General features: G+C 65.3%; 207 protein-coding genes, 2 tRNA genes, 1 rRNA gene and 1 other RNA gene (1 of these 211 running past the window's edge). 137 read left to right on the top strand and 74 right to left on the bottom strand.

The annotated features are described in order from the left end of the window. Both rrf and KW845_RS00010 read left to right on the top strand, forming a co-directional pair. Positions 1-103: ribosomal RNA gene (gene rrf, locus KW845_RS00005) — 5S ribosomal RNA — on the top strand; the annotation flags it as partial. A gap of 209 nt (positions 104-312) precedes the next feature. After that, a complete protein-coding gene (locus KW845_RS00010) occupies positions 313-678 on the top strand; it encodes a hypothetical protein (protein WP_218367155.1) in 366 nt (121 codons plus the stop codon). Between the two features lie 213 nt (positions 679-891). On the opposite strand, the gene KW845_RS00015 is transcribed toward KW845_RS00010, so the two are convergent. Continuing rightward, complete coding sequence (locus KW845_RS00015) at positions 892-1,170, bottom strand: SWIB/MDM2 domain-containing protein (RefSeq protein WP_006217453.1); 279 nt, start codon at positions 1,168-1,170, stop codon at positions 892-894. Positions 1,171-1,316: 146 nt separating this feature from the next. Between KW845_RS00015 and KW845_RS00020 the strand changes: the two genes are divergently transcribed. Both KW845_RS00020 and pyrC read left to right on the top strand, forming a co-directional pair. Beyond that, positions 1,317-2,510: a M20 aminoacylase family protein gene (locus KW845_RS00020; protein WP_218367156.1), complete on the top strand. Its 1,194-nt coding sequence runs from the start codon at positions 1,317-1,319 to the stop codon at positions 2,508-2,510. Positions 2,511-2,529: 19 nt separating this feature from the next. Beyond that, complete coding sequence (gene pyrC / locus KW845_RS00025; protein WP_218367157.1) at positions 2,530-3,591, top strand: dihydroorotase; 1,062 nt, start codon at positions 2,530-2,532, stop codon at positions 3,589-3,591. 70 nt (positions 3,592-3,661) lie between these two features. On the opposite strand, the gene KW845_RS00030 is transcribed toward pyrC, so the two are convergent. Next, positions 3,662-5,476, bottom strand: coding sequence for an ATP-binding cassette domain-containing protein (locus KW845_RS00030; RefSeq protein WP_218367158.1), 1,815 nt, complete (start codon positions 5,474-5,476; stop codon positions 3,662-3,664). Positions 5,477-5,556: 80 nt separating this feature from the next. On the opposite strand from KW845_RS00030, the gene rnpB reads away from it, so the two are divergent. The 16 genes from rnpB to lpxC all read left to right on the top strand — a co-directional run bounded on the left by rnpB (position 5,557) and on the right by lpxC (position 24,536). Next, positions 5,557-5,972: RNase P RNA component class A (rnpB, locus tag KW845_RS00035), an RNA gene on the top strand. A gap of 271 nt (positions 5,973-6,243) precedes the next feature. Beyond that, positions 6,244-6,672 (top strand): division/cell wall cluster transcriptional repressor MraZ, encoded by a 429-nt coding sequence (gene mraZ, locus KW845_RS00040; RefSeq protein ID WP_218368551.1) that lies wholly within the window; start codon positions 6,244-6,246, stop codon positions 6,670-6,672. A gap of 8 nt (positions 6,673-6,680) precedes the next feature. Continuing rightward, the gene (gene rsmH, locus KW845_RS00045; protein ID WP_218367159.1) at positions 6,681-7,772 is read left to right on the top strand and encodes a 16S rRNA (cytosine(1402)-N(4))-methyltransferase RsmH; all 1,092 of its coding nucleotides are present in this window, start codon (positions 6,681-6,683) and stop codon (positions 7,770-7,772) included. Continuing rightward, the gene (gene ftsL, locus KW845_RS00050; protein ID WP_218367160.1) at positions 7,772-8,062 is read left to right on the top strand and encodes a cell division protein FtsL; all 291 of its coding nucleotides are present in this window, start codon (positions 7,772-7,774) and stop codon (positions 8,060-8,062) included. Before rsmH ends, ftsL begins: the two co-directional genes overlap by 1 nt. After that, a complete protein-coding gene (locus KW845_RS00055) occupies positions 8,059-9,789 on the top strand; it encodes a penicillin-binding protein 2 (RefSeq protein ID WP_218367161.1) in 1,731 nt (576 codons plus the stop codon). The genes ftsL and KW845_RS00055 overlap by 4 nt, the downstream gene beginning before the upstream one ends. Further along, positions 9,786-12,617, top strand: a complete 2,832-nt coding sequence (gene murF / locus KW845_RS00060; protein ID WP_218367162.1) for a bifunctional UDP-N-acetylmuramoyl-L-alanyl-D-glutamate--2,6-diaminopimelate ligase MurE/UDP-N-acetylmuramoyl-tripeptide--D-alanyl-D-alanine ligase MurF — start codon at positions 9,786-9,788, stop codon at positions 12,615-12,617. Before KW845_RS00055 ends, murF begins: the two co-directional genes overlap by 4 nt. Then, entirely contained in the window at positions 12,607-13,776 is a 1,170-nt protein-coding gene (gene mraY / locus KW845_RS00065; protein ID WP_218367163.1) for a phospho-N-acetylmuramoyl-pentapeptide-transferase, read from the top strand. Before murF ends, mraY begins: the two co-directional genes overlap by 11 nt. Further along, a complete protein-coding gene (murD, locus tag KW845_RS00070) occupies positions 13,773-15,302 on the top strand; it encodes a UDP-N-acetylmuramoyl-L-alanine--D-glutamate ligase (protein ID WP_218367164.1) in 1,530 nt (509 codons plus the stop codon). Before mraY ends, murD begins: the two co-directional genes overlap by 4 nt. Further along, positions 15,302-16,495: a putative lipid II flippase FtsW gene (ftsW, locus tag KW845_RS00075; RefSeq protein ID WP_218367165.1), complete on the top strand. Its 1,194-nt coding sequence runs from the start codon at positions 15,302-15,304 to the stop codon at positions 16,493-16,495. Before murD ends, ftsW begins: the two co-directional genes overlap by 1 nt. Further along, positions 16,492-17,565 carry an undecaprenyldiphospho-muramoylpentapeptide beta-N-acetylglucosaminyltransferase gene (gene murG, locus KW845_RS00080; RefSeq protein WP_218367166.1) on the top strand — a complete coding sequence of 358 codons (1,074 nt, stop codon included), beginning with the start codon at positions 16,492-16,494 and terminating at the stop codon, positions 17,563-17,565. Before ftsW ends, murG begins: the two co-directional genes overlap by 4 nt. Further along, complete coding sequence (murC, locus tag KW845_RS00085) at positions 17,562-18,968, top strand: UDP-N-acetylmuramate--L-alanine ligase (RefSeq protein ID WP_218367167.1); 1,407 nt, start codon at positions 17,562-17,564, stop codon at positions 18,966-18,968. Before murG ends, murC begins: the two co-directional genes overlap by 4 nt. Beyond that, on the top strand, positions 18,965-19,945 hold the full coding sequence (locus tag KW845_RS00090; RefSeq protein WP_218367168.1) for a D-alanine--D-alanine ligase: 981 nt from the start codon (positions 18,965-18,967) through the stop codon (positions 19,943-19,945). Before murC ends, KW845_RS00090 begins: the two co-directional genes overlap by 4 nt. Positions 19,946-19,957: 12 nt before the next feature. Continuing rightward, entirely contained in the window at positions 19,958-20,782 is an 825-nt protein-coding gene (locus KW845_RS00095) for a cell division protein FtsQ/DivIB (protein ID WP_218367169.1), read from the top strand. A gap of 4 nt (positions 20,783-20,786) precedes the next feature. Continuing rightward, complete coding sequence (gene ftsA / locus KW845_RS00100) at positions 20,787-22,013, top strand: cell division protein FtsA (RefSeq protein ID WP_218367170.1); 1,227 nt, start codon at positions 20,787-20,789, stop codon at positions 22,011-22,013. 186 nt (positions 22,014-22,199) lie between these two features. Next, complete coding sequence (gene ftsZ, locus KW845_RS00105) at positions 22,200-23,381, top strand: cell division protein FtsZ (RefSeq protein WP_218367171.1); 1,182 nt, start codon at positions 22,200-22,202, stop codon at positions 23,379-23,381. Positions 23,382-23,612: 231 nt separating this feature from the next. After that, the gene (lpxC, locus tag KW845_RS00110) at positions 23,613-24,536 is read left to right on the top strand and encodes a UDP-3-O-acyl-N-acetylglucosamine deacetylase (protein WP_218367172.1); all 924 of its coding nucleotides are present in this window, start codon (positions 23,613-23,615) and stop codon (positions 24,534-24,536) included. 11 nt (positions 24,537-24,547) lie between these two features. Here the strand turns inward: lpxC and KW845_RS00115 are convergent, their stop codons facing one another. Beyond that, the gene (locus tag KW845_RS00115) at positions 24,548-25,036 is read right to left on the bottom strand and encodes a flagellar hook-length control protein FliK (protein WP_218367173.1); all 489 of its coding nucleotides are present in this window, start codon (positions 25,034-25,036) and stop codon (positions 24,548-24,550) included. Positions 25,037-25,078: 42 nt separating this feature from the next. Here KW845_RS00115 and KW845_RS00120 point away from each other — a divergent pair, with 42 nt between their 5' ends. The 4 genes from KW845_RS00120 (at position 25,079) to KW845_RS00135 (ending at position 31,070) form a co-directional block, all read left to right on the top strand. Next, positions 25,079-26,068, top strand: coding sequence for a M23 family metallopeptidase (locus KW845_RS00120; RefSeq protein ID WP_218368552.1), 990 nt, complete (start codon positions 25,079-25,081; stop codon positions 26,066-26,068). Between the two features lie 165 nt (positions 26,069-26,233). Continuing rightward, positions 26,234-28,981, top strand: coding sequence for a preprotein translocase subunit SecA (secA, locus tag KW845_RS00125; protein WP_218367174.1), 2,748 nt, complete (start codon positions 26,234-26,236; stop codon positions 28,979-28,981). Between the two features lie 5 nt (positions 28,982-28,986). Beyond that, positions 28,987-29,706, top strand: coding sequence for a VOC family protein (locus tag KW845_RS00130; RefSeq protein WP_218367175.1), 720 nt, complete (start codon positions 28,987-28,989; stop codon positions 29,704-29,706). Between the two features lie 101 nt (positions 29,707-29,807). Further along, positions 29,808-31,070 (top strand): D-amino acid dehydrogenase, encoded by a 1,263-nt coding sequence (locus tag KW845_RS00135; protein ID WP_218367176.1) that lies wholly within the window; start codon positions 29,808-29,810, stop codon positions 31,068-31,070. 43 nt (positions 31,071-31,113) lie between these two features. Here the strand turns inward: KW845_RS00135 and mgtE are convergent, their stop codons facing one another. The 3 genes from mgtE to KW845_RS00150 all read right to left on the bottom strand — a co-directional run bounded on the left by mgtE (position 31,114) and on the right by KW845_RS00150 (position 34,133). Next, positions 31,114-32,589: a magnesium transporter gene (gene mgtE, locus KW845_RS00140; protein ID WP_218367177.1), complete on the bottom strand. Its 1,476-nt coding sequence runs from the start codon at positions 32,587-32,589 to the stop codon at positions 31,114-31,116. A 12-nt stretch (positions 32,590-32,601) separates the two neighbouring features. Next, a complete protein-coding gene (locus KW845_RS00145) occupies positions 32,602-33,009 on the bottom strand; it encodes an acyl-CoA thioesterase (protein WP_218367178.1) in 408 nt (135 codons plus the stop codon). A gap of 80 nt (positions 33,010-33,089) precedes the next feature. Then, positions 33,090-34,133 (bottom strand): YeiH family protein, encoded by a 1,044-nt coding sequence (locus KW845_RS00150; protein WP_218367179.1) that lies wholly within the window; start codon positions 34,131-34,133, stop codon positions 33,090-33,092. A gap of 111 nt (positions 34,134-34,244) precedes the next feature. On the opposite strand from KW845_RS00150, the gene KW845_RS00155 reads away from it, so the two are divergent. Continuing rightward, positions 34,245-35,135 (top strand): LysR family transcriptional regulator, encoded by an 891-nt coding sequence (locus KW845_RS00155; RefSeq protein ID WP_218367180.1) that lies wholly within the window; start codon positions 34,245-34,247, stop codon positions 35,133-35,135. Positions 35,136-35,181: 46 nt separating this feature from the next. Here the strand turns inward: KW845_RS00155 and KW845_RS00160 are convergent, their stop codons facing one another. Beyond that, positions 35,182-36,195, bottom strand: coding sequence for a LacI family DNA-binding transcriptional regulator (locus tag KW845_RS00160; RefSeq protein WP_218367181.1), 1,014 nt, complete (start codon positions 36,193-36,195; stop codon positions 35,182-35,184). A 158-nt stretch (positions 36,196-36,353) separates the two neighbouring features. Between KW845_RS00160 and KW845_RS00165 the strand changes: the two genes are divergently transcribed. The 3 genes from KW845_RS00165 to KW845_RS00175 are packed head-to-tail and all read left to right on the top strand — an operon-like array spanning position 36,354 to position 39,789. Continuing rightward, complete coding sequence (locus tag KW845_RS00165; RefSeq protein ID WP_218367182.1) at positions 36,354-37,910, top strand: class I adenylate-forming enzyme family protein; 1,557 nt, start codon at positions 36,354-36,356, stop codon at positions 37,908-37,910. Positions 37,911-37,968: 58 nt separating this feature from the next. Next, on the top strand, positions 37,969-38,769 hold the full coding sequence (locus tag KW845_RS00170) for an SDR family NAD(P)-dependent oxidoreductase (protein WP_218367183.1): 801 nt from the start codon (positions 37,969-37,971) through the stop codon (positions 38,767-38,769). 21 nt (positions 38,770-38,790) lie between these two features. Beyond that, positions 38,791-39,789: a tripartite tricarboxylate transporter substrate binding protein gene (locus KW845_RS00175; protein WP_218367184.1), complete on the top strand. Its 999-nt coding sequence runs from the start codon at positions 38,791-38,793 to the stop codon at positions 39,787-39,789. Positions 39,790-39,855: 66 nt separating this feature from the next. On the opposite strand, the gene KW845_RS00180 is transcribed toward KW845_RS00175, so the two are convergent. Next, positions 39,856-41,064 carry a M20 aminoacylase family protein gene (locus KW845_RS00180; RefSeq protein ID WP_218367185.1) on the bottom strand — a complete coding sequence of 403 codons (1,209 nt, stop codon included), beginning with the start codon at positions 41,062-41,064 and terminating at the stop codon, positions 39,856-39,858. Positions 41,065-41,143: 79 nt separating this feature from the next. Here KW845_RS00180 and KW845_RS00185 point away from each other — a divergent pair, with 79 nt between their 5' ends. Continuing rightward, positions 41,144-42,817, top strand: a complete 1,674-nt coding sequence (locus tag KW845_RS00185; protein ID WP_218367186.1) for an AMP-binding protein — start codon at positions 41,144-41,146, stop codon at positions 42,815-42,817. 27 nt (positions 42,818-42,844) lie between these two features. Here the strand turns inward: KW845_RS00185 and KW845_RS00190 are convergent, their stop codons facing one another. Then, positions 42,845-43,717, bottom strand: a complete 873-nt coding sequence (locus KW845_RS00190; RefSeq protein ID WP_218367187.1) for an inositol monophosphatase family protein — start codon at positions 43,715-43,717, stop codon at positions 42,845-42,847. A gap of 149 nt (positions 43,718-43,866) precedes the next feature. On the opposite strand from KW845_RS00190, the gene mnmC reads away from it, so the two are divergent. From mnmC to KW845_RS00220, 6 genes are all read left to right on the top strand, one after another. Next, positions 43,867-45,753: an FAD-dependent 5-carboxymethylaminomethyl-2-thiouridine(34) oxidoreductase MnmC gene (mnmC, locus tag KW845_RS00195; protein WP_218367188.1), complete on the top strand. Its 1,887-nt coding sequence runs from the start codon at positions 43,867-43,869 to the stop codon at positions 45,751-45,753. 245 nt (positions 45,754-45,998) lie between these two features. Next, the gene (locus tag KW845_RS00200) at positions 45,999-48,224 is read left to right on the top strand and encodes a glycoside hydrolase family 31 protein (RefSeq protein ID WP_218367189.1); all 2,226 of its coding nucleotides are present in this window, start codon (positions 45,999-46,001) and stop codon (positions 48,222-48,224) included. A gap of 233 nt (positions 48,225-48,457) precedes the next feature. Beyond that, the gene (locus KW845_RS00205) at positions 48,458-49,546 is read left to right on the top strand and encodes a methionine ABC transporter ATP-binding protein (protein ID WP_218367190.1); all 1,089 of its coding nucleotides are present in this window, start codon (positions 48,458-48,460) and stop codon (positions 49,544-49,546) included. After that, positions 49,503-50,156, top strand: coding sequence for a methionine ABC transporter permease (locus KW845_RS00210; protein WP_218367191.1), 654 nt, complete (start codon positions 49,503-49,505; stop codon positions 50,154-50,156). The genes KW845_RS00205 and KW845_RS00210 overlap by 44 nt, the downstream gene beginning before the upstream one ends. A 37-nt stretch (positions 50,157-50,193) precedes the next feature. After that, positions 50,194-50,991 carry a MetQ/NlpA family ABC transporter substrate-binding protein gene (locus tag KW845_RS00215; RefSeq protein WP_218367192.1) on the top strand — a complete coding sequence of 266 codons (798 nt, stop codon included), beginning with the start codon at positions 50,194-50,196 and terminating at the stop codon, positions 50,989-50,991. 50 nt (positions 50,992-51,041) lie between these two features. Next, a tRNA-Lys gene (locus KW845_RS00220) sits at positions 51,042-51,117 on the top strand. Positions 51,118-51,188: 71 nt separating this feature from the next. On the opposite strand, the gene KW845_RS00225 is transcribed toward KW845_RS00220, so the two are convergent. Continuing rightward, a complete protein-coding gene (locus KW845_RS00225) occupies positions 51,189-51,617 on the bottom strand; it encodes a PaaI family thioesterase (protein WP_218367193.1) in 429 nt (142 codons plus the stop codon). 182 nt (positions 51,618-51,799) lie between these two features. Here KW845_RS00225 and modA point away from each other — a divergent pair, with 182 nt between their 5' ends. Genes modA through modC form a run of 3 tightly spaced genes read left to right on the top strand, consistent with a single transcriptional unit; the run spans position 51,800 to position 54,366 of the window. Then, on the top strand, positions 51,800-52,558 hold the full coding sequence (gene modA / locus KW845_RS00230) for a molybdate ABC transporter substrate-binding protein (protein WP_218367194.1): 759 nt from the start codon (positions 51,800-51,802) through the stop codon (positions 52,556-52,558). 27 nt (positions 52,559-52,585) lie between these two features. Beyond that, entirely contained in the window at positions 52,586-53,263 is a 678-nt protein-coding gene (modB, locus tag KW845_RS00235) for a molybdate ABC transporter permease subunit (RefSeq protein WP_218367195.1), read from the top strand. Positions 53,264-53,268: 5 nt separating this feature from the next. After that, positions 53,269-54,366, top strand: a complete 1,098-nt coding sequence (gene modC / locus KW845_RS00240) for a molybdenum ABC transporter ATP-binding protein (protein WP_218367196.1) — start codon at positions 53,269-53,271, stop codon at positions 54,364-54,366. 30 nt (positions 54,367-54,396) lie between these two features. Here the strand turns inward: modC and KW845_RS00245 are convergent, their stop codons facing one another. Then, positions 54,397-55,296, bottom strand: coding sequence for a LysR family transcriptional regulator (locus tag KW845_RS00245; protein WP_218367197.1), 900 nt, complete (start codon positions 55,294-55,296; stop codon positions 54,397-54,399). A 115-nt stretch (positions 55,297-55,411) separates the two neighbouring features. On the opposite strand from KW845_RS00245, the gene KW845_RS00250 reads away from it, so the two are divergent. The 8 genes from KW845_RS00250 (at position 55,412) to KW845_RS00285 (ending at position 63,333) form a co-directional block, all read left to right on the top strand. Continuing rightward, positions 55,412-56,281 (top strand): amidohydrolase, encoded by an 870-nt coding sequence (locus KW845_RS00250; protein WP_218367198.1) that lies wholly within the window; start codon positions 55,412-55,414, stop codon positions 56,279-56,281. Positions 56,282-56,303: 22 nt separating this feature from the next. Continuing rightward, entirely contained in the window at positions 56,304-56,861 is a 558-nt protein-coding gene (locus KW845_RS00255) for a DUF4286 family protein (protein WP_218367199.1), read from the top strand. Between the two features lie 2 nt (positions 56,862-56,863). After that, entirely contained in the window at positions 56,864-57,415 is a 552-nt protein-coding gene (locus KW845_RS00260; protein WP_218367200.1) for a carboxymuconolactone decarboxylase family protein, read from the top strand. A gap of 34 nt (positions 57,416-57,449) precedes the next feature. Beyond that, the gene (locus tag KW845_RS00265) at positions 57,450-58,250 is read left to right on the top strand and encodes an SDR family NAD(P)-dependent oxidoreductase (protein WP_218367201.1); all 801 of its coding nucleotides are present in this window, start codon (positions 57,450-57,452) and stop codon (positions 58,248-58,250) included. A 13-nt stretch (positions 58,251-58,263) separates the two neighbouring features. Continuing rightward, positions 58,264-59,193, top strand: coding sequence for an SMP-30/gluconolactonase/LRE family protein (locus tag KW845_RS00270; RefSeq protein ID WP_218368553.1), 930 nt, complete (start codon positions 58,264-58,266; stop codon positions 59,191-59,193). A 39-nt stretch (positions 59,194-59,232) separates the two neighbouring features. After that, positions 59,233-60,201, top strand: coding sequence for a tripartite tricarboxylate transporter substrate binding protein (locus KW845_RS00275; RefSeq protein ID WP_255592253.1), 969 nt, complete (start codon positions 59,233-59,235; stop codon positions 60,199-60,201). 143 nt (positions 60,202-60,344) lie between these two features. Further along, positions 60,345-60,950 carry a DNA-3-methyladenine glycosylase I gene (locus tag KW845_RS00280; protein WP_218367202.1) on the top strand — a complete coding sequence of 202 codons (606 nt, stop codon included), beginning with the start codon at positions 60,345-60,347 and terminating at the stop codon, positions 60,948-60,950. 130 nt (positions 60,951-61,080) lie between these two features. After that, positions 61,081-63,333, top strand: a complete 2,253-nt coding sequence (locus KW845_RS00285) for an AsmA family protein (RefSeq protein ID WP_218367203.1) — start codon at positions 61,081-61,083, stop codon at positions 63,331-63,333. A gap of 16 nt (positions 63,334-63,349) precedes the next feature. On the opposite strand, the gene KW845_RS00290 is transcribed toward KW845_RS00285, so the two are convergent. After that, positions 63,350-63,964 (bottom strand): TetR/AcrR family transcriptional regulator, encoded by a 615-nt coding sequence (locus KW845_RS00290; RefSeq protein WP_218367204.1) that lies wholly within the window; start codon positions 63,962-63,964, stop codon positions 63,350-63,352. A 92-nt stretch (positions 63,965-64,056) separates the two neighbouring features. On the opposite strand from KW845_RS00290, the gene KW845_RS00295 reads away from it, so the two are divergent. After that, on the top strand, positions 64,057-64,797 hold the full coding sequence (locus KW845_RS00295) for a 3-oxoacyl-ACP reductase family protein (protein ID WP_218367205.1): 741 nt from the start codon (positions 64,057-64,059) through the stop codon (positions 64,795-64,797). Positions 64,798-64,821: 24 nt separating this feature from the next. Here the strand turns inward: KW845_RS00295 and KW845_RS00300 are convergent, their stop codons facing one another. Beyond that, entirely contained in the window at positions 64,822-65,613 is a 792-nt protein-coding gene (locus tag KW845_RS00300; protein WP_218367206.1) for a helix-turn-helix domain-containing protein, read from the bottom strand. 201 nt (positions 65,614-65,814) lie between these two features. Between KW845_RS00300 and KW845_RS00305 the strand changes: the two genes are divergently transcribed. The 7 genes from KW845_RS00305 (at position 65,815) to KW845_RS00335 (ending at position 70,816) form a co-directional block, all read left to right on the top strand. Beyond that, positions 65,815-66,567 carry an RraA family protein gene (locus tag KW845_RS00305; protein ID WP_218367207.1) on the top strand — a complete coding sequence of 251 codons (753 nt, stop codon included), beginning with the start codon at positions 65,815-65,817 and terminating at the stop codon, positions 66,565-66,567. A 30-nt stretch (positions 66,568-66,597) separates the two neighbouring features. Further along, positions 66,598-67,482 (top strand): SMP-30/gluconolactonase/LRE family protein, encoded by an 885-nt coding sequence (locus KW845_RS00310; RefSeq protein WP_218367208.1) that lies wholly within the window; start codon positions 66,598-66,600, stop codon positions 67,480-67,482. 18 nt (positions 67,483-67,500) lie between these two features. After that, the gene (locus tag KW845_RS00315; protein ID WP_218367209.1) at positions 67,501-68,445 is read left to right on the top strand and encodes a tripartite tricarboxylate transporter substrate binding protein; all 945 of its coding nucleotides are present in this window, start codon (positions 67,501-67,503) and stop codon (positions 68,443-68,445) included. After that, on the top strand, positions 68,442-69,410 hold the full coding sequence (locus KW845_RS00320; protein WP_218367210.1) for a 2-hydroxyacid dehydrogenase: 969 nt from the start codon (positions 68,442-68,444) through the stop codon (positions 69,408-69,410). The genes KW845_RS00315 and KW845_RS00320 overlap by 4 nt, the downstream gene beginning before the upstream one ends. Before the next feature lie 15 nt (positions 69,411-69,425). Beyond that, complete coding sequence (locus KW845_RS00325) at positions 69,426-69,758, top strand: NIPSNAP family protein (RefSeq protein WP_255592257.1); 333 nt, start codon at positions 69,426-69,428, stop codon at positions 69,756-69,758. Beyond that, positions 69,755-70,564, top strand: coding sequence for an HpcH/HpaI aldolase/citrate lyase family protein (locus tag KW845_RS00330; protein WP_218367211.1), 810 nt, complete (start codon positions 69,755-69,757; stop codon positions 70,562-70,564). Before KW845_RS00325 ends, KW845_RS00330 begins: the two co-directional genes overlap by 4 nt. A 176-nt stretch (positions 70,565-70,740) precedes the next feature. Then, positions 70,741-70,816: transfer RNA gene (locus tag KW845_RS00335), tRNA-Lys, on the top strand. A gap of 261 nt (positions 70,817-71,077) precedes the next feature. Here KW845_RS00335 and KW845_RS00340 read toward each other — a convergent pair. Next, positions 71,078-71,758, bottom strand: coding sequence for a GntR family transcriptional regulator (locus KW845_RS00340; RefSeq protein ID WP_218367212.1), 681 nt, complete (start codon positions 71,756-71,758; stop codon positions 71,078-71,080). 239 nt (positions 71,759-71,997) lie between these two features. On the opposite strand from KW845_RS00340, the gene hydA reads away from it, so the two are divergent. The 9 genes from hydA (at position 71,998) to KW845_RS00385 (ending at position 83,096) form a co-directional block, all read left to right on the top strand. Beyond that, positions 71,998-73,464 (top strand): dihydropyrimidinase, encoded by a 1,467-nt coding sequence (gene hydA, locus KW845_RS00345; RefSeq protein WP_218368556.1) that lies wholly within the window; start codon positions 71,998-72,000, stop codon positions 73,462-73,464. 16 nt (positions 73,465-73,480) lie between these two features. Further along, positions 73,481-74,920, top strand: coding sequence for an amidohydrolase family protein (locus tag KW845_RS00350; protein WP_218367213.1), 1,440 nt, complete (start codon positions 73,481-73,483; stop codon positions 74,918-74,920). A gap of 65 nt (positions 74,921-74,985) precedes the next feature. Further along, the gene (locus KW845_RS00355) at positions 74,986-76,575 is read left to right on the top strand and encodes an ABC transporter substrate-binding protein (protein ID WP_218367214.1); all 1,590 of its coding nucleotides are present in this window, start codon (positions 74,986-74,988) and stop codon (positions 76,573-76,575) included. 4 nt (positions 76,576-76,579) lie between these two features. After that, on the top strand, positions 76,580-77,521 hold the full coding sequence (locus KW845_RS00360) for an ABC transporter permease (protein WP_218367215.1): 942 nt from the start codon (positions 76,580-76,582) through the stop codon (positions 77,519-77,521). A 7-nt stretch (positions 77,522-77,528) separates the two neighbouring features. Next, a complete protein-coding gene (locus KW845_RS00365) occupies positions 77,529-78,416 on the top strand; it encodes an ABC transporter permease (RefSeq protein WP_218367216.1) in 888 nt (295 codons plus the stop codon). Then, complete coding sequence (locus KW845_RS00370; protein ID WP_370628156.1) at positions 78,409-80,088, top strand: ABC transporter ATP-binding protein; 1,680 nt, start codon at positions 78,409-78,411, stop codon at positions 80,086-80,088. Before KW845_RS00365 ends, KW845_RS00370 begins: the two co-directional genes overlap by 8 nt. A gap of 244 nt (positions 80,089-80,332) precedes the next feature. Then, positions 80,333-81,244 carry an SMP-30/gluconolactonase/LRE family protein gene (locus tag KW845_RS00375; RefSeq protein ID WP_218367217.1) on the top strand — a complete coding sequence of 304 codons (912 nt, stop codon included), beginning with the start codon at positions 80,333-80,335 and terminating at the stop codon, positions 81,242-81,244. A gap of 16 nt (positions 81,245-81,260) precedes the next feature. Continuing rightward, entirely contained in the window at positions 81,261-82,172 is a 912-nt protein-coding gene (locus tag KW845_RS00380; protein ID WP_218367218.1) for a LysR family transcriptional regulator, read from the top strand. A 12-nt stretch (positions 82,173-82,184) separates the two neighbouring features. Next, positions 82,185-83,096 (top strand): LysR family transcriptional regulator, encoded by a 912-nt coding sequence (locus KW845_RS00385; RefSeq protein WP_218367219.1) that lies wholly within the window; start codon positions 82,185-82,187, stop codon positions 83,094-83,096. A gap of 26 nt (positions 83,097-83,122) precedes the next feature. Here KW845_RS00385 and KW845_RS00390 read toward each other — a convergent pair whose 3' ends face one another. Continuing rightward, entirely contained in the window at positions 83,123-84,139 is a 1,017-nt protein-coding gene (locus tag KW845_RS00390) for a D-cysteine desulfhydrase family protein (protein ID WP_218367220.1), read from the bottom strand. A gap of 283 nt (positions 84,140-84,422) precedes the next feature. On the opposite strand from KW845_RS00390, the gene KW845_RS00395 reads away from it, so the two are divergent. Next, positions 84,423-85,394, top strand: coding sequence for a tripartite tricarboxylate transporter substrate binding protein (locus KW845_RS00395; protein ID WP_218367221.1), 972 nt, complete (start codon positions 84,423-84,425; stop codon positions 85,392-85,394). Between the two features lie 49 nt (positions 85,395-85,443). Here the strand turns inward: KW845_RS00395 and KW845_RS00400 are convergent, their stop codons facing one another. Next, positions 85,444-85,716, bottom strand: a complete 273-nt coding sequence (locus KW845_RS00400; protein WP_218367222.1) for a hypothetical protein — start codon at positions 85,714-85,716, stop codon at positions 85,444-85,446. Positions 85,717-85,891: 175 nt separating this feature from the next. Here KW845_RS00400 and KW845_RS00405 point away from each other — a divergent pair, with 175 nt between their 5' ends. Next, positions 85,892-86,908 carry an NADP-dependent oxidoreductase gene (locus KW845_RS00405; RefSeq protein WP_218367223.1) on the top strand — a complete coding sequence of 339 codons (1,017 nt, stop codon included), beginning with the start codon at positions 85,892-85,894 and terminating at the stop codon, positions 86,906-86,908. A 6-nt stretch (positions 86,909-86,914) separates the two neighbouring features. On the opposite strand, the gene KW845_RS00410 is transcribed toward KW845_RS00405, so the two are convergent. From KW845_RS00410 to KW845_RS00440, 7 genes are all read right to left on the bottom strand, one after another. Then, on the bottom strand, positions 86,915-89,308 hold the full coding sequence (locus KW845_RS00410; protein WP_218367224.1) for a catalase: 2,394 nt from the start codon (positions 89,306-89,308) through the stop codon (positions 86,915-86,917). 11 nt (positions 89,309-89,319) lie between these two features. Then, complete coding sequence (locus KW845_RS00415; protein WP_218367225.1) at positions 89,320-90,024, bottom strand: glycosyltransferase family 2 protein; 705 nt, start codon at positions 90,022-90,024, stop codon at positions 89,320-89,322. Further along, entirely contained in the window at positions 90,021-90,605 is a 585-nt protein-coding gene (locus tag KW845_RS00420) for a bifunctional 2-polyprenyl-6-hydroxyphenol methylase/3-demethylubiquinol 3-O-methyltransferase UbiG (RefSeq protein ID WP_218367226.1), read from the bottom strand. Before KW845_RS00420 ends, KW845_RS00415 begins: the two co-directional genes overlap by 4 nt. Next, complete coding sequence (locus KW845_RS00425) at positions 90,602-91,360, bottom strand: PIG-L deacetylase family protein (RefSeq protein ID WP_218367227.1); 759 nt, start codon at positions 91,358-91,360, stop codon at positions 90,602-90,604. Before KW845_RS00425 ends, KW845_RS00420 begins: the two co-directional genes overlap by 4 nt. Continuing rightward, on the bottom strand, positions 91,348-92,394 hold the full coding sequence (locus tag KW845_RS00430) for an acyl-CoA dehydrogenase family protein (protein ID WP_218367228.1): 1,047 nt from the start codon (positions 92,392-92,394) through the stop codon (positions 91,348-91,350). The genes KW845_RS00425 and KW845_RS00430 overlap by 13 nt, the downstream gene beginning before the upstream one ends. 100 nt (positions 92,395-92,494) lie before the next feature. After that, on the bottom strand, positions 92,495-93,394 hold the full coding sequence (locus tag KW845_RS00435) for a hypothetical protein (protein WP_218367229.1): 900 nt from the start codon (positions 93,392-93,394) through the stop codon (positions 92,495-92,497). Between the two features lie 281 nt (positions 93,395-93,675). After that, positions 93,676-93,807, bottom strand: a complete 132-nt coding sequence (locus KW845_RS00440; RefSeq protein WP_218367230.1) for an entericidin A/B family lipoprotein — start codon at positions 93,805-93,807, stop codon at positions 93,676-93,678. Between the two features lie 260 nt (positions 93,808-94,067). On the opposite strand from KW845_RS00440, the gene KW845_RS00445 reads away from it, so the two are divergent. Together KW845_RS00445 and KW845_RS00450 are read left to right on the top strand one after the other, a co-directional pair. Then, positions 94,068-95,564 (top strand): serine hydrolase, encoded by a 1,497-nt coding sequence (locus KW845_RS00445; protein WP_218367231.1) that lies wholly within the window; start codon positions 94,068-94,070, stop codon positions 95,562-95,564. Positions 95,565-95,650: 86 nt separating this feature from the next. Further along, positions 95,651-97,234, top strand: coding sequence for an ABC transporter substrate-binding protein (locus KW845_RS00450; RefSeq protein WP_255592266.1), 1,584 nt, complete (start codon positions 95,651-95,653; stop codon positions 97,232-97,234). A 45-nt stretch (positions 97,235-97,279) separates the two neighbouring features. Here KW845_RS00450 and KW845_RS00455 read toward each other — a convergent pair whose 3' ends face one another. Further along, positions 97,280-98,332, bottom strand: a complete 1,053-nt coding sequence (locus KW845_RS00455; protein WP_218367232.1) for an ornithine cyclodeaminase — start codon at positions 98,330-98,332, stop codon at positions 97,280-97,282. Between the two features lie 121 nt (positions 98,333-98,453). On the opposite strand from KW845_RS00455, the gene KW845_RS00460 reads away from it, so the two are divergent. The 7 genes from KW845_RS00460 (at position 98,454) to KW845_RS00490 (ending at position 105,721) form a co-directional block, all read left to right on the top strand. Continuing rightward, positions 98,454-98,879 (top strand): Lrp/AsnC family transcriptional regulator, encoded by a 426-nt coding sequence (locus KW845_RS00460; RefSeq protein ID WP_218367233.1) that lies wholly within the window; start codon positions 98,454-98,456, stop codon positions 98,877-98,879. Positions 98,880-99,021: 142 nt separating this feature from the next. Beyond that, the gene (locus KW845_RS00465) at positions 99,022-99,951 is read left to right on the top strand and encodes an alpha/beta hydrolase (RefSeq protein ID WP_218367234.1); all 930 of its coding nucleotides are present in this window, start codon (positions 99,022-99,024) and stop codon (positions 99,949-99,951) included. 15 nt (positions 99,952-99,966) lie between these two features. Continuing rightward, the gene (locus tag KW845_RS00470; RefSeq protein WP_218367235.1) at positions 99,967-100,911 is read left to right on the top strand and encodes an ABC transporter permease; all 945 of its coding nucleotides are present in this window, start codon (positions 99,967-99,969) and stop codon (positions 100,909-100,911) included. Further along, on the top strand, positions 100,908-101,732 hold the full coding sequence (locus KW845_RS00475; protein ID WP_218367236.1) for an ABC transporter permease: 825 nt from the start codon (positions 100,908-100,910) through the stop codon (positions 101,730-101,732). The genes KW845_RS00470 and KW845_RS00475 overlap by 4 nt, the downstream gene beginning before the upstream one ends. After that, entirely contained in the window at positions 101,729-103,408 is a 1,680-nt protein-coding gene (locus KW845_RS00480; protein ID WP_218367237.1) for an ABC transporter ATP-binding protein, read from the top strand. Before KW845_RS00475 ends, KW845_RS00480 begins: the two co-directional genes overlap by 4 nt. A gap of 33 nt (positions 103,409-103,441) precedes the next feature. Then, the gene (locus tag KW845_RS00485) at positions 103,442-104,062 is read left to right on the top strand and encodes a GntR family transcriptional regulator (RefSeq protein WP_218367238.1); all 621 of its coding nucleotides are present in this window, start codon (positions 103,442-103,444) and stop codon (positions 104,060-104,062) included. Positions 104,063-104,149: 87 nt separating this feature from the next. Beyond that, entirely contained in the window at positions 104,150-105,721 is a 1,572-nt protein-coding gene (locus KW845_RS00490; RefSeq protein WP_218367239.1) for an ABC transporter substrate-binding protein, read from the top strand. A 9-nt stretch (positions 105,722-105,730) separates the two neighbouring features. Here KW845_RS00490 and KW845_RS29395 read toward each other — a convergent pair whose 3' ends face one another. Both KW845_RS29395 and KW845_RS00500 read right to left on the bottom strand, forming a co-directional pair. After that, positions 105,731-106,165, bottom strand: a complete 435-nt coding sequence (locus KW845_RS29395) for a sel1 repeat family protein (RefSeq protein ID WP_255592270.1) — start codon at positions 106,163-106,165, stop codon at positions 105,731-105,733. 74 nt (positions 106,166-106,239) lie between these two features. Further along, the gene (locus KW845_RS00500) at positions 106,240-107,202 is read right to left on the bottom strand and encodes an AraC family transcriptional regulator (RefSeq protein WP_218367240.1); all 963 of its coding nucleotides are present in this window, start codon (positions 107,200-107,202) and stop codon (positions 106,240-106,242) included. A gap of 129 nt (positions 107,203-107,331) precedes the next feature. On the opposite strand from KW845_RS00500, the gene KW845_RS00505 reads away from it, so the two are divergent. The 3 genes from KW845_RS00505 to KW845_RS00515 all read left to right on the top strand — a co-directional run bounded on the left by KW845_RS00505 (position 107,332) and on the right by KW845_RS00515 (position 109,688). After that, complete coding sequence (locus tag KW845_RS00505; protein WP_218367241.1) at positions 107,332-107,871, top strand: carboxymuconolactone decarboxylase family protein; 540 nt, start codon at positions 107,332-107,334, stop codon at positions 107,869-107,871. Between the two features lie 56 nt (positions 107,872-107,927). Further along, positions 107,928-108,704, top strand: a complete 777-nt coding sequence (locus KW845_RS00510) for a S9 family peptidase (RefSeq protein ID WP_218367242.1) — start codon at positions 107,928-107,930, stop codon at positions 108,702-108,704. A gap of 81 nt (positions 108,705-108,785) precedes the next feature. After that, positions 108,786-109,688 (top strand): LysR family transcriptional regulator, encoded by a 903-nt coding sequence (locus KW845_RS00515; RefSeq protein ID WP_218367243.1) that lies wholly within the window; start codon positions 108,786-108,788, stop codon positions 109,686-109,688. Between the two features lie 33 nt (positions 109,689-109,721). Here KW845_RS00515 and KW845_RS00520 read toward each other — a convergent pair whose 3' ends face one another. Further along, complete coding sequence (locus KW845_RS00520; RefSeq protein ID WP_218367244.1) at positions 109,722-110,393, bottom strand: peroxiredoxin-like family protein; 672 nt, start codon at positions 110,391-110,393, stop codon at positions 109,722-109,724. A gap of 190 nt (positions 110,394-110,583) precedes the next feature. After that, positions 110,584-111,693 carry a DUF748 domain-containing protein gene (locus KW845_RS00525; protein ID WP_218367245.1) on the bottom strand — a complete coding sequence of 370 codons (1,110 nt, stop codon included), beginning with the start codon at positions 111,691-111,693 and terminating at the stop codon, positions 110,584-110,586. 218 nt (positions 111,694-111,911) lie between these two features. On the opposite strand from KW845_RS00525, the gene KW845_RS00530 reads away from it, so the two are divergent. Further along, positions 111,912-112,649 carry an SDR family oxidoreductase gene (locus KW845_RS00530; RefSeq protein WP_218367246.1) on the top strand — a complete coding sequence of 246 codons (738 nt, stop codon included), beginning with the start codon at positions 111,912-111,914 and terminating at the stop codon, positions 112,647-112,649. Here KW845_RS00530 and KW845_RS00535 read toward each other — a convergent pair. Further along, positions 112,642-113,799 carry an MFS transporter gene (locus KW845_RS00535; protein WP_370628157.1) on the bottom strand — a complete coding sequence of 386 codons (1,158 nt, stop codon included), beginning with the start codon at positions 113,797-113,799 and terminating at the stop codon, positions 112,642-112,644. The two genes, KW845_RS00530 and KW845_RS00535, sit on opposite strands and share 8 nt — an antisense overlap. A 147-nt stretch (positions 113,800-113,946) precedes the next feature. Between KW845_RS00535 and KW845_RS00540 the strand changes: the two genes are divergently transcribed. Continuing rightward, positions 113,947-114,855, top strand: a complete 909-nt coding sequence (locus KW845_RS00540; RefSeq protein WP_218367247.1) for a LysR family transcriptional regulator — start codon at positions 113,947-113,949, stop codon at positions 114,853-114,855. A gap of 32 nt (positions 114,856-114,887) precedes the next feature. On the opposite strand, the gene KW845_RS00545 is transcribed toward KW845_RS00540, so the two are convergent. Next, entirely contained in the window at positions 114,888-115,070 is a 183-nt protein-coding gene (locus KW845_RS00545; protein ID WP_218367248.1) for a hypothetical protein, read from the bottom strand. A gap of 254 nt (positions 115,071-115,324) precedes the next feature. Here KW845_RS00545 and KW845_RS00550 point away from each other — a divergent pair, with 254 nt between their 5' ends. The 3 genes from KW845_RS00550 to KW845_RS00560 are packed head-to-tail and all read left to right on the top strand — an operon-like array spanning position 115,325 to position 118,286. After that, positions 115,325-116,284 carry a tripartite tricarboxylate transporter substrate binding protein gene (locus tag KW845_RS00550; protein WP_218367249.1) on the top strand — a complete coding sequence of 320 codons (960 nt, stop codon included), beginning with the start codon at positions 115,325-115,327 and terminating at the stop codon, positions 116,282-116,284. Between the two features lie 24 nt (positions 116,285-116,308). Beyond that, on the top strand, positions 116,309-116,797 hold the full coding sequence (locus tag KW845_RS00555) for a tripartite tricarboxylate transporter TctB family protein (protein WP_218367250.1): 489 nt from the start codon (positions 116,309-116,311) through the stop codon (positions 116,795-116,797). A gap of 1 nt (position 116,798) precedes the next feature. Beyond that, complete coding sequence (locus KW845_RS00560; RefSeq protein WP_218367251.1) at positions 116,799-118,286, top strand: tripartite tricarboxylate transporter permease; 1,488 nt, start codon at positions 116,799-116,801, stop codon at positions 118,284-118,286. A 56-nt stretch (positions 118,287-118,342) separates the two neighbouring features. On the opposite strand, the gene KW845_RS00565 is transcribed toward KW845_RS00560, so the two are convergent. Continuing rightward, positions 118,343-118,945, bottom strand: coding sequence for a helix-turn-helix domain-containing protein (locus KW845_RS00565; protein WP_218367252.1), 603 nt, complete (start codon positions 118,943-118,945; stop codon positions 118,343-118,345). A 274-nt stretch (positions 118,946-119,219) separates the two neighbouring features. Here KW845_RS00565 and KW845_RS00570 point away from each other — a divergent pair, with 274 nt between their 5' ends. From KW845_RS00570 to KW845_RS00580, 3 genes are read left to right on the top strand one after another with little or no spacing between them, the layout of a single operon-like run. Then, entirely contained in the window at positions 119,220-120,479 is a 1,260-nt protein-coding gene (locus tag KW845_RS00570; RefSeq protein ID WP_370628158.1) for an ABC transporter substrate-binding protein, read from the top strand. Between the two features lie 21 nt (positions 120,480-120,500). After that, positions 120,501-120,938, top strand: coding sequence for a cupin domain-containing protein (locus KW845_RS00575; protein ID WP_218367253.1), 438 nt, complete (start codon positions 120,501-120,503; stop codon positions 120,936-120,938). A gap of 4 nt (positions 120,939-120,942) precedes the next feature. Further along, entirely contained in the window at positions 120,943-122,082 is a 1,140-nt protein-coding gene (locus KW845_RS00580; protein ID WP_218367254.1) for an iron-containing alcohol dehydrogenase, read from the top strand. Positions 122,083-122,117: 35 nt separating this feature from the next. On the opposite strand, the gene KW845_RS00585 is transcribed toward KW845_RS00580, so the two are convergent. Then, entirely contained in the window at positions 122,118-123,032 is a 915-nt protein-coding gene (locus tag KW845_RS00585; protein WP_218367255.1) for a LysR substrate-binding domain-containing protein, read from the bottom strand. Between the two features lie 107 nt (positions 123,033-123,139). On the opposite strand from KW845_RS00585, the gene metC reads away from it, so the two are divergent. The 5 genes from metC (at position 123,140) to KW845_RS00610 (ending at position 128,460) form a co-directional block, all read left to right on the top strand. After that, positions 123,140-124,291: a cystathionine beta-lyase gene (gene metC, locus KW845_RS00590; RefSeq protein ID WP_218367256.1), complete on the top strand. Its 1,152-nt coding sequence runs from the start codon at positions 123,140-123,142 to the stop codon at positions 124,289-124,291. Positions 124,292-124,364: 73 nt separating this feature from the next. Further along, the gene (locus KW845_RS00595) at positions 124,365-125,453 is read left to right on the top strand and encodes an amino acid ABC transporter substrate-binding protein (protein ID WP_255592274.1); all 1,089 of its coding nucleotides are present in this window, start codon (positions 124,365-124,367) and stop codon (positions 125,451-125,453) included. A gap of 9 nt (positions 125,454-125,462) precedes the next feature. Next, positions 125,463-126,608 (top strand): amino acid ABC transporter permease, encoded by a 1,146-nt coding sequence (locus KW845_RS00600; protein WP_218367257.1) that lies wholly within the window; start codon positions 125,463-125,465, stop codon positions 126,606-126,608. After that, entirely contained in the window at positions 126,605-127,714 is a 1,110-nt protein-coding gene (locus KW845_RS00605) for an amino acid ABC transporter permease (protein ID WP_218367258.1), read from the top strand. Before KW845_RS00600 ends, KW845_RS00605 begins: the two co-directional genes overlap by 4 nt. Next, complete coding sequence (locus KW845_RS00610; protein ID WP_218367259.1) at positions 127,711-128,460, top strand: amino acid ABC transporter ATP-binding protein; 750 nt, start codon at positions 127,711-127,713, stop codon at positions 128,458-128,460. The genes KW845_RS00605 and KW845_RS00610 overlap by 4 nt, the downstream gene beginning before the upstream one ends. Before the next feature lie 62 nt (positions 128,461-128,522). On the opposite strand, the gene KW845_RS00615 is transcribed toward KW845_RS00610, so the two are convergent. Both KW845_RS00615 and KW845_RS00620 read right to left on the bottom strand, forming a co-directional pair. Beyond that, positions 128,523-129,515: a tripartite tricarboxylate transporter substrate binding protein gene (locus KW845_RS00615; protein ID WP_218367260.1), complete on the bottom strand. Its 993-nt coding sequence runs from the start codon at positions 129,513-129,515 to the stop codon at positions 128,523-128,525. A gap of 90 nt (positions 129,516-129,605) precedes the next feature. Continuing rightward, the gene (locus KW845_RS00620) at positions 129,606-131,096 is read right to left on the bottom strand and encodes a chlorohydrolase family protein (protein ID WP_218367261.1); all 1,491 of its coding nucleotides are present in this window, start codon (positions 131,094-131,096) and stop codon (positions 129,606-129,608) included. A 342-nt stretch (positions 131,097-131,438) separates the two neighbouring features. On the opposite strand from KW845_RS00620, the gene KW845_RS00625 reads away from it, so the two are divergent. Then, positions 131,439-132,347, top strand: coding sequence for a LysR family transcriptional regulator (locus KW845_RS00625; protein WP_218367262.1), 909 nt, complete (start codon positions 131,439-131,441; stop codon positions 132,345-132,347). An 87-nt stretch (positions 132,348-132,434) separates the two neighbouring features. Further along, complete coding sequence (locus KW845_RS00630; protein WP_218367263.1) at positions 132,435-132,755, top strand: 4a-hydroxytetrahydrobiopterin dehydratase; 321 nt, start codon at positions 132,435-132,437, stop codon at positions 132,753-132,755. A gap of 27 nt (positions 132,756-132,782) precedes the next feature. Here the strand turns inward: KW845_RS00630 and KW845_RS00635 are convergent, their stop codons facing one another. From KW845_RS00635 to KW845_RS00645, 3 genes are all read right to left on the bottom strand, one after another. Next, positions 132,783-133,487: a DUF6776 family protein gene (locus KW845_RS00635; protein WP_255592277.1), complete on the bottom strand. Its 705-nt coding sequence runs from the start codon at positions 133,485-133,487 to the stop codon at positions 132,783-132,785. Between the two features lie 107 nt (positions 133,488-133,594). Then, positions 133,595-134,296 carry an N-acetylmuramate alpha-1-phosphate uridylyltransferase MurU gene (murU, locus tag KW845_RS00640; protein WP_218367264.1) on the bottom strand — a complete coding sequence of 234 codons (702 nt, stop codon included), beginning with the start codon at positions 134,294-134,296 and terminating at the stop codon, positions 133,595-133,597. After that, entirely contained in the window at positions 134,296-135,336 is a 1,041-nt protein-coding gene (locus KW845_RS00645) for an aminoglycoside phosphotransferase family protein (protein WP_218367265.1), read from the bottom strand. Before KW845_RS00645 ends, murU begins: the two co-directional genes overlap by 1 nt. A gap of 199 nt (positions 135,337-135,535) precedes the next feature. Between KW845_RS00645 and KW845_RS00650 the strand changes: the two genes are divergently transcribed. Genes KW845_RS00650 through rsmA form a run of 3 tightly spaced genes read left to right on the top strand, consistent with a single transcriptional unit; the run spans position 135,536 to position 140,272 of the window. After that, positions 135,536-137,887, top strand: a complete 2,352-nt coding sequence (locus KW845_RS00650; RefSeq protein ID WP_218367266.1) for an LPS-assembly protein LptD — start codon at positions 135,536-135,538, stop codon at positions 137,885-137,887. Next, positions 137,884-139,464, top strand: coding sequence for a peptidylprolyl isomerase (locus tag KW845_RS00655; protein WP_218367267.1), 1,581 nt, complete (start codon positions 137,884-137,886; stop codon positions 139,462-139,464). Before KW845_RS00650 ends, KW845_RS00655 begins: the two co-directional genes overlap by 4 nt. Before the next feature lie 19 nt (positions 139,465-139,483). Then, positions 139,484-140,272 (top strand): 16S rRNA (adenine(1518)-N(6)/adenine(1519)-N(6))-dimethyltransferase RsmA, encoded by a 789-nt coding sequence (rsmA, locus tag KW845_RS00660; protein ID WP_218367268.1) that lies wholly within the window; start codon positions 139,484-139,486, stop codon positions 140,270-140,272. 46 nt (positions 140,273-140,318) lie between these two features. Here rsmA and KW845_RS00665 read toward each other — a convergent pair whose 3' ends face one another. After that, positions 140,319-141,461: a glycerate kinase gene (locus tag KW845_RS00665; RefSeq protein ID WP_218368563.1), complete on the bottom strand. Its 1,143-nt coding sequence runs from the start codon at positions 141,459-141,461 to the stop codon at positions 140,319-140,321. Positions 141,462-141,572: 111 nt separating this feature from the next. Here KW845_RS00665 and pyk point away from each other — a divergent pair, with 111 nt between their 5' ends. Next, positions 141,573-143,015: a pyruvate kinase gene (pyk, locus tag KW845_RS00670; protein ID WP_218367269.1), complete on the top strand. Its 1,443-nt coding sequence runs from the start codon at positions 141,573-141,575 to the stop codon at positions 143,013-143,015. 76 nt (positions 143,016-143,091) lie between these two features. Here pyk and KW845_RS00675 read toward each other — a convergent pair whose 3' ends face one another. Continuing rightward, positions 143,092-144,321, bottom strand: a complete 1,230-nt coding sequence (locus KW845_RS00675; RefSeq protein WP_218367270.1) for a nucleoside recognition domain-containing protein — start codon at positions 144,319-144,321, stop codon at positions 143,092-143,094. A 136-nt stretch (positions 144,322-144,457) separates the two neighbouring features. Here KW845_RS00675 and KW845_RS00680 point away from each other — a divergent pair, with 136 nt between their 5' ends. From KW845_RS00680 to KW845_RS00705, 6 genes are all read left to right on the top strand, one after another. Continuing rightward, positions 144,458-146,674, top strand: a complete 2,217-nt coding sequence (locus KW845_RS00680) for an acyl-CoA dehydrogenase (protein ID WP_218367271.1) — start codon at positions 144,458-144,460, stop codon at positions 146,672-146,674. A 329-nt stretch (positions 146,675-147,003) separates the two neighbouring features. Then, the gene (locus KW845_RS00685) at positions 147,004-148,407 is read left to right on the top strand and encodes an amidase (RefSeq protein ID WP_218367272.1); all 1,404 of its coding nucleotides are present in this window, start codon (positions 147,004-147,006) and stop codon (positions 148,405-148,407) included. An 86-nt stretch (positions 148,408-148,493) separates the two neighbouring features. Beyond that, on the top strand, positions 148,494-150,059 hold the full coding sequence (locus tag KW845_RS00690) for an ABC transporter substrate-binding protein (protein ID WP_255592438.1): 1,566 nt from the start codon (positions 148,494-148,496) through the stop codon (positions 150,057-150,059). Between the two features lie 68 nt (positions 150,060-150,127). Continuing rightward, positions 150,128-151,117 (top strand): ABC transporter permease, encoded by a 990-nt coding sequence (locus KW845_RS00695; protein ID WP_218367273.1) that lies wholly within the window; start codon positions 150,128-150,130, stop codon positions 151,115-151,117. Between the two features lie 4 nt (positions 151,118-151,121). Then, positions 151,122-151,961, top strand: a complete 840-nt coding sequence (locus tag KW845_RS00700) for an ABC transporter permease (protein WP_218367274.1) — start codon at positions 151,122-151,124, stop codon at positions 151,959-151,961. Continuing rightward, positions 151,958-153,619 (top strand): ABC transporter ATP-binding protein, encoded by a 1,662-nt coding sequence (locus KW845_RS00705; protein ID WP_218367275.1) that lies wholly within the window; start codon positions 151,958-151,960, stop codon positions 153,617-153,619. The genes KW845_RS00700 and KW845_RS00705 overlap by 4 nt, the downstream gene beginning before the upstream one ends. Here KW845_RS00705 and def read toward each other — a convergent pair. Both def and gloA read right to left on the bottom strand, forming a co-directional pair. Then, a complete protein-coding gene (def, locus tag KW845_RS00710; protein ID WP_218367276.1) occupies positions 153,616-154,149 on the bottom strand; it encodes a peptide deformylase in 534 nt (177 codons plus the stop codon). The two genes, KW845_RS00705 and def, sit on opposite strands and share 4 nt — an antisense overlap. Positions 154,150-154,171: 22 nt before the next feature. Next, on the bottom strand, positions 154,172-154,567 hold the full coding sequence (gene gloA / locus KW845_RS00715; protein ID WP_218367277.1) for a lactoylglutathione lyase: 396 nt from the start codon (positions 154,565-154,567) through the stop codon (positions 154,172-154,174). A gap of 273 nt (positions 154,568-154,840) precedes the next feature. Between gloA and KW845_RS00720 the strand changes: the two genes are divergently transcribed. After that, positions 154,841-155,827, top strand: a complete 987-nt coding sequence (locus KW845_RS00720; RefSeq protein ID WP_218367278.1) for a tripartite tricarboxylate transporter substrate binding protein — start codon at positions 154,841-154,843, stop codon at positions 155,825-155,827. Next, on the top strand, positions 155,785-156,981 hold the full coding sequence (locus tag KW845_RS00725; protein ID WP_255592282.1) for an NADH:flavin oxidoreductase/NADH oxidase: 1,197 nt from the start codon (positions 155,785-155,787) through the stop codon (positions 156,979-156,981). Before KW845_RS00720 ends, KW845_RS00725 begins: the two co-directional genes overlap by 43 nt. A 23-nt stretch (positions 156,982-157,004) precedes the next feature. On the opposite strand, the gene KW845_RS00730 is transcribed toward KW845_RS00725, so the two are convergent. After that, on the bottom strand, positions 157,005-157,940 hold the full coding sequence (locus KW845_RS00730) for a LysR family transcriptional regulator (RefSeq protein WP_218367279.1): 936 nt from the start codon (positions 157,938-157,940) through the stop codon (positions 157,005-157,007). 145 nt (positions 157,941-158,085) lie between these two features. Between KW845_RS00730 and KW845_RS00735 the strand changes: the two genes are divergently transcribed. Next, positions 158,086-160,200 carry a hydantoinase/oxoprolinase family protein gene (locus KW845_RS00735; protein WP_370628160.1) on the top strand — a complete coding sequence of 705 codons (2,115 nt, stop codon included), beginning with the start codon at positions 158,086-158,088 and terminating at the stop codon, positions 160,198-160,200. Beyond that, on the top strand, positions 160,197-161,777 hold the full coding sequence (locus tag KW845_RS00740) for a hydantoinase B/oxoprolinase family protein (RefSeq protein WP_255592283.1): 1,581 nt from the start codon (positions 160,197-160,199) through the stop codon (positions 161,775-161,777). The genes KW845_RS00735 and KW845_RS00740 overlap by 4 nt, the downstream gene beginning before the upstream one ends. Before the next feature lie 27 nt (positions 161,778-161,804). Here KW845_RS00740 and KW845_RS00745 read toward each other — a convergent pair whose 3' ends face one another. From KW845_RS00745 to KW845_RS00760, 4 genes are all read right to left on the bottom strand, one after another. Further along, a complete protein-coding gene (locus KW845_RS00745) occupies positions 161,805-162,770 on the bottom strand; it encodes a tripartite tricarboxylate transporter substrate binding protein (RefSeq protein ID WP_255592439.1) in 966 nt (321 codons plus the stop codon). A 145-nt stretch (positions 162,771-162,915) separates the two neighbouring features. Then, positions 162,916-164,139 (bottom strand): tricarballylate utilization 4Fe-4S protein TcuB, encoded by a 1,224-nt coding sequence (gene tcuB / locus KW845_RS00750; protein ID WP_370628161.1) that lies wholly within the window; start codon positions 164,137-164,139, stop codon positions 162,916-162,918. Next, on the bottom strand, positions 164,126-165,541 hold the full coding sequence (tcuA, locus tag KW845_RS00755) for an FAD-dependent tricarballylate dehydrogenase TcuA (RefSeq protein ID WP_218367281.1): 1,416 nt from the start codon (positions 165,539-165,541) through the stop codon (positions 164,126-164,128). The genes tcuB and tcuA overlap by 14 nt, the downstream gene beginning before the upstream one ends. Before the next feature lie 79 nt (positions 165,542-165,620). After that, positions 165,621-166,547, bottom strand: coding sequence for a LysR substrate-binding domain-containing protein (locus KW845_RS00760; RefSeq protein ID WP_218367282.1), 927 nt, complete (start codon positions 166,545-166,547; stop codon positions 165,621-165,623). Positions 166,548-166,744: 197 nt separating this feature from the next. On the opposite strand from KW845_RS00760, the gene KW845_RS00765 reads away from it, so the two are divergent. The 5 genes from KW845_RS00765 to KW845_RS00785 all read left to right on the top strand — a co-directional run bounded on the left by KW845_RS00765 (position 166,745) and on the right by KW845_RS00785 (position 173,521). After that, positions 166,745-168,853 (top strand): hydantoinase/oxoprolinase family protein, encoded by a 2,109-nt coding sequence (locus KW845_RS00765; RefSeq protein ID WP_370628162.1) that lies wholly within the window; start codon positions 166,745-166,747, stop codon positions 168,851-168,853. After that, entirely contained in the window at positions 168,850-170,484 is a 1,635-nt protein-coding gene (locus tag KW845_RS00770) for a hydantoinase B/oxoprolinase family protein (protein WP_218367284.1), read from the top strand. The genes KW845_RS00765 and KW845_RS00770 overlap by 4 nt, the downstream gene beginning before the upstream one ends. A gap of 70 nt (positions 170,485-170,554) precedes the next feature. After that, complete coding sequence (locus tag KW845_RS00775) at positions 170,555-171,535, top strand: tripartite tricarboxylate transporter substrate binding protein (RefSeq protein WP_255592285.1); 981 nt, start codon at positions 170,555-170,557, stop codon at positions 171,533-171,535. 142 nt (positions 171,536-171,677) lie between these two features. Next, positions 171,678-172,442 carry an aspartate/glutamate racemase family protein gene (locus KW845_RS00780; protein WP_218367285.1) on the top strand — a complete coding sequence of 255 codons (765 nt, stop codon included), beginning with the start codon at positions 171,678-171,680 and terminating at the stop codon, positions 172,440-172,442. 104 nt (positions 172,443-172,546) lie between these two features. Next, positions 172,547-173,521: a tripartite tricarboxylate transporter substrate binding protein gene (locus tag KW845_RS00785; protein ID WP_218367286.1), complete on the top strand. Its 975-nt coding sequence runs from the start codon at positions 172,547-172,549 to the stop codon at positions 173,519-173,521. Positions 173,522-173,536: 15 nt separating this feature from the next. Here the strand turns inward: KW845_RS00785 and KW845_RS00790 are convergent, their stop codons facing one another. The 10 genes from KW845_RS00790 to hisD all read right to left on the bottom strand — a co-directional run bounded on the left by KW845_RS00790 (position 173,537) and on the right by hisD (position 184,258). Next, positions 173,537-174,484 (bottom strand): LysR family transcriptional regulator, encoded by a 948-nt coding sequence (locus KW845_RS00790; RefSeq protein ID WP_218367287.1) that lies wholly within the window; start codon positions 174,482-174,484, stop codon positions 173,537-173,539. Positions 174,485-174,505: 21 nt separating this feature from the next. Continuing rightward, positions 174,506-175,405, bottom strand: coding sequence for a M48 family metallopeptidase (locus tag KW845_RS00795; protein ID WP_218367288.1), 900 nt, complete (start codon positions 175,403-175,405; stop codon positions 174,506-174,508). Next, complete coding sequence (locus KW845_RS00800) at positions 175,383-176,120, bottom strand: 1-acyl-sn-glycerol-3-phosphate acyltransferase (protein WP_218367289.1); 738 nt, start codon at positions 176,118-176,120, stop codon at positions 175,383-175,385. The genes KW845_RS00795 and KW845_RS00800 overlap by 23 nt, the downstream gene beginning before the upstream one ends. Positions 176,121-176,124: 4 nt before the next feature. Continuing rightward, positions 176,125-176,661 carry a D-glycero-beta-D-manno-heptose 1,7-bisphosphate 7-phosphatase gene (gene gmhB / locus KW845_RS00805; RefSeq protein ID WP_218367290.1) on the bottom strand — a complete coding sequence of 179 codons (537 nt, stop codon included), beginning with the start codon at positions 176,659-176,661 and terminating at the stop codon, positions 176,125-176,127. Further along, positions 176,658-178,796 (bottom strand): glycine--tRNA ligase subunit beta, encoded by a 2,139-nt coding sequence (gene glyS, locus KW845_RS00810; RefSeq protein WP_218367291.1) that lies wholly within the window; start codon positions 178,794-178,796, stop codon positions 176,658-176,660. Before glyS ends, gmhB begins: the two co-directional genes overlap by 4 nt. Further along, on the bottom strand, positions 178,797-179,708 hold the full coding sequence (glyQ, locus tag KW845_RS00815) for a glycine--tRNA ligase subunit alpha (protein ID WP_218367292.1): 912 nt from the start codon (positions 179,706-179,708) through the stop codon (positions 178,797-178,799). 132 nt (positions 179,709-179,840) lie between these two features. Continuing rightward, on the bottom strand, positions 179,841-180,389 hold the full coding sequence (locus KW845_RS00820) for a cupin domain-containing protein (protein WP_218367293.1): 549 nt from the start codon (positions 180,387-180,389) through the stop codon (positions 179,841-179,843). A 61-nt stretch (positions 180,390-180,450) separates the two neighbouring features. Then, a complete protein-coding gene (locus KW845_RS00825; RefSeq protein ID WP_218367294.1) occupies positions 180,451-181,950 on the bottom strand; it encodes a M81 family metallopeptidase in 1,500 nt (499 codons plus the stop codon). Between the two features lie 26 nt (positions 181,951-181,976). Then, on the bottom strand, positions 181,977-182,951 hold the full coding sequence (locus KW845_RS00830; protein WP_218367295.1) for a tripartite tricarboxylate transporter substrate binding protein: 975 nt from the start codon (positions 182,949-182,951) through the stop codon (positions 181,977-181,979). Between the two features lie 41 nt (positions 182,952-182,992). Beyond that, positions 182,993-184,258 carry a histidinol dehydrogenase gene (gene hisD, locus KW845_RS00835; protein WP_218367296.1) on the bottom strand — a complete coding sequence of 422 codons (1,266 nt, stop codon included), beginning with the start codon at positions 184,256-184,258 and terminating at the stop codon, positions 182,993-182,995. A gap of 300 nt (positions 184,259-184,558) precedes the next feature. Here hisD and KW845_RS00840 point away from each other — a divergent pair, with 300 nt between their 5' ends. The 6 genes from KW845_RS00840 to KW845_RS00865 all read left to right on the top strand — a co-directional run bounded on the left by KW845_RS00840 (position 184,559) and on the right by KW845_RS00865 (position 191,104). Continuing rightward, positions 184,559-185,029, top strand: coding sequence for a RidA family protein (locus KW845_RS00840; RefSeq protein WP_218367297.1), 471 nt, complete (start codon positions 184,559-184,561; stop codon positions 185,027-185,029). 8 nt (positions 185,030-185,037) lie between these two features. Further along, a complete protein-coding gene (locus KW845_RS00845; protein ID WP_218367298.1) occupies positions 185,038-186,240 on the top strand; it encodes an aminotransferase class V-fold PLP-dependent enzyme in 1,203 nt (400 codons plus the stop codon). Between the two features lie 251 nt (positions 186,241-186,491). Next, positions 186,492-187,259 carry a crotonase/enoyl-CoA hydratase family protein gene (locus KW845_RS00850; RefSeq protein ID WP_218367299.1) on the top strand — a complete coding sequence of 256 codons (768 nt, stop codon included), beginning with the start codon at positions 186,492-186,494 and terminating at the stop codon, positions 187,257-187,259. Between the two features lie 98 nt (positions 187,260-187,357). Next, complete coding sequence (locus tag KW845_RS00855) at positions 187,358-188,881, top strand: fumarate hydratase (protein ID WP_218367300.1); 1,524 nt, start codon at positions 187,358-187,360, stop codon at positions 188,879-188,881. 135 nt (positions 188,882-189,016) lie between these two features. Beyond that, complete coding sequence (locus KW845_RS00860; protein ID WP_218367301.1) at positions 189,017-189,721, top strand: bifunctional 2-polyprenyl-6-hydroxyphenol methylase/3-demethylubiquinol 3-O-methyltransferase UbiG; 705 nt, start codon at positions 189,017-189,019, stop codon at positions 189,719-189,721. Between the two features lie 51 nt (positions 189,722-189,772). After that, the gene (locus KW845_RS00865) at positions 189,773-191,104 is read left to right on the top strand and encodes a hemolysin family protein (protein WP_218368570.1); all 1,332 of its coding nucleotides are present in this window, start codon (positions 189,773-189,775) and stop codon (positions 191,102-191,104) included. Positions 191,105-191,116: 12 nt separating this feature from the next. Here the strand turns inward: KW845_RS00865 and KW845_RS00870 are convergent, their stop codons facing one another. Continuing rightward, positions 191,117-191,623 carry a GNAT family N-acetyltransferase gene (locus KW845_RS00870; protein WP_218367302.1) on the bottom strand — a complete coding sequence of 169 codons (507 nt, stop codon included), beginning with the start codon at positions 191,621-191,623 and terminating at the stop codon, positions 191,117-191,119. 129 nt (positions 191,624-191,752) lie between these two features. Between KW845_RS00870 and KW845_RS00875 the strand changes: the two genes are divergently transcribed. The 5 genes from KW845_RS00875 (at position 191,753) to KW845_RS00895 (ending at position 195,480) form a co-directional block, all read left to right on the top strand. Then, on the top strand, positions 191,753-192,544 hold the full coding sequence (locus tag KW845_RS00875; protein ID WP_218368571.1) for an AadA family aminoglycoside 3''-O-nucleotidyltransferase: 792 nt from the start codon (positions 191,753-191,755) through the stop codon (positions 192,542-192,544). 92 nt (positions 192,545-192,636) lie between these two features. Further along, positions 192,637-193,194, top strand: coding sequence for a MarR family winged helix-turn-helix transcriptional regulator (locus tag KW845_RS00880; RefSeq protein WP_218367303.1), 558 nt, complete (start codon positions 192,637-192,639; stop codon positions 193,192-193,194). Between the two features lie 28 nt (positions 193,195-193,222). Next, a complete protein-coding gene (locus KW845_RS00885; protein WP_218367304.1) occupies positions 193,223-194,416 on the top strand; it encodes an MFS transporter in 1,194 nt (397 codons plus the stop codon). After that, entirely contained in the window at positions 194,413-194,859 is a 447-nt protein-coding gene (locus tag KW845_RS00890) for a DUF1801 domain-containing protein (RefSeq protein WP_218367305.1), read from the top strand. Before KW845_RS00885 ends, KW845_RS00890 begins: the two co-directional genes overlap by 4 nt. A gap of 6 nt (positions 194,860-194,865) precedes the next feature. Beyond that, positions 194,866-195,480: an ATP-binding cassette domain-containing protein gene (locus tag KW845_RS00895; RefSeq protein WP_218367306.1), complete on the top strand. Its 615-nt coding sequence runs from the start codon at positions 194,866-194,868 to the stop codon at positions 195,478-195,480. Positions 195,481-195,519: 39 nt separating this feature from the next. Here the strand turns inward: KW845_RS00895 and KW845_RS00900 are convergent, their stop codons facing one another. The 3 genes from KW845_RS00900 to KW845_RS00910 form a co-directional block, all read right to left on the bottom strand. Next, the gene (locus tag KW845_RS00900; RefSeq protein WP_218367307.1) at positions 195,520-195,771 is read right to left on the bottom strand and encodes a hypothetical protein; all 252 of its coding nucleotides are present in this window, start codon (positions 195,769-195,771) and stop codon (positions 195,520-195,522) included. Positions 195,772-196,002: 231 nt separating this feature from the next. Continuing rightward, on the bottom strand, positions 196,003-196,626 hold the full coding sequence (locus tag KW845_RS00905; RefSeq protein ID WP_218367308.1) for a LysE family translocator: 624 nt from the start codon (positions 196,624-196,626) through the stop codon (positions 196,003-196,005). A gap of 315 nt (positions 196,627-196,941) precedes the next feature. Beyond that, positions 196,942-198,045: a porin gene (locus tag KW845_RS00910; RefSeq protein WP_218367309.1), complete on the bottom strand. Its 1,104-nt coding sequence runs from the start codon at positions 198,043-198,045 to the stop codon at positions 196,942-196,944. Positions 198,046-198,304: 259 nt separating this feature from the next. Here KW845_RS00910 and KW845_RS00915 point away from each other — a divergent pair, with 259 nt between their 5' ends. Beyond that, positions 198,305-198,739: a nuclear transport factor 2 family protein gene (locus KW845_RS00915; RefSeq protein ID WP_218367310.1), complete on the top strand. Its 435-nt coding sequence runs from the start codon at positions 198,305-198,307 to the stop codon at positions 198,737-198,739. A gap of 96 nt (positions 198,740-198,835) precedes the next feature. On the opposite strand, the gene KW845_RS00920 is transcribed toward KW845_RS00915, so the two are convergent. Then, a complete protein-coding gene (locus KW845_RS00920; RefSeq protein WP_218367311.1) occupies positions 198,836-199,615 on the bottom strand; it encodes an IclR family transcriptional regulator C-terminal domain-containing protein in 780 nt (259 codons plus the stop codon). Between the two features lie 114 nt (positions 199,616-199,729). On the opposite strand from KW845_RS00920, the gene KW845_RS00925 reads away from it, so the two are divergent. From KW845_RS00925 to KW845_RS00945, 5 genes are all read left to right on the top strand, one after another. Then, positions 199,730-200,599 (top strand): TauD/TfdA family dioxygenase, encoded by an 870-nt coding sequence (locus KW845_RS00925; protein WP_218367312.1) that lies wholly within the window; start codon positions 199,730-199,732, stop codon positions 200,597-200,599. Positions 200,600-200,616: 17 nt separating this feature from the next. Beyond that, positions 200,617-201,597 carry a tripartite tricarboxylate transporter substrate binding protein gene (locus KW845_RS00930; RefSeq protein ID WP_218367313.1) on the top strand — a complete coding sequence of 327 codons (981 nt, stop codon included), beginning with the start codon at positions 200,617-200,619 and terminating at the stop codon, positions 201,595-201,597. 2 nt (positions 201,598-201,599) lie between these two features. Then, entirely contained in the window at positions 201,600-202,361 is a 762-nt protein-coding gene (gene hpaI, locus KW845_RS00935) for a 4-hydroxy-2-oxoheptanedioate aldolase (protein WP_218367314.1), read from the top strand. Positions 202,362-202,550: 189 nt separating this feature from the next. Next, positions 202,551-203,519 carry a tripartite tricarboxylate transporter substrate binding protein gene (locus tag KW845_RS00940; RefSeq protein ID WP_218367315.1) on the top strand — a complete coding sequence of 323 codons (969 nt, stop codon included), beginning with the start codon at positions 202,551-202,553 and terminating at the stop codon, positions 203,517-203,519. A gap of 253 nt (positions 203,520-203,772) precedes the next feature. Continuing rightward, positions 203,773-205,074: a UDP-N-acetylglucosamine 1-carboxyvinyltransferase gene (locus KW845_RS00945; protein ID WP_218368572.1), complete on the top strand. Its 1,302-nt coding sequence runs from the start codon at positions 203,773-203,775 to the stop codon at positions 205,072-205,074. 33 nt (positions 205,075-205,107) lie between these two features. On the opposite strand, the gene dksA is transcribed toward KW845_RS00945, so the two are convergent. From dksA to KW845_RS00970, 5 genes are all read right to left on the bottom strand, one after another. Continuing rightward, entirely contained in the window at positions 205,108-205,578 is a 471-nt protein-coding gene (dksA, locus tag KW845_RS00950) for an RNA polymerase-binding protein DksA (RefSeq protein WP_218367316.1), read from the bottom strand. Positions 205,579-205,631: 53 nt separating this feature from the next. Beyond that, complete coding sequence (locus KW845_RS00955) at positions 205,632-206,123, bottom strand: hypothetical protein (RefSeq protein ID WP_218367317.1); 492 nt, start codon at positions 206,121-206,123, stop codon at positions 205,632-205,634. A 71-nt stretch (positions 206,124-206,194) separates the two neighbouring features. Next, positions 206,195-208,261: a prolyl oligopeptidase family protein gene (locus KW845_RS00960; protein WP_255592291.1), complete on the bottom strand. Its 2,067-nt coding sequence runs from the start codon at positions 208,259-208,261 to the stop codon at positions 206,195-206,197. Between the two features lie 147 nt (positions 208,262-208,408). Beyond that, on the bottom strand, positions 208,409-209,062 hold the full coding sequence (locus KW845_RS00965) for a hypothetical protein (RefSeq protein WP_218367318.1): 654 nt from the start codon (positions 209,060-209,062) through the stop codon (positions 208,409-208,411). Positions 209,063-209,316: 254 nt separating this feature from the next. Then, entirely contained in the window at positions 209,317-209,970 is a 654-nt protein-coding gene (locus KW845_RS00970) for a hydrolase (protein WP_218367319.1), read from the bottom strand. A 151-nt stretch (positions 209,971-210,121) separates the two neighbouring features. On the opposite strand from KW845_RS00970, the gene KW845_RS00975 reads away from it, so the two are divergent. Beyond that, on the top strand, positions 210,122-211,018 hold the full coding sequence (locus KW845_RS00975; RefSeq protein WP_218368574.1) for a LysR family transcriptional regulator: 897 nt from the start codon (positions 210,122-210,124) through the stop codon (positions 211,016-211,018). 59 nt (positions 211,019-211,077) lie between these two features. On the opposite strand, the gene dbpA is transcribed toward KW845_RS00975, so the two are convergent. The 8 genes from dbpA to KW845_RS01015 all read right to left on the bottom strand — a co-directional run bounded on the left by dbpA (position 211,078) and on the right by KW845_RS01015 (position 217,286). Further along, complete coding sequence (gene dbpA / locus KW845_RS00980) at positions 211,078-212,466, bottom strand: ATP-dependent RNA helicase DbpA (protein WP_218367320.1); 1,389 nt, start codon at positions 212,464-212,466, stop codon at positions 211,078-211,080. Between the two features lie 94 nt (positions 212,467-212,560). Continuing rightward, positions 212,561-213,247 (bottom strand): arsenical resistance protein ArsH, encoded by a 687-nt coding sequence (arsH, locus tag KW845_RS00985; RefSeq protein ID WP_370628163.1) that lies wholly within the window; start codon positions 213,245-213,247, stop codon positions 212,561-212,563. Continuing rightward, positions 213,240-213,662 carry an arsenate reductase (glutaredoxin) gene (arsC, locus tag KW845_RS00990; RefSeq protein ID WP_218367321.1) on the bottom strand — a complete coding sequence of 141 codons (423 nt, stop codon included), beginning with the start codon at positions 213,660-213,662 and terminating at the stop codon, positions 213,240-213,242. Before arsC ends, arsH begins: the two co-directional genes overlap by 8 nt. Positions 213,663-213,691: 29 nt before the next feature. Continuing rightward, on the bottom strand, positions 213,692-214,888 hold the full coding sequence (locus KW845_RS00995) for an MFS transporter (RefSeq protein WP_218367322.1): 1,197 nt from the start codon (positions 214,886-214,888) through the stop codon (positions 213,692-213,694). A 3-nt stretch (positions 214,889-214,891) separates the two neighbouring features. Then, complete coding sequence (arsB, locus tag KW845_RS01000) at positions 214,892-215,971, bottom strand: ACR3 family arsenite efflux transporter (protein WP_218367323.1); 1,080 nt, start codon at positions 215,969-215,971, stop codon at positions 214,892-214,894. Between the two features lie 4 nt (positions 215,972-215,975). Further along, positions 215,976-216,476 (bottom strand): arsenate reductase ArsC, encoded by a 501-nt coding sequence (locus KW845_RS01005; protein ID WP_218367324.1) that lies wholly within the window; start codon positions 216,474-216,476, stop codon positions 215,976-215,978. An 8-nt stretch (positions 216,477-216,484) separates the two neighbouring features. Beyond that, a complete protein-coding gene (locus tag KW845_RS01010) occupies positions 216,485-216,946 on the bottom strand; it encodes an ArsI/CadI family heavy metal resistance metalloenzyme (protein WP_218367325.1) in 462 nt (153 codons plus the stop codon). Positions 216,947-216,959: 13 nt separating this feature from the next. Then, positions 216,960-217,286, bottom strand: a complete 327-nt coding sequence (locus tag KW845_RS01015; RefSeq protein WP_218367326.1) for a helix-turn-helix transcriptional regulator — start codon at positions 217,284-217,286, stop codon at positions 216,960-216,962. A gap of 235 nt (positions 217,287-217,521) precedes the next feature. On the opposite strand from KW845_RS01015, the gene KW845_RS01020 reads away from it, so the two are divergent. The 8 genes from KW845_RS01020 to KW845_RS01055 all read left to right on the top strand — a co-directional run. Continuing rightward, positions 217,522-218,397 carry an N-formylglutamate amidohydrolase gene (locus KW845_RS01020; protein ID WP_218367327.1) on the top strand — a complete coding sequence of 292 codons (876 nt, stop codon included), beginning with the start codon at positions 217,522-217,524 and terminating at the stop codon, positions 218,395-218,397. Between the two features lie 54 nt (positions 218,398-218,451). Further along, positions 218,452-219,960, top strand: coding sequence for an ABC transporter substrate-binding protein (locus KW845_RS01025; RefSeq protein ID WP_218367328.1), 1,509 nt, complete (start codon positions 218,452-218,454; stop codon positions 219,958-219,960). Positions 219,961-220,003: 43 nt separating this feature from the next. Continuing rightward, positions 220,004-220,960 carry an ABC transporter permease gene (locus tag KW845_RS01030; RefSeq protein WP_218367329.1) on the top strand — a complete coding sequence of 319 codons (957 nt, stop codon included), beginning with the start codon at positions 220,004-220,006 and terminating at the stop codon, positions 220,958-220,960. After that, positions 220,953-221,789: an ABC transporter permease gene (locus KW845_RS01035; RefSeq protein WP_218367330.1), complete on the top strand. Its 837-nt coding sequence runs from the start codon at positions 220,953-220,955 to the stop codon at positions 221,787-221,789. Before KW845_RS01030 ends, KW845_RS01035 begins: the two co-directional genes overlap by 8 nt. Next, positions 221,786-223,693: an ABC transporter ATP-binding protein gene (locus KW845_RS01040; protein ID WP_218367331.1), complete on the top strand. Its 1,908-nt coding sequence runs from the start codon at positions 221,786-221,788 to the stop codon at positions 223,691-223,693. Before KW845_RS01035 ends, KW845_RS01040 begins: the two co-directional genes overlap by 4 nt. Positions 223,694-223,762: 69 nt before the next feature. Further along, entirely contained in the window at positions 223,763-224,812 is a 1,050-nt protein-coding gene (locus tag KW845_RS01045) for a LacI family DNA-binding transcriptional regulator (protein ID WP_218367332.1), read from the top strand. 333 nt (positions 224,813-225,145) lie between these two features. Further along, the gene (locus tag KW845_RS01050) at positions 225,146-226,225 is read left to right on the top strand and encodes a glycosyltransferase family 2 protein (RefSeq protein WP_218367333.1); all 1,080 of its coding nucleotides are present in this window, start codon (positions 225,146-225,148) and stop codon (positions 226,223-226,225) included. Beyond that, positions 226,222-227,615, top strand: partial view of a glycosyltransferase family 39 protein gene (locus KW845_RS01055; protein ID WP_218367334.1) — the 5' portion only. The gene runs 202 nt beyond the window's last position; 1,394 of the gene's 1,596 nt are visible here — the first part of the coding sequence; it begins with the start codon at positions 226,222-226,224; its stop codon lies off the right edge, out of view. Before KW845_RS01050 ends, KW845_RS01055 begins: the two co-directional genes overlap by 4 nt.

Below are 227,615 nucleotides of genomic sequence, written 5' to 3' on the forward strand. Positions count from 1 at the left end.
TAGCAAGGTGGACCCACTCCTTCCCATCCCGAACAGGACAGTGAAACGCCTTCGCGCCGATGATAGTGGACTTCCCGTCTGTGAAAGTAGGTCATCGTCAGGCTCTTATGCCCCAAAACCCCAGCACGAAGTGTGCTGGGGTTTTGTCTTTGCGGCGCTACGAATGACCCACGTTCCTGCATCGCTGTCCATCGCTCTAAAGTCGCCGGCGTCGCGACCCCGCCACACCCTTGCAGGGGGATTGCCTCTCACCCCCGAACAGGCGTCTTTGTGCGGTAAGATTCCCTAAATCTATTCGATGGAGCGGTTATCGTGAGCGATCCCCAGATTCCTCAGCCCAGCACTTCGCCCGATTTGCGCACGCTGACCCATGTGGCCTATGGCCTGTACGCCCTGGGTTTTCTGACAGGCGGCTTTCTTGGCATCGCAACGCTGGCTGCAGTGGTACTGATGTACGTGAAGCGCGCGGATACCGCCGGCACGATGTACGCCGCCCATTTCGACTGGCTGCTGCGCACCTTTTGGTGGGCCTTGCTGTGGTTGGCCATCAGTGCCATTGCCACGCTGGTCTTCATCGGCTGGATAGGCTTGGCGGCCACCGTGGTGTGGGTGCTGTACCGCCTGATCAAGGGCTGGCTGGCCTTGTTGGAGGGTGCCGCGCCCACCCCGTACGCCTGAGGGGCAGTGCCATCAAATAAAAACGGCTGACCAAGAGGTCAGCCGTTTTTACTTTGGCGCCGACTTGACGGAAGGCTGGCCCCCGTTGGGGCCAAGCTTGCGCGGCAAGGCGATTCTGAAAAGGGGCGGGCCAGATAAGGCCTGCACAACCGAAGGCGTATACGCCGGACGGCCAAGTATGGCAGGGACGTACCGGGTACGCCCTTTGCCTGCTTACTTCAGGTGGGCGTTGACCAGCTTGGTCAGTTCGAACATCGTGACTTGATCTTTGCCAAAGATCGGACGCAGCTTGGCATCGGCGTTGATGTTGCGCTTGTTGCTGGCGTCTTGCAGGTTGTGCTTTTTGATGTATTCCCAGATCTTCTTGGTGACCTCGGTGCGCGGCACGGCCTCGGAACCGATGACAGCGGCCAGCTCGGCACTGGGGGTCAGGGGCTTCATGAATGCGGCGTTCGGCTTGCGTGCGGTCGCGGGTTTGGAGGTTGTAGCCATAATGCGGCGCTCCTTCTCTGGCTGTTGGAAAAATTGTCCTGCGGCCGGAGCATAACTTGTCTCCCCGGCAAAGACAAAGGCATTTATGCTCTGTAGCAACTAAAATGGGGACTTCGACACCCCCATATCAAGGTGTGTAACGTCACATGTACGCGAGATCTGCGCTGGAATCGATCCGGCTTTTTCATGACGAATTGACGGCTTTGCGCCGCGATTTGCACGCTCATCCTGAGCTGGGCTTCGAAGAGGTGCGCACCTCGGGCATTGTTGCCGGCGCGCTGGAGGCCCTGGGGCTGGAGGTGCATCGCGGTATCGGGAAGACGGGTGTGGTTGGCGTGATCCGCGGCCGTGGCCGCGACAGCGGCCGCATGATCGGCCTGCGCGCCGACATGGACGCGCTGCCCATGACCGAGGATAACAATTTCGGCTACAAGTCGAGCAAGCCAGGACTGATGCATGGTTGCGGGCATGACGGCCATACCGCCATCTTGATCGGGGCGGCACGGTATTTGGCGCAGACGCGCAATTTCGATGGCACCGCAGTGTTGATATTCCAACCCGCCGAAGAGGGGCGCGGCGGCGCCAAGGCGATGTTGGAAGATGGGCTGTTCGACACTTTCCCGTGCGATGCCATTTATGCCCTGCACAATTGGCCAGGACTCAAGCCCGGCACCGTTGGCATCAACCCCGGCCCCATGATGGCGGCGGCCGATCGCTTCGAGGTGACCATTACCGGTCGCGGCGGCCATGGCGCGCATCCTTACCAGACCATCGATCCCGTCACGATCGCGGGGCACGTGATTACCGCGTTGCAGACCATCGTGTCTCGCAATGTGAATCCGCTGGATTCGGCCGTGCTGTCCATTGGTTCGCTACAGGCCGGCCATCCCGGCGCAATGAGCGTGATACCGCGCGAAGCCAAAATGGTGGGCACGGTGCGTACATTTCGCAAGTCGGTGCAGGAAATGGTCGAGACGCGCATGCGCGAACTGGTGGGTGCGGTGGCCGGCGGCTTTGGCGCAACCGCCGAGATCGAGTACCAGCGCATCTATCCCGCCACGCTGAACACGCCCCAGCACGCGAACCTGGTGGCCGACATTGCCACGGATATGGTCGGCAAAGAAAACGTGGTGCGCGACCTGGTACCGTCAATGGGCTCGGAAGATTTCTCGTTCATGCTGCAAGCCCGGCCTGGTGCGTATTTCCGTCTGGGCCAGGGCGGAGCCGAGTCTGGCTGCGTGTTGCATAATTCGCGTTTCGATTTCAACGATGCCGTGATCCCACTGGGCAGTGCGATGTTCTGCGCGCTGGCCGAGCGCGGCATGCCCCTGGCAGAATAAACCGCCATTGTTCCTGTTCATGTCCTCTGCTCAAAACCCTTCGCAACTTATCATTACCCGCCCCGACGACTGGCATTTGCACCTGCGCGATGGTGCAGCGTTGCAGGCAGTGGTGGCCGACACCGCGCGCCAGTTCGCGCGCGCCATCATCATGCCCAATCTGCGTCCGCCGGTGACGAGCACCGAGCAGGCCCTGGCCTACCGGCAACGCATCGAAGCGGCCCTGCGCCCGCATGAGGGGGTTGCCGCGTTCACGCCCCTGATGACGCTTTACCTGACCGACAATACTCCCGCAGACGAAATCGCGCGTGCACATGAGTCGGGCCAGGTGTTTGCCGTGAAGCTGTATCCGGCGGGGGCCACCACCAATTCTGATGCCGGCGTGACCGACTTGCTGGGCAAGTGTGGCAAGGCCTTGCAGGCCCTGGAGCGCTGCGGCATGCCATTGCTGGTGCACGGCGAAGTCACGGACCCCGGGATCGACGTATTCGATCGCGAGGCGGTGTTCATCGATCGGGTCATGCAGCCGCTGCGCCGGGCGTATCCCGGCCTGAAGGTCGTGTTCGAGCACATTACCACCAAGGATGGCGCCGACTACGTGCGGGATGCCGAAGGTCCGATCGCTGCCACGATCACGCCCCAGCACATGCTATACAACCGCAATGCGATTTTCCTGGGCGGCGTGCGTCCGCACTGGTATTGCCTGCCCATCTTGAAGCGCGAAGTGCACCGGCAGGCGTTGGTCGAAGCGGCCATCAGTGGCAACCCGCGTTTTTTCCTGGGCACCGACAGCGCGCCCCATGCCCGTGGCCTGAAAGAGCACGCCTGCGGCTGCGCCGGCTGCTATACCGCGCTGCATGCCATGGAGCTGTACGCAACTGCTTTTGAACGAGCGGGCCGGCTGGACCGGCTGGAGGCTTTCGCCAGCTTCCATGGCCCCGACTTCTATGGCCTGCCGCGCAACACGGGCACCTTGACGCTGCAGCGCGAACCCTACCAGATTCCCGACGAAGTGCCGTTCGGCGACACCTCGCTGGTACCGTTGGCAGCCGGGGAATCGCTGGACTGGCGCGCCGTGTAGGGTGCGTGCCGGCCATCCGCAAGGGTGGCCGGCGGTTAAAGGTATCAGACGGGCTTGCGCTGCCGGCGCTTCAGGCGTCTGTGCGCCGTGCCTCGAGCAATTCCCAGCGCGCGAACTTTTCTTCCAGCTCGGTTTCCAGCCCGGCCAGTTCTTTATTGATGCGCTCGACTTCAGCTGGAGCGTCGCGATACAGGCTGCCGTCGGCGAGTTGCGCCGATAGTGCGGCCTGGCGCGCTTCGATGTCGGCAATGGCCTCGGGCAGGCCTTCGAGTTCGCGCAAGTCCCAGGCGCTGAGCCTGGCGGCGCGGGCCGGACGTGCCCGAGGCGAGGGTGCCGGGGCGGGGGCATCGTCGGCCGCGGCGCGCGCCGGTTTGGCGGCCTGGCGGGCAGCCGGGCGTTGGGCAACCCATTCGTCGTAGCCGCCCACGTAGTCGCGCCAATGGCCTTCGCCCTCGCTGGCGATCGTTTGGGTGACGACGTTGTTCAGGAAGGCGCGGTCGTGGCTGACCAGCAGTACCGTGCCGGCGTATTCCTGCAGCAATTCTTCCAGCAGCTCCAGGGTTTCGATATCCAGGTCGTTGGTGGGTTCGTCCAGCACCAGGATATTGGCGGGTCGCGCGAACAGGCGCGCCAGCAACAGGCGTGCGCGTTCGCCGCCCGACAGGCTGCTGACCGGCGAGCCGGCCCGCGCCGGTGAAAACAGGAAATCGCCCAGGTAGCTCATGACGTGCTTGCGCGCTCCGCCGATTTCCACCCATTCGCTGCCCGGGCTGATCACGTCGGCCAGTGTGGCGTTTTCGTCGAGCTGCGCCCGCATCTGGTCGAAGTAGGCGACGGCCACATTGGTGCCCAGCCGCGTCGATCCGTTGTCGGGCGAGAGTTCGCCCAGAATGAGCTTGAGCAGCGTGGTCTTGCCTGCGCCGTTGGGTCCGACGATGCCGATGCGGTCGCCGCGCAGGATCGTCGTACTGTAGTCGCGTACCACGATCTTGTCGCCGAACGCCTTGTCGACATGCTTCAATTCGGCCACCAGCTTGCCAGACCGTTGGCCCTGGGCCAGGGCCAGGTTGACGTTGCCCATGCGCTCGCGGCGCTCTGCGCGTTCGACGCGTAGCTGTTCCAGCCGGCGTACCCGGCCCTCGTTGCGAGTGCGGCGCGCCTCGACGCCTTTGCGGATCCAGACTTCTTCCTGGGCCAGCAGCTTGTCGAAGCGTTCTTGTTCCAGGCGTTCGGATTCCAGCCACTGTGCTTTACGCTCTTGCCATTGCGAAAAGTTGCCCGGGAAGCTGAGCAGGTGGCCGCGGTCGAGTTCGACAATGCGCGTGGTTACTGCGTCGAGGAAGCGGCGGTCGTGGGTGATGATGACGGCGGCGCCTTTCCAGTTGCGCAGCAGATCTTCCAGCCAGGCGATGCCGTCGAAGTCCAGGTGGTTGGTCGGTTCGTCGAGCAACAGAAGGTCGGGTTCGTCGACCAGCGCGCGCGCCAGCGCCACCCGCTTGCGCATGCCGCCGGACAGGCCGGCAACCTCGGCGTCGGCCGGCAGCCCCAGCCGTTCCAGGGCGGCGTGCACCCGTGCAGGCCGTTGCCAGTCTTCGTGGTCGCCGTCGATGGCGTGGACGACGTCGAACACGGTAAGGGTGTCGTCCAGCACGGGTTCCTGTTCGACCGTGGCGACGCGCAAGCCCGACAGGCGCGCCAGGTCGCCGTCGTCGGGCTGGGTCCGGCCGTCGAGCAGGCGCAGCAGAGAGGACTTGCCCGCGCCATTGCGGCCGATCAGGCCGATGCGCTCGCCGGCCTGGATGGTGAAGTCTGCGTGATCGAGCAGCGCGTGGTGGCCATAGGCCAGTTGAACGCTGGTGAGCGTAATGAGAGTTGCCGAAGCCATGAATGAGAATGCCTGATGCGGTGCAACCCATATTGTCGCAGGAAGCGTGCTGCCCGCCGGGTGTACTAAAATGGCAGCGCAAGACAGGTCGGGCAATCGCGGCGGATGCGAATCCATCGAGGAAGGTCCGGACTCCATAGGGCGGGGTAGCGGCTAACGGCCGTCCGGTCCTGCCGGCAGGCTTGCCTGCAGGCGGGGCCGAGGAACAGGGCCACAGAGACGAGTCTGCGAAGCGGGCGTGCCAAGCGCGCACCGGCACGGCCATCTCCGTGCCGCGCGGTCCGGTAACGGGCGGCGGCATCGCAGGGTGAAACGCGGCAACCTCTACCCGGAGCAACACCAAATAGGCATGCGTGCGGCTTTCGGGCCCAAAGGGCGGCTCGCCCGAGCATGCGGGTAGGTGGCTACAGCGGTCCAGCAATGGCCCGCGCAGAGGAATGATTGCCCGCCGGGGCGACCCGGCGTACAGAATCCGGCCTATAGACCTGTCTTGCAACTGAATCCGGGCCTTATGGCCGGTCTTGCCACGGCAAGACCGAACGTAAAACAATGAAAGGGCTGCCGATACGGGCCACTTCTGAAGAAGGACTTTTAATTGTTACCGCAACCCCCTGATTTATCAGGGGGTTTTTATTTTTCGAAATCGCGGAAGTGCTCTAAGTCCTTGTTGTGATTGAAAAAATTGCAACCACGCGCTTGACCCCGTTTGCCCATTACCGTAGAGTGGGAAAAAGTAGGAATTTGTGCAATTAAGTGGGGTGAATGTGGTGTTTCAGGGAAGCAGCGCGCTGACGCTCGATGCCAAGGGACGGATCTCGATTCCGACCCGGCATCGTGACGCGCTGAGCGCGCAAGCCGAAGGTCGGCTGACCCTGACCCGCCACCCTGACGGCTGCCTGTTGGTGTACCCGCGGCAAGAGTGGGAAAAGAAGCGCGAGCAGATCGCCGCCTTTCCCATGTCGGCGCGCGCGCTCCAGCGGTTGCTGCTGGGCAATGCCCAGGACGTCGAGCTCGACGGTTCTGGTCGTGTGCTCATCGCGCCTGAACTGCGCAACGCTTCCGGTATGACGCGCGATGTGATGCTGCTCGGTATGGGCGCGCACTTCGAGCTCTGGGATGCCGCTTCCCTGGCCCGCCGCGAGGCGGAAGACTTGGCACAGGGAATGCCGGACGTGTTGAACCAGTTTTCGTTCTGAAACCGAGTATGGAATTCGAGCATCGGCCCGTGCTGCTGGAGCCGACGGTGGATGCGTTGCTGCTGGCCGGTTTCGGCGGCAAGGGCGCGGCACGGTCGGCTGGGCAGGATGGTGCGCAGGCCGACGCGCGGGCGCAGCGAGGTGTGTTCGTCGATGGCACCTTCGGGCGCGGCGGCCACAGCCGCGAGCTGCTGGGGCGGCTGGGGCGCGAGGCGCGGTTGGTGGTGTTCGACAAGGATCCCCAGGCGATTGCGGTGGCCACCGAACTGGCCGCACGCGACACCCGGGTGACGGTCGTGCATGAGGGGTTTGCCACCATGCGCGAAGAGTTGGCGGCGCGCGGCATCGAGGCAATCGATGGCGTGATGCTGGACCTGGGGGTGTCTTCCCCTCAGTTGGATGATGCCGGGCGGGGTTTTTCGTTCATGCGCGAAGGCCCGCTCGACATGCGAATGGATACGACCCGCGGCCCCACGGTTGCGGATTGGCTGGCGCAAGCCAGCGTGGATGAGATGCGGGAGGTCATAGCAGATTATGGCGAAGAACGGTTTGCTTTTCAGGTTGCAAAGGCGATTGCTGCTCGCCGCGCAACACGGCCGCTGCGCACCACGCTCGAGCTTGCCGAGTGCGTCGCCAGCGCCGTCCGCACGCGCGAAAAGGGGCAGCATCCGGCCACACGCACCTTTCAGGCTCTACGGATTTACATCAATCGGGAGCTCGAAGAGCTCGCGCGCGCCCTCGCGTCAGCTTTAGAGCTGCTTGCCCCGGGGGGGAGGTTGGCGGTGATCAGCTTTCATTCGCTTGAAGACCGCATGGTCAAGCAGTGCATCGCGGCGGCGGCCAGGCCGGCTGCCGCGCATGCGCGCCTGCCCCTGCGCGAAAGCGAGTTGCCGCAGCCACTGGTACGTTCCCTGGGGCGTGTGCAGGCCGACGATGACGAGATTGCCGGCAATGCGCGGGCCCGATCGGCCGTGTTGCGGGTGGCCGAACGCACCGCGACGCCGCTGGATACTGACAGTGCGGCGCGATTCGTGCCCGCGATGCGCGTACCGGGCGAAGCTGCGCCTGTGCGGCGCGGTGCCAAGCGGAGGCCGCACTAATGGGACGCGTGAGCCTGTTCCTGGCTACCTTGCTCATGTTGTCGGCGATTTCGCTGGTGACCAGCCGGTATCAGTCACGTCAATTGTTTATTGAATTGGATCGCAGCAACGCCCAGGCGCGCACGCTGGACACCGACTGGCGCCGCTTGCAGCTCGAGCGCGCCGAACTGGCGCGCAACGCTCGCGTCGACCACGCGGCACGCCAGGATCTGAAGATGATCCCCATCGTGCCGGATCGCACGCTGTATGTGAACCAGGCGCCCGTGCCGGCCACCGGAGGCGCGCAATGAAGCGCGTGCCGTTCTTCGACAACCCCGTACTGCGCGGGCAACTGCCCACGTGGCGGGCCCGCCTGGTGTTGGTGATGCTGTTCGGCGGTTTTGCCGTGCTGGCCGGCCGTGCCTTGTATCTGCAGGGGCTGTCGACCGAATTCCTGCAGCAGCAGGGCGAGCGCCGTTACGAACGCACCCTGACGCTGGCGGCCACCCGGGGCAAGATCCTGGATCGCAACGGCGTGGTGCTGGCATCCAGCGTGCCGGCGCGCGCCATCTGGGCCATTCCCGAAGACGTCAAGCCCGCCACCGGTGCGCAACTGGCCGATCTGGCCAAGTTGCTGGAGACCTCGGTGGCCGACCTGCGCGGCCGGCTGGCCGACGAGGATCGCAACTTCGTGTACCTGAAGCGCCAGGTGCCCATGGAGGTGGCCGACCAGATCAAGAAGCTGGACGTGCCCGGTATTCACCAGCAGCCCGAGACGCGGCGCTATTACCCCGACGGGGAGGTCACCGCGCATCTGGTGGGTTTCACCAGCGTCGAAGACAAGGGCCAGGAAGGGGTCGAACTGACGTTCGATGACCTGCTGTCGGGTACGCCCGGCAGCCGCCGCGTGATCAAGGACCGGTTGGGTCGCGTCATCGAGGACGTCCAGGCCGTGACCTCGCCGGTCAATGGCCGCGATCTGAACCTGTCGATCGATACACGGCTGCAGTACCTGGTATATCGCGAACTGAACGAAGCCATGCAGCGCCACCAGGCTGGTGCGGCCAGCGCCATCATCATGGATGTGCGCACCGGAGAGATCCTGGCGCTGGCCAGCCTGCCCACGTTCGACCCGAATCGCCGCGAAACTTTTCACACGCCCAATCTGCGCAACCGCGCCATTACCGATACGTTCGAACCCGGCTCGATCATGAAGCCCTTCACCGCCGCGCTGGCGCTGGACCTGGGCCGCATCAACATGAGCACGCAGTTCGAGACCGGCAATGGCGCCTTCCGCTATCAGGGCAGCACCATTCATGACGTCAGCCGCAACGGTACGCTGACGGTGGGCGGCGTGCTGCGCCGTTCCAGCAATATCGGCATGACGCTGATCTCGGAAAAACTCGAGTCGCGCGAGATGTGGGAACGCTTTACCGAACTGGGCTTTGGCCGTGCGCCGCAATTGGGTTTCCCCGGCGCCGCGCCGGGGCGCCTGCGCCCCTGGGACCGCTGGCGCCTGATCGAAAAAGCAACCATGGCCTATGGCTACGGGCTGTCCGTTTCGCTGCTGCAGGTGGCGCGTGCCTATACCGTGTTCGCCCGCGACGGCGACATGGTGTCGCCCACGCTGATCAAGCGCGACAGCGATCCGACCAGCGTCAAGGTTTACAACCCCAAGGTGGCCCAATTGGTGCGCACCATGCTCGAGGCCGCCGCTGGTCCGGATGGTGCCAAGGCGGCGCAAGTGCAGGGCTATCGGGTAGCCGGCAAGAGTGGCACGGCGCGCAAGATCGTCGATGGCAAGTACAGCATGCAGCGCTATCGCAGCTCGTTCGTCGGGTTTGCGCCGGTGTCCAACCCGCGCATCGTGGTGGCCGTGACCATCGACGAGCCCAAGGTGGGCGGCTACTACGGCGGCGCCATCGCCGCGCCGCTGTTCTCGACCATTGTGGGCGGCAGCTTGCGCATGATGGGCGTGCAGCCCGATGCGCCGTTCGAGTCGACCATCGTGGCAGGCGTAAAGGAGCCGGCGCGATGAGCGCGATCCTACCCTTGGCCCCCGCAACCGTCGAGGCGCTGGCCTGGCTGCGCGCGCGCGTTGCGGCAGGCGCGCAGTTGCGCCTGGACTCGCGCGAAGTGGCCTCGGGTGATGTGTTCGTAGCCTGCTCCGGCGGCTCTGCCGACGGGCGTTCTTATATTGGCCAGGCGTTCGCCCGCGGCGCGGCAGCCGTGCTGTGCCAGGCGCCGGTGCCGGCCGGCGTGGGCGACGACGCGCGCGTGCATGCCGTGCCCGATTTGCGTGCCCTGCTCGGCGAACTGGCCGACGACTGGTACGGGCAGCCTTCGGCCGCCTTGAGCGTCGTGGCCATTACCGGCACCAATGGCAAGACCTCATGCGTTCAATGGGTGGCGCAGGCATTGACCGACGCCGGCAAACCGTGCGGCAGCATCGGCACCCTGGGTGCGCTGCTGCCCGACGGCAGTTCGTTGGGCGGCAACCTGACCACGCCGGACGTGCTGAGCGTACATCGCATCCTGGCTGCCATGCGTGCCGCCGGCGCCCAGGCGGTGGCCCTGGAGGCTTCGTCGATCGGGGTGGAGCAGGGCCGGCTGGACGGCGTACGCATAGGCGTGGCCGGCTTTACCAACTTGACGCGCGACCATCTCGACTACCACGGCTCGATGGAACGCTACGAGCAGGCCAAGGCCAGGTTGTTCCACTGGCCCGGGCTGGCTGCGGCGGTCATCAATGCCGACGATGCGGCCGGCGAGCGCCTGTTGCGGGCATTGCCGCGCGAGCTGGCGCTGAGCTATACCCAGCAAGATATTCCCGCGGCCTTCCAGGCGCGCGATCTGCAGGCCACCGCGCACGGCCAGGTATTCACCCTGACTTCGCCCGATGGCGAGGCGCAGATCGTGACTTCGCTGCTGGGCCGCCACAACGTGTCCAACCTGCTGCTGGTGGCGGGCGTGCTGTACAAGCTGGGCTGGCCGCTGGCCCAGCTTGCCCGCGCGCTGGCGGCCACCCGGCCGGTCGATGGCCGCTTGCAGGTGGTCGTGCCGCTGCCGCTGCGTGCCCTGACCTCGGCCGGCCGTGGCCCGCTGGTCGTGGTGGATTATTCTCATACGCCCGATTCGCTGGTGCGCGCCTTGACGGCGCTGCGACCGGTGGCCGACGCGCGCGGCGGACGCCTGGTATGCCTGTTTGGCTGCGGCGGTGAACGCGATGCGGGCAAGCGGCCGGAAATGGGCCGTATTGCAGCCGATCTGGCCGACAAGGTCACTGTGTCCAGCGACAACCCGCGCGGCGAGGATCCGGCCGCCATCATCGCGCAGATTTTGCCGGGTATTCCGCGCGGAGCACGCCTGTACGTCGAACCCGATCGCGCACGCGCCATCATGCAGACGATCTGGGCGGCCGATCCGGACGACGTTGTGCTGCTGGCCGGCAAGGGGCATGAAACCTACCAGGAGATCGGCGGGGTCAAGCTGCCGTTCGACGACCGCGAGTGGGCGCGCCTGGCCTTGCTGCTGCCGCACGCCGGCGCGTTGTCCACCGATTCCCGACGTATTGGCGCCAACGAAGTCTTCCTGGCGCTGGCTGGCGAGCAGTTCGATGGCCATGATTACCTGGCGCAAGCCGAGGCCGCGGGTGCGTGCGCCGCGGTGGTGGCGCGCCCGGTGGACGGGGCCTCGCCGCCGCAACTGGTGCTGGGCGATACGGGACAGGCGCTGCAGCGCATCGGCGCGGCGTGGCGGGCCCGGTTTGCGCTGCCGGTCATCGGTGTGGCGGGCAGCAACGGCAAGACCACCACGAAAGAAATGATCGCCGCGATCCTGGCCGATTGGCAGGGCGAGGCAGGCCGCCTGGCTACGGCGGGCAATTTCAATAATGACATTGGAGTGCCGCTGACGCTACTGCGCCTGCGTGCGCAGCACCGCGCCGCTGTGTTCGAGCTGGGCATGAATCATCCGGGGGAAATCGCGGTGCTGGCGGCCTTGGCGGCCCCGTCCGTGGCCCTGATTACCAATGCGCAGCGTGAACACCAGGAATTCATGCATTCGGTCGAGGCCGTGGCGCAAGAGAACGGCGCCACTATTGAAGCCTTGCCGCAAGACGGCGTCGCCGTGTTTCCTGGCGATGATCCCCACTGCGGGATCTGGGAAGTCCAGGCCGGCGCGCGCCGCGTACTGCGATTCGGATTGCAACCCGGGCTGGATGTCTACGCCGAGAATATCGAGGCTACGCCGCAGGATACGCGTTGCCGGGTGGTGACGCCGGCCGGCAGCGCCGACCTGGTGTTGCCGGTTCCGGGCGTGCACAACCTGCGCAATGCGCTGGCGGCCATTGCCGCGGCGCTGGCCGCTGGTGCGCCGCTGGCAAGCGCCGTGCGCGCGTTGGCTGCGTTCAGCGCCGTGGCTGGGCGCATGCAGCGCAAGGCCCTGGACGACGGCACGATATTGATCGACGACACCTACAACGCCAACCCGGATTCGGTACGCGTTGCGGTAGACGTGCTGGCGCAACTGCCGGCGCCGCGAGCCCTGGTGTTGGGCGACATGGGCGAGGTCGGCGACAACGGCCCGGCGATGCACCGCGAGGTCGGAGAGTACGCCCGCCAGCATGGCATCGATGCGTTGTACACCCTGGGCGATGCCGGCCGCGACGCGGTAGCCGCGTTCGGGTCGGGCGCGCAGGCGTGCGAATCGGTGGACGAGATCGTGGCGGCGCTGCGCAGCACGCGACCGGCCAGCATATTGGTGAAAGGTTCGCGCTTTATGCGCATGGAGCGGGTAGTGAAGGTGCTGGCGACCAACAATAACAAGACCGCGGCCGAGCGCCAGGGAGATCAGCATGCTGCTTGAAATCGCCCGCTGGCTCTCCGATGACGTGCGCGCGATTGGCGTGCTGGAATACATCACCATGCGGGCTGTGCTGGCCTGCGCCACCGCACTGCTGATCGGCCTGGTAGCCGGCCCGCGCGTGATTCGCAAGCTGACCGAGATGAAGATCGGCCAGGCCGTGCGTGCCTACGGGCCCGAGTCGCACCTGGTCAAGACCGGCACGCCCACCATGGGCGGTGCGTTGATCCTGATCGCGGTCGCCATCAGCACGCTGTTGTGGGCCGACTGGACCAACCGTTTCGTGTGGGTGGTGTTGCTGGTGACCTTCGGCTTCGGCTGGATCGGCTGGATGGACGACTACCGCAAGGTGGTCCATCGCGATCCCGAAGGCATGCCGGCGCGGCAGAAATTCTTCTGGCAAGCCACCATCGGCCTGGTGGCCGCGGTGTACCTGGCCTTTGCGGTCTCGGCCCCGGCCAATACCGAACTGTGGCCCTTGTTCAAGGCCTGGGTCAGCAGCGGCTTCGCCATGCCGTTGCCGACCCGTGCCGACCTGATCGTGCCGTTCTTCAAGTCGGTCAGCTATCCGCTGGGCGTGCTGGGTTTCGTGGCCTTGACCTGGGCGGTCATCGTGGGCACCAGCAACGCGGTGAACCTGACCGACGGCCTGGACGGCCTGGCCATCATGCCTACCGTGATGGTGGGCAGCGCCCTGGGCATTTTTGCCTACGTGGTGGGCCGGGTCGACTATTCCAAGTATTTGCTGTTCCCGTATATACCGGGGGCCGCCGAACTGATGGTGCTGTGCGCCGCCATTGCCGGCGCGGGCCTGGCATTCCTGTGGTTCAACGCCTATCCGGCCCAGGTATTCATGGGCGACGTCGGGGCGCTGGCGCTGGGTGGCGCGCTGGGCACTATCGCGGTGATCGTGCGGCAAGAGATCGTGCTGTTCATCATGGGCGGCGTGTTCGTGGTCGAGACGCTGTCGGTGATGATGCAGGTCACCTGGTTCAAATATACCAAGCGCAAGTACGGGCAAGGACGGCGCATTTTCCGCATGGCGCCGTTGCACCACCATTTTGAAGTCGGCGGCTGGAAAGAAACCCAGGTCGTCGTGCGTTTCTGGATCATCAGCATGATGCTGGTGTTGATCGGCCTTTCCACTTTGAAGTTGCGATGAACAGCCCCGAGCCCTTCCGCGCCGACGCGCCGCTTGTCCTGATCCTTGGGTTGGGCGAGACGGGTGTGGCTGCCGCGCGCTGGTGCGCCCGGCAGGGTGCGGCGCTGCGCGTAGCCGATACGCGGGCCGAACCGGGTGGGCTGGCTGCCTTGCGCGCCGCACTGGGCGATGCGCAGGTTGATTACCGCCTGGGCTGCGGCGACGTCTTCGACCCGGCCTTGCTCGATGGCGTGTCGCAATTGGTACTGAGCCCCGGGCTGGCGCCCGGTCAGGAACCGGCCCGCGCGCTGCTGGAGCAGGCCGTCGAACATGGTATCGAAGTCGTGGGCGAGATCGAGCTGTTCGCCCGAGCCCTGGCCGAACTGGCCGAGGCGCGCGACTATCGCCCGCGTTTGCTGGCCGTGACCGGTACCAACGGCAAGACCACGGTCACGGCGCTGACGCGCCAACTGGTCGAGGCCGGTGGCCTGACGGTGCGTGCCGCCGGTAATATCGGTCCGGCCGCGTTGGCTGCGCTGATCGACGCGCTGGAGGCCGGCGATCTGCCGCAGGTATGGGTGCTGGAGCTGTCCAGCTTTCAGCTCGAGACGACTCGCAGCCTGGCGGCCGATGCCGCCACGGTGCTCAATGTGACGCAGGACCACCTTGATTGGCACGGCGGCATGGATGCCTATGCCCAGGCCAAGGCGCGCCTGTTGAAGCTGGCGCGTGTCGCTATTGTCAATCGCGACGATCCGCGCGTGACCGCCATGGTCGACACGCTGGCGGCCATGGATGTGCGCAGTTTCGGCCGCGACATGCCGGGCCTGGTCGGCGACATGGGCCTGGAACCGGGTCAGGGCATGGCGTGGCTGGTGGCTTGCGAACCCAACGATTTCGATGAGCCCGCACCGCCGGTGCGTCGCAAGAAAGATGCGCCGCCGCCGCGCCGCGGCGCCGGGCGCGTCAGTCGCCTGATGCCCCTGGATGCGCTGCGCATCCGGGGCCAGCACAACGGCCTGAATGCCCTGGCGGCACTGCAACTGGCACGGGTATTGAATATCGGCTGGGGCCCCTTGCTGCGCGCCTTGCGCGAATACACGGGCGAGCCCCATCGAGCCGCGTTCGTGCGTAGCATAGGCGGGGTCGATTACATCAACGACAGCAAGGGCACCAATGTGGGTGCCACGGTGGCCGCCCTGGAAGGGCTGGGCCAGCCGGTCGTGCTGATTGCCGGCGGCCTGGGCAAGGGGCAGGATTTTTCGCCGTTGGCGCCAGTCGTGGCGCGCCATGCGCGCGCGGTGGTGCTGATCGGCACCGATGGTCCCGAGATAGGGCGCATGCTGGCCGACACCGGCGTGCCTTGCGTGGCCGCACAAGACATGCGCGATGCCGTACGGCGCGGCGCCGAACTGGCGCAGCCCGGCGATGCCGTGCTGCTGTCGCCGGCATGCGCCAGCATGGACATGTTCCGCAACTACCCGCATCGCGGCGCGGTGTTCGCGGAAGAGGTCGAAGACCTGGCCCGCGACCGGGGAGAGGTGTAATGAGCCTGTTCGCCGACCTGACCGCCAGTGTCAACGCCGTGCGCCCCGGGCGCACCCGCATGCGCAACTACGATGCGCCGCTGGTGCTGTGCACGACGACGCTGTTGCTGCTGGGGCTGTTGATGGTGTATTCGGCCTCGATCGCCTTGGCCGATGGCCCGCGCTATGCATCATACGGGCGCTATTACTTTATCTTGCGCCACGGCTTGTTCCTGTGCGCCGGGCTGATGGCTGGCGCGGTGGTCGTGGCAGTGCCCATCCGGGTCTGGCAGCGCCTGGCGATGCCGGGCTTCATGGTCTCGCTGGCCTTGCTGGTGCTGGTGCTCATTCCCGGCATCGGCCGTGAAGTCAATGGCGCGCATCGTTGGATTCCGCTGGGCCCGGTGAGTTTCCAGCCCTCTGAATTGATGAAGCTGGCTGCCTTGCTGTATGCGGCCGACTACACGGTGCGCAAGCAAGAGCACATGCAGGCTTTTTCGCGCGGCTTCCTGCCGATGGCCTGCGCCCTGGGCGGGGTGGGCATGCTGTTGCTGCTCGAGCCCGACCTGGGTGCGTTCATCGTGATCGTTGCCATCGCCGTGGGCATCCTGTTCCTGGGCGGTATCAACGGCAAGTATTTCAGCAGCCTGCTGGCTGTGCTGGGGGGCACATTCCTGGCGCTGATTTGGCTGTCGCCGTGGCGTCGTGCGCGCCTGTTCGCGTACCTGGATCCCTGGAACGATGCCAATGCGTATGGCAGCGCCTATCAGTTGTCGCATTCGTTGATTGCGCTGGGACGCGGTGAATGGCTGGGCGTGGGCCTGGGCGCCAGCGTCGAGAAGCTGCATTATCTGCCCGAGGCGCATACCGACTTCCTGATGGCCGTGGTGGGCGAAGAACTGGGTTTCGCCGGGGTGGCGCTGGTGATCGTGCTGTTCGTGGTCTTGATCCAGCGCGGCTTCGACATTGGCCGCCAGGCCATCGCCATGGAACGTACTTTCGCCGGCCTGGTCGCGCACGGCGTGGCGATCTGGTTCGGCGTGCAGGCGTTCATCAATATGGGCGTATGCCTGGGCCTGCTGCCCACCAAGGGGCTGACGCTGCCGCTGATGAGCTACGGCGGATCGGGCATCGTGATGAATCTGTGCGGGCTGGCGCTGATGCTGCGCGTGGACATCGAGAACCGCATCATGATGCGGGGAGGGCGCACATGAATACGCGCACCGTCCTTATCATGGCTGGCGGCACGGGCGGGCACATCATGCCGGGCCTGGCGGTGGCTGACGTGCTGCGCGAGCGAGGCTGGCGCGTGCTTTGGCTGGGCAATCCCGACAAGATGGAAGGCCGGCTGGTGCCGCCGCGCGGCATCGACCTGGTACCCCTGTACTTCCAGGGTGTGCGCGGCCGTGGCGCGGCCGCCATCCTGAAGTTGCCGTTCTTGTTGCTGCGTGCCTGCGTGCAGGCCTGGCGCCATCTGTCGCAAGTACGGCCGGACGTGGTGCTGGGCATGGGCGGCTATGTGGCTTTCCCGGGCGGCGTGATGGCTGCCGTGCGCGGCCTGCCGCTGGTGGTGCACGAGCAGAATGCCGTGGCCGGCACCGCCAATCGTTGGCTGGCCCGCCTGGCGCGCCGGGTGCTCAGCGGTTTTCCGAACGTTTTGCCGCGCGGGGAAGTGCTGGGCAACCCCGTGCGCAACGACGTATGCACGCTGCCCGAACCGGCGGCCCGCTATGCAGGGCGCGGCGGACCGCTGTGCATGCTGGTCGTGGGCGGCAGCCTGGGTGCGCAGGCACTGAACGCCACGCTGCCGCGTGCCCTGGCCCTGATCGAGCCGCAGGCGCGGCCGCATATCACGCACCAGGCCGGCGAACAGCATCTGCAGTCCTTGCGCGATGCCTACGCCCAGGCTGGCGTACAGGCCGATTGCCGCGATTTTATCGACGACATGGCGGCGGCCATGGCCCAGGCCGACCTGCTGGTGTGCCGCGCCGGTGCCATGACGGTGGCTGAAGTGGCGGCGGCCGGCGTGGCTGCGCTGTTCGTGCCATTCCCGCACGCCGTCGACGACCATCAGACGGCCAATGCGCGCTTCCTGAGCGATGCACAGGCTGCCTGGCTGTGTCCGCAAGCGGACCTGACTGCCGAGTGGCTGGCCGATTGGCTGCGCCAGCGCACCCGCCCCGAACTTCTGGCCGTGGCCGAACGGGCGCGCCAACGGGCGCGTCCGCAGGCTGCGGCCCATATCGCCGATGTCTGCGAACAGGCAGCGAGGCGCTCATCATGAAACACAGAATCCAGCATATTCATTTCGTCGGTATCGGCGGCTCGGGCATGAGCGGCATTGCCGAGGTACTGCTCAACCTGGGCTACACCGTCAGCGGGTCCGACTTGCAGGAATCGGCCGTGACCCGCCGCCTGGCCAGCTTGGGTGCACACGTGGCCGTGGGCCATACCGCCGCCAACGTGGCCGGCGCCGGCGCCATCGTGACCTCGACGGCCGTGGCGGGTGACAACCCCGAAGTCATCGCCGCGCGGGCGGCCGGCATTCCGGTGGTGCCGCGCGCCATCATGCTGGCCGAGCTGATGCGCCTGAAGCGCGGCATCGCAGTGGCCGGCACGCATGGCAAGACCACCACCACCAGCCTGGTGGCCAGTGTGCTGGCGGCTGGCGGGCTGGACCCCACGTTCGTGATTGGTGGCCGCTTGAACTCGGCCGGCGCCAATGCGCGGCTGGGCCAGGGCGAATACATCGTGGTCGAGGCCGACGAGTCGGATGCCTCGTTCCTGAACCTGCTGCCGGTGATGGCGATCGTGACCAACATCGACGCCGATCACATGGACACCTATGGCCATGATGTGGCGCGCCTGAAAAGCGCCTTCATCGAATTTACCCAGCGCCTGCCGTTCTACGGCAGCGCGGTGCTGTGCGCCGACGATGCCAATGTGCGCGAGATCATGCCATTCGTGTCGCGGCCCATTACCACCTATGGCTTGAGTCCCGATGCACAGGTGCGCGGCGAGGATGTACAGGCCGACGGCACCCGCATGCGCTTCACGGTGCAGCGCAAAGATCGCACCACGACACTGCCGCCCCTGGCTGTCGAGCTGAACCTGCCGGGCCTGCACAACGTGCGCAACGCGCTGGCGGCGGTGGCCGTTGCCACCGAGCTGGGCGTGCCCGACGATGCCATCAGCCAGGCCCTGGCTTCGTTCAAGGGCGTGGGCCGGCGCTTTACGCAGACCGGCGAATTCGCCGTGCCGGCCGCGCATGGTGGCGGCACGTTCACCCTGATCGACGACTACGGCCACCATCCCGTAGAGATGGCCGCCACCCTGGCGGCCGCTCGCGGCGCCTGGCCCGAGCGGCGCATCGTGCTGGCTTTCCAGCCGCACCGCTATACCCGCACGCGGGATTGTTTTGAAGATTTCGTCCGCGTGCTGGGCGGGGCCGACGCCGTGCTGCTGACCGAGGTCTATTCGGCCGGCGAGGCACCTCTGGTGGCAGCCGACGGCCGCGCACTGTCGCGGGCCCTGCGGGTGGCCGGCCGGATCGAACCTGTATTCGTGGACGACGTGGCCGACTTGCCGCGCGCCGTGCTGGATTTCGTGCGCGACGGCGACGTGGTGGTGGTGATGGGTGCCGGATCGATCAGCAAGGTACCCGGCCTGGTAGGAGAACTGGCATGAATCAATCCGTGACGCAGCCCGGCCCCGATGTGAAAGCGTTCGGCAAAGTGGGCGTTCTGTACGGCGGCCGTTCGGCCGAGCGCGAAGTCTCGTTGATGTCGGGCCAGGGCGTGCACCAGGCATTGCTGTCGGCGGGCGTCGACGCGCATCTTTTCGATACCGGCGAGCGCACGCTGGCCGATTTGGCCACGGCCGGCTTCGACCGCGTGTTCATTGCCCTGCATGGCCGTTACGGCGAAGACGGCACCCTGCAGGGTGCGCTGGAATTGCTGGGCCTGCCCTATACCGGCAGCGGCCCGATGGCGTCCAGCCTGGCCATGGACAAGACCATGACCAAGCGCGTGTGGTTGCAGCATGGCTTGCCCACCCCGGCTTTCGAGGTGCTCGACGCGCAGGCCGAGTTGCGCACCGTGCCCGACCGGTTGGGGTTGCCGCTGATCCTGAAGCCGCCGCACGAAGGCTCCACCGTCGGCATCACCAAGGTGGTTGGCTATTCCGACATGAAGGAAGGCTATGCGCAGGCCGCGAAGTTCGATGACGAGGTCCTGGCCGAGCAGTTCATCGCCGGACGCGAACTCACCGTGGCCGTGCTGGGTTCGGGTCGCTCGGCGCGCGCGCTGCCAGTGATCGAGATCGTGGCACCCGGCGGCAATTACGACTACGAGCACAAGTACTTCTCGGACGACACCCAATATTTCTGCCCGGCCGATCTGCCTGATGCGGTGGCCCTGCAGGTGGCCGACCTGGCAGAGCGCGCCTACCGCGCGCTCGACTGCGCGGGTTGGGGCCGTATCGATTTCATGCTGGACGCCGCCAACCAGCCCTGGCTGCTGGAGGCCAATACATCGCCCGGCATGACCGGCCATTCGCTGGTGCCGATGGCGGCCAAGGCAGTCGGCATGAGCTATGCCGAACTGTGTGTATCCATTTTGTCCGAGGCTGCCTGCAAAGTGCACAGCCCCGCCCGCAACTCTTGACCGGAACGATCCGTGTGGAACGATGCTCGCACCACCAACCTGATCGCCAACACGCTGGCCGTGCTGGCGGTGGTGGCCATGCTTGCCGCTGGCGTAGCGTGGGTGGCGCATCGCCCGTATTTCACGCTGTCGGCCATCGAGCTCGAGGCGGCGCCCGATACCGACTTGCGCTACGTGTCGCCCGAGGCCGTGCGCGCAGTGATTGCGCGACGCTTCCAGGGCAATTTTTTCACGGTCGATCTGGATCAGGCGCGCGAGGTATTCGAGTCGGTACCTTGGGTGCGGCGCGCCTCTATCCGGCGCATCTGGCCCGACACGCTGCGCGTGCGCATCGAAGAGCAGCAGCCGCTCGCGCTGTGGAACGAGAACCAGATGATCAACACCTGGGGCGAGGCTTTCACGGCCAATACCGGCGAGCTGGACGACGATTCCACGTTGCCGCAGTTCTCGGGCCCCGAAGGGTCCGAGGGATTGGTGGTGCAGCGCTACGCAGAGCTGGCGCGCTGGTTCGCGCCGTTGGACTTGCACGTGCGCGAACTGGACTTGAGCCCGCGCTACGCGTGGAAGGCCACGCTGTCCAACGACATGGTGCTCGACCTGGGCCGCGATCCGGGGGCAGATGCACCCGACCCGCACGGATTGCCGGGTGCGTTGCCGTTCGCTGCACGCATCCAGCGATTCGTGCAAGCCTGGCCAGCGGTAACCAGCCGTCTGGAAGGCCGCAGCGTCACGCAGGCCGACCTGCGTTACCCGAACGGATTTGCCCTGGCCCTGGCGCCGTTGCCGGAAGGGCATTCCAAATCGAAATCTCCATCCACATCTTCGAAGAAGCGTTAACGCCATGACCCGTGACATCAAGGACCTCATCGTCGCCCTCGATATCGGCACCAGCAAGGTGGTGGCCGTGGTCGCCGAAATCCTGCCGGAGGGGCGCTTCGAAGTGCTGGGCCTGGGCCAGCACGAATCGCGCGGGATGCGCAAGGGGGTGGTCGTCAATATCGAGACCACTGTCAATTCCATCCAGCGTGCGCTCGAAGAAGCCGAGCTGATGGCGGATTGCAAGATCCGCGATGTGTATACCGGCATCGCCGGCAGCCACATCCGCAGCTTCAATTCCAGCGGCATGGTCGCCGTGAAAGACAAGGAAGTCACTGCCACCGACGTGGCGCGTGTGATCGAGACCGCCAAGGCCGTCAACATTCCCACCGACCAGCAGGTGCTGCATGTGCTGACGCAGGAATTCATCGTCGATGGCCAGGAGGATATCCGCGAGCCCATCGGCATGAGCGGCCTGCGCCTGGAAGTGCGTGTGCACATTGTGACCGGGGCGGTCAGCGCGGCGCAGAACATCGTCAAGTGCGTGCGTCGCTGCGGACTGGAAGTGCAGGACTTGATCCTGCAGCCGCTGGCCTCCAGCCTGTCGTGCCTGACGGCCGACGAGAAGGAACTGGGCGTAGTGCTGGTGGACATCGGCGGTGGCACCACCGACGTGGCCATCTTCACCGGCGGCGCGATTCGCCACACGGCGGTGCTGCCGATCGCCGGCGACCAGATCACCAACGACATCGCGGCCATGCTGCGCACGCCCACGCCGGATGCCGAGGAGATCAAGCTGCGCTATGGCGTGGCCAAGCAGGTGCTGGCGCGCGCCGACGAAACGGTCGAGGTGCCCGGCCTGGGCGACCGCGGCCCGCGCCAGGTCAAGCGCCAGGCACTCGGGGCGGTGATCGAGCCGCGCGTCGAAGAATTGTTTTCGCTGGTGCAGCAAGTGGTGCGGGATTCGGGCTACGAAGACCTGCTGGCCTCGGGCGTGGTACTGACCGGCGGCACAGCGCAGTTGCCCGGCATGATCGAACTGGCCGAAGACGTGTTCCTGAAGCCGGTGCGCGTGGCGGTACCCGAGTACGAAGGCAGCCTGTCCGACGTGATGCGCAATCCGCGCTTCTCGACGGTGATGGGCTTGTTGCTGGAAGCGCGCATGCAGCGCGTGAGGGGCCGCAAGGTGGCCGCGCAGACCGGCAGTTTCAAGACGCTGCTGGCCCGCATGAAGGAATGGTTCATGAATTGATCGCAGGGGCAGACTGGGGCCTGCTCCTGGCCCGTGCCGCCCGACAGGGCGGGGCGGGCCGAAAGGGGAGACGCTTCAAACTCGTTGCGGACCATACGGCCGGCGTCGACTTTGAGGCGATTCACAAAAGATAGGTTGTTGGGGAATTTTTGTGATTTGCAAATTCAGACTTGTGAGGGAGTCATCATGATGAACTTTGAGATGCTTGAGAACAACACCAAAGGGACCGTTATCAAGGTCGTGGGTGTTGGTGGCGCCGGCGGCAATGCCGTCGCGCACATGATCCGTAACGGCGTCAATGGCGTGGATTTCATCTGCGCCAACACTGACGCGCAGGCGCTGGCGGCGACCAATGCCCCGGTGCAGATCCGCCTGGGCCGTACCGGCCTGGGTGCCGGGGCCAAGCCCGAGCAAGGCCGCGCATCGGCCGAAACCGCCCGCGAGGAAATCCGGTCGGCCCTGACCGGCGCGCATATGGTGTTCATTACGGCCGGCATGGGCGGCGGTACGGGCACGGGCGCGGGCCCCGTCGTGGCCGAGGTTGCCAAGGAATTGGGCATCCTCACCGTTGGCGTGGTCACCAAGCCGTTCACCTTCGAAGGCAACAAGCGCCTGAAGATGGCCGAGGACGGTATTGGCGAACTGGCCAAGCACGTGCATTCGCTTATCGTGGTGCTCAATGAGAACCTGTATGAGCTGATGGACGAGGACGCGACGCAGGAAGACTGCTTCAGGTCTGCCGACGATATCCTGCACAATGCATGCGCCGGTATCGCCGAAATCATCAACGTCGAAGGCAATGTCAACGTCGACTTCGAAGACGTCAAGACAATCATGGGCGAGCAGGGCCAGGCCATGATGGGCACGGCAACCGCCGGCGGCGCCGACCGCGCCCGGGTGGCGGCCGAACAGGCCATCGCCTGCCCGCTGCTGGAAGGCGTGGACCTGAACGGCGCTCGCGGCGTGCTGGTCAATATCACCGCCAGCCGCACGCTGAAGATGCGCGAAACGCGCGAAATCATGGAAACGATCCGCAGCTACGCTTCGGAAGACGCCACCGTGATCTTCGGCACGGCCTACGACGAAGCGATGGGCGACAACCTGCGCGTGACGGTGGTGGCTACCGGCCTGGGCCGCAATGCCGTGCGTCCGCAGTTGGTGCAGAATGTCGCCGAAGGGCTGCGCACCGGTACCGACAACCTGCCCATGGGCGGGATGGCCGGCCAGCAGGGCGACTACCGCAATCTGGACATGCCGTCGGTGATGCGCAATCCGCGCACGCAGGCGTCGGCCCAGGTGCGCGCGCTGGAAAGCTCGGGTATGGATCACTTCGATATCCCCGCTTTCCTGCGCAAGCAAGCGGATTGATGTAGCTGTACCGGGCCGGGGAACCGGCCCGACTCCCTCGGCGCCGGCCCGTCTTCCCCCAAGGCGGGCCGGGCGCGGGGCGGCGCATGCGTGCGCCGCCCAAAAAGGGGACGCATTTGTCGGTAAATGTTACGCGCCCATGGTGCCGAGCGTTCCGGCGAGGTTACAATACGTACTTATGCCGGTGATTTCATTGGTTTTTGCCGGCACTTGGCTTACAGCACAGATCCCATGTTTCGACAGCGCAGCATCCAGAATCTCGTCCGTACCACCGGCGTAGGCGTCCACTCGGGGCGTCGGGTCGAGCTCACCCTGCGTCCTGCTGAAGCAAATACCGGCATCGTTTTCCATCGCGTCGACCTGCCGCAGGTCGTCGACCTGCCTGCCCAGGCCGTCGGCGTGGGCGACACCCGCATGGCCTCGGTGCTGCAACAGGGCGATGTACGGGTTTCCACGGTCGAACACCTGATGTCCGCATTGGCGGGCCTGGGTATCGACAACCTGCACGTCGATCTTACGGCCGAAGAAGTCCCCATCATGGACGGCAGTGCGGCCACGTTCGTGTACCTGCTGCGCTCGGCCGGCATCGTCGAACAGAACGCACCCAAGCAATTCATCAAGGTGCTCAAGCCCATCGAAGTCCGCGAGGGCGAGGGCCGCGGCCTGAAATGGGCGCGCCTGGAGCCGCATGAAGGATTCTCGCTGGCATTCTCCATCGACTTCCGCCATCCGGCCATCGATTCCACCGCGAACTTCGCCGAAATCGACTTCGCCACTCATTCATACGTGCGCGAAATCGCTCGCGCGCGCACCTTCGGTTTTGTCAACGAGGTCGAGGCACTGCGTTCCATGGGCCTGGCCCGCGGCGGCAGCCTGGACAACGCTATCGTCATGGACGAATACCGGGTGCTCAATAGCGATGGCCTGCGTTACGACGACGAGTTCGTCAAGCACAAGATCCTTGACGCCATCGGCGACCTGTACTTGCTGGGCAAGCCCCTGGTGGCCCGCTACGTGGCATGCAAGTCGGGCCACGGGTTGAACAATCAGTTGGCGCGCGCGCTGCTGGCCCAGCGCGATGCCTGGGAAATGGTCACGTACGAGTCGCAGGCAGCCGCTCCGCAGGCGTTCCGCCACGAATGGAAGCTGGCCTAAGGTAAGGCCGGCTAGCGGCTTTTGTGGTGCGCCAGCAGCTTGGCCACCGCATCGGCCAGCGGTCCCGGCCGCAATGTTCCGCGCAATTGCTCGAACGCGCCCAGCGCCGTGTCGCCGAGGGGCTCGGCCTCTTTGGGGGGGCGGGGCTGTTTTGCGCCAGGTTTGGGCATTCCCGCTTGAACCCTGACGGCAATTTCGTTAAGGTTCCAGCCTTGGGCGCAGAGTGTCTGTGCGATGCGCGGGGCCAGCTGGCGCAGCTTGGCTGCATGCGCGGCGCTGGGCACTGCCAGTTGCAGCCGCTGGCTTTCCAGTTTGGCCACCACGCACACGGCGCCCAGCGCCGGTGGCAGCACGGCGGCCACAGCATGTTGTATTTGAAGATGCGTGCGTGCAGTCGCCAGTACGCCGGCGCCGCGCGCATCATGACCCAGCCATCCCAGCGCGGTGTTTTCTCCCCGCCGGCTGGCAGAACGGAAGCGGTATGAGGCAGGTTTGTTCATGCCGGCTCGAATAACAGGATACGTACCTTGAAAATCGTGATTATGCACGCCCGCGACGGGCAGTCCGGCCAGGTGCTGCTGAACGGCACGGGCCTGGCCCTGGTACTGGCGGCCGTGCTGGCTACGGCGGCACTGGTTGGCGCCACCATACAACGCTACCTTACTCCTGTTGCGCCGCCCTCGTATTCCGTCGACTGGGCCACCTACGCCCAAGACACCGAACCGGCCCGCGAAGCCGCCTTCCTGCGCGAGAATGTCGGCCTGCTGGCCGCCAAGGTGGGCGAGATGCAGGCCAAGCTGGTGGGTATCGATGGCCTGGGCCGGCGCGTGGCACAGGTGGCGGGCGTGGCCTATACCGACCCCGAATTGGCTGCCGAGATCAATGCCCCGGCCCAGGCTGGCCAGGTGATGGACAATCTGTTCACCGATCGCCAGCCGCCGTCGGCCGAGTCTGCCGAAGAACTGGGCCGCCAGCTCGATGAACTGCAAGCCCGCCTGGCACAGCAAACCGACAATCTGCGCATGCTGGATGTGGCACTGACGCGCCGCTCGGCCGACCAGGCCCGCCTGCCCTCGACCATGCCGGTCTCGGATTATCCCTTCCTGAGCTCTTCATACGGCTGGCGGCGCAACCCGGTCACCCACCGCTATGCCATGCACGAGGGCCTGGATTTCGCCGCCCCGTCAGGCACCCCCATCATGGCCGCCTCGGGCGGTGTCGTGCTGGAAGCCAGCTACCTGGCCGGCTACGGCAATACGGTCGAGATCGACCACGGCGACGGGCTGATCACCCGCTATGCCCATGCCTCGAAACTGCTGGTCAAGCCCGGCGATCTGGTCGGGCGCGGCCAGGAAATCGCCCGGGTCGGCTCGACGGGGCAGTCTACCGGCCCGCACCTGCACTTCGAAGTCCGCCTGGCCGGGCAGCCGCTCGACCCCCGCCTGTTCCTGCAGTCGCCCGATGCGCGCCCGCCGGTGGTTGCGCAGGCGCCTGCCGCCGCTGTCGCTGCCAGCCAGCCGGTTACCCGCTAGGAATGCGCGCATCTCCTTTTGCGGCTTGCCGGGTCGCCGGGGCGCAGGTGCGTTAAACTCGATTGTTTCCCAGCGGGCTTGCCTCGCTCAACCCAATAAAATTCCGCCCCGGGCGGAGCCCAGCCCCACGGGGTCGGGGCGCCACCGGGGCCGCCACCGACACGCATGGTTTCTCTGCTCAAAAAACTCATAGGCAGCCGCAACGACCGGTTGCTTAAGCAGTATCGCAAGCTGGTTACCCAGATCAACTCGCTGGAATCCAAGGTTGCCGCGCTTTCCGACCAGGAATTGTCGGCCAAGACCGAGGAATTCCGCACCCGCCATGCGGAAGGCAGTTCGCTCGACGACCTGTTGCCTGAAGCCTTTGCCGTGGTTCGCGAGGCCGGCAAGCGCGTGTTCGGCATGCGCCACTTCGATGTGCAGTTGCTGGGCGGTATTGCGCTGCACAACGGCAAGATCGCCGAAATGCGCACCGGCGAGGGCAAGACCCTGATGGCCACGCTGGCCGTATACCTGAATGCCATCGCCGGCAAGGGCGTGCATGTGGTTACGGTCAACGATTACCTGGCCCGCCGCGATGCCGAATGGATGGGCCGCCTGTACCGGTTCCTGGGCATGAGCACCGGCGTGGTCGTGCCGCAGCAGCCCAACGACGAGAAAATCGCCGCCTACGCTGCCGACATCACCTACGGCACCAATAACGAATTCGGGTTCGACTACCTGCGCGACAACATGGAATACCGCGTCGAGGACCGGCGCCAACGCATGCTGTCGTACGCCATTGTCGACGAAGTGGACTCGATCCTGATCGACGAGGCCCGCACGCCGCTGATCATCTCGGGCCAGGCCGAAGACCACACCGAACTCTACGTGCGCATGAATGCCGTGCCGCCGCTGCTGACGCGCATGGCGTCCGAGCCCAAGCCGCACGAGCCCGAGCCCGAAGGCGACTACTGGGTCGACGAGAAATCCCAGCAGGTATTCCTGTCCGAACGGGGCCACGAGAACGCCGAGCGCATTCTTAGCCAGCAGGGCATCCTGCCTGAAGGCGAATCACTGTACGACCCGCGCCATATCGCGCTGATGCACCATTTGATGGTGGCGCTGCGCGCCAACACGCTGTTCTTCCGCGACCAGCAATACGTCGTGCAAGACGGCGAAGTGGTCATCGTCGACGAATTCACCGGGCGCCTGATGGTGGGCCGCCGCTGGTCCGACGGCCTGCACCAGGCAGTCGAGGCCAAGGAAGGCGTGAAGATCCAGCACGAAAACCAGACGCTGGCATCCATCACGTTCCAGAACTACTTCCGCATGTACGACAAGCTGTCGGGCATGACCGGCACGGCCGATACCGAAGCCTACGAGTTCCAGGAAATCTACAGCCTGGAAACCGTCATCATCCCGACCAACAAGCCGATGGTTCGCAAGGACCAGAACGACCAGGTCTTCAAGACGGCCCAGGAAAAGTACAACGCCATCCTGGGCGATATCCGCGACTGCCACGAGCGCGGGCAACCGGTGCTGGTGGGCACCACCAGCATCGAGAACTCCGAACTGCTGGCCGGGCTGCTGAAGCAGGCCAAGCTGCCGCACGAAGTGCTCAATGCCAAGCAGCATGCGCGCGAAGCCGAGATCGTGGCCGAGGCCGGCAAGCCTGGCCATATCACCATTGCCACCAACATGGCCGGCCGCGGTACCGACATCGTGCTGGGCGGCAGCGTGGACAAGCAGATCGACCTGATCCGTGCCGACGAGTCGCTGTCCGACGCCGACAAGGATGCCCGCATCGAGAAGGTGCGGGCCGACTGGAAGCCCGCCAACGAACAAGTGAAGGTGGCGGGCGGCCTGCGCATCATCGGCACCGAACGCCATGAGTCGCGCCGTATCGATAACCAGTTGCGCGGCCGGGCCGGCCGCCAGGGCGACCCGGGGTCGTCGCGCTTCTACCTGTCGCTGGAAGATTCGCTGATGCGCATCTTCGCCGGCGACCGCGTGCGCGCCATCATGGAACGCCTGAAGCTGCCCGAGGGCGAGCCCATCGAGGCGGGCATGGTCACGCGTTCCATCGAGACCGCGCAGCGCAAGGTCGAAGGCCGCAACTTCGATATTCGCAAGCAACTGCTCGAATACGACGACGTCGCCAACGACCAGCGCAAGGTGTTGTACGCACAGCGCAACGAAGTCCTCGAGGCCTCGTCCATTCGTGCCGCGGTCGAGGGCCTGTGCGAAGCCGCAGCCACCGACTTGGTACGCCAGCACATTCCGGCCGACTCGGTCGAAGAGCAATGGGATGCCGCGGGCCTGGAACAAGCCCTGGCCGCCGACTGGCAGATCCAGTTGCCGCTGACCGACATGCTGGAAAAAGAATCCAGCCTTACCGACGACGACGTGCTGGCGCGCGTGCAGGAAGCCGTGCGCGGCGTCTATACCGGCAAGGTTGCCCAGGTGGGCGACGAGCCCTGGGCGCAGTTCGAGCGCTCGATCATGCTGCAGGCCATCGATACCCACTGGCGCGAGCATCTGTCGGCGCTCGATTACCTGCGCCAGGGCATCCACCTGCGCGGCTATGCGCAGAAGAACCCCAAGCAGGAATACAAGCGCGAGGCGTTCGAGTTGTTCTCGGGCATGCTCGATCGCATCCGCGACGACGTCGTGCGCGTGCTGATGACGGTGCGCGTGCAGTCGGCCGAGCAGGTCGAGCAGGCAGCCGAGGCCGAGGCCAGCCAGCCGCACGTGCAAAACGTGCAGTATCACCATTCCGACTATGACGAGGCCTTGGCCGGCACCGACAACGACGCACAACCCGCCGCGCAGCAGCCGGTGCGCAATTTCGTGCCCAAGGTCGGCCGCAACGACCCATGCCCCTGCGGTAGCGGCAAGAAATACAAGCTTTGCCACGGCAAGCTGGCCTGACCCCGATGCTGCATAGCGCCGACCGCACCGAATTCGACCATGCCGTGGTCATGGTGCGCGATCGGCTTGACGAGGTGGCGCCGCATTTCGAGCGGCAAGGCTTTCACCTGAGCGACAAGGCCGTGCACAACCTGGGGTCGTGCAACCGCCTGGTCGTGCTGGACAGCACCTATATCGAGCTGCTGGGATGGCCGCCGGGCGCACCGCCTGCCCGCAAAGAGATCGCCGATTCGCCTTTTGGCCTGGAAGCCCTGGTGTTTCGCACCCATGACGCCGAAGGCACCTATCGACGTTTGGGTGATGCCGGTTTTGCCGTCAATCCGGTGCAGGAACTGACCCGTGCCGCGCAGCTCGACGGCCGCGAAGTGCAGGCGCGTTTTCACACCGTGCGGTTTTCCCGGCAACCCGTGCCGGGCATCCGCATGTATTTCTGCCGCCACCTGACGCCCGAGTGCATCTGGGCGCCGGCGCTGATGGCGCATCCCAATGGGGCGCAGCGCATACATCGCATCGAGGTCCGTGCCGCCGACGCGCGTGCGGTCGCGCAGCAATTGGGCGCAGTGGCCGACATCGTTGCCGAGCCGGCGGAAGATGGCTGGCGCTTGTCGCTGGGCAATTTGCAGCTGCATGTGGCGCCTGACGCCGGTGCCGTGCAGCCGGCATTGTCGGCCCTGGTGCTCGAGAACCGCGACGGCGCGCATTACGCGCTGGATACGGGCTTGTAGCTGTAGCAGCCGGCGCCGCCGTGCCAGGCTCTGTGCAGCCCGGTGGGCAACGGCCATGATGCGCGCTCAGCCGTGCAAGCATGAGGGGCCAAGGGGCGGACATGAAAGTCGCAGTACTGGGGGCAGGGGTAGCCGGCATTGCCGCGGCCTATTACTTGTGGCGCGACGGCCACGAGGTCACCGTGCTTGAACGCCAGCCCGGGCCGGCGCTTGAAACCAGCTTTGGCAACGCGGGCGGCCTGTGTCCCAGTTTTGCCGGCCCCTGGGCCGCGCCCGGCATGATCGGCAAGGTACTGAAAATGGCCTTGCAGCGCCAGGCACCGATCCGGTTTTCGCTATCGCCCAGTCCGCGCAAGCTGGCCTGGCTGGCGCGCTGGCTGGGCAATTGCAATGCCGAACGCTTTCGGGCCAACAAGCTGCGCATGCAGCGGGTGGCGCACTACAGCGATGCCTGCCTGCGCGAACTGGCCGGTTCCGGCCTGCCCGTGGATTTCGACTACCACCAGGACGGCACCTTGCAGGTCTTTCGCAGCGAAGCTGATTTGAAGGCGGTGGCGGCCATCACGCAGGCCCTGGACGAATACGAAGTGCCCTGGCAACTGCTGGACAATACCGGCGCGCGCCGCCTGGAGCCTGCCCTGGCCGCCTCTCGTGCGCCGATCGCGGGGGCGCTGTACCTGCCCCTTGACGGTTCGGGCGACAGCCACAAGTTCGCTACCGGGTTGGCCACCTATCTGGCCGGGCAGGGCGTGTCGTTTCGCTACGGTACGCAGGTGCGCGCGCTGGTGCTTGCGGGCGACCGCATCCAGGGCGCGCAGCTCGCGGGCCAGGCCGGCCTGGTAGCGGCCGATGCCTATGTGGTGGCCCTGGGGCCGCAGGCGCCGTTCCTGCTGCGTCCGCTGGGCCTGGCGCTTCCTGTGTACCCCCTGAAGGGTTATTCGATTACCGCCCGCGTCGATGATCCTGCCTGTGCGCCGCGCGTGGCCATCATGGACGAGTACAACAAAGTCATGATCTCGCGTCTGGGCGGGCGCATACGCGCCGCCGGCATGGCAGAACTGAAGGGCTACGGGCTGGCGGTCGACCCTGCGCGCGTCGCTTTCCTGAAAGACGTGGTGCGCGAGTGGTTTCCCCGGGGCATAGGACTGGACGACGCGCAGCCCTGGGCGGGCCTGCGGCCCATGACACCCGACGGCCCGGCCATCCTGGGCAAGACACGCTACGCCAACTTGTACCTGGACTGTGGGCACGGCTCCAATGGCTGGACGCAGGCATGCGGAACCGGCAAGATCGTGGCCGATATCGTTGCCGGCCGCGCACCGGAAGTCGATCTGGACGGCCTGACCGCCGAGCGCTTTAGCTGAGCGCCATGGCGGCCGGCCGCCATCGGGAAAATGCCATGCGGCGCTAAAGCAGGAAGATGGTAGCCAGGCCCAGGAAGATGAAAAAGCCCAGCGAATCGGTGGCAAAGGTAAGCAGCACCGACGAGCCGATGGCCGGGTCTTTGCCGAAACGAGCCCGCACCATGGGCACCAGCACGCCGACCGACGCGCCTACCAGCATGTTGCAGATCATGGCGGCCATCATGACCACCGCAATCGCCAGCGAATGGGATATGCCCCACGCGAACAGGGCTGCCACGACGCTGCCGCACAGGCCGACCAGCAGGGTGACGAGCATTTCGCGCTTGACCAATTGCCACAGGTTGCGGCCGGTGATGCGGCCCACCGCCAGCGCGCGGATGATCATGGTCATGGTCTGGTTGCCGGAATTGCCGCCGATGCCGGCCACGATGGACATCAGGAACGCCAGGATCACGATGTGGCTGACAGTGTCCTCGAAGCGCGAGGCCACGAACGAGGCCGTGGCCGCAGTGCAAAGATTGAACAGCAGCCAGGGCGCGCGGTTGCGCAGCGCCATGGCCACGGGGGCGAAGATGTCTTCTTCTTGCAGACCTGCCCGCGACAGGGCCTGTTCCTGCGAGTCTTCGCGCATGACGTCGACCACGTCGGCAATAGTGACCCGGCCGATAAGCCGGCCCTGGTCGTCCATGACCGGCGCCGACACCAGGTCGTAGCGCTCGAACGCGCCGGCCGCGTCGGCGTCGGAGTCCAGCGGATTGAGCGTCAGGAAATCGGTGCTCATCACGGCACGCACTTCGGTTTCCGGTTCGCTGACCAGCAGTTTCGACAGCGGCAGTACGCCTTGCAGCTTGTCTTGCCGGTCGACCACGAAGACCTGGTCGGTGTGGTCGGGCAATTCGTGCAGGCGGCGCAGATAGCGCAGGACGACTTCCAGCGTGACGTCTTCGCGCACGCGCACCATTTCGAAGTCCATGATGGCGCCCACGCTGTCTTCGGGGTAGCCCATGGCTTCGAGCAGTTGCGCGCGCTCTTCTTCGGTCAGGCCTTTCTGGACTTCGGCCACCACGTCGGGCGGCAGGTCGGGGGCCAAGTCGGCCAGCTCGTCGGCATCCATGTTGCCGGTGGCCGCGACCAGGTCTTGGCGGTCCATCGCTTCGATGAGCGATTCGCGGACCCAGTCCTCGACTTCGAGCAGTACGTCGGCATCGTGCTCGGGGCTGACCAGGCGCCAGACTGCCTGGCGTTCGTCTTTGGGCAGCGATTCGAGAATGAAGGCGATGTCGGCCGGGTGCAGCGCATCGACCAGTGACTTGAGCTCGGCCTCATGCTGGCGGTGTACCAGGTCTTCGACCAGCGAGGCCTTGCTGTCGCCTTGTTCCTGCCGGTGGACCAGGTCTTCGACCAATTGCTGGCGGCGCAGGCGTTCCTGGACTTCGGCCAGCGCGTGCTGGGCGTCTTCAGGATCTAGCCGGCGGGGCGTCGCGGGCGGCTTGGTCGCGGCGGCGGGCTGCTGCGTCATACGTGAAACGGCTTAAAGAGTGGGCAGGGGGCGGCTGCGCCGGGCTTCGTCGGTGGCGACGTAGGTCAGGGTTGCCTCGGTAACCTTGACGATTTCCGCGTCGAGCCGATGGCGCTCGGCATAGACCTCGACCGATACGGTAACCGAAGTCGTGCCAGTCTTTACTATTGTGGCGTAAAAGCTGAGCAGGTCGCCCACGAACACCGGTTGCTTGAACTGGAAGGCATTGACTGCCACGGTGGCGACCCGCCCGGCCGCGCGGCGCGCCGCCGGGACCGAGCCGGCGATATCGACCTGGGCCATGATCCAGCCGCCGAAGACATCGCCGTGGATGTTTGCGTCGGCCGGCATGGGCATGACACGCAGCACGGGATCCCGGCCGGCGGGCAGCTTCGTGGGAGGAATATTGGCGGAAGGCATGGGCCCGCTCCTGTCCAGGTGAAGACGGGCCGATTATGCAGGAAAACGCCGTCGCCTGCGGCACTGGCGGGGCCGCTCCGCTAGGCGGCCAGCTTGACGATGCCGTAGCCGCCCAGCAACAGCCAGGCATACAGGATCAGGCCCAGCGCCAGCACGCGCGGGCCGGCCTTGCGGATCTGGCTGAAGCGGGTTTCGATGCCCAGCGCGGTCATGGCCATGGTCAGCGCGAAAACGTCCAGCCGGCGGATGGCGTTGACCAGGTCGGGCGGCAGGATGGCCAGCGAGTTGACGATGGCCAGCACCAGAAAGCCGACCGCGAACCAGGGGATGGGCAGGCGTGCCTTGTCCCGGCCCGGTTCGGCACGGGCTGCTGCGCTGCGCAGCCACAGGCCCAGTACCAGCAATACTGGCACCAGCAGGGCAACGCGCGTCATCTTGACGATGGTGGCGACTTCGGTCGTGGCCGGGTCGATGTTGCTGGCCGCGCCCACTACCTGCGCGACTTCGTGCACCGTGCCGCCGATATAGATGCCCAGCGCCTGGGTATCCAGCGACAGCCAGCCGGCGTGATACAGCACCGGATACAGGAACATCGACAGGGTGCCGAACAACACGACGGTGGCCACGGCCACGGCGCTTTTGTGGGGGGCGGCCCGCAGGGTGGGTTCGAAGGCCAGCACGGCCGCGGCGCCGCAGATGGCGCTGCCGGCGGAGGTCAGCATGGCGGTGTCGCGGTCCAGGCCCAGCAGGCGTTGGCCCACGACCGTGCCCAGTACCAGCGTGCCCACCACGACTGCCACGGATACGGCCAGCCCGGGCAGGCCCACGGCGGCAATCTGCTGGATGCTGATGTTCAGGCCATAGAAGGCCACCGCGATGCGCAGCAGCCGCCGGGCGGTGAAATTGACGCCGGCCGCCCAGTCGACCGGCATGGTGCCGCGCAAGAAGTTGCCATAGAGCATGCCGCACACGATGCCCACCACCAGCGGCGAGAAGCCCAGTTGGTGGATGGCCGGCAGGTCGCTCAACTGCATGACTGCAACCGTCATCAGGGCCACGAACAGCACGCCGTTGAGCTTGTCGCGCCAGGGGGTGGCCAGGGGCAAGGCGGTAGAAGAAGACATTCGGGAATAGGTATATCTAAATAACTTATAGCAATATTAAATCCGCGTGTATTATTTGAGAAATCTTTAATTTCGATATTAAATATAAGAAATTCCAATATCGAGCCGCCCATGACGCCAGACCAGCTCCTGACCTTCGCCTACGTGGCCGATACCGGCAATATCAGCCGGGCGGCTGGCATGCTGCACCTGTCCCAACCGGCCGTATCGGGCCAGTTGCGCCTGTTGCAGGACTGGTTCGGCGAACCGCTATATCGCCGCAGCGGCCACGGGGTGGCCCTGACCGCGGCCGGCGAGCGCCTGGCCGAGCAGGCGCGCCAGTTGCGCCAGGTGTACAACCAGGCGCATGCTGCCCGCGAAGCCTGGCGCGGCCTGGAAACCGGCACGCTGCGCCTGGGGGCCAGCACGACGCCGGCCAGCTATCTGCTGCCTGCCCTGGTGGCCGACTTCCGCCAGCGGTTTCCTTCGATAAGCCTGCACCTGTCCGACGGCAATACCCGCCAGATCGTCGAGCGCCTGCCGGTGCTGGATCTGGCCTTCATCGAGGGCGAAGTGCCGGTGGGCCTGCCGGCCGATACTGCCGTGCACGGTTGGCGGCAAGATGAGGTGGTGGCCGTTTCGCGCGCCGATCATCCCTTGGCGAGCAAGGGCGCGGCGCGCCTGCGCGACCTGGCGGATTCGCCGCTGGTCATGCGTGAGCCAGGCTCGGGTGTACGCCAATTGGTCGAGCGCGCGTTCGATACCGCCGGGCTGTCGCCTGCGGTGGGGCTGGAGCTGGCGGGCGTCGAAGGAGTGAAGCAGGCAGTGCGTGCCGGCCTGGGCATCGGGTTCGTGTCCCTGATGTCGATGCGGCATGAAGACGGCACGCTGGCGGCAATACGAATATTGCCGCGGCCCCTGACCCGCACGCTGAGTATCCTGGTGCCGCACGCACATGCATCGGCACGGGCGGCCGAGCGCTTCCTGGACATGTGCCGCGCGCAGGGCACGCGGCCGGATTGAGCCGCCAGCGTACGCACGAACGCCTGAAGGCGCCCACGCTACGGCTTCAGGCCGCCCGCGACGTGCACGATGCGCCGATGACAAGATCCCAGGGGATGGTGACCTTGCGCGGTTCGAGCGGCCCGGCGCCCGAGATGCGCTCCATCATCAGCTGTACGGTGATTTGGGCGCTGCGCTCAAAGCTATAGCGCAACGCGGTAACCGGCGGGCGCATCAGATCCAGTGTTTCCATGGTGCCAATGCCGATGACCGACAGGTCGCGCGGTATGGCCATGCCGGCCTCGTGAGCGACATGGATGGCGCCCGACAGCATGCGCGTGCCCAGCGCGATGATGGCGGTGGGCGGCGATGGCAGCGCCAGCAGCTGCGCCATGCGCTGGCGCGAGGATTCAATCCAGGAGTTCGGCATGTAGACCAGCGCATCGTCGTAAGGGATGCCTGCCGCATGCAGCGCTGCCTGGTAGCCGATGAGTTTCTCGCGGCCGGGCCGCAGGCTGGCGCTCGAGACGAACAGGGCGATGCGCCGGTGGCCCAGTGTCAAGAGGTAGTCGGTGGCTCGCCGCATGCCATCGGCGTGATCGATCTGCACCGTGTCGAAGTCGTGTCCCATCGCGCGGTCGACGATCACCACCGGCAGCTTGCATTGCGTGAACGGGCATACCCGGGGGTCCGGATATTCGTAGCTGGGCGACGCAATGATGCCCTCGAGACGCCGGTTCTCGAAAAAGGCGACCAATTCGCGGTCGCGCGACGGATGCTCGGAACTGCCGACCAACAGTGAATAACCCGCCGCCTGGGTCAGGCGTTCGACTTCGCTGAGATGCGCAGCGAGAAAAGGGTTGGCGATATTGGGCAGCAGGTAGCCGATAGTCTTGCTGCGGCCGGTGCGCAGATGCCGGGCCGTGAAGTCGGGTTCATAGCCGAGCCGTTCGGCCGCTTCCAGGACGCGGCGGCGCAGCGACTGGCTGGCATAGCCGCTGTCGTTGAGCACGCGCGAGACACTGCCGACAGCCACCCCCGCCGCGGCCGCGACATCCCTGACCGATATCCGTTTACTCATGGTTTACCAGAATAAAAACGTTCCACAGGATTGTGGTCGCTGCAAGCCAACTATAGGCTAATCCATACAACCTAGAAACGTTTTCATATTTGCGTTGCAGGCACTCACGATAGCCGTGTGTATAGCAAGCGAATGGAGCAAGGGAACCGAGACAGACAATGCAATTGATCGATTTCTTTGACCGGGGTGTGAGCCTGGGCGCGGATGCGCCGTGCCTGGTCGAGCCCGGGGGCCGCACACTGGCATATGGGCAGGTGGCGGAACTGTCACATCGAATCGCCAATGGCCTGCACGCCGCCGGGGTAACACGGTCCAGCCAGGTGGGCCTGTTGAGCGCCAATCATCTACTGACCATGGCGGCGGTGCTGGGCATTGTGCGGTCAGAAGGCGTCTGGCTGCCCGTGAACGCGCGCAATGCCGCCGAAGAGAATGCCAATATCCTGGCGCGTGGCGGATGCGAATTCCTGTTCATCCATAGCGCATTTGCCGACCAGATTGGCCTGCTGCGCGCGGCCATGCCGCAATTGCGCGGCATCGTCTGCATCGATCAGGCGCTGGACTGCGTGCCGGACCTGGCAAGCTGGGCGTCCGCGCAGGACAGCACGCCGGTACGCACCGCGGCCATGCCGGATGATGTGGTGGCGATTCGGGGTACGGGCGGCACCACCGGCCTGCCCAAGGGGGTCATGGTGACGCACCGGGTGTATGGCGCGTTGCTGGCCAACTGGTTCTCGTCCATGCCGGTGACCGCCCCACCCGTGCACCTGGCGGTGGCGCCGTTGTCGCATGCGGCCGGGGCGGTGGCTTTCGCCACCATGGCGTATGGCGGCGTCAACATCATCATGCCAACTACGGAAGCCGGCGCGATTCTGCGCGCGATCGAACAGTATCGCGTGACGCAGCTGTTCCTGCCGCCGACCCTGATCTACAAACTGCTTGCCCATCCCGATGTGCGGGCGCACGACTATCGCCACCTGCAGTACTTCGTGTATTCGGCCGCGCCTATGTCGGTGGACAAATTGCTCGAGGCGCTGCAGGTGTTCGGTCCGGTGATGGTACAGGCCTATGGCCAGGCCGAGGCGCCATTTGTCTGTACCTGCATGACAGCGCAGGACCACGCGCGCATCCTGGCCGATCCGGCACAACGCCATCGACTGGCCAGTTGCGGCCGGGCTTCGCCGTTGGTGCGCGTCGCCATCATGGACCCAGAGGGACGCCTGCTCGGCCCGGGCGAACGCGGCGAGGTCGTGGTGCAGGGCGATCTGGTCATGAAGGGCTACTACCGCGATCCGGACAAGACGCGCGACGCTTTGCGCCATGGCTGGCTGCATACGGGCGACGTTGGCTACATGGATGAGGCGGGCTATTACTACATCGTCGACCGTCTCAAGGATTTGATCGTGTCGGGCGGCTTCAATATTTCCCCCGGCGAGATCGAGCAAGTGCTGTGGTCGTTGCCCGCGGTGAGCGACTGCGCGGTGGTGGGCGTGCCTGACGAATTGTGGGGCGAGTCGGTGAAGGCCATCGTCGAGCTCAAACCTGGCTACGAATGGGACGGCGAGGCCGCGTTGGCCCACTGTCGCGAACGCCTGGGCGCCATGAAAACGCCCCGCAGTATCGAGGTTTGGGAGCAGTTGCCGCGCAGCCCGGTCGGGAAAGTTCTCAAGCGGGAAATCCGTGAACGCTTCTGGACCGGCCGCCCGCGGCAAATCTGAGCCCGCATGAGAGCGGCGGCGCATGGACGTATGACATTTCGATAACAGGAGACAAGGCATGGCAGAACGTCTGCAAGGCAAGACGGCGTTGATTCTGGGCGCTGGCTGCGTCAGCGATGGCTGGGGCAATGGCAATGCGACTGCGGTGGCATTCGCGCGCGAGGGCGCGAACATCGTGTCGGTCGATCTCGACGAAGCGGCCGCGGCGCGCACCGCGGAACGGGTTCGGCAAGAGGGCGGGCAAGCGATTCACCTACAGGCCGACGTGGCGAACCAGGAACAGGTCGAGCGCGCGGTGCGGCTGGCCGTCGAACAGTTTGGCCGCGTGGACATCCTGCACAACAACGCTGGCGCCAACGTGAAAGGCGGGCCGGTGGAGACCAGCGAGGCAGACTGGGACCGTGTGTTCGATGTGAATGCCAAGGGCGCCCTGTTCGGCTGCAAGGCGGTGATCCCCGTCATGCAGCGCCAGGGCGGCGGCTCGATTATTCATGTCTCGTCGATTGCCAGCGTGGCCTGGACCGGGCATCCCTTCATCGCCTATCACGCTTCGAAGGCTGCCCTGAACCAGATGACCCGGGCGGTGGCGGTGCAGTACGCCGCCGAGAACATCCGCTGCAATTGCATCATGCCCGGCCTGATCGACTCGCCCCGCATTTACGGAACCATCCTGTCGTTCTACGGGGGCGATGTCGAGAAGATGCGCCAGGCCAGGTCGGCATCCGTGCCCATGAAACGCATGGGTGATGTGTGGGACATCGCCCATGCCGCATTGTTCTTCGCATCGGAAGAGTCCAAATATGTCACCGGCGTGGTGATGCCCGTCGACGGCGGCATTACCTGCTCGTTGCCTCATTGACGACAAAGGAGAGCCGTTGCCATGAAAAATACACTCGGAAAGTTGCTGTTGTTGTCGGCAGGGCTGTGCGCCGCCGGCGCGGCCGCCCAAGAAGCTTGGCCGTCCAAGCCGATCCGGCTGTTGGTCCCGCTGGCGGCGGGCGGCGCCACGGACCAGGCCGCCAGGCTGATGGCCGCGGCATTGAGCGAGGTGCTGGGTCAGCAGGTGGTGGCCGAGAACGTCACGGGTGCGGCGGGCGCGATTGCCCTGCAACGCCTGGCTGGCGCCGAGCCCGACGGCTATACCTTGGCAGCCACCGCCAACAGCCTGCACACCGTCGCGCCCCACACATCGCGGCTGCCGTATGACGCGGTACGCGATTTTTCAATGATAGGTTCCTACGCGGCATTCCAGTATGTGCTGGTGGTGGGGGCGCAGTCGCCGATTGCCAGTGTGGCCGACCTGCTCGCCCGCGCACGTCAATCGCCCGGCCTGGTCACGTATGGCTCGTCCGGGGTGGGTACCGGCAATCACCTGGCTGGCGCATTGCTCGGCCAGATGTCCGGCACGGAGTTCAATGCCATTCCCTATCGCGGTGGCAGCCCGGCTATGGTGGACGTGCTGGCCGGCCGTACCGATTTCATGTTCGATGTGCTGGGCGGCGCCATGCCGCTGATCCAGGGGGGCAAGGCCAAGCCGCTCGGCACCAGCGGCAGTCAACGCGCCGCCTCGTTGCCGCAAGTGCCCGCCATTGCCGAAACCGTCCCGGGTTATGACGCCGGGGGCTGGTTCGCGCTGATCGGGCCGGCCGGCCTGCCTGAGGAAATCGTCGGCAAATTGAACGATGCGCTGAACCGCATTCAGCAGGATTCCGCTTATCGCAAGCAGTTGGCCGCCATGGGCTATAGCGTGTTGCCGGGCAGTCCGGATGACCTGTCCCAACGGGTGGCTGCCGAATCCAGGAAGTGGGCCGACGTGGTGGGCAAACTGCCTTGCTCTTCGGTGCCGGCGCGCTGCGCGCCGGATTCAGCGTCCAAATAAGCAGGCGCCAGGGAACGTCGAAAACCTGGCATTCTGGGAAGCCGCCGCCGCCGTGAGGTGGGCGCGTCATGTTCCAGCGGCCGGCCGCGCCAGCCACTGGCGCGCCAGTTCGACCCAGTACGTGCCGCCCAACGGCAGCAGGTCGTCGTTGAAGTCGTAGCTGCCGTTGTGCAGCATGCAGGGGCCCATGCCGTGCCCGGCATCGCGGTGCCCGCCGCTGCCGTTGCCGATCCAGACATAGCAGCCCGGCATTTCCTGCAGCATGAAGGCGAAATCTTCGGCGCCCATGGTGGGCTGCACGTGGTCGTTGACCTTGTCTGCGCCGACGATGCCGCGCAGTACCTCGGTGCAGAACGCGGCTTCGCGGGCGTGGTTGATGGTGGGCGGATAGTTGCGGCGGAAATCGAATTCGACGTCGCAATCGAGCGCCGCGCAGGTGTGGCGCGCGATTTCCTGCATGCGCCGCTCGATCAGGTCCAGTGTTTCGAGCGTGAAGGTGCGCACGGTGCCACGCATGACGGCCTGGTTGGGCACGACGTTGTCGGCGCTGCCGGTATGGATTTGCGTGATGCTGAGCACCGCGGCATCGAGCGGGTTGCGATTGCGCGTAATGATGGTTTGCAGCGATTGCGCCAATTGCACTGCCGTCATGACGGGATCGACGCCCAGGTGCGGCATGCCGGCGTGCGTGCCCTTGCCCTGGATGGTGATGATGAACTCGTTGCTCGAGGCCATGATGGGGCCGGCTGTAAGGCCGAACTGGCCCACTTCCAGACCGGGCCAATTGTGCATGCCGAACACGGCTTCCATGGGAAAGCGCTTGAACAGGCCATCGTCGATCATGCGCTTGGCGCCGCCGCCGCCTTCTTCGGCCGGCTGGAAGATGGCATATACCGTGCCGGCGAAATCGCGATGCTGCGCCAGGTAGCGTGCCGCGGCCAGCAGCATGGCGGTATGGCCGTCGTGCCCGCAGGCATGCATCTTGCCCTGGATCTGGCTGGCATGCTCGAAGGTGTTGGCTTCTTGCATGGGCAGCGCGTCCATGTCGGCGCGCAGCCCCACGGCGCGCGGGCTGTCGGTGTCGCCACGAATGATGCCGACCACGCCGGTGCCGCCCAGGCCGCGGTCGATCTCGATACCCCATTCTTGCAGGCGGGCGGCGACCACGTCGGCGGTGCGGAATTCTTCGAAAGCCAGTTCGGGGTGGGCATGGATGTCGCGCCGGATACTGGCGATATCGCGGTGCCATGCAACGATGGGTTCGAGCAGGTTCATCGGAGTCTCGTTGGATTAGGGCAAGGCTAACAAAGGTATTATCAAGCAAAATCGCCAATAACATGCACGGAGGCCCAACATGTCACGTCCCTGGCTCGCGCAATATCCCGACGGCGTTCCCGCCGAGATCTCCATCGAACCCCATGCATCGCTGACCGGCTTGCTGGACCAGGCCTGCGCCCGCCATGCGCGGCGCGTGGCATGCACGTCCATGGGCACCGACCTGACCTACGCCGACCTCGACCGCCACGCGCGTGCCTTCGCGGGCTGGCTGCAGGGCCTGGGGCTGCAGAAGGGCGCGCGCGTGGCCCTGATGATGCCCAATGTGCCGGCCTACCTGGTGTGCATGCTGGGCACGCTGCGTGCCGGGCACGTGGTGGTCAATGTGAATCCGTTGTACAAGTCGGACGAACTGCAGCGGCAAATGCTCGACAGCGGCGCCGAAGTCATCGTCATACTGGAAAATTTCGCCCATACGCTGCAGGGCGTCGCCGACCGTGGTGCGCTGCGGCATGTGGTGGTCACCGGGCCGGGCGACCTGCTGGGCGGGCTGAAGGCGCCGCTGGTGAACCTGGCAGCCCGCTATGTCAAGCGCATGATTCCCGCCTGGCACATCGACGGCGCGCTGCGCCTGCCGCAGGTGCTGGCCCGCGGGGCGGCCGCGTCGTTCACCCCGCCCACGCTGCGGCACGACGACGTGGCCGTGCTGCAGTACACGGGCGGCACCACGGGCGTGCCCAAGGGCGCCATGCTGTCGCATGGCAACCTGGTGGCCAACGTGCTGCAGCTCGAGGCGGTGGCGCGCCCCGCGCTGCGCGACCTGGAAAACACCCAACTCACCATCATCAGCGCGCTGCCCCTGTATCACGTGTTCGCCATGACCGTCTGCGGCCTGTTCGGCATCTACGCGGGCATGCGCAACCTGCTGATCATCAACCCGCGCGACCAGCCCGCCCTGATCAGCGCGTGGGGCAAGGCGGGCGTGAATATCTTCCCCGGCGTCAACACCTTGTTCAATGCGCTGGCCCACAACGCCGACTTCGCCAAGCTGGATTTCTCGGGGCTGCGCCTGACGCTGGGCGGCGGCATGGCCGTGCAGCGCCAGGTGGCCGAGCGCTGGCTGCAGATCACCGGGCATCCCCTGATCGAAGGCTACGGCCTGTCCGAAACATCGCCCGTGGCCACCGTAAACCCGACCGACGCGCGCGAATATTCCGGATCCATCGGCCTGCCGCTGCCCTCGACCGACGTGGCCATACTGGATGACGACGGCAGGGCCGTGCCGCTGGGCGAACGTGGCGAAGTCTGCATCCGGGGCCCGCAAGTCATGCTGGGCTATTGGCAGAAGCCCGAGGAAACCGAGCGCTGCATGACCAGCGATGGCTTCTTCCGAACCGGCGACATCGGCATCATGGACGACAAGGGCTACACCCGTATCGTCGATCGCAAGAAAGACATGATCGCGGTGTCGGGCTTCAAGGTGTACCCCAACGAAGTCGAAGCCGTTATCGCCTCTCATCCGGGCGTGCTCGAATGCGCGGTCGTGGGCGTGCCCGACGAGCATTCCGGCGAGGCCGTGAAGGCCTTTGTCGTGAAGAAAGACCCGGCCCTGACCGAAGCGCAGGTGATCGACTGGTGCAAGGAAAAGCTGACGGGCTACAAGCGGCCGCACGCGGTCGAGTTTCGCGACGAACTGCCCAAGAGCAACGTGGGCAAGATACTGCGCCGCGAACTGCGGCCCGATAACGCGTAGCGGCAAGCCGGGCGCGTGGCGCCCGGTTCAGAAAGCCTGCAGGTGCGGGCTTACCAATTCGTGCAGCGCATCGACAATGGCCGGGTTGCCGGCCACCACGCGCCCGCCCACGGGCCAGGGGTCTTGCCGATGCATGTCGTGGCATACGCCGCCGGCCTCGCGCAGGATCAGCGTGCCTGCCGCCACATCCCATGGGGCCAGGCCCATTTCCCAGTAGCCGTCGTACCGCCCGCAGGCAGTCCAGACCAGGTCCAGTGCGGCCGCGCCCATGCGCCGCACGCCACGGGCGGTGCAGATGGCGTCTTGCAGCATGGGCATGTACTGGCTGGCGAACGAGAAATCGCGGAACGGGAATCCTGTGGCCAGTACCGCATCGCTTAGCGACTGCGTGCGCGAGCATGAGATGCGCCGGCCATTGAGCCAGGCGCCGATGCCATGCACGGCGGTAAACAGTTCTTCGCGGCAAGGGTCGTAGACGACCCCGATCACCGGCGTGTCTTCGGAGAGCGGACCGCCGCCGGACACACGCGTACCGGCATGCGCGACCAGGGCGATCGATACGGCATAGTGCGGGATGCCGTGCAGGAAATTGGTGGTGCCGTCCAGCGGATCGATATACCAGGTGGCCGGCCCTTGCGCCGCGCCGCCGGTTTCTTCGGCCACGATGCCGAATTCGGGCGTGCGCGCCTGCAGCGATTCGATGATGGCCGTCTCGGCTTCGCGGTCGGCCTGCGATACCAGGTCGTTGCGGGCCTTGTGGTCGATCACCAGGTCTGCGCGGTTGTGCGCGTACGATTGCAGGATCGCGGCGCCTGTATGGGCCGCCGAGACGGCCGTGTCGATGGCGGCAGCCAAGTCCAGCGGTGGGGCCTGGGTCGTGGTAGGTTCTGTCGTCGGCATGAAAGTCAGTGTAAGCCTATGCGGCTGCCCGCCCACCGATTGGCCGCAAATCGTGGCGTTCGGCGTGGCTTTCAGCCAACGTCACAGGTTTGTCGCTTTGAGCATGCTGGCACCGCGCCACGCTTACCCCCCCAGATTGTCTTGTATCCATGCCTGCTTACGTACCCCTGGTTCCCCCTGCCGCCGAATTTGGCCCCGATGGGCAATTCCGCAGCGCCTTGTACGGCGATGTCTACCATTGCACCGACAGCGCGCTGGGGCAGGCCGAGCATGTGTTCCTGCGTGGCAACGGCCTGCCGGAACGCTGGCGGGGCAGGCAGGGCTTCACGGTGTGCGAGACCGGTTTCGGCCTGGGCCTGAATTTCCTGGCGCTATGGCATGCCTGGCGCAACGACCCGGCGCGGCCGCGCAGGTTGCACATGCTGTCGATCGAGGCGCATCCGTTTGCCCAGGCGGCCTTGCGCGGCTGGCTGCGGCAATTGGCGCCCGAGGCGCTGCGGGGCCTGGTGGGCCAGTTGGCCGACCAATGGCCCGCCTGCCTGCCCGGCCTGCATCGCCTGGAATTCGAAGACGGGGCGGTGACGCTGACCCTGGCATTCGGCACCGCGGCCGCGCTGGCACCGCAATTGCGCGCCAGCGTCGACGCCTATTTTCTGGATGGCTTCGCGCCTGATCGCAATCCGGATCTTTGGCAGCCTGCGCTGATGCGCGATCTGGCGCGGCTGGCCGCACCCGATGCCACGCTGGCTACGTGGGCCAGCGCGGGTCATGTACGCCAGGCTTTGCGAGATGCGGGGTTCCAGGTACGCAGGCAGGCTGGCTACGGCGGCAAATGGCATATGACAGCGGGCGTGCGCGCGCCCCAGTCCGCACCGGCGGTGGACGATGCCTGGGCCGTGGCGCGCGCCGCCGATGGCGCGGGTAGCGGCGAAGTCCTGGTGGTGGGCGGCGGCCTGGCCGGGGCGGGCGTGGCCCAGGCCTTGGCCCTGCGCGGCCGGCAAGTATGCGTGATCGATGCTGCCGGACCCGATTCGGCGCACGCGGGGCACGTGGCCGCGGCGCTGACGCCGGTCATTGCGCGCGACGACAATCCACGCGCCCGCCTGTCGCGGGCCGGCAGCCAGCGGGCGATGGCGCGCTGGGGCGCCTTGCCGCCCGGCGCGGCGCCCTGGCGTTGCGGCACGCTGCAGCTCGAGCGCGATGCCGGCCGCACCGCGGCCTTGGAAGAAACGCTGCGGCAATTGCAATTTCCCGCCGACTGGGTGCGTACGGTCGACCGCGACGAAGCGGCCGCGCTGGCGGGTGTGCCGCTGGCGCGGGGGGGCGTGTTCTTTGCCGACGGCCTGCTGGTACGGCCCGCGTCCCTGATTCCGGCCCTGCTGGACACCCCCGGCGTGCGCCGGATCGGCGCGCAGGCGGCTGCGTTGCGCCGCGTGGCCGACGGCTGGCAGGTGCTGGCGGCCGGCGGGAAAGTCCTGGGGCAGGGCGCTACCGTCGTGCTTGCCAATGCGTTCGGCGCGCAGGCGTTGCTGCGCGCCAGCGGCCTGCTGGATGCGTTGCCGCGCATGGCACAGATGCACGCGCTGGCGGGCGAGGTCAGCCTGCTGCCCGCCCAGGGGTGGGCCGGGGGGCCGCGCTGCATCGTGGGCGGCGAGGGCTACCTGCTGCCCCCGGTCGACGGCTGGTGCGTGGCGGGCAGCACCTACGAACACGGCGCCGCAGTGGCCGAAGTCAGCGCCTGCGGCCAACAGGCCAATCTACGCAAGGCAGCCGGGCTGCTGGGCCAACTGCCCGCTGGGTGGGCGGGCCTGCAGCCCGGGCAGTTGCCCGGGTGGGCCGGCTGGCGGGCTGTGCTGCCCGGGCGCCTGCCCGCGGTGGGACCGCTGGCGCATGCGCCGGGGGTGTGGCTGGCTGCCGGTTATGCCTCGCGCGGGCTGAGTTGGTCGGCCTTGACGGGCGATTTGATCGCCGCTTGCCTGCAAGGCGAACCCCTGCCGCTGCCGGCTGATCTGCTGGCGGCCGTGGCTCCGCGCTAGGCCCCGCGGCCGCGCAGAAGCCATCGCGATACCGGACGATCACCGCAAAACCGTGCCGTAGCGCGCGTCCGGCAGCCTTGGGCGGGGCGAGAGTAAGTAGTCGTTGTGCCCGCCAGCATGGGGATTTCTGACGGGTCCCGCGTGTCAATTCCACACGAAAAAAGGGACCGAGTTTATTTCGAAGGCCAAATCCGTCAAAATAGCGTCTTTTAATTGGTTTTTTGGCTTAAGCCGGGGGATGCTCTGTGCCGCCCAAATTCGACTATGCCCATACTACCCAGCTCGAATCCGTCGAGCTGCTGTCGTCGCGTCCAAGCCGCATCGATTTCGATGCGGGCGACGGTTTGCATCTGGTAGTCGAGGCGCATGCGCCTGGTGTGTTTCGCCTGCGCTGCGGCGAGGCGAATCTCCTTACTGACGAGAAGCCCGGCGCACGCGCGCGGGCCATCGCTGAAATGCTGCTGGCGCGCCAAGAGGCCGTCAGCGAATGCACCATCGCGCCGCGTGACGACGGCAGCGGTTGGCGCATTGTCCAGGGCGATGTCGCACTGGAAATCCAGTCCGATCCTGTGCGCATCACGCTGTATCGCGGCGACGCCCCGATTCTGGCGTCCGACGCTTCGGCGCACGAGCCCGCTTTCGGCCACAACGCGCTCGATGAAGCCGAGCATGCCGTCTGGAACGCCGCGTTCGCGCTCGAGGCCGGTGAACGTGTCTATGGGCTGGGCGAAACCCCGGGCGACCTGAACCGCCGCGACGAAGCGGTGGTGTCCGACGACCCGGAACATCGCGCCCTGCCGCTGGCCTGGAGCCCCCGGGGCTGGGGGGTGTACGTCAATACCATGCGACGCGTGCAGCATGGCGTGGGTGTGACACCCGCCGACACCGCCTATACCGTGGCGGTCGAAGAGGGCGTGCTGGACCTGTTCCTGTTCGCCGGCGAACCCGGCGAGATCCTGAACCAATACACGGCCCTGACCGGCCGTGCCGGGCAGCCGGTGCTGTGGGCCATGGGTGCCTGGTTGCAGCAGGCCGAGGGCGAAATGCCCACGGAAACGGCGGCCCTGGTCGCCCAGATGCGTGAAATGCAACTGCCGCTGGACGCCGTCAAGCTGGCCCCGCCCGCGGCCTGGGGCTTCCAGGCCGACAAGACCGTGTTCGAATGGGATGCACAGCGTTTTCCCGACGCGCGCCAGATGCTGGCCTTGTTCCACAAGCACCACGTGCACGTGGCCGCCACCGGCTTCCCGGGCGTGATCAAGTCCAGCCTGCTGTTCGAGGAACTGGAAGACCGCGGCTGGCTGCTGACGCGCGACGATGGCAGCGCCCAGGTATTCGACGGCAACGCCGTTACCGCCGGCCGGCCTTACGGCCTGCTGGACCTGACTTACCGCGACGTCTACAACCTGTGGATCGAACGCCACCGCCAGTTGCTCGAAGACGGCCTGGACGCGCCTGCATGTGACGCCCAGATCGCCATTCCCGACGGTGTCAGCGCGCGCAACGGCGAAACCGGCGCCGCGCTGCGCACCATGTACCCGCTGCTGGCGCGGCGGGCGTTGTTCGATGCCGTGGCCGGCCACAAGGTGCCGCCCGAAGGGGTGGTGCCCAGCACCGACCTTTTCCCCGCGGCGCAGCGCCTGCCCTGGCAAGTCGGCCCGCAAGTCACCAACGACTGGGCCGGCCTGCAGCACACCCTGCGTACGGCCTTGTCCATCGGCGCCAGCGGCGTGCCGGTGCAAGTGCATTCCATCGGCTCGGCCACCGCGCCGCTGGACGGCATGACGCCCGAGCTGTACCTGCGCTGGCTGACGGCCGGCGTGTTCTCGGCCAATTTCTGCTTCCAGGGCGTTTCCGCCTTGCTGCCCTGGTCGTTTGGCGACGCCGCGCTCGGGCAGGCCCGCACCTGGCTGCAATGGCGCTATCGCCTGATTCCGTACGTGCTGGGCGCCATCGAAGATTCCGTGCGTACCGGCCTGCCCGTGCAGCGTTCCATGGCGCTGAGCTTCCCGCACGATCCCGCCGCCCACGACTGGGACCTGCAATACCTGCTGGGCCCGGCGCTGCTGGTGGCACCGGTTACCCAGCCTGGCAACAGCGTGCGCGTATACCTGCCCAAGGGCGAGGCTTGGTGGGACCTGAACACCGGCCACCGCTATGAAGGCGGCACCACCTGGACGATCGAGTGCGGTACCGACAAGTTCCCGGTCTTTGGCCGCGAAGGGCACATGCTGTGCCTGGGGCCGGTGGCGCAGCATGCCGGCGAATTCAATTCGGCCCGCATCCTGGACGAAGTCTGGATGTTCGGCATGCCCATGCACAACCCCGTGGTCATGCGCAACAAGATCCGCGTGATGCAGATGCAGGGCTCCAGCTATATCAAGGGCCTGGAAGGCCTGCGCATCCTTCCCTCTGAAGGCCTGGAGGTCAAGCGGCGCGGCGCCGAAGTTCGCATTTCGCGAGCTAGGTAGGTTCCTCCCCGAAGCGCTGCGCGCTTCCCCCCAGGGGGCGACGCTGGCGGACCGGCGGAGCCGGCTCCGCTGCGTCCCCGGTCTAGTGGCACCTGTTTTGTGTGGCGGGGGGTGTGCTATGGTTCGGCGCGCGTCGGACCGCGCCCGGTCGCCTTTTTTATAACTAAAAGTTATTAAAAAGAGAACAAACTGTCGTTCTCTTTGGATGTGTGGTCCGCCACAATCGCAACGTCATGATTCACATCGAAAACCTCTCAAAGACCTACGCTACCCCGCACGGACGCTTTGAGGCATTGCGCGACATCAGCCTGCATATCGAGCCGGGCGAGGTGTTCGGCATCATTGGTCCCAGTGGGGCCGGCAAAAGCACCCTGGTTCAATGCATCAACTTGCTTGAGCGCCCCGATAGCGGCGAGATCGTCATTGGCGGCACGGCCCTGACCGGCCTGGACGAGGCCCGGTTGCGCAGTCAGCGTCGCCGCATCGGCATGGTGTTCCAGGGGTTCAACCTGCTGGCGCGCCGCACGGTGTACGGCAATGTGGCCTTGCCGCTGGAAATCGCCGGCTTGCCAAGCGCGCAGATCCCGGCCAAGGTGGAACGGCTGCTGGCATTGGTGGGCCTGGAACACCTGCGCGATCGCTATCCCAGCCAGATCAGCGGCGGCCAGAAGCAGCGGGTGGGCATTGCCCGGGCGCTGGCCAACGACCCGGATGTGCTGCTGAGCGACGAGGCCACGTCGGCGCTGGACCCGGAAACCACGCACAACATCCTGGCGCTGTTGCGCGACATCAACCGCCAGACCGGCGTTACCGTGGTGATGATCACGCACCAGATGGAAGTGGTGCGCGAGATCTGCGACCGGGTGGCCGTGCTGTCGCAGGGCGAAGTCGTGGAGATGGGCCGCACGCAAGATATTTTTGCCACGCCGCGCCACGAGGTCACGCGCGCCATGGTGTCGGCCGCCACGGCTTCGGACCTGACCGATGCCACCTTGGCGGCCACCCGTGAACGCATTGCCGAGCTGCAGGCCGCGCGGCCCGACAGCGTCGTGCGCTTGCTGCGCTTGCGGCTGGCCGGCGGCGCCTCGGCGGGCACGTTGCTGTCCGACCTGACGCGCCAGCATGAGCTGGACGTCAGCCTGGTGCAGGCGCGCATCGAAGACATCCAGGGCGTTGCCGTTGGCACTTTGTTCGTGCTGGTGCAAGGCACACCCGCCGCACTGGGCCAGGCCCTGGCCGCGTTGGCCGCCCGAGATATTCCTGTAGAAGAAATAGTCCATGAGTCCGCAACTGATCGACCTGCTCGCCACTTCGCTGCTTGATACGCTGCTGCTGGTGGGCGTGCCCAGCCTTATCGCCGTGCTGGTGGGCATTCCGCTGGGCGTGGTGCTGGTGGTGACCGCGCGCGGTGCGCTGTTGCAGAACCTGGCCGTGAATCGTTCGCTGGGCGCGGTCGTCAACATTACCCGCTCGGTGCCGTTCATCATCCTGATGGTGGCCATCATCCCGTTCACGCGGCTGATCGCGCAGACGTCCATTGGCACCACTGCGGCCATCGTGCCCTTGTCGGTGGCGGCCATCCCGTTCATGGCCCGCATTGCAGAAAACGCCATGCGCGAAGTGGATTCCGGCCTGCTGACCGCCGCGCGCGCCATGGGCGCCAGCCCGCTGCAGATCATCGTGAAAGTGCTGCTGCCGGAATCGCTGCCCGGCCTGGTGGCCGCCACCATCGTCACCGTGATCAGCCTGATCGGCTATTCGGCCATGGCTGGCGCCATCGGTGGCGGCGGCCTGGGCGACCTGGGCATACGCTACGGCTACCAGCGCTTCCAGCCCGATGTCATGCTGGCCGTCGTGGTGGTGCTGGTGGTGCTGGTGCAAGTCGTGCAGGGCCTGGGCGACTGGCTGGTACGCCGCATGTCGCATCGCTGAGTTTTTGCCAAGCTTTCTTACCCGGAACCTACCCAACATGAGCACCAAGTTCTTCAAGTCGCTGGCCGCGCTGGCCCTGGGCGCCACCGCTTTCGCACAACCCGCGCTGGCGCAGGACAAGCCGCTGAAAATCGGCGTCACCGCCGGTCCGCATGCGCAGATTTTCGACCTGGTCAAGCAGGAAGCCGCCAAGCAGGGCCTGCAGATCGAGGTCATCGAGTTCACCGACTATGTGCAGCCCAATGCTGCGCTGGCCGCGGGCGACCTGGACATGAACAGCTACCAGCACCAGCCATACCTGGATTCGGCCAATGCCGATCGCGGCTACAAGCTGGCCAGCATCGCCAAGACGGTGATTTTCCCCATTGGCATCTACAGCAAGAAGGTCAAGAAGCTGGACGAGCTGAAGCAGGGCGCCCAGATCGGCTTACCCAACGACCCCACCAACGGCGGCCGGGCCTTGCTGCTGCTGCAGGCCCAGGGGCTGATCAAACTGAACCCTGATGCAGGATTGAAGGCCACCCCGATCGACGTGGCCGAGAATCCGCGCAAGCTGCGCTTCGTGGAACTGGACGCCGCCCAGTTGCCGCGTTCGCTGGACGACACCGACGCTTCGGCCGTGAATACCAACTTCGCACTGGAAGCCGGCCTGGATCCCAACAAGGACGCCATCGCTCGCGAATCGTCCGAGTCGCCCTATGCCAACGTGCTGGTGGTGCGCGAACAGGACCAGGCCCGCCCCGATCTGCAAAAGCTGGTCGGCATCTATCAGAGCCCCGTCGTGAAGGCGTTTATCGCCGAGAAATTCAAGGGCGCGGTGGTCGCCGCCTGGTAAGCGATTTTTGACAATTTGACCCGCATCAGCCATAATCTCTGGCTTCGGTCGGGTCGTTAGCTCAGTTGGTAGAGCAGCGGACTTTTAATCCGTTGGTCGCGCGTTCGAGTCGCGCACGACCCACCACGCAGAATCAGGAACAACGCCGCTATGTATTTAGCGGCGTTTTTCTTTTTGCCTGGTCGTGCGTTCCACGCCTAACCGTCAGATGCCGGCTTGGCCGCCGCGCGCACCGCGAACACCGCGTTCGCCTTCAGCATGACCTTGCCATCGACCTGCAGCAGGCAGGTTGCGTACAACAGCCTGCGCCCCTGCTTGTCGATGCGCACGTGGGCTTCCAGCCAGTCTCCGGGCTTGACCGCGTTCAGGTATTCCACCGACATCTGCACGGTTACCACCGACACCTGGGCTTCTTGCACGATGCAGTAGCCCAGCGCACTGTCAGCCAAGGTGGCCAGCAGGCCGCCGTGCGCGATGTTGTGCATGTTGGTATGCGGCATCGCCACGCGCATGGCCAGCACATTGCTGCCGGTACGCCGGTAGAAGGGGCCCAGGTCGGCCAGATGGGTCATGAAGCGGCTGCCGGGATGCCAGGGTTCGAAACCCTCGGGTATGGGATGCGTCATAGAGGAAGCGAAAGGCTGAAAGAGAGGCTTGCGCGCGGTATGCAGGGTTGGCGGGCAAGGCATAAGTATAAAAAGCCGCAGCGGCCTTGATTCACCGCAACAGTAACAGCAGTCGCTGGCTACAATTCGTTATATAGTTCGCTTTATAACGAACTCGATTGCCTATCTGCACAGGAGCCGCCATGCCCGTTTTGCGCATTTCCCTTGCCCTGGCCGCCGCCACCTTGGCCACGACTGTTTCCGCCGCCGAAGTGCAAGTTGCCGTTGCCGCCAATTTCACGGCGCCCATGCAGGCCATTGCCCGCCAGTTCGAGCAAGACACCGGTCACAAGGCCGTGGCGGCATTCGGCGCCACCGGCCAGTTCTATGCGCAAATCAAGAACGGCGCGCCCTTCGAGGTGTTCCTGGCAGCCGACGATGAGCGCCCGGCCCGCCTCGAGGCCGAGCAGCAGGCCGTGCCCGGGTCGCGCTTTACCTATGCCATAGGTTCGCTGGCGCTGTGGTCGGCCAAGCCCGATTATGTGGACGACCAGGGCGCTGTGCTGAAGAAGAATGACTTCAAGCACCTGGCCATCGCCAACCCCAAGACCGCGCCCTATGGGCTGGCTGCGATCCAGGTCATGGACAAGCTGGGGGTGGCCGAGGCCATCAAACCCAAGATCGTGGAAGGGCAGAGCATTGCCCAGGCGCAGCAGTTCGTGGCCACTGGCAATGCGGAACTGGGGTTCGTGGCCTTGTCGCAGGTCTACAAAGACGGCAAACTGACGTCGGGTTCGGCCTGGCTGGTGCCGGCTTCGCTGCACGACCCGATCAAGCAGGACGCTGTCATCCTGGCAAAGGGCAAAGACAACCCCGCCGCCCAGGCTTTCGTCGACTACCTGAAAGGCCCCAAGGCCGCCGAGATCATCAAGTCGTACGGCTACCAGGTATCGGCGCAATAACAACAAATTGAAGGGTAGTGCCGCCGCATGCACCTGGACTCATCCGACCTGGCGGCCATCTGGCTGACCATTCAGCTGGCGTCGCTGACGACCATCCTGCTGCTGATCATCGGCACGCCCATCGCCTGGTGGCTGGCGCGCACGCGTTCCCGGCTGAAGGGGCCCATCGGCGCGGTGGTGGCCTTGCCGCTGGTACTGCCGCCTACCGTGCTGGGCTTTTACCTGCTGGTGGTAATGGGTCCGAACGGGCCGGTGGGGCAGGTGACCCAATCGCTGGGGCTGGGCGTGCTGCCCTTCACCTTTGCAGGCCTGGTGGTGGGCTCGGTGGTGTATTCGCTGCCGTTTGTGGTGCAGCCCTTGCAGAATGCCTTTGAAGCCATCGGCACACGACCGCTGGAAGCCGCCGCCACGCTGCGCGCCAGTCCGCGCGATTGTTTTTTCTCGGTGGTGCTGCCGCTGGCGCGGCCCGGTTTCATCACCGCGGGCATCCTGGGCTTTGCGCATACCGTGGGCGAGTTCGGCGTGGTGCTGATGATAGGCGGCAATATCGAAGGCAGGACGCGTGTGGTGTCGGTGCAGATCTACGACCACGTCGAAGCGCTGGAATACGCGCAAGCACACTGGCTGGCCGGCGGCATGGTGGTGTTTTCTTTCGTGGTGCTGTTGCTGCTTTACACGCGGCGGCGCGCCGTCAGCGTGTGGTAAGCGCGATGACCGACCCGATCGCTGGCATCGAGGCGCGTTTCCGCGTTGACTACGCCGATTTCTCGCTGGACCTGGACCTGCAACTGCCCGGCCATGGCGTGACTGCGCTGTACGGCCATTCGGGCTCGGGCAAGACTACCTGCCTGCGCTGCGTGGCTGGCCTGGCGCCGGTGGCTCGGGGCTATCTGCGCGTCGATGGCGAGGTCTGGCTGGATACGGCAAGCGGCATCGACGTGCCCACGCATCGGCGGCCGCTGGGCTATGTGTTCCAGGAAGCCAGCCTGTTTCCGCACCTGACCGTGCTGCGCAACCTGCAATTCGGCCTGACGCGGGTGCCTGTCCGCGAACGCCGTGTGGATCTGGACCAGGCGGCCGAACTGCTGGGCATTGCCCATTTGCTGCAGCGCCTGCCGGCCGGCCTGTCGGGTGGCGAGCGCCAGCGGGTGGGCATGGCGCGCGCGCTGCTGACCAGCCCGCGCCTGCTGCTGATGGACGAGCCCCTGGCTTCGCTGGACATGGCGCGCAAGCAAGAGATCCTGCCGTACCTGGAACGCCTGCACAGCGAACTGGATATCCCGGTGCTTTACGTCAGCCACGCGCCGCAGGAAGTGGCGCGGCTGGCAGACCACCTGGTGCTGCTGGAAAACGGCCGCGCGACGGCCAGCGGTCCGATCGGGCCGATGCTCTCGCGCCTGGACTTGCCGCTGGCCAGGGATGACGAGGCATCGGTGGTGGTGGCGGGCACTGTGGCCGACTTCGACCCCGCCTATCGATTGATGTCGGTGCGCCTGCCGGGCAGCACCACCTGCCTGCGCATGGTGCATGGCGCGCGGCCGCCTGGCTACCCGGCGCGGCTGGCGATCAAGGCGCGCGATGTCAGCCTGGCGCTGGCGCATCCGCAGGACAGCAGCATCGTCAACGTGATCCCGGTGCGCGTGCTGGACATGACGCCCGCCGACAACCCCGACCATATCCTGGTGCGCCTGGATGCCGATGGCACGCCCTTGCTGGCGCGCATTACGCGCTATTCGCGCGATCAACTGAAGCTGGCGCCGGGCACGCATGCCTGGGCGCAGGTCAAGGCGGTGTCGGTATTGGGTTAGCCGGGCCGGCTGCAGCAGCGCGCGGCGCAGTCAGATGAACAGTTGCCGCATGTCCAGCCCGCGGATGATGGCGGCCGTGGCTTCGACCAGTGCCGGCAGCGGATGGCGCATCGGCGTCGCCAGGGTCAGGTTGTTCATGATGATGGGGTCGACGATTTCCGAGCAGACCAGGTAGCTTTGCCCCGGCATGTCATGCAGGGCCGAGCGCGGCAGGATGGTGTAGAGGCTGTCCTGCGTCATGGTTTCCAGGATGGTGTGGACCACGTCGACCTCGGCCGCGATGTCCAGCACCACGTCCAGGTCGCGGCAGGTCTTGTCCACCAGGGCGCGGATGGTGTTGGGCGCGCTGGGCAGCACCAGCGGATAGCTGCCCAGGTCGCGCGCCCGCACGCGCGGCGGCGGCGCCGGCTGGCACGATTTGCCGTACGCCAGTACCAGGTCTTCGCGATACACGGATTCGAACCGCACCAGCGTGGAGGGCGGTGGGTCGTACAGCAGCGCCAGGTCGACCCGGTCTTTGACCAGCCATTCGTTCATTTCAGAGCTCAGGCCTTCGGCCAGCGTCAGTGCCGCATCAGGGTGCTGGCGCCGGAACGCCTGCACGATCTGAGGCGCCAGGCGCCGCGCCACCCGGTGCGGCATCCCCAGCCGCACCTTGTCTTGCGTGGTCGAGGCGTACGCGCGCATATCTTGCCGGGCGTGCTGGGCCAGGGCGTCCAGCGCCTTGGCATGCGCCAGGAAGCGCAGGCCCGCGGGCGTGGGTTCGACGCCGCGGCCGGTGCGGGCCAGCAGATGGTGGCGCAATTCGGCCTCGAGCAACTGGATCTGCCGGCTGAGCGACGGCTGCGACAGGCCCAGCACCTCGGCGGCGCGGGACAGGCTGCGCATTTCGCAGGCCATGATGAAGTAGCGGATTTGCTTGAGATCCATTCCGCCATGGTATACGTTTTTTCTATATCAGAAGTCAGCTTCGCGGCATTGCCGGGCTTGCGCGACCTGCGCATCATGCGGGGTTGACCATCATCCCGCTGTTCTTGCTGCTTCCATGCCCGATTGCGCCCCCCCTCTTGCCCAGGTCACGTCCGCCAGCCAGGCGCTGCCGGCACATGCTTGCGATAGCCATTTCCACATTTTCGGCCCGGCCGACGTCTTTCCCTACGCCGACGACCGCCCCTATACGCCGCCCGACGCGTCCTTCGAACAACTGCGCAGCCTGCACCGGCAACTGGGATTCAGCCGCGGCGTCATCGTGCAGCCCGGTTGCCACGGCTACGATATGTCGGCCACGCTGGACGCGCTGGACAAAGGGGCGGGGCAGTACCGCGCGGTGGCGCTGCTGGCACCCGATGCCGATGAACGCCAGATCGCCGAATTCGACCGCCGTGGCGTGCGCGGCGTGCGCTACAACTTCGTGGCGCACCTGGCCAATGCCGGCTGGGACGAACTGGCCGCGGTTGTGCCGTGCATTGCGCCGTTCGGCTGGCATGTGTGCATCCATTCCGACCAGGCCTCGCTGCCCGGGCTGCTGCCGCGCCTTGCGGCCTTGCCCGTGCCGTTCGTGATCGATCACATGGGGCGTGCCGCTGCCGCGCAGGGAACCGCCGGTGACGCTTTCCAGGCGCTGCTGACGCTGCGCGACCACCCTGGTGCCTGGGTGAAAATTTCGGGGCTGGACCGCGTGTCCAGTAGCGGCAAGCGTCCCTTCCGCGATGGCGAAGCCCTGGTGGCGGCCTTGCTGGAAACCATGCCCGAACGCCTGCTGTGGGGCACCGATTGGCCCCATCCCAATGTGGCCGGCGACATGCCCGACGACGGCGAGTTGCTTAATACTTTCCTGCGCTTGTGCCCCGACCCTGCCCTGCAGCGGCAGATCCTGGTGGACAACCCGGACCGGCTTTACCGATTCGAACCCTAACCCTCTTTTATAGAGAACAAGCATGGACACAATGCTGATCAAATTTCCGGAAGAGACAGTCACCGCTGCTACCGTACGCGCCTTGCCTGGCGCGGGGCAGGGCGATATGTGGCTTTACCGGGCCGCCGATCACGCCGAGACCTATGCATTGCTGGCGGCCCCGGCCGATGCGCCGGCGCTGCAAGCCGCGTTGCGCGAACGACATCCTGGCGCCCAGGCCGTGGCGCTGGCGCAGGCCACCGATGTGGCGGGGCAGGCCGCCGGCCAGCCCGCGCCCTGGTTCTATGTGGTGGAAACCGACATCAAGCCGGGCGCCGAAGCAGACTTCGACCGCTGGTACGAAGAAGAACACTTGCCGGGGCTGGCCGCGGTGCCAGGCACCGTGCGCGCGCGCCGCTACCTGGCCCGCGAGGGTTCGCCGCGCTACTACGCCTGCTATGACCTGGCCAGCCGCGAGACCTTCGGCTCGCCGGCCTGGCTGGCCGTGCGCGGCACCGATTGGAGCAGCCGCGTGCGCCCGAATTTCATCAATACCAAGCGCACCATGTTCCGCCTGGTGCCCACCAACCAGGAGACCTGACCATGCCCCGCCTGAATCCCCCGGAAGTCGACGGTATGTCGGCGCACCAGCGCCGCATCCATGATGCCATCGCCAGCGGCCCGCGCGGCCGCGTGCGCGGGCCGCTGGCGGTCTGGCTGCACCGGCCGGGCCTGGCCGAGCATGCGCAGGCGCTGGGCCAGTACTGCCGCTACGACTCCAGCCTGCCTGCGCGTTTGTCCGAGTTGGCCATCCTGACCATGGCGGCGTGGTGGCGCTCGTCTTTCGAGTGGTGGGCGCATCACCCCATCGCGGTGCAGGCCGGGCTGGATGCGAACGTGGCCGAACAGATTCGCGTCGGCGACACGCCGGTGTTCGAGCAGGCCGACGAGTCCGCCGTGTACCGCTTCGTGCGTGCGCTGCTGGAGACGCGCCAAGTGCCTGACGCGCTGTACCAGGAAGCCGTGCAGGTGCTGGGCACCGAAAGCGTCGTCGACCTGGTCGGCATCGCCGGCTACTACACGCTGATATCGATGACGATCAACGTCTTCGATATCCAGCCGACGGACGGCAGCACGGTCAGCTTCGAGCGCTGAGCCGTCATTGCAACGCAACCATAAAGGACAGGTCATGACAGGTCGATTGCAGGGCAAAGTGGCGATCGTGACGGGTGCCGGCAGTGTCGGGCCAGGGTGGGGCAATGGCCGTGCCATCGCCTACCGGTTCGCCCAGGAAGGCGCACGCGTGTTCGCGGTGGATATGAACGCGGATGCCATGGACGAAACCGTGGCGCGGGTGCACGAGGTGGGCGGCGAGATCGCCACCTGGCAGGCCGATGTCACGTCGTCGGATGCCGTGCGTGAGCTGGTGGGCGCCTGCACCGATACCTGGGGCCGGGTCGACATCCTGGTCAACAACGTGGGCGGATCGCGCAAAGGCGGGCCGGTGAACCTGGATGAGCAGGCCTGGGACAAGCAGATCGACTTCAACCTGAAGAGTGTCTACCTGGGCTGCCGGCATGTGCTGCCGCTGATGGAGCGGCAGGGCGGTGGGGCCATCGTCAATATCGCGTCGACCTCGGGCACACGCTGGACCGGGTCGGCCCAGGTGGGCTACGCCAGCGCCAAGGCCGGCGTCATCCAGTTGTCGCGCGTGGTGGCGCTGGAATACGCCAAGAAAAATATCCGATGCAATACCGTGGTTCCCGGCCAGATGCACACGCCCATGGTCGAAGTGCGGCTGGCGGGCCAGCGTGCCGGCGGCGACGTCGAGCAACTGCTGGCCCAGCGCCAGGCCCGCATTCCGCTGCCCTTCATGGGCGACGGCCTGGACACCGCCAACGCCGCGTTGTTCTTGGCGTCGGATGAAGCGCGCTTCATCACGGCCACTGAAATCGTTGTCGACGGAGGCATGAGTGCACGCTGCGACTGAGGGTGCCAGTGCCATGCCCACGCGCTACCCCGATCCCGCGGTGATCGCGCTGGATCCGCGCTTCGAGAAGCTGGTGCTGCCGTTGGCGGCAGTCGAACGCCTGGCTACGGGCAGCCGCTGGGCAGAAGGGCCGGTATGGTTCGGCGATGGCCGCTACCTGTTGTGGAGCGACGTGCCCAACGACCGCATCATGCGCTGGGACGAGATCACCGGGCAAACGCAGGTGTGGCGCCCTGCGTCGAACTACGCCAACGGCAACACGCGCGACCGCCAGGGCCGCCTGGTGACTTGCGAGCACCTGGGGCGCCGCGTCACCCGTACCGAACACGATGGCCGCATCACCGTGCTGGCAGACTGCTACCAGGGCAAGCGGCTGAATTCGCCCAATGACGTGGTGGTGAAATCCGACGGGTCGATCTGGTTCACCGATCCGCCGTTCGGCATTGTGGGCTACTACCAGGGCGAGAAGGCCGAGCAGGAACTGCCGGCCGCCATTTATCGCATCTGCCCCGACAGCGGCGCGGTCTCGCTGGTGTGCGACACCGTCAACGGCCCCAACGGCCTGGCGTTTTCACCCGACGAACAGCGCCTGTATGTCATCGAGTCGCGCGCGCGTCCGCGCAACATCCTGGTGTTCGACCTGTCCGGCGACGGCCGCACGCTGGGGCCGTCGCGTGTATTGTTCGACGCCGCCGACGGCACGCCCGACGGTTTTCGCGTGGACGTCGAAGGCAACCTGTGGTGCGGCTGGGGCATGGGCGCGCCCGAGCTGGACGGCGTACGCGTCTATTCGCCCCAGGGCGATCTGCTGGGCCGCATCGCACTGCCCGAGCGTTGCGCCAACCTGTGTTTCGGGGGCAGGCACCGCAATCGTTTGTTCATGGCGTCCTGCACGTCGATTTATTCGTTGTTCGTCAATACGCAAGGGGCGACAGTCCCCTGAGCGTCAATTCTGCCAATAAGCACAAAGAGGAGAAAACCCATGTTCAATATGCGCTATACCCGGATCTCGAGGTGCCTGGCCGCCGGCCTGCTGGGCCTGGCCGCCGCTGGCGCCCACGCACAGTCCAGCACCAGCCTGGTGGTGGCTTTTCCGGCCGGCGGTCCGGCCGATTCGCTGGCCCGCGTGGTGGCGGCCCAGTTGGAAAAAGAGCTGAAGCATCCGGTGCTGGTCGAGAACAAGCCCGGCGGCAATGGCGCCATCGCCGCTACCTATGTGGGGCGCGCGCGTCCCGACGGCCAGACGCTGTTCCTGAGTTCGGTGGGGGCCATCTCGATCAATCCGGCGCTGTATCCCAAGCTGATCTACGACCCCATCAATGACTTCGCGCCGGTGTCGCTGCTGGTGTCGGTGCCCGAGGTGCTGATCGTGGGGCCCGGCAGCACGCTGAAAGACGCCAAGAGTTTCGTGGCGCAGGCCAAGAGCGAAGGCCTGTCGATGGCATCGTCGGGCGTGGGCAGCATGCCGCACATGGCCATCGTGCAGTTGAAGAAGTCCACGGGCGCCAAGATTCTGCACGTGCCGTACAAGGGGGCCGCGCCGGCCATCACCGATACCATAGGCGGCCAGGTGGCCGGCTTTATCGGCGACGTGTCGGGCCTGATGCCGCACATCAAGTCGGGCAAGGCCCGCGCGCTGGCGATCGCCGCACCCAAGCGTTCGGCCGTGCTGCCCGACGTGCCTACCTTCGATGAGCTGGGCGTGCCCAACGTCTATGCCAACAACTGGTATGGCGTGTTCGCCCCCAAGGACACCCCGGCCGACAAGGTGGCCGAACTGAACGCGGTGATCGGCAAGGTGCTGGCATCGCCGGAACTGAAGGCCTACGAGGAATCCACCGGCGTGGAGCTCTCGCCTACCACGCCGCAGCAGTTCAGCGATATCGTGCGTGACGACGCCAAGAAGTGGGGGGAGTTGATTCGCGCCGAGGGTATTACGATGGATAACTGACGTTGGCCGGCTTATCCGTATTCTGATGGCGTCGTGACTGGACGGCCGTACGTTCGGCGGCGGGCGGGGGGCGTACAAAACGATTGTCGGCGGCCTGCGCCTTCCCGTAGTAGCATCGGCGATATCGCGTCAGGAGACATTGCATGACCGTGCGTACCGATTTCCAGGATGGCCTGGTGCGTTGTTTCTGGGTAGACGACTCTGCCGGTTATCAGCGCTATCACGATGAAGAATGGGGCCGTCCGGTCGGCGATGACCGCGGCCTGTTCGAGCAATTAAGCCTGGAAGGCTTCCAGTCGGGCCTGAGCTGGCGCACCATCCTGAACAAGCGCGATGCGTTTCGCCGTGCGTTCGCCAACTTCGACATCGACAAAGTGGCGCGTTATGGCGAGGCCCGCGTGCAGGCGCTGGTGGCCGATGCCGGCATCGTGCGTCATCGCGGCAAGATCGAGGCCGTGATCAACAACGCCCGCCGGGCTCAGGAAATGCGCGACCAGCATGGGTCGCTGGGCGCTTTTTTCTGGCGCTATGAAGCTCCGGCCGGCAAGCGCGGCGCGCAGCCTGTGTCGGTATCGCCGCAATCGCAGGCCCTGTCCAAAGACCTGAAGAAGCTGGGCTGGAAGTTCGTCGGGCCCACCACGGTCTATGCCTTCATGCAGTCGGTCGGCATGGTCAACGATCATGGCGCCCGTTGCCATCATCGCCCCGAATGCGAACAGGCCCGGGCACGTTTCGTGCGTCCCACCTGAAAAGCCCCGGCGGAATCGGGCAGATTTGGAAAAATCCGCACACATTCCTTGGCAAAAATCCCGGCCTCCGCCTATACCCTGATAGCCAGGCTGGACTGCATCAGGCGGGCCTGGCAAAGGAACTGCGGCCATGACGCGTACGAAGAAAGTGCTGATCGGGCTGGGTGGCGCCATCGTCCTGGTGGTGGCGGCCCTGATAGTGGTGATCGCGCTGTTCGACTGGAACCAGCTCAAACCCACCATCAATGAACGCGTGTCGGCCGCCATCGGCCGGCCCTTCGCCATCAATGGCGACTTGACCGTGCAGTGGCGGCGCCCCGACGGCGAACCCGGCTGGCGCGGCTGGGTGCCCTGGCCGCACATCGGCATGGATGACGTCACCATCGGCAATCCCGATTGGGCCAAAGAGCCGGACATGGCCACGCTCAAGCGTGCCGAGTTCAGCCTGTCGCCGTTGCCGCTGCTGACCCGGCACGTGGTCATCCGCCAGATCCAGCTGACCGCCCCGGCGGCCAGCCTGCAGCGCCTGAAAGATGGCCGCGCCAACTGGGTGTTCACGCTGCCCGAAAGTGGCGAGCCTTCGCCCTGGGTCATGGATATCGACGAAATCGGCTTCGACCAGGGGCAAGTCAAGTTCAGCGATGAAACCCTGCGTGCCGACATCGAGGCGCAGATCGACCCCCTGGGCAAGCCGATTCCGTTTGCCGACATCGCGGGCCAATCGGCTGGCCAGGACAAGGACGCGGCGTCGAAGGACAAGCCCGCCCAGGGCAAAAGCGTAGCGTCGAATGACACGCCGAAGGACAAGACATCCAACGCGAACAAGGCCTCGACAGGCAAGGCCCCAGCCGACCCGTCCGCCGCTGATGCAGATGCAGATGCGGGCAAGGCGCCGCAGCCAGCCCAGGCCACCGTCACGCCGCCCGACTACGTGTTCGGCTGGAAGGTAAAAGGACGCTACAAAGGCCTGCCGCTGCGCGGCGAAGGCAAGATCGGCGGCATGCTGGCGGTGCGCGACTCCAACCGGCCCTTCCCGCTGCAGGCCGATATCTCGGTGGGCAATACACGCATCGCGCTGGCGGGCACCTTGACCGATCCCGCCAACCTGGGCGCACTGGAGCTGCGCCTGGAATTGTCGGGCGCCACCATGTCCGACCTGTTTCCCCTGACGGGTGTCACCTTGCCCGATACGCCGCGCTATGCCACCGACGGCCGGCTGATTGCACGCCTGCATGAACCGGGCGGGGCGGTGTTCCACTATCGCGATTTCAACGGCAAAGTGGGCGCCAGCGACCTGCATGGCGACTTGACCTTCACTGCTGGCCAGCCGCGCCCCAAGCTGGCGGGCAGCTTGAATTCCCGGTTGTTGCGGATGCGCGACCTGGGCCCGCTGGTGGGCGTGCAGCCGGGCGGCAAGGCCAAGAGCGAGTCGCGTGGCGACGACGCGAAGCGCCCGGCCCGAGGCAAAGTGCTGCCTACGCAGGAGTTCCGCACCGATCGCTGGCAGGTGATGGATGCCGACGTGACCCTGACTGCCGACCGCATCATCTACGACGAAGATCTGCCTATCACCAAGCTCAACGTCCACCTGGTCATGGACAACGGCCTGCTTACGCTGGACCCGTTGCGTTTCGGCATGGCGGGCGGCACGATCAACACCACGCTGCGGCTCGATGGCGGGCGCACACCCATGGCGGGCAAGGTGCAGATTGCCGCGCGCGGCCTGCGCCTGAAGCGGTTGTTCCCCAAGGTGGAATCGATGCAGCGGGCCCTGGGCCAGCTCAACGGCGACGCGGCGCTCAGCGGCACCGGCAATTCAGTGGCCGCGCTGCTGGGCACGGCCAGTGGCGACACCAAGCTGCTGGTCAACGACGGCGTGATCAGCCGCGCGCTGATGGAGATTGCCGGGCTGAACGTGGGCAACTATGTGGTCAGCAAGCTGTTCGGCGATGAAGAAGTCAAGATCAATTGCGGCGCGGCTGACCTGCAAATGAAGCGGGGCATCATGACGCCTCGGGTATTTGTGTTCGATACCGAGAACGCGGTGGTGCAGGTCGACGGCACCGTCAGTTTCAAGGACGAGACCCTGGACCTGGACATCACGCCCAAGAGCAAGGGCGTGCGTGTGTTTTCGTTGCGTTCGCCGCTGTATGTGCGCGGCACCTTCGGCGATCCCAAGGCCGGCGTGCACGTACTGCCGCTGGCGGCGCGCGGCGCGGGCGCAGTAGCGCTGGGTGTGCTGCTGACACCGGTGGCCGGCTTGCTGGCGCTGGTGGCGCCCAGCGCAGGCGAAGACGACAACCAGTGCGCCACGCTGCTGCAACAAATGCACCAGCCGCCCAAGGCGCCACCGGCCAAGGGCCGCGCGGGCGGCGGCAAATAAGGCGTCGCGCCGGCAGTCAGGGGGGCGTGCGGCCGGCCAGGGCATCCCAGGCGTGCATGGCCAGCCGGGCGGCTTGCTGCAGCGCCTTGCGCGAGACGCCATCGCGCGCCTGGATCGCCATGCCGTGCAGCACGGTGGCGTAGTAGCCGGCCAAGGCCGGCAGATCCGTTTTCGCAGGCAGCTCGCCGTGGCGTACGGCGTCGCGCAGCCGCTGAAGGATCAGCGCCTGTGTGTGGCGCCGGCTGTCGCACAGCATCTTGCGCACCGGGGCATGCTCGTCGGGGCCCGCGGGTGCGCCCAGCACGATCAGGCACCCACGGGGCCTGCCCGGCTGCGTGCCGCTGCGGGCCGCGGCCAGCAGCATGTTTTCGATACCGGCCCGGACGGTGGGCGCGCGCAGCAATTCGTCATGCGTGCAGGCGCCTTCGTGGCTGCCGTACCAGGCCACGGCCTCGCGGAACAACTGCGCCTTGGAACCGAAAGCGCTGTACAGGCTGGGGGCGTTGATGCCCATCGCGGCCGTCAGCTCGGCCAGCGAGGTGCCTTCATAGCCTCGTTCCCAGAACAGATCCATGGCTTGGCGCAAGGCAGTATCGCGGTCGAATGAGCGGGGGCGTCCTCGTTCTGTCATGCTGGAATTCTACTCGCCGAGGCGCCGAGCTTGACGGCTGACCGCAATAGCGCGATGATATTTTTATCGATCACTACAAATATGGGTTCATCATGTCAGACTTGACCGGCAAGATCGCTTTCGTTACCGGCGCCAGCCGTGGCATAGGCGCGGCCATCGCGCGCCACCTGGCCGCCCAGGGGGCCGATGTGGCCATCACCTACGTCAGTTCGCCTGACCGCGCGCAGGCCTTGGCGCAAGAATTGCGCGGCACGGGCCGGCGTGCCCACGCGTACGCGGCCGATGCGGCCGACCCGGCGCAAGTGCGCGCCGCCGTAGAGCAGGCCGCGCGCGAGCTGGGCGGGTTGGACATCCTGGTCAACAACGCCGGCATATTCATCGCGGGCGGCCTGGACACGCTGGCGCATGCCGATTTCCAGCGCACCATGGACGTCAACGTAGGTGCGGTGTTCGCGGCCACCCAGGCGGCCCTGCCGCACTTGCAAAAGGGCGGCCGCATCATCAACATCGGTAGCTGCCTGGCCGGCCGCACGGGCGAGGCGGGCCTGGCGGTATACGCTGCCAGCAAGGCGGCGCTGGTGGGCCTGACCAAGGGCGCGGCGCGCGACCTGGGGCCACGCGGCATCACGGTCAATGTCGTGCATCCGGGGCCCATCGATACGGACATGAACCCGGCCCACCGCGAGGGCGCGGCCGAAAGCGCGGCACTGCTGGCGCTACAGCATTACGGGCATGTGGACGACATTGCCGGCATGGTGGCCTACCTGGCCAGCCCGGCGGCCGGCTACGTGACCGGCGCCGAGATCTCGGTAGACGGCGGGTTCAGCGCATAAGCGCGGGCGCCCGGCGAAGGGGCCCTAGCCTTCGCTGGCGCGCACGTATTCGGCGGCGATCTGCTCGCTGGCTGCCCATAGCCGCTGCGCGCTGTCTTCGATGACCTGATCGGTCATCGATTCCGATGGCAGGGTCTGCGCCAGGCTGCCCACCACCCGCTTGTCGGCGGGCAGCAGGATGGGCACGGCCACGCCGCCCAGGTTGGGCGTGATGCGTTCGCGGCTGATGGCATAGCCGCGCCGCCGGATGGCCGTCAGGTTCTTGCGGAATGCTTCCCACGAATCGCCCAGGTCGGCCGCGGCAATGGCCGGGCCGTTGCGCAGGTAGGCCTGGCGCACGCGATGCGGCGCCAGGTAGGCCAGCAGCGCCAGCGAGGCCGCGCCCTGGAACAACGGAAACGGCACCCCGCGCGCGCGCCGCACCACGATGCGGCGGCCTTTGTGGCTTAGCGTGTCCGGGCCTTCTTTGTAGATGCACAGCACGCGGTCGCGGTACAGGTTGTGCAGCAGCAGCACCCGGTTCTCGGCGTGCAGTGTGCGCAGCACTTTGCGGCCCGCCAGGTAGAGCGGGTCGGTCAATTGCAGCAAGTGCTCGAGCTCGATGATGCGCGGCCCCAGCGCATACGTGCCGCCCGATGACGGCGCCAGCAGCCCGGCGTCGCACAGGGCTTTCAAGTACCGGTAGGCCGTAGAGCGGGTGTAGCCCAGCAGCGCAGAGATTTCTTCAATACGCAGAATGGGCCTGTCGAGCGAGAACAGGTCCAGGATTTCGAAAGCCTTGCCCAGGCTGGTTGAAGCGTTTTCCTTGGCGGTCACGGAAGCGGTCCGAACAGGGTGAATCGGTAGAAGCGAGCAAGCGGCGCCCCACATGATAAGCGCCGCGGACAGGATGCGCGGGGACGCGGGATCTCGTTAGTTATAAAAAAATCCCAAAATACGAGAATATTGACTTTACCAAAATGACGGGATATCGTTCGATCCAGCGCGGGGTGGTCCCGCTGCAAGGTTCCGATCGCCATGGTTGATCCCGCCGCGCCCCGACAGCAGAAGCCGCTAACCGGCCGCGTGCCGCCGCAAGCCGTGCGCCGTCGCGATTTTCCGGCGTTGCCTGCCGAGGTGCTGCAACGCTATGCGAGCATCGATGACCTGACCGCCACCGCTTCCGACGCCATGGACAAGCTGGGCCTGGCCGGTGTGGTGCCCGCTTCGGAACTGGCGCCGCAATTGCCGGCAGCCCGCCTGGTGGGCCAGGCCGTCACGGTGCGCAATACCGAACGGCCCGATGCCGTCGGCGCCGCCGCCCAGGAAGGCAAGAGCCGCATGGGCGAGCACGAGGCCTACAACCTGGCCGAGCCCGGCAATGTGGTCGTCATCGAGGGCCTGGCCGACGTGTCCAACCTGGGTGGCCAGTCGGCCACCGTGGCCCATCGGGCAGGGTGCGCGGGCGCCATCGTCGACGGCGGTTTCCGCGATCCGCGCGTATCGCGCGGGCTGGGCTTTCCCATCTGGTCGCGCGGCATCACGCCCATCACCGGCAAATGGCGCCTGCAAACCGCCGAGATCAACGGGCGGGTGCGCATTGCCGGCGTATCGGTCGAAGCGGGCGACCTGGTGCTGGCCGATGAATGCGGCGTGGCCTTCATCCCCTACGCGCAGGCGCAATCCGTACTACAGGAAATGGAACGCATCCAGGCCGGCGACCACCGGCAACAGCGCGACATCGCCGCCGGCGTCGATCTGCAGACGCTGGCCAGCACCAAGTACAAGTAGTCACGATAAACGTTCCTCAAAGAGGGAGCCATGGAGACAAGTATTGAATGCGTAGTCGGCGCAGCCGACATCCTGGGCGAAGTGCCCCTGTGGTGCGACCGCACCCGGCGATTGTGGTGGATCGATGTGCGGCGCAGTGCGTTGCAGTCGTACGACCCCGCCACCGGCCGGCACCGGGCGCGCCGCATGCCCGAGGGCATGTTGGTGGGATCGATCGCGCTGCGCGAGGCGGGCGGTTTCCTGCTGGCCACCAACACCGGCCTGTACGGGTACGACCCCGACGTGCCGCAGCCGCCGTCATTCCTGGCCAACCCCGAAGCCGACAAGCCCGCCAACCGCCTGAACGACGGCAAGTGCGACCGTCGCGGCCGTTTCTGGGTGGGCAGCATGCGCGATGCCCAGCGCCTGCCGGAAGGCACCCTGTACCGGTTCGACGCCGACCATACCTGCCACGCGCAGTTCAACGAGATCGTGGTGCCGAACTCGATTGCCTGGAGCCCCGACGACCGCACCATGTATTTCGCCGATACGCATCGGCAATTGATCTGGGCCTTCGATTTCGACCTGGATGACGGCGCCATCTCGAACCGCCGCGTCTTCAAGGACTGGACTCACCACCACGGCCGTCCCGACGGCTCGACGGTGGATCGCGAAGGCTATTTGTGGAACTGCATGGTGGCCAGCGGCGAACTGGTGCGGCTGGCACCCGACGGCAGCGTCGACCGCGTCATCCCGCTGCCGGTCACCAATCCCACCTGTCCCGCCTTTGGCGGCCCGGACCTGGACACGCTGTACATCACCAGCCACTCGCAACGCATTCCGCCCGAACGCCTGGCCGCCGAACCCTGGGCCGGCGCGCTGCTGGCCCTGGACGTGGGCGTGCGGGGCCTGGCTGAACCGCGCTTCGCGGGCTGAACTCCCAAGGAGAGAATCATGCGTATCCTGTCTTTGCTGCTGGCATTGGCCGGCATGCTGGCGGCCGCCCCTGGCGGTGCGAACGATGTCGTGCGACTGGTGGTGCCGTTCTCGGCGGGCGGCCCGGTGGACCAGGTGGCGCGCATCCTGGCCCCCGGGCTGGAAGCCGCACTGGGCGCCACGGTCGTGGTCGAGAACCGGGGCGGCGCGGGCGGCACCGTCGGCACCAATTACGTGGCTAAATCCCCGCCCGATGGCCGTACCGTGTTGATGGCGACTTCGGGGTTCGTGATCTCGTCGCAAACCACCGCCAACCTGCCGTATGACCCGCACAAAGACCTGGAGCCCATCGCGCTGGTGGGCCAGGTGCAGACCCTGCTGGTGGTGCGGCCCACGCTGGGCGTGAACAGCCTGGCCGAGCTGGTCAAGCTGGCGAAATCAGGCCAGCCGCTGTCGTTCGGCTCGACAGGGGTGGGCGGCACCATGCACATAGGCGGCGAATTGCTGAACCGTGCCGCCGGCATCCATGCGTTGCATGTGCCGTATCGCGGCGCGGCCCCCGCGATCACCGCGCTGATGGGGGGCGAGGTCGATATGGTCAACGCCGACGTGCCGGTGCTGCAGCCCTACGTAAAAAGCGGCCGGGTCAAGGCGCTGGTGATCTACGACACCAAGCGTTCCGTCGAACTGCCCGATGTGCCCGATGCGGTCGAAGCCGGCTACCCGCAATTGCTGATGAGCAACTGGTACAGCGCCATGGTGCCGGCCGGCACGCCGGAAGCCGCCAAGCAGAAGCTCGAGCAAGCGTTCCTGGCCGCCATCCACTCGCCGGCCATCGCCCAGCGGCTGTCCGAGGCGGGGTTGCGCGGGCCCATGGGCACGGCCGATTTTCGCAAGAAACTGGATGCCGAGTTCGCTCGCTGGGTGCCGTTCCTGCGTGAAACCGGGTTGAGCGCAAAATGAGCGGCACCGCACCCGTGCCCGCTCGCCGGCTGCTGCAACTGGGGGCGCTGCCGCCCGACCTGCAGCGCCGCGCCGCAAGCCGGTATGCGCTGGAACCGCTGTGGACCGAAGCCGAGCCCGCGCAGTTCCTGGCCGCGCGGCGCGGTGCTTTCGATGGCGCCATCATGATGTCGCGCCACGGGTGTCCGGCGGCGGTGATCGAATGCCTGGCGGCCGCGCCGCGCCCCGGGGTGGTGGCCTGCTTCGGCGTGGGCTATGACGGCATCGACCTGGCGGCCGCGCGCCGGCATGGGGTGCAGGTCAGTACCACCCCCGATGTGTTGACCGAGTGCGTGGCCGATACCGCGCTGGGCCTGATGCTGGCTTGCGCGCGCCAACTGGTGGCCGCCAATCGCCATGTACAAGGCGGGGCGTGGCTGCAAGGCCCGTTCCCGCTGGCTACCCGGGTCAGCGGCAAGCGCGTCGGCATTGTCGGCCTGGGCCGTATCGGCCAGGCCATCGCCCGCCGTGCCGGCGGTTTCGACATGGCGGTGCGCTATCACGGACGCAGCGCGCGCGCCGGCCTGCCCTACGAGTTCGAAGGCGACCTGGCCGCGCTGGCGCGCTGGGCCGATTTCCTGGTGCTGGCCTGCCCTGGCGGCCCGCAGACCCGCCACCTGGTGTCGGCCAGTGTGCTGGATGCGCTGGGGCCCGAGGGCTACCTGATCAATATCGCGCGCGGCAGCGTGGTGGATGAAGATGCGCTGGTGGCCGCCATCCAGGCCGGCCGCATCGCGGGCGCCGGGCTGGACGTATACGCCAACGAGCCGCATGTGCCGGCCGGCCTGCTGGGCAGCGACCGCGTGGTGACCCTGCCGCACCTGGCCGCCTCTACGCGCGAGACCCGCCATGCCATGGAACAACTGGTGCTGGACAACCTGGCCGCTTTCTTCGCCACCGGCAAGGTACTGACACCGCTCGCCTGACGATTTGCCTGCCTCATGATGATCATCGAACACCGCACCTATACCGTGCCGCACGGCACACTGGAAGACTACCTGGCGCGTTTCGAGCAGCAGGCGCTGCCCGTACTGGTGCGCCACCTGGGGCCCTTGGTGGGCGTCTTCGTCAGCGAGATCGGTACCTTGAACCAGGTGCTGCACATGTGGGCCTACGACAGCCTGGCCGACCGCGAACGGCGCCGCGCCAGCCTGGATGCCGATCCGGCCTGGATCGCTTTCAAGCTGGGCAACCGCGGTGCGTTCACCGCGCAAGAGGTGAAGATCTTGCGCCCCGCGTCGTTCTCGCCGCGCCCCTGGCAGCAACGCGCATGAGCCACGACACGCTGCCGCTGCGCAATGCGCTGAAAGAAAAGCTGGCGGACGGCCAGGTGGCGGTATCGCTGATCGTGCGCAGCGCGCGCGGCCCCGAGATCGCGCTGATCGCCCGCAGCAGCGGCTTCGATGCGCTGTATATCGACCTGGAGCACAGCTCGCTGTCGCTGGATACCGCCAGCGCGCTTTGCATTGCCAGCCAGACATCGGGCGTCACGCCCTTGCTGCGCGTGCCCGAGGCCAGCGCAGCCTGGATCTCACGCGCGCTCGATGGCGGCGCCATGGGCGTCATCGTGCCGCACGTCGACGACGCGCAAGCCGCCCGTGCCGCCGTGGCGCTGGCGAAGTATCCGCCGCAGGGGCATCGGTCGGTGTCCACCACCCTGCCGCAACTGGCGTATCGCCAGCTGCCCCAGGCCGAATCGCAGCGCCTGTTGAACGAAGCCACCCTGGTGGTCGCCATGATCGAAAGCCGCCAGGGCTTGCGGCACGCCGACGAGATCGCCGCCGTCGACGGCATAGACATGCTGCTGGTGGGCGCCGGGGATCTGGCCGCCGACCTGGGCCAGCCAGGCCAGGCGCAGATGCGGGCCGCCTTCGATACTGTCATCGCCGCGTGCCGGCGCCACGGCAAGATAGTCGGGGCAGGGGGCTTGGCCGGGCAGATCGACCTGCTGGGCGAGGTGATCGCGGCCGGGGTCCGCTACGTGTCGGCGGGCACCGATACCGGGTTCTTGCTGGCGGGTGCGCAGGCCAAGGTAGCAGCCATTCGCGCCCGATGCCCGCCCAGTGCCGAAAGCCAGTAAGTTGTCCACGGCTTGTGCACGGGGTTATGCACGGCGTATTCACGGGCTTATCCACAGCCTTGTCCCCAGGGCGGCGGCAGGCCGGTTCGGGCGGGTGGTGGGGTGGAAAAAACCATGTATAATCTCGTTCTTCCCCGCGGCGGGGCTGCCTTTACCCGGCGTTTCGCAGCAGGCGCGGGCTGTTAGCTCAGTTGGTAGAGCAGCGGACTCTTAATCCGTAGGTCGAGTGTTCGAGCCACTCACAGCCCACCAGAATTTCCAGGCAGTACAAGCAATTAAAACGCCACCCCTCGGGTGGCGTTTGTCATTCTGCGTTGGGCTTTGACCAAAACTCGACGGTTCCGGCGTGGGTTGCAATGCGGCTTGACGCCAGATGCGCGTATCGCTGGACCATCTCAATGGTTTCCCGGCCACCGATCTCTTTGAGAACCATCCTGCCCGGGGCGTTGCCCGCCAGCGAACCGTCCCCGGTCACTCGGCAATATCGTCCCGTGTCTGCGCAACGCATGCGCCTCAATTCTTGAAGACGTCTTCCAAGTCCACGATTTCCTCTGGCGGCTCTAGTGTGCAGCTTTCCTCAATGTGCGTCAGGTGCTGGAGCGTCAATGCTTCGGCGCGCTTTGCATCGCCCGCTTCAATGGCGTCGATGATGAGCGAGTGTTCATCGTGGCGACAACTGGTCGCCGTGGGCAGGTTGTAGAGGAAGATCACCAGGCAGCTTTGCGTCGACAGCTCGCGCATCATGCGTGCGAGTTCCAGGTTGCCCGCCAGCTCACTCAGGACAATATGGAACTCACCTGCCAGCCGAATGATCGCGCGCTTGTCGTTGCGTTCGCGGGCCGCATGCTCAAGGATTTCGTGTTCGCGTAGTCGCTGCAGTTTTTCGGGCGTAAGGTTTGCTGTCAACCGGCGCACTACGGCAGGCTCGACCACGCGGCGAGCCTCGAAAACATCTCTGGCCTTCTCAATCGTGGGCTTGGCCACGAATGCCCCGCGTTGGGGGATCAGCTCAACCATCTGTTCGTGCGCCAAGCGTGCAAGCACTTCGCGGATGCGGGGACGGCTGACAGCAAAAATTTCAGCGAGACGCTCTTCTACCAATTTGGTCCCGGGCTTGAGCCGGTTGTCGAGCACCGCCGAATACACGCGTTCGTGGATCTCGTTGACAGTGATTTCGCGTTTTTCTGAAGTCATGGGTCTCTTTTGAGGGGTCGCTGACATAAGAACGGATGCATTTTCGCAGGCTTCGGCCTCGCCCATTTGCCCGATGTGGGGCGAGTGCTCAATTGGCGTGGCAATTGTAGATATTTTTCATTAATTTTGTTTTATTTCGGGTTAACACTAATGTAGGCAATTCTGTTATCAGCCCTAGAATAGCCCCAGGGTTCAACCTCTTCCGAGAGGATTTGTCACGCAGCACCAGGGGCATGCAGATGACGTCAGCGGCTTTCGATCTAGTTTTGCGCAACGCCGTATTGGCAACAGCAAGCGACACGTACCACGCTGATCTCGCTATCCGTGATGGCCGCATCGCCCAGATCGGAAAGGAATTGCCGGCCGGCGAGCGCGACATCGACGTAGGCGGACGGGTGGTGACGCCAGGGGGTGTCGATGCTCATTGCCATCTGGACCAGCCCATGGCGCCGCCCGTCCGGTTGGCCGATGATTTTCTGACCGGTACCCGGTCGGCGGCCTGCGGCGGGACGACCACGGTGATTCCGTTTGCGGCGCAACGCCAAGGTGGCACGCTGCAGGCCGCGGTCGATGACTATCATCGGCGCGCCTCGGACAAGGCCTGCGTCGACTACGGCTTTCATCTCATCCTTACAGACCCGACATCGACCGTGCTCGAGGAAGAGCTGCCCCGCCTCATCGCGGCAGGCTACACCTCATTCAAGCTCTACATGACCTACGAGAGCCTGAAGCTCTCGGACCGGCAGATCCTGGACGTGCTCGACGCCGCGCGCCGCTACGGCGGCATGCCCATGATCCACGCCGAAAACGCCGACTGCATCGCCTGGCTGACCGAGCGCCTGGAAGCAGCCGGCCGAGTCGCGCCGCGCTTTCATGCGTTGTCGCGCCCGGGCATGGTCGAGCGCGAAGGCGCACACCGCGCCATCACGTTGGCAGAACTGGTGGATGTGCCCATCCTGCTGGTGCATATCTCCGGCGGCGAAGCGGTCGATCAGATCCGCGCGGCCCGCGCCCAGGGCCTGAATATCAACGCCGAGACCTGTCCGCAATACCTGTTCCTGACCGCGGAGGACCTCGGCATCGATGACAGCTATCACGGCGCACGCTGCGTGTGCAGCCCGCCGCCGCGCGACCGCGCTTCCCAACAGCAGATTTGGCAGGGCCTGGCCGATGGCCTCTTCCAGGTGTTCTCTTCGGATCACTCGCCCTTCAACCTGCAGGGCGAGGATGGCAAGCTGCCTGCGGGCAAAGAAGTGGCCTTCCGCCACATTCCCAATGGCATTCCCGGCATTGAAACCCGCATGCCGTTGCTCTATTCCGAAGGCGTGCTGACAGGGCGCATCAGCCTGAATAAATTCGTCGAGCTGACAGCCACCGGCCCGGCCCGCGCGTACGGCTTGCACCCGCGCAAAGGAACGCTGGCCATCGGCGCCGACGCCGATCTGGTCGTCTGGCAAGAGCGCGACTTCGTGCTGGACAACGCGCATCTTCACCACGCCGTCGACTACACGCCCTATGCCGGCCGGCACTTGCGCGCCTGGCCTGGCCTCACGCTGCTGCGCGGTCAGGTCATCTGGGACGGCCAGGCGTTTACCGGAACGCCGGGTGGCGGACAGTTCCTGGCGCGTGGCTTGCCCACTCTGTTTCCCATAGGTGCCCGCGCGCCAGGCCGCCGTTCCTGGCTGCAAGCCGCCCTTGAATCCTGAACCTGGAGTTTCGAACGTGACTGCCACCCTGATCCAAAACGCGAACACCGTCGTTGCCTGGGACGATTCTCGCCAGCGCCATGTCTATATGCGTAATACCGACGTTGCTTTCCGCGATGGCCAGATCGTTCATGTCGGCGCGGGCTTCACTGCTGGCCCCGACTGCGAGATCGTCGACGGTCGCGGCATGATGGTAATGCCAGGCCTGGTGGACATCCACAGCCACCTGATCCATGAGCCGATCAACAAAGGCTACACCGACGAAACCGGCTCGGCTGGTTTGTACAACTCCAATCTGTATGAATACATGCCCACCATGGACGGCGATGCCGAGGCCGCGCCCCATCAGCTGACGCTCGCCTGCGCCGAACTGCTCATGTCGGGTGTGACGACAGTGGTCGACATGTCCATCGTCCACCAGCACTGGCTCGACATCCTGGCCAAAAGCGGCCTGCGTGCCTACGTCGCGCCGATGTTCCGCTCGGCTCGCTGGTTTACGCGGAACGGTCATTTGGTCGAGTATGACTGGAATGAAAAGGCCGGCTACGACGGCCTGGAGCGCGCATTGGAACTTATCGACCTTGCCCAGAAACATGAATCGGGACGGTTGCAGGGCATGCTCTGTCCCGCCCAGATCGACACCTGCACGGCCGACCTGCTGCGCGACAGCCACGCCGAAGCGCGCCGCCGGAAAATCGGCTGGCAGACCCATGCTGCGCAGTCGCTGCCGGAGTTCCATGAAATTACCCGCCGCCATGGGCTGACCCCGGTGCAATGGCTGCACAGCCTGGGCGTGCTGGACCGTGCCAGCATCGTCGGCCACGGCATCTTCGTCGACGACCATCCCAACACGCACTGGAGCACGGCAACCGACTTGTCGATCCTGGCGGAAACTGGCGCCAGCGTGGCCCACTGCCCCACGGTATTCATGCGCCGCGGCATGGCGCTGCGCGACTTCGGCCGCTATCGCCGCGCGGGCATCAATCTAGGAATTGGCACCGATACCTACCCCCACAACATGATCGAGGAAATGCGCCATGTCGGCTATCTGGCGCGGCTGATGGCCCAGACGCCCCGCGCCACCACGACGGGCGACGTATTCCACGCCGCGACGGCGGGCGGCGCCCATGCCCTGGGCCGCACCGACATTGGCCGGATCGCGGTCGGCGCTCGCGCCGACATCGTGCTGGTGGACATGACACACCACTTGATGCGCCCGTCGCGCGACCCGATGCGCAGCCTGGTGTACGCCGCGGCAGATCGGGCCGTGCACACGGTCTACATCGATGGCCGTCGGGTAGTGCACCAGGGCGAAGTCGCTTCGCTCGATTACCGGTCTGCAGCAGCCGAAGTCGACGAGGCCCAACGCCGCGCCGAGGCCCTGGTGCCCGAGCGCGACCTGGTCGGCCACCGTAGCGCCCAGGAAATGTCGCCACTGTCTTTTGACATGGCCTAAATAACATCACCCACGCTCTGCAACGAAACGAGGCCGGCGATCGCCGGCCCAAAGGGGAATCCACCATGCAACTGCAGCACTTCACGAAGTCCTGGCTCGCCCGGGTCGGCCTGGCCGCCACGCTGGCCGCCGCCGCCAGCACCCCGGCCCTCGCCGACAAGCTCACCGTCGTGATGGCAAGCAAGCTGTCCGTCCTGGATCCGGTGTTGACCGCGTCGCATCAGACGCGCAACCATGCCTACATGATCTACGACACTCTGCTGGCAACCGATGCAGACAACAAGATTCGTCCGCAAATGGCCGACAAATGGGAGATCTCGGCCGACGGCAAGGCTTACACTTTCACGCTGCGCGAGGGCTTGAGGTGGCACGATGGCGCGCCGGTCAAGGCCGAGGATTGTGTTGCATCCATCAAGCGGTGGGCGCAGCAGGACAAGATGGGCCGGCAGTTGATGCCCCTGGTGGAATCGATGAACGCGGTGGATGACAAGACCTTCACCATCATCCTGAAAACGCCCGCCGATGTGCTCACCGCACTGGCCAAGCCTAGCGGCCTGCCCAGCTTCATCATGCCCAAGCGCGTGGCCGAAACACCCGCCGCGCAGGCCATCACCGACTATACCGGTTCCGGCCCGTTCAAGTTCGTGCAGGCAGAGTTCCAGCCCGGCGTGAAGACGGTCTATGAGAAAAATACCGACTATGTACCGCGCAACGAGCCCCCCAGTGCCACGTCGGGCGGCAAGGTTGTCAAGGTTGATCGTATCGAATGGCTGACCCTGCCCGATCCGATGACCGCGGTGAACGCATTGCTGGAAGGCGAAATCGATTATCTGGAAACCGTCCCCTTCGATCTAGCCCCGATGGTGCAGAGTTCGCCCGATGTGGAGCTGCGCGTCCTGGACAAGATGGGCTATCAACCGATGTACCGCTTCAACCAAACGCAAAAGCCGTTTGATAACAAGCTGGTGCGCCAGGCTGCCATGTATGCCATCGGCCAGGATGACATCCTCAAGGCTCAGGTCGGCGATCCCACCTACTACAAGACCTGCGGCGCCGTATTCGGCTGCGGCCTGCCCTACGCCAGCGACATCCGTGCGGACATGATTGTTCCGTCGAACATCGAAAAGGCCAAGGCACTGCTGAAGGAAGCGAATTACGACAACTCGCCGGTGGTGATCCTGCACGCCACCGACATCGCCATGGCTTCGGCCATCCCAGTCGTGATGGCTCAGCAACTGCGGCAAGCCGGCTTCAACGTCCAGCTGCAGGCCATGGACTTCATGACCATGCTGTCGCGTCGCGCGAACCGCGATGTCCCGGCCAAGGGCGGCTGGAGCATATTCGTGACGACCTGGCACATGAGCGAGATCCTGGATCCGCTGCGTAACTATGGCGTGTCGGCCAACGGAGAGAAAGCCTGGTTCGGCTGGCCCGATATCCCACAGGTCGAAAGCCTGCGCGACAAGTTCCTGGTGACTCGCGACGACCAGGAACGCAAACAGATCGCCGACAAGCTGCAGGACGTGATGCTGGATGAAGGCGTGGCCATCCCGCTGGGCCAGATCGCGACTGCCGCCGCTTACCGCAAGACGCTGACTGGCGTGCTGGAGTCACCCGCTCCGGTGTTCTGGAACATCGCCAAGTCCGAAAAGTAAGCGCATGCTCGGCTATCTGCTTAAACGGATACTGGCCACGGTGCCCGTGGTGCTGACTGTGGCGGTGCTGGTCTTCGGCCTGCTGCGGCTCAGCCCCGGCGACCCGGCGCTGATCCTGGCCGGCGATTCGGCCACCGAGGTGCAGTTGCAGCAACTGCGCCAGCACATGGGCCTGGACCGCTCCATCACAGCGCAGTTCGGCATTTGGGCCGGCCAGGTACTGCGCGGCGACCTGGGTGTGTCCTTGCATTCCGGCACGCCGGTCACGTCCATGATCGGCAATCGCATCGGCCCTTCGCTGGCGCTGGCTTTGTGCACCATCGTGTTTTCGACGCTGGTCGCCGTGCCATTGGGCGCCTACGCGGCCTGGCGGCGTGGCAGCCGCGTCGATCGCGCCATCATGGCCCTGTCGGTCATGGGCTTCTCGGTGCCCATCTTCGTCACCGGCTACGCGCTGATCCTGCTCTTCGCCATGCAGTTGGGCTGGTTTCCTGTTCAAGGCTACAAGCCCTTGTCGGCGGGCGTGCTCGAGTTCGCCACGCACCTGGCCCTGCCGACGCTCGCGCTCAGCACCGGGTTCATTGCGCTGATTGCGCGCATTGCCCGCAGCAGCATCCTGGAAACCATGAACGAGGACTACATCCGGACGGCTCGTGCCAAGGGGATCACCGAAGGCGCGGTGCTCGTATCCCACGCCCTGCGCAACGCCGCCGTGCCCATCATCACCATCATCGGGATCAGCATAGCGCTCTTGATCAGCGGCGTGGTCGTGACGGAATCCGTCTTCAACCTGCCCGGCCTGGGGCGTCTGGTGGTGGAGTCCGTGCTGGCGCGCGACTATCCGCTGATCCAGGGCCTTATCCTGCTGTTCTCGCTGCTGTACATCGGCATCAACCTAGCGATCGACGTGTTGTATTCCATATTCGATCCCCGCATCCGCTATTGAGGCTCGCATGACCACCACCGCTCAATCCGCCGCGTTGCCGGCGGCCGCGGCCGGGCCAGGCCGCTTCCTGACCTTGCGCCGCGCATTGGGGTCCGGCCCGGTGCTGTTCGCCGCTGGCTTTCTTGGACTGATTATCCTGACCGCCCTGGCCGCCAACCTGCTCGGACTGGCCGATCCCATGGCCATCAACCCCATGGAACGGCTGAAAGGCTTTTCGGCCGCGCACTGGTTTGGCACCGACGCCTACGGCCGCGACGTGCTGTCGCGCGTCATCCACGGCGCGCGGGTGTCCTTGCTGATCGGCGTCGGCACTGCCATCGCGGCCCTGATTCCCGGCTTGATCCTGGGCGTGATCGCCGGCTACTTCCGCTATGCGGACATGGTCATCATGCGGATCATGGACGGGATCATGTCCGTTCCCGGCATCCTGCTGGCCATTGCCTTGGTGGCCGTCACGGGTGCCAACATTTTCACCGTGCTGATCGCCATCGCCGTTCCGGAATTCCCGCGCGTGGTGCGGCTGGTGCGAGGGCTGGTGCTGGGCCTGCGCGACGAACCCTATGTCGAGGCAGCCATCTCGCTGGGCACCCCCACGCCGCGCCTGATGGTGCGCCATCTGCTGCCCAACACGGTTCCTCCACTTATCGTGCAGGGCACATTCATCTTCGCCTCGGCCATTCTCGCCGAAGCCGTGATGAGCTTCCTGGGCGTCGGCATGCCGCCAGAGATCCCGTCCTGGGGCAACGTCATCGCCGAAGGCCGCATGTACTTCCGCATGAAACCGGAGCTTATCCTGGTGCCCGGTGTCTTCCTGGCGCTGACGGTGCTCAGCGTGAACCTATTGGGCGACGCCATGCGCGACGCCCTCGATCCCAAGATGGCCCGCCGTGTCTAATACCGCTGCCCCTCTCGTCCTCAGCATCCGCAACCTGAGCGTGCAGCTCACCGGCGGCACGCACCAGGTGGTCCAGGACATCAGCCTCGACATCCATGCCGGCCAGACGCTGTGCGTCGTGGGTGAATCCGGTTCGGGCAAGTCCGTCACGTCTTTTTCCGTCATGGGCTTGCTGTCGCCCGACGCGCTGCAACCCAGCGCCGGCCAGATCCTGCTGGAAGGCGAAGACCTGCTGCGCGCCACGCCGGACCGTTTGCGCGCCTTGCGCGCCACCCGAATGTCCATGGTCTTTCAGGAACCCATGACTGCCTTGAATCCGGTACGCACGGTCGGCTGGCAGATCGACGAAGTGCTGCGCACCCACAGCGACCTGCCGTCCGCCGAGCGCAAGCGCCGCATCCTGGCGATGCTGGAATCGGTGCACCTGCCCGACGCCGAGCGCATCTACGGCTCTTACCCGCATCAACTGTCTGGCGGCCAGCGACAGCGTATCGTCATCTGCATGGCGCTCATCCTCAATCCACGCCTGTTGATCGCAGACGAGCCCACCACTGCGTTGGACGTCACCACCCAGAAGCAGATCCTCGCGCTGATCCGGGAGCTGCAGCAGGCACACCAGACGGCCGTGCTCTTCATCACGCACGATTTCGGCGTGGTGGCCGAGATCGCCGACCGCATCGCCGTCATGAACCGCGGCCGTATTGTCGAAGTGGGCAGCCGCGATGATATCCTGGCGCAGCCGCGCGAAACCTATACGCGCATGCTGGTATCCTCGGTCCCGAGCCTGGCGCCCACCGCCCGCGCCAAGGTAGAGGGCACCGCTGTGCTGGAAGTGTCGAAACTGTCCAAGACGTACGCGCAACGGCCACTTTTCAAACCATCCCGGCAGGTCCATGCCGCTGCCGACGTCAGTTTCACGCTGCGCAGAAAAGAGATCGTAGGCATCGTCGGTGAATCCGGCTCGGGAAAGTCCACAGTCGCACGGTGCATCGCCCGCTTAATCGACCCGAGCGCCGGTACGGTCAAGCTCGACGGCCGCGATATTGCTACGGCATCGCGACACGCCTTCCGGCCATTGCGGCGGAAAGTTCAGGTCGTGTTCCAGGACCCCTACCGGTCGCTCAATGCACGCATCCGCGTCGGCGACTCGATCATCGAGGGCATGCTCAACTATGGCGTGTCCCGGCACCAGGCACGGCAGCGCGCTATTGAATTGCTGCAAGTCGTGAGCCTGCCGGCCGATGCAATGGAGCGTTATCCCCACCAGTTCTCCGGTGGGCAGCGACAGCGCATCTGCATCGCGCGTGCCTTGGCCCTGAATCCGGAGGTGCTCATTGCCGACGAGGCAGTTTCCGCCTTGGACGTCTCCGTACAGGCACAGGTACTGGACTTGATTGAAGACGTTCGCCAGCGCACCGAAACTGCGGTTCTGTTCATCACACACGACCTGCGCGTCGCAGCGCAAATCTGCGACACCCTCGTGGTCATGAGAAAAGGCCGGATCGTGGAAGCGGGGGATGCGGCCCAAGTCCTGACCACGCCGTGCAACGAATACACCCGCCAATTGATTGACGCTGCCCCGGGACGTCATTGGGATTTCCAGAACTTCCGTCCGCTGAGCCAGCGCACGCACGGAGCCGACCTGTCGCCGATTCCCGCGCATTCGCATTAGTCTCGCGTTGGCCTTGCGCCATGTCGCGCGTGCAGCGCGCCGCCGGCACCTGGATCTTGGCCAGCGATATCGCCCGCCTAGGGAAACCCCTGTACTAGCATCCACTTAAGGAATGCTTAACTATCGAAAAATATCTCTTTCCCGACTGATGGGCAGGCGCAAAATCCCGGCACGAGCCGAGCCGGAGCCGCGTATCGGATGCCGTCCACGTCGCGCTCCTGCGTGATCCTTGAACGGAGGTTGCATGTTTGCTGCGCCGCAGGTTGTCACTGCCGAGGTTTTTGCGCGTTATCCCGACGAGTTAAGAACCGGGACGCACCAGAGTGAATGGAATCAGGGGCAGCCGGCAGGGCTCGCCTCGTCCCATTTCCTGGAGGGGCCATCATTTGACCGAGATGGCATCCTGTGGTGTGTGGACGTGGTCAATGGCCGGTTGCTGAACGTCTGTCCGGACGGAGCTTTCTCTGTCGTCGTCGAATACGATGGCTGGCCCAACGGCTTGAAAATCCGTAACGATGGCCTTGTCTTCATCGCTGACTACAAGAACGGGATCATGGTGCATGAGCCCGGATCAACGGCCGTGAAGCCGTACCTGGTACGGGCAGGCATGGAACGCTTCAAGGCTGTCAATGATCTGTTCTTTGCTTCCAACGGCGACCTGTTCTTTACAGACCAGGGCCTTACAGGTTTGCATGACGCAACCGGGCGACTATTCAGACTCACGCCGGACGGCCGCATTGATTGCCTGCTTTCCAACGTTCCAAGTCCGAACGGCCTGGTGATGGATTTGCAAGAGAGCGCGCTGTACCTTGCCGCCACGCGTGCCAACGCAGTCTGGCGCGTTCCCATCGTGAAGGGGCGCGCGGTCAAGGTGGGCACCTTCCTGCAACTATCCGGAGGCATCGGGCCGGATGGCCTGGCGCTGAATGTTGCCGGCGGATTGACGGTTGCACACGCCGGAATGGGCGCTGCCTGGGTGTTCAGCGAGCGGGGAGAGCCTCTGTACCGGATCAACACGCCGGCGGGGGCCATGTCGACGAACATCGCGTACGGTGGCCCTCAGAACAAGGACTTGTTCATTACTGAATCGGCAAGCGGACAAATATTCCGGGCAAGCCTGGCAGTCGCCGGAGAGCGCACGTTCTCGCACAGGTAGACGGGTAGCAACCAAGATGACAACCTTTCGAGAACTGGAAGCCTTTGTTGCCGTCGTCGACATGGGATCATTCGAGAAGGCAGCCCGCAGCCTGGATACCTCGCAGTCGGCCATTTCCCGGCTGATAGGCGAATTTGAAGAAGGCTTCAAGCATCCGCTGTTCAACCGCGCGCATCGTTCTGCCTATCTCACGATCGAGGGACACGAAGTGCTGCGCCAGGCGCGCGCGCTGCTGCGGCAGCGGTCGAACCTGATGGAGCGGTTCGCCAATCCCGAACTCATGGCCTCGACATTGCGATTGGGCGTGACAGAACTCGCGGCCATCACATGGTTGGGGTCGTTCGTTGCCGACTTGAAGATCAGGTATCCGCGGTTGCGATTGGACCTCAAGGTAGATTCGTCGCCACGCTTGTACGCGCAGATGCAAGATGGCCAGCTTGATATGGCCATCGTCCTGGACTTCACGCGCTCGACGAATATGGCGCGTATTCCGGTGGGATCGGCAACCTTCGGCTGGTTTTGCGCGTCGGCGCTCGCGCTGCCTCAATCTTTGAAACTGTCAGAGTTCGAGCGGGAGACCTTGTTGATTCAAGGAACCCCCGGTGGGGCTGGCAACCAGATCGAATCCTGGCTTGTCGACAAAGGCGTGAAGCTGGCCAACACGATCCAGAGCGACAGCCTTGCTGCCCTGACAGGAATCTGCGTGGCGGGGTTGGGGATAGCAAGCCTGCCGCGGGCGATCGCCGCGGATGCCGTTGGCGCTGGCTTGCTGCGCGAGATCAGGATTCCACCCGGGGCGCCAAAGATGGCCTACATTTTTCTGGTTCGCGCTGATGCGCTTTCGGCGTTTCACCGCAGCGTTGCGGAACTCGTCCGAAGAAATTGTGACTTTGATCGGGCAATGATTCCGCAGTCCAGGCCAACCTAGCGCCGCTTCTTCATGCTGACCATCAAGCAACTGCAGGCCTACTACTGGGTAGCCCGTCTTGGCACGCTGAGCCGGGCGGCAGAGAAACTGCATATCACGCAATCCGCCGTGACGAAGCGGATGCAAGAGGTGCAGGCGGCCGCTGCCAGGCCTTTGTTCGAAGGAAAGGGCCGCAATAGCCGGCTGACCCAATTCGGAAGGGAGCTGGAGGCAGAGTGCCGCACCTTGTTCGAATTACTGAAAACCTTTGACGAACTGAAGAGCCAGGAGCATCAACCGGTCAGGTTGCTGCGCGTCGGGCTTACCGAGATGGTCGCGCTGACGTGGTTCGCTGATTTCCTCAGGCGTATGAAGCGCATGTACCCGTTCATTACTGTCCAGCCGGAAATCGACCTGTCGTTGCTCTTGCAAGACAAGGTAGAGGAAGGGCGGCTGGATTTTTCCATTGTGCCTGACGTCATGGGGTCGGACACCATGGTGAAAGTCGGGGTCGGGGAAGTGCAGTTCGGGTGGTTTGCCGCACCTGGGGTATTCGCGCCCGGGTCAGTGCATTCTTTGCAGGAACTCATGACGCAGCCCGTCATCGAGCAATCGGAAAACTCGGTCATTACCGCCGCCTGCAGCCGCCTGTGGGAAAGCGTTGGCGCATCGCCGGAACGGATCTACGGTGGAAACAACGTGAAGGCCCTCGCGGGGCTCATTTCGGCAGGGGTCGGAATCAGCTGCCTGCCAATCGCACTGTTCAAGAATGAAGTCCGGACGGGAACCCTTGAGTTGGTGAAAACGTCTACGCCGGCGCCATCGGTAAGCTACTCATGCTGCTTTCTGAAGAACTCGAACGCCACCCTCGGCTATCGCGTATCGGAAGTCGCACGGGAATGCAGCACCTTCACCCGGCACGTCCGCGCAAGGATGCAGAGGTAAATGTCGTTGGCAGGAAGGGCGGCCCGTCATTGCTGTCCAGGGCCGGACAGGTGCCTGGAATAACTGAATATGCCAGGAGACCCGCCAGTATGGATGAACACAATATTCTGCCCGGCAATGAACCGGGTCTTCGCCAGATCCATCACGCCGGCCATCGCTTTACCGGTATAGCAAGGGTCCAGTAGCAAACCCTCTTCCGCGGCCAGCAGCTTGATGGCAGCCATGCCGGCCTTTGATGGAACGGCATATCCGTCTCCTTTGTAGTTATCCAGGATACAGACGTCGGTGGGCTGGACGCGCAGCTCGATGCCGGCCAGTCTTGCAGCACGTTCTACGTCGCGAGTAATCCGGACGGCCAGTTCGTCGGCACTGCGATTGATCGTGATGCCGATGACCGGGTACGCGGTGCGATGGAAGGCGTTACCCAGGACCAGGCCGCTTTGAATACATCCCGAGCCCGATGCGCATACGATTGCGTCGATGTTGAAGCCCTGTTGGGAAGATTGCCGCGCGAGTTCGCCAACGAGTCCAAGATAGCCAAGCGCCCCGATTGGCGAGTAGCCACCTCCAGGGATGACATAAGGCTTCTTTCCTTGGGCAACCAGCGTTGCCGCGATGTGTTGCATGGCTGGCTCGAGGTCCGACAGAGATTCCGTGGCGACGTATTCAATGCGCGCGCCGAGCACACGATTCAGAAGCATGTTGCCTTGGTGCTCATGCTCTTCTGGCCGTTGCTTGTCGGGGTGTTTCAGGACCAGGATGGCATCCAGTCCGAGACGATTCGCGCAAGCCGCGGTCAGCCGTACATGGTTCGATGTGATTGGACCGCAGGTTATGACGGTGTCGGCGCCTTCAGACAAGGCGTCCCCCAGCAGAGTGCCGAGCGCCCTTGTCTTCGAGCCTCCCATGGCGACGCCGGTCAGGTCATCACGTTTCACCCAGATGCGCGGGCCGTTGATTATCTTGGACAGGGTCCGGAGTTCTTCAAGAGGCGTGGGGTAGTTTCCAACGAGCGCAACCGGGATGTGCGAAAGACAGGGCATGGGCAATTCAGCGCGCTGGTTGCTTGCTTAATGTTGACGGCTTGAAGGAAAGATCAGGGCCGGCGAAGGTCCGACAGGAACTGGCAGGATTGTCGGTGACCAGGACCTTTCTTGAAAGAGAGATATTGCGATCAAACGGCTTTCCAGCTTGATATGGACAGTAGGGGTAAACACGCGAAATCGATACCGCTTTGGAATAATGACCGGCTGGGAAAATTCACTTTTAATCGGTCGCGACGCTGATATATTGGCGCTACCCGATGACGGGGCCAAGGGGATTCGCATGATTTCACGTCGCAGCTTTTTGAAGTTGACCTACGGTAGCGCCCTGGTGGCGGGATCTTTTCTTGGACGCGTACAGGCCAGTTCGGGGCCGGTCAGCATCGTCATTCCAGGGCCCCCCGGAGGCGGTGCCGATGCGATTGCTCGTATCGTCGCGGACAAGCTTGGAGCGAAGCTGAACGAGACCGTCATTGTTGAAGCACGCCCTGGCGCAAGTGGCCTTATCGCGAGCAACTACGTGCGACGCCAGGCCCCGGACGGCAGGGTGCTTTACCTGAGTTCGTCCATGCTCGTAACCGCGCCGGCCGTGAACCCGGAAATCCAGAAACTGGATCCCGTGGCCGACTTCACTCCGTTGGCCAGGCTGTCGGTGAACACCTATCTTTTCCTGGCGAACAAGAACCTGCCAGTTTCCGACATACGCGAATTTATCGAGTACTGCCGCGCCAATCCTGGAAAGGTGAAGATCGGAACCGTGGGGCAGGGGTCGTCAAGCCACCTGGCCGCCGCGTATCTGGCCAAGGCAGCGAACATCGACGTGATCATTGTGCATTACAAGGGATCGGCCCCCGCGAATCAGGACATGATGGGCGGTTTTGTCGACGCGAAGTTCGAGAACCTTGCGGGCACCCGCGCAGCGCTGGATTCGGGCAAGGTAAGGATCCTTGGGGTATCCAATGAGCAGAGGTCGCCGCTGTTTCCTGATGTGCCGGCAGTGAACGAGGTAGTGCCCGGTTTGGCCGCCGACGACTTTTTTGTCATCGTTGCTCCGAAGGGGATGGATAAGGAGCAGGCCCAGGCACTCAGCAGGCATCTAGGAGAAGTGGTCCAGATGCCGGACGTGCAGATGAAGTTGCGCGACCAGCTTGGCGCGATCTCGGCGCCGCTCGATCCCGAAAGAACCGCGGAGTACATGCGCGCCTCGTTCAGCAGGACGAAGGATTGGGCGGCGGATCTGCATGTGACGACGTAAAGCACTTGAAGCGCCACTCCCGGGGGAAAATGGGAGTGGTGACGAGCTTCTACTCGAGAGTGGTTTTTTCAACCGCTGCCTGATGCTCGGTTTCGATGACCCGCAGCCTTGCGGTTTCATGCTTGTCCTGTAGCTCAAGATACTTTTCTTGCGAGCCATCGAAGCGGTTGGCGGTGCCGCCGAACGATTTTTCGACATAGCCCTGATACCAGGTGGATTCTTCCACCGTCATGCCCACAAATACATCGTTGTCGTCCTCGTCGGTCGAGAGGGCCCTGATTTCCGATAGATACGCCCGTGCGCCGGGCTCAAATTTCAACATAATTCTCCTTGGGTAATCCTGTATTGTAGTCGCCGGCCAGAATTGGCCGTCTCCGCAAGCCAGCCAAGGGCCTGTGTCACGCGCCCAAGTCCATCAGCACTAGCGCTATGATGGTTTGCCATGACCATCATTTCCGGGGCAGGCTCCGGTGAATACGCTTTGAAGGAGTGCCGATATGTCCTCAGGCAAGAGAATCGTGCTGGCAAGCAGGCCAGCAGCAGAGCCGACAGTCCAGAACTTCCGGCTCGAAAGCCTCGACCTCGAACAGCCCGCCGATGGACAAGTCGAGCTGCGCGTCTTGTACCTTTCGCTTGACCCCTATATGCGCGGCCGGATGAGCGACGCGAAGTCCTATGCGAAGCCGGTGCCTGTCGATGGCGTCATGCAAGGGGAAACCATCTGCGAAGTCACTCGGTCCAGGCATCCGGAATTCGCGGCGGGCGACCTGGTCAGGGCGCATACCGGGTGGTGCACCCATGCCGTGATGAAGGGCGATGCCGTAAAGCACATCAACACGTTCGGCGCGCCCTTGACCACGGCACTGGGCGTGCTTGGCATGCCGGGATTCACTGCCTACAGCGGAATGAAGCTGATAGGTCGACCCAAGGCCGGCGAGACGGTTGCGGTGGCTGCAGCGTCCGGCCCCGTGGGGTCGCTGGTAGGCCAGTTGGCGAAACTGGCCGGGGCGCGTGCGGTCGGTATCGCCGGGGGGCCGCAGAAGTGTGCGTATGTGAAAGACGCCCTGGGTTTCGACGCCTGCCTGGACCATCGATCCGGCAGCCTTGCCGCAGATCTGGCCGCGGCGTGCCCGCAAGGTATCGACGTTTACTTCGAGAATGTCGGCGGGCCTATCTGGGATCTGATCTTTCCCTTGCTGAATCAGTATTCCAGGGTTCCCGTGTGCGGGCTGATCGCGCAATACTCCGTCGTCAATACCGAAGGCGAAGACCGGCTGCCGGCCCTGATGTCCGCCATCTTGCGACGCAGCATCCTCGTGCGCGGGTTCATCAACTACGAGTTCGCGCAAGAGCACTATGCCGCTTTCGAACAAGACCTGGGGCCGCGCGTGGCCGCGGGGGAAATCAAGTACAGGGAAGATATTGTCGACGGCCTGGAAAACGCGCCCGAGGCATTCGTTGGAATGCTCTCGGGCAAGAACTTCGGCAAATTGATCATTCGTGTCGAAGGGTGAATCGTTCTACACCAGCGGCGGATCGGTTTCGCGTTCCGGATGGCGGTGCTGTGCCACGGCCTGGATGAACCGCGTCATGCCGGTTTTCCCGGCATCGTTGCAGACGACCAGCCCGGCATCCGCGCCATCGAGGGGCAGGCCTGCCTGTTCCAGCAGCCGCCGGCCGGCGCCGACCGCCAGCAAGGACTTGCCGTGGCGGAACTGGTCCCGGATGAATTCCAGGGCCAGGCCATCGGCGCACAATGCGTCGACCGCCGCGTCGCCGTCGGGAACCACTGCCGCGTCGAACAGGGCGGATGGGCTGTTCTTGAATGAGGCGTCCACGTCCAGGGCAGCACCGGCTTCGTCCTTTATCAGCCCGACATGCTGGCCGACCAAGCGCACCACCGCGCCCTTGGCGATCAGGGCCCTTGCCACCTGTGCCGCGGTCTGGCCGCTTACCCCGTCGGTCACCATGACGGCAATCTTGCGCGTACGGATGCCACCTTCGCCCGGGCGCGACAATAGCGACAGGAACTCCGATTGGGTCACTTCCGGCTTGACCGGGCCCTTGGTCGCGCGCGGCAACGGCGCGGGCAACTCCGGCATGCCCAGATTGGCCGCCACGGCCTGGGCCAGGTCTTCCGATACGTTGCGCAACATCGCCACCATGCGCTGGCGTATGCCTGCTACGGTGACTTTGCTGAGCTCGAATGAAAAGGCATCGGCGATGTGCTGTTTTTCGTGGTCGGCCTGGCTGGCGTAGAAAAGCGTGGCCTGGTTGTAGTGTTCGGCGAATTTTTCGGGCTTGCCGCGTAATTCGTCGGCCGCGATCGGTTCCGGAAACGAGACGAACCCGGCGGCACCGGCCTGGAACGGGCAGCCGCCCGCCAGCGAGTTGGGCTCATACGAGACGCGGCCACGGTGGATGGCCTGGCGGTGCATGCCATCGCGCTGGTTATTGTGCACGGGTGCCAGCGGCGCATTGATCGGCAGTTCATGAAAATTCGGCCCGCCCAGGCGCGAGATCTGCGTGTCCACGTAGGAATGGATGCGCCCGGCCAGCAATGGGTCGTTGGTGAAGTCGATGCCGGGCACCACGTGCGCGGTACAGAAAGCCACTTGCTCGGTCTCGGCGAAGAAGTTGTCCGGGTTGCGGTTCAGCACCAGGCGGCCGACCGGCGTGACGGGCACGAGTTCTTCGGGCACGATCTTGGTCGAATCCAGCACATCGAAACTGAATTTGTCGGCTTGCGCTTCGTCGAACACCTGCACACCGAGTTCCCATTCCGGGTACTCGCCCGCTTCGATCGCTTCCCACAGGTCGCGCCGATGAAAATCCGGATCGGCACCGGATACCTTGACCGCTTCTTCCCAGACCAGGGAATGCGTACCCAGCTTGGGATTCCAATGGAACTTCACCAGCTTGGAGGCGCCCTCGGCGTTGACGAAGCGGAAGGTATGGACCCCGAAGCCCTGCATCATGCGGAAGCTGCGCGGGATGGCGCGGTCCGACATCGCCCACATGATCACGTGCATCGACTCCGGCATCAGAGAAATGAAGTCCCAGAAGGTGTCGTGGGCGGATGCCGCCTGGGGCATGCCGTGATGGGGCTCGGGCTTCACCGCGTGCACCAGGTCGGGGAACTTCATGGCGTCCTGGATGAAGAAGACCGGGATATTGTTGCCGACCAGATCCCAGTTTCCCTGGTCGGTATAGAACTTCACGGCGAAGCCGCGTATGTCGCGCGCGGTGTCTTTCGAGCCGCGCTCGCCGGCTACGGTGGAAAATCGCACGAAGACGGGCGTGCGCTTGCCTGCTTCGGCGAAAGGCGTGGCACAGGTCAGCGTGGTTAGCGGTTCGTAGCATTCGAAGTAGCCATGCGCGGCAGAGCCCCGGGCATGGACGATGCGTTCAGGGATGCGTTCATGGTCGAAGTGCGTGATTTTCTCGCGCAGGATGAAATCCTTCAGCAGCGCCGGGCCGCGCAGGCCGGCCTTCAACGAGCTCTGGTTATCCGAAACCGGCACTCCTTGGTTGGTTGTCATGGCCTGGCCGCCGCTATCGGCGCGCACCCGCGGCAATTCGCCGCCGGCCGCGTTGACACCCGCGCTGGCCTTGGCGCCGGTCTTCACCGACCGGTTCTTTTCCGACAGCGTGCTGGCGGTGGCCGCATCGTCCGCCGGTTCAACCACGCTGCCCGTGGGCGGGCGCGCGGCTTGCTTGCCATATTCGGCCGCCTTGTTCGCGTTGTTCGGCATGCCGCTTACCATCTGTCCCACTGCGCGCGCCTTTTTCAAGGCGGGATGCGTTGCTGCGTCGGCAGGCGGCAGTGCCGGGCCGCTGTCCGAGTTCAGGTAGGCGGTGTCCACCGCGGGTTGCTGCGTGTCCTTCGATTGCGGATGCTTGCGGGTTGCCATGATCGGCTCCTTTATGAATGATCGGTCGAAATTTCAAGCGGGGTAGGTGGGCCGTCCTGTTGCCAAGCCTGGCGCAGGGTGCAGGCAAACCCGCCGGCTATGCGGGAAAACGGGCGTGTGCTGGTCGTTACGCGGGGCAGTGCGGTCCAGGCGATGGAAACGCCGGCATGTTCAAGCCGGTCTACCAGGGCCTGGTCTTCGCTGCATGCCAGCGCCTCGAAACCGCCGATGCGCCGGTAGGCCGATGCCTCGATGCCCAGATTGGCGCCATGGACATGCCGGTGCCCGTCGCGATCCTGATACTGGGACCGGAACAAGGCCTGCGCGCGTTCGGCGTAGGGGCCGTGGCCGGCCCAGTCCGACACGCCCACGGTGCCGCAGACGACCGCCGCCCGCAGCGAAAGCTGATGCACCAACCAGGCCTCGGACACCACGGTATCGGCGTCCGTGAATGCCAGCCAGCGCGCGCCCTCGGCCAGCAGGTGCCGGGCGCCGGCCGCCCGGGCCAGTCCGACATTGCGGTGGTCCGCCGCCAGCAGCGTGACTTGCCAGGTGCGCGCGCGGGCGGCAGTCTTGTCGGTACAGGCGTCCAGTACGACAGCAACTTCCACGGGTTCGCCCAGCAACCCGGGGTGCTGCGCCGCATGCACCACGGATGCCAGGCAGCGGTCTATGCCGCCTTCTTCGTTGTGCGCAGGGATGCAGATGCCGATCATGCGAAGGCTCCCTGGTGCCTGCGCCAGATGTCCAGCCGGAAGCACTCATCATCGTGTGCCACGATGCGGCGCAGCCCGGCAAAGTCGTCGATCGCGTCGTGTATCCGGCTGGTTGCCTGGCACCGGTCATCGAACTGCGCCTTGTAATGGCACATGACCCAGTCTCCGCCCACGGCCAGCGATTGCAGGCAGCGGATGAAGAACGTCTCGAGATCCTGGTCGGGAAAGTAGTAGGCCAGCTCGGACACCACGATAAGGTCGGCCGAGTCGCCCGCTTGCAGCGGCCATGACGCGGGCAACTGCAATACGTCGAGCTGCACGTTGGACATGCCGTCGCGGGCCATTGCCTGGCCGCACCGCGCAATCGCCGTGGGAGAGCCATCGGCCACGTGGACGGCGGCGCAGCGAGAGGCCAGCAGCCGGGTGGCTTCGCCGGTGCCGCACCCCAGTTCGAGTGCGTAGCGGTAGTCCTCGCGTGGCAGGGTTGCCATGAGCACGGCCCGCTTGCGCCGCTCGTACCAGGACGTGCGCACGGCCCATGGGTCGGGGTCGCGGCGATAAAGGGCTTCGAAATCCGTCATTGCAGCACCACTTCGAAGGGGCGCTGCAGCCGGGCCAGCGCGAATGCCGGCAGGATGGGGGGGCTGCCTGTATCGGGATCGGATTCCAGTTGGGTACGAAACGCCCGGATGGCGCGCGCCTTGGCGGCCAGGTCGGCGGGGGGCAGGGCTATGGTGAGCGCGCGGTGTGCGGGAAAATCCCCGCGCCTGGGGTCGGCCCAATGCCAACCCCAGATCGGCACTTCCAGGAATCTGCAGCCGCGCGCGGCCGCCGCCTGCAGGCTGGCGCGCGCCACGGCCTCGTGGTCGGGATGGCCGTCCAGGCGCCAGGGCGCAATGACGGTATCGCCGGCATCGAAGGATGCGGCCAGCGCGGCCGCAAGCGCTTGTTCATGGCGGGCGACCGCCCCGTCGGGAATCGCCAGCCGCCTGCGCCGCACCCGTACGGAAAGTAGCTGCAGGGCACGCTCGCTTTCGCGCGTTCGCGTGCCGGCCAGCAGCGCGGCTTGCCAGCGCCGGGAACCGGGATGGCTGGCTTCGCCATCGGTCACTGCCCATACCTGGATCTTCGTTCCCTGGCGCGCCAATTGCCGCATGATGCCCGCGCAACTCAATATCTCGTCATCGGGATGGGGCGCGACGATCTGGACGGTGCCGCTGCCTTGCACCAGGCTGGCCACATCGCCCGTACTCAATGGGTGGCGTACCAGCCAGGCCTGCCAGGCCGTTTCCGGCGTGCCTTCCCCGACGATGGCACGGCTGCTCAGAGCATCCATGATGCCGCCTGATCCTGTTCGGCCACCGCTCGCCCGTGCTCGGCCAGGTCGCGTTCTGCATGGCTTTGGCGGATGAACACGGGCAAGTCGGCCATCAGGCGGGCTAAGTGGGCGTTCTTGCACATTGGTCCTGCGCCCACCGCGCGCGGCGCCTGCTGCAGGATGGTTTCCGCCGCGGCCTCGACAGCCAGGCGGGCCCGGCGCACCGCGTGGCTGCAGGCACTGCCGGGTTGGGCGTCGATTTCGGCAGCGGCCGCCCGTAGCTGGCCGCGCGCCTGGGCAAGCACGATGTCGAGCGTGCCCAGATGGGCCAGGGCATGAGGGTTGTCGGGCCGCCGCCGCACTGCCTCGAGAACATGGCCGGCGATGGCGCTCGCCGCCCCGTACCAGCATGCGGCGATGCCGGCCGCGCCGTGGTGGAACCCCGGGCGGTCGACATAGGTTCCGGGGTTTCCCACCAGGAATCCCTCGGCTCCATCGAATATCACGTCCACGCTGGCGGTGGCGGCCATGCCGACGGCGTGCCAGCCGTCCCGCGTGACCCGGGCTTCGGATTGAGCCATGTCCACGGCGACCAACCGGGGGCGATCCGCTTCATCCCAGGCGCTGACCAGGGCATGGCGGACGTACGCGGCGCCCGAGCACCAGGGCTTGGTGCCATGGATACGGGCCTTGCCCGTATCGGACGTGGACGACGACACCCGGACCCGCTTGCCAGGGGGGTCGGCACACCAGACGGCCCAGACCTGCATGGGCACGAATTCATGTTCGTGGCCCAGTTCGGCCAGGATGGCCTGCGCGTCGGCGTGGCTTTCGAAGAGCTTGGCCAACGCCAGGTCGTGCTGCGCCACCGTGGACAGCGTTTGCCACCGTTTCAATGTATGGCCCAGCCCGGGGAACGGAATCTCGGCGTATCCGGACACCACCAGCCATCGGAGTTGCTCGCAAGGCTGCTGCGAATGGCCGGCCGCATTCAATAGCGCGTGCAGGTTCGCGACGGTGGGGATCTGAGACAGCGATACTGCTTCGCTCATATCGTCTGGCCTTCCAAGAGGATGAAGTCGCGACCGGCGCGCCAGCAGCGGGGACTACGGGCCGCCGGGCTGCCGCGGCAGTGCGTAGCCCCCTGCCAGCTCAGCGATCGCGTGCCCGCCCGCCGATGGTGGCGGTAAAGCTCGCCACAAAAGCGCCAATCAGCAGCGACGCAAACGCCCACAACGAGAAGGCGGCCGCGGCCTTGCGTGCGGTGTCAGCGGTTTCGCGGGTTTTCTGCTCGGCCTGCTGGGCCGCCTGTTTGGCCTGCTCCTGGATCTGTGTCAGCCGTTGCTGGGCGGCGGTCTCGTCCAGGCCGGCATGCTGGGCGATCAGCTTGACCAGGTAGGATTGGTCGGCGTCGGACAACTGGCCGTTGACGGCACTGCGCGCCAGGATGCGCGACACTTCCGGCCGCACGTCGCCCTGTGCTACCGAGACCAGCGGATCATCCGGCCGCAGCAGCGCATCTGTGAAATAGTCCAGCGCATGGCCGCCAGAGCCTGCCTGCGCGGTATCGCTTGCCACGGCCGTGGCCGCGCCCGCGCCGGCGCCCGCCAGCGTTGCGCCGGCCTTTGCGGTGCCGGACACTATCGAGGCGACGGTGGATGCCAGCAAGACCAGGCCAATGACGGCGCTTAATGCCCAGACCAGAAAGCCATGGGCGGTATCGCGGAAATAGACCTCGTCGCCGGCCACATCCGTCCATTTGGTGCGCAGCCTGCCCGTGACATAGCCGGCCACGCCATACGCGATCACCTGGGTGACGAGCAGCCAGATGATGGTTCCGACGGCAATCGCGGAACCCGACGTGCCTTCATCGCGCCAGGGCGACACCGACAGGAAACCGAGTCCGGTTCCGCCGGTGATCAGCATGGTGGACATGGCTGCCGCAATGACTGCGCCAGCGATGACGGCGCCCCAGGACACCGCCGACCGCGATGACTCTGCCGACAGGGCGGGGCTGCCCGGATACGCGGTAGCAGGCTGAATATTCTGCATGGTATTTCCTTTTCAGGTTGACGCCACAGCGCCTCAGGATCAGTGGCAGGTCAGTGCCAGAACAGGGCGATCAGGATGATGATGGGAATGGGCACTCCCAGCAGCCACAAGAGAATGGATCGCATGATGTCTCCTTGTTGAGAGTCTTTCGGCGCCGCCGCGCCGGGAAATGGCGCAACGGCGCTCGAGGCGGTTGCTGCCGAGGCGTCACGACGGCACGGCCCCGGCAGCGCAAAGTCCGCCGGCGCAATGCGCGCGGCAGGCCCGGTCGGCAGGTACGCTTACCGCGCGTTTTCCTGGACCTTTTCCCCGCCGCGTTCAATGTCTTCGCCTGCGCCGTGCATGGTGTTGCAGCCCGCCGTCACGCCGGCGGCGAACAGCGCCACCACGAGGATCCATTTTTTGCCGTTCATTTGCTTCTCCTTGCTGGGGTTGAGAGTGTTTGCGTGCCACCAGACAGCAAACGCCATGCCTGGGCCGTGACGGATGCCCCATCGCCGGGCTTCCCGGCCTTCCGGCCCGGCAAAAATGGGAAATAATATTGGCGCCAAAAATGTGGTAATTTACGGCCAGGATAGTTGCGGGGACTTTGCTTGCATTGCCGGCGTCGCAGCCTGGCGCGTGGCAGAGCACATCCCGCAAAATCAGGCGATACGACAATAACGAGGTCAAGATGCGCAATACGAACGTCGCCGTCGGGCAGCCCGGCGCCGCCCCTGTCCGCGAACGGCCGGCCTTCGACGACGGCCTGCCGCGTGCCGCGCCGTCCACGGTGGGGATCGACGGCGACCAGGTCATTGCCTTCCTGGACCAGCTTGAATCGGCCGGCCTGGACCTGCACAGTTTCATGCTGCATCGCCAGGGCAGGGTGGTGGCCGAGGGCTGGCGCTGGCCGTATCGCCCCGACCGCCTGCGCGTGCTGCACTCGGTGGCCAAGAGCTTCACCGCCTGCGCCATCGGCCTGGCAATCGAAGAAGGGCACTTGTCGCTGTCCGACAGGGTGGCCGATTACTTCCCCGATGAGCTGCCGGCCGATGCCGGCGCATGGCTGCATGCCATGACAGTGCAAGACCTGCTGACCATGCGCACCGGCCATGCCAGCGAGGTATCGGGTTCGGTCTGGCGCAATATTTCCACGAGCTGGATTGCCGAATTCTTCAAGATTCCCCTGGTCCATGCGCCGGGAACGGAATACGTCTATACCAGCGCGGCCAGCTACATGCTGTCGGCCATTCTGACCAAGGTCACGGGCGCGACCCTGCACGACTACCTGAGGCCCCGACTGTTCGAGCCGCTGGGCATATGCGACGAACGCTGGGCCATGGGCCCCGACGGCATCAACCCCGGCGGCAACGGGCTGACGGCGCGCACGGCCGACCTGCTGAAACTGGGCGTGCTGCATGCGCAGGGCGGCCTGTGGCAAGGCAAGCGCATCCTGCCGGAGCAGTGGGTGCGAGACGCCACGCGCGCGTACGGCGGCCCTGGCAGCACCTATGGCTACCACTGGCAGATACGCCCCGCCGGTACTTACAGCGCGATCGGTGTGTTCGTGCAGTTGTCGACGGTGTTTGCCGAGCACGGCGTCACGCTGGCGCTGACGGCCGCGATGGACAAGAGCGCCACCTTGTTCCCGTACCTGCTCAATGACTTGAAACCGGCCTTCCAGGGTGACGCCATGCCTGATGCGGCAGCCGACCAGCGCCTGGTCGAACGCATCCGCGCATGGGAAGCGCCGCCGCCGGTGCCGGCGGCAGGCCATTCAGCCTTGCAGTCCCAGGTCGATGGCATGGCCTACGCCATTGACGCCAACGCGGCCGGCGTCGAGTCCGTGACGCTGTCATTCGGGGCGGGCGAGTGCACCTTCCAGTTGCGCGATACCACCGGCCTGCACCAGATTCGCGCGGGCCTGGACCGCTGGGTCGAGTCCACCACCGACATGCCCGGGCAAGACCTGCACCACGGCTACACCTTCCACGACGAACCGGTGGTGGCCCTGGCGCGCTGGGCGGATGCCGCCGTACTGGAAATGACCTGGATCTTTCCGCAGACGGCCTTCAAGGACACGGTGCGTTGCGTGTTCGACGGCGGCCGCATCACCGTGCAGCGCAGCGTCAATGTCAACAGCGGCTTGCGGCGCCATCCGGACCTGACCGGTGCGGCCGCGCGCTGAAATCGGCGATCCGGCCCGCCGGAACACTGTAACAGGGGAAAACACATGCATCGCGACAACGAATCGAATACATCCGGAGACAACAAATGATGATCCAGCCATCCAAATACATTGCACCCCGGTGCATGGCCGCACTGGGCCTGGCCCTGGCGCTGGGCGCGACCGCGCACGCGGCCACGCCCTTGCGCATTGCCCTGACGGCCGATATTCGCTCGACCCAGCCTGGCGTCAACCGCGATGCCAATAGCGATACCATCGTGCAGCACATGGTCGAGGGCCTGGTGGCCTTTGGCGAGAACGGCGACGTCAAGCCGCTGCTGGCTGAATCGGTCGACATCAGCGACGATGGCAAGACCTATACGTTCAAGCTGCGCCCGGACGTGAAGTTCCACAATGGCGCCACGCTGACATCGGCCGATGTGCTGTGGACCTGGCAGCACTATATGGACCCCAAGACCAGCTGGCGCTGCCGCACCGAGTTCGACGGCCGCGACGGCGTGCGCGTCGAAGACGTGCAGGCGCCGGATCCGTCTACCGTCGTGTTCACGCTGGAACGGCCCAACGGGCTGTTCCTGGCCAGCCTGTCGCGGCTGGACTGTGGCGGAACGGGCATTTTGCACCGCGATTCCCTGCGTGCCGATGGAACATGGGACCACCCCGTGGGCACCGGACCGTTCGAACTTAAGGAATGGCGGCGCGGCGAATACATCAGCCTGACGCGCTTCAAGGACTATGCCAACCGCACCGGTCCCGAGGGTGGCGAGCGCGACGGTTTCACCGGCTCGAAACGGCCTTTGGTGGACGAGGTGCGCTTTGTGATCATTCCCGATGAATCGACCATCAAGCTGGCTTTGCAGCGCAGCGATATCGACATCATCGCCGACGTGTCCACCACCGATGTGCCGGAACTGCAGGGCATGAAGGGCATTACGGTGTCGCATGCCAATGCGCTGGGCATGACCGGCCTGCTGATCCAGACGCGCGATCAACTGATGCGCAATCCGAAGCTGCGCCAGGCCATCGCGCACGCCATCGACTACCCGCAACTGGCCGACGCCGTGAACGAAAAGCTGTCGCCCTGGAACAACTCCATCGTGCCGCTGGCCTCGAGCTACTTCAACGATGAGCAAAAGAAGGGCTGGGCCTACGATCCGGCGCTGGCGCAGAAACTGCTGCAGGAATCGGGATACCAGGGGCAGCCGATTTCGCTGATTGCCTCGCGCCGCTATCCCCAGTCGTACAACGCTGCGGTGATGATGCAGGCGATGCTGCAGTCCATCGGCATCAATGCGCGGCTGGACGTGATGGAATGGGGCGCGCTGCAAGACCGCTATGTGACGGGCAAGTACCAGATGCTGGCGCAGCCATATTCGCCCCGCATGGACCCGGCGCAAAGCTATGAGGCCGTGACCGGCGACAAGAACACGCAGCCGCGCAAGGTGTGGGACAACCCGCAGGCCATCAAGCTGATCGACCAGGCCGCCATGGAAACCGACCGCGCCAAGCGGCAGGCCATCTTCGACCAGTTGCACGAATTGTTCCTGCAGGATATCCCCACGCTGCCGTTGTACAACGGCGCCGATATCGGCGCGTACCGGGAAGGCATCGAGGGTTATGTGCCCTGGGCGCTGCGCAAGCCGCGCGCCTGGGAAGTGAGCAAGGACCAATAAGCGGCCCGCGCCCCGGCCCGCGCGCAGGCCGGGGCTGCGCCGCGGCTATGCGGCGCGGAGGGAAGCCGGCACGCGGCTGTCTTGCGCCAGCAGGGTGGAATACAGGTTCCTGGGGTCTTGCAAGGCGGGGATCAGCGCCACTTCCTGGCCCAGGCCAAGCCGGGAGGCTTCGGCGTACAGCAAGCGCAGGGCGGAATAGTCTTCCATGGCGAAGCCCACGGAATCGAATACGGTGACTTCGGTATCGCTGGCCCGGCCCGCAGCCACGCCACGCAGCACGCGCCACAGCTCGGTGACAGGGAAGTCGGCGTCCATTTGCTGGATGTCGCCCTCGATGCGGCTCTGCGGCTCGAATTCGACGAAGGTCGACGACGCGGCCAGGATGTCGCGATGCAATTCCGTCTTGCCCGGGCAATCGCCGCCCACGGCGTTCAGGTGCATGCCCGGCTTGATCATGTCCGGCGTCAGGATGGTGGCGTAGGCCTTGTCGGCGGTGACCGTGGTCACGATATCGGCGCCGCGCACGGCCTGGATGGTGCTGCCGGCGGCCGTCACCTTCAGGCCAGGGACGTCGGCCAGGTTATGGATGAGCTTGCGGGTGGCCGCGGAGTCGATGTCGTAGGCGCGTATCTCGGAGATACCCAATAAATGATGGAATGCCAGTGCCTGGAATTCGCTTTGCGCGCCGTTGCCGATAAGAGCCATCGACCGCGCGCCTTGGCGTGCCAGCGCGCGTGCCGCCATGACCGAGGTCGCGGCGGTGCGCAGCGCGGTGGTCAGCGTCAGCTCGCTGATCAGCAGCGGCTTGCCGGTGGCCACTTCGGCCAGGGCGCCGAAGGCCATGACGGTGGGTATTCCCGAATGGGGATTCTTCGGATGCCCATTGACGTACTTGAAGCTGTAAAGCAAGTCATCGGCTGCGGGCATCAGTTCGATGACGCCGTTGGGCGAGTGTGCGGCCAGCCGGGCCGATTTGTCGAACTCGGGCCAGCGCAGGAAGTCCTCGCGTATGGCCTGTTCGAGTTGTCCCAGGAAGCCGGGCAGCGTTCGTCGCCTGACCAGGGATGCAACATCTGGGGGGGTAAGCAGCAATGTCATGGCTTTCTCCGTTGTACATACCCCAGATTCTGCGCTGCGGCGCTGTCAAGAAATAGCCTGCATCCTGCACAGGAAACCAAGATAAGATGCCAAACTGGCGCCAAGAATTGACGAAATGAGAATGGACGATCTCGATCAACGATTACTGGGCTTGCTGCGGGCCAACGCAAGAGAATCGGTGGCCACGCTTGCCAAGCGCCTGGACGTCTCGCGCGGCACGGTCAATAACCGCATTGCCCGCCTGGAAGCCGAGAACGTCATCGTCGGCTATACGGTGCGGTTGCGGCCGGATGCGCAGCCGGCGCAGATATCCGCCTGGATGAGCATTGCCATCGATGGCAATGAAACTCGCCGCGTGGTCAGCATGCTGCTGGGCGAGCCGGGCGTGGCTGCCTTGCACGACACCAATGGCCGCTGGGACCTGCTGGCCGAATTGCGCGCGCAAAGCATTGCCGAAATGTCGGAAATCCTGGAACGGGTCCGGCTGATCAAAGGCATCGCCGCTACCGAAACCAGCCTGCACCTGAAGACCTACAAGATCGGATAACCCGGACGCCGCGACGGCGGGCCGGCGATTATTTCCTTGTCATGGCGGCATCAACCTTCTAAAATTGGCGCCAATTTAGATAGCCAAAAATTTCCAGGCCAGTAGCACGCTGGCTGTTTCACCCGCATCTTCGAGGATACCCATGCTTGTCCAAGCCGAGACTGAACCCGTACTGGATCCCGCTGCCGCCGCCGCCCGCGCCCGCGTGCTTTACGACCTGGGCAAGGGCACCATCTTTGCCGCGCGCAGCGACCCGCGCTTCTCGTACTGCATGTACGTGCCGCCCCATATCGACACCGCCGAACATCCCATGGAACTGGTGGTGGTCGTGCACGGCACCGGCCGCGCCTTCATCGAGTACCGCAATGCCTTCGCCGAATTCGCGCGCTGGAAGGACTGCATCGTGCTGTGCCCGCTGTTCCCGGTGGGCGTGCTGGGCGACGGCAACCGCGATGGCTTCAAGCAGATCAAGGAAGGCGAACTCCGCTATGACCATATCCTGCTCGACATGGTCGATGAAGTGGCCACCAAGTTCGGCTGCGATTTCAAGCGCTTTGCGCTGTTCGGCTATTCGGGCGGCGGCCAGTTCGTGAACCGCTTCGCGCTGCTGCATCCCGAGCGCCTGTGGGCGGTGTCCATCGGCGCACCCGGCTCGGTCACCCTGCTGGACCCGGACCGCGACTGGTGGGTGGGCGTGCGCGACATGGAAGCGCGTTTCGGCAAGGCCCCGGACATCGAGGCCCTGAAGCAAGTCGACGTGCATATGGTGGTAGGCGCGGCCGACCTGGAAACCTGGGAGATCACGCACCGCGAAGGCGGCAAGTTCTACATGCCCGGTGCCAACGATGCGGGCCGCAACCGCCTCGAGCGCATCGAAAGCCTGCGCCAGTCGTTCCTGCGCGCCGGCGTGGACGTGGCGCTGGATGTCGTCGAGAACGTGCCGCACGAAGGCCTGAACTGCGTGGACACGGTGCAGGATTTCCTGGCCGGCTCCCTGAAGCGCCTGCGTGCTTCGCGCGGCTGCGCAACGCCCGCCGTGGTGCAGCCCGCCGCCACCCACGGCAACTCGTAATCACGGGCCAGCGACATGCTACGTTTCTGTCTTGCACGGATGGTGATGGCTATACCCACGTTGGGCATCGTGGCTGTCGCGGTATTCGTTCTGATACGCCTGATCCCCGGCGACCCCGCGCAACTGCTGCTGGGCGACCTGGCCACGCCCGCCGCGCTGGCCGACTTGCGGTCCACGCTGGGCCTGGACCGCAGTTGGCCCGTGCAGTTCGGCATCTGGTTCAGCAACCTGATGTCGGGCGACCTGGGCGTGTCCATCAACACGGGCCAGCCGGTGCTGCCCCTGGTATGGGAACGCTTCCTGGTCAGCGCGCGGGTGGTGGTGGCCGCGGTGCTGTTCGCCAGCGTGGTGGCCGTGCCCGCGGGCATGATCGCGGCCTGGAAGCAGAACCGCGCGCCCGACCTGGTGCTGGTCAGCCTGGCCACGCTGCTGGTGTCGATTCCCACTTTCTGGCTGGGCCTGCTGCTGCTGATCTTCTTCGGCTTGAAGCTCGACTGGCTGCCGGTGGTGGGGTATGTGGATATCGGCACCGATTGGCGCGCCGGCCTGCTGTACCTGGCAATGCCGGTCCTGACCTTGTTCCTGCACGAGATCGGCGTGCTGATGCGCATGGCGCGGGCCAGCACCCTGGAAGTGCTGCGCCTGGACTACATCACCCATGCGCGCGCCAAGGGGCTGCGCGAATCGGCCGTGATGATGCATCACGCGTTCCGCAACGCGTTCGGCCCGACCTGGACCCTGATCGGCCTGGTCATGGGCAACCTGCTGGGCGGTATTGCCGTGGTCGAGACGGTATTCACGATTCCCGGGCTGGGCCGCCTGCTGGTCGATGCCATCTTCGCGCGCGACTACCCGGTCATCCAGGGCTGCCTGCTGTTCGTGGCCGTGGTGTACGTGGTGGTCAACCTGGTCATTGACCTTTGTTATCCGTTCTTCGATCCCAGGGTGGCGGCAGAATGAACAAGAAAAGACTCGCCGCCAATGCGGCGATCGGCGGCGGCATCGTGGCCGCCATGGTGCTTATTGCGCTGATCGGATCTGTCTGGACGCCGCACGACCCGCTGCGCATCAACTTCACCGCGCGCCTGCGGCCGCCCGGCGGCGAGTTCCTGCTGGGCACCGATGAATTCGGGCGCGATGTGCTGTCGCGCCTGATGGCCGGCGCCGCCAGCAGCGTGTGGATCAGCCTGACCACGGTGACGCTGGCCGTGGTCGCCGGCACGGTCATTGGCGCCGTCACCGGCTTTGTGCGCGGCTGGACCGACCGCGTGATCATGGCCTTCAACAATGCCCTGCTGGCGTTCCCCGGATTGCTGCTGGCCCTGGGCCTGCTGGCGGTGGTGGGGGCCAACAAGTACGGCATCATCCTGGCGCTGGGCCTGGCCTACACGCCGTCGGTGACGCGCATCGTGCGCGGCACGGTGCTGTCGCTGCGCGAGCGCGAGTTCATCGAGTCTTCGCGGGTACTGGGCAATTCCGAGGCCTACACGATGTTCCGGCATGTGCTGCCCAATTGCGTGGCGCCGCTGACGGTGCTGGCGACCTCGATGTTCGGCTGGGTGATTCTTTCGGAAAGCGCGTTGTCGTTCCTGGGCCTGGGCGTGCCGCCGCCGGCGCCGACCTGGGGCAACATGCTGGCCTCGGCCCGGCCGTTCCTGGCGCAAGCCACTTACTTGTCCATACTGCCCGGCGTGTGCATCGCGCTGGCGCTGCTGGGCATCAACCTGCTGGGCGACGCGGTGCGCGACCGCCTGGATCCCCGCATGAGGAGTGCACTGTGAAGGCTCTGGTATCTGTCGCGGGCCTGACCATCACCGTGGGGCAGGGCGGGCGCGAGATCGTCAAGCGTATTGCCTTCGAGGTGGCGCCGGGCGAACGGGTGGGCATCGTGGGCGAGTCCGGCAGCGGCAAGACGCAGGCCGCCCGCGCCGTCATCGGCCTGACGCCGCCGCCCCTGGTGCGGTCGGCCGGCTCCATCGTGTTCGACGGCATCGACATCGCCCGGGCGGACGCGGCCACGCTGCGCACCCTGCGCGGCGCCCGCATCGGCATGGTTTTCCAAGAACCGATGACCTCGCTGAACCCGTCGATGTCGATCGGGCGCCAACTGGATGAAGGCCTGGCGCTGCATCGGCGCGACCTGGATGCGAAGGAACGTACCCGGCGCATCCTGGACATGCTGGCGCGGGTCGGTATCCGCGACCCGCAGGCGGCCATGCAGGCCTGGCCGCACGAGTTCTCGGGCGGGATGCGGCAGCGCATGATGCTGGCCTCGGTGATGCTGCTGGAACCGGCGCTGCTGATTGCCGACGAGCCCACCACGGCGCTCGATGCGGTGGTGCAGCGCGATGTGCTGGAACTGATGGCCGCGCTGGCGCGCGAGCACAATACCGCCGTGCTGATGATCAGCCACGACCTGCCCATGGTGGCCTGCTACACCGAGCGCATCGTGGTCATGGAAAAGGGCGAAGTGGTCGAATCGGGCGATACGCCCACGATCCTGGCCACGCCTCGCCATCCCTATACGCGCAAGCTGCTGGACGCCATGCCGCGGCGCATGCCGGCGCGTCCGCCCGTGGCCGAGGCGCCCGTGGTCGACGTGCGCAACCTGGTGGTCGATTATGCCGGCCGGCAGCGGTTGTTCTCCCGCACGGCGGGCCAGCGGGCCCTGAAAGGAATCGACCTGCAGGTGCGCCCGCGCGAGGTAGTGGCCGTGGTGGGGGGCTCCGGCTCGGGCAAGACCACGCTGGGCCGCGTGATCGCGGGCCTGCTCAAGCCCTCGTCGGGCGAAGTGCTGTTTCGCGGGCAATCGATCCGGCGCGGGTCGCCGGGCTGGCGCGACTACCGGATGAACTGCCAGATGGTCTTCCAGGATCCGTACTCGTCGCTGGACCCGCGCATGACCATCGGCCAGCTGGTCAGCGAAGGGCTGCGTTTTATGCCCGAACTCAGCCCGCAAGCCAAGCGCGAGCGCCTGGACGAAGTGCTGACCGAGGTTGGCCTGGGGCCGGAATACGCGGTGCGCTATCCGCATGAAATGTCCGGCGGCCAGCGGCAGCGCGTTGCCATCGCGCGCGCCATCGTGCGGCGCCCGGCGTTCGTGATCGCCGACGAGCCGGTGTCGGCCCTGGATGTGACGGTGCGCGCGCAGGTATTGACGCTGTTTGCGCAGCTGCAGGAAAAGCACGGGTTTTCGTGCCTGTTCATCAGCCATGACCTGGGCGTGGTCGAGCAGGTGGCCGACCGGGTGATCGTGATGCGCGAAGGCGAGATCGTGGAGCAAGGCGCGCGCGATGGCATCTTCGACGCGCCGGCCCACGACTATACCCGGCGCCTGCTGCAGGCCATTCCCGCCCTCGAGGCCAACGGCACTGGCGGCGTCTGCCTACGCTGGCGCCTGGAAGGCGAACGGCAGGCGGGCTCCGCCCCGCACGCCGCGGCAGGCGCTTTTGCATAAAATGCGTGCTTTAGGAAATCGCGGGAGTAGCCGATGCCCAAATCGGTGGTAGAAAAGGTCGACCTGGCCGACCGTATCGCGCAAGACATCCAGGCAGGGGTCTTCAGCGCGGGTTCCTGGCTGAAACAGATCGACCTGCAGGAACGCTACGATGCCACCCGCCTCGAGGTGCGCCGCGCGCTGGACCAACTGGCCAGCACGCGCGTCGTCAGCCATATTCCCAACCGCGGCTATCACGTCTTCGAGCGCGATGCCGCGCGCGACGACCAGGTGCGCGACATCCGCAAGCTGCTCGAGGTGGCGGCCGTCGAAGACCTGATGCCGCATGTCACCAAGGCCAAGCTGGCCGAATTGCGCGGGCTGGCCGAACGCTTCCAGGGGCTGTTGTCATCGGGCACGCTGCTGGAACTCTACGACGTGAACATGGCGTTCCACACCGCCATGTACAACATGTGCCGCAACCGTGAACTGGTTGCGCTGATCTACGAACTGCGCAAGCGCGGCCCGGCCGCGCCGGCCCGCGAATGGGTCACTCATCAGCGCATTGTGCAGTCCGCCAAAGAACACTTCGACATCGTCGATGCCATGGAAGCCCGCGACCTCAAGCGGGTGCAGAAGGCGATACGCGCGCACGTGGGGCAAGACATCTCGTAGCCACCGCCAGGCGGCTGGCCAGCCGCGCAGGGGGCCGTGGAGCAGGTTTTTTTGGCGCCAATTGTGGTGCTCATAATGGAGCTTTGCATGAAGATCCGTCATTTCCCGCTTATCACGTGGTACCGGACGCTTGCCCTTGCGCTGACGCTGGCGCTTGCCCCCGCCGCCGTCCTGGCCGATCGGCTGACCGTAGCGCAGCCGGCCGATATCCGTTCCACCAACCCCGGCGTCAATCGCGACAACACGACCGATGGCGTGGTCATGCACATGGTGGAAGGCCTGGTGGGCTATCGCAACAACGGCTCGGTGGCGCCGCTGCTGGCCAAGTCGGTGCAGGTGTCCGACGACGGGCTGACCTATACCTTTACCCTGCGCAAGGGCGTGAAGTTCCATAATGGCCAGGAGATGACTTCGGCCGATGTGCTGTGGAGCTGGAACCGCTATATGGACCCTCATACCGGCTGGCGTTGCCTGAGCGATTTCGACGGCCGCGGCATCGTCAAGGTAACCGGCATCAGCGCGCCCGACGCGGGCACGGTGGTGATGACCATCGACCACAAATCGGCGGTGTTCCTGGACACCCTGGCCCGCACCGACTGCGGCATGACCGCGATCTTGCACAAGGATTCGGTCAAGCCCGATGGGTCGTGGGACAAGCCTATCGGCACCGGGCCGTTCCAGTTCAAGGAATGGAAGCGCGGCGAATACGTGGACATGGTGGCGTTTCCCGGCTACCAGTCGCCGGGCGGCGACAAGCCCGATGGCTACGTCGGCGCCAAGCGGCCCGGCTTCGATGAACTGCGCTTTGTGGTCGTGCCCGATCCGTCCTCGGTCAAGGCTGGGCTATTGTCTGGCGCGCTGGATGCGGCCCAGATCGCGCGCACCGATTTTGCAGAACTGCGCCAGGACAAGCGCGTGCACCTGGAATACCCGCAGGAAGCAGCCAAGCATGTACTGCTGTTCCAGACCCAGGACCCCTTGCTCAGCAACGTGAAGATGCGCCAGGCGATTGCGGCGGCGCTGGATATCCCGCAGATCGTGGCGGCGGCTTCGGAAGGCATCGGCCGGGTCAATCCGTCGGCCGTGTACGCGGGCTCGGCCTATCATTCCGCGCTGCACGACCGCGGCTACCAGTATGACCCGGCACGCGCGCAGCAACTGCTGAAAGAAGCCGGCTACCAGGGGCAGGAATTGGTGATCCAGGCCAACAAGCGCGGCCATGTGCCCAGCTACCAGGCTGCCGTGATCGTGCAGGCCATGCTGCAGGCGGTGGGAGTGAACGCGCGCATCGAGGTCCTGGAATGGGCCACGCACCTGGACCGCTTCAACACCGGGAAATTCCAGCTCAGTTCGTTCAGCTATTCATCGCGCATGGATCCGGCACTGAGCTACGAACAGTTCTCGGGCGACAAGGCCAAGCAGCCGCGCAAGGTCTGGGACGATCCCCGGGCGCAGGAACTGATCGACCGGAGTTTCGAAGAATCGGATCCGGCCAGGCGGCAGGCCCTGTTCGACCAGTTGCACGAATTGATGCTGGCCCAGGCGCCGATGATCATGCTGTACAACGGCTCGGACCCCTGGGGCGTGAACAGCCGCGTGTCGGGCTTTACCGTGTTCGAGGGCAAGCCGCGGGCCTGGGAAACCCGGCCGGCGCCGTAGCGAGCCGGCCTAGCTGCAGGCGTCGTTGCCGTCCGGCGCCTGGCGGGCGCGGCCCAGGAACAGCCACTGCTGCCTGCCCACCGCGCTGCCCTGCGCCGCCGAGCGGCGCGCCCAGGTGGCCGCTTCGCACCGGTCGGCCGCGATGTGTCGGCCGTACAGGGCGGGGCCGGCCAGCAGTACTTGCACCAGCATTTCTTGCGCGGGCAGGTGATCGGCATTGCCGGCCTGGCGCAACAGGGCCAGCATGCGGCCATAGTCGGCGTCGGTCTGCGCTTCCAGGGCCAGCTGATAAACCTGTCCCGGCGATAGCCAGGACGCGGGGGTGTCGGCCTGTGCGTTCCATGCCGGCATGCCCAGGCCGCACAGCCATACGGCGGCCAGGTGGCGGCGCCATGCGCGCGCGGCCGGGAACAAGGGCGGGGTCGGGCAAGAATGGAACGTCATGGCGGTTTCCTGGAAGATGGTCTTGATGGCGTCATGATGGCGATGCGCCCGCCGCGGCACTAGCTGGAGTTTCCTCAGGCGCGCTCAGGCGCAGCCGAAGCCTGGCGGCGCCAGTGCCCCGGTGTCATCCCCATCCAGTGCGTGAAGACGCGCCGGAAGGCCGATAGGGATTGATAGCCGACGAGCTCGGCCACGGCTTCCGTGGTGACCGCGGGTTTCTTCAGTTCATTGGCGGCCAGGCTCATGCGGATATCGGTCAGCAGATCGAAGGCCGAGCGCCCCAGCCGGTTTTCGAAGTGCCGCATGAAGGTCGAGCGCGACATGCTGCACAGGGCGGCCAGTTCGGGCAGTTTCCAAGGCCGGGCGGGTTCGCCCAGCATGGCCAGCAGCGCGGGAGCCAGGCGGGGGTGGCCGGCCAGTGCCAACAGGCCGGCCGGCGCCTGCTCGGACTCGCTGGCGGCGCGCACGACCAGGGCAAACAACGCCGCGGACAACGCGTTCAGCATCGCGTGCCCGCCCAGCCTGTCACTGGACGATTCCACGCGCATCAGGTCCATCAGCCGGCCCAGGTGAGACGAGGCGGACAGGCCGGCATCGGCCTTGTCGTCCGTGGCGCGTACTACCAGCGTGGACGGCAGGTAGGCGCGCACCAGCCTGTCGTGCGGCGGGGCGATGACGAAGCGCCCGCACAGCATGTCCAGCCGCTCGCCCTGACCGCCGTTTTCGCTGAACAACAGATTGAAGCCCTGGCGCTGCGTAGCCTGGGCCGGCGTGTTGCCGCTGCCATCGTGCAGTACGTGCGCCGAACCGTGCGATAGCAGCACCACGTCGCCACTGTCCAACTCGCGCACTGAATTGTCCTGGGGGTTTTCAAGAATGGCACGCCCCCGCAGCACGACGTGGTAGGGAATCTCGCGCGCGGCCGATTGTGCATACACCACCTGCCATGGCGCGCCATAAGCGCAGCGGATCTCCAGTTGGCCAGTGATGGTGATGATGTCCAGCAGGCGGCTCAGCCAGTCCAGGGGAGAGGACATGGGATAGGCTCCATTTGGAACTATTAAGCATTTATATGGGTTTTATAGGACTTATCAGGATCATACTCGGAGCCTACAGTAACACCTACCGAATCATCGGTTCTTCTAGCCAACCCAAGGAGTCACAACATGAGCCGTATCGCTATTCCTGCCCTGTCGACCGCCACCGGCGCCACCGCCGAGGTCTATGCCCAGGTTCGCAAGATTGCTGGTGGCAATGTGCCCAACCTGTTTGCTGCCCTGGGCCATCTGGCCCCGGCGCAACTGGCCGCCGTATTGAACGCGGAAGGCGTAGCGGCCGCGGGCAGCCTCAGCAAGCAAGACCTGGAAACCATCAAGCTGGCTGTCAGCACGCAAACCGGCTGCGATTATTGCGAGGCGGCCCACGTGCTGCTGGGCAAGCTGGCGGGCCTGTCGGCCGATGCGCTGCGCGCGATTCGCACTGGCCAACCCACGGGTGACGCCAAGCGCGATGCGCTGGTGCATTTCGTATTGAATCTGGTGCGCACCAGCGGCACGATCGGCCAGGACGAATTCGATGCGATCCGTGCCGCGGGTTATACCGATGGACAATTGGCCGAGATCTCGCTGGTAATTGGCCTGGTGATCTTTACCAACATCTTCAATCGCATCAACGACACCGATGTCGATTTCCCACCGGTGCAATAAGCAGCCCCGCCGGGCGGCCTGGCCGCCCGGTGCATTGATTTCCAAGGATGCCTGCCATGAGCGTGCAAAGCTTTGAATTCGACGGCCCGCAAGGCTACCGGCTAGCCGGGCGGCTGGAACTGCCCGCCACCGACCGGCCGGCAGGCTGGGCCATATTGGCCCATTGCTTTACCTGCGGCAAGGACAGCCTGGCGGCAACCCGCCTGGCGCGGGCACTGGCCGCTCGCGGCATAGGTGTGCTGCGTTTCGATTTTGCGGGCCTGGGTGGCAGCGGCGGCAGCTTCGCCGACACCACGTTCGCCGCCGACGTTGAAGACCTGGTTGCCGCGGGCCGGGCCTTGGCGGCGGACGGCAAGCCGCCCGCGATTCTCATCGGCCACAGCCTGGGCGGCGCGGCCAGCCTGGCGGCAGTTGCCGACATGCCGGGTATATGCGCGGTGGCGACCATCGGCGCGCCGTTCGATGTAGCGCACGTGCTGCACCAGTTCGATCCGGCCAGCCTGCAGGTCATCGATACCGAAGGCCAAGCCGAAGTGTTGCTTGCCGGGCGGCCCTTCGTGGTGCGCAAGCGTTTCGTCGCCGATTTGGCACGGCACGATCTCGGCGCGCGCATCGCGCAACTGAGAGTGCCGCTGTTGGTGCTGCATTCACCTCGCGACGCGACGGTGGGCATCGACAATGCTGCCCGCATTTTTGCCGCCGCCAAGCATCCCAAGAGCTTCATTTCTCTGGACGATGCGGACCATTTACTGACTCGCCGCAGCGATGCCGACTACGCGGCCGCCATGATCTCGACCTGGGCCAGCCGGTTCCTGCCTGCCACGCAGCCATGATGCGCGCAGGGCGGGGCGTAAACTTGCCGGGCAGCAGGAGCAGGTACGGCACACGCCCTGCACAGACCAGGAGAGATTCTCATGGACCGTATGGCCGCCATGGAAACCTATGTTGCTGTTGTCGAGGCTGGTTCGTTTTCCGCCGCTGCCAAGCGGTTACGGCTGGGCCAGCCGGCCGTGTCGAAATCGGTGGCGCAGCTTGAAGCACGTCTGGGGGCCCGCTTGCTGCTGCGTTCGACACGCGGCTTGATGCCTACGGATGCGGGCCAGCGTTTTTATGAGCACGCTAAGCGCGCCATCGTAGAAGCCGACGAGGCCGAGCAGGCCGCGCGCCAGTCATCGGAAAGCCTGTCGGGCACCCTGCGCATTTGCGCGGCGGTAACGTTCGCACGTTTGCATCTCATGCCGGTACTGAAAGACTTCCTGGACCAGCATCCAAGCCTGCAAGTCGATATCTTGCTCGATGACCGGCAGATCGATTTGCTGGAAGAAGGAATAGACGTGGCGTTGCGCATGGGAGAACTGGACGATTCCACCATGACGGCGCGCCGCATTGCTCAAAGCCCGCGCCTGGTCGTGGGTACGCCGGCTTATTTTCTGGCCGCCGGAGTGCCCGGGACGCCGGCCGACCTGAGCCGGCATCAGGCCATCGTGTATTCGCAGCGTGGCGGCGGCGAGTCCTGGGTGTTCAGCCGCAATGGCAGTGCAACTGCTGTGGCGGTATCGGGGCGGGTGCGTGTCAGCGCAGCCGAGGGCCTTCGTGCTGCGGTGCTGGCCGACATGGGCCTGACCGTGGCGTCGGAATGGATGTTTGCGCCGGAGTTGGCCAACGGCAAAGTGCAGGCCGTGTTGCACGACTGGAAGCTGCCACCAGTAGGTTTGTGGGCGGTGTTCCCGTCCGGGCGGCTGGCTACGTCCAGGGCTCGCGCATTCGTGGCGTTTGTCGAAACCGTGGTGGCGGGGCCGGCCGGCGCGGCCGCGTGAGCACGTTGCCGCGGGGTTCGGCACCCCGGCCTGTCAAGTGTGTTGGGCCGCGTTTTCCAGTATCGGGAACATCTCTGACGGGTCGGGGCGGTGCGTGTAGTCGGGGTTCACTTCCGAATACAGCACCCAGCCATCCTGCCCGATGACATAGCGCGCCGGCATGGGTAATACCCAGCCCGGGTCGTTATTGAAGGCCGGCAGGTCGTTCTTCAGTTGTTTGTACAGTGTCACCAGGTAGTCGGGCAAGGCAAAGCGCAGGCCGAAGGCGGCGGCCGTTTCGCTGTGTACATCGCTCAGCACGGGAAAGCCCAGTTGATTGGTGCGCACCGACTTGCGGCTGTTGACCGCGGTTTGCGGAGAAACCGCCACGACGCGGGCGCCGTAGTCCCGGATCTGCGGAAGCGCTTCGTTCAGCGCCTGCAGTTCAAGATTGCAGTAGGGGCACCATACGCCGCGATAGAATGTAAGCACCAGCGGACCTAGCGCCAGCAGTTCGGTCGACGAGACTTCGTTGCCGTCTTGATCCTTCAGTTGGAATTGCGGAGCGCGTTCGCCCGCCTTGATTGCGCGGCCGGCCTGCCCGGTGGCGATCAGTTCGGCGGTAGCCCGTTCCATGATGGGATGGATTTCGGCGGGGGCGTTGTAGGGTGGCTTGCCCGCTTTGAAATCGGCCTTGAAGGCGTCCAGTCTGTCTTGCAGCGACATGATGTGTCTCCCGGTAGGATGATCCTGACGTCCAGCTCGTGCTGGCGACGAATGGGTTCGTCGTGGAATGCATCTTCCGGGAATGCATTGCGCACCGGTAGGCGGGCCGGCAGAATAACTGCCATTCCCGCCAAGCATGGCCTGAGTGCTGGCCGGGCGTGCGGGTGCGGGCGCCGCTTGCCAGCATGCCTTATTTTTGCTCGACCAGGTCCGACAGTGCGTTGCCCAATTCCTGTACGGCGCCGCCCACGCCTTCGGCCACGCCTTTGGCGCTGATGCCGATCGCCTGTCCCAGGCCGCCGATCACCCGCATGGAAATGCTGTCGTCCAGCGAAAACTTGGGGTCGTCCAGGTTGCCCGTCAGGGTGAAATCGAAGGCGACCTTGCCGTTGCGGTCTTCCAGGGCCGCGATGACCGCCTTGCGCGGCAGCGACAGCAGGCGGTCGCCGTTGCCGCCGAACTTCAGGTCGCGCAGTTCGAGGCGGCCCGCGGCGTTCAGTTGGCGCTGCACGATGCGGGTTCGCATGTCCAGGCCGACGACGCCACCGGCCAGCACCGCGGCCGAGCCATGGTAAAGATAGGGCGCAAGCACAGACACGTCGACCTGCGCCAGGCGGGTGTGGACATCGGCATCGCCGCTGGCCGCGGCCAGCCAGCCGTCGACCGCGACCGTGCCGCTGTGCGATTTGCCCATGGTGCGGCCGGAAACCTTGATATTCGTGTGCTCGGCGCGCTTGGGGAAATGCAGCGGCCCAATTTGCGCCTGCAATTGGTCGAAGGCAATCCGGTGCGGCGGCTTGGCCACGACCGCGTCGTAATAATCGAGTTGCCCGTCTTGCAGGGTGGCGCTGCCGATTTCGGTTTCCCACCGTTCAGAAGCATCTTTGCCTTCGGCGGCGCTCTGCCGGCGTTTTTCGCGGGCCTGCGCGGTCAAGGTCGGTAGCACTTCGATCCCTTTGGAAGAACGGCGTACCGACAGGTAGTAGTCTTCGATCGCCAGGCGATGGATCACCAGCCGATGGGACACCAGGCTGCGCCAGTCCGGCGTGCAGACAATGCGCTTGGCGCGCAGCGTGTGTTCGGCCGGCCAGCCTGCCGGGGCGCCGATCGTGACGTCATGCAGCACCACTTCGGACAGCCCGACATCGATACGGGCGGCCTGGCCCGAGGGACCCAGCAGTTCTACGATGCGGGACTCGACCCGCCGCGCCGCAAGATGGGTGGCCAGCGCCGCGGCGGCCACCAGCACCACCAGACAGCCCGAGACGATCAACAGACGTTTTTTCGTGCGTTTTTCCATCTTGTCGCAATCTCTCGCAGGTGTGGTTTGCCGCGCGGCCCCGAAGTTTTTGCGGGCATACCAAGCATATTACATGGCGGCTCGTACGCCTTTTGTTGTCAGGAAAGAAACAATGATGGCAATTTTCGCTGGATTATTTATTGGTCGACAGGGCGCATAGTTGATCCCATGCCGCAAAAGCACGGCGGCGACCCTATCGACCCTACTGGAGACCTACCATGGACACCCAACGTTCCGTAGCCCTTGTTACCGGCGCCTCGCGCGGCATAGGCGCGGCCATCGCCCGCCGCCTGGCTCGCGACGGCTACACCGTCATCGTCAATTATTCCGGCAGTGCCGGCGCGGCGGAAACCCTGGTTGCCGAGATCGAGCGCGACGGCGGCCACGCCATTACCGCGCAAGCCGACGTCAGCGATGCCGCCGCCGTGGCGCGCATGTTCGACGCCGCCGAAGCGGCTTACGGCGGCGTCGACGTGCTGGTCAACAATGCCGGCATCATGCGGCTGGCCAAGCTGGCCGACAGCGACGACGCGCTGTTCGACAGCCAGATAGCCGTGAACCTGAAGGGCACCTTCAATACGCTGCGCGAGGCCGCGCGCCGCCTGCGCGATGGGGGCCGCATCATCAACATGTCGACCAGCGTGGTGGGGCTATACCTGCCGACTTATGCGGTGTATGCCGCCACCAAGGCAGGCGTCGAGGCCATGACGCACATCCTGACCAAGGAACTGCGGGGCCGCCGCATCACGGTCAATACAGTGGCGCCCGGTCCGACCGCCACATCTTTGTTCCTGGACGGCAAGCCGCAGGAAGTGGTGGACCACCTGGCCAAGGCGGCGCCGCTGGAACGCCTGGGCCAGCCCGAAGATATCGCCAGCGCCGTGGCGTTCCTGGCGGGCCCGGATGGCGCCTGGATCAACGGCCAGACGCTGCGCGCCAATGGCGGCATCATCTGACCGGCTCGCCGGTTCGCGCTGGATCGCGCAGGGCCACCGCGGTGGCGGCGGCCAGCAGCGCGGCCAGCGCCACGATCAGCGCGGCCGCCTGCCAACCGTAGGCGTCGATGGCCCGGCCCACTGCCACGGGGCCGACGATCTGGCCCAGGTTGTTGCCTTGCATGACCAGGCCCAGCACGACGGGCGTCAGGCTGGCCGCCGGTGCCGCCAGCGGCGCGCCGGACAGCAGCGTGGCCGGGACCAGTCCGCCCACGGCCGAGAACACGACGCACAGCACGAAGGTGCCTGTGTCCGGCAGCAGCGGCAGGAAGATGCCCAGCCCCGCTGCGCCCATGGCCAGGCTGGCCGCGCCCAGCAGCACAGGCCGAGTCATGCCGCGCGACAGCAGGTAGCCCGCCGCCAGGTTGCCCACGATGTTGGCGGCACATGCCAGCGCGCTCAGCAGGCCGGCGGTGCGCAGGGTGGTTTCCATGCGTTCCATCAGCAGCACGGGCAGGAAGCTGAACAAGGCAAAGAACATCAAGCTGTAGAAGGCGAAGGCGACAGCCAGCAATACCGGGCCGCGCGCGCTGATGACGCGGGCGGCATCGCGGCGCATGCCGTGCCAATCCCAGGCCTTGCGCGCGCCGCTGCCCGGCACGGCGGCCCATACCGCCAGCGCAGCCAGCAAGGCCAGCGCGCAGCTTGCCCACCACATGGGCCGCCAGCCATCGAACAGCGGCCCGGCCAGCATGGCGATTGCCATGCCGGCCGGCATGAAGCAGCTCCATAGCGAGAAGGCCGTATCGCGATCGCCTTGCTGCACCACGTCGTGTCGTTGCAGCACCGAAGGGGCCGCCACCGTAATGAACAAGAAACCCGCGCCTTCGAGCACGCGCGAGGCCAGCAGCCAGGAATAGGCCGGGCTGGCGGCGCCCAGCGCGGCGCCGGCGGCCGTGGCCAGCAAGCCGGCGGCAAGCATGCGGCGGCTGCCGAAGTTACCGACGATGGCGCCGGTCGGGATGCCCCCGACCACCCCCAGGATGGCGAAGATCCCCGTCAACCAGCCCAGGGCATCCAGGTTCAGGCCCAGGTCGGACTGCAGTATGGGCCCGGCAATGGCCGCCTTGCCCACTTGCAGCGCGGCAACGACGCCGCAGGCGACGATCACGGCTACGGTGGCCCATTTTGTTGGCGAAGCGGAGGCTGGCGACGGGTTCATGGCATAGGGGAAGGACACGTACCATCGAATACTAGCGACGGCTGCCGAGCAGCAGAAGTGAGATAATTCAGATAGTTTTGATCACAAAAAACGATCATGCTCGATGCCCTGACGCTGGATCAGATTCGTACTTTCGTGGCGGTGGCCGAGCTCGGCAGCTTTCGCGCGGGCGCCGGCAAACTCAGGCGCGTGCAATCGGGCGTGAGCGCCAGCATCGCCAACCTGGAAGCGCAGTTGGGCATCGCATTGTTCGACCGGTCGGGCCATCGGCCGGTGCTGACTGCGCAGGGCCACGCGCTGTTGGTCAATGCGCGCGACATCCTGCTGCGGGTCGATGCCATGCGGGCGCGCGCACGCGGGTTTGGCGAGGGCGTCGAGCTGGAACTGGCGCTGGTGGTCGACACCTTGTTTCCTATCCATCAACTGGGCGCGGCGCTGGCGGAACTGCAGGCTGCCTATCCGTCGGTGGCGGTCCGGCTGGATATCGAACCCATGGGGGGCCCTTTGCAGGCGCTGCTCGACCAGCGCTGCACACTGGCGATCATGGTGGGGGAAGCGTTCCGCGATCCGCGCATCACTTTCGAGGCCCTGTCGGTGGTCGATCAGGTGGCGGTGGCGGCGGCAGGCCATCCGCTGGCGGAGCACGCCGGCCAGCACCGCATCGGCGCGGCCGAACTGGCCGACCATGTGCAGATCGTGCTGGCCGACCCCACGCCGCATTCCAGGGGCCGCGATTTTGGCGTGATGTCGCCGCGCACGTATCGCGTCAACAGCCAGGATGCCAAGCATGCATTGATCCTGGCGGGCGTGGGCTGGGGGCGGCTGCCGGCATGGCAGGTGCAGCGCGACCTGGACGAGGCGCGGCTGGTCAAGGTGCGCACGCCGGCGCTGGGCCGCAATAGCGCCGTGGCCTCGGAAATTTATCTGGCTTACCGGCTGGACGCCGCGCTGGGGCCTGCCGCGCGCAGCCTGGCGGCCACGCTGAAGCACCTGTGCGCGCGCTGAATCAGCTTTCGACCATGCCGCGGCCGGCGGATTCAGGTGATATTGGCCTTGATGGGGGCTTGCCTGGCCGGGGCGCGGTCGACAGGCGGGCGCTCATCCAGGACTTGGCGCTTCAGCTTGGCAAGCAGGCGGCTTGCCTCGCGGTTCGAGTCGCCGATGACCTCGGCCAATTTCGCAATGGTGTAGGCGATTGTCTCGTGGCGATAGCTGTCCATGATGGTTCTTCTTAGGTGGACTGGATTGACAAAGTGCTGAAATATACGCCGATGGGCGGATGCCTGAATCGGCAAATAAGCCAGGAAAGCCGGCCTAGAAAGTGTATTCGGCGCGGCAGCGGGCGCATTATCACGATGTGACTTGGCGTGAAGCCAAAAAATTGTCTAGTATCAAGCGCTGGGTGCATTCATTCGAATAATCAATGGCAATCAAGGCCGTGGGCGCTCTGGTGTCGCCGGCCAAGGAGACAAACATGCAAGGTATCAGGCGCTTTCTCGTGTCGTTCGCCTTATCGTTGGCGGCTGTGCCGCTGGCGGCCCATGCCGAGCCGGCCAAAGTCATGGCCCCCGGCGGCCCGGGCGGCGGATACGACGCCGCGGCGCGCGTGCCCTTGCAAGTCATGCAAGAGGCCGGCATCTTCACCGACGGCTTCCAGGTCACCAACAAGGGCGGGGCGGGCGGCACCATCGGCCTGGCCGAGTTCATCAATACCAGCAAGAACGACGACAACGCCATCATGTCGATGGGGGCCATCCTGATCGGCGGCATCATCCTGAACAAATCGCCGGTCTCGCTCGACACGGTCACGCCGCTGGTTCGCCTGACCGATGACGCCGACGTGCTGGCCGTGCCGATGGATTCACCCATCAAGACGGTCGATGACGTGATCGCCGCGCTGCGCAAGAACCCTGGCGCCTTGCCCATCGGCGGCGGTTCGGTGGGGGGCGTCGACCAGGTGGCGGCGGGGCTGATCGCCAAGGCGGCCGGCGTCGAACCCAGCAAGCTGAACTACATTCCCTATCCCAGCGGGGCCGAACTGGTGCCGCTCCTGGTCAGCGGCCAACTCAAGCTGGCGCTGTCGGGCCTGTCCGAATTCAAGCCCTATGCCGACCAGAAGCGCCTGCGCATCATCGCGGTCACTTCCGCCGAGCGCCTGCCGGGCGTGGATGCACCCACCCTGAAAGAGTCCGGGGTGGATGTGGTCATCGGCAACTGGCGCGGCATCATCGGCGCACCCGGCATGACCAAGGAAGGGCGCGACATGTGGCTGGACCGCTTCCAGAAGATGCATGCCTCGCCGCAATGGAAAAAGAAGCTGGCCGACCAGGGCTGGTCCGATGCCTACCTGGCGGGCGACGATTTCGCCAAGTTCCTGGACGAGGAAAAAGTCCGCCAGGAACAGGTATTGAAGGACCTGGGCCTGGTCAAGTAACCCCCGGGCACAGGAGACACCGCCATGTCTGCAATACCGCAGCGCCGCCGTCCATGGTGGCTGGGCCTGGCCGTGATCGCCATCGGGGCGGTCTGGCTGCAACAGGGATACGGCTTGCCCAAGACGGGCGGCTATGCGGGCGTGGGGCCCGGCGATTTCGTCATGCTGGTGGGGGCGGTGCTGATCGTGCTGGGCCTGGTCTTGCTGGCGCAGATCGCGCGCGGCGATTCCTTCGACCCGCAAGAAGCCGAAAGTGCGGAAGCCGGCGCACGGCCTTCACGCAAGGCATTTGCCTTTGCGGCGGCGGGCGCGGCCATTCCCCTGCTGACCATGCGGCCGCTGGGCTTTCCTTTGACGGCCATGCTGGCGTTCGCGCTGGTCACCCATGCTTTCGGTTCGCGCCGCGTGCTGCTGGACTGCGCCATCGGCCTGGCGCTGGGCGTCATCTGCTGGCTGGGTTTTACGCGCCTGGGCGTGACGCTGGGCGGCGCGCTGCCGCTGGCGGGGTGGTGACATGGACGCCTTTCATTCCCTGATGGCCGGTTTCGGCGTGGCGCTGCAGCCGGCGCACTTGATGTGGGCGTTCGTGGGCTCGCTACTGGGCACCGCCATCGGCGTGCTGCCAGGCATCGGACCGGCACTGACCATCGCGCTGCTGCTGCCTGTCACCGTCAAGATCGCGCCCACCGCGGCTTTCATCATGTTCGCCGGAGTGCTGTACGGCGCCATGTATGGCGGGTCCACCACGTCCATCCTGCTGAACACCCCGGGTGAAAGCGGGTCGATGATGACCGCGCTCGAGGGCAACAAGATGGCGCGGACCGGGCGCGGCGCTGCCGCGCTGGCCACCGCCGCCATCGGCTCGTTCGTGGCGGGCACGCTGGCCACGCTGGCCCTGACCTTCCTGGCCCCGGCCATTGCCGAACTGGCCTTTGTGTTCGGGCCGGCCGACTATTTCGCGCTGATGCTGCTGGCTTTTACCTCGGTATCGGTCGTGCTGGGCACCTCGCGGGTGCGCGGGTTCATCGCGCTGTTCCTGGGGCTGGCGATGGGCGTGGTGGGCATCGACGGCCCATCGGGGCAGGCCCGCCTGGCATTCGGCTCGCCCGACCTGCTCGACGGCATCGATATCACGGTAGTGCTGGTGTCCTTGTTCGCCGTGGGCGAGATCCTGTATGTGGCCAGCCGCTATCGCAATGCGCCGCCGGCGGTCAATCCGCTGTCGGGCGGGCACTGGATGACCCGCCAGGATTGGCAGCGGTCATGGAAACCCTGGCTGCGCGGCACCTTGCTGGGTTTCCCCATCGGTGCGCTGCCGGCCGGCGGTTCCGAGGTGCCGACCTTCCTGTCCTATACCCTGGAACGCCGCTTGAGCAAGCACCGCGACGAATTCGGCAAGGGCGCCATCGAAGGGGTGGCCGGGCCCGAGGCGGCCAACAACTCGGCGGCTGCCGGCATCCTGGTGCCGCTCTTGACGCTGGGCCTGCCCACGTCCGCCACCGCCGCGGTATTGCTGGCGGCATTCCAGAGTTACGGCCTGCAGCCGGGCCCGTTCCTGTTCGTCAACAGCGCCGACCTGGTATGGGGCCTGATCGCATCGCTGTACGTGGGCAACCTGATGCTGCTGGTCCTGAACCTGCCGCTGGTGGGGCTGTGGGTGCGGCTGCTGCTGATTCCGCGGCCATACCTGTATGCGGGCATCCTGGTGTTCGCCATGGTGGGCATCTGGGGCGTGGGCACGTCGTGGATGGACCTGCTGCTGATGTTCGTGATCGGCCTGGTGGGCTATGTCATGCGCGTCTACGATTTTCCCATCGCACCGGTGCTGATCGGCCTGATCCTGGGGCCGATGGCCGAAACGCAGCTGCGCCGCGCGTTGTCCATCGGCGAAGGCAGCCCGGCCGTGCTGCTGTCGTCGCCGTTGTCGGTGACGCTGATCGTGCTGTCGCTGGCAGTGCTGTTCCTGCCGGGCCTGTTGCGCAAGCTGCGGGCCAACGCCTAGGTGATTGCATTCTTGTTGCCCGGCCCGGCCTTGCCCGGCCCGGGCGGCGCGCGCCGTCAGGTGCGCTTGGAATGCGCGGGTGTCACCACCATGAGCAGACGGGCCGGCGTCTTGCCTACATTGCGGCCCATGTGCGGCTTGCTGCAATTGAAATGCACGCAGTCGCCTGCTTTCATCACGAACGCATGGTCGGCAATCTGGAATTCAATCGTGCCTTCCAGCAGGTAAAGCACTTCCTCGCCCTCGTGCGTCAGCAGCTTGGGTTTCATTTTCCCGTCGGGCGGGAAACTGAGCTCGAATGCGCTCATTTGCTGGTCGGGCAGGTCGCCGCTGGACAAGCGGTAGGTGTAGCCATGCGCGGTCAGGGCGGGGGTGTCGGCCCGTTCGTTGGCGCGGTACAGCACATAGTCGGGGCTGGCAGCCTCGGGCTCTTCGAAGAAATCGCGCAGCGGAATATCCAGATGGGTCGCGATGGCGATCAGGTTCGAGATCGACGCGCTGGCCTCGCCGCGTTCCAGGCGCGACAGGAAGCCCGCGGACAGGCCGGTTTCCTGGCTTAGCCCTTCCAGGGTGATGCGATGTGTCTGCCTGGCCTTGCGGATGCGCGCGCCCAGCTGGCGCGCCACGAACTCGATGCGCTCGTTGACTTTTTTGTTCATGGGTCCTGAGGTTCATGAAGGCCCGGCGTGCAGATATCCGGCTGCTCATTGTAGTGGCGCGGATCGAAAAAAGGCCTCTACGCTGCGCAGTCCCCGCGGGGCGCTTTCTGCCGTGGGGTGGCCCGGCGGCAAAGACAGGGCGGTCGCCGTCCAGGCGCGAACAGCCATTGCATATGGGCGCGAACTGGATATAATTTGCCTTAGGTGCAAAAAAATTTGCATCCCAAGCAAATATGACGCCGGCCGGAACAGGCTGGCGCAAGAGAGAGACACCATGAAAACTCACGTTAGCACGCTTGCGCGTGCCGGGACGGCGTGCTGGGGCAGGGCATATCGCCTGCTGCTGGCGATGCTTGTCGCCCCTACCGCCGTCATGATGGCTCCGGCCGTAGCGTCGGGCATTTCCGGCGACATCGTCAAGATCGGCATCCTGAATGACCAATCGGGCACTTATGCCGACCTGGCCGGGCCCGGCTCGGTAGAGGCCGCCAGGATGGCCATCGAGGAAATGGGCGGCACGGTCGCCGGCAAGAAAATCGAGCTGGTGGCGGGCAATCACCAGAACCGGGCCGACATCGGCGCCGGCATTGCGCGCAGCTGGTTCGACCAAGAAGGTGTCGATGCCATCGCGGATTTTTCCAATTCGTCGGTGGGGTTCGCCGTGCAGGCCCTGGCTGGCGAGCGCGGCAAGGTGACCTTGGTGGCCGCGGCGTCGCCGGGTTTTACCGGCAAGGCCTGCACCGCCACCTCGGCGCAATGGGTCTACAACAGCCACACCAATGGCTACGGCCTGGCCAAGGTCCTGACTGAGCAGGGCAATAAAAGCTGGTTCCTGCTGACCGTGGACTACGCGTTCGGCCATGCCTTCGCCTCGGATATCCGCCGGGCGGTGCAGGACGGCGGGGGCACGGTTGCCGGCGAAGTGCGGCATCCGCTGAATACGGCCGACATGAGTTCGTTCTTGTTGCAGGCGCAGGCTTCCAAGGCCTCGATCATCGCCCTGGCCAGCGCTGGCAGCGATATGACCACCGCCATCAAGCAGGCCGGCGAGTTCGGCATCACCCCCGGGCAGGCCCTGGCCGCGCCGGCGGTTTTCCTGACCGATATCCATGGCATGGGCTTGCAGGCCGCCCAGGGCCTGCAGTTCGTCACGGCCTTCTATTGGAACCGCACACCCGAGACGCGCGCCTGGTCGCAGAAGTTCTTCGCGCGTCATGGCGCGATGCCGACCATGACGCAGGCGGGCGTGTATTCGGCCGTGCTGCATTACCTGCGCGCCGTGAAGGCTGCCGGCACGGACGACGGCAAGGCCGTGATGGCCAAAATGCGGGAAATGCCGGTGCGCGACATCTTCGCCGCCGACGGCCAGTTGCGCCCGGATGGCCAGATGGTGCACGACATGTACCTGGTGCGGGTCAAGTCGCCCCAAGCATCGAAAGAGCCTTGGGATTACTACGACATTCTCCAGACCATTCCCGGCGAGCAGATTTTCAAGCCGCTGTCGGACAGCGAGTGTCCCCTAGTCAAACATTGATGCCAGCCCAAGGAGATCACCATGACCGCGACCCAAGACGTCAAGAAAGATCCGCCGCCCCGTATTCGCCACATCGATGAAATGGAGTGGGAGACCATCCGTTGGCCGGGCGAAACCGGAAAAATGCTGTTCCACCCCACGCCCGAGGAACCTACCGTACCCAACGCGGGGCTGCTGCGCCTGGATCCCGGTTCGCACCACCCCTGGCATCGCCACGACTTTGCCCAGGTCTGGTACATACTGGAAGGCGAATTCACGATCGGGGGCAAGCGTTGCGGCCCGGGCACCATGCTGTGCCATGGCGACCCGCATGCCGAAGAGGAATTGCGCACCGAGACGGGCGGCCTGATAGTCATCGTGCAGTATCCCGGCCCCAGCACCGGCGGCCGTCCGATCTACGACAAGCGGTTCAACATGAGCCAGCGCATCGAAGTGGCGCGCGAGCGCACGGACGTGTAATGCCATGGCGCTGATCAACTACTTGACGCAAGTCCAGTTCGGCTACGGCGCCCTGGATACGCTTGCCCAGGAGTGCCAGCGGCTGGGAATCCGGGCGCCGCTGGTTGTGACCGATGCCGGCGTCAGGGCGGCCGGGCTGGTCGATCGCGTGCTGCGGCAACTGGACGGCGCGGCTGGCGTGGCCGTATACGATGCCACGCCACCGAATCCCAACGAGGCGGCGCTGCGCGACGCGACGGCCCGCTATCGCGAAGGCGGGCACGATGGGGTGATTGCCGTGGGCGGGGGCTCGTCCATCGATCTGGGCAAGGGCGTGACCCTGTGCGGTACGCACGATGGCCCCTTGAAGACCTATGCGGCGATCGAAGGCGGGGCGGCGCGCATCACGGCGCGGGTCGCGCCGCTGATCGCCATTCCCACCACGGCGGGCACCGGCAGCGAGGTGGGGCGGGGCGCCATTCTTATCCTGGACGATGGGCGCAAGGTGGGGGTGCTTTCGCCGCACCTGATTCCCAAGGCGGCCATCTGCGATCCCGAATTGACCCTGGGCCTGCCAGCCGGCATGACGGCCGCCACGGGCATGGATGCCATCGCGCACTGCATCGAGACCTTCCTGTCGCCGGCATTCAACCCCCCGGCCGATGGTATTGCGCTGGACGGCTTGCGGCGCGGCTGGACTTGCATCGAGCGGGCCACCACCGACCCGGGCGACCGCGACGCCCGCCTGAACATGATGAGCGCCTCGATGCAGGGTGCGCTGGCATTCCAGAAAGGCCTGGGCTGCGTGCACAGCCTGAGCCATGCGCTGGGCGGCATCGACCCGCGCTTGCATCATGGCACGCTGAACGCCATCTTCCTGCCGGCCGTGGTGGCGTTCAACAGCAGCGCCGAGTCGGTGCGGGCCGACGGCAAGCTTGCGCGGCTGGCGCAGGCCATGAACTTGCCTGGCGCCGGCGACGTGGTGCCGGCGCTCAAGGCCATGTGCGCGCGGCTGGATTTGCCGGCCGGCCTGGGGCGGTTGGGCGTTGGCGCAGGCCTGTTTCCCCGCATCGTCGCGGGCGCCCTGGCCGACCACAGCCACAAGAGCAACCCGCGCGAGGCGTCGGCGCAAGACTATGAAGACCTGCTGCGGGCCTCGATGTAGGCGGCTGCATTTCCGGGCCTGGCGCGAAGCCGCCGTCAGCGTCCCAGTGCCGCTTCGATGGCCGCCAGGTCGGTCTGCAGCTGGATGCGCATGGCCTTGAGCAACTGCCGGGCGTTTTCCGACAGCGGCATGCCAGGGCGGAACACCAGCAGGCAGGTGAAGCTGATATCGAAGGCCAGGCGCTTGAGTTTCAGTCCGCGCGACAGATAGTCCAGCGCCATGATGGGATGCACGACACCCATGCCGACACCGTGCAGCGCGAACTCGCAGATCGAATTCGAGTAAGGCGTTTCCAGAATGGGGCGCAGTGCCTGGCCGCGTTCGGCCAGTGCGGCCTGCAGGCGCCGCCGGCTGGCGTCTTCGGGGTTGAGCGCGATGAAAGGATGGGCCATCAGGTCTTCGGGCTGGATCAGGGGCTTGCGCGCCAGCGGGTGTTGCGCGTGCATCGCCACCACGCCCGGCACGCGCAGGAACTCGGAATGTTCCAGCCCCGCCACTGACAGCTCGTCGGCCATCAGCCCGAAATCCAGTTGGCCCGCCGACACCTGCTGCAGCACCTCGCGCGAGCTCATGATCTGGAACGACATCTGGATGCGCCGCGAGTCCAGCCCGAACGCCGCGATGGCGCGCGGCATGAAGCCAGTGCCCAGCGCCGGCAGCGCGCCTATGGCCAATCGCCCCAGGCCGAACGATTTCAGGCTGCGCACCCGGTGTTCGATGATCTCGAAGCCGGCGAAATAGCGATCTACTTCCACCATCAGCGCCTGGGCTTCCTGGGTGGGCACCAGGCGCCGGCGCACCCGCTCGAACAAGCGCAACTCGGATGACTGTTCCAGCTTGCGGATCGACTGGCTGACGGCCGGCTGCGAGATACCCAGCAGGGCGGCGGCTTTGCTGGTTGTGCCCGCTTGCATCACGGCGCGGAAAACCTGGATATCGCGCATTTCCATATATAAGTCCTGCTTATCAACTTACTTATTTGAATTGTTGATGTTATAGCGCGGATATTCAACACTTGCCTCACCCGCAGTCTCAACTTTGAAGTGGTGTACAAAACATGCCTTCTACTCCTGAAATGGACAGAAAGTTCGGCAGCCTGTCGCCCGCCGTGTGGCGCGCCTCGACTGTCGTGTTCGACTCGCTGGACGAGTTCGTGCAGCGCAAGCAGCGCCAGCCCGACGGCTTCAGCTACGGCATCACGGGCACGCCCACCGCGCGCCTGCTGGAAGCGCGCATCGCGCAACTGGAAGGCGGCCGCCATTGCGTGCTGGCGCCGTCGGGGGCGGCGGCCCTGATGACCACCGTCATGGGATTCGTGCGCGGCGGCGACCACTTGCTGGTGTCGGCCGCCTGCTACGGGTCGCTGAAGACCTTCGCCGAGCATTGGCTGGCGCGACTGGGCGTCGAGGTCGAACTGTACGACCCCTGCATCGGCGCCGGCATCGAGGCGCTGATCCGCCCGGCCACCCGCCTGGTGTGCATCGAGGCGCCGGGCACCGTCACCATGGAAATGGCCGATGTGCCCGCCATTGCCGAGGTCGCGCGGCGGCGTGGCGTGCTGACCATGATGGACAACACCTGGGCCAGCCCATTGGGCTTCCGGCCGTTGGAGCACGGCATCGATTTCAGCGTCGAGGCGGCCACCAAGTTCTTCGCCGGCCATTCCGATGTGCTGATGGGGTCGATCAGCATGAACGACGCCGGCCACTACGCCGTCTTGCGCGAAACCCAGAGCATCCTGGGCCAGCAGGTCAGCCCCGATGATTGCTTCCTGGTGCTGCGCGGCCTGGAAACGCTGCAGTTGCGTGTACAGGCGCAAAGCGCCGCCACGCAGGCGATCACGCAATGGCTGGCGGGCCAGCCATTGGTCGAACGCCTGCTGTACCCGCCGCTTGCATCCGACCCGGGCCACGCGCGCTGGAAGCGCGACTTCCGCACCCATGGCTGCCTGTTCTCGATGATCCTGGCGCCGGCGCCCGAGCAGGCTTTCCATGCTTTCTTCGATTCGCTGCAGCACTTCGCCATTGGCGCCAGCTGGGGCGGCGTGCATAGCCTGGCCGCGTATTACCCGGCGGCTTTGCAGGCGGGGCGCGCCTTCTCGGCCACCGACCGGCCCGTGGTGCGCCTGTCCATCGGCCTGGAAGACGCGCAAAGCCTGAAAGACGACCTGCAGGCGGCCCTGGCCGCGTTCCAGGCCGCGCGCAACTGAAATCCATCGGGCTGCCCCATGGCGGCCCGATGCCAAGTGCCTGAAGGCACGTCGATATGCAAGGGGAATTGCAATGCGCTTACGTCACAAGTTTTCCACCGTGTTCATGCCCGCCGTGATGGCGTGGGCCGTCACTGCCGGTGTGCAGGCGCAGGCGCCGCAGCCGGACACTCCGGCCTCGCCGGTATCGCCCGCCGTGGCAAGCAGCGATAGCCCGACGGTCAACCAGATCCGCAGCCGCGGGTATTTGATCTGCGGCTCGGGCCACGGCACCACGGGCTTCTCGGCGCCCGACAAGAACGGCCACTGGAAGGGGTTGGATGCCGATACCTGCCGCGCCATCGCGATCGCCGTGCTGGGCGATCCGGACAAGACCCGCTTCGTGCCGCTGACCGGCCAGCAGCGCCTGACCGCGCTGCAGACCGGGCAGATCGACGTGTTGCCGCGCACCACCTCGTGGACCCTGCGCCGCGACGCCAACGGCATCAATTTCACCTATCCCAATTATTACGAATACGACGCCTTCATGGTGCGCAAGGAACTGGGCATCACGCGCACGCAGGACATGACGGGCGCGACAATCTGCGTGCAGACCGGGTCGACCAACGAGGTCACCGTGGCCGACCTGTCGCGCAAGTTCAACCTGGGCCTGAAGACCGTGCTGTTCGACAACACCGCGGCCTCGCGCCAGGCATTCTTCTCGGGGCGCTGCGACGGGCTGATCACCGACGCGTCGGCGCTGGCCGCGGTGCGTGCCACACAGACGCAGAATCCGGCCGACTACGTCATTTTCCCCGCCAGCGGTAATAGCGAAGCCTTGACGCCCGCCGTGCGCCATGGCGACGACCGCTGGTTCGATATCGTGAAGTTCGTCGTGCAGGCGCCGATCGCCGCCGAGTACATGGGGATCACGCAGGCCAATGTAGACCAGATGCTGAAGTCCACCGACCCGCGCATTGCGCGCTTCCTGGGCACCGAGCCGGGCAATGGCAAGGCGCTGGGGCTGGATGAGCGCTGGGCGTACAACATCGTCAAGCAACTGGGCAACTACGGCGAGATGTTCGAGCGCAATGTGGGCCAGGGCAGCCCGCTGAAGCTCGAGCGCGGCCTGAACCGGCTTTATAGCGACGGCGGCCTGATGTATCCCTACGTGTTCAACTGAAGGCGCGCCATGTTCAGATCCCTGTGGTTCGACGGGCGGCTGCGCGCCGTGCTCGCGCAGGTCTTGATCGCCTGCGGGTTCGCGGGCGTGGTCGGCTGGCTGTTCTGGAACGCCCGCCACAACCTGATGCAGCGCGGCATCGCGATGGGCTTCGATTTCCTGGGCGAGGCGGCGCGCTTTCCCATTTCTGAGCACCTGCTGGCCTATCAGCCCACCGATTCGTACGGCCGGGCGTTTGCGGTGGGGCTTGCCAATACCCTGTATATCTCGCTGCTGGTGATCGTGGTGTCGACCGTGCTGGGTTTCCTGCTGGCGCTGGCCAGGCGCAGCCGGCATCCGCTGGTGGCGGCTGCCGCCACGGTTTACCTGGAAGCGATCCGCAATACGCCGCTGGTGGTGCAATTGCTGTTCTGGTACAGCGTGGTCACCCTGAACCTGCCCGCGCCGCGCCAGGCGCTGGAGCCGTTGCCGGGGGTGTTCCTGTCGGTGCGCGGCCTGTTCTTTCCCAGCGTGTCCTGGACCGGCGACCTGGTGCCGCTGGCCTGGGCGGCGGGGGCAGCCGTCGTGCTGCTGGGCGCGCGCTTCGTATATAAGCGGCGGCACCGCGCCGCCGGCGCGCGCGGGTGGCCATGGCTGGCGCTGGCGGCCGGCCTGCTGCTGTGGGGCGCATGGCAAGGGCAGGTGGGGTTGCAGTCCCAGGCGCCCGTGCTGCGCGGCCTGAACTTCCTGGGCGGTGCCTCGTTCACGCCCGAATTCTCGGCGCTGTTGCTGGGCCTGACGCTGTACTCCGCCGCGTTTTCGGGTGAAATCATCCGCAGCGGCATTGCCGCCGTGCCGCGCGGGCAGTGGGAAGCCGCGCGCTCACTGGGCCTGCGGCCCTGGACCACCCTGCGCTGGGTCGTGGTGCCGCAGGCCCTGCGCATCATCGTGCCACCCATGACCAGCCAGTATCTGTCTATCATCAAGAACACCACGCTTGCCCTGGCGGTGGGCTATCCCGATCTGTCGTTCGTGATCACCACCACCATCAACCAGACCGGGCAGGCAATCGAGGGTATCGCGATCCTGATGGCCGTGTACCTGAGCATCAGCCTGAGCGTGTCGCTGTTCATGAACTTGTACAACCGCCGCATCAACCGGACGCAACGGCCATGACCAGCGCCATCCAGGCCATTCCCCCCGAGGCCGCCGCGCCGGCCGCGCCTTGTCCGCCGCGCGATCCGCGCGACACACTGTGGCATCGCCTGTTCGGCAATGCGTTGAGCGCGGTGGCCACGGTGGCCACCCTGGCACTGGCGGTCACGGCGGCCGGCCGGGCGATCGACTGGGCCTTCCTGGCCTCGGTGTGGCCGGGCGGCACGGGTGCGCAATGCCGCGAGGCATCCGGCGCATGCTGGGCTTTCCTGGCCGACAAGCTGCGCCAGATCGTGTTCGGCATCTATCCGCCTGGCGAGCAATGGCGGCCTACCGTCGTGTGCCTGTTCATACTGGGCATGACGGCCTATAGCCTGGACCCGCGCCACTGGCGGCGCGCCACCGCCTTGCTGTGGCTGGCGGGCATGGCCGGCTGCCTGCTGCTGATGCGGGGCGGCTACCTGGGCCTGGCGCTGGTGCCCACTTCATCGTGGGGCGGCTTGCCGGTGACCTTGCTGCTGGCCGTATGCGCGCTGGGCGTGGGACTGCCGCTGGGGGTGCTGCTGGCGCTGGGCCGCCGCAGCAGCCTGCCGGTGGCCCGTACATTGGCTATCGGCGTCATCGAGCTGATCCGCGGCCTGCCTTTGGTCAGCCTGTTGTTCATGGCCTCTATCGTGCTGCCCATCATGTTGCCGGCCGGCATGACCATCGACAGCCTGTTGCGCGCCGGCGTGGCATTGACGATATTCTCGGCCGCCTACCTGGCCGAAGTGGTGCGCGGCGGCCTGCAGTCCATTCCGCCCGGCCAGCAAGAGGCCTCGCGCGCGCTGGGGCTGTCGTGGTGGCAGATGACCCGCCTGGTCGTGCTGCCGCAGGCCCTGCGCTGCGTGATCGCGCCCCTGACCAACACGGCCATTGTCATGATCAAGAACACCAGCCTGGTACTGATCGTGGGCTTGTTCGACCTGCTCAGCTCCGGCCGCGCCGCCCTGACCGACCCGGCCTGGCCCACGCCCTATGCCGAAACCTATTTGTTCATCGCGGCCATTTATTTCTTGATCTGCTTCAGCCTGTCGCGCTATTCGATGTGGCTGGAGCGTCGATACCAACAAGGGGATGCACCATGACATCGACCCGCACCGGCGATGCCGTGCGCATTGCAGGCATGCACAAGTGGTACGGCAGCTACCACGCCTTGCAAGACATAGACCTGCGCGTGGCGGCGGGCGAGCGGCTGGTGATCTGCGGCCCGTCGGGTTCCGGCAAATCGACGCTGATCCGCTGCATCAACCGCCTGGAACGCCACGAACAGGGCACCATCGCCGTCAATGGCGTGGAACTGACCGACGACCTGCGCGCCATCGACGAGGTACGCGCCGACGCCGGCATGGTGTTCCAGCACTTCAACCTGTTTCCGCACCTGACCGTGCTGGAAAACTGCATCCTGGCGCCCATGCGGGTACGCCGCCTGCCGCGCGCGCAGGCGGTCGAGAACGCCATGCGTTATCTCGAACGCGTGCGCATCCCCGAGCAGGCTGGCAAGTATCCCGGGCAATTGTCCGGCGGACAGCAACAGCGCGTGGCCATCGCCCGGTCGCTGTGCATGAGCCCGCGCGTAATGCTGTTCGACGAACCGACCTCGGCGCTGGATCCCGAAATGGTCAAGGAAGTGCTGGACACCATGTCATCGCTGGCGGACGAAGGCATGACCATGCTGTGCGTGACCCACGAAATGGGCTTTGCCCGCAACGTCGCCGATCGCGTGGTCTTCATGGACGGCGGCCGCATCCTGGAATCGGGCAAGCCCGCCGAGTTCTTCGACAACCCTCGCCACCCGCGCACGCGGGCCTTCCTGGAACGCATCCTGCATTGATGCGGCCGGATGCGCACATCTTGATCGAAAGCCGTGCTGCCCGGCACGGCCTGCCAGCAGGCTCAGTCCAGATGGATATCCAGCCGCCGGACGATCTCTCCGTAGCGTTGATAGTCGTTGCTGATCGCCTGGGTAAGTTCCTGCGGCGTACCGCCCAATCCCTCGGTGCCAAGTGCAGCCAGCTTTTGCCGCACCTCGGCGGACTGCATGACACGGGACACGCGCTGCGCTATTTTCTCGCGCAGGGCCAGGGGCGTGTCTGCCGGGGCCATCAGCCCGGACCAGGAAATGGCATCGCCGAATGAAAGCCCCGTGGCTTCTTTCAGGGTTTGCATATCGGGCATCAGGATCGAACGGGCTTCGGTGGCCATGCCCAGTGCCTGGACCTTGCCCGCCTCGATGAACGGCAGCGCGGCGGGAAGCTGTGCAAACATCACATCGACCTGGCCGCCCGCCACATCCGTGAGCGCCGCCGAGACGCTGTTGTAAGGGATATGAAGCATCTTGATGCCCGCGCGTTCGCTGAATATCTCGGCGGCCAGATGGGCCTGGCTGCCCACGCCCGGCGATGAATAAGTAATGCTGCCCGGCGGCTTGGCCTTGGCGGCGGCGATCAGCCCGTTGGCGTCGCGCACGCCCAGCGTCTTCGAGACCACCAGGACATTTGGCACTGCGCCAACCTGGCTGACAGGCGACAGGTCTTTCAGCACATCGAACGGCCGGTGGCGGTACAGGTGCGGATTCACCGCAAGGTCCGATACAGGCATTGAAACCAGGGTATATCCATCGGGCGCGGCTTTGACCACCAGTGTGGTGCCGATGGTGCCCACGCCGCCCGGCTTGTTCTCCACGATGACCGATTGATGCCATTCCTTCGCCAGCCCTTCGGCCATTACCCGTGCCAGGATATCGGCCGCGCCGCCTGCGCCATAAGGCACCACGATGCGTATCGGCCGGTCCGGATAGTCGGCGACCGGGTCGCCGGCATGCGCGGCCGGCAGCAGCAGGGTCAAAGCGGCGGCCAGGCCGGCCGTACCGAGTCGGATATTGAACATGATGATTTCCCCTTGTCATGCCATGGGCCCTCGGCAGGTTGCCGGGTGCCGGTTATGAAAGATCATGAAAATCGCCCGGGCGGGCGGTCCCTAATCGCAGTCCGGGCAGAACGAGGGCCGGCACATGGCGCGGGCGGTACGTTTCAGCGGGTCCCACTCCTGCAGCTTTCCCCATACGTTTTCCGCAAATGCCTGGGCCGAGGCCCGTAGTGCGCCCAGGTCGGTATCCGGGATGACGCTATCGCGCATTCTGACGACACCGTTGGTAATGACCAGGCTGACATCGTCCCCGACGCCGCATTCGACCAGGCTGCGGATCGGATCCCAGATAGGGCCATAGCGCAACACATCTTTTCTGGCGAGGTCGATAGCGATGATATCGGCGCGCGCTCCCGGCGCCAGCCGGCCGATATCCGCGCGGTCCAGAGACCGTGCGCCTCCCAGCGTGGCCGCCTCGAATACCTCTTCGGCGCTGGCGGCGGTCAGGTCATGGCTCATGACCTTGCCGTGATAGGACGCTGTGCGCATGTTCATGACCATATCGCGGGGGTAGGTGTCGCTGCCGATGGTCATGTTGATGCCCGCCTCGCGGTACTTTTTCCACGAGTCCAGCACGCGCGCCCGGCGCACGATGTTGATCGGGCAATGTGAAACGGAAACGCGGTTGCCGCCCATGCGCTGCAAGTCGCGCCCACCCGAATAGTTCAGCCTGGGGCTGTCGGAGATCAGGTTGGCGTGGCCGATGTTCAGCGACGGCGTCAGCATGTCCACGCTGTCCAGCAGTTCGATGGGGGTCTTGCGGTGTTGCCGGACGGTTTCGTAGAACTCGATGACGTTGTATCCGGCATGGGTTGCCATGGGAACGCCGAGTTCGCGAGCCGCCGCCACGGTTCTGCGCAGGATATCCACGCTGCAGTTTTCCACTTCGCGGGGCACCAGAATGCCATGTACCAGATCGTTGCCGTGCAGCTTGACGCGCTGTATGAAATCGACCGCGTCGTTGAACAGGTGCAGTCCGCCGTCCTGATAGGGTTCGCGCGTCAGATTGCCGTCCTGGTCCGAGGCCCAGCGCCCGCTGTCGTAGCCGGGTCCCAGGTAGCCGCGCACTCCCAGCGACTCGCACTGTTTCCATAGCGCTTCCTGGACCACGACGTGGCCACCCAGCTCGACGAAGGTCGTCACGCCGTTGCGCAGTAATTCGCTGATGGTGAAGGCCGCATGCAGCGCGATTCCGGGATCGGCCGCCGCTTCGTCGCGGGCAAGATAGTTGGGGTAGCCCTGGATCTTTGTCCCCGCGCGCGGAATCGTCACATCCATGTACGGCTGGCCGAATAGATCGGGACGGCCGGTATCGGCCAGAAGTTTGTGCAGGGCGCGATGGCCCGAATGGACATGCGTATCGATGAAACCAGGCGACACCAGCGAGCTGCTTGCGTCGATGATCTGGTCCACGGGTTCGGGGTAGTCGTGGCCCACGTAGACAATGCGCTCGCCCTCGTACACCACACAGGCATTGCGCAGGACCTCATGCCCTCCGTCTTTGAAGCCGACCACCCAACCGCCATCTATCCGGGTTCTCATTTCAATTGCTCCTGCATTCAGCTGTCCAAAAAAATCGCGGGGCGGTGTGCCTGGCCTGGCCAATGGCCTTCACACCGCTTTATGATCAGTATGCTGAATATTTAGGAGTGCAGTGTCAACAATATGCCCTGTGCCGCAAGCCCGGCCAGAAGCCGCCTCGGTACCCGCGCGCCCATTGCGGCGGAGCGAAAATCCGGTAATTTCGGGGTTCCTCCATCATCTCGATAGGGGGCGTTTTATCGGTGCTCGTGCCACTTAAGAACATGGCTATTTCGATTCCGATGCGGAATAGTTGATTATCACGATGTCCGGCCTTGCTCGCGCCGTTCCCGGGGAAGCCTCATGATCGCGAAGAATGTCGATTTGAATTTGCTGCTGGTATTTGATGCGGTGCTTGCCGAAAAGAATGTCACCCGCGCCGCCAGGCGCCTTGGCGCCAGCCAGTCGGCCGTCAGCAAAGGGCTGGCGCAGTTGCGCATCGTTTTTGGCGACGCGCTGTTCCTGCGCGACGGGCGCGGTGTGGTTCCGACCCACAAGGCCCTTGAAATCGCCGAGCATGTGCGTCAGGCGATACTGGCGCTGAATGCGCTGGTTTCGCCCGCCGATGCTTTCGACGCGCAGACGGCGCGGGCCCACTTCGATATCGGCGCCACCGATTACGTCTCGCTGGTATTGCTGCCCGTCCTGGTGCGCAAATTAAGCGAAGTAGCCCCGGCCGTGTCACTGACCGTGCACGCAATCGATCACTGGATGCCCGAAGAAATGCTATTGGCCGGCAAGGCCGATCTGGTGCTGTCGTCGGTGTCGGCCGTCACGTTTCCCCTGTACCGGCAGGCCTTGTTCGATGACGGATATGTTTGCCTGTGCCGCGAACACCATCCGCTGTTGGCCGATACCTTGACGGTTGAGCAGTTCGCTTCTTGCCGGCATCTTTCGATGCCGCGGCAGAACGGCGCCCGCGAACGAGTGCTGCAGGATGTCATGCAGCGGATGGGCGTGTCGCGCGAAGTGACTGTGCAGGTTCCGCACATGCTGGCCATTCCCGCGACGCTGGCGGCCACCGACCTGATCGCCACGTTGGCGCTCAGAGTGGCGCGAACTTTCGCCCAGCTGCACGCTTTGCGCATCGTGCCGCATCCCCTGCCGCTCGGTTCATTCTCGGTATCTCAGATATGGCACGACCGCACGCACAAGAGCGCGCCGCAACAATGGCTGCGTGGGGTGATCGCCAGCGTGGCTGCCGGCTTGTGATCGCATGGCCGGGCGGGCTACCATGCCATCAGGGGTGTTCAAGCGCATTGCCGTCGCTGCGGCCGTCCGCACACAGGAGGCTACTTCATGACTGATCCATCCTTGCCGCGCCTGGGCGCGCAGGCCGTGTTGTCCGGCCTGGCCGGCTGGCAGGCGCACGCCGAGCGCGATGCCATTCAGAAGACTTTCAAATTCAAGGATTTCAACGCCGCCTTCGGTTTCATGGCGCGCGTGGCGTTATACGCCGAAAAGCTGGACCACCACCCGGAATGGTTCAACGTGTACAACCGCGTCGATGTGGTACTGGCCACGCATTCGGCCGGTGGCGTCACCGAGCTGGATGCGCGCATGGCGCGTTTCATGAATGACGCGGCCGCGCCCATGGGCGCGGCCGGCAAGGCCGGCTAGACCGGCCATTCCGTGCTGGCGCAAGCGCTAGCCGCGCACGTAGTAGATGCGCATGGCCTGCTGGCGTTCGGAGGGATCCAGCACCTGGATGCGCACGGAACGCGGCGTGAAGCCTTCGGGCATCTCGGCCGCGCCTTGCGCCACCTGGTAGCGGCCCAGGCTGACTTCGATGGGGTCGAGTTCGATGGTGCCCGAACGGCCGTTGCGGTAGACGCCCTGTACCGCCAAGTGCAGCGTGCCCTTGAAGGCGGGGCCATCGCTGCTTTCGCGCATCAGCAGCACTTGGTAGTTCAGCTTGCCCGGATCACGGTTGAACGAGCCTGAACGCACGCCGATATCGGTGCCACGCGGGTCGGGCGGAATGGCGTTCTGGAAGATCAGGAATTCCCGGTTCAGTTCCTGCATGCGGGCGCGGGCCTGTTCCAGTTCGGTCGTGGCCTGGTCGCGGGTGGTCTGGTTGGAGTCGCGCTGTTCGGTGGCCTCGGCAAGCTCGGTGCGCAGGCGCTGGCGGTCGAGGTTGGCGGCGTTCAGCTCGGATTGCAGTTGCTCGGACTGCTCGGCCGTCAGGCGCTGCGGTCCGTAATTGGCCTGCAGGAACAAGACGCCGCCGGCGCCCAGGCCTATGCCCACCAGCAGCAACACCAGCCAGCGCGGCATGCGGCGCGTGCGTTTGCCGGGCTGATAGACCGAAGGTTTGAAAACGGCCCGTTGCGAGCGTCCGAACATGCCCATGCGAAAACCCTGTATTTAATTGACGTGTGTTACCAGCAGATGGCCGGCCAACCCTAGAGAATAACGCGTGCCTGCCAATACAGGTTACGTCAGACAAGTCTGGTTGCCTACGTACGGCTTGGAAACACCTTGTTCAGGCGGGCATCCAGCGCCGCCAGGCGCTGCGGCGTGCCCACGTCAGTCCAGGCGCCGGCATGATGGGTGCCCAGCACCATGCCACGCGCCATGGCCTGGCGCAACAGGGGCGCCAGCGGCGCGGCCATGCCTGTTGCCAGGCCATCGAACAGGGCGGGCCGGTACAGGCCGATGCCCGCGAAGGTCAGCCGTCCGGGCCCATCGGTGCCGGCCCGGCCGTCGGCCGACAGGCTGAAATCGCCCTGCGGATGATGAGCGGGGTTATCCACCAGCAACAGCCAGGCGTCGGCCTGCATGGCATCCAGGCGGCGCGCCTGGGGGGCCGCCTGGGCGGGGTCCCAGTCGCACCAGATGTCGCCATTGACCACCAGGAACGGCTGCCCGCCCAGCAAGGGCAGCGCCTGGGCGATGCCGCCAGCGGTTTCCAGCGCGTTGGGCTCGGCGGAATACGCAATGCGCACGCCGTATCGGCTGCCATCGCCCAGGGCGGCCGGCAGTTGTTCGCCCAGCCAGGCATGGTTGATGACGATGTCGCGGATGCCGGCCGCGGCCAGGCGCTCGATATGCCACACGATCAGCGGCTTGCCGCCGGCCGGCAGCAGCGGCTTGGGCGTATGGTCGGTCAGGGGCCGCATGCGCTCGCCGCGCCCGGCGGCCAGGATCATGGCATGCATCAGAAGGTGTACCCCGCACGCACTTCGAGCTTGTCCAGTTTGTCGAGCAGGCGCAGCAGGGGCGTGAATGCGCCGTAGCGCTGCGCCACCTGGCGCACGTAGCCGTTGACGCGCGGCATGTGCGCCAGGTAAGCCGGCTTGCCGTCGCGATGGTGCAGGCGCGCGAAGACACCCAGGATGCGCAGGTTGCGCTGCAGGCTCATCCATTCGTAGGCCTGGTGGAAGACCGCGAAATCGCTGTCGACCGGCAAGCCGGCCGCGCGCGCCATTTCCCAGTAGCGCACCGCCCAATCCAGCTGCTGCGGCTCTTCCCAGGTGGTGCGGGCGTCGGTAACCAGCGAGGCCAGGTCGTAGGTGATGGGGCCGGCCAGGGCATCCTGGAAATCCAGGATGCCCGGATTGGGGCCGTAGGCGGGGTCGTCGCACACCATCAGGTTGGGCGAATGGAAATCGCGGTGCACCAGCACCGGGTGCTGCGCGGAGTTGGCGCCGGACAGCAGGCCGAAGATGTGCTGCAGCGCGGCCGCGGTCTTGTCATCCAGCTGCACGCCATGGTGCCGTGCCACGTACCATTCGGGAAACAGGTCGAGCTCGGCGGCCAGGCGCGCGCGATCATAGGTGGGCAGGCCATCGGTGCGGGCCTGCTGCATACTGACCAGCGCCGCCAGCGCATCGCGGTACAGGGTCTGCAACTGGGCGTCGGACAGGCCGTCCTGGATACGCTGGTAATACGTGTCGTGTCCCAGGTCGGACAGCAGCAGCAGGCCCCGGGCCGGGTCTTGTGCCAGCACCTGGGGCACGTTCAGGCCGGCCTGCCGCAGCAGGTTGCCCACGTGCAGGAATGGGCCGACGTCTTCGTGCGGGGGCGGGGCGTCCATCACGATCAGCGTACGGGTGCCGGCGGCCAGGCGGAAATAACGCCGGAAGCTGGCATCGCTGGACGCGGGCCGCAGGGTGTCGGGTGCCAGGCCAAGGCTGGCGGGCAGGGTGTCCAGCCAGGCATGTACCTGGGTCAGGCGCGGATCGTGGTCGGTGCTCAAGAGGGCCGTCTCGAAAGTGCGGTAGGGTTTGGTTGCGAACCGCGCGCGCCCCCGTGGCGAGGATGGCGCGCGGCTTCTCTATAATACCGGGTCGTTCCCGTCGGCACGCGGTTTTGCGCGTGTCGTGCCCGGGCCACCACCGCCGCCATGCGTGTCCGCGCCGGGGCGGGTGTTTCTGTCGATAAGGTTTGCATTCACGGTGCATATGGTCCGGTGGTTGATCCTCTCTGCTGTCAGCTTGGCCGGGGCCGTTCACGCCCAGGGCAGCCAGGGAACTGTCCCGCCCGCCGACAAGCCCCAGTTGCGCCAGTCGATCCAGTTGCGCGAATCGCCCGGCTTGCGCGTGCACCAGTTGACCGACGACCAGATCCCCGTCTTCACGGAAGCCGATCACCTGAAAGGCGACCCGGATGCCAACATCACCCTTACCGGCTCGGCCCAGGTGCGCCGCATCGACGGCGTGGTCAAGGGCGAGCGCATCGACTACGGCAGCGATACCGGTGAGGTCGACATCCAGGGCAGCGCCCGCCTGATGCGCGACGGCACCCTGGTAACCGGCCCGGCCGCGCAGTTCAACATCGACACCGACAGTGGCGAAATCGAATCGCCCGACTTCTGGATCGGCGCCAGCGGAGGCTTTGCCCGCGCCGAAAAGGCCGAGATCTTCAGTCGTTCGCAAATGCGGCTGACCACCGTGCAATACAGCGGCTGCCCGTGCCCCAATCCGGCCTGGTACATCAAGGCCGACAGCGTCGACCTCGATTTCGACGAAAACGAGGGCGTGGCGCGCAACGGCGTACTGTATTTCAAGGATGTGCCGCTGCTGGCCTCGCCCTACCTGACCTTCCCGGTCAAGAAAGAACGCAAGTCGGGCTTCCTGGTGCCCACCTATGGCCTGACCAGCAAAAGCGGCATCGACATATCGGTGCCTTACTACTTCAACCTGGCGCCCAACTACGACCTGACCCTGCAGCCCCGCTACCTGAGCAAGCGCGGCCCGCAACTGGGCGCCGAATTCCGCTACCTGGGCGGCTCGTATGCGGGCAACGTGGTCGGCACCTACCTGTCCAGCGACAACGAAACCGGCGATTCCCGCTGGATGTTCCGCTCGCGGCACCAGCAACTGCTGGGCGGCGGCTTCTACGCCGACTGGGATTTCGCCAAGGTTTCCGACGACAACTACTTCCGCGACTTTTCCACGCTGGGGCTGAACGAGGCCTCCACGACCTACCTGCCGCAGCGGGGCCGGGTAGGCTGGAGCAACCGCTACTGGCAGTCGTACGCGCAGGTCTACAAGTACCAGACCCTGCAAGATCCCGACGCCCCGTTGGCACCGCCCTACGACAAGGTGCCCGAGCTCTACCTGCAGGGCGCGCGCTACGACACGGGCGGCTTCGACCTCGAATGGACCAGCACCGCCGTGCGCTTCGAGCAGCCGCTGCTCAACCGGGTGCGCCTGGGGCCCGACGGCGACCGGCTCCAGACCTACGCCACCGCCGAGTATCCCATCGTGCGCCCGGGCTGGTTCGTGGTTCCGAAGGTGGGCATCAACTACACCCAATACCAGACCGACTGGTATCGCCTGTCCGATAATCCGCGCTCCATGTCGCGCACCGTGCCTATTTTCTCGGTGGACGCCGGCATGGTCTTCGAGCGCGATACCACCCTGTTCGGCAACGATTCCATCCAGACGCTCGAGCCGCGCCTGTACTACTTGCGCGTTCCGTATCGCGACCAATCCAAGATCCCGGTGTACGACACCACGCTGGCCAACTTCAGCTTCGACCAGGCCTTCCAGGAAAACATCTACACGGGCGGCTGGGACCGCATCGCCAACGCCAACCAGCTCACCGCTGCCCTGACCACCCGCTGGCTCGATGCCGACACTGGCTTCGAGCGCCTGTCGCTGTCGGCGGCGCAGCGCCTGTACTTTGAAGACCAGCGCGTCACCCTGCCAGGCGAGACGCCGCGCGACAACGTGCGCTCCGACTTCCTGGTGGCGGCCGGCGCGGCCCTGACCGACACGCTCAGCACCGAAGTGGCGGCGCAGTACGATCCCTATCGCAACAACTGGTCGCGCGGGTTGATCAGCGCGCGCTGGCGGCCCCAGCGCCTGACGTCGGTGGCGCTGTCGTACCGTTACCAGCGCGACCCGCTGCCCGGCGTGGCCTACCAGCCGCGCGGCCAGGACCAGATCAGCCTGGCGTTCCAGTGGCCGTTCAGCGAACGCTGGTACGGGGTGGGGCGCATCGATTATTCCCTGCGTACCGAAGCGGCCACGGCGACCTCCGCGCGCGAGTCGCCACGCATCACCCAGGCTATCGCCGGCCTGGAATACAAGGGCGATTGCTGCTGGACCGGCCGTGTCGTGTTCCAGCGCTACGCCGTGTCGGCTTCCGATGCCAATACGGCGCTGTTCTTCCAACTGGAACTGAGCGGCCTGGGCTCGCTGGGTACAGATCCCATGAGCCTGCTGAACAAGAGCATCCCGGGGTATCAGCCTGTGACGCCTCCGACGCCTCAGGGCACGACATTTGAAAGGTATGAATGATGCGTAGCTTGCACCTCTTGCGCCGGCTGCCCGGCAACCTGCTGGTTCTGGCCGCCTGCGCCGGCGTTTCCGCCGTGCATGCACAGCAGCCGCCCAGGCCGCAGCCTCCTGCTGCCGGCGCCAAGCCGGGGGCGGCTGCAAGCCAGCCCGTGCAGCCGCGAGAACAGTTCGTCGACGGCATCGCTGCCGTGGTCAACAAAGATGTGATCACGCTGCGTGAAGTCGACAGCGCCGCGCTCCGCGCCACCGAAGACCTGAAGCACCGCGGCATCCAGGTGCCGCCGCCGGAAATCCTGCGCAGGCAAGTGCTGCAAAGCCTGATCATGGACCGCCTGCAAAAGCAAGAGGCCGACCGCCTGGGGATCCGTGTCAACGATGCGCAGATCGACCAAGCCATCGAGACCATCGCCGGGCGCAACCGCATTCCGGCGGCGCAGATGCGCACCGAGATCGAAAAATCCGGCATTTCGTGGGCCCAGTACCGCGAATCCCTGGCGAGCGACATCCGCATGAACCGCCTGCGCCAGCGCGCGGTGGATTCCAACATCATCATCACCGATGCCGAGGTCGACGCTTTCCTGAAAGACCGCGAGCACAATCCCAGCGCCGGTGCCGGCATGAACGCTCCGGCGCCCGGCCAGCCGGCCCCGCCATCGGCGCCGCCGGCCCAATCCGGGCCCGAGCAGGTGGCGCTGGCGCAGATACTGGTGCGCGTGCCCGAAGGTGCCAGTTCGACCGATGTGGCGGCCTTGCGCAAGAAAGCCGAAGGCATACTGGCGCAGTTGAAGCAGGGCGGCGATTTCGCAAGCCTGGCGGCCTCGTCGTCCGATGGCCCCGAAGCGCTGCAAGGCGGTGTCATGGGCGCGCGCCCGCTCGACGGCTGGCCCGACCTGTTCGTCAAGGCGATTGCATCGCTGCAGCAGGGCCAGGTCAGCGGCCTGGTCCAAAGCGGCAACGGCTTTCATATCCTGAAGGTGCTGGACCGGGCCGGCGGCCGCGCCGCTGCGCCCCAGCAACCGGCCGCACCCCAGCAGCCGGCGGCACCCCAGACACCGGTAGCGCCCCAGCCGGGCGCGGGCATGCCGGCCCACCAAGGCCCGGTCCAGGTTACGCAAACGCACGCACGGCATATCCTGATCAAGACCTCGGCCGTCATGAGCGACGACCAGGCCCGCCAGCGCCTGGAGCAGATCCGCCAGCGCATCGTCAATGGCGGCGCGTCGTTCAGCGACATGGCCCGCCAGTATTCGCAGGACGCCAATGCGCCGCAGGGCGGCGATCTGGGCTGGGTCAACCCCGGCGAGATGGTGCCCGCGTTCGAGCAGGCCATGAATGCGTTGTCGGTGGGCGGCATCAGCCAGCCTGTGCTGTCGCCGTTCGGATGGCACCTGATCCAGGTCGAAGAGCGCCGCGAGCACGATGTCAGCGATGAACTGCAGCGCATGCAGGCGCGCCAGATCCTGTTCGAGCGCCGCGCCGAGCCGGCCTTCGAAGACTGGCTGGCGCAATTGCGCAACGAGGCCTACATCGACAACCGCCTCGAAAAGCAAGACCGCCTCGAGCAGAACAACCAGTGAACACGGCCGTGAGCCCATCATGAGCAGGCACCAGGCGCGCAAGCGCTTTGGGCAACACTTCCTGACCGACGAAAGCGTGGTCGACGGCATCGTGCGGGCCATTGCGCCCGCGCGCGATGACCGCGTGGTCGAGATCGGCCCGGGTCTGTCGGCCCTGACGCAGCCCCTGCTGCGCGGCCTGGCTCACCTGACCGTGGTCGAGATCGACCGCGACCTGGCGGCGCGCCTGCGCAACAAATATCCGCCCGAGCACCTGACGGTGATCGAGGCCGATGCCCTGACCGTGGATTTCGCCAGCCTGGGCGAACGCCTGCGGGTGGTCGGCAACTTGCCCTACAACATCTCCAGCCCGCTGCTGTTTCACCTGATGCCAGCCGCCGACAGAGTGCGCGACCAGCATTTCATGCTGCAGCGGGAAGTCATCGACCGCATGGTGGCCCAGCCCGGCAGCGCCGATTACGGCCGGCTGTCGGTCATGCTGCAATCGCGCTACCGCATGGACAAGCTGTTCGACGTGCCGCCCGAAGCCTTCGACCCGCCGCCCCGGGTGGTGTCGGCGGTGGTGCGCATGGTGCCGCTGCCCGCCGACCGCTTGCGTCCGGCCAGCGATGCGGCCTTGCAGGCCGTGGTGGCGCGGGCGTTTGCACAGCGCCGCAAGATGCTGCGGCGCGGCCTGGGCGACTGGGCCGCGCTGGTGCCCTGGGAAGCCCTGGATATTGCGCCCACGGCGCGCGCCGAGGAAGTGTCGGTCGAGAAATTCATCCGCCTGACCGACGCATTGCTGCAAGCCGGCGCGCTACCCGCCTAGGGCCGTTCAGCGGCAGGCCTTCGCGATAAAACCGGGGCGGGCCCGCCTACAGCATGCGCTTGCTGGCCGCCAACCATAGCTGGGTAACATCGCGGGCGCGGTCGCACAGGTACTGCGCCGCGTTTTCGCATGCCTGTTGCAGGCTGACCGGCCCAGGGGCCAGGCTGAACGCCGCGGTGATGCCGCCAGCGTGCAGGTCTTGGTAGCCTTCGCCCAGCGAGCCCGCCAGTGCCACCACCGGCACCCCCGCCTGCCGCGCAATGCGCGCGACCCCGGCTGGCGTCTTGCCGCGCAGGGTCTGGGCGTCCATGCGGCCTTCGCCGGTGAAGGCCAGCGCCGCGCCTTCCATGGCCTGCGCCAGCTTGCCCAGTTCGGCGACCACTTCCACGCCGGGGCGAAAGCGCGCGTCCAGGAAGGCGTGCGCAGCGTAGCCCAGGCCGCCAGCGGCGCCGGCGCCCGGCGCATCGCGTACGTCGCGGCCCAGGTGGCGTGCGCAGACATCGGCCAGCCGTGCCAGGCTGCGGTCCAGCAGCTCGACTTGGTCGGGCGATGCGCCTTTTTGCGGGCCGAACGTGTGCGAGGCGCCGTGCGGTCCGCACAAAGGGTTGTCGACGTCCGAGGCGATATCGATCTGGACGTCGGCCAGGCGCCGGTCCAGGCCCTGGGTATCGATATGGTCGAGCTGCTGCAAGGCGCCGCCGCCAGGCGGCAGGTCGCAGCCATCGGCGTCCAGGAAGCGCACGCCCAGGGCCGCCAGCAGGCCGGCGCCGCCATCGTTGGTGGCCGATCCGCCCAGGCCCAGGATGATGCGGCGCGCACCCGCATCCAGCGCGGCGCGCAGCAGTTCGCCCACGCCGCCGCTGCTGGCGCGCAGCGGGTCGCGTCGTTCGGGCGGGGTTTGTTCCAGGCCGGCAGCGGCGGCCATTTCGATGACGGCCGTGCCGTCGTCCAGCCAACCCCATGCGGCCTGCAGCGATTCGCCCAGCGCGCCGCTGACGGGAGTGGTGCGCCACTGGCCGCCGGTGGCGGCCAATACCGCGGCCACCGTGCCTTCGCCGCCATCGGCCATGGGTACGCATAGCGTTTGCGCGCCAGGGTAGGCCTGCTTGATGCCGCGCTCGATGGCAGCCGCGGCGTTGGGGGCGGACAGGCTTTCTTTGAACGAATCGGGGGCGATGACGATTTTCACGGAAGTCGGTGGCAAGAGTGCAACGTAGTCGGATCGAGTATGCCCATAATACCCGCGGCCGGGGCGGGCGTCGTACCATAGCGAATTCGTCGTTTCGCCTGAGGGATATCCATGTCCGTATTGCGCCGCACCAAAATCGTCGCCACGCTGGGGCCATCCACGTCCACGCCCGAGCAACTGGAAGCGCTTGTGCGGGCCGGCATCGATGTCGCCCGGCTGAATTTCTCGCACGGCACGGCCGACGACCACCGCGAGCGGGCGCGCCTGGTGCGCGAGATCGCCGCGAAGCAGGGCCGCTTCGTGGCCCTGATGGGCGACTTGCAGGGCCCCAAGATCCGCATCGCGCGCTTTGCCGACAAGCAAGTGGTGCTGCGCGCCGGGCAGCCGTTCACGCTGTCGAACAGCTATCCCAAGGACGCCGGCGATGCCTCCATCGTGGGTATCGACTACCCCGAACTGGTGCAAGACTGCAAGCCAGGCGATGAGCTGCTGCTGGACGACGGCCGCGTGGTGCTGGTGGTGGATCGCATTGTCGACGATGCGGTGCACACCACCGTTACGGTGGGCGGCCCCTTGTCGAACAACAAGGGCATCAACCGGCGCGGCGGCGGCCTGTCGGCGCCCAGCCTTACCGATAAAGACCGCGCCGATATCCTGGTGGCGGCCGAGCTCGAGCTGGACTACGTGGCGGTTTCGTTTCCGCGCTATGGACGCGATATCGACGAGGCCCGCCAATTGGTGCGCGCCGCCGGCAGCGAGGCCTGGATCATCGCCAAGATCGAGCGCGCCGAGGCCGTGGTCGACGACGAGGCGCTCGATTCGCTGATCCGCGCCAGCGACGGCGTCATGGTGGCGCGCGGCGACCTGGGTGTCGAGGTAGGCGATGCCGAACTGGTGGGTATCCAGAAGCGCATCATCCAGCATGCGCGCACGTTGAACAAAGTGGTGATCACGGCCACCCAGATGATGGAATCGATGATCTCAAGCCCGCTGCCCACGCGGGCCGAGGTCTCGGACGTGGCCAATGCGGTGCTGGACTACACCGACGCGGTGATGCTGTCGGCCGAAAGCGCATCGGGGCAATTTCCGGCCGAAGCTGTGCAGGCCATGGCGCGGGTCTGCCTGGGCGCCGAAAAGCATCCGACCACCACGCATTCGCATCACCGGCTGGGCGAGACGTTCTCGCGCTGCGACGAAACCATCGCCCTGGCGGCAATGTACGCGGCCAACCATTTTCCCGGCGTCAAGGCCATTGTTGCGTTGACGGAAAGCGGCCATACCCCGCTGATCATGTCGCGCATCCGTTCGGGGGTGCCCATTTACTGCTACAGCCCGCACAGCCAGACCCAGCATCGGGTGGCGATGTTCCGCGGCGTGTACACGGTGCCGTTCGACCCAGCCGCGTACGACCCGGCCGAGCTCAGCAATGCCGCCATCGACGAACTGAAAAAGCGCGGCCGTGTGCAGGCGGGCGACTGGGTCATCCTGACCAAGGGCGATTTCTACCGCGACAGCGGTGGAACCAACGGCATGAAGATCCTGATGGTGGAATGACGCCGGCGGCAACCCGGGGCCATGCATGCCGCCGCATGCATGGCCAACCCGGCTGCGCGGCAATGCCGCACACCCTTCACCCAAAGAACCAGTAGCAAACCCCGATAGACGCCAGCACCCCGGCCAGGTCTGCCGCCAGCGCACACCCCACGGCATGGCGCGCGCGCAGGATGCCTACCGACCCGAAGTACACCGCCAGTACGTAGAACGTGGTCTCGGTGCTGCCCTGCATGACCGCGGCCAGCAGGGCCGGGAAGCTGTCGACGCCGAAGTGGGTCATGGTTTCCAGCATCATGGCGCGTGCCGCGCTGCCCGAAAACGGCTTGACCAGCGCGGTCGGCAAGGCGTCGACGAAGCGCGTGTCCCAGCCCGCCGCATGCGCCAGCCAGCGCACGCCGTCCAGCGCGATATCCAGCGCGCCCGAGGCCCGCAGCACGCCCACCGCGCACAGCATGGCCACCAGGTAGGGCAGCAGGCTCTTGGCGACGTCGAAGCCTTCCTTGGCACCGGCGATGAAGGTCTCGTAGACCGGCACCCGCTTCCAGGCGCCCACCAGCAAGAAGGCCAGCAACACGCCGAACAGCGTCAGGTTGCCCAGCAGCGATGACAGGCTGGCGATGGCGGTGGCCGACATGCCCGCCAGGACGGCCATGAAGCCGCCCAGCAGCAAGGCGGCGCCGCCCAGCCAGGCCAGCGCCACCGGATCGTACAGTTTCAGGCGCTGGCAGGCCGCGACGGCAAGCAGGCCGGTCAGGGTCGAGGCACTGGTGGCCAGCAGGATGGGCAGGAAGACCAGGGTGGGGTCGGCCGCGCCTTGCTGGGCCCGGAACATGAACAGCGTGACCGGCAGCAAGGTCAGCGACGATGCATTGAGCACCAGGAACAGGATCTGCGCGTTGCTGGCGGTCTCGGGCTTGGGGTTGAGTGTCTGCAGCTCGCGCATGGCGCGCAGGCCGATGGGCGTGGCGGCGTTGTCCAGGCCCAGGCCGTTGGCGGCGAAGTTCAGGGTAATGAGGCCGATGGCCGGGTGGCCGCGCGGTACCTCGGGCATCAGCCGGGCAAACAGCGGCCCCAGCAACGCGGCCAGCTTCTCGACCAGGCCGGCGGCCTCGGCGATGCGCAGGAAGCCCAGCCACAGCGTCAGCGTGCCGAACAGCAGCACCATGACTTCGACCGAGACGCGCGCCATGTCGAACAGGCTGGCGACGATCTGGCGAAACACGTCGGCATCGCCCACGGCGAACCAGCGATACAGGCCCGCGGCGGTGGCAACAAGGAAGAAACCCAACCAGAGCTTATTGAGCATGATGGAAGACAAGGGCGGCGTGGAAATGGCCGGTCGCGGCGAGGCTCATTGTCGCAGACTTGGCCCTTGGGGGATGTCAGCCACGCGTCAATTCTGTTAACTTGGACCGGTACGTGCACTTCATAAAAGGTTGAACATGGATTTCAACGCCTGGCGCCGCCGCCGCATTTCCGACCCCGCCTACCGTTGGGCCCGTGGCGCAATGCCGGGCTTGTCCGATACCGAACGCGAAGCCATCGAGGCAGGCGACGTCTGGTGGGACGCCGACTTGTTCACCGGCGACCCCAACTGGAACAAATTGCTGGCCGTGCCGCAGGCCACCCTGACCGCGGCCGAACAACAGTTCCTGGACGGCCCGGTGGCACAGCTGTGCGCCATGCTCAACGAATGGGACATCACCTGGGTCCACGGCGACCTGCCCGAACCCGTCTGGCGCTTCATGCGCGAGCAGCGCTTCTTCGGCATGATCATTCCGCAGTCGTACGGCGGGCTTGGGTTCTCGCCCTACGCGCATTCCGAAGTCGTGCGCCGTATTTCCGCCCATTCCGTCACGGCCGGCGTGACCGTGATGGTGCCCAATTCGCTGGGGCCCGGCGAACTGCTGCTGCAATTCGGCACGCCCGAGCAGCGCGACCATTGGCTGCCGCGCCTGGCCGACGGCACCGAGGTGCCTTGCTTTGGCCTGACCAGCCCCGAGGCCGGCTCGGATGCCGCCTCGATGACCGACACCGGCGTCGTGTGCCGGCAGACGATAGACGGCCAGGAAGTGCTGGGTATCCGCCTGAACTGGCACAAGCGCTACATCACGCTGGGGCCCGTGGCCACCGTGCTGGGGCTGGCGTTCAAGCTGCAAGATCCCGACGGCCTGCTGGGCGGGCCGGCCGATATCGGCATTTCGGTGGCGTTGGTGCCCACCGACGCGCCGGGCGTCAGCATCGGCCGCCGCCATCTGCCGTCCATGCAGGTGTTCCAGAACGGCCCCAACCAGGGCCAAGACGTCTTTGTGCCGCTCGATGCCCTGATCGGCGGGCCGGCCAAGGCCGGCCATGGCTGGCAGATGCTGATGAGCGCGCTGGCCGCCGGCCGCGGCATTTCGCTGCCGTCGCTGTCGGCCGCCGCGGCGGTGTACTGCGCCCACGTCACCGGCATGTACGCGCGCGTGCGGCAGCAGTTCGGCATCCCGGTGGGCCGCTTCGAGGGCGTGCAGGAAAAGCTGGGCCGCCTGGCCGCCAATGCCTACCTGGTCGAAGCCGCGCGCCGGCTGACCTGCGCGGCGCTGAACCAGGGCCAGAAGCCGGCGGTGGTCTCGGCCATCATGAAATACCACGCCACCGAACGCATGCGCGAATCCGTCAACGACGCCATGGACGTCCATGGCGGCAAGGCGGTCATCGATGGCCCCTCGAACTACCTGGGCTCGCTGTATCGCGCCGTGCCCATTGCCATTACCGTCGAGGGCGCCAACATCCTGACGCGCTGCCTGATCATCTTCGGCCAGGGCGCCATACGCGCGCATCCTTACCTGATGCGTGAAGTCATGGCGCTGGGCGACAGCGACGAGGCGCGCGGCGCGCAAGCGTTCCATGACGTCTTCTGGAAGCACATGGGGCATGCGGCGAAGAACGCCTTGCGTGCCTGGGGGCGTGCCTGGACGGGCGGCCTGCTGGCGCGGGCGCCCGCCACCGGCCCCACCGCCCGGCATTACCGGCGCCTGAGCCGCTATGCCTCCGCCTTCGCGCTATTGGCCGACGCGGCCATGGGGTCGCTGGGCGGGGCGCTGAAGCGCCGCGAAATGTTGTCGGGGCGCCTGGGCGATATCCTGGCCGAACTCTACCTGCTGTCGGCCGTGCTCAAGCGCTGGGAAGACGAAGGACGCCGCCACGCCGACCTGCCGCTGGTGCATTGGTGCATGGATGACGGCTGCGCTCGCCTCGAATCCCGTATCGACCTGGTGCTGGCCAACCTGCCGTCGCGCCCGCTGGCCTGGTTGCTGCGCGTGATGGTGCTGCCCGTGCGGCTGAACCGCGGGCCCGGCGATGCCCTGACACGCGACTGCGCCGACCTGTTGCTGGCCCCTTCGGCCACGCGCGACCGGTTGGTTGCCGACCTGCAGCGCGGCGAAGGCGCGGATGTGCTCGCGCAGCTCGAGCGGGCCTTTGCGCTGGTCGATGCCGTACAGCCGCTGCACGACCGCCTGCGCCGCGAGGGCGTGCGCGATTGGCGCGAGGCCCATCGCGGCGGTGCCATCAACGACGAGCAGGCACGCCAGATCGAGGCCGCCGAAGCGGCCGTGGCGCAAGTGGTGGCGGTGGACGATTTCGCGCCAGGGGCGTTCGAGCGCAAGCCGGCGTAAGCCAGGCTGCCACAACCAGAATGGTGCCTGGTCCCGTGCGGGCCAGGCACTTTTTCGTATGCATGCGCCGCGCGCAAGGCCGGGCGGGCAAGCCTGTTGACGCACGCCGGACGATCGATCTAGTTATCAAAAAAAACGAAAAATCGATCGATATATTTCATTTGTATGAAATAGAGCGCCGCTGATACTGTTCCTGCGTCGTGCTTGCCAAGCATTGCCGCCCTTGCTCCACCAGAATCATCAATGGCGCAGGAATGAACGCCTACGGGCGGTAGCCGGCGCCCGACATCCCCACACTGTCCTTGGACGGCGACCTCAATACATACAACATGACGAGATCCATCGCTTTTTCCAGTTTGGCAGAACTTGCGCAAGGCTTGCGCCAGAAGCAATACACGTCCGTTGAAGTGACCCGGTGCTTCCTGGACCGGATAGCGCGGCTGGACGGCACGGCGCACGCTTACATCGCCGTGTTCGAAGAAGCCGCGTTGCGGCAGGCACAGGCGGCAGACAGCCAGCGCAGCAGCGGCCTGCCTTTGCCGCCTTTGCATGGCTTGCCCATCGCCATCAAGGACCTGTGCGAAATCGAAGGGCAGGTCACCACGGCAGGCGCCGCCGCGTGGCGGGCACGCCGCAGCGAGACCACCGCGACGGCAGTCGAACGCCTGCAGGCGCAAGGCATGATCCTGCTGGGCAAGCTGCATATGTCCGAGTTCGCTTTCAGCGGCTGGGGGGCCAACCAGCCGATGGGGACGCCGCGCAATCCCTGGGACTGGCGCGGCGAGCATCGGGTGCCGGGCGGATCGAGCAGCGGATCGGGCGTGGCGGTAGCGGCAGGCCTGGCGCCGGCCGCGCTGGGGTCCGACACGGGAGGGTCCGTACGCATTCCGGCGGCGTTGAATGGCGTTACCGGCCTGAAGCCAACCTATGGCCTGGTAAGCGGGTACGGCTGTATTGCGCTGTCGACTTCCATGGACTGCCTGGGCCCGCTGACGCGCAGCGCCGAAGACGCGGCGTTGCTGGCACGCGCCTTGGCCGGAACGGACCCGCGCGATGCCACGACCCGGTTCCAGCCCTGGAACTGGAGTGCCGCCATGCCGCCCGACAGCGCGTTGCGATTGAAGATAGGGGTGATGGCACCCGGCCAGTATCCCTGGCCGGTCGATCCCGCGGTCCAGCGTGCCACGGACGAGGCCATTGCGGTGTTCCGGTCGATAGGCGCGTACATCGACTATGTGGAACTGCCCTTCGACCTGCCCGGCCTGTACCGGAACTGGAGCACGATCACCAGCGCGGAAGCCTACCGGCAGCACGCCAGCTATATCCACGATGCCGAGCTGCCGTTCGACCCCTGGGTCAGGCAGCGGGTGATCGCCGGGCAGGCAGTAACCGGTAGCGCGTATATCGCCGCGCAAGAGCATCGGGCACGGACTATCGCGGCATTCGACGGCTGGATGCGGCGATACGACCTGTTGCTGACTCCCACGGTGCCCATGGCCGCCTGCACGCTGCAGGAAGTGGACGAGGCCGCCACCCCGTTGGGGACCTTGACGCGGTGGGTGAATTATCTGGGCACCTGCGCGCTTTCCTTGCCGGCGGGGTTCTCTGCCCAGGGGTTGCCTGTCGGCGTGCAACTGGTGGCAAGACCTTGGCAAGAGGCCCTGCTGTTATGGGCGGGGCAAGCGTTCCAGCAGCAAACCGACTGGCACCGGCATATGCCGCAAGGCCTGTAATCACAACAAGACAAGAGGAAAGCGAAATGGCAGCACACATGGCAGTGCAGTTGATGAGCAACGGCCGTCGCGCGGCCTCGCGTTGGATGCGGCGCGCCGTTTGCGCGGCCGCCTTGATCGGCGCGACGGGGGCGGGCCCGATGGCCGGGGCCCAGACGCAAGGTGGAACCTTGCACGCGGTCGCCCAGCCGGAACCGCCGGTCGTCATGATCGCGGTCAACCAGCAGACGTCGACCACCTATGTCGCCAGCAAGATGTTCGAAAGCCTGCTGACTTATTCGTTCGACTTGAAGCCCGTCCCGTCGCTGGCGAAGTCCTGGAAGATCTCCGACGACGGCCTGGTCTACACCTTTTATCTGCAGCCCGGCGTCAAGTGGCATGACGGCAAGCCCTTCACGGCCGACGACGTGGTTTTCTCGGTGGACAAGTTCCTGCGCAAAGTGCATCCGCGCTCGCGCGGCGTTATCAATACCTTCATCGAATCGATTACCGCCATTGACGACCTGACGGTGGAATTCAAGCTGAAGCAGCCTTTTTCGCCGTTCCTGGCGATGTTTACCAACGACAGCATGCCCATCGTTCCCAAGCATCTGTACGACGGCACGGACTACTTGAGCAATCCCGCCAACCAGGCACCCGTGGGAACCGGCCCGTTCAAGTTCCAGGAATGGAAGAAAGGGTCGCATATCGTGCTGGTGCGCAACCCAGACTATTGGCGCAAAGGGCAGCCCTATCTGGACAAGATCGTATTCCATGTGATTCCCGATGCCGCCTCGCGGGCGGTGGCGTTCGAGAACAACGTGGTCCAGGTCATGCGCAGCCTGGATGTCGACAATGTCGACGTGAAGCGGCTGGGTGCCATGCCGGGTGTCGATAGTTCGAGCCAGGGCTGGGAAATGCTGTCGCCGCAAGCGTTCATGGTCATGAACCAGCGCAAGCCGCCGTTCGACAACGTCAAGGTCCGGCAGGCCGTCATGCACGCGATCAATCGCGATTTCATCGTGAAGAACATCTTCTTCGGACTGGCGCGCGTGGCCACCGGCCCGGTCTCGTCCACCACCCCGTTCTACGACAAGGACGTGCCGGCCTTTGACTACAACCCCGAAAAGGCCAAGGCCCTGATCGAGGAGTCCGGCGTGGATGTGGCCGCCACGCCCATCAAGCTGCTGGCTTCGGGTTCGACGTATGGGTCGGCATGGGACCGGCTGGACGAGTACCTGCGGCAGAGCCTGGAACAGGTGGGCTTCGAAGTCGAGATCGACCCCGTGGACAACGCCGGCTGGGTGCAGCACCTGTCCAATTTCGACTTCGACCTGGCGTTGAACTGGACCGCGCAGTATGGCGACCCGGGCTTGGGCGTGTCGCGGCTGTTCTTGTCGAGCAATATCGTCAAGGGCTCGCCGTTCGTCAATAACGAAGGCTACCGCAATCCCAGGGTGGATGAACTGTTGAACCAGGCCGCCGCGGAAGTCAGCCCCGCAGCGCGCCAGAAGCTGTATTCGGAAGCGCAGAAGATCCTGGTGTCCGATGTTGCGCTCGGCTATCTGTTCGAGTTCCGTAACTTGACCTTCTACCGCAGCAATATCAAGAACCTGGTCACCACCGGGATCGGCCTGAACGAGTCGTTCGCCGACGTCAGCATCGAAAAGTAGGGCCGTGCGCAACGGCCGTCGCGCCATTTCCCCACTGAAGTTCGACCGTCAAACAAGGATGTGGCATCTTGAAATTCGCATCATTTCTCGTTTCCAGGCTCGCCAAGGTGGTGCTGGTGGTGCTGGGCGTGGTCATTATCAATTTCATCCTGATCCACCTGGCCCCGGGCGACCCGGCCTCGATCATGGCGGGAGAATCGGGCGCGTCGGATCCCGGCTACGTCAATGAACTGCGCCAGAAGTTCGGCCTGGACCAGCCCATATACCGCCAGCTGCTGATCTACCTGCAGGGGGTCGCCCAGCTGGACCTGGGCTATTCGTACCGCAGCCGCCTGCCCGTGCTGGACCTGATCCTCGACCGCCTGCCCGCCACGCTGCTGCTGATGGGCTGTGCGTTTGTCTTTTCGATTGTGCTGGGCGTGCTGCTGGGCGTGCTGGCGGCGCAAAGCCGTTATACCCAGCGCCGCAAATGGCTGGACAGCGCCATCATGTCGGCGGCACTGGTGCTGTATGCCACGCCGCTGTTCTGGTTGTCCCTGCTGGCCATCATTCTCTTTTCGGTCATGCTGGGATGGCTGCCGGCCTTCGGCATGGAATCGGTCGGCGCAGGCCTGAGCGGCATGGCGCACGTGCTGGATGTCGTCAGGCACCTGGTGCTGCCGACTGTGTCCCTGGGGTGTTTCTTCATGGCGATCTACGCGCGGCTGACGCGCGCATCCATGCTCGAGGTCATGGGCATGGATTTCGTCAAGACCGCACGCGCCAAAGGGGTGCCGGCCGGCCAGATCATCCGCAAGCATGTGTTGCGCAACGCGCTCTTGCCCGTGGTGACCTTCGCGGGCATACAGCTGGGCCAGATGGCGGGCGGCGCCGTCCTGACCGAGACAGTGTTTGGCTGGCCGGGAATCGGCCGCCTGATGTTCGACGCCCTGCTGCAGCGCGATTATCAAGTGCTGCTGGGCGTGTTCCTGGTGACATCGGTCATGGTGGTGGTGTTCAACCTGATTACGGATCTGTTCTATCGCTGCATCGATCCGCGCATAGAACTCGGGAGCTGATCCAATGAATGTCTTACAGCGTTTCATGCAGAATCGCGGTGCCGTGGTGGGCACGGCGATGCTGGCCCTGGTGGCCTTGACCGCGGTCTTCGCATCGGTATGGTTCGGCCGGTCGCCGTGGATGATGGTGGGCGAACCATTGCTCAAGCCGTTTTCGCAATCGGAATTCCTGTTCGGCACCGATATGCTGGGGCGCGATATCGGCACGGGGTTGGCGTACGGGGCCCGCGTGTCGCTGCTGATCGGCCTGGTATCGACCTTCGTGGCTGTCTGCCTGGGTATCTTCATCGGCGCGGCCGCCGGGTTCTATGGAGGGTGGGTCGACGACCTGCTGATGCGCTTTACCGAGTTCTTCCAGGCCATTCCCCAGTTCGCCATGGCCATTGTGCTGGTGGCGATATTCAAGCCCTCGATCTACTCGATCGTCGGAGCGATTGCGGTGGTGTCGTGGCCGCCGGTGGCCCGCCTGGTGCGCGGGGAATTCCTGTCGCTGAAGCAGCGCGAATTCGTGCAGGCCGCCATCGTGATAGGCCAGCGGCCGGCCCGCATCATCTGGACGCAGATATTGCCCAACGCGACCTCGCCCATCATCGTGGCGGCTTCATTGATGATCGCGACGTCCATCCTGACGGAGTCGGCCTTGTCCTTCCTGGGGCTGGGCGACCGCAACCTGATGAGCTGGGGCTTCATGATCGGCGCTTCGCGCACCATGCTGCGCGAGGCTCCGTGGATGAGCGTGATGCCGGGGGTAGCCATCTTGCTTACCGTGCTGGCCATCAACCTGGTCGGCGAAGGCCTGAACGACGCGCTCAATCCCCAGTTGCGCAAGCGAGGTGAGTCATGAGCAATCCGGTCAATCAGCCGGCCGGCACACTGCTGCGCGTGGATGGCTTGACGGTGGCCCTGCCCAGGGGAGCAGACCGGCCCTATGCCGTGCAGGATGTCTCTTTCGACCTGCGGGCCGGCGAGATCCTTTGCGTGGTGGGTGAGTCGGGGTCGGGAAAATCGATCAGCGCGAACGCCATCATGGGTTTGTTGCCCGCGGGCCTGGCGCCCCGCCAAGGACGCATCCTTTTCAAGGGCCAGGACCTGCTGCGGCAATCCGAAGAGACGCTGCGCACGCTGCGGGGCAAGGAAATAGGCATGATCTTCCAGGAGCCCATGTCGGCCTTGAATCCGGTCATGACGGTGGGGGAACAGATTCGCGAGGTCATGGCGGTGCACGGCGCGTTTCCCGGCGAGGCCCGTGGCCGCCGCGTGCTGGAACTGCTGGGCCTGGTGGGCTTGCCCGATCCCGATTCACTGCAGCATGTGTACCCGTTTCGCCTGTCAGGCGGGCAGCGCCAGCGCGTGATGATTGCCATGGCCATGGCGATGGAGCCCGCCATTCTTATCGCCGATGAACCCACCACCGCGCTGGATGTCACCACCCAGGCGCAGATCCTGGCGCTGATCAAGCGTATCCAGGCGTCCATGGGCATGGCCGTGATGTTCATCACGCACGATTTCGGCGTGGTGGCCGATATTGCCGATCGGGTCGTGGTAATGGAAAAGGGCGTCCTGGTAGAGCAGGGCAGCGCCGGGCAGGTGCTGAACCGCCCGGTGCATTCCTATACGCGCCGATTGATCGATGCCGTGCCGCATGGGCGCGCGCGGGCGTCGTCCGCTGGCGTGGCCCGTGGGCCGGTTCTTGAAGTCCGGAACCTGAGCAAGCACTATGTGACGGCAGGCGGGCTGCTGGTAAAGAAGCGGGTGGTGCGCGCGGTCGATGATGTCAGCTTCAGTGTCGGGCCGGGCGAGACGCTGGGCGTGGTCGGAGAATCCGGGTCGGGGAAATCCACCATCGGCAAATGCCTGCTGAAACTCATCGAGATCGACGGCGGCCAGATGCTGTTCAACGGCCGGGATATCGCTCCGTTGTCGCCCTCGGCATTCCTGCCGCATCGCAAGCATATACAGATGATCTTCCAGGATCCGTTCGCTTCGCTGAACCCCCGCCATACCGTGGGCCGCATCATTAACGATGGCCCGCTGGCAAATGGTGTGCCGCCCGCTGAGGCGCACAGGCGGACGCACGAACTGCTCAAACTGGTGGAACTGGGCGAGTCGGCGTTCAACCGCTATCCGCACGAATTCTCCGGCGGCCAGCGGCAGCGCATCGGCATCGCCCGCGCGCTGGCCCTGGAACCGCAGCTGCTGGTGGCCGACGAGTCGGTTTCGGCGCTGGACGTGTCCGTGCAGGCGCAGGTGCTGGGCTTGCTGCATCAGATACAACAGCGGCTGAATATCGCCATGATATTCATCACCCACGACCTGCGGGTGGCGGCCCAGATCTGCCACCGGATCGCGGTGATGCACCGCGGGCGCATCGTGGAATATGGCGAACCCGCCCAGATACTGGACCGGCCGCAGCAAGACTACACGCAGCGCCTGATCGGCGCCATTCCGGGCAAGGACTGGGTGCCGCCCAGGTTGCTGGCGCAAGGCGATCAACCTGCCTAGTCGTCGCGGTTCGGATCCATGCCGGGAAACAGTACCTCGGTGAAACCGAACTTCGAAAAATCTTCGATGCGCGACGGGTACAGCCGGCCGATCAGGTGGTCGGACTCGTGCTGCACCACACGCGCATGAAAGCCTTCGGCCTCGCGCTCGATGGGCCTGCCCTGCGGATCGTGGCCGCTGTAGCGGATATGCCGGTAGCGCGGCACCATGCCGCGCAGGCCGGGCACCGACAGGCAACCTTCCCAGCCGTCTTCGCGCTCGTCCGACAAGGGCGTGATCACCGGATTGCACAGGACGGTCAGGGGCACCGGCGGCGCGTCGGGGTAGCGTTCGTTGTGCTCGAACCCGAAAATCACCACTTGCAGGTCGACGCCGATCTGCGGCGCCGCCAGGCCCACGCCCTGGGCATGCACCATGGTGTCGAACATGTCGGCAACCAGCGCATGCAGCTCGGGGGTGTCGAAGTGCTGAACCGGCTGCGCCACGCGCAACAGGCGCGGGTCGCCCATCTTGAGTATGGTGTGGATCATGGTGGCGTGCGCGGCGGGGGCGTCAGTCGGCCCGGCCCTTGTGCTGGATGAACTCGATCTTGTAGCCGTCGGGGTCTTCGACAAACGCAATGACCGTGGTGCCGTGCTTCATGGGGCCGGCTTCGCGGGTAACCTTGCCGCCTTTTTGCTTGACCTTTTCACAGGCGTCGTAGGCGTTGTCGACTTCCAGGGCGATATGGCCGTAGCCGTTGCCCAGGTCGTAGTGGTCGGTGTCCCAGTTATGGGTCAGTTCGATCACGGCGCCCTCGTTTTCGTCCTGGTAGCCGACGAAAGCCAGCGTGAACTTGCCATCGGGGTAGTCTTTGCGGCGCAGCACGCGCATGCCCAGGACATTGGTGTAGAAATCGATGGATTTGTCCAGGTTGCCGACGCGCAGCATGGTATGTAGAAAACGCATGAAAATTCCTTGATAGGGAAAGCGGGCACAGGCGTACATCGTAGCAAGAAATACCCGTGCGCTTTGCCCGTATCGCGTGCGCCCGATGCGCCCTGCCAGTGCATCGGGCCCCATTGTGAGGCATGCGGCGGTGCCGGCCGGATTGTTGACGCCTGCCTATGAAAGCATTGGTTTTTTTCATTTGTAGGGCTTTGCCCCTGTCGCCCATAGTACGGGTACGGCAACGGGCAAGGCCCGGTTGCCGTCCCACTACAAAATCACAGGGGGATGTTCATGCAACGCATCGCTGGTGCCTGTTTTTCAGTCATTGCCTTCCTGTTCGCGGCAGTCGCGCCGGCCTTGGCCGCTGCCGCGGACGCCGGCTATCCCGATCGCCCGATACGGCTGGTGATCCCGTGGTCGGTAGGGGGCTCGACCGACCTGCTGGGCCGGATCCTGGCCGAGCGCATGGGCCGCGACCTGGACACCACCGTGGTGGTCGAGAACAAGCCAGGCGCAACGGGAACCATCGGCTACGCGCAGGTGGCGCGCGCCTCGGGCGATGGCTATACCCTGCTGCTGGGCACGAACAGTACCTTTGCCATTGCACCGCATTTCTATCACGACCTGCCCTATGACGTGACGACTGATTTCGTGGCGGTGGGGATGATAGGCTCGAACCAGCAGGTGCTATGTGTACATCCCGGCGTGCCGGCCGGCACATTGGCGGAATTGGTGCAGTACGCCAAACAGCAGCCCGGCGCGGTCACGTACGCCTCGTCCGGCGTGGGCGGCTCCAGTCATCTGGCGATGGAATTGCTGATGTCGACCACGGGCACCCAGATGCTGCATGTGCCCTATCGCGGCGGGGCGCCCGCGGTACAGGCGATTCTGGGTGGCCAGACGCAGGCCGGCTTTGTCGATATCAGTATTGCCGAGCCGCTGGTGCGCGCCGGCAAGCTGCGGGCGCTGGGCACCAGCGGCGCCCGCCGCGCGCCCTTGCTGCCCGACACGCCGACCCTGGCAGAGGCGGGCGCGGCCGGGTTCGAATCATTGACGACTTTCGGCTTGTTCATGCCGGCGGGTACGCCCGCGAAAGTCGTGGCGCGCATCAATACCGCGCTGAATGCCGCGCTGCAAGACCCCGCCGTGACCGAAAAACTGGGCGGCCTGGGATTCGAACTCACCGGCGGCAGCCCCGCGGCGTATGCGGTTTATGCAAAAACGGAGACCGCCAAATGGGGCAACCTGATCCAGCAGCGGCACATCGTCCTGCCATGACGCGGGCTGCCAATACATCGAAGCCGCTGCTGCTGGTGCCCACGACGCTGCGCGGGCTGGCCCTGCGCAACCGGATCGTCGTATCGCCAATGTGCCAGTACGCGTCGCAGGACGGCGCGCCTACCGACTGGCACCTGGTGCACCTGGGGAAGTTCGCGCTGGGCGGCGCAGGCATTGTCTTTTGCGAGGAAACCGCGGTCGAAGAGCGCGGCCGCAAGACCTATGGCTGTGCGGGCATTTATGCCGACCGCCATGTCGAGGCCTACCGGCGCATCACCGATTTCATCCGCGGCGCCGGCGCGGCGTGCGGCATCCAGCTCGGCCATGCGGGCCGCAAGGCCTCTTGCGGGCCACCCTGGACCAACTTCCGGCCGTTGACGCCGGAAGACGCGGCAGCAGGCATGCCGCCGTGGCGCGGGGTATCGGCCAGCGCGCTGCCGGCCAAGCCCGGCGCGCTCGATCCGCATGCGCTCGATGACAGCGGTATCGAGGCGGTGATCCAGTCGTGGCGCCTGGCCGCGCAGCGCAGCGTGGACGCCGGTTTCGACATCTGCGAAATACATGGGGCGCACGGCTATCTGATCCACCAGTTCCTGTCGCCGCTGGCCAACCGCCGCACCGATGCGTGGGGCGGCGACCTGCAAGGGCGCATGCGCCTGGCCTTGTGTATTGCTGAACAGGTGCGCGAGGCCTGGCCGAACGACAGGCCCGTGTTCTTTCGCGTGTCGGCAATCGACGGCAATGGCGGCGCCTGGGACATGGACGATACCGTGACGCTGGCGCGGGCCCTGCGCCAGCGGGGCGTGGATGTGATCACCTGCTCTTCGGGGGGCATCAACGGGCCGTTGAACATGGCCGTGGTACCGCGCGTGCCGGGCTACCAGGTGCCGTACGCCGAGCGTGTCAGGCGCGAGGCAGCTGTCGCCACCTGCGCGGTCGGCCTGATTACCGAGCCGGCGCAGGCCGAGCAAATACTGCAAGACGGGCAGGCCGACCTGATCGCGTTGGCGCGCGAATTGATGGTGGACCCCAATTGGCCAGTGCGCGCCGGGCGCGAATTGGGCCTGGCCGGCTACCTGGATCTGCTGCCCGACGACTACGCCTGGTGGCTGAAGCGGCGCGAAGATATCCGGGCCTTGTCCGGGCCGGGTTGACCCGCCTGGCGTTCCGATGCGGCTTAGCCGACCAGTTCGACCCCGTCGGGCAGCGTTTGCTCGCGCAAGGTGATCGATAAAGCCTGCAGCAGTCCCTGCGCGGTCGAGGACATCGATCGCAGGCGGCGGGTAACCAGGAACAGCTCGCGATAAATCGCGGGCTCGTCCAGGAACAGGAACTTCAAGGAGTCGAGCTGGTGCGTTTGGGCTGTAAGCATGGGCAATATCGAGATGCGCCGACCCAATTGCAGCATCGGGTACAAAGACGCGGAACTCGACACCTCTTCGCGGTGCTCCGCCAAGTCGAATTGCTGCAAGGTGCGGCGATGCACGCTTCCCACCTGCGTGTCGGACGCCAGCCCCACCAGGTCGTCGCGATACGCCGATACCTGCGACCACCGCACCGGTCCCGGTACGACGGCCAGCGGGTGGTCGTTGCTGCAGGCCACGCCGTAGCGGTCCCTGAACAGGGGGGAATAGTCCAGCTCGGCGTAGTTCGACAGGCGGCTGGTCAGGCCGAAATCGACTTCTCCATCGCGGACCCGCCGCTCGATTTCCGCCGAGCCCCCTTCGCGTATTGACAGTGTGACCTGCGGGTATTTGTCCTGGAACCGCGGCAACGCCGGTATCAGCAGCCAGACCAGCACCGACGGCGCGGCGGCGATGCGGACATGGCCTTGTTGCTGCAGGGCCACGGCCTTGAGGTCGCTGACGACGGCATCGAACTGCTGCAGCAGCGCGGCGGACCGTTGGTGCAGATGGTGGGCCGCGGGCGTGAGCGTCACGCTGCGCGTGGTGCGGTCGAACAGCTTGATGCCGATATCCGCCTCGAGCTGGTGGATGGTCGAGCTGAGCGAGGACTGCGTCAGGAAGAGACGTTCGGCCGCGCGCGTGAACGAGCCGGTATCGGCGACTGCGACGAAGCTGCGCAGGTGGCGCAAGGTGATGTTGGTAGGCATGGTGGCGGTACGCGGGCATCAGTAAACGCACGGTCAAGAATATATAGGCATGGCGAATCAATCAACCACAATTTTTCATTTGTGATCGTAAATACCCTTTCCTATCATTGGTCGCAAGTTCAATGACGTCCAGAGCCGCAACATCGTGAAGAACCTATCTGCAATGCCCGTAACGCAGCGCTTGCGCATCGCCGTCGACATCGGCGGAACCTTCACCGACGGCGTCGCCGCCCGCGAGGCGGACGGCCGCATCTGGGTGGGCAAGACACTGACCACCCCGGAAGATCCCGGCCAGGCGGTATCGGCGGTTATCGGCGAATTGCTCAGGCAGGCGGGCGATGGCGCAGCACAGATGCTGGACGAAGTGGTGCACGGGACAACGCTGGTCACCAATACGCTGATCGAGCGCAAGGGCGCCACGACGGCGCTCGTTACCACGGAGGGCATGCGGGATGCGCTCGATATCGGGCGCGAACTGCGGTATGACCTGTACGACCTGGAACTGGCGTTGCCCCGTCCCTTGATCGCACCCGGGCGCCGCATCGAGGCGCGCGAACGGTTGGCGGCCTCTGGCGAGACCGTGACCGCGCTGACCGACGCCGAGCTGCAGCGCATCGTGGATGAGGTGCGCGCGCTGGACGTACGTTCGGTAGCAGTCTCGCTGCTGCATTCGTACTTGAACGACGATCATGAACGCCGCGTGGGTGCCGCGCTGCAGGCGGCCTTGCCCGATGTCGAGGTGTCGCTGTCCTCTGACCTGGCACGTGAAGTCAAAGAGTTCGAGCGCACGTCGACGGCGGCAGCCAGCGCCTATGTCAAGCCCGTGGTCGCCGACTATCTGCGTCAACTGGAAGCGCGCATCGAGGCGCTGACGCCCGGCATCGCGCTGCGCATCATGGTGTCCAGCGGAGGCTTCACTTCGGCCGGCGCCGCGGCGCACACGCCGATTTTCCTGCTCGAGTCCGGCCCGGCTGCCGGCGTGCTGTCGGCACTGAATACCGCCCGCGCGCAGGGGGTGCGCAAGGTGCTTGCGTTCGACATGGGCGGCACCACCGCGAAGGCATGCGTGGTGGCCGATGGCGAGGCGCCGGTGGCATACAACTTCGAATGCGCGCGCGTGCACCGATTCAAGCGCGGGTCGGGCCTGCCCATCCTGATTCCCAGCATCGACCTGATCGAGATCGGCGCCGGCGGCGGCTCGATCGCGCATGTGAACCGCATGGGCCTTCTGAATATTGGCCCCGAGTCTGCCGGCTCGGTGCCCGGGCCGGCCTGCTACGGACTCGGCGGCACGGAAATCACCGTGACTGACGCCGACCTGGTGCTGGGTTACCTGAATCCCGACAACTTCCTGGGCGGCGAGATGCGCCTGCGCAAAGAGCAGGCGATGCAGGGCCTGGAACGCCTGGCGGGCCAGCTCGGCATGGCGCCGCTGGAAGTCGCTTGGGGCATACACGACATGGTCAACGAGAACATGGCCAATGCCGCCCGCATCCATATCGCAGAGAAAGGCCACGATCCGCGCGACTTCACTTTCGTGGCCACCGGCGGCGCCGGCCCCGTACATGCCATCGAGGTTGCCCGCAAGCTGCGCATGCCCAGGCTGCTTGCCTCGATCGCGGCGGGCGCGGGCTCTTGCCTGGGCATGCTGGCCGCGCCCGCCCGGGCCGATCGTTCCTGGTCGCAGCCCGCCTTGCTGGATGATATCGCCTGGGACGAGGTCAGCGAGCGCCTGCGCGGGCTGCGCCAGGAAGCCGCTACCGAGCTGGCTACCGCCGGCGTGCCGGAGGCGGTCGCGCAATGGTCTGTCGGAGTCGAGATGCGCTACTACGGGCAGGGCGACAACGTTTCGGTCAGCATGCCCTGGAGCGAGTTCGGCAACGATGCCGCGCAAGTCGTGCGGCATGCATTTGAAGACCGCTACCGCGCGCTGTACGGCCACCTGGTTCCCGGAGCCCGGCCGCAGGTGCTGACGTGGCGCCTGACCGGCAAGTCGGCCGCGGTTTCGCGCGACTTCAATTGGGGCGAAGGCGCCGCCGTCGCCGGGGGCATGCCGGTACGGCGCGAGATCTACCTGCCGCTGAAGGGCGAGTTCGGCGCGGTGGACGTCTACGAGCGGTATGCGCTGCCCGCCGGTACCCGGCTACAGGGGCCGCTGGTGCTTGAAGAGCGGGAGTCGACGCTTGTCGTTCCTATTGCGGCCGACGTGGAGATCCTGCCGGACCTGACTGTCTCGGTGACACTCAAGGAGTTTGAATGATGCGAGCTACCGTAAGCCCGACCCCGCCGGCGCATGCCCAGCCCGCGGCCCGGTTCGACCCTATCGAACTCGAGATCTTGTGGAAGCGCCTGATCAGCATCGTGGACGAGGCTTCGACGGCGTTCGTGCGCACCTGTTTTTCGACGCTGGTGCGCGATGCCAACGATTTCGCGGTAGTGCTGACCGATGCCCAGGGCAGGTCGCTGGCCCAATCCACGCTGAGCATCCCGTCGTTCATCGGCAGCCTGCCGGCCACCGTAAAGCATTTTCTGAAGAAGTATCCTCTCGAGACCTTGCGGCCGGGCGATGTACTGGTTACCAACGATCCCTGGATGGGTACGGGGCACATCCACGACATCAATACGGTCATGCCCATCTTTTTCCACGGGCGCGTGGTGGCGTTTGCCGCGCTGGTCTCGCATCTGCCGGATATCGGCGGACGGCTGCGCAGCAATGCCAATCGGGATATCTACGAAGAGGGCCTGCAGATTCCCATGCTCAAGCTGATGGATGCGGGGCAGGTGAACCAGACCCTGGTGGACATGATCCGGCAGAACATCCGTGTGCCGGAACAGGGCCTGGGTGACATCTGGGCGCAAGTGAGCGCCTGCCGGATGATGGAAGAGCGCCTGGTGCCACTGCTGCAGTCGGTGGACCTCGACGCCCTGGGCGCGGCAATACGCCAGCGTTCAGAGACGGCCATGCGCGATGCGATCCGCGCCGTGCCTGACGGCATCTACGAATCCGAAGTCCACCACGACGGCTTCGAAGAGCCCATCCTGATACGCTGCAAGGTTACGGTGCGCGATGACACCATTGCGATCGACTATGCCGGTTCCAGCCCGCAGCAGCCGCGCGCGGTCAACGTGGTGCCCATCTATGCGTTTGCTTATTCGGCCTATCCCATCAAGGCGCTGCTGTGTCCCGAGGTGCCCAATAATGAAGGCAGCATCCTGCCCATCAGCACGCAGGCGCCCCTGGGCTCGATCCTGAATCCCACGTATCCGGCCGCGTCCGGCGGCCGGGGGGCGATCGGCCACATGCTGTCGCCCGCCATCTTCCTGGCGCTGGCGCCAGTGCTGCCCGAGCGGGTGTGGGCCTCGGGTTCGGGGAATTCTTCAGTGACGATGTTCGGCCAGTATCGCGACCGGCCATTCAATGTGGTGAACTTCATCAACGGCGGGCAGGGCGCCACGGCCAGCCGCGACGGTTTTTCCGCGCTCTCGTTCCCGGCCAACCTGGGCAACACGCCGGTGGAAATGATGGAGGCACTGGCGCCGATACGCGTGCACCGCCGCGAGATCCGCCGCGGCAGCGGCGGCGCCGGCGCGCATCGGGGCGGCGACGGCCTGACATTCGAATTCGAGATCACGCCGGAAGCCTCGAGCATATCGGCATCGTTCCTGATGACGCGCCTGAAGCATCCTCCGGTTGGCTTGCACGGAGGCGCCGACGGGCAGCGAGGGCGCCTGGCCATCAATGGCACCGATGTGGACCCGACCGAACAGCGCATCCTGCGGCCCGGCGACCGCATCTTGATGGAATCCGCCGGGGGCGGCGGATTCGGCAAGGCGTGACGGTGCGGGGGGCTGCCCGATCGGGCCTTAGTTGGCCGACGCGCCCGACGCTTTCACCGCCTCGGCCCACGCGGCGATCTCGCTTTGGATGAATGCGCCGAACTCGTCCTTGCCCAGGTTGGCCGCCTCGGCGCCTTCTTCCATCAGGCGCTGGCGTACTTCGGGCGAGGCCAGGGCCTTGGCGAAGGCCTGGTTCAAGAGATCGACTGTGGCCGCCGGCGTACCGGCCGGCGCGACGATGCCGTGCCACGAGATGGCCTGGAAGCCCGGCAGGCCCGATTCGGCCATGGTGGGCAGGTCGGGCAGGGCGGGCGAGCGCCGCGGCGAGGTGACTGCCAGCGCGCGCAGCGTGTCGGCCTTGATGTGCGGCATGGCACCCGGAATGGTGGTGAACAGGAACTGCACCTGTCCGCCGATCAGGTCGGCCAGCGCGGGGCTGCCACCCTTGTAGGGCACATGCACGAAGTCGAGTCCGGCGCGTTGCTTGAACATCTCGCCGGCCAGGTGGCCGGGCGTGCCGGCGCCGGCCGACGCCATGTTGAAGGCGTTGCCGTTGGCCTTGATCTCGGCGATCAGCTCTTGCACATTGGTGGCCTTGACTTGCTTGTTGACCACCAGCACGTTGGGCACCGTGGCCAGCAAGGTCACGGGCGTGAAGTCTTTCACGGCGTCGTATTGCAGGTTCTTGTACAGCGCCGGGTTGATCCCGTGCGTGCTGGCCGTGGCCAGCAGCAGCGTGTAGCCATTGGGTTCGGCGGTGGCGACCGTCTTGGCGGCGATCGAACCGTTGGCGCCGCCCTTGTTGTCGACGATGATGTTCTGCCCCAGCGACTTGGATACCTCGCTGGCGACGGTGCGCGCCAGGATGTCGGAGGTGCCGCCGGCCGAGTGGGGCACCACCAGCGTAATGGGGCGCTGGGGAAAGGACTGCGCCGATGCCGGCGCGGCACAGACGAGTGTAGCCAGTGCCGCCCCGCAGGCGGCCTGGATCATGGTTTTCTTCATCGGAATGTCTCCGTGGTTCTTCGGGGTAGCGACAAGGCGCCCGCTTGAGCGGGTACCGGTGTCAGTGTTTCACCGAGCGGCCTGCCAGCCGCCAGGTGGAAGCGCGCAGCGCTTCGGGGGTGGGACTTTCACTTCAGTCTGCCCCCAGCTTCAGGGGGTCGGGCTGGCGTTTCTCGATGGCCCACTTCAGTAGCGCCGCGCAGCGGTAGATACCATGGGCGAATTTGCCGTAGGGCAGTGTCAGGAACAAGGCCATGACCACGCCCAGGTGGATGGCCAGGAACAGGCCCATGGCCTGGGTATCGCGCAGGGCCAGCAGCAGCAGGCCGGTCAGGCTGGTAAGGAACAGCAGGGCGATGAAGCCACGGTCCATGGGGCGCTGCGCGGCGTCGCCGTGCAGCGGATGGCGCTTGATATTCAGCCACAGCAGGCCGGCCGGCCCGATCAGCAGGCCGATGCCGCCTACCGTGCCCAGTATCACGGGCAGGCTCAGCACCGGGTAGGGGGCCTGCCATCCGAATGCGTAGTGATATACGGTGGCCACGCACGTGGCCGCGAAGCACAGCATGAAGCCGTAGAACGTCAGGTGGTGAAAGCGCCGCCGCGCCAGGGTGAAGGCATCGTCGGCGTTGTTGCAGCCCTTGCCATGGCCGCCGTCCAGGTAGCGCAGCCGCAGTGCGTCGTGAGTGGCTTCCGCCACGGCCGCGCCGCTGGCGGTACCGGGCGACACATCGCGCCAGAAGCGGGCCACCCCCAGGCCCAGCGCCACGATGGCGAACAGGAACACCAGGCCGAACATCAGCGCCAGCGTGTTGTGCGGGAAGATGGCGTAGAAGTTGCCCGCCAGCGGCTCGTGCAGCAATCCGCCGGTGATGGCCACCGTCAGCACCAGGAACAGGGCCAGCGCACCCGCGGCTGCCAGCGACAGGGTCAGGCCGTTGTGCTTGTACAGCTTGCCCAGCGCGGCGGGCCAGGCGTAGTCGCTATAGGTTTGCACCCGCACCTTGGCCATGGCCTGCGGCACGTTGACGCCGAACTCGTGCGGCGGCGCGTACTGGCAGGCGTGCAGACAGGCGCCGCAGTTGTGGCACAGGTTGGCCAGGTAGTTGATGTCGGCCTTGCCGAATTCCAGCCGGCGCGTCATGGCCGGGAACACCGCGCAGAAGCCTTCGCAGTAGCGGCAGGCGTTGCATATCTGCATGACCCGCGCCACTTCGGTTTCGTCGCCGCTCAGGCTGGCTGCCGGCGCCGCGGCGCTCTTGGCATGCCATTGCACCGGCTGTTCGGCCGCCATGCTGGCCATGGCCGGCATGGTGGCGGCGCGCGCCTGGCGGGTGAGTTCTTCAAGCTGCTTCACGTTGTGCTCCCGTTGCCCGCTGGGCCAGCGCCGCTGCGGCGGCCTGCGTGCCGGCAATGCGGCCGAAGGCCGTGCCGATAGACATGCCGACGCCGGCGGTATAGCCCTTGCCCAGTACGTTGCCGGCCATCATCTCGCCCGCCACGAACAGGTTGTCGCTGGGCCGGTCGCCAAAGCGCACGGCGGCGGTATCGTCCACCTTCAGGCCCAGGTAGGTGAAGGTGATGCCGGGCCGCAGCGCATAGCCGTAGTAGGGCGGCGTATCGATGGGGCGGGCCCAGTGGGTCTTGGCAGGCTGCACCCCTTCGGTATGGCAATCGTCGAGCTGGGTATGGTCGAAGGTGCCGACGCGGCAGGCCGCGTTGTAGTCGGACAGGGTCTGCACGAACCGGGCTTCGTCCAGGCCCAGCTTGCGCGCCAGTTCGGGCAGGGTGTCGGCTTGCACGCCGGGAAATACCGGCGGCATGAAGCGCCCCACGGCCTTGCTGTCGATGATGGAATAGGCGATCTGCCCGGGCTGCATGGCGGTCAGGCGGCCCCAGATGGCATAGCGCTTGGGCCAGAAGTCTTCGCCCTCGTCATAGAAGCGGCAAGCGTCGCGGTTGACCACCACGCCCAGCGATACGCAGTCGATGCGGGTACATATACCGCCGTCATACAGCGGGGCGCGCGCATCGATGGCCACGCAGTGCGATTGCGACGGGTCGCCGATGGTGTCGGCACCGGCCTCGATCATGAACTTCAGCAGCACACCGGTGTTGAAGCGCGTGCCGCGGATCAGGAAATTGTCGGCTGGCCATTCGCCACGCTCGTTCTGGCCCCAGGCCTCGCGCAGCCATTCGCGGTTCGACTCGAATCCGCCCGCGGCCAGCACACAGGTGCGCGCGGCGATGCGTTCGTCGCCGACGCGGGCCGCCACGAAGCGGCCGTTGTCCAGTTCCAGCGAATCCACCAGCGTGTCGTAGCGGATCTGCACGCCCAGGGCTTCGGCGCTGCGGTAGTAGGCATTGACCAGCGCCTTGCCTCCGCCCATGAAGAAGGCGTTGGTGCGCGCCACGTGCAGCGCGCCCGACAGCGGCGGCTGGAAATTCACGCCGTGCTTGCGCATCCAGTCGCGACAGGTCGACGATTCGCGGATCACCAGCCGTGCCAGGTGCTCGTTGGTGATGCCGCCCGTCACTTTGAGCAGGTCTTGCCAGTATTCTTCTTCGGGGTAGGCCTCGATCAGCACGTCTTGGGGGGCATCATGCATGCAGCGCAGGTTGCGGGTGTGCTGTGAGTTGCCGCCGCGCCATTCGCGTGGCGCGGCTTCCAGCAGCAGCACGCTGGCACCGGCTTCGCGCGCCATCAGCGCCGCGCACAGCGCCGCGTTGCCGCCGCCTATTACCAATACGTCGATCATGGGATTGGGCCTGTAGAGTCAGCCCGCAACTATAGGCCGGGCCCCCGGGGGGCGCCAGCCTGTGATCGTCAACAGCCGTTCACGATTTGTGAAGAGTCGCCCCGGGCCAGGCGCCTGCCCGCACCAAAGTTTCGGCAGTCTGGGCCAGCAATACGCGGGCTGCCAGGGCGGCCGGCGACAGTTCGTCGTCGGAGACGCTGGCCAGCAGGTTGGCGCGGCGCAAGTGGCGGTCGGTGATCTGGCGCAGCGCCAGGGGCTCGCCACGCAGGCGCACCGTGGCGGCGCCGGGCTGGATGGTGGCGCCGAAACCATCGCGCACCAGGTCCATCAGCACGTCCAGGCCGTCGATCTCGGCGGCCAGGTTGGGTTCCATGCGCAGCCGCGCGTAGGCGGCGTCCACCAGCGCCCGCAGGCCATGGCTGGCGCTGGGCAGCAGCAGGGGCAGGCGGGCGATGTCGCGCAGGCGCACGGGGCCTTCGGGCGGCAGGCCGGGCAGGTCGGGCGGGGCGATCAGGAACAGCCGTTCGTCGATCAGCGGCAGCGTGCTCCAGCGGCGTGCCGATTCGGTGCGGAACACCATGGCCAGGTCGAGCTGGCGGGCGTTGAGCATGGCGCTCAGGTAGCCCGACAGGCTTTCCACCAAGTGCACGCGCACGTCGGGATAGCGGTCGCGCATGGCGCGCAGGAACGGTACGGCCAATACCGAGGCCGTGGTGGCGGGCAGGCCCACGCTGACCTCGCCGGTCAGGCGCGAAGCCTTGGCGGCACGCGCTGCCCCATCGGCATGGCGCAGCGCAAGGTGCGCCTGGCGCAGGAAGGCCAGCCCCGCATCGGTGGGCACCACGCCGCTGGAAGTGCGCGTCAGCAGGCGGGTGGACAGTTCGCTTTCCAGGCGGCTGATCTGCTGGCTGAGCGCCGAGGTGACCACGCCCAGGTCGGCCGCGGCACGGCCCATGCTGCCGAATTCGGCCACTTTGACGAAATAGCGCAGCTGCCGCAGCTCCATGGCAGGTCCTTGACACCGGAAAGCGACAGTGTCGCATGCGCCGGGGCGCCGGCGGGCCCTTCCGCCTCAACCCACGGCGGGGCGGCAAGGCCTGTATATATTGGCTAAAACGAATAATTATTCTTAATTTTTCATTGGATTTTAGTAATCCCCGTTTCTATCATGCCTGTCATGTTCTGTTCTTCAGGAGAGAGGTTGTGGGAGCGTGGGCGGTAGGAATTGACATCGGCGGAACGTTCACGGACGTGGTCGCACTGGATTACAAGGCGGGCCGGCTGCACAGCCTGAAGGTGCTGACCACGCACGGCGACCCGGCACAGGGGGTGGCCGACGGCGTTGCGCAGCTTATCCAGGCCTGCGGCATCGACCCTGCGCGGATAGCGCGCGTCGTGCACGCCACGACGCTGTTCACCAACGCCCTGATCGAACGCAGCGGCAGCACCGCGGGGCTGCTGGTGACCGAGGGGTTCCGGGATGTGGTCGAGATCGGGCACGAACGCAAGTACGACCTGTACGACTTGGCGATCGAAGCCGCCGCGCCCTTGATCGAGCGGTGCCGCCGGCGCGAGATCAGTGCGCGCATGCGCGCCGACGGCAGCGAACTGGCGCCGGTGGATGCCGCGCAGGTGCGGCGCGAAGCCGGCCTGCTGGTGAAAGATGGTGCCGAGTCGATCGCCGTATGCCTGCTGCATTCGTATGCCTCGGACGCCCATGAACGCCAGGTGGGCGAGATCATCCGGCAGGCATTCCCCGGCGTCGAATTGACCTTGTCGTGCGATGTGGCGCCGGTGGTGCGCGAGTTCGAGCGCATGTCCACGACCAGCGCCAATGCTTATATCAAGCCGCTGGCCAATCGCTATCTGGCAGCGCTCGAGGCGCGCCTGGCGGCGCTGGGCTTGCGCGCCGGCGTGTTGATGATGCTGTCCAATGGCGGGCTGTCGCATATTGCCGAAGCCAAGAAGACGCCCATCGAGCTGCTGGAATCGGGACCGGCCGCGGGGGCGATTTCCGCCGCCCACTACAGCCTGCGCGATGCGCAGGCGAACCTGCTGGCGTTCGACATGGGCGGCACCACGGCCAAGCTGTGCCTGGTCGAGGCGGGGCGTCCCGCCATTGCGCATGGCTTCGAGGCGGCACGGCAGAAGCGCTTCGCCGAAGGTAGCGGCCTGCCCGTACGCATCACCACCATCGACTTGATCGAGATCGGGGCGGGCGGCGGCAGCATTGCGCACAAGGACGCGCTGGGCTTGATGAAAGTGGGGCCGCAAAGCGCGGGCTCGGAGCCTGGCCCCGCATGCTATGGGCGCGGCGGCACGCAACCCACGGTCACCGACGCCAACTTGTTGCTGGGCTACCTGAATCCCGACTACTTCGCCGGTGGCAGCCTGCAGATCGATGTCGCGCAGTCGCAGGCCGTGATCGACGAGATGGGCCGGTCGCTGGGCCGCGACGCGACCAGCATCGCCTGGGGCATGCACGACATTGTTGCCGAGAACATGGCGGGCGCGGCTCGCGTACACGTGGCCGAGCGGGGCCGCGATCCGCGTGATTTCGTGCTGCTGTGCACCGGCGGCGGCGGGCCACTGCATTCGTACTACGTGGCGCAGAAAATCGGTGTCAAGACCATTATCTGCCCGCCCGCCGCGGGGGTGGCTTCCGCCTACGGGTTGCTGGTGGCCAATGCGCGCGCCGACCGGTCGCGCACCGTCAGCGCGCGGCCGGCGTCCGACCCGCTGGAAAGCCTGGAGTCCGCTTACGCCGAACTGGAAGGCCAGGCCGCCGCCTCGCTCGAGCCGCTGTCGGACACCTTCGGGCCGGTAACGCTGGCCCGCTATGCCGACGGGCGTTACGCCGGGCAGGGCTTCAACTTGACCGTGCGCTTGCCGGCGGGGCCATATGCCGGGCCGGATGCCCAGCCCGAGCAGGCGGTGCGCCAGGCGCTGGTCGCGGCCTTCGAGTCGGGCTATCGCGACAAATTCGGCCGCACGCCGCCCGACGTGCCGGTCGAGCTGATGAACCTGCGCGTTACCAGCGAGGCGCCGCCGCGCCAGCAACTGGTGCCGGAAGCCCTGGCGGGCGGGGCTGCGCCCCCTGTCAAGGCCAGGCGCAAGGTGTACTTCCACGAAGCCGGCGGCTACGTCGAGACGCCGATCTATGAACGCGCCGACTTGCGCACGGGTTTTGCGCAGCAGGGACCCATGCTGGTCGAGGACGCGAGTTCGACGCTGGTGGTGGGGCCCAAGGGCTATGTCGAACAACTGGCCACCGGGAACCTGGTGATCACGATTCAGGAGAAACAAGCATGACCATATTGACGGGCGGGCAGCCCGGCGCGCCGGCGGCCGATCCGATTTTTCTGGAAGTGTTCTGGACGCGCGTGCGTTCGGTGGTCAACGAGGCGGCCAAGCTTATCGTGCGCACTTCATTTTCGACCTTGTCGACCGAGGCGAACGATTTCGCCGTCGTGGTGACCGACTCGGCCGGCCGCGCGCTGGCGGAAAACAGCGGCAGTATCCCGTCTTTCATCGGCACGCTGCCGCGCACGGTGCGCACCGCCATCGAACGCTTCGGCACCGACACGATGCGGCCGGGCGATATTTTCATTACCAACAATCCCTGGATCGGTACCGGCCACCTGAACGACGTCAGCCTGGTCAAGCCTCTGTTCCACCGGGACACGCTGGTGGGATTCGCCGCCACCGCCGCGCATGTGCCGGACATCGGCGGCAAGATCCGCTCGGTCGACGCGCGTGAACTCTTCGAAGAGGGTTTTCATATTCCGTTGATGCGCTTGCTTGCCGACGGGCGCGCGGACGAGACCCTGCTGTCGCTGATCCGCACCAACGTGCGCACGCCGGAACAGACGGTGGGGGATATCTGGTCGCAGGTCGGTGCCGTGGAACTGATCGCCGCGCGCCTGGCGGGCATCCTGGACGAATACGGGCTGCCCGGCATCGACGACCTGGCCCAGGCCTTGTTCGAGCGCAGCGAGTCGGCCATGCGCCAGGCCATCCGCACCCTGCCCGAGGGCGAGTATCGCTACGAGATGGAAACCGATGGTTTCGACGAGCGGTTCCGCTATGCCGTGGCGGTGCGGATCGCCGACGGGGCGATCGAATGCGACTTCACGGGTACCTCGCCCCAGCAGCCGCGCGGCATCAATTGCGTGCTGGCCTACACCAGCGCCATGACGGTATACGCGATCAAGTGCCTGTTGCTGCCCGACCTGCCCAACAATCATGGGCTGTTCCTGCCGATACGCGCGGTGGCGCCCGAAGGGTCCATCCTGAATCCCCGCAGCCCCGCGCCGGTGGGTGGCCGCGCCTGCACGGGACACTACGTGCCGACGGTGATTTTCGGTGCGCTGTCCCAGGTATTGCCCGGCAAGGTCATGGCCGGCGTGGGGTCGCCGCTGTGGATCGCCAACCTGAGCGGCACGCGCGAAGACGGCCGGCCGTTTGCCACGGTGCTGTTCTACAACGGGGGCATGGGCGCCACCGCGGGCAAGGATGGCGCTTCTGTCATGTCGTGGCCCAGCAATATCTCGGCGACGCCAGTCGAAGTGGCCGAGCGCGAAGCGCCGCTGTTGTTCCGGTGCAAGGCGCTGCGGCCCGGTTCGGGCGGAACCGGCGCGCAGCGTGGCGGGCTGGGTGAAGAGATCCGCTTTGTCAGCACACATCATCAGCCGCTGTCCATTGTGTTCCTGACCGAGCGCCTGAAGGTCGCCGCGCCCGGGCTGCACGGCGGTGGCGACGGCGCGGTGGGCGAGGTGTTGATCAACGGCGCGGCGATCAACAGCCGGCTGCCGCACGTGTTGCAGCCTGGCGACGAGGTGACCTTGCGCACGCCCGGCGGAGGCGGCTATGGGGCGATGGCCGACCGGGATGCGGCCCAGGCGGCCCACGACCGGCAGCAAGCATATATCGCAGCACCCTGACCCTTGCCAGCCGGTGCCATCGCGCCGGCTGTGCCGGGGGCAGGCCTTTTAACCAAGCAAGGGGAAAAAAATGAATCGATGGGCAATGCGCATTTGCGCCGCGGCAATCCTGCCGCTGGCGGCGTCATCCGCCATGGCGGATGACGCGGCGGCAGGCTATCCCGATAAGCCGATCCGTATCGTGGTGCCGTATCCGGCCGGGGGGTCTACCGATGTGCTGGCCCGCACGCTGGGACAGAAAATGGGAGAAACCCTGGGCCAACCGGTCATCGTCGAGAACCGGGCGGGCGCCAGCGGCAACATCGGCGCCAGTTATGTGGCCAATGCCGATGCCGACGGCTATACCTTGTTCCTGGGAACGTCGACCGCGCTGTCGGTGAACCAGAGCCTGTACCAGGACCTGCCCTATGACCCGCAGAAAGACTTCACGCCCATCGTGCTGGCGGCCATGCTGCCCAGCCTGGTGGTGGTGACGCCATCGCTCAAGGCCGGCACCATGCAGGACCTGACGGCGCTGCTGAAAACCGGGAAGGCGATCAATTATGCGTCGGCGGGCAGCGGCACGCCGTCGCACCTGGGTGGCGAACTGTACAAGCGCATGACCGGCGCCAAGGCCATGCATATCCCCTACAAGGGCGGCGCGCCGGCGCTGACCGACCTGGTGGGCGGACAGACCAGCTACATGTTCGCCATTCTTCCGGAATCGATGCCGCTGGTCAAAAGCGGCCAGTTGCGTGCCTTGGCCGTGACGACCAGCAAGCGCCTGCCGGCCTATCCCGACCTGCCCACCGTGGCGGAATCCGGCGTGCCGGGGTACGAACTGATCGGCTGGTATGGCTTCCTGGCGCCCGACGGCACGCCGCCGGCGATCATCGGCAAGCTCAATGATGCGTTCAACAATGCCTTGAACGATGCCGATGTCCACAAGCGCCTGGCGGGCCTGGGCTTCGAGGTCGAGGGCGGACCGCCGCGGCGCCTGGCTGACTTGATGGAGTCCGAGTCGGTGAAGTGGAAACAGGTGATCGACGAGGCCGGCATCAAGCTGGACTAAGGGCTGTCAATGCCGCCGTGCGCGATCAATCGGTAGGCGCGAATAGTCGATCGTTAATTATCAATTGTTGTGGGACTGCGGGCTCTCTACTATTCATAGAAGGTCCGGTCGAAGCATCGACACTGACAATCAAGGGGCTGTCATGAACAATCAAATCAGGCGAGTGGGCATCCTGGCGCCACCGGGCAACATCGCACTCGAGCGCGAGTTGCCGCCGTTGCTGCCGGCACAGGTGGCGTCGAATCATAATCGGCTCTCGCGGCCGGGATCGGGAATCACGTCGGAATCGCTGCTTGCCATGGCGCAATCGATTGAGCGTGCGGCATTCGACCTTGCCCAGGCCTACCCCGAGATCATTCTCTATGGATGTACCAGTGGCAGTTTCCTGGCGGGACTGGGCCGCGAAGCCGAGGTGGCTCAGCGCATCGCCGATCTGACCGGCATTGCCTCGGTCACGACTTCCACCGCGGTAGTGGCGGCGTTGCGCGCGGTCGGTGCACGGCGTCTCTTTCTGTTTACGCCTTACCCTGACGACGTTACCTCGCACGAAATCGAGTTCCTGCGGCACTACGGCTTCGAGGTCGGCGCTTCGGATACGTTCCGGTGCCCAACCAGCGAAGCCATCCGTGCCATTTCGTCCGAGAAAATGGCCGAACGCGTATTGCAGAACCGCGCCGCCATCGCTGATTGCGACACGGTGTTCATCAGCTGCACGAACCTGTTGTCGATCGACCAGATCACCCGCCTGGAACAGGAAACAGGCAAGTCCGTCGTTTCTTCGAACCAGGCCTCGTTATGGACGTTGCTGCAGCATATCGGCGTCTCGACCGTCGACATCGCAGCGGGTAGCCTCTTTCAGCGATCGGAGCGCGTCGAGGTTTCAATGCCGCGGCAGAAGGTCGCCTGATCCACCGCCGGTAACGGCTCATCAATCATAGACAAGGGGAAGACGCCCGACATGGCCTGTGCCCGTCCGAGACGGGGCGGGCGGGCCGGGGCGTCGAAAAAAACATGTTCAAAACACTATTGTGCAAGATGGCTCTTCTGACGGCGGCGCTGGGATGGTCATGCGTTCATGCCGGCGCCGTGTATCCCGATCATCCCCTGCGCCTGGTCGTACCGTATGCGCCAGGGGGCTCTACCGACGTGCTCGCCCGGATCCTCGCCGAGCGGGTGGGGCAGAAGCTCGGCCAGACGGTGGTGGTCGTGAACCAGCCGGGGGGCGGCGGTTCGATAGGCTCGGCCGCCGTCGCGCGGGCGACGCCGGACGGCTATACCTTGTTGATGGCCACCAATGGCACTCATGCGATCAACGTCAGCCTGTACAGTTCATTGCCTTACGATCCCATCAAGGACTTTGCGCCTGTAAGCCTGGTCGCCACGGTGCCATTGCTGCTGGTTGTGCCGTCCACGTCGCCGGTTCGCACGCTGCAAGAGCTCGTCGACCACGCGCGCAAGACGTCCGGCGGCCTGAATTTCGGCTCTGCCGGCGTCGGATCGTCGGGCCACCTGGCTGCCGAGATGTTGAAAATAGAAGGAAAGGTCCAAGGCTCGCATGTGCCCTACAAAGGCGATGGACCGGCCATCGTGGACCTGATGGCAGGACGGGTGGATTTCACCTTTTCGAACATGCCGGCCGCCGTGAACCAGGTGCGTGCCGGGGCATTGCGCCCTCTGGCCGTCACCACCGCTCAGCGTTCCAGCCAATTACCCAACGTGCCGACGGTGGCCGAAGCAGGGTATCCGAGTTTGCAGGTAGATCCCTGGTACGGGCTGCTGGTGCCTAGCGGTACCGACACGGAAATCGTCTCGCGCTTGAGCGAGGTCGTCGCCGAAGTGCTGAACGAGGACAGCACACGCCGGCGCATCGAAGGCCTGGGCGCGGCGCCGGTCGGCACTACACCGCAGGCTTTTGCAAAGGTCATACGCGACGACACAGCCAAGTTCGAGAAAGTCATCCAGATATCCGGCGCCACCGCTCAATAATGGAACAAGGCCGCGCTATTTCTTCTTGCCTTTCACAAGGCGCACGCCGGGCGGAACGGGCTTTTCCTGCATGGTTTCGCGCATGAAGCGCAGGAAATGCTCGGAGCCGGGCGACAGCGAGCGCAGGCGGCGCGTGATCAGGCAAACCTCGCGCGCCAGCCGCGGCGAGGTGAGTTCGCGAAATGTGAAGGCCGAGAACTCGCCCACGCTGGCGGCCAGCGCCGGCAAGATCGAATAACGCCCGCCCACGCGCAGCACTGCATAGAGCGACGTGGTGCTGGAGATCTCGTCGCGCTGCCCATCGAACAGGGCCAGGTTCTCGCGGGCGTGTTCGCGCAGGAATGCGCCGATGCCGGTATCGGCCGTGAAGCCGACGTAGTCGGAGGGGTCGAGCTCGGCCCAGCGCACGGTGGTTTTCTTGCGCGACAACGGGTGGGCCGCATTGCAGATCACGCCATAGGTATCTTCGAACAGTGGGGTGTACACCAGGTCGTCATAGCCCTTGTGGCGGCTGGTGACGGCGAAGTCGATATCGCCCATGGACACCATGCGCTCGACCAGTTCGGCCCCGGCGTCGCGCAGTGAAACGGTGATGTTGGGGTATTCCTGGCGAAAGCTGTAGATGGCATCGGCCAGGAAGTGGTCGATGACAGAGGCGGCCGCTGCAATGCGTATATGGCCTTGCCGTCCTTGCGAGAACGCCTGCAGGTCGCTGACCGCGCCGTCGAACTGGCTGAGTATTTTCTCGGCCTCGGCCTTGAAGCGGGCGGCTTCCTGGGTCATGACGACATGCCGCGTGCTGCGGTCGAACAGCTTGACGCCCACCGCCTGCTCGAACTGCTGGATGGTGGCGGTAAGCGACGACTGCGTCAGGAACAGGCGCGATGCCGCCATGGTGAACGAGCCAGCGTTGGCGACGGCGACAAAACAGCGTAGGTGCCGCAGCGAGACGTTTCGGATCATGGCGTTAGGCGGTCGTGGTCGCTAGAACTGCGGCAGGCTGGCCGGATCATGCCGCCGCAAGACGTTCTTGGCCTCTTCGAAGTCGGGCAGGATGCTGCCGACTTCGGCCCAGAAATCGCGGCTGTGGTTCATTTCGCGCAGGTGGGCCAGTTCGTGGGCAATGACGTAGTCGATGATGGCCGGCGCGAAATGGACCAGGCGCCAGTTGAGCATGATGTTGCCGTCGCTGGTGCACGAACCCCAGCGGGTGGCTGCCGACGACAAGCGCCAGCGGCGGATCTTCAGGCCGCTGACTTGCAGGAAGTGCGCCAGCCGGGCGCCGAACAAGGCACCGGCGCGCTGCTGCAGCCAGGCCTGGGCGGCATCGCGGATGCGTGACTGGTCGGCATCGGTTGGCAGCGCCAGCCATAGGGTGTCGCCGTCGTTGGGAGCATCGGCATCGCCCGACAGGCGGGCCTGCCGGTGATCGGCGCCCACGCCCAGCACGATGCGCTTGCCCAGGTAGGGCAGTTCGCCGCCGGCCTGCCAGCGGGTCCGGGACATGGCCAGTTGTTCTTTGCGGGTTTGCCAGTCGCGCAGCTTGGCCAGGATCCAGCGGGCTTTCTCGTGCACGGCCTCGTCGATCTGGGTCAGGGTGACCCAATTGGGCGCCGTGACGCGCAAGCCATCGTCGGCCACCACGAAGCCGATGCTGCGCCGGCGCGAACGCAGCAGCACAAAGCCGATGGATTGTTGTTCGGTGGCGACTTCGCGCCAGCGGGCCCCAGGCGGCAGCGGCTCGGGCCGGGGAGTGGCAACGGTCGTGGCGGGGACGGGGGCAGGGGACGCGGGCGGCGTCAGCAGGGAAGCGGCCTCGGGCGCGCGCGGCGCCGGGGCGGCGGGTTCGGCGAACAAGAGTTCAAGCTGGCCGTTGCTGGGCATACCTTTCGGGATTGAGTTGGCGCATTTCCGCTTCGATCCAGGCCTGCACCTTGGTGTTGAGCTCGTCGGGGGAAAGTCCTTGCGATTCTATCGCGGGCCCGATGGATACGGTAATCATGCCGGGCCGCTTGACGAAAGCATTGCGGCGCCAGCATTCGCCGGCATTGTGCGCCACCGGGATCACGATTGCGCCGGTACGCGAGGCCAGCAGCGCGCCGCCCATCTTGAAACGCGCCGTCTTGCCGGGGGCCACGCGCGTGCCCTCGGGAAACAGCAGCGGCCAGCGGCCTTCTTCCAGCCGCACCTTGCCCTGCCGTATGACTTGCTCGAAAGCGTCGCGGCCCTTGGCGCGGTCGATGGGAATCATGCGCAGCAGCGCCAGGCCCCAGCCGAAGAACGGCAGCATGTGCAGTTCTTTCTTGTACACGTAGCAGACTTCGCGCGGCATGTGCGCCGGGAAGAACAGCGTCTCCCAGGCCGACTGGTGCTTGGACAGCAGGATGCAGGGCCCGTCGGGCAGGTTGTCGGCACCCTTGATCTGCCAGCGGATGCCGCAGAAGGCACGCGCGCCCCAGATCGCCAGGCGCGGCCAGGCCACCGTGAGTTTGTAGCGCAAGTGCAGCGGCAGGGGAGCCCACAAGATGCAGGCAATGGCGTACGGAATCACCGTGACAACCAGGAACACCATATAGAACAGCGAACGCAACCAGGCCATGAGCTCAGGCTTCCTGCAACAGGGCGTCGGCCACGGCCGACAGGTCATTGGCGATGCGCGTGCCGGCGGGCAGGCCGCCCTGCCGGGTCTTGGCGCCGTTGCCGGTCAGTACCAGCCAGGGGGCGCAGCCGGCCGCGGCGGCCGCCTGCAAGTCGCGCAGCGAGTCGCCCACGGCGGGTACGCCGGCCAGGCTGGCGTCGTAGCGGTTGGCGATGTCGTGATACATGCCGGGCAAGGGCTTGCGGCATGTGCAGCCGTCGTCGGGGCCGTGCGGGCACAGGAAGATGGCGTCGACGACGCCGCCGGCCTGGGCCAGTTCGCGATGCATCTTGGCGTGGATGGCATTGAGCATGGTCACGTCGAACAGGCCGCGCGCCAGCCCGGATTGATTACTGGCCACCACCACGGTGTAGCCCGCCTGGGACAGGCGGGCGATGGCAGCCAGGCTGCCCGGCAGGGCAATCCATTCGTCGGGGTTTTTGACGAAGGCGTCGCTGTCTTGATTGATGACGCCGTCGCGGTCGAGAACGATGAGCTTCACTGTGCCAGCCTGGAAATGTCGGCCACCTGGTTCATCAGCCCGTGCAGCTGCGCCAGCAGCGCCAGCCGATTGGCGCGCACGGCGGGGTCTTCGGCCATGACCATGACGTCGGCGAAGAAGGCGTCGACGGGCTGGCGCGCCTGCGCCAGCGTGCTGAGGCTGCCGGCGAAGTCGCCCGCCTGCAACTGGGCCTGGGCCTGCGGGCGCAGCGCCGCCACGGCGGCGGCCAAGGCCTGTTCGGCCGGTTCGGACAGGCGGGCGGCATCGACCTCGCCGATCTCGCCTTCGGCTTTTTTGAGCAGGTTGCCGATGCGCTTGTTGGCGGCGGCCAGGCTGGCGGCTTCCGGCAATTGGCCGAACGCGGTCACGGCGCGCACGCGCGCGCCCGCCTGGTGCAGCGGCGGAGCCAGCGCGATCACCGCATCGACGGCGTTGCGGTCGAATTCGGCCGCCAACTGGTTGCGGTAGCGTTCGTAGATGAAGGCGCGCACCTCGGCCACCGTGGCGGCCGGGATCTTGCCGGCCGGGAAGGTGCCGGCCGCCAGTTCCAGCAGGCCGTCGAGCGACAGCGGGCCGTCGGCGCTGGCGGCCAGCAGACCGCCCGCCGCCAGTTGCTCGAAAGCGCTAATCAGGCCCAGCGCGGCGCGGCGCAGGCCGAACGGGTCGCGTTCGCCGGTGGGCGCCAGGCCGATGCCCCAGATACCGACCAGGGTTTCGGCGCGTTCGGCGATGAACAGCACCGCGGCGGTCAGCGAGTCGGCCGTGACGGCGGCGTCCAGGCGGATGCGGTATTGCTCGCGCAGGGCGCGCACCACGCTGTCGGGTTCGCCATCACCCGCCGCGTAGTAGGCGCCCATGATGCCTTGCAGTTCGGGGAATTCGCCCACCATGTTGGTGCCCAGGTCGGCCTTGGCCAGCAGGGCGGCGCGGTCGGCGGCGGCGCTGTCGCCGCCCAGCAATGCGGCCACGCCGCGCGCAATGGCGCGCACGCGTTCCACGCGCTCGAGCTGGGTGCCCAGCTTGTTGTGATAGACGATGCTGCCCAGCTGCTGCACGCGCGCGGCCAGCGGGGTCTTGCGGTCGGTATCGAAGAAGAATTGCGCGTCGGCCAGGCGCGGGCGCACCACGCGCTGGTTGCCCTCGACGATGTTGGCCGGGTTGTCGGCGTGCATGTTGCTGACGATCAGGAAGCGGTGCGTCAGCCTGGCCGTGGCCGGATCGAACAGCGGGAAGTACTTCTGGTTCAGCCGCATGGTCAGGATCAGGCATTCCTGCGGCACTTGCAGGAACTGTTCTTCGAACTGGCCCACGTACACGGTGGGGTATTCGACCAGGGCCGTCACTTCGTCGAGCAGGGCGGCCACTTCGGGGTCGGTGCCCAGGGTGGCGCCCAGCCGGGCGGCGTGCGCCTGCAACTGCGTGTCGATCGCGGCGCGGCGCAGCTCGAACGAGGCGATGACGCGGCCTTGTTCGGCCAGCGCGGTTTCGTAGGCGTCGGCATCGGCCACGTCGACAGGCGCATCGGCCATGAAACGGTGGCCCAGGGTGCTGCGGCCGGCCGTCAGGCCCAGCGCCGATACCGGCACCACGTCAGCGCCGTACAGGGCCACCAGGCCATGCGCGGGACGCACGAATTTCACGGTGGTGATGCCGTCGGCCAACTGGTAGCGCATCATCTTGGGGATGGGCAGGCCGTCGATGGCGGCCTGCAGGCCTTCCTGCAGGCCATTGGCCAGCTTGGCGCCGGGTGCCGTGCCGCGGGCCACCAGGTAGTCTTGCTTGCCGTCGGATTCGTGGGCCAGGTTGGCCGGGTCTATGCCTTCCAGGCCCTTGGCGGCCAGCTTTTTCAGCAGGGCCGGCGTGGGGCTGCCATCGGCGTCCAGCCCCACCTTCACGGGCATGAGCTTTTCGGTGTAGTCCTGGTCGGGCGCCTGGTCGCGCACTTGCGACAGGCGCACCGCCAGGCGGCGCGGTGTCGAGAAGGCGGCCACTGCGCAGCCCTCGGCCAACAGGCCGTGCTTGTGCAGCGTGGCGCGCACGCCTTCGGCAAACGCCTGGCCCAGCTTTTGCAGTGCCTTGGGCGGGAGTTCTTCGGTCAGCAGTTCGACCAGCAGGGGGCGGATGTTCGTCGTCATTTATGCTGCCTCCCCGGCGGCCTGGTCGCGGCCCAGCATGGGGAAGCCCAGTCGTTCACGGGAATCGTAATAAGCCTGCGCCACTGCACGCGACAGATTGCGGATGCGGCCGATATAGGCGGCGCGTTCGGTCACGCTGATGGCGCCACGCGCGTCGAGCAGGTTGAAGGTGTGCGCGGCCTTCAGCGCGGCTTCGTAGGCGGGCAGCGCTAGCGGCACTTCCATCAGGCGCTTGGCCTCGGTCTCGTAGTCGTTGAAGTGCGCGAACAGCATGTCGGCCGACGCGTGCTCGAAGTTATAGGTGGATTGCTCGACCTCGTTCTGGTGGAACACATCGCGGTACAGCACGCGGTTGCCGTGCGCGCCTTCGGTCCAGACCAGGTCGTAGACGCTTTCCACCCCTTGCAGGTACATGGCCAGGCGTTCCAGGCCGTAGGTGATTTCACCGGTGGTGGGCGTGCAGTCCAGCCCGCCCACCTGCTGGAAGTAGGTGAACTGGGTGACTTCCATGCCGTTCAACCAGACTTCCCAGCCCAGGCCCCAGGCCCCCAGCGTGGGGTTTTCCCAGTCGTCTTCGACGAAGCGGATGTCGTGCTGCGTGGGGTCGATGCCCAGCGCCTTCAGCGAACCGATGTACAGGTCCAGGATTTCGGGCGGCGCGGGCTTGAGCACCACCTGGTATTGGTAATAGTGCTGCAGGCGGTTGGGGTTTTCGCCGTAGCGGCCGTCCTTGGGGCGGCGCGAGGGTTGCACGTAGGCTGCCCGCCAGGGCTCGGGGCCGATGGCACGCAGGAAGGTGGCCGTGTGCGAGGTGCCGGCACCGACTTCCATGTCGTACGGCTGCAGCAAGGCGCAGCCCTGCCTGTCCCAGTAATTCTGGAGCGTAAGGATGATTTGCTGAAAAGTGAGCATAGGATTCTTGGAATTCGGGACGCCGTGCCGGTTGGCCGGCATGTGGCGGCCCGGCCCCTGGCTCAGGAAACCGGCCATTTTAACTGGCTCGCGGCCGGGCTGGGGCGGGTAGGGGGGCGGGCCTGCTCCCGGTCAATAAGTGGGCGGCGTGACCGCGCTGACAATCTCGCTGTTGCCCTTGCCCACATTGCGGAAACGGTGCGGCACCCGGCTGTCGAAATAATAGGCATCGCCGGCCTCGAGCACGCGGGTCTTGTCGCCCACCGTAATCTCGATGGCGCCGGTGGTGACCAGGCCGGCTTCCTGGGCGTTGTGGCTGAACAGCTCGCCCGTATCGGCCCCCGGCGCGTAGCGTTCCTGCATCATCAGCATGGCGCGGTTGGCGAAGCGGCTGCCGATCATGCGGTACGAGATGGTGCTGGCCTTGCCGATTTCAGGCAGGTCTTCAGGGCCGTAGAACGGCGATTCGGCCACCAGCAGGCGACTGCTGGAAAAAAAGCCCACGATGGTGGTGCCCAGGGCGTCCAGCACCGCCGCCAGGGTGTCCAGCGACGGGCTGATCTTGTCGCGTTCGATCAGCGAGATCGAGGCGTGCGACACCCCCGAGCGCAGCGCGACTTCGCGTATGCCGAGCCCGCGCCGGCGACGTAATTCCCTGATATCTGCACCGATTCTCGGCATGGCGTGGTCCCCTGTGGAAAGCCCTGCCAGGCAGGATACACGCCGCCGTGGCCGGCCGGTATCAGGGGTGTGCCAGGGCGGGCAGGTCGACGGCGTGGGGCTGGAAGGCGAAGGTATCCAGCGGGTACAGGGGGCGGGCGCGGTCGAACGGCAGGCGTTCGGGGTGATATCCCGTCAGGCCGGGCGTTTCGGCGCAGGCGCAGGCGCCCAGGGTGTCGAACGCCAGCTTGAAGTGATAGCCCGACTTGACCACGATGATGTCGGCTGCGCCCAGGTCGATGCCGGCGTCCAGGTAGCAGCCCGGGTCTTGCGACATGATGGCGTCCTGGGTCACCAGCAGGTCGTAGCGGGCGTGCTGCAGTACGGCGTACGGACCCAGCCGCAGCGTGGCGCCGCGCATGAACACGCCGCGGTTGCGAAACACGCCGTCGCCCAGGGCCGTCACGCGGCCTTGTACCGGCAGGGCCGGGCAATCGGGAGAATAGGCACCCCCCACGGACAATGCCACTTCCGCGCCCGGGCCGGCTCGGCGGCATTGCGCCACGGCATCCGGGTCGGTGACGACGGCGACGATGCGCTTGTCCGTTAGCGCCAGGCAGCGTTCCAGCACATGGGTGCTGTCGCCGGGGCCGCCGGCCAGCACGCGGTCGCCGAAGTCGCCGATGATGAGCTTGCGCGGGTCATCGCCATGGGCCTGCAGCAGGCCGGCCACGTCGGGCAGGTTGTGCACATAGCGGTCGCGTCCGTCCCACAGGGCCTGGGCCAGTTCGATGGCGAGCTGGCGCGCGGCGTCGCGCGCGTGTGCTTGCGCGTACACCGCCACCGTCTGGCCCACACCGGTGCCGTCGATGAATGGATTGACATTGAACAGCGAGACGTCGATCAGACCCGTGCCGGCCGCCACGGCGGCGCGCGCCCGCGCATGCAGGTCGGCCAGCGGGCCGTGCGCGGTCTCGTCGTTGCCGCGCGTCAGCATGGGCACGTGCACGCTGGCACCCACCGGCCGTTGGCCGGTTTGCAGGATGTGCAGCAACTGCGTGGCGACGCGTTCGCCGGTGGCCGCGGCGTCGCCGTGCGGATTGGTCTTGTATGCCGAAGCGTAGTCCAATTGCCCCAGCATCGCCGGGATGGCATGGGCATGCAGGTCGAAGCCCGCCACGATAGGCATGGCCGGGCCCACCGTATGGCGCAACTGCGCCAGCAAGTCGGCCTCGGCGCTATCCAGGCTGATGGTTTGCATGCAACCATGCAGGCATAGCGCGATGGCGTCGTAGCCGCCCTGGCGGGCCACTGTCAGGATGCCATCGCGCAGCCGGGCATAGGCGGCGTCTTCCACGCGCCCACCCGGGCGGGCGCGCGCGGCCAGGGTGGGCACCGGCTCGCAGCCCTGCGCGCGCAGGGTGCGCAGTATGCCGCCCAGCACCGAATCGGCCGCCTCGTTGGCAGCCAGCATGGCGGGGCCTTCCTCGATCTCGAAGGCCGACAGCGGCGTGGCCACGGGCGTGAAGCCGTGCGTTTCCTGGAACAGTTGCGCGACCAGGATGCGGTATGAAGCGGCCATGGCAGTCTCCGCGAGCGCTTGCCCGCTTACTTCAGGTTGATGTGGGCGCGTTCGGCCGTCTTGCGCTGCTTGTCGATCTCGGCCTTGAGTTCGGCGGCGAATTCGGCCGGCGGATTGCCCACCGGCACCGCGGAAAAGCCCGCCAGCCGCTGCTTGACGTCGGGCATGGCCAGCACTTCGCGAGTGGCTTCGTAGATGCGCTGCACGATCTCGGGCGGTGTGTCCTTGGGCGCCACCAGGCCGAACCATGATGCGTCGTTCACTTCCGGCAGGCCGGCTTCGGCAAACGTGGGCACGTCGGGCAGGGCGTCGATGCGCTGCGGATAGGCAATCGCCAGCGCCCTCAAGTCGCCGTTGCGGATGAAGGGCAGCGACGAGGGCAGGTTGTCGAACACCGCCGCGATCTGTCCGCCCAGCGCGTCCTGCAAGGCGGGGCTCGAGCCGCGGTAAGGCACATGCATCATTTCGGTGCCCGTGCTCAGCTTGAACAGCTCGCCCATCATGTTGGCCTCGGAACCGGCGCCGGCCGACCCGTAGGCGTAGTGGTTGGGCTGGCTCTTGAGCAAGGCGATGAACGACTTCATGTCGGTGGCGGGCACCTTGGGGCTGATGGTCAGCACATTGGGCACCGAAGCCAGCCGCGTGATGGGCACCAGGTCCGTGGTGACGTCGTACGAAATGTTGTCATACACCACCGGTGTCACGGCGTGCGAACTGACCGTGGCGATGCCCAGCGTATAGCCGTCGGGTTCTGAGCGGATCACGTATTCGCTGCCGATGCGGCCGGCTGCGCCACTGCGGTTTTCCACCACCACGGTCTGCTTGAGCAGCTTGCCCAGCGGGGCGGCGATCGTGCGGGCCAGTACGTCGGTGGTGCCGCCCGGCGGAAACGGCACCACCAGCTTGATGGGCCGCGACGGATACGCCTGCTGGGCGTGGGCGTGCGGTGCCAGGGCGGTGGTGGCCACGGCCAGGGCGGCCAGGATCATGTGTCGTTTCATTGTGTTCCCCTTGAATATGGATAGTAGGCGGTGCGGTGGTATCAGCCCAGGCGCAGCGCGGCAGCGCGGCGATGGCCTTCCATGCCTTCGGTCAGGCTCTGGCGCACGGCGGGCGGCGCCACGGCGGCCACGCCGCGCTGGTCCAGCCATTGGTGCGTGCAGATCTTCAGGAACGACCCGACCCATAGCCCGCCGGTATAGCGGCCGGCGCCCATGGTGGGAAGGGTGTGGTTGGTGCCGCAGCACTTGTCCGAATACACCACGCTGGCCAGCCGGCCGATGAACAGCGAACCGTAGTTGCGCAGTTTCAGGCCGGTAGCGTGCGGATCGCGCGTATGGACCTGCAAGTGTTCGGCGGCCACCTGGTCGGAATAGGCCAGCATGGCGGCCTCGTCGGCGCACAGCGCGATTTCGCCGTAGTCATGCCAGGCACGGCCGGCCACGTCGGCGGTGGGCAGGTCTTGCAGCTGGCGCTCGACGGCCGCCAGCGTGGCGCGTGCCAGCGGTTCGTGGGTGGTGATCAGGCCCACGCGGGTGCGTACATCGTGCTCGGCCTGGGCCAGCAGATCGGTGGCGATCATCTCGGCATCGCCGGTTTCGTCTGCCACCACGAAAATCTCGCTGGGGCCAGCCAGTTGGTCGATGCCGACTTCGCCGAACACCTGCCGCTTGGCTTCGTTGACATAGGCATTGCCGGGCCCGACGATCTTGTCCACCGCCGGGATCGATTCGGTGCCGCAGGCCATGGCGGCAATGGCTTGCGCGCCGCCCACCAGGAAAATGCGATCGGCGCCCGACAGGTGGCAGCCGGCGATCATGGCCGGGTGCGCACCCGGCGGCAGGCAGGCAATCACTTCCTCGCAGCCGGCCACCTTGGCGGGCACGATGGTCATCACCGGCGCCGACAGGATGGGGTAGCGGCCGCCCGGCACGTAGGCACCAATGCGCTGCACCGGAATCACGCGATGGCCCAGATGCAGGCCCGGCAGGGGTTCCACTTCCAGCGGCAGCACCGTGGCCAGCTGGGCCTGCGCGAAGGCGCGCACGCGTTCGATGGCGAACTCGGTATCTTTGCGCGTTTGCTCGTCCAGCCCGGCCACGGCGTGCAGGCGGGCTTCAATGCTGACTTCCAGCAAGGGTGTGTCCTGGCGGTCGAACTTCAGGGAATATTCGCGCACCGCGGCATCGCCGCGGGCACGCACCTGGGCGATGATGTCGCGGACGGTAGCCTCGATGGCGCCGACGCTGTCCTGGGCGCGGGCGGCGGGCGATTTGATGAAGGCCGGAACGGCGGTGGTACTGGGCATGAAGGTTCTCGATGGCGAAGGGGCTACGGGTCCGTTCACTATAAGAGCGCTACCCGCGGGAATTTCGTGTCCACCGCGGGGTGGTCAAGATATTGAACGCGCTACCATGGCGCTTTGGGCGCGTGCCTCGATGGACCCCTTCCGCCACCTGCCCCGCTGATGACGCTGCGCGCCTTCGAGGCGGTGGGGCGGCACCTGAGTTTCAGCCGCGCGGCCGAAGAATTCGCCGATTTTTCATTGGCCAAGTAGGCCGTGGGCCAGATAGCATCGAGCCTGGTTCATTTTTCAGAGGTGCGTTTCATGTCTTCCACGATTACCGCTCGTGCCCAGGCCCTGGGCCTGACCCTGCCGCCGGCCGGCGGCCCCGCGGCCAATTATGTCTCCAAGGTGCAGGTGGGCGACCTGTTGTTCGTTTCGGGCCAGGTTCCGCGCCAGGGCGACCAGGCCGCATGGCTGGGCCGGGTGGGCGATACGCTGAGCGAAGATGAAGGGCGCCAAGCCGCCCGCCAGGCCGCGCTGGGCGTGCTGGCGCATCTGGTCGATGCCGTCGGCGACGATCTGGCGCGGGTGGTGCGCGTGGCCCGCCTGGGCGTGTTCGTGGCCTGCACGCCGGAATTCCAGCGCCAGAGCACCGTGGCCGATGGCGCGTCCGACCTGATGGTAGAAGTGCTGGGCGATGCCGGCCGCCATGCGCGCACGGCGGTGGGCGTGGCTTCGCTGCCGCGCGGCGTGGCCGTCGAGGTCGAGGCCATCATCCAGATCAAGCCCTAGGAGCGTCCATGCCGCAAGCCGCCTTATCCGATGCCGACGTCGAGCGCTTGCGCCAGGCTACGCCCGGCGTTGCGCGTATCGTGCATTTCAACCATGCCGGCTCGTCGCTGCCTTCGGCCGCTACCGTGCAGGCGGTTGTCGAGCACTTGCAGCGCGAAGCCGCCATGGGGCCCATGGAAGCGGGGCAGGCCGTGCAGGACATCCTGGCGGCGGCCCGGCAGCACGCGGCCAGCCTGATTGGCGCCCAAGCCGATGAAGTGGCGTTCGCCTCGGGCTGCTCCGATGCCTGGGGGTGCGCCTTCGCCGCCCTGGGGCCTTGGCAGCCCGGCGACCGTATCCTGGTGGGCCGCCACGAATGGGGTGGCAACCTGGCCACCCTGCAACAGGTGGCGGGCCGGGCGGGCGCCCGCATCGAGCCCATTCCTTGCGACGAGACTGGCTGCGTTTCACCCCAGGCCTTGGCAGCCATGCTGGACGAGCGGGTCAGGCTGATTTCCCTGACCTGGCTGCCCGCCAATGGTGGCCTGATCAATCCTGCGGCCGAGATCGGCGCCATCGCGCGCCGCCACGGCATTCCCTATATCGTGGATGCGGCGCAGGCCCTGGGCCAACTGCCCATCGACGTGCGCACCGTGGGCTGCGACCTGTTGGCGGCGCCGGTGCGCAAGCATTTGCGCGGGCCGCGCGGCTTGGCCCTGTTGTATGTACGGAACGACTTCGCCGCGCGCCTGGCCCCGGCTTTCGTGGATACGTCATCCGCGCCGATGGGGCTCGATGGGGTCTCGACGCCGCGTACGGGCGCGCGCCGCCTGGAAACCAGCGAACAGTCCGTGGCCTTGCTGTGCGGCCTGGCCAATGCCTTGCAGGAAGCGCTGGAGCTGGGCGTGGACGCTATCCGCGCCCGCATCGACGCCAACGCCACCCAACTGCGCGAGCGCCTGGCACGCATTCCCGGGGTCACCCTGCACGACCTGGGGCGGGCCCAGTCCGCCCTGGTGTCGTTCAATATCGAGGGCATGGCGGCGGCCGATGTGCGTTCCGGCCTGGCCCGGCAAGGAATCAATATCACCGCCAACGGCGTGCCCTACACCCCGCTGGACATGCGGGCCAGGGGCCTCGACGTTGTGGCGCGGGCATCGGTCAGTTATCTGACTTCGGGGGCTGAGTTGGATCGCCTGGTCGTGGGGGTGACTGGACTGACGGCGCGTTGATGCTGGCAGGGGCATGTGGGATGCGTGTGTGGTTCTCCTGGCGTCGTCGCGGGGCGCCCTGCGCGCCCGGTTCGGCCCCGAGGCGCCGCGGCGCTCACGCCACCCCGCGACGACGCCAGAAGAACCGCATCTTTCCGTTCAATATAGTGACCACCCCCTCGCGCCCCAAATCAATCCCGGGATGGTCGTATGATTCAGTATCCCCCTCTCATCGATAACCGCAGGCCAAGCGCCCGCCAGGAGCCCTGTGCATGTCCGAGCTGATCAATGTGGAAGTGGTCGACGGTATCCAGATCATTACCATCAACCGCCCCGAAGCCAAGAACGCCATCAATATGGAAGCCGCGCAGGCCATGGCCGCCGCGCTGGACCAGCTGGACAGCCGCGATGACGTGCGCATCGGCATCCTGACAGGCGCGGGGAACACTTTCTCGTCGGGCATGGACCTGAAGGCCTTCGCCCAAAGCCGCCAGCGCCCGGTGCTGCCGGGCCGTGGCTTTGCCGGCCTGAACGAACGCCCGCCGCGCAAGCCGTTGATCGCCGCCGTCGAAGGCTACGCCCTGGCTGGCGGTTGCGAAATGGCCCTGGCGGCCGACCTGATCGTGGCGGCCAACAATGCCAAGTTCGGCCTGCCCGAGGTCAAGCGCGGCCTGGTGGCCGGTTCGGGCGGCATGCTGCGCCTGCCGCGCCGCCTGCCGTACCACGTAGCCATGGAAATCATCCTGACGGGCGACATGCTGACCGCCGAGCGCGCCTACGGCCACGGCTTGGTCAATCGCCTGACCGAACCGGGCAAAGCGCTGGACGGCGCCCTGGAACTGGCCCGCGTCATCGTGGAAAACGGCCCGCTGGCCGTGCAGACCGCCAAGAGCATCGTGACCCAGGCCATCGATTGGAACCAGGACGACATGTTCGACCGCCAGCGCCCGCTGATCGCGCACATTTTCTCGTCCGACGACGCCAAGGAAGGCGCCACCGCCTTCGCCGAAAAGCGCAAGCCCGTGTGGCAGGGCAAATAGGCTTTTCCGGCAACGGTCATAAAATAGGCTGTTGACCGCGCGGCCCGCCCGTCTGGCCGCGCGTTTTTCCTTTTTCCATCGCTTCCGCTCATACCGCCATGTCCGCCCTCATCAAAGAAGAAGACTTCATCCAGTCTATCGCCGATGGCATCCAGTTCATCAGCTACTACCATCCCGTCGACTACATCCGCCACCTGGCACGCGCCTACGAGCGCGAAGAAAGCCCGGCCGCGCGCGACGCGATGGCGCAGATCCTGACCAACTCGCGCATGTGCGCCGAAGGCAAGCGCCCGCTGTGCCAGGATACCGGCATCGTCAACGTGTTCCTGAAAGTGGGCATGGACGTGCGCTTCGACACCAGGCTTACCCTGCAAGACCTGTGCGACGAAGGCGTGCGCCGCGGCTATACCAACCCCGACAACCCGTTGCGCGCCTCGGTACTGGACGATCCGATCTTCGCCCGCAAGAATACCCGCGACAACACACCCTGTATCCTGCACGTCGACCTTGTCCCCGGTGACAAGGTCGACGTGCAAATCGCTTCGAAGGGCGGCGGTTCCGAAAACAAATCCAAGTTCGCCATGCTGAATCCCAGCGATTCGCTGGTCGACTGGGTGCTGAAAACCGTGCCTACCATGGGTGCGGGCTGGTGCCCGCCCGGCATGCTGGGCATCGGCGTGGGCGGCACTGCCGAAAAAGCCATGTTGATGGCCAAGCAGTCGCTGATGGACGACATCGACATGTACGAACTGCTGGCCCGCGGCCCGCAGAACAAGCTGGAAGAGCTGCGCATCGAGCTGTACGAAAAGGTCAACGCGCTGGGCATCGGCGCGCAGGGCCTGGGCGGCCTGACCACCGTACTGGACGTCAAGATCAGCACCTTCGCCACGCACGCGGCATCCAAGCCCGTGGCCATGATCCCCAACTGCGCAGCCACGCGCCACGCCCATTTCGTGCTCGACGGTTCGGGCCCCGCGCGCCTTGATCCTCCGTCGCTGTCCGAGTGGCCCGAAGTGCACTGGGCGCCCGACTACAACAAGTCCAGGCAAGTCGACCTGAACACGCTCACTCCCGAAGAAGTGGCCAGCTGGAAGCCCGGCCAGACCCTGCTGCTGTCGGGCAAGATGCTGACCGGCCGCGATGCCGCGCACAAGCGCATCCAGGACATGCTGGCCAAGGGCGAATCGCTGCCGGTGGACTTCACCAACCGCGTCATCTACTACGTGGGCCCGGTCGACCCGGTGCGCGACGAAGTGGTCGGCCCGGCCGGCCCCACCACCTCTACCCGCATGGACAAGTTCACCGACATGATGCTGGCGCAAACGGGCCTGATCGCCATGATCGGCAAGTCCGAGCGTGGCCCGGTCGCCATCGAGGCCATCCGCAAGCACAAGTCGGCCTACCTGATGGCCGTGGGCGGTGCTGCCTACCTGGTGTCCAAGGCGATCCGCGAAGCCCGCGTGCTGGCCTTCGACGACCTGGGCATGGAAGCCATCTACGAGTTCGACGTGAAAGACATGCCGGTCACCGTGGCGGTCGACGCGCAGGGCACGTCGGTGCACACCACCGGCCCGAAAGAATGGCAGGCCCGCATCGGCAAGATTCCGGTGGCCGTGGCCTGATCGCCGCCTGCGGGCCGTACCGGCCGCCGCGTCGCCGCGGCCGGTACGGCCCTGCCGGGATATCACTATCTCGCGGGTGTCATGGAAACTTGGTAATGTTCAGGAACCAGTCAGGCTTCGGACGATCTACCAAGTATGCATATCAAACCGTACCAGCCTGTCGTGCTGTCCATCCTGCGCCAGCATGGTGCACGCGTCGTGCTGGACATGCCCTGCGGGACCGGTTGGCTGGGCCAGGCCGTCGCCCGGCAGCAGCTTGACCTGGACGCGCTCGACGGCCTGGGCCTGTGGGAATTTCCCGCCGCCGATCTGCCGTACCGCCAGGTAACCGAACATGACCTGGATAGCCCCATGGCCGGCGCTACCGACTACGACGCCATTGTGTGCGGCGAAGCCATCCACCTGTTGCGCAACCCCGGCCTGATGCTGCATGGGGCTTTCCAGGCGTTGCGGCCCGGCGGCCGACTGATCATTACCACGCCCAATACCTGGCGGTCAGGGTCACGCCTGGGCTATTTGCTGCGTGGCTTTCATTACGGCTTCGCGCCCATGGTGAGCAAGCAGCGCGGCGACTACGTTACTTATGTGCCTTGGTCGTTCCCGCAATTGCACGTGTTCCTGGCGCACCAGGGCTACACGGACATCATGCTGCACGAGGTGAACGAGCCCAAGCCCAAGCACCTGGCTGAATACTTGGCGGGCTGGCCCTCCCGGCTGTATTGCCGATCACGCCAGCGGGCCGCCGGCAACCCGGCCGAGCACGAATACTGGCGCCATGCCGGTAGCGCCCAGGCCTTGTATGGCAGCTGGCTGGTGGTGTCGGCCCGGCGGCCCGCGTAGAATCTGTAACTTGTTTCACTCTTGCGGGCTGTATCTTGCTCGCCCTTGTCGATGACGTTCGGCCAGAACCTTTTGCTGCTGCTGGCGCTGCTGGTTGCCGCGGCGTTTTTCTCGGTCGCCGAGATCGCTATCGCCGCTTCGCGCCGCCTGCGCCTGCGGCAGATGGCCGAGAACGGAGACGCGCGGGCCGAAGAGGTCTTGCGCGTGCAGCAGCAGCCCGGCCATTACTTCACGGCTATACAAATCGGCGTCAACTCGCTGGCGATACTGGGCGGCATCGTGGGCGAAGGCATCTTCAGCCCCGCCTTCGCGCGCTTCCTGGGCAACTGGTTTTCCCCCGACATGGCGGCAACGCTGGGCTTCCTGGGTTCGTTCGTGCTGGTCACGTCATTGTTCATCATCCTGACCGATCTCATCCCCAAGCAGGCGGGCATGGCCGAACCCGAACGCTTTGCCCTGGCAGTGATCGGCCCCATGCGCATCCTGGTGCGTATTTTCTCGCCGCTGGTCTGGATCTATTCGCGCACCGCCGATCACCTGATGCGCCTGCTGCGGCTGCCATCGCGACGCGACGAACGCGTTACCTCGGACGACATCCTGGCGCTGGCCGAGGCCGGCACGCGCTCGGGCGTGCTGGCGCGCGGCGAGCAGCGCATCATCGAGAACATCTTCGAACTCGATACGCGCACGGTGTCCAGCGCCATGACCCAACGCGACCGCATCGCCTGGTTCCGCGAAGACGATCCCGCAGACATCATCCGGGCGCGCATCGCGGAAGAGCCGTTCTCCACGTATCCGGTATGCCGAGGCGACATCGACCATGTCATCGGGTATGTGGATACCCGCGACCTGTACCAGCGGCTGCTGATCGGCCAGTCTATTTCCCTGGCCGACAACAAGCTCATCCACAAGGTCCTGGTGGTACCCGACAGGCTGACCCTGGCGGAAGTGCTGGAACAGTTCCGGCAAGTGGGCGAAGACTTCGCCATGATCGTCAATGAATACAGCCTGATTGTCGGGCTGGTGACGCTCAACGACGTCATGAGCACGGTGATGGGCGAGCTGGTGTCCCCTTGGGATGAAGAACTCATCATCCAGCGCGATGACAACTCCTGGCTGATCGACGGCGCCACGCCCATCCAGGATGTGCGGCGCGTGCTGGGCATCGAAGAGCATCTGCATGGCGAAGAATACGAGACGCTGGCTGGCTTCCTGATGGATGCGCTGCGCAGGGTTCCGCGGCGTACCGACGTGGTGTCGCTGGGTGGGTATCACTTCGAAGTGCTGGACGTGGACACCTACCGGGTGGACCAGGTACTGGTGACCCGATCGGCGGTGTCCCACCCATCGGCCGCGGCGGTAGTGGGCCCGCGCACCGAGTAGCGGCGGCGGCGCTCAGGCGGCCGGCAGCCGCAGCGCCATCAGTATCTCGTCGTAGAAGCGGCCGTCGATCTTCAGGGCGCGGGGCTCGCGCCCGTATTCCTCGAAGCCCAGCTTGCGATACAGCGCGTGCGCCGTCGTATTGGATGCCTCGACCGTCAGCAGCAAGGTATCCAGCCGGCCCGTGACCTGCGCGATGAGTTCGCGTATCAGTGCCTGCCCCATGCCGCTGCCGCGCGCATCCGGGTGTACGTAGACGCTCACGATGGTGCCCTTGTGCCGTGTCTTGATGCCGTCGTGCACAAAAACCCCGGCCGTGCCGCACAGATGCTCGCCCAGCCAGCCGCCCAGCATCAGCATGTGTTCCAGGCGCGCGGCAAACCATTCCCGGGGCCGCGCGCTTTCTTCGTCCCAAGAACTGCCAAAGGCGGTGGGATAGGCTTGCAGCGCTTCCAGCCGCAGGTGGCGGTAAGGGTCGGCGTCGGTGGCGCCCAGGCGCCGCAGCGCAAACGAAGATTGCACGATATGCTCTTGCCGAATGATGTGATAAAGAAGAAAAAACCGTCCGGGCAGCATTGCCCGGCTGGCGCAAAAATGCAAGGCCGTCCACATCGCGCCACCTTGAATCTGCACGTTTTCCCCTTCATTGCCATGCCAGCATCCATCCCCGCCGAGATCGCCCAGCAACTGTCGCAGGCACGCGCCGTACTCGAACGCCATCTGGCTGGCACATTGCAGGCCATTCACCTGTTCGGATCCGCCGTCGATGGGGGCTTGAAACCCTGCAGCGATATCGACTTGCTGGTTACCGTCGGCACCGCGCCCGCCGAACCGGTGCGGCGCGCATTGATGCTGGATTTGCTGGCCGTGTCCGCCTGGCCAGGCACCCACCCGTCTTGCCGCGCGCTGGAAGTGACCGTGCTGGCCCGCGCTGCGGTGGTGCCCTGGCGCTACCCGGCGCGGCGCGAGCTGCAATTCGGCGAATGGCTGCGCGATGACCTGCGGGCCGGCGCTTTCGAGCCCGCCATGCCGGACCACGACCTGGCGATCCTGCTGACCAAGGTGCGGCAGCACAGCATCAGCCTGCTGGGGCCGCCGGCCGCCGAATGGTTCGACCCGGTTCCCAAGGCGGATTTCGAACATGCGCTTGCCGATACCGTGGCCCAGTGGAACCAGCCGGCCGACTGGGAAGGCGACGAGCGCAACGTGGTGCTGGCGTTGGCGCGCATCTGGTACAGCGCAACAACCGGCGAGATCGCCGCCAAGGACGTGGCGGCCGACTGGGCGCTGCAAAGGCTGCCGCCCGCGCACCAGGCCGTGCTGGCCCGCGCGCGCGCCGGCTACCTGGGGCAGGGCGGTGACGATGCCGCGGTTCGCGCCGCGGACATCGGGCCGCTTGTCCATTACGTCAAGGCGGCTGTGGCGGGCACCGGCCCGGCCTGAACAAAGCCGCGCAGCCCCTCGGAAACATTTGCTCAGGCGTGGAAACCCATCGAGCCTTGAATACATGCATGCCGCATGCATATGATGAATCCATGGATACAGATACAGATCGCCTTGCCAATCTTCTTGCCGCGGCTTCTCTGGCCGTCCACGGCAAAGTGTCGGACGCAGTCGGCCGCGCGGTGGGCGGGGGGGCCAGCGTGCCGGCGGCCCTGGTCACGCTGGCCAGCGAACCGGGAGTGGGTATCACGGAATTGGGTATGCGTATCGGCATGAGCCAGCCCGCCGCGGCGCGGCTGGTCGCTTCAATGGTCTCGCAAGGCCTGGTCGAACGCCGATCCGGCCCCGATGGCCGCAGTCAATCGTTGGTGCCCACGCGGCGCGGCATCGAACGGGCGAGCACGGCCTTGGCCATGCGCAACGACCTGGTCCGCCGCCTGTTGGTCCCGTTGGATGAAGACGAGCAGGCGATGCTGACCCGGGCGTTGGAAAAAATCCTGTTCCAGGTTACCGGCAGCGATACACGGCCTTTCTTTCATTGCCGCTTGTGCGACCGGCAGGCCTGTATCGCCTGCGGCCAGAAGTGTCCGGTCAGCGCGGCGGCACGGCTGCAAGAGTCGGCAGGCGCGGGCCCGGCGCCCTCATCCTGACGGGCAGGGCGTGCGGGTGGTGATGGGCATGGACAGCCAGGCATACCGGTATCGCCATAGCGTCTCGATTGCCATGCTGGTGGTCGGGACCGCATTCCTGGGCGCCACGCTGGCCACGCCTTTCTACCTGGCGTACCAGCAGTCTTTCGGTTTCAGCGACTTCACCCTGACGCAGATCTACGCGGTTTATGTGCTGGGCAATATGGTGGCGCTGCTGTTCCTGGGGCGGCTGTCGGACAGCCTGGGCCGCAAGCCCGTCCTGATGGCCGCTTTGGTGCTGGCCTGCCTGTCCACCCTGTTGTTCATCTTCGCGGCCGGCACCGCCTGGCTGTTCATGGCCCGGCTGGTCAGCGGGCTGGCAGTGGGCCTGGCGTCCAGCACCGGCACGGCCTGGCTGGTCGACATCGACGCCAGGCAACAGACGGGACATGCCACCTTGCAGGCGGCAGGCGCGAACTTCGTCGGGTCGGCTATGGGTCCCTTGGCCGGCGGCGTGCTGTACCAGTACGCGTTCGCGCCCATGCAGTTGGCGTGGGTTTGCTATCTTGCAGCGTTGGCCGCCGCGCTGATCCTGCTGCATCGCGTGCCGGCGGACAGGCCGATGACAGCCGGCCGGCTGGACCTGCGGCCGCGCATCGCGGTGCCGGGGCACGTACGCCCATACTTCGTCGCGCCGGCCCTGACGGCCTTCTGCGTCTTCGCCTTCATCGGTTATTACCTGGCGTTATTGCCCAGCATCGTGCATGCGACCTTGTCGCCTGGCGGCGGCGTGGTGTCCGGCGCCATCATGTTCTTGTTGTTCATCGGAGGCTTGGGCGCGATGCTGGCCGCGCGTCATTCGCCTTGCGATCGCAGCATGAGCCACGGCCTGATGTTGCTGGTGCCGGCGCTGTGCACGTTCTACCTGGCACAGCACGCGGCATCGCTCTGGCTGCTGGTCCTGGGCACGCTGCTCGCGGCCTTGGCATCGGGCATGGGTTTCGGCGGCAGCCTGCGTGTCGTCGGCCGGATCAGCCCGCCCCGCCACCGCGCGGCGATTGCCTCGGCATACTATGCCGCCTGCTTTGCCGGCGCATCCATCCCGATACTGGGCATCGGCCTGGCAGCGGTGCTGTGGGGGTTGCCGACCGCCAGCCTGATATTCACGCTGCTGACTTGCCTGCTGGTGGCGGCGGCGCTTATCGTCCGGAAAGATACGGCCCAACCAGGAGAGCACCCATGAACGCAACCCGGCGCAAACTGCCCGAAGAAGAAGGCGTGCCGGCCGCCCGTTTGATCGATGCGCGCATCGCAGAACTGGGCGGTTGGCGCGGCCCGATGCTGGCGCGTATTCGCGACATCATCAAGCAGGCGGACCCCGATATCGTCGAAGAATGGAAGTGGCGGGTGCCGGTATGGTCGCATGGCGGTATCGTCTGCACCGGCGAAGCCTACAAGAATGCCGTGAAGACCACCTTCGCCAAGGGCGCCTCGTTGCCGGACCCAGCCGGTTTGTTCAATTCCAGCCTGGAAGGCAATGTCCGGCGCGCCATCGATTTCCGCGAAGGCGGCCAGATAGACGACAACGCCTTGAAGGCGCTGGTGCGCGCGGCCGTGGCACTGAATCTGTCCATGCCGGCGGTGCCGGCGAAAAAAAGCGCCGGGCAGGCCAAGACGGGCGCTTGACCGGCCATGCTACGCATCGACAATCTCAGCAAACGCTATGGCGACCATCTGGTATTCCAGGGGCTGGCTCATACCTTTCCTGCGGGATGCGCGGCGCTTTGCGAAGAAGACAGCACCGGCAAATCCACCTTGCTGGGCGTCATCGCAGGCCTGGTCGCGCCGGATAGCGGAGACGTCTGGATCGACGGGCATTCGCTGCGCCAAGCGCTGCCGCAGGCCAAGGCCCGCCTGGCCTACGTGCCCGATAATTGCCTGGCGTGCCCTACCCGGACGGGGCGCGCGCTGCTCGAACAAGCCGCCTTGGAAAAGAACACCGCTCTCGACGATGCCACTTTCGATTTGGCGCACCGCCTGGGGCTGGGGCCTCATCTGGACAAGCGCTTCGAACAGATGTCGACGGGCACCCGTCGCAAGGTCTTCTTGACGGCGGCGGCCTTGGGCGACCCGGCTGTCGTCGTCGCCGACGGCCCGAGCAACGGGCTCGACGCACAGGCCCGCGACGTGCTGGCCGAACTGTTCAACACCTGGGGGCAAGACCGCGTCGTGCTGTTCGCCAGTCACGATTCTGAATTGGTGCAGGCCTGTGGGGCAAGAACCTTCGAGGTTGCGGGGCTGCGCTAGCAAAAGGGCGGCCGCTCGCGGCTAGGGAATCCTGTCGGCTCAGTTTCTGTTGATCCAGTCCTGTGTATCCTGGATGAACCAGGGAAGGTTCAACCTTTCCCCCTCGCCGGACTGTATGGTCAAACGCTGACCCGAGGAACCAGGGGTGCGGTTCGCACCCTGCGTGGTGGAAGATGGCTGGCTTTGATAGTCCAGATCGGTTTGCCGGGGGGGATTATCCGCGCAGGCGGCAATCGACGCGCACGCGACCGCGACAAGGACTGGCCGCAGTGCTAAACGAAGGGTCTTCATGATGTTCGGTTCCGCTGGCGGCACAGGCCGAAGTGCCGGGCAATCAAGGCCTCTACTCCGTACCATACTCGCAATCGGTGCCGGATCAAGTACCGGTCAAAGACTGTTATCGGGATGAGGGTGATGCAAAAAGTATCGTTCCACGCTGTGGCTAAGGCGACAAAAAGCCGCAAGCGTGGGCGCGCTGCGGCGTGGCATTCCAAGATGCCTGCTTTTTTGTGGTGCCATGTTTTAACGGCTGCTGGCCAGGCGTATCCCCAATCCCACGAGTGCTGCGCCCATCAAGGCGTCGACCACTCGGCTCACGCGTGCATAGACAGATCGAACGCGCCCCACGGAAAAGAACGCGGCGAGCGCCCCCAGCCACCCGGCCGTTATCAGGCCGACCAGCGCAACCACGCTGACATACACCCAGGCGGGCGCGCCGACCGGCAGTACGGTCACGAACAGGGTGGCAAAGAAGGTCGCCGTCTTCGGATTCGTGATGCCGACCATGAAACCCTGGCGCCACGCTTGCAGCGCCCCGGCTCGCGGAACACCCTCGACGCGCGGAGCGCTGTTCCCGGCCTTGAACGAGGCTATCAGCATCCGCGCGCCGAGGTAGATCAGGTAAGCCGCGCCGACCAGGCGGATGGTTTCATAGAGCCAGAACAACTCCTTGATAAGCAATCCAAACCCAAGGATGGCCAAGGTTGCCCAGACGACTACTGCGCAAGCGATGCCCAGGCCGACGAACATGCCGGATCGCCGGTCATTCAAGGCATTGGACGTGACGGCAACGAAGTCCGGCCCGGGGCTGATGCAGGCCAGGAGAACGATGCCGGAGAGCGTGAGCAATTGGGACAGGTATTCCATGAATCCAACTCGAGACGTTATTGATCGGAATTCGGCGCTGCGCCAGCTGGCGTATATGGAACCTTACCATCGCCATAGAACCGCTTGCGCGTGGCTTAGGCAACCCAGACCAGATGCCGTGCGGCTTCGCGCACCGCCAAATGAGTGGGCCTCCCCATGGGGGAGGCCCGACCCTTCGGAACGCCGGATAGCCCGGGCGGGCTTGGGGATACGTCACTCGCGGACAACGGAGGGGAAGCCGCGTGATCGGACAGGACACCCGCAACCGGGCCGGCCAGGCCGCCGAGTCCCAGGGCGGCCGGCCTTTTCCGTCGATCAGAACCGGTGGCGAATACCCACGGCCACGGCCGTGTTCTTCACGTCTTCCTGGAAAGCGAAGTTGTTGCCGTAGGCCCCGTAGGCATACAGGTTGGTGCGCTTGCTCAGGTCATACGTCATTCCCAGGGCGAAGACGTCGAACGCTTCGTCGTCGCCGGTGAGCTTGCTGTTCTTCGGATCGGCGCGCTGCCAGGCGCCGAACACCTTGGTGGCGCCCAGCGGCACGGTCACGCCCAGCATCATCGAGTTCACGCGCGCGCCGTCCACCACACGCAGGCTGCCCAGCGAATTGAAGTTGTCCGGGCTGGTGCCCATGCTGATGCCCGAGAACCAGCCGTCGTAGGTCTGGCCCCATGCGCCGTGCACGGCCAGGACTTCGAAATCGTACTCGGCGCCGATGATGTATTCCTGCAGGCTGGTGTCCTGCGCATCGGAAACGGTGTTGGTGGGGTTCAGGCGGTCGTACGTGGCGGCCACGGTCAACGGGCCGTTGCTGTACTGCGCGCCGAACGTGATGACACGGTTGTTGTCGCCGGTGGCGAAGTTGCTTTCCTTTTCGTCGTCGGCATTGAACGAATAGCCGATGCCGAAGCTGAAGCCGGACAGGTTGGGCGACTGGTACATCACCATGTTGTCCAGGCGCAGCGACTTGGCCGAGCCGAAGGCGCTGCCGATGCCGGCAATACCGTAGTCGGTGCCGAATGGGCTGATGCCGCCGATGTACTTCGACGCCATATTGGTCTGGCGGCCGAATTCCAGCTTGCCCCAGGAATCGCTGGCCAGGCCCACGGTGGCCTGGCGGCCGAACAGGCGGCCGCTTTGCGACGAGGTGCCATTCTGGCTGTCGAAACCGGATTCCAGCGTGAAGATCGCCTTCAGGCCATCGCCCAGATCTTCAGTGCCCTTCAGGCCCCAGCGCGACCCGCCGCTGACGCCGGTCGTGCCGCCTATGCGGCTTTCCTTGAAGCCATTGGGGCCCTTGACCTGTTCATAGCCAATACCCGTATCGATCAAGCCGTACAGCGTGACGCTGGTGCTGGCCGCTTGCGCAGCACCAACGAAACCCGTTGCCAGCGCGGCAGCGAGCAGAGTCTTCTTCATGTAATGCTCCTGTGTTTACGAACGACACCGTCGTTGCGGCGTTAGAGATCCGTGCCGCAGACGTCGGTATGGGCGCAGTCTAGGAGACGGAGTCGATCGGGATTATTACGGTGTGGTGGAAAAACACCTTCCATCCGATGGCAGGGGACACTGCATGGGATGTCATGAAAACCGGGTATTGGATGAGGGCGTGGCCCGGGATATCATGCAGGAACCAAGCCATATTCGCTGCCTATCGCTACCCACAGGGGCACGAGCCATGCAAATGCAGCAAGCGGTGCAAGCGTTATTTGACCGGTACGAGCGTAGCTTCAACGATGCATTGACGGCCGAGCCCGACCTTGACGCCATTGCCGATCTCTACACGGACACGTTCATTGCGGCATCGCCGGCCGGCATCGTGTCGGGCAACAACGACGATCAACTCAAGAAGGCCATGACCGATGGCTTCGTGCGTTACCGCAAGATGGGCACGAAGCAGATGCAGCTTCGTCATCTGCGCGTGGTGCCGATTGACCCGCTTCATGGCCTGGCACATGTGGAATGGCGCGCCATTTACGACATCGAAGGCGCGCAGAAGATGATAACGTTCACCAACGTGTATCTGGTCCGGATCGAGAACGACAAAGGCAAAGTGTTTGGCTGGATCACGGGCGACGAGGATGCGGAACTGAAAAAGCACGGCATCACGTGATCGTTTCCCAAGATCCATGCCCGGCGGGAACACCGCCTTGGCGCGCCGAGACGCTGCAGATCCGGAAGCCGCGGCTTGCGTTCACTGCTGCCAGGTTCAGGTCAAGCCCTGGCTGATCTCCCTGGCCAGATGCTGCAGGCTGGGCAGGAAGCTGGGTACCACTCCGTCCACGGGATGCTTGGCCTGGTTGAGGCTGGTGGTCAGTGCCGCCACCAGCTGGCCCTGGCGATTGTGCACGGGCACTGCCAGCGCGCAGACACCCAATTCGTAATGCTGGCTGGCCAGCGCATAGCCCTGGGCTTGCGCCGCCTGAATTGCTGCCCGCAGCGGCTGGGCGTCTACCAGTGTGTGCGGCGTCAGCCGCTCAAACGGCACTTGCGCAAGAAAGCCATCCAGTTCTTGCGGCGCCAGCTGCGCCAGCAGGACATGGCCCGTGGATGTGGCGTGCGCGGGAAGGCGTTCGCCGGTGATAAGCCGCCGGGCCGATGGGCTGCGGATCTCGGCGCGCGCCACATAGATGATGTCGTTCTTGTCCAGCACAGATAAAGAGCAGATTTCGCCGTGTTCGCGCGCGAATTGCTCCAGGTAGGGCAAGGCCACTTCGCGCAGCGACAACGAGTTCAGGTAGGAATACCCGATGTCCAGCACGGCTGGGGTCAATGAGAACGTGCGCCCGTCGATGCGCGCATAGCCCAGCGTGACCAGGGTGTGCAGCAGGCGCCGCGCTCCTGCCGGTGTTACGCCCGCGCGTTCTGCCACTTCGGAAAGGGTCAGTTCCCTGCTGGATGGCCCAAACGCGCGAATCACGGCCAAGCCACGCGCGAAGGCCTCGACAAACAAATCACTGCCTTTGGGTAATCCCTGATGCTGGGTCATAGAACGATCCTTTATGATTATTTCTATAGACGAATTATTTTTCGATAGTCGAAATTATAGCGATTCCGGCAAAAGACAGTCTAAGGAGATTCCCTAATGCTTGACATCACACCGGTGGCTGCCGATTTCGTGGCAGAGGTCGCCGGCATCGATCTGCGTAAACCGCTGTCGCCCGAGTTGGCGCAAGGCCTGCGGGACGCCTTGAACAAATACGCAGTGTTGATCATCCCGGATCAGCCTTTGGATGAAGCGCAGCAACTGCAGGTCGCGCAAATCTACGGCCCGCTGGAGACATCCATTGGCTCGTACATCGCGAACGACAAGAAACCGCGGCGGCTTGGGCACGCCCAGCTGTCCGATATCTCGAACCTGGACGAGCAAGGCAAGTTGATCGGCGAGGCGGACATCCGCCGGCTGGTGCTGCTGAGCAATCAACTTTGGCATACCGACAGTTCATTCAAGAAAACACCGGCCAGTGCATCCCTGTTGAGTGCCCAGGAAGTGTCGCCGGTTGGGGGAGCGACCGAATTCGCCGATATGCGTGCGGCCTGGGACAAGCTGGACCCAGCCACGCAAGAGCAGATCAGGGATCTGGTCGCCATCCATGATTATTTCCATTCCCGCAGCCTGCTGGGCCTGGAGGATTACTCGATTCCGCAAGAGTGGAAAGAGCGCCAGCCGCCTGTGAAGCAGGTGCTGGTGCGCAATAACGCCCACAACAGTCGCAGGTCGTTGTACCTGGCTTCCCATATCAAGGGCATAGAAGGAATGAGCGAGCAGGAAAGCCGCGTGCTGCTCGACAGGTTGATGACGTTTTCCACGCAGCCGCAGTTCGTGTATCGGCATCGATGGCGCCTGAACGACCTGGTTATCTGGGATAACCGCTGCACCATGCATCGCGGCACGAACTACAACCAGGCGTACAGGCGAGCGATGCGCCGGGCCACCGTCCAGGATATCGGCCCCACCGTTCCTGCACAATAAACAAGAGAGAGACAAACATGAAAACAATACACCTGGCCAAGCAGGTCTTGTTTGGATTGGGCATTCTGGCCGGCACCTCGCTCGCGGGCTCCGCGGCGCTTGCTGCATATCCGGACCGGCCCATTACTGTCGTTGTGCCATTTGGCGCAGGTTCGGGTACCGATGCCATCGCGCGCATGGTGGCCCAGGGGCTTGCCGAGAAGCTGGGCCAGCCCGCCGCCGTGGCAAACAAGCCCGGTGCCGGGGGCATTATCGGCGCTTCTTTCGTGGCCAATAGCGAACCGGATGGCTACACGCTGCTGGTGGCCACCAGTGGCCCCATGGCGGCAAATGCCAGCTTGTACAACAAGCTGGCCTACGATCCGCAAGCCGATTTCGAACCTGTCTCGATCGTGGCAAAGCGGCCGATGGTGGTGCTTGCCAGCAAAGAGGCCAAGGCCCATAGCTTCAGTGAAATCGTGGCCGAGGCCAAGGCGAACCCCGGAAAAATCAACTTCGGTTCCAGCAACACCACGTCGCGCGTGTTCGTGGAACTGCTGAAGAAAAGCCAGGACATCCAGGTAGAGACGGTTCTGTACAAGGACGTAAGCAGCCTGATGACGGACCTGATCAGCGGCCGGGTCTCGTATGCCTTCGAGGACGCGGGGCCGTCGCTCACCCAGATCAAGGCAGACCGCGTGAACCTGGTAGCGGTCAGCGACAAGAAGCGGGCAGGCTTCGCCCCCGATACCCCCGCCACGAGTGAATACGGATTCGATGATCGGGGGCTGGTGACGTGGTACGCCGTTTTCGCGCCCAAGAACACGCCGCCCGAGGTGGTTGCACAGCTGAACAAGACCATCAATGCCTACATCCAAGGCCCTGAAATGAAAGCGATGGCCAAGGAAGTCGGGCTGGAACTCACCAACGTGACGCCGAGCGAGTTCAAGGAATTCCAGAAAGCAGAGATCATCAAGTGGAAACACCTGGTCGACCTTACCGGCGTGAAACTGGATTGACCATGGAAACTGACAACCCCTTCAAGCAGGCGCTTCAGTCAGGCCAGCGCCAAATCGGACTCTGGCTGTCGATGGCGAACCCCTACTGCGCGGAAATGTGCGCAAGCTGTGGCTTCGACTGGGTGCTGATCGACGGCGAGCACTCGCCCAATGACCTGAACTCAATTCTTGGCCAGCTGCAGGCCATTGCTTCCTACCCCACCCATGCGGTGGTGCGCCCGCCAGTGGGCGAGACGTGGCTGATCAAGCAATTGCTCGACCTGGGGGCCACCAGCCTGCTGGTGCCCATGGTAGATACTGCAGAACAGGCGCGCCAACTCGTGCAGGCGGTGCGCTATCCGCCGCACGGTGTACGGGGAGTGGGTTCCCGCCTGGCCCGCGTATCGCAATTCGGCGCTCAACCTGACTACATCAAGAAAGCGAACGATCGTATCTGCCTGCTGGTACAGATCGAGTCTCGCCTCGGGCTGGAAAACCTTGTTGAGATCGCGGCCGTCGACGGTGTCGATGGCGTGTTCATCGGGCCCTCCGATCTTTCAGCGTCGATGGGCCTGATTGGCCAGCCCGGCCATCCTGAAGTGCAGGCTGCCATCGCCGGTGCGATCAAGCGCATCGCCGCAGCGGGCAAGCCGTCGGGAATTCTCAGCCTGAACACTGAAGATTCGCATCGCTATGTCGGGATGGGAGTCTGCTTCGTGGCGGTGGGTGGCGATATCGCCATTCTTACCGATGGGGCTCGGGAGCTTGCGAAGCAGTTCAAATAATCGTGGAGGCGGCCAGCTGTACCGCATCGGTGAACCATGGGTGCGGTGCCGGTCTTTCAACTCGATGTCAGCCTCGCAGGCACGAGACTGGCGGGCGGCTTAGTATGTGGTGTATCTCGCTACCGCCCGGGCTGGGAACCGCGCCGACCCCGCGCCGCAATCCCGCCCGGCACACCAAGGAGAGACGCCATGCAAGGAAGATTCCTGGGCGCGTTCGCGCTGTCGGCGGCCGCCTTGTGTTCCGCCAGCGCGAGCGCTGCGGACACCTGGCCCGCCAAACCCATCACCATCGTCGTGCCGTTCTCGCCCGGTGGGGCCAATGACCTGGTCGCCCGGCTGTACGCAAAGCAGATCGCCCGCGATCTCGATGCCGATGTGATCGTCGAGAACCGTGCCGGCGCGGGCGGCATCGTGGGCGCGGCCCACGTGGCACGCACACTGCCCGATGGCTATACCTTCCTGGCCGCGTCCAATGGCACGGTCACCAATAGCCTGATTCGCTCCGACCAACCCTACAAAGACGAAGACATCGAGCCCGTGGCGCTGCTGTCCATCGTGCCCTCGATCATCGTCACCCATCCGTCCAATCCTGCCACCGATCTGAAGGACTTCGTCGCGCGGGCCAGGCAGCACGCTGACAGGCCCGTCACGTTTTCCACCGCAGGCATGGGCAGCACGCCCGATTTCGTGAGCGCCATGGTGAAACTGGAATCGGGCATCAATGTGCAATCGATACCGTACAAGAGTGGTTCCGAAGGCGTCACCGCCGTGATGGGCGGCCAGACTGACATGACCTCGGAGGCCAGCATGGTAACGCTGCCGCTGATCCAGTCCGGCAAACTCAAGGCCCTGGCCACCACATGGGACAAGATGCCCTCTGCACCCGATATCAAGACCACCGCCGAACTGGGTTTTCCCAATATCCGCATTGGACACTGGGAAGGCCTGTACGCCCGCGCCGGCACGCCGCCGGAGATTCTCGACAAGGTGAACGCCGCGGTTCGCAAGGCCTCGCAATCCAGGGAAGTGCTGGATACACTCAACGCCAGCAGCATCGTGCCGGGCACCATGACCCGCGCCGAATTTACCCAGTTCACGCAGGACGAGCGGGCGCGCCTTGGCAAAGTCGTGAAGGCCGCGCACATGCAGCCCGATTGAGCGTTACCGCCCGCGCGTGATCCCCGAACGAACCGAGACGACGTGAATGGCAGTTACCGCGCTGGAATCAGGGTGGTGGTTTGATGCGACCGCTTTTCTTGCTCCGCCCCCCGCATCCCCGCATCCAGGCCGAATGCCGATCCGTCTCCATGCTTGAAAACTCGTCTGGCCGATGGCGGGAAATGCACGTATTTCCGCTGGAATGCCGTCCCATGGCATGATAGCGGCGTTAATTTTCATGCCTGCTCCGAATATGTCGAATTTGATCGTACATGGCGGTCTTCCGTTACGCGGCCAGATCGTGCCATCCGCCAACAAGAATGCCGTTCTTCCCATCTTGTGCGCCACGCTGCTTACCGACCAGCCGCTACGCCTGGTCGGCGTGCCCGAGATTACCGACGTCAAGAAGATTCTTCAGATCTTTCGCACGCTGGGCAGCGACGTGAGAGTGGACTTTGCCACCGGCATCCTCGACGTGCATCATCGGGCCACGCAGTTTGATCCCGCCGAGCACAAGCTGCCCGAAGAGATGCGTTCTTCGATCATGTTGGTGCCGCCGCTGTTGGCCCGGTTTGGCGTTGCGCGCCTGGAGAACGATGTCAAAGGCTGCACCCTGGGCGTGCGCGAAATCGATCCGCACGTCGAGGTATTCGAGCGCTTCGGCGCCTGCGTGGAACGCACCGCCGGGTCGCTGATCGTGCGCACGGGCTCGACTATGGTCGCCAATGACCATTGGCTGGACTACGCATCGGTTACCACCACCGAAAACTTCGTGCTGTGCGCGGCGTCCGCCGACGGTGCATCGACCTTGGTCAATGCCGCATCGGAACCCCATGTGCAGGAATTCTGCCGTTTCCTGGCAATGCTGGGCGTAGAGATCGGCGGTATCGGCACGTCGCGCCTGAGAATAGAAAAAGGCCGCAAGCTCGGCGGCGGCGAATTCCGCTTCAGCGAAGATTTCCACGAGATTGCTACCTTTCTTGCGCTGGGTGCCATCACCGGGGGCGATATCGTGGTCAAGAACAGCGCGCCAGAACAGTTCCCGCTTATCGACCGTACCTTCGCCAAGTTCGGCGTGGAAGTGGTGCATCGCGATGGCTGGTCGCGGACCATCCTGGATGGCCCCTTGCGGGTGCGCAAGCCCTTCACCCAGAATATTCTTACCAAGGTGGAAGCGGCGCCGTGGCCCTATCTGCCGGTGGATTTGCTACCCATTTTCATCGCGCTGGGTGTCAAGGCAGAAGGCAGCGCGATGTTCTGGAACAAGGTCTACGACGGGGCCATGGGCTGGTCCGTCGAATTGTCCAAGTTCGGTGCGCACGTATTCTTGTCCGACCCGCATCGCCTGGTGACTTTCGGCGGCCTGCCGCTAAGCCCCGCCAAAGTCGAGAGCCCATACATTATTCGCGTGGCCATAGCACTGCTGATGGTGGCCGCAAGCGTCAAGGGCCGCTCAGAGATCGCCAACGCGCTGCCTATCCGGCGCGCGCACCCCGGTTTTGTGGAAAACCTGTGTTCGGTGGGCGCGAACGTGGAGTGGACCAGCGGCGAATAATCGCTCCAGGCGATCGATACCGCCGCGGCCCGGTCAGGCCCGCCGGGGTTCCGCCATTCCGGATTCGACCCGTTCGTGGCGTTCCTGGGCCTCGATGCACAGTTCGGCGGTAGGGCGGGCCAGCAGCCGGCGCAAGCCTATCGGTTCGCCAGTGTCGCGGCACCAGCCGTAAGATCCGTCGCGAATGCGTTCCAGCGCCAGGTCGATCTTGCGCAATTGCTTGAATTCCCGGTCGCGCAGCCGCAGTTCCAGCGAGTGCTCTTCCTCGATGGACGCCATGTCGGCGGGGTCGGCGTGGGCTTCGTCGTCTTTCAGCCGGCTTTGCATGTCATAGGCCGACACCAGCAGTTCCGCACGAGCCAGGATCAGGCGTGCGCGGAAAAACTGCAGTTGCCGCTCGGACATGTAGTCGCTCTTGGGGGCTTTCAGCAGCGCAGCCTGTGTCAAGGGCAGATCGGCGGCTGTCGCCAGGGCGCTGGCAAGTTCAGCGGATGGAATTTTCATGAGACCCCCTTTTATCGGGTTGTCGCATGTCCACTGGCCACAGCGATTTCGATTTACTGGCGCAGGAACAGCGATATGTCTAAATGAGGACTGCGATCCAGGTCGGTGGATGCAGCAACATGTTCTGCAGGTTGCGCCAGGGACCGTTCAAGTTTGGACGCAATCAGTTGTTTGGAAGCATCGGCCAGCAGTGCTGGCAACGAGGGCCAGGGGCCGTTGTCGGCGCCCGTACCCAGCGTATACGTCAGTAAAGCATCGGCACCGGCATAGCTGCCTATGCTGATGATGCGGCCTGTTTCTCCGCGCAACAGCAGCCTTGAATCGATTGCATACAGGCGGTAGATGCGCCACTGCGACTGCAAGGCGTTCCGGCGGTGCGGCTGGGAAGGCGACGCCCGGACATCGTGTTGCCCGGCCTGCTTGGCGCGCGGCAACAGCTGTACCACGACATTCAGCAAGCGCGCGAGGAAGCGCTCCAGGACCTTCATAACAATTTCCGCCTTGATGTAGCCTGCCCGAGAATATGCATCGCCACATGCACGCATCCAATGAGCATACGCCTATAGTGCGGAAATAACGATGTTTGTATGTTTCCGTTCGCATTCAGCCACTGCGGTCAGGCTTGGGGACGCACCTCGAGCCCTGTCCAGTACGCCGCGAAGGCCCACGTGTCGGCGACTTCTTCAATGACCTTGGCCATGGGCTTGCCCGCGCCGTGGCCGGCCCGGGTCTCGATGCGGACCAGATGCCACTTGTCGCCGATATCGGCTGCCTGGACGGCGGCAATGTACTTGAAGGTATGGCCAGGAACCACGCGGTCGTCGGTATCGGCGGTCGTGGCCAGGATGGCCGGATAATTCTTGCCCGGGCTGATATTGTGATAGGGCGAATAGGCATGCAGGCGGTGGAAATACGCCTCTTGCTCTGGATCGCCGTAATCCGTCACCCATAGTTGCCCGCCCGTGAACCGGCGGTAGCGCAGCATGTCCATCACGCCCACGCCCGGCAAGGCGGCGGCAAACAGATCCGGCCGTTGATTGACGACGGCGCCTATCAGCAGGCCGCCATTGGATTCGCCCTGGATCGCCAGCCCGTCGGGCGATGCGATGCCTTCCGCCTTCAGATATTCGCCGGCCGCGATGAAGTCGTCGAAGGCATTCTGCTTGTTCTCCAGGCGCCCCGCGTCATGCCATGCCTTGCCGTACTCGCCGCCGCCGCGGATGTTGGCGATGGCCAGTGTTCCTCCTTGCTCCACCCAGGCCAGCTGCGGCGGCGAATAGTAGGGGATCATGCTGATCCCGAACCCGCCATAGGCGTAGAGCAGGGTGGGTGCCGGCCCGGTGCTGTCCGTACGCCGGACGATGAACATCGGAATGCGCGTGCCATCCTTCGATGTGTAGAAGCGCTGCTCGACCGCAATGCGGTCGACGTCGAAGCCCGCGTCCGGCGCGGCCCACACCGTGCTTGTGTTGTCCGTCAGGTCATGGCGGTAGACCGTGGTGGGGGCGTTGAAGCTGGTGAAGACGAAGAAGGCCTCGGCGCTTTGCTGACGGCCCTGGAAACCGCCGGCGCTGCCTATGCCGGGTAGCCGCACCTTGCCGGCGGGCGTACCGTCGAGACGGTAGCGGCGGATTTCGGTTTTCGCATCGACCAGGTACGACGCAATCAACTGCCCGCCCAGCAGCCAGGCGTTGGTCAGTACAGCTTCTTGCTGGGGCACTATATCTTTAAATGCAGGCGCGGCATCGGCAAGGTCCAGCGTCACGATTTTCTTGCGTTCCGCGCCCAGGCTGGCCAGGGCGTACAACTGGGTGGCCACATTGCCGAAGACCAGCCATTCGGTATCGACATTCTCGACCAGCTTGCGGGGCTGCCAGTCGGCGGTGGCGAGATCGATGATGGCCAGTGCATTGGCGCCGGGCCCTGGCGTGGACGTGATGACGGCATAGCGGCCGTCTTCGGTGACGTCGGCCAGGTGCAGCAGGTTTGGCTGGTCCGGCGTTGCGTACACCAGCCGGTCTTGCGATTGTGCAGTGCCCAGCGCGTGATAGTAGACCGCGTGGTTTGCCACGCCGGCCAGGGACGAGGCACCTGGTTCCGCAGCAGGGTAGCGGGAATAGAAGAAACCCGCGCCGTTCCTTGCCCAGGCGATGCTGGTGAAGCGCGCCCATTCGACCTGGTCCTGCAGCATCTCGTTCGAGTCCACGACCAACACCTTGATCGTGCGCCAGTCGGAGCCTGACTGTTGCACCGCATAGGCGACATGCGAGCCGTCATCCGACGCCGCCCATTCGGCCAGCGCGGTCGTGCCATCCTTTGCCCAGCCGTTGGGGTCGATCAGCACGCGCGCCGACCCGTGGACACCGTCGCGCATGACCAGCATTGCCTGGTCCTGCAGGCCGGAATGCCGCATATAGAAATAGCGGCCGCCGCGTTCGTGCGGTACGGTCACTTGCTCGTGATCGAACAGCGCACTCAGTCTTTTCCTGAACACGTTGCGGCCGGGCAGGGTACCCAGATAGTCCTGGGTCAGCCTGTTCTGGGCCTGGACCCAGGCGACAACCTCGGCATCGCTGCGAGCGTCGTTTTCGAGCCAGCGGTAGGGGTCGTGCACAGCCTGGCCAAAATGCGTTTCCACCTTGCCGACACGCCGGGTTTCCGGATAGGCGATTTGTTGCTTCATGGGGAAAATTCCAAAGTCGGGGCCGTGCAACTGCCAAAGGCCGGCCTTGCAGCTCGATGGGATCGCAGATCGGCAGCGTGCTTGCCGTTCTGATGGCCTTGGCCAACTGGTCGATGACCTTGGCAAGCGTGAACTTGCGGCCATCGACTACCTGGCTGCAAGGGCGTCCCTTGCTATTCCATTGACATAGATGTCTACGCCCAGTTGCCGTTGTGTAAAGGCAAAGTCGCTTTCTCGCAGATAACCGTCGAACCAGTTCAAGAGTTCTTTAGCGGTCGCGCTGTTCCGGTAGGCAATAAGCTCGACAGTAAGCGGCGCGCTGAAGCCAATATCGAATTTCGTGTCGAATAGCGACTCGCCCGCAAGTCGAGCCCGGAATAGGCCATCGCCATCGTAGCGGAAGGAGATTTCGGCTTTGGTGAACAACTCGTCGCTGTAGGTCGCGATCAACCCGGGGGATTCCCACCAATCGTCCCCGGTCAACGAGTTCGGCGTGCCTTCGCCCTTGAAGTCGATATGGATTTTTTCAAGGCTGCGATAATCACGCTCGTGGAAGCGCTTGAGGGGAATTTTCAGCCATTGCGTCTCAAGGTAGGGATCCAGCCATTGGGATGCGTCATCTTCTGGATCATTGTTCGGATCGAAGAAAAACCTTGGCGATGTCGCTCGCAAGTTCAAGGTAGCGAACTCGTCCAGGGCCTGGCCTGGCCAGGATCCGCTGGTCGCTCGCAGTGTGAGGCTGGGCTCTATGGCGGGAACTTCAATCGGATGATCCTGGTAGGTCAGCTTGAAATATCCCATGATTTTCCCTGGATTCCTCTGGCATAGGCAATTGATCCAAGCAATCGACTATACAAGAGAACGACTGCTGCCGGCCTGCAGAACCAGCCGCTTGCGGGCCGTAGCGGGCACCCACATGCACGCTACGGATCATGGCCGCAGTTGCTGAACGTTCGATCTTGCCAAAGGCCAAAATAGAGAGGGATGGCGAGGCTAGCCGAGCAATCGGCCTTTTCGCCAGGCGTCGCTCAATAATCTCTTCATCCCGGCTCAGATCAGCCCGCGTTGCCAGGCACAGGCGTGTTGAGCAGCTGCTGTTCCCACAGGAACGCGATGCCGCTACCGCCGGCGTGCTGCGTGACCACTTCCGTCAGTGCGATGGCTTGATCGGTCCGAGCCCAGTCGCGCTGCCATTCGGACGCCACCGCCAGCCAGGTCATCATGTTCGCGCCGGCCGCGATCATGCGCTGGATGGCGACCTGATGGGCCTCGACCGAAACAGCGCCCGACGCGTCGGTGACCACGGTAACGTCCCAGCCTTCGCCGAGGGCCTGGATTGTCGGCATCGCGACGCACACCTCGGTCCACAGGCCAGCGATGATCAGCTGCTTGCGGCCTGTCGCCTTGACCGCGTCCACCACCTTCTGGTCCTGCCAGGTGTTGATGAACGTACGGTCGATCACCTCTTGGCCGGGAAACACATCGGTGATCTGGGGGAACAGCAGTCCGCCCCGGTCAGCGATCACCGTCGTCAGGATGGTAGGGACGCCGAAGGCCTTGGCGGCCTTTGCCAGGCCCGCCGTATTGTTGATCACCATCTGCGGTTCGTGGCTGTTCACGTTCGCGAGTTGGTAAGGCTGGTGGTCGATCAGAACGAGTACCGAGTCTTCCGGACGAAGAAGCGAAGCAAGGCCGTTACGAAAAGTCATTAGTGCATCCTTTGCAGTGGTGAGCGGGATAGGCTTCCGGGGGGCACGCGCCAGCGGCGAGGTTGCCGGGAAGCCATATTCTGCTGTTCCCGTATTCGATGCGGTAGTACCATTTTGCGGCGAGCTGTGTCGCAGAATGGGGAACACTGAATTGGACTTAGAAGAGCTACGGACATTCGTGGAGGTGGCTGATGCCGGGGGAGTTTCGCCTGCTGCGCTGCGGCTGGGCGTGTCCAAATCGATCGTCAGCCGTCGGCTCGCCCGGCTTGAAGCGGAACTTGGTGTCCAGCTGCTTGCGCGATCCACCCGCGGGGCTGCTCTCACAGAGGCCGGGGCCACGTTCCGGAACTATGCGGCCAGAGTCTGCGCCGAGATCGACGTGGCCAGGGAAACGATCCTGCCGGCCGGCGACCTGCGCGGCCGCTTGCGAGTTGCCGCGCCGCTTACTTTCGGCCCGACTCACTTCGCTCCGGCGCTGGCGGAAATGGCACGACGCCACCCCCAGCTTCATATCCAGACCTGCTACAGCGATCGCTTCGTTGATCTGATCGCGGAGGGCTACGATTGTGCGATACGGGTTGGCTATCTTCAGGACTCCAACTTGATCGCAAGACGCATCGGCCCGATCCACGGGAAGCTGGTCGCGAGTCCGGACTATGTCAAGGCGCACGGGTCACCTGAAACACCGGAAGACCTCGTCGCCCATCAGGCCCTTATGCAAGGCACCGAAGCCTGGAGACTCTTGGATGGCGACAAGGTCATCACGGTTCGTCCGCAGGGGCGCTTCAAGGCCGACAACGGCACGGCTTTAGTCGCCGCTGCGGCAGCAGGACTGGGGATCGCTTATCTGCCCGATTGGCTTACCCACGAATATGTGGCCTCTGGGACGCTCGTGCCGGTCATGACACGCTATCCTCCCCCTCCGGCAGGCGCATATGTCGTCCGGCCGCCAGGCCAGCATCCCGCACGGAAGATTCGGGTCCTTACTGAACTGCTGATCGAGTATTGCGGCCGGTCTGCGCACCCTGCACGGGCTACCGCTGCCTGAGTGGTGCAGGCGCAATGAAAATCCGCTTCTGGCCCGAGCGGGCTTTGCCTCGCAGCCAGTCAGAACTCTTCCAGAAAGCGCATGCGGAACCGGCGTCCCTTGATATTGCTGTTCGAGACGCGTGAAAACGCCTGTTTGGCGATCTGGCGGTCCAACGCCACATAAGAGTTGAACTCGGTGATATTGATCTTGCCGACCTGCTCGAAAGTCAGGCCGCCATCACCGGTCAGGGCCCCCAGCAGGTCGCCGGGACGCAGCTTGTCTTTCTTGCCGCCCTGTATGCACAAGGTAACCATGGGCGCGCGCAAGGGGCGGTCGGACTTGGGCCGCAGCGATTTGAGATCGGCCCATTTCAGCGGAGCGCCCTGGTATTGCTCGATCAGGTTGGCCCAGCGCATTTCATTGGGCGAACACAGGCTCAGCGCCAGCCCTTTCTGGTCGCCGCGGCCGCTGCGGCCGATGCGGTGCACGTGGACCTCGGTGTCCTTGGTCACGTCCACATTGATCACGGCGCCCAGGTTCTGGATATCCAGGCCGCGAGCGGCCACGTCGGTGGCGACCAGCACGGCGCAGCTCTGGTTGGCGAACTGGATCAGGATTTCGTCGCGCTCTCGTTGTTCCAGGTCGCCGTTGAGCGCCTGGGCGCTGATGCCCTCGGACCGCAGGCGTTCGACCAGATCGTGGCTGCGGATCTTGGTGTTGCAGAATGCCAGCGTGGATGCCGGGCGGAAGTGAGCCAGCAGCGTGGCCACGGCGTCCAGCCTTTCGCCTTCGTCGATTTCGTAGAAGATCTGTTCGATGCGGCTGGCGTCATGCTGGGCTTCTACCTTCACTTCGGCCGGGTTGCGCAGGAAGCGCGCGCTGAGCTTGCGGATGTTGTCGGGGTAGGTGGCCGAGAACAGCAAGGTCTGGCGCTTGGCCGGGCAGTGCGAGGCGATGGCGACGATGTCGTCGTGGAAACCCATGTCCACCATGCGGTCGGCCTCGTCCAGCACCAGCGTGTTCAGGCCGGACAGGTCCAGGCTGCCGCGCTGCAGGTGATCCTGGATGCGGCCGGGCGTACCCACCACCAGATGCGCGCCGCGGGCCAGCGACTCGACCTGGGGACGCGCGGCGGCGCCGCCGCACAGGGTCAGTACCTTGACGTTGGGGATCAGGCGGGCCAGCCGGCGCAGCTCTTGGGCCACCTGGTCAGCCAGTTCGCGGGTAGGGCAGACCAGCAGCGCTTGCGGGACCAGGCGGTTGACGTCCAGGTTCTGCAGCACGCCCAGGCCGAACGCCGCGGTCTTGCCGCTGCCGGTCTTGGCTTGCGCGATCAGGTCGCGGCCTTCCAGGATAAGCGGCAGGCTCTGCGCCTGGATGGGCGTCATCTGTTCGAAACCCAGGCCTTGCAGGTTGTCCAGCAAGGCGGGCAAGAGGGGCAGGGAGGAGAAGGGCGTGTTGGTCACAATGAGGTGGATCGCAAAAACCGCGAAAGGCTGGATTGACTGACAGTGTATGCTTTTGCACCTTTTGCCACGTTCGGCGGCCCAAACGCCGGCTTCACCTACACCTGCGCTCGCTGTAGCGATCCACCAAGTATGGCGCGGCATCGCGCGTCAGCAAGGTGAATTTCATCAGTTCTTCTACGACGTCAACGATCCGGTCGTAGTAGGGCGAACACTTCATGCGCCCGGTGTCGTCAAACTCTTGGTAAGCCTTGGCGACCGAAGACTGGTTCGGGATGGTCAACATGCGCATCCACCGGCCGAGCAGCCGCATCTGGTTTACGGCATTGAAGGATTGCGAGCCGCCCGACACCTGCATTACCGCGAGCGTCTTGCCCTGGGTCGGGCGTACGGCGCCGACTGATAGCGGAATCCAGTCGATCTGCGTCTTCATCAAGCCGGTCATGGCGCCGTGACGTTCCGGCGAGCTCCAGACCATGCCTTCCGACCATTGAACCAGTTCATGCAGCTCGCGGACCTTGGGATGGTTCTCGCTGGTGGCGTCATCGACCAGGGGCAGTCCGGAAGGGTTGAATAGCCGGGTGTCGCCACCCAGGGCCTGAAGCAGGCGGGCCGCTTCCTCTGCGACCAGGCGGCTGTATGAGCGCTCGCGCAGCGACCCATACAGCAGCAGGAAGCGCGGTGCGTGGCTGGCGCGCTTGGGCGAGAACAGGCTGGTGGTGTCCGGCTTGTGAAGCAGCGTAGCGTCGACGTTGGGCAGGTCGGCCATGGAATCAGACACGACGGCCCTCCGTATCGGTGACGGGCTCGCCGTCTTCCTTGTTGAAGGCCCCGCGCTGCGGCCGAGGCAGAATGTCCAGGACGGCCTCCGACGGCCGACACAGGCGCGTTCCCATCGGCGTGGCGACGATAGGCCGATTGATGAGGATCGGGTGTTCAAGCATGAAGTCGATCAGTTGCTCGTCGGTCCATTTCGGATCCGACAGCGCCAGCGCCTCGTAGGGCGTACCCTTCTGCCGGAGAACGTCGCGCACGGGTATCCCCATGGCGGCGATCAGGCGTTTCAATGTCTTCCGGTCAGGCGGGGTCTTCAGGTATTCGATGACGGCCGGTTCCTCGCCGCTGTTGCGGATCAGGCCCAGCACGTTGCGCGATGTGCCGCAGGCGGGGTTGTGATAGATCGTGATCGAACTCATGAAATGCCTCTTGATGCAGGATTGGAAATTCAATGAATGCGGAAGGACGAGGCCGGCGCGCGCAATAGCATCAGTGCGCCAAAGGCCGCCAGGCCTATTGCGCCGGATAGCCACAGGGCATTGGCGCCCCAGGCATCCAGTGCCAGTCCGAAGAGAAATGGCGACAACGCTTGCGCTACCCGTGCCGGCATCATCAGCCAGCCCTGGCGGGCGCCATAGCCTTGGGTGCCAAAAAGCGCGAGCGGCAAGGTCCCCTTGGCGATGGTCAAGATGCCGTTGCCCGCGCCATGCAGAATGGCGAAAGCGGGAGCCAGTGCGGGGCCTGCCGCCAGCAATACCGCCACGCCGGCGGGATGGGCCAGGGCTGCCAGGCGCGCCGACAACAGCGGGTGGACGCTACGCAGCAAGCCGAACTCGAGCATGCGGCCGGCAACCTGCGAGGGGCCGATGAGCGCTCCGATTCCGACCGCGGCGGCAAGGCTGGCCCCCGCGGCCTCCAGTATCCGTGGCAGGTGCGTGGCCATCGCCGTGCTGATGAACCAGGTCGCGGCGAAGACGAAAGCAAGAAGCGCGGTCGCCGTTCGCGGGCGATCCGGCGCTTGGGCGGAAGACGGGACGGCTTGGGCGGGAGCGTCGACTGGCGGCATTCCTGTCCTGGCACCTGTTGGCGTGCCCGGAAGCCGGGCATTCAATGGCAGGCCGATCAGCAAATGCATCGCGGCCCAACCAAAGCACGCGCCACGCCAGCCGAACTGCGCTTCCATCCAGGCGGACATGGGCCACCCGACAGTGCTGGCAAAGCCAGCGATGAGTGTGATCCCGGTGATGGCGCCCCGGGCATTCTGGCCGTACAAGCGGACCAGGCTGGAGAACGCGGCCTCATAGAGGCCGGATCCCATTGCCACGCCGATGACGAGCCACGCGATGACCATCGACCAGGGCCCCTGGGTGAGCCCCAGCATGGCCAAGCCGAGCGAGAACAGCAGGCTGGTGCCGAGCAGCACGATGCGCCCGCCATGGCGATCGATTGCCTGGCCCGCCCAGGGGCCGACCAAGGCCGATGCGACGAGCGCGCCTGAGAAGGCTGCATAGACCATCGGCGAGGGAAGGCCCAATTCGCTGGCCATCGGGGCTGCCAGCATCGCCGGCAGGTAGTACGAGGAGGCCCAGGCCAGCGTTTGGGCTGTGCCTAGGGTGCCTACTACCCGGGCCGATGTTCCCGCCACGAATCAGCCCCGCCCGGCGCCGGCGTCGTACCAGCCTTTGCTCTGGTTGACGATACGGACAACCAGCAGCATCACCGGGACCTCGATCAGCACACCCACTACCGTGGCCAGGGCTGCCCCGGAATGCACGCCAAACAGGCTGATCGCGACCGCGACGGCGAGCTCAAAGAAATTGGACGCGCCGATCAGCGCGGACGGGCACGCAATGCTGTGCTGCTCGCCGACGCGGCGATTGAGCCAGTAGGCGAGTCCGGAATTGAAGAAAACCTGGATCAGGATAGGCACTGCCAGCATGGCGATCACGAGCGGCTGGCCGATGATGGCTTCGCCCTGGAAAGCGAATAGCAGCACCAGCGTGAGCAGCAGGGCGCCCATTGAAATGGGTCCAATGCGCGCCAACGCCGCGTCGAGGGCGGGCTGCCCGCGGCGTAGCAGCGCGCGGCGCCAGAGTTGGGCCAGTATGACCGGAACCACGATGTACAGCCCTACGGACACGAGCAGCGTATCCCAGGGCACGCTGATGGACGACAGGCCCAGCAGCAGGCCGACGATGGGCGCGAAAGCGAACACCATGATCGTATCGTTGAGCGCAACCTGGGATAGCGTGAAAGCGGGGTCGCCGCCAGTCAGCCGGCTCCAGACAAAGACCATTGCAGTGCAGGGTGCCGCGGCCAGCAGGATCAGGCCGGCGATATAGCTGTCCAACTGCTCGGCGGGCAGCCACGGGGCAAAGACCTGGCGGATGAACAGCCAGCCCAGGAAAGCCATGGAGAACGGCTTTACCGCCCAGTTGATGAACAGCGTCACACCGATGCCGCGCCAATGCCGCCGGACCTGGCCCAATGCCGCGAAGTCTACTTTGAGCAGCATCGGGATGATCATCACCCAGATCAGTATCCCGATGGGCAGATTGACCTGCGCGACTTCGGCACGTCCGATGGCCTGGAACACCAGGGGCATGAACTGCCCGAGCGCCACCCCCAGCACGATGCACAGGACCACCCACAGCGTAAGGTAGCGCTCGAAGGTGCCAATGGCGGGTCGCGCCTGCGCAGCGGGCACCGTTTGCGTGCTGGAGGACATCGGCTTATTCCTGCGTCTTGCCGATGCCGCGCAGCTCGGCTTGCAGCGACATGGCGTCCAGGCGTTCGAGAGGCAGGGAAAGGAAGAGTTCGATGCGGCGTTTGAGCACGCGCGCCGCGCCATGGAACGCCCGGGCCCGCTCGTCTTCAGAACCGCCATGGGCCGCGGGGTCCGGAACGCCCCAGTGCGCCGTCATGGGCCGGCCGGGCCATACAGGGCAAACTTCACCGGCGGCGTTGTCGCAGACGGTAATGATGAAGTCCATGCTTGGCGCGCCCGGGGCCGCGAATTCATCCCAGCTCTTGCTTCGGTAGCCGTCGCTTGGCAGCGAGTACGACTTGAGCGTGGCGAGGGCCAGCGGGTGAACTGTGCCCATAGGGGCGCTGCCGGCGGAATAGGCCTGGAAGCGGTCGCCACCCAGGCCTTTGAGCAGGCCCTCGGCGAGGATGGAGCGAGCCGAGTTGCCCGTGCAGAGGAACAGCACGTTGTAGGGAGAGTGCGGCATGGAAGATCCTAGCAGCAGCGGGTTGGCGTCGAGGCCTGGACGGGCGTTGAACAGCAGGCGCCGGCCTCGGGCTGGCTTGCGGATTCGCCGCGCGATTCGCCGTAGACGGGGATGCTTCCTAGCGTATGGAAGTGTTCCCATGCCAGGCCCTGCGGGTCGGTGATCCAGTATTTCTCGCTATGCGCGTAGCAGCATGACGTCTTGCCCTGGTCTTCCAGGGCAAGACTGGCCGCCTCGGCCCTGGCCTGCAGCGCGGCGAGCTCTTCGGCGTCGCCGGCTTGAATTCCGAAGTGATCCAGCCCATGGGCGGCGCCTCGGGTCGAGATCGCGAAGTTCACAGGAGGGTCGTCGAGCATCCACTTCGCATAATCCGATTCGACGCGGGCGGGATCCTGCGCAAACAACCGGGAGTAAAAGCCGATGTTCCTGGCCAGGTCATCGACGTGCAGATGGACGTGAAAGCGCTTCATGGGCTGTTCCTTGTCAGCACGAAATGCAGGCTTCGGAATCGGAAGCCTCGCAGGGAACACCTTGGCAGCAGTGTTCGGTGAGATAGCCGAGCAAGCCGTTCATCTGGAGGAAGTCGGCGCGGTAGATCAGGTTGCGGCCTTGCGGTTCGACGCTGACCAGGCCGGCATGCGACAGTTCTTTCAAGTGGAACGACAGCGTATTGCGCGCGACGCCGAGCTGGTCGGCCAGGATGCTGGGGGTAAGGCCTGGCGGGCCGGCGACGACCAGGGCGCGGAACACGCGCAGGCGCTGGGCGTGGGCCAGGGCGCCAAGTGCCGAGATAGCTTGGTTTTCGTTCATTATTCGATAATACAACGTTTATTGAATTAAAGGCAATTCCACCAATCCGCTACCCGTCCAGGGCCATCCACGGCTGGGAACCCGCCATGCACCAGGTTGCCATCCAAGGGTTTGTCTGGAGACGAATGCTATTGACCGATTCCTGCGGCGCCCATAGTATAAAAAAAGGAAAACGTTTTCCTTAGTGTTTTCCTGCGATTTCCCTATCGTCCTTCCTTGTATCCCTGGAGCATCGATGAAAGTCATTCCTGGTGTGTTGTTGCGGCGCGATCCTGGCGAAGCCAGCGCGCCGGTCGTCTACGACATTCCGCGCAGCGGCACGTGGTATCCCTGTGAATTCATTCCCGCCGCGCCCTTCGTGGATCTGCACCAGTCGGTGTCCATGCATGTGCAGGACCTGTATGGCGATGTGGTCGACAGCGGCGCGAGCTGGCTGTACGCCACCTTTCCGAATACCTATATCGATGCGAACCGGCACGAGGGGGACATCGATCCCGGCCTGCTGGATGCGCCCTGGCCGGGCACATTGGAAACGACTGAAAAGTCGCGTCTGGGCATAGGCCTGATCCACTCGAAATGCGGCAAGCGGGGCGTGCAGGTCTATGACGGCAAGCTGCGGGTACAGGATGTGCAGCGCCGCCTTGAACGCTACTACTGGCCATATCACAACGAACTTTCCAGCATGCTGGCCGAGCGCAAGGACAAGTTCGGCCTTGCCTATCACATCAGTTGCCACAGTATGGCTTCGGTGGGCGGGCCTTCGACGCTGGATCACGGCAAGCCACGCTCCGATTTCGATATCGGCGATCGCCACGGTGCGTCCTGCGACCCGGCTCTGAGCGAATTGATCGTATCGACGCTGAGCGGTTTCGGCTACCGCGTCACCCGGAATTTCCACTATGCCGGCGCGGAATCGGTACGCAAGCATGCGCAGCCCGCACAAGGCATACACAGCCTGCAGATCGAGATCAAGCGCGGGCTGTACATGAACGAAGACACTTTCGAACTGAGCGACGATTTCCCTGCGGTCAGGAAGCACTTGAGCGAGCTGGCCCATGTGGTGTCGCGCTTTGCGCTCGAGAACGCGCCGGTCAAGAATGTGCAATCGTAGTCAGGTCCACGCAACGGCACCGTGCAGAGTCGCCGTCCCAAAGGGGTACGAACCATGAAGACGCTTTTTCGCATTGCCAGCCTGCTGGCCGCAGCCTGTCTGCCGCTGGCCGCGGTGCCGACGGCGCACGCCGCGCCCAAGAAAGAACTGGTCGCCACGATCAACTCGAACGTGAATTTCCTCTATCCGGGTCGGGGTGTCGCCGCCGAGGACTACAACTTCGGCATGCTGGTCTACAACGGCCTGGTGGGCATCAACGAGAAACTGGAGCTGTTGCCCGAGCTGGCCGTCAGCTGGAGCTCGGACACGGCGGCAAAGGAATGGACGTTCAAGTTGCGCGAAGGCGTGAAGTTCTCGGACGGCAAGCCGTTCGACGCCACCGACGTGGTGCACACCTTCGCCTTGCTGGCCGATCCGGCACTGGCCTCGCGCGCGCGTTCCACCGCCGAGATGGTCGACCATATCGAGACGCCCGACCCGCACACCGTCAAGTTCGTGCTGAAAGAGCCCTATGGCGCCTGGCCCAGCATGCTGATCGAGCGGCAATTGAAGATCGTGCCCGACGGCCACTCGGCCGAGCAGTTGATGAAGGCCCCGGTCGGCACGGGCCCCTTCATGCTGGATAGCTACACGCCCGGCGATCGCCTGGTGGTGAAGAAGAACCCGAATTACTGGGAGCCGGGCCTGCCGCGCCTGGACCGCGTGACGCTGCGCATCATGCCCGAAGACGCGGCCAAGATCGCCGCCCTGTCGGCCGGCGATGTCGACATACTGTGGAACGTGCCGCTGGAGTCCATCCAGGAACTGAAGGGCATGTCGAACATCCACCTCGACGAAGCCGCCACTTCCACCTGGGACGGCTTCGTCCTGAACAACCAGGTCAAGCCCTTCGACGACGTGCGCGTGCGCCGTGCGTTCGAGAAGGCCGTCGACAAGAAGAAGCTGGTGCAGTTTGCGCTGTTCGGCGCCGGCGCGCCGACCCACACTCCCATTGCGCCAAACAGCCCGGCATTCAACTCGGCCCTTTCTTTCGCCCCCGATATCGCAGGCGCGAAGAAGCTGCTGGCCGAGGCTGGGTATCCGGACGGATTCGCCATTACGCTGAACGTGCCGGTGGGCCGTCCGACGCGCGAGCGTGCCGCCGTGGCGCTGCAGCAGATGCTGAAAGACGTGGGCGTGCGGGTCAAGCTGGAACGCGTGCCTTACAGCCGCTGGGGAGCAACCATTGCGGGCAAGGCACCGTTCTACATGGATGGCTATCTGGCGCGTCCCACCCTGGATACCGCGACGTATCCCTGGTATCACAGCTCGGGTTCCTGGAACAAGCAGATGTGGCACTTCAAGAGCGAGCGCATCGACCAGGTGCTGGACCAGGCGCGCCTGGCCACCGATTCTGCCAAGCAGGTCGAGCTTTACAAGACTTTCCAGGAATATGCCGTCGAAGATGTGCCGGGGGTGGTGATGTACACCATCAATTTCGCCACGGCGTATCCCGATGCGCTGAAGGGCTACCACACCCATCCGTATTCCTGGATGGACCTGCGCAATGCCCACTTCGAATGAACGCACTGTCGCTCTGGCAGGCTGACACGGCCAAGGAGGCACGATGCTGGAGTATGTGATCAAGCGGCTGGCCTATGTGGTCGCGACCCTGGCGGTGATGTCGGTGTTGATCTTCCTGATCACGCAGATCATGCCCGGCAACATCGCGCACCTGATCCTGGGGGATTTCGCCAGCCCGGCCGACATTGCCACCCTGGAAGCGCAGCTTGGCCTGAACGACCCCTGGTATGTGCAATACCTGCGCTGGGCCTCGGCGATGCTGCATGGGGACATGGGCACGTCGCTGTCCATGAACCAGCCGGTTGCCGACGTGATCTGGGGCGCCGTGGGACGCTCGGCGCTGCTTGCCGGGATATCCATCGTGCTGGTGGCGATCATCGGCATCTGGCTGGGTGTCTACGCGGGCGTGCGGCGCGGATCGAAATCAGACAATGCGATTTCGATGGTTACCTATGTGAACATCGCTGTGCCCGAGTTCTTCTGGGCCATCGTCGTGATCATGCTGTTCGCCGGCTATCTGCGCATACTGCCCGCCACCGGTTATGCCAGCCTGGATGACGGGCTGTGGAACTGGCTGCGCCATTTGATCCTGCCGGTGTTCACGCTGGTGACCGGGCTGATCGCGCACGTATCGCGGCTGACGCGGTCCAGCGTCATTGACGTGATGAACACCCAGTACATCCGCGCCGCGCGGGCGCGCGGCCTGTCCGAAAGGCGGGTCGTGCGCGATCACGCCTTGCGCAATGCACTGCTTCCCGCCATTACCGTGCTGGCCATCGACGTCGGCGTGCTGATGGGTGGCGTGGTGGTGGCCGAGACCATTTTCTCTTTCCCCGGCCTGGGGCGCACGCTGATCTACGCCATCCAGCACATGGACCTGCCCCTGTTGCAGGCCAGCATGATGGTCGTCACGTTCGTGTACGCCATGGCCAACCTGAGCGCAGACCTGCTTTATGCCTTTCTCAATCCGAAGATCCGCTACGGGCGCGGCGATGCCTGAGCACCGGGCCGCCCGCAATATAAAGGGCCTGCATGTCGGGCTGGCGCTGTTGCTGTTCATCGTCGTCATGGCGGTGATCGGGCCCAGCGTCTCTCCGTATGAAATGGACGCGACGTCCCTGGAGCAGCGCCTGGCGCCGCCCAGCGCCATGCACTGGCTGGGCACCGACGAGTTCGGCCGCGACGTGCTGAGCCGCATGCTCAACGGCGCGCAGTCTTCGCTGGTCATGGGTTTCGGGGCCACGCTGTTCAGCATCCTGGTCGGTGTGCCGCTGGGGCTGGCGGCAGGTTATTTCAAGGGCTACATCGACGACATCATCATGCGCGTGGTCGACGTGATGATCTCGGTTCCGCCTGTCATCCTGGGCCTGCTGATACTGTCGCTGACGCCGCCCAGCCTGTGGAAGACGACACTGGCCGTCGGCCTGGTCTATGTGCCCATCATGGTGCGGCTGACCCGCAGCGTCACGCTGGAGGTCTGCGGCGAAGAATACGTGCAATCGGCCAAGGCCCGCGCCGAATACAACTGGTACATCCTGTTTTCGGAAATCCTGCCCAATGCGTGGCCGGCCATCATCGTGGAGTCCGCCTTGCGGGTGACATTCGCCATCTTGCTGGGTGCCGCACTGAGCTTTCTTGGGTTGGGCGTGCAGCCGCCCGCCTCGGATTGGGGCTTGATGATTGCCGAGGCCAGGCCCTTCATCGCCACGGCGCCCTGGATCGCCTGTGCGCCCGGCATCGCCTTGTGCCTGACGGTGATGGCGATCAACCTGGTCGGGGACGGGCTGCGCGAGCGCCTGGACCCCCGCCTGAACCGGAGCCGGGCATGACGCAGCCCCTGCTTTCGATACGCAACCTGTGCGTGGATTTCGTGGCCGGCGACAAGCCGGTGCAGGCGCTGCGTAACATCAGTTTCGATATCGCGCCGGGCCAGGCGCTGGGATTGGTCGGCGAATCGGGGTCCGGCAAGAGCACCCTGGCGTTGGCGGCATTGGGCCTGCTGGACGAAGAGGCCCGCATCCGCGAAGGCGCGGTGGTGTTCCAGGGGGCCGACTTGTACGCGATGGGCGAAGACGGGCGGCGCGCGCTGCGCGGCGACAAGATCAGCATCGTCTTCCAGGATCCCTTCACCAGCCTGAACCCGTCGTTGCGGGTCGGACGGCAAATCGCCGAGCCATTGCTGGTGCATCGCGGGTTCACGCCTGCGCAGGCCGATGCCGAGTGCATTCGCCTGCTTGAAGAGGTGGGCATCCACGACCCGCGCAAGATGATGCGCAGCTATCCGCACCAGCTTTCCGGCGGCATGAAGCAGCGGGCCCTGATCGCGGCGGCCCTGGCCTGCGATCCGGAACTGCTGATCCTTGACGAACCCACCACCGCGCTGGACGTGACTGTCGAGGCCCAGATCCTGGAATTGCTGGCGCAACTGCGTACCGTCCGGAATCTGTCGATGCTGTTCATCAGCCACAACCTGGGCGTGATCGCCCGGGTGTGCGACGAGGTCTGCGTGCTGTACGCCGGCGAGGTGCTGGAACAGGGGCCCACCAGCCGGGTGCTGGTCGATCCGCGCCACCCCTATACCAAGGGCTTGCTGGCCTCGCTGCCGCACCTGGGCGATCGGCGCCATCGCCTGGAGCCCATTCCCGGCCGCTTGCCGCATCCCTCCGCGCGTCCCGCTGGATGCGTGTTCTCGGACCGCTGTGCCTTCGTCCAGGGCGAAGGCTGTGCGCGCCACCAGCCCATGGTGGGCCAGGAGCCGGGCCATGATAGCCGTTGCTGGCGATCGCTGGACCTGGCAGGCCAGGGTTGGCGTTCGGCCGTGCCGCAACCGTTGTCTACCACGCCGCGCGCGGTGCCGCCTCCGGGCCTGCCGATGGTGACGGTGCAAGGGCTGGAACGTTCTTTCGACGTGGGCGGATGGCGCCTGCCGCGCTTTCTGCGTGGCCGTAATGCGGCCGCGGCCGACCAGCACATGCGTGTCAAGGCCGTGGACGGCGTGTCGTTGCAGGTTGGTGCGGGTGAAGTGGTGGGCCTGGTCGGCGAGAGCGGTTGCGGCAAGACGACGCTGGGCCGCTGCCTGATCAACCTGGTCCATCCCTCGGCCGGAGCAATCCGCATCGATGGCAAGGACCTGGTTGCCGCCGATGCGCGGGGGCGCCGCGCCATCCTGAAAGATGCGCAGATGGTCTTCCAGAACCCGGACTCGTCGCTCAATCCGCGCAAGACCGTGCGCGAGATCCTGGCGCGCCCAATGCAGTTGTTCGGCATCGCCGATTCCGCAGCCGGCCTGGAGCAGGAAGTCCTGAAATTGCTGGACACCGTACGCCTGGGCGCGCATTACGCCGACCGGTATCCGCACCAGATGAGCGGCGGCGAGAAACAGCGCATCGGCATCGCGCGCGCATTGGCTACCCGCCCGCGCTTTATCGTGTGCGACGAGGCTGTCTCGGCGCTGGACGTGTCGGTGCAGGCATCGATCTTGAACCTGCTGTCGGATTTGCGTGACCAGCTTGGGGTGGCCTATTTGTTCATTTCGCATGACCTGGCGGTGGTGTCGCATATCGCCGACCGCATTTGCGTCATGTACAAGGGCAAGATCGTGGAAGAGGGGGCGACCGAGTCCCTGATCGCCGATCCGCGCCACCCCTACACGCAAAAACTGCTGTCGTCTGTGTCTTCTGTCGAAAAGCACGCCGGGCGCGCGGCGGGCGGGCTTGTCCAGGATGCCTCCTGACCGGCGCGGAAGAGGCCGGGGAGTTGCTACTATGTGCCTTTCTCCGGGACAGCGGGATAGCCACTTATCATGAGCAGGGATCAGCACCCGGCGCCGCGGCGGGCCACGCTGGCCGACATAGCCCGGCGTGCCGGCGTCGCCACGTCTACGGTGTCGCGCATTCTGCTCGACGAAAAGACCCTGAACATCCGTCCCGAAACGCGCCAGCGCGTGCTGGACCTGGCCCGCGAGCTGGCGTACCGGCCCAACACCCGCGCGCGCAGCCTGCAGGCGCGCCGTTCGTTCTCGGTAGGGCTGGTCGTACCCGAGATCGACAACCCGGCCTTCACGGCGATCATCCAGGGGGCCCAGCGCGTCGTGCTGGAACGTGGCTATTCGCTGCTGATCGCCTACGCCGACAAAGATTTTCCCGACCAGGATCTGTACGCCCGGCTGGTCGAGGACAACCAGGTCGAAGGCCTGCTGGTCACCACCATACAAACGGCGCCCGTCTTCGATCCGGTACGCTGGAGTATCCCGTATGTGCTGGTCAACCGCGAGCGTGGCGGAGACGATCCCAAGGTCATGGTCGATTACCAGGCCGGCACGCGCGACGCCGTGCTGTACCTGGCCGGGCTGGGCCATCGCCGTATCGCCTATGTCAGCGGGCCCCTGGCGCATTACACGGGCCGTACCCGGCTGGCGGGGTTCAAGGCGGGCCTGGCACAGGCCGGGCTGGAATTCGACCCGGCGCTGGTGGTGGAATGCGATTACGGGCGGATGCAGGCGGAATCGGCCATGACAGGCCTGCTGCAGGCAGCGCAAGCGGGCTGGCCGATACCCACCGCGGTCTGCGCGGCGAACGTGGCGGTCTCGGCGGGCATTCTGGCCACGCTGGGGCGTGCGGGTATCGCCGTTCCCCGGCAGATGTCGGTGCTGGCCTTGCTGGATACCTTCGTGGCCGACATGCTGACGCCGCCGGTGACGGCGGTCAGTTATCCCTTCATCGACCTGGGGCGTGCGGCCGCCAGCCATTTGCTGGACATGATCGAGCAGGGCGTGCAACCGGCGCAGTCCCGGCCATTGCCGCATAACGGCATCACGGTGCGCGCTTCTTGCGGGCCGGCGCCGTCGGTGTAGGCGCACGCGGCAAGGCAAGCCGGGGTGTCGCGGGCCTGGCCGGCAGGTGTGCAGCAAGGCCTGGAACCGGGCATGGCTTGCGGCGCCGACAAATTCAACGAAAATTCGACGCGGCGCCCCTCACGCTGAACGCCTTTGTCCCGGGGCGCGGCCCATCATGCTTACCTGGCGTCATGCCGACGCCGCCCATCGCCATGGTAAGCGCGGGCCTGGGGCGGCTTGCGCTTGCTTCTTGCAAAACCCTGGGAAAACGCATCCGATAAGAAAAAGCTCAACGAAAATTCGACGCGGGGGCTGTGCATACTGCGCGTTCCTATCCTGCAAGCACCTGCCATGCCGATCGAGTTCCGCTCCGAGGGGGTAACGTCCGTCTTGCCTTCCTCTCTGGCTACCGCGCCTTCTTCGCGTGCGGCCATACCGCTGCATGCGCTGCCCGCCAACCCTGACAAGTCTGGCGAAGTGCTCATCAGTTGCGTGATTCCCTGCCTGAATGAGTGCGATAACTTGCGCCTGTTGCTGCCCGCCCTGCGCGCCCAGCTGGAAGCGCTGTGCCCGCAATGGGAGATCATCGTCGTTGACGATGGCAGCACCGACGCCACCCCCGATTTGATGGCCGCATGGGCGCCCATAGAAGGGATGCGCTACATACAGCTGTCGAGGAACTTCGGCAAGGAAGCCGCGCTATCGGCCGGATTCGAAGCCGCCGACGGCGACGCGGTAATCTGCCTGGATGCCGACCTGCAGCATCCGCCGACGTTGATCGGCGCCATGCTGGAACGCTGGCGTGCCGGTGCGGAGATGGTCTATGCGGTGCGTGCCGATCGCCACGGCGAGTCCTGGCTAAAGCGCATGGGGGCGCACACGTTCTATCGGCTGCTCAGTGGCGGGAACCGGGTTCAAGTTCCGGCCCATGCGGGCGACTTCCGGTTGATGGATCGACGCGTGGTCAGCGCACTGATCGCGTTACCCGAACGCACGCGCTTCATGAAAGGCTTGTATGCCTGGGTCGGTTTTCGCGCCGAAGCCTTGCCTTATACGCCCGATGCCCGCGTGCACGGCACCAGCCGCTACAAAGCCCGGACGCTGCTGCGCCTGGCACTGGATGGCTTGACCGCCTTTACCACCTGGCCGTTGCGCATGGTCAGCCTGCTGGGCTGCGCATTTTCGCTGGCGTCGTTCGCCTATGGTGGCTATCTGGTGCTGACCTACCTGGTCAGCGGCAACCAGGTGTCGGGCTGGACCACCATCGTCACCGCGCTGCTGTTCTTTGCCGGTGTGAACCTGATTTCCCTGGGGGTGGTCGGCGAGTATGTGGCTCGCATCTTCGATGAGGTCAAGGAACGGCCGCTGTTCGTCATTCGCCAGCGGCGCGGCCGCGCCAGGCGCGCCAGCACGCAGCGGACGCAGCCATGAGCCCGTCTCGCGAATCCGGGGCATCGGCCTGGATGCCCCCCGCCGGCCTGTTGCTGCTGGCCGCAGGCATCTGGCTGGGTTGGCTGGCATGGGCGCGCCCGCTGACCCTGCCCGACGAAGGGCGCTATGCGGGCGTGGCCTGGGAAATGTTGCGCAGCGGGTCGCACGCGGTGCCCTTGCTCGATGGGATGCCTTATTTCCACAAGCCGCCCTTGTATTACTGGCTGGCCGAATTGTGCTTTCAGCTGTTCGGCCTGAACGAATGGGCCGCCCGCCTGCCGTCATGGCTGGCCGCCTGGGCGGCATTGGCCGGCCTGTATGGTTTCGTGCGGCGCTATCGCGGCACGGCCACGGCCACCATGGCAGCCGTCATCCTGGCAACCATGCCTTTCTATTACGGTGGGGCGCAATTCGCCAATACCGACATGCTGGTGGCGGGCCTGGTGACCCTGTGCGTGCTGGCGGGTGCCGATGCCGTGCTGCGTGCCGAGGCCGGCCACGCCCATCGGGCCATGTCCCTGGCCGCCGCCGCGCTGGCTGCCCTGGCGGTGCTGGCCAAGGGCCTGATCGGGCTGGTGCTGCCGGGGGCCATCCTGTGTCTGTGGTTACTGCTGGCGCGCCGCTGGCGCGGTTATATCGTGTTGTTGTGGCCGCCCGCGCTGGCCGTCTTCGCGCTGCTGGCCGTGCCGTGGTTCTGGCTGATGCAACAGCGCTTTCCCGGCTTCTTTCATTATTTCTTCGTGTACCAGCATTTCGAACGGTTCGCGCGGTCGGGCTTCAATAATGTGCAGCCGTTCTGGTTCTACCTGCCCGTCATCGCCGGCCTGACGCTGCCCTGGTCGTTGTGGGGCGGTGGGGGGTTGCGCAAGGCATTCTGGACAACGCAAGACCGGAGCGGGCTGCGCAGCCTGATGGCGGTGTGGGTGGTCGTGGTGCTGGGCTTTTTTTCCATTCCCGGTTCGAAGCTGATCGGTTATGTGGTGCCTGCGCTGCCGCCCTTGGCCGCCCTGCTGGCCGACATCGTGCACCAGGCCATGCAGCGCGGCGATTCGCTGCGCCAGCGCCGCCTGGCATGGAAATGCGCAGCGTTGTCGGCCGGCCTGTGTATCGCACTGGTGGCTGTGTTCGCGGCCAACCCGCGGCGCAGCGCAGAACCCCTGGGCCGCCGCATCGCCGCCGAAATGCGCGCCACCGACATGCTGGTGACGTTGCACGCCTATCCGTTCGACCTGGGCTTTTACACCGGCGCACGGCAGCCCGCCTGGGTGGTCGACGACTGGGGCAACCCCGAAATTCCATTGCGCGACAACTGGCGCAAGGAACTCTACGACGCGGGCCGCTTCGCGCCCGGGACCGGCCGGCGTGTCCTGGTGCAAAGTGAAGCGCTGCC

Origin of the sequence: Bordetella sp. BOR01 (genome assembly GCF_019218885.1) — a bacterium.
Taxonomy (GTDB): Bacteria; Pseudomonadota; Gammaproteobacteria; order Burkholderiales; family Burkholderiaceae_B; genus Bordetella_A.

Bases quoted from the DNA above. Each gene is read 5' to 3' on its own strand.
- KW845_RS00015 (WP_006217453.1), bottom strand. From the start codon at position 1,170: ATGGCTACAACCTCCAAACCCGCGACCGCACGCAAGCCGAACGCCGCA.
- KW845_RS00020 (WP_218367156.1), top strand. From the start codon at position 1,317: ATGTACGCGAGATCTGCGCTGGAATCGATCCGGCTTTTTCATGACGAA.
- pyrC (WP_218367157.1), top strand. From the start codon at position 2,530: ATGTCCTCTGCTCAAAACCCTTCGCAACTTATCATTACCCGCCCCGAC.
- KW845_RS00030 (WP_218367158.1), bottom strand. From the start codon at position 5,476: ATGGCTTCGGCAACTCTCATTACGCTCACCAGCGTTCAACTGGCCTAT.
- rsmH (WP_218367159.1), top strand. From the start codon at position 6,681: ATGGAATTCGAGCATCGGCCCGTGCTGCTGGAGCCGACGGTGGATGCG.
- ftsL (WP_218367160.1), top strand. From the start codon at position 7,772: ATGGGACGCGTGAGCCTGTTCCTGGCTACCTTGCTCATGTTGTCGGCG.
- KW845_RS00055 (WP_218367161.1), top strand. From the start codon at position 8,059: ATGAAGCGCGTGCCGTTCTTCGACAACCCCGTACTGCGCGGGCAACTG.
- murF (WP_218367162.1), top strand. From the start codon at position 9,786: ATGAGCGCGATCCTACCCTTGGCCCCCGCAACCGTCGAGGCGCTGGCC.
- mraY (WP_218367163.1), top strand. From the start codon at position 12,607: ATGCTGCTTGAAATCGCCCGCTGGCTCTCCGATGACGTGCGCGCGATT.
- murD (WP_218367164.1), top strand. From the start codon at position 13,773: ATGAACAGCCCCGAGCCCTTCCGCGCCGACGCGCCGCTTGTCCTGATC.
- ftsW (WP_218367165.1), top strand. From the start codon at position 15,302: ATGAGCCTGTTCGCCGACCTGACCGCCAGTGTCAACGCCGTGCGCCCC.
- murG (WP_218367166.1), top strand. From the start codon at position 16,492: ATGAATACGCGCACCGTCCTTATCATGGCTGGCGGCACGGGCGGGCAC.
- murC (WP_218367167.1), top strand. From the start codon at position 17,562: ATGAAACACAGAATCCAGCATATTCATTTCGTCGGTATCGGCGGCTCG.
- KW845_RS00090 (WP_218367168.1), top strand. From the start codon at position 18,965: ATGAATCAATCCGTGACGCAGCCCGGCCCCGATGTGAAAGCGTTCGGC.
- ftsA (WP_218367170.1), top strand. From the start codon at position 20,787: ATGACCCGTGACATCAAGGACCTCATCGTCGCCCTCGATATCGGCACC.
- ftsZ (WP_218367171.1), top strand. From the start codon at position 22,200: ATGATGAACTTTGAGATGCTTGAGAACAACACCAAAGGGACCGTTATC.
- lpxC (WP_218367172.1), top strand. From the start codon at position 23,613: ATGTTTCGACAGCGCAGCATCCAGAATCTCGTCCGTACCACCGGCGTA.
- KW845_RS00115 (WP_218367173.1), bottom strand. From the start codon at position 25,036: ATGAACAAACCTGCCTCATACCGCTTCCGTTCTGCCAGCCGGCGGGGA.
- KW845_RS00120 (WP_218368552.1), top strand. From the start codon at position 25,079: ATGCACGCCCGCGACGGGCAGTCCGGCCAGGTGCTGCTGAACGGCACG.
- secA (WP_218367174.1), top strand. From the start codon at position 26,234: ATGGTTTCTCTGCTCAAAAAACTCATAGGCAGCCGCAACGACCGGTTG.
- KW845_RS00130 (WP_218367175.1), top strand. From the start codon at position 28,987: ATGCTGCATAGCGCCGACCGCACCGAATTCGACCATGCCGTGGTCATG.
- KW845_RS00135 (WP_218367176.1), top strand. From the start codon at position 29,808: ATGAAAGTCGCAGTACTGGGGGCAGGGGTAGCCGGCATTGCCGCGGCC.
- mgtE (WP_218367177.1), bottom strand. From the start codon at position 32,589: ATGACGCAGCAGCCCGCCGCCGCGACCAAGCCGCCCGCGACGCCCCGC.
- KW845_RS00145 (WP_218367178.1), bottom strand. From the start codon at position 33,009: ATGCCTTCCGCCAATATTCCTCCCACGAAGCTGCCCGCCGGCCGGGAT.
- KW845_RS00150 (WP_218367179.1), bottom strand. From the start codon at position 34,133: ATGTCTTCTTCTACCGCCTTGCCCCTGGCCACCCCCTGGCGCGACAAG.
- KW845_RS00155 (WP_218367180.1), top strand. From the start codon at position 34,245: ATGACGCCAGACCAGCTCCTGACCTTCGCCTACGTGGCCGATACCGGC.
- KW845_RS00160 (WP_218367181.1), bottom strand. From the start codon at position 36,195: ATGAGTAAACGGATATCGGTCAGGGATGTCGCGGCCGCGGCGGGGGTG.
- KW845_RS00165 (WP_218367182.1), top strand. From the start codon at position 36,354: ATGCAATTGATCGATTTCTTTGACCGGGGTGTGAGCCTGGGCGCGGAT.
- KW845_RS00170 (WP_218367183.1), top strand. From the start codon at position 37,969: ATGGCAGAACGTCTGCAAGGCAAGACGGCGTTGATTCTGGGCGCTGGC.
- KW845_RS00175 (WP_218367184.1), top strand. From the start codon at position 38,791: ATGAAAAATACACTCGGAAAGTTGCTGTTGTTGTCGGCAGGGCTGTGC.
- KW845_RS00180 (WP_218367185.1), bottom strand. From the start codon at position 41,064: ATGAACCTGCTCGAACCCATCGTTGCATGGCACCGCGATATCGCCAGT.
- KW845_RS00185 (WP_218367186.1), top strand. From the start codon at position 41,144: ATGTCACGTCCCTGGCTCGCGCAATATCCCGACGGCGTTCCCGCCGAG.
- KW845_RS00190 (WP_218367187.1), bottom strand. From the start codon at position 43,717: ATGCCGACGACAGAACCTACCACGACCCAGGCCCCACCGCTGGACTTG.
- mnmC (WP_218367188.1), top strand. From the start codon at position 43,867: ATGCCTGCTTACGTACCCCTGGTTCCCCCTGCCGCCGAATTTGGCCCC.
- KW845_RS00205 (WP_218367190.1), top strand. From the start codon at position 48,458: ATGATTCACATCGAAAACCTCTCAAAGACCTACGCTACCCCGCACGGA.
- KW845_RS00210 (WP_218367191.1), top strand. From the start codon at position 49,503: ATGAGTCCGCAACTGATCGACCTGCTCGCCACTTCGCTGCTTGATACG.
- KW845_RS00215 (WP_218367192.1), top strand. From the start codon at position 50,194: ATGAGCACCAAGTTCTTCAAGTCGCTGGCCGCGCTGGCCCTGGGCGCC.
- KW845_RS00225 (WP_218367193.1), bottom strand. From the start codon at position 51,617: ATGACGCATCCCATACCCGAGGGTTTCGAACCCTGGCATCCCGGCAGC.
- modA (WP_218367194.1), top strand. From the start codon at position 51,800: ATGCCCGTTTTGCGCATTTCCCTTGCCCTGGCCGCCGCCACCTTGGCC.
- modB (WP_218367195.1), top strand. From the start codon at position 52,586: ATGCACCTGGACTCATCCGACCTGGCGGCCATCTGGCTGACCATTCAG.
- modC (WP_218367196.1), top strand. From the start codon at position 53,269: ATGACCGACCCGATCGCTGGCATCGAGGCGCGTTTCCGCGTTGACTAC.
- KW845_RS00245 (WP_218367197.1), bottom strand. From the start codon at position 55,296: ATGGATCTCAAGCAAATCCGCTACTTCATCATGGCCTGCGAAATGCGC.
- KW845_RS00250 (WP_218367198.1), top strand. From the start codon at position 55,412: ATGCCCGATTGCGCCCCCCCTCTTGCCCAGGTCACGTCCGCCAGCCAG.
- KW845_RS00255 (WP_218367199.1), top strand. From the start codon at position 56,304: ATGGACACAATGCTGATCAAATTTCCGGAAGAGACAGTCACCGCTGCT.
- KW845_RS00260 (WP_218367200.1), top strand. From the start codon at position 56,864: ATGCCCCGCCTGAATCCCCCGGAAGTCGACGGTATGTCGGCGCACCAG.
- KW845_RS00265 (WP_218367201.1), top strand. From the start codon at position 57,450: ATGACAGGTCGATTGCAGGGCAAAGTGGCGATCGTGACGGGTGCCGGC.
- KW845_RS00270 (WP_218368553.1), top strand. From the start codon at position 58,264: ATGCCCACGCGCTACCCCGATCCCGCGGTGATCGCGCTGGATCCGCGC.
- KW845_RS00275 (WP_255592253.1), top strand. From the start codon at position 59,233: ATGTTCAATATGCGCTATACCCGGATCTCGAGGTGCCTGGCCGCCGGC.
- KW845_RS00280 (WP_218367202.1), top strand. From the start codon at position 60,345: ATGACCGTGCGTACCGATTTCCAGGATGGCCTGGTGCGTTGTTTCTGG.
- KW845_RS00285 (WP_218367203.1), top strand. From the start codon at position 61,081: ATGACGCGTACGAAGAAAGTGCTGATCGGGCTGGGTGGCGCCATCGTC.
- KW845_RS00290 (WP_218367204.1), bottom strand. From the start codon at position 63,964: ATGACAGAACGAGGACGCCCCCGCTCATTCGACCGCGATACTGCCTTG.
- KW845_RS00295 (WP_218367205.1), top strand. From the start codon at position 64,057: ATGTCAGACTTGACCGGCAAGATCGCTTTCGTTACCGGCGCCAGCCGT.
- KW845_RS00305 (WP_218367207.1), top strand. From the start codon at position 65,815: ATGGTTGATCCCGCCGCGCCCCGACAGCAGAAGCCGCTAACCGGCCGC.
- KW845_RS00310 (WP_218367208.1), top strand. From the start codon at position 66,598: ATGGAGACAAGTATTGAATGCGTAGTCGGCGCAGCCGACATCCTGGGC.
- KW845_RS00315 (WP_218367209.1), top strand. From the start codon at position 67,501: ATGCGTATCCTGTCTTTGCTGCTGGCATTGGCCGGCATGCTGGCGGCC.
- KW845_RS00320 (WP_218367210.1), top strand. From the start codon at position 68,442: ATGAGCGGCACCGCACCCGTGCCCGCTCGCCGGCTGCTGCAACTGGGG.
- KW845_RS00325 (WP_255592257.1), top strand. From the start codon at position 69,426: ATGATGATCATCGAACACCGCACCTATACCGTGCCGCACGGCACACTG.
- KW845_RS00330 (WP_218367211.1), top strand. From the start codon at position 69,755: ATGAGCCACGACACGCTGCCGCTGCGCAATGCGCTGAAAGAAAAGCTG.
- KW845_RS00340 (WP_218367212.1), bottom strand. From the start codon at position 71,758: ATGACTTCAGAAAAACGCGAAATCACTGTCAACGAGATCCACGAACGC.
- hydA (WP_218368556.1), top strand. From the start codon at position 71,998: ATGACGTCAGCGGCTTTCGATCTAGTTTTGCGCAACGCCGTATTGGCA.
- KW845_RS00355 (WP_218367214.1), top strand. From the start codon at position 74,986: ATGCAACTGCAGCACTTCACGAAGTCCTGGCTCGCCCGGGTCGGCCTG.
- KW845_RS00360 (WP_218367215.1), top strand. From the start codon at position 76,580: ATGCTCGGCTATCTGCTTAAACGGATACTGGCCACGGTGCCCGTGGTG.
- KW845_RS00365 (WP_218367216.1), top strand. From the start codon at position 77,529: ATGACCACCACCGCTCAATCCGCCGCGTTGCCGGCGGCCGCGGCCGGG.
- KW845_RS00375 (WP_218367217.1), top strand. From the start codon at position 80,333: ATGTTTGCTGCGCCGCAGGTTGTCACTGCCGAGGTTTTTGCGCGTTAT.
- KW845_RS00380 (WP_218367218.1), top strand. From the start codon at position 81,261: ATGACAACCTTTCGAGAACTGGAAGCCTTTGTTGCCGTCGTCGACATG.
- KW845_RS00385 (WP_218367219.1), top strand. From the start codon at position 82,185: ATGCTGACCATCAAGCAACTGCAGGCCTACTACTGGGTAGCCCGTCTT.
- KW845_RS00390 (WP_218367220.1), bottom strand. From the start codon at position 84,139: ATGCCCTGTCTTTCGCACATCCCGGTTGCGCTCGTTGGAAACTACCCC.
- KW845_RS00395 (WP_218367221.1), top strand. From the start codon at position 84,423: ATGATTTCACGTCGCAGCTTTTTGAAGTTGACCTACGGTAGCGCCCTG.
- KW845_RS00400 (WP_218367222.1), bottom strand. From the start codon at position 85,716: ATGTTGAAATTTGAGCCCGGCGCACGGGCGTATCTATCGGAAATCAGG.
- KW845_RS00405 (WP_218367223.1), top strand. From the start codon at position 85,892: ATGTCCTCAGGCAAGAGAATCGTGCTGGCAAGCAGGCCAGCAGCAGAG.
- KW845_RS00410 (WP_218367224.1), bottom strand. From the start codon at position 89,308: ATGGCAACCCGCAAGCATCCGCAATCGAAGGACACGCAGCAACCCGCG.
- KW845_RS00415 (WP_218367225.1), bottom strand. From the start codon at position 90,024: ATGATCGGCATCTGCATCCCTGCGCACAACGAAGAAGGCGGCATAGAC.
- KW845_RS00420 (WP_218367226.1), bottom strand. From the start codon at position 90,605: ATGACGGATTTCGAAGCCCTTTATCGCCGCGACCCCGACCCATGGGCC.
- KW845_RS00425 (WP_218367227.1), bottom strand. From the start codon at position 91,360: ATGGATGCTCTGAGCAGCCGTGCCATCGTCGGGGAAGGCACGCCGGAA.
- KW845_RS00430 (WP_218367228.1), bottom strand. From the start codon at position 92,394: ATGAGCGAAGCAGTATCGCTGTCTCAGATCCCCACCGTCGCGAACCTG.
- KW845_RS00435 (WP_218367229.1), bottom strand. From the start codon at position 93,394: ATGCAGAATATTCAGCCTGCTACCGCGTATCCGGGCAGCCCCGCCCTG.
- KW845_RS00440 (WP_218367230.1), bottom strand. From the start codon at position 93,807: ATGAACGGCAAAAAATGGATCCTCGTGGTGGCGCTGTTCGCCGCCGGC.
- KW845_RS00445 (WP_218367231.1), top strand. From the start codon at position 94,068: ATGCGCAATACGAACGTCGCCGTCGGGCAGCCCGGCGCCGCCCCTGTC.
- KW845_RS00450 (WP_255592266.1), top strand. From the start codon at position 95,651: ATGATGATCCAGCCATCCAAATACATTGCACCCCGGTGCATGGCCGCA.
- KW845_RS00455 (WP_218367232.1), bottom strand. From the start codon at position 98,332: ATGACATTGCTGCTTACCCCCCCAGATGTTGCATCCCTGGTCAGGCGA.
- KW845_RS00460 (WP_218367233.1), top strand. From the start codon at position 98,454: ATGGACGATCTCGATCAACGATTACTGGGCTTGCTGCGGGCCAACGCA.
- KW845_RS00465 (WP_218367234.1), top strand. From the start codon at position 99,022: ATGCTTGTCCAAGCCGAGACTGAACCCGTACTGGATCCCGCTGCCGCC.
- KW845_RS00470 (WP_218367235.1), top strand. From the start codon at position 99,967: ATGCTACGTTTCTGTCTTGCACGGATGGTGATGGCTATACCCACGTTG.
- KW845_RS00475 (WP_218367236.1), top strand. From the start codon at position 100,908: ATGAACAAGAAAAGACTCGCCGCCAATGCGGCGATCGGCGGCGGCATC.
- KW845_RS00485 (WP_218367238.1), top strand. From the start codon at position 103,442: ATGCCCAAATCGGTGGTAGAAAAGGTCGACCTGGCCGACCGTATCGCG.
- KW845_RS00490 (WP_218367239.1), top strand. From the start codon at position 104,150: ATGAAGATCCGTCATTTCCCGCTTATCACGTGGTACCGGACGCTTGCC.
- KW845_RS29395 (WP_255592270.1), bottom strand. From the start codon at position 106,165: ATGACGTTCCATTCTTGCCCGACCCCGCCCTTGTTCCCGGCCGCGCGC.
- KW845_RS00500 (WP_218367240.1), bottom strand. From the start codon at position 107,202: ATGTCCTCTCCCCTGGACTGGCTGAGCCGCCTGCTGGACATCATCACC.
- KW845_RS00505 (WP_218367241.1), top strand. From the start codon at position 107,332: ATGAGCCGTATCGCTATTCCTGCCCTGTCGACCGCCACCGGCGCCACC.
- KW845_RS00510 (WP_218367242.1), top strand. From the start codon at position 107,928: ATGAGCGTGCAAAGCTTTGAATTCGACGGCCCGCAAGGCTACCGGCTA.
- KW845_RS00515 (WP_218367243.1), top strand. From the start codon at position 108,786: ATGGACCGTATGGCCGCCATGGAAACCTATGTTGCTGTTGTCGAGGCT.
- KW845_RS00520 (WP_218367244.1), bottom strand. From the start codon at position 110,393: ATGTCGCTGCAAGACAGACTGGACGCCTTCAAGGCCGATTTCAAAGCG.
- KW845_RS00525 (WP_218367245.1), bottom strand. From the start codon at position 111,693: ATGGAAAAACGCACGAAAAAACGTCTGTTGATCGTCTCGGGCTGTCTG.
- KW845_RS00530 (WP_218367246.1), top strand. From the start codon at position 111,912: ATGGACACCCAACGTTCCGTAGCCCTTGTTACCGGCGCCTCGCGCGGC.
- KW845_RS00540 (WP_218367247.1), top strand. From the start codon at position 113,947: ATGCTCGATGCCCTGACGCTGGATCAGATTCGTACTTTCGTGGCGGTG.
- KW845_RS00545 (WP_218367248.1), bottom strand. From the start codon at position 115,070: ATGGACAGCTATCGCCACGAGACAATCGCCTACACCATTGCGAAATTG.
- KW845_RS00550 (WP_218367249.1), top strand. From the start codon at position 115,325: ATGCAAGGTATCAGGCGCTTTCTCGTGTCGTTCGCCTTATCGTTGGCG.
- KW845_RS00555 (WP_218367250.1), top strand. From the start codon at position 116,309: ATGTCTGCAATACCGCAGCGCCGCCGTCCATGGTGGCTGGGCCTGGCC.
- KW845_RS00560 (WP_218367251.1), top strand. From the start codon at position 116,799: ATGGACGCCTTTCATTCCCTGATGGCCGGTTTCGGCGTGGCGCTGCAG.
- KW845_RS00565 (WP_218367252.1), bottom strand. From the start codon at position 118,945: ATGAACAAAAAAGTCAACGAGCGCATCGAGTTCGTGGCGCGCCAGCTG.
- KW845_RS00570 (WP_370628158.1), top strand. From the start codon at position 119,220: ATGAAAACTCACGTTAGCACGCTTGCGCGTGCCGGGACGGCGTGCTGG.
- KW845_RS00575 (WP_218367253.1), top strand. From the start codon at position 120,501: ATGACCGCGACCCAAGACGTCAAGAAAGATCCGCCGCCCCGTATTCGC.
- KW845_RS00580 (WP_218367254.1), top strand. From the start codon at position 120,943: ATGGCGCTGATCAACTACTTGACGCAAGTCCAGTTCGGCTACGGCGCC.
- KW845_RS00585 (WP_218367255.1), bottom strand. From the start codon at position 123,032: ATGGAAATGCGCGATATCCAGGTTTTCCGCGCCGTGATGCAAGCGGGC.
- metC (WP_218367256.1), top strand. From the start codon at position 123,140: ATGCCTTCTACTCCTGAAATGGACAGAAAGTTCGGCAGCCTGTCGCCC.
- KW845_RS00595 (WP_255592274.1), top strand. From the start codon at position 124,365: ATGCGCTTACGTCACAAGTTTTCCACCGTGTTCATGCCCGCCGTGATG.
- KW845_RS00600 (WP_218367257.1), top strand. From the start codon at position 125,463: ATGTTCAGATCCCTGTGGTTCGACGGGCGGCTGCGCGCCGTGCTCGCG.
- KW845_RS00605 (WP_218367258.1), top strand. From the start codon at position 126,605: ATGACCAGCGCCATCCAGGCCATTCCCCCCGAGGCCGCCGCGCCGGCC.
- KW845_RS00610 (WP_218367259.1), top strand. From the start codon at position 127,711: ATGACATCGACCCGCACCGGCGATGCCGTGCGCATTGCAGGCATGCAC.
- KW845_RS00615 (WP_218367260.1), bottom strand. From the start codon at position 129,515: ATGTTCAATATCCGACTCGGTACGGCCGGCCTGGCCGCCGCTTTGACC.
- KW845_RS00620 (WP_218367261.1), bottom strand. From the start codon at position 131,096: ATGAGAACCCGGATAGATGGCGGTTGGGTGGTCGGCTTCAAAGACGGA.
- KW845_RS00625 (WP_218367262.1), top strand. From the start codon at position 131,439: ATGATCGCGAAGAATGTCGATTTGAATTTGCTGCTGGTATTTGATGCG.
- KW845_RS00630 (WP_218367263.1), top strand. From the start codon at position 132,435: ATGACTGATCCATCCTTGCCGCGCCTGGGCGCGCAGGCCGTGTTGTCC.
- KW845_RS00635 (WP_255592277.1), bottom strand. From the start codon at position 133,487: ATGGGCATGTTCGGACGCTCGCAACGGGCCGTTTTCAAACCTTCGGTC.
- murU (WP_218367264.1), bottom strand. From the start codon at position 134,296: ATGCATGCCATGATCCTGGCCGCCGGGCGCGGCGAGCGCATGCGGCCC.
- KW845_RS00655 (WP_218367267.1), top strand. From the start codon at position 137,884: ATGATGCGTAGCTTGCACCTCTTGCGCCGGCTGCCCGGCAACCTGCTG.
- rsmA (WP_218367268.1), top strand. From the start codon at position 139,484: ATGAGCAGGCACCAGGCGCGCAAGCGCTTTGGGCAACACTTCCTGACC.
- pyk (WP_218367269.1), top strand. From the start codon at position 141,573: ATGTCCGTATTGCGCCGCACCAAAATCGTCGCCACGCTGGGGCCATCC.
- KW845_RS00675 (WP_218367270.1), bottom strand. From the start codon at position 144,321: ATGCTCAATAAGCTCTGGTTGGGTTTCTTCCTTGTTGCCACCGCCGCG.
- KW845_RS00680 (WP_218367271.1), top strand. From the start codon at position 144,458: ATGGATTTCAACGCCTGGCGCCGCCGCCGCATTTCCGACCCCGCCTAC.
- KW845_RS00685 (WP_218367272.1), top strand. From the start codon at position 147,004: ATGACGAGATCCATCGCTTTTTCCAGTTTGGCAGAACTTGCGCAAGGC.
- KW845_RS00690 (WP_255592438.1), top strand. From the start codon at position 148,494: ATGCGGCGCGCCGTTTGCGCGGCCGCCTTGATCGGCGCGACGGGGGCG.
- KW845_RS00700 (WP_218367274.1), top strand. From the start codon at position 151,122: ATGAATGTCTTACAGCGTTTCATGCAGAATCGCGGTGCCGTGGTGGGC.
- KW845_RS00705 (WP_218367275.1), top strand. From the start codon at position 151,958: ATGAGCAATCCGGTCAATCAGCCGGCCGGCACACTGCTGCGCGTGGAT.
- def (WP_218367276.1), bottom strand. From the start codon at position 154,149: ATGATCCACACCATACTCAAGATGGGCGACCCGCGCCTGTTGCGCGTG.
- gloA (WP_218367277.1), bottom strand. From the start codon at position 154,567: ATGCGTTTTCTACATACCATGCTGCGCGTCGGCAACCTGGACAAATCC.
- KW845_RS00720 (WP_218367278.1), top strand. From the start codon at position 154,841: ATGCAACGCATCGCTGGTGCCTGTTTTTCAGTCATTGCCTTCCTGTTC.
- KW845_RS00725 (WP_255592282.1), top strand. From the start codon at position 155,785: ATGGGGCAACCTGATCCAGCAGCGGCACATCGTCCTGCCATGACGCGG.
- KW845_RS00730 (WP_218367279.1), bottom strand. From the start codon at position 157,940: ATGCCTACCAACATCACCTTGCGCCACCTGCGCAGCTTCGTCGCAGTC.
- KW845_RS00740 (WP_255592283.1), top strand. From the start codon at position 160,197: ATGATGCGAGCTACCGTAAGCCCGACCCCGCCGGCGCATGCCCAGCCC.
- KW845_RS00745 (WP_255592439.1), bottom strand. From the start codon at position 162,770: ATGATCCAGGCCGCCTGCGGGGCGGCACTGGCTACACTCGTCTGTGCC.
- tcuA (WP_218367281.1), bottom strand. From the start codon at position 165,541: ATGATCGACGTATTGGTAATAGGCGGCGGCAACGCGGCGCTGTGCGCG.
- KW845_RS00760 (WP_218367282.1), bottom strand. From the start codon at position 166,547: ATGGAGCTGCGGCAGCTGCGCTATTTCGTCAAAGTGGCCGAATTCGGC.
- KW845_RS00770 (WP_218367284.1), top strand. From the start codon at position 168,850: ATGACCATATTGACGGGCGGGCAGCCCGGCGCGCCGGCGGCCGATCCG.
- KW845_RS00775 (WP_255592285.1), top strand. From the start codon at position 170,555: ATGAATCGATGGGCAATGCGCATTTGCGCCGCGGCAATCCTGCCGCTG.
- KW845_RS00780 (WP_218367285.1), top strand. From the start codon at position 171,678: ATGAACAATCAAATCAGGCGAGTGGGCATCCTGGCGCCACCGGGCAAC.
- KW845_RS00785 (WP_218367286.1), top strand. From the start codon at position 172,547: ATGTTCAAAACACTATTGTGCAAGATGGCTCTTCTGACGGCGGCGCTG.
- KW845_RS00790 (WP_218367287.1), bottom strand. From the start codon at position 174,484: ATGATCCGAAACGTCTCGCTGCGGCACCTACGCTGTTTTGTCGCCGTC.
- KW845_RS00795 (WP_218367288.1), bottom strand. From the start codon at position 175,405: ATGCCCAGCAACGGCCAGCTTGAACTCTTGTTCGCCGAACCCGCCGCC.
- KW845_RS00800 (WP_218367289.1), bottom strand. From the start codon at position 176,120: ATGGCCTGGTTGCGTTCGCTGTTCTATATGGTGTTCCTGGTTGTCACG.
- glyS (WP_218367291.1), bottom strand. From the start codon at position 178,796: ATGACGACGAACATCCGCCCCCTGCTGGTCGAACTGCTGACCGAAGAA.
- glyQ (WP_218367292.1), bottom strand. From the start codon at position 179,708: ATGCTCACTTTTCAGCAAATCATCCTTACGCTCCAGAATTACTGGGAC.
- KW845_RS00820 (WP_218367293.1), bottom strand. From the start codon at position 180,389: ATGCCGAGAATCGGTGCAGATATCAGGGAATTACGTCGCCGGCGCGGG.
- KW845_RS00825 (WP_218367294.1), bottom strand. From the start codon at position 181,950: ATGGCCGCTTCATACCGCATCCTGGTCGCGCAACTGTTCCAGGAAACG.
- KW845_RS00830 (WP_218367295.1), bottom strand. From the start codon at position 182,951: ATGAAACGACACATGATCCTGGCCGCCCTGGCCGTGGCCACCACCGCC.
- hisD (WP_218367296.1), bottom strand. From the start codon at position 184,258: ATGCCCAGTACCACCGCCGTTCCGGCCTTCATCAAATCGCCCGCCGCC.
- KW845_RS00840 (WP_218367297.1), top strand. From the start codon at position 184,559: ATGTCTTCCACGATTACCGCTCGTGCCCAGGCCCTGGGCCTGACCCTG.
- KW845_RS00845 (WP_218367298.1), top strand. From the start codon at position 185,038: ATGCCGCAAGCCGCCTTATCCGATGCCGACGTCGAGCGCTTGCGCCAG.
- KW845_RS00850 (WP_218367299.1), top strand. From the start codon at position 186,492: ATGTCCGAGCTGATCAATGTGGAAGTGGTCGACGGTATCCAGATCATT.
- KW845_RS00855 (WP_218367300.1), top strand. From the start codon at position 187,358: ATGTCCGCCCTCATCAAAGAAGAAGACTTCATCCAGTCTATCGCCGAT.
- KW845_RS00860 (WP_218367301.1), top strand. From the start codon at position 189,017: ATGCATATCAAACCGTACCAGCCTGTCGTGCTGTCCATCCTGCGCCAG.
- KW845_RS00865 (WP_218368570.1), top strand. From the start codon at position 189,773: ATGACGTTCGGCCAGAACCTTTTGCTGCTGCTGGCGCTGCTGGTTGCC.
- KW845_RS00875 (WP_218368571.1), top strand. From the start codon at position 191,753: ATGCCAGCATCCATCCCCGCCGAGATCGCCCAGCAACTGTCGCAGGCA.
- KW845_RS00880 (WP_218367303.1), top strand. From the start codon at position 192,637: ATGGATACAGATACAGATCGCCTTGCCAATCTTCTTGCCGCGGCTTCT.
- KW845_RS00885 (WP_218367304.1), top strand. From the start codon at position 193,223: ATGGACAGCCAGGCATACCGGTATCGCCATAGCGTCTCGATTGCCATG.
- KW845_RS00890 (WP_218367305.1), top strand. From the start codon at position 194,413: ATGAACGCAACCCGGCGCAAACTGCCCGAAGAAGAAGGCGTGCCGGCC.
- KW845_RS00895 (WP_218367306.1), top strand. From the start codon at position 194,866: ATGCTACGCATCGACAATCTCAGCAAACGCTATGGCGACCATCTGGTA.
- KW845_RS00900 (WP_218367307.1), bottom strand. From the start codon at position 195,771: ATGAAGACCCTTCGTTTAGCACTGCGGCCAGTCCTTGTCGCGGTCGCG.
- KW845_RS00905 (WP_218367308.1), bottom strand. From the start codon at position 196,626: ATGGAATACCTGTCCCAATTGCTCACGCTCTCCGGCATCGTTCTCCTG.
- KW845_RS00910 (WP_218367309.1), bottom strand. From the start codon at position 198,045: ATGAAGAAGACTCTGCTCGCTGCCGCGCTGGCAACGGGTTTCGTTGGT.
- KW845_RS00915 (WP_218367310.1), top strand. From the start codon at position 198,305: ATGCAAATGCAGCAAGCGGTGCAAGCGTTATTTGACCGGTACGAGCGT.
- KW845_RS00920 (WP_218367311.1), bottom strand. From the start codon at position 199,615: ATGACCCAGCATCAGGGATTACCCAAAGGCAGTGATTTGTTTGTCGAG.
- KW845_RS00930 (WP_218367313.1), top strand. From the start codon at position 200,617: ATGAAAACAATACACCTGGCCAAGCAGGTCTTGTTTGGATTGGGCATT.
- hpaI (WP_218367314.1), top strand. From the start codon at position 201,600: ATGGAAACTGACAACCCCTTCAAGCAGGCGCTTCAGTCAGGCCAGCGC.
- KW845_RS00940 (WP_218367315.1), top strand. From the start codon at position 202,551: ATGCAAGGAAGATTCCTGGGCGCGTTCGCGCTGTCGGCGGCCGCCTTG.
- KW845_RS00945 (WP_218368572.1), top strand. From the start codon at position 203,773: ATGTCGAATTTGATCGTACATGGCGGTCTTCCGTTACGCGGCCAGATC.
- dksA (WP_218367316.1), bottom strand. From the start codon at position 205,578: ATGAAAATTCCATCCGCTGAACTTGCCAGCGCCCTGGCGACAGCCGCC.
- KW845_RS00955 (WP_218367317.1), bottom strand. From the start codon at position 206,123: ATGCGTGCATGTGGCGATGCATATTCTCGGGCAGGCTACATCAAGGCG.
- KW845_RS00960 (WP_255592291.1), bottom strand. From the start codon at position 208,261: ATGAAGCAACAAATCGCCTATCCGGAAACCCGGCGTGTCGGCAAGGTG.
- KW845_RS00965 (WP_218367318.1), bottom strand. From the start codon at position 209,062: ATGGGATATTTCAAGCTGACCTACCAGGATCATCCGATTGAAGTTCCC.
- KW845_RS00970 (WP_218367319.1), bottom strand. From the start codon at position 209,970: ATGACTTTTCGTAACGGCCTTGCTTCGCTTCTTCGTCCGGAAGACTCG.
- arsC (WP_218367321.1), bottom strand. From the start codon at position 213,662: ATGAGTTCGATCACGATCTATCACAACCCCGCCTGCGGCACATCGCGC.
- arsB (WP_218367323.1), bottom strand. From the start codon at position 215,971: ATGTCCTCCAGCACGCAAACGGTGCCCGCTGCGCAGGCGCGACCCGCC.
- KW845_RS01005 (WP_218367324.1), bottom strand. From the start codon at position 216,476: ATGCCGCACTCTCCCTACAACGTGCTGTTCCTCTGCACGGGCAACTCG.
- KW845_RS01010 (WP_218367325.1), bottom strand. From the start codon at position 216,946: ATGAAGCGCTTTCACGTCCATCTGCACGTCGATGACCTGGCCAGGAAC.
- KW845_RS01015 (WP_218367326.1), bottom strand. From the start codon at position 217,286: ATGAACGAAAACCAAGCTATCTCGGCACTTGGCGCCCTGGCCCACGCC.
- KW845_RS01020 (WP_218367327.1), top strand. From the start codon at position 217,522: ATGAAAGTCATTCCTGGTGTGTTGTTGCGGCGCGATCCTGGCGAAGCC.
- KW845_RS01025 (WP_218367328.1), top strand. From the start codon at position 218,452: ATGAAGACGCTTTTTCGCATTGCCAGCCTGCTGGCCGCAGCCTGTCTG.
- KW845_RS01030 (WP_218367329.1), top strand. From the start codon at position 220,004: ATGCTGGAGTATGTGATCAAGCGGCTGGCCTATGTGGTCGCGACCCTG.
- KW845_RS01035 (WP_218367330.1), top strand. From the start codon at position 220,953: ATGCCTGAGCACCGGGCCGCCCGCAATATAAAGGGCCTGCATGTCGGG.
- KW845_RS01040 (WP_218367331.1), top strand. From the start codon at position 221,786: ATGACGCAGCCCCTGCTTTCGATACGCAACCTGTGCGTGGATTTCGTG.
- KW845_RS01045 (WP_218367332.1), top strand. From the start codon at position 223,763: ATGAGCAGGGATCAGCACCCGGCGCCGCGGCGGGCCACGCTGGCCGAC.
- KW845_RS01050 (WP_218367333.1), top strand. From the start codon at position 225,146: ATGCCGATCGAGTTCCGCTCCGAGGGGGTAACGTCCGTCTTGCCTTCC.